The sequence below is a fragment of the Mesobacillus sp. LC4 genome (assembly GCF_053543455.1).
On the sequence record NZ_JBGCUB010000002.1, the window covers coordinates 1 to 230686 of the forward strand.

General features: G+C 42.9%; 211 protein-coding genes, 3 tRNA genes, 1 rRNA gene and 1 pseudogene (1 of these 216 cut by a window edge). 148 read left to right on the plus strand and 68 right to left on the minus strand.

Going from position 1 to position 230686, the window contains the following annotated elements:
• From AB5I83_RS06705 to dnaA, 9 genes are all read right to left on the minus strand, one after another.
• Nucleotides 1–115: ribosomal RNA gene (locus AB5I83_RS06705) — 16S ribosomal RNA — on the minus strand; the annotation flags it as partial.
• A 356-nt stretch (nt 116–471) separates the two neighbouring features.
• The gene (locus AB5I83_RS06710) at nt 472–1557 is read right to left on the minus strand and encodes an HD-GYP domain-containing protein (protein ID WP_448973950.1); all 1086 of its coding nucleotides are present in this window, start codon (nt 1555–1557) and stop codon (nt 472–474) included.
• 93 nt (nt 1558–1650) lie between these two features.
• Nucleotides 1651–4245 (minus strand): DNA gyrase subunit A, encoded by a 2595-nt coding sequence (gene gyrA, locus AB5I83_RS06715; protein ID WP_448973952.1) that lies wholly within the window; start codon nt 4243–4245, stop codon nt 1651–1653.
• A 128-nt stretch (nt 4246–4373) separates the two neighbouring features.
• The gene (gyrB, locus tag AB5I83_RS06720; RefSeq protein WP_448975236.1) at nt 4374–6281 is read right to left on the minus strand and encodes a DNA topoisomerase (ATP-hydrolyzing) subunit B; all 1908 of its coding nucleotides are present in this window, start codon (nt 6279–6281) and stop codon (nt 4374–4376) included.
• 129 nt (nt 6282–6410) lie between these two features.
• Complete coding sequence (gene remB / locus AB5I83_RS06725; RefSeq protein WP_167830950.1) at nt 6411–6659, minus strand: extracellular matrix regulator RemB; 249 nt, start codon at nt 6657–6659, stop codon at nt 6411–6413.
• Between the two features lie 10 nt (nt 6660–6669).
• On the minus strand, nt 6670–7788 hold the full coding sequence (gene recF / locus AB5I83_RS06730; RefSeq protein WP_448973955.1) for a DNA replication/repair protein RecF: 1119 nt from the start codon (nt 7786–7788) through the stop codon (nt 6670–6672).
• Between the two features lie 19 nt (nt 7789–7807).
• Nucleotides 7808–8023: a S4 domain-containing protein YaaA gene (gene yaaA / locus AB5I83_RS06735; protein ID WP_023613365.1), complete on the minus strand. Its 216-nt coding sequence runs from the start codon at nt 8021–8023 to the stop codon at nt 7808–7810.
• A gap of 340 nt (nt 8024–8363) precedes the next feature.
• Complete coding sequence (dnaN, locus tag AB5I83_RS06740; RefSeq protein ID WP_167830951.1) at nt 8364–9500, minus strand: DNA polymerase III subunit beta; 1137 nt, start codon at nt 9498–9500, stop codon at nt 8364–8366.
• 182 nt (nt 9501–9682) lie between these two features.
• Complete coding sequence (gene dnaA, locus AB5I83_RS06745; protein ID WP_226642625.1) at nt 9683–11029, minus strand: chromosomal replication initiator protein DnaA; 1347 nt, start codon at nt 11027–11029, stop codon at nt 9683–9685.
• A gap of 843 nt (nt 11030–11872) precedes the next feature.
• Between dnaA and rpmH the strand changes: the two genes are divergently transcribed.
• The 12 genes from rpmH to AB5I83_RS06805 all read left to right on the plus strand — a co-directional run bounded on the left by rpmH (nt 11873) and on the right by AB5I83_RS06805 (nt 22811).
• Entirely contained in the window at nt 11873–12007 is a 135-nt protein-coding gene (gene rpmH / locus AB5I83_RS06750; RefSeq protein WP_013059930.1) for a 50S ribosomal protein L34, read from the plus strand.
• 184 nt (nt 12008–12191) lie between these two features.
• Nucleotides 12192–12554 carry a ribonuclease P protein component gene (gene rnpA, locus AB5I83_RS06755; protein WP_167830953.1) on the plus strand — a complete coding sequence of 121 codons (363 nt, stop codon included), beginning with the start codon at nt 12192–12194 and terminating at the stop codon, nt 12552–12554.
• Between the two features lie 161 nt (nt 12555–12715).
• A complete protein-coding gene (gene spoIIIJ / locus AB5I83_RS06760) occupies nt 12716–13489 on the plus strand; it encodes a YidC family membrane integrase SpoIIIJ (protein WP_448973960.1) in 774 nt (257 codons plus the stop codon).
• The gene (gene jag / locus AB5I83_RS06765; RefSeq protein WP_448973962.1) at nt 13486–14106 is read left to right on the plus strand and encodes an RNA-binding cell elongation regulator Jag/EloR; all 621 of its coding nucleotides are present in this window, start codon (nt 13486–13488) and stop codon (nt 14104–14106) included. The genes spoIIIJ and jag overlap by 4 nt, the downstream gene beginning before the upstream one ends.
• Nucleotides 14107–14712: 606 nt before the next feature.
• The gene (gene mnmE / locus AB5I83_RS06770) at nt 14713–16098 is read left to right on the plus strand and encodes a tRNA uridine-5-carboxymethylaminomethyl(34) synthesis GTPase MnmE (protein ID WP_448973964.1); all 1386 of its coding nucleotides are present in this window, start codon (nt 14713–14715) and stop codon (nt 16096–16098) included.
• A 111-nt stretch (nt 16099–16209) separates the two neighbouring features.
• Nucleotides 16210–18096 (plus strand): tRNA uridine-5-carboxymethylaminomethyl(34) synthesis enzyme MnmG, encoded by a 1887-nt coding sequence (gene mnmG, locus AB5I83_RS06775; protein WP_448973966.1) that lies wholly within the window; start codon nt 16210–16212, stop codon nt 18094–18096.
• A gap of 31 nt (nt 18097–18127) precedes the next feature.
• Complete coding sequence (gene rsmG / locus AB5I83_RS06780) at nt 18128–18844, plus strand: 16S rRNA (guanine(527)-N(7))-methyltransferase RsmG (RefSeq protein WP_448973968.1); 717 nt, start codon at nt 18128–18130, stop codon at nt 18842–18844.
• Nucleotides 18845–19033: 189 nt separating this feature from the next.
• On the plus strand, nt 19034–19927 hold the full coding sequence (gene noc / locus AB5I83_RS06785; RefSeq protein WP_448975238.1) for a nucleoid occlusion protein: 894 nt from the start codon (nt 19034–19036) through the stop codon (nt 19925–19927).
• A gap of 287 nt (nt 19928–20214) precedes the next feature.
• Complete coding sequence (locus tag AB5I83_RS06790) at nt 20215–20976, plus strand: ParA family protein (protein ID WP_102264747.1); 762 nt, start codon at nt 20215–20217, stop codon at nt 20974–20976.
• Nucleotides 20969–21817 carry a ParB/RepB/Spo0J family partition protein gene (locus tag AB5I83_RS06795; RefSeq protein WP_167830960.1) on the plus strand — a complete coding sequence of 283 codons (849 nt, stop codon included), beginning with the start codon at nt 20969–20971 and terminating at the stop codon, nt 21815–21817. Before AB5I83_RS06790 ends, AB5I83_RS06795 begins: the two co-directional genes overlap by 8 nt.
• Nucleotides 21818–21884: 67 nt before the next feature.
• Entirely contained in the window at nt 21885–22595 is a 711-nt protein-coding gene (locus AB5I83_RS06800) for a DUF554 domain-containing protein (RefSeq protein WP_167830961.1), read from the plus strand.
• A 15-nt stretch (nt 22596–22610) separates the two neighbouring features.
• Nucleotides 22611–22811: a hypothetical protein gene (locus tag AB5I83_RS06805; RefSeq protein ID WP_448973971.1), complete on the plus strand. Its 201-nt coding sequence runs from the start codon at nt 22611–22613 to the stop codon at nt 22809–22811.
• Nucleotides 22812–22839: 28 nt separating this feature from the next.
• Here AB5I83_RS06805 and yyaC read toward each other — a convergent pair whose 3' ends face one another.
• A complete protein-coding gene (yyaC, locus tag AB5I83_RS06810; protein ID WP_311073127.1) occupies nt 22840–23472 on the minus strand; it encodes a spore protease YyaC in 633 nt (210 codons plus the stop codon).
• 363 nt (nt 23473–23835) lie between these two features.
• Here yyaC and AB5I83_RS06815 point away from each other — a divergent pair, with 363 nt between their 5' ends.
• The 24 genes from AB5I83_RS06815 (at nt 23836) to rlmH (ending at nt 47733) form a co-directional block, all read left to right on the plus strand.
• Nucleotides 23836–24744 (plus strand): mechanosensitive ion channel family protein, encoded by a 909-nt coding sequence (locus AB5I83_RS06815; RefSeq protein WP_448973973.1) that lies wholly within the window; start codon nt 23836–23838, stop codon nt 24742–24744.
• Nucleotides 24745–24761: 17 nt separating this feature from the next.
• Entirely contained in the window at nt 24762–24956 is a 195-nt protein-coding gene (locus AB5I83_RS06820; RefSeq protein ID WP_167830963.1) for a DUF951 domain-containing protein, read from the plus strand.
• A gap of 241 nt (nt 24957–25197) precedes the next feature.
• Nucleotides 25198–27198, plus strand: a complete 2001-nt coding sequence (locus tag AB5I83_RS06825) for a molybdopterin-dependent oxidoreductase (RefSeq protein ID WP_448973975.1) — start codon at nt 25198–25200, stop codon at nt 27196–27198.
• A gap of 393 nt (nt 27199–27591) precedes the next feature.
• The gene (ychF, locus tag AB5I83_RS06830; protein WP_167830965.1) at nt 27592–28692 is read left to right on the plus strand and encodes a redox-regulated ATPase YchF; all 1101 of its coding nucleotides are present in this window, start codon (nt 27592–27594) and stop codon (nt 28690–28692) included.
• Nucleotides 28693–29187: 495 nt separating this feature from the next.
• Nucleotides 29188–29475, plus strand: a complete 288-nt coding sequence (rpsF, locus tag AB5I83_RS06835) for a 30S ribosomal protein S6 (protein WP_102264739.1) — start codon at nt 29188–29190, stop codon at nt 29473–29475.
• Between the two features lie 78 nt (nt 29476–29553).
• Entirely contained in the window at nt 29554–30039 is a 486-nt protein-coding gene (gene ssb / locus AB5I83_RS06840; protein WP_079505977.1) for a single-stranded DNA-binding protein, read from the plus strand.
• Between the two features lie 50 nt (nt 30040–30089).
• On the plus strand, nt 30090–30326 hold the full coding sequence (gene rpsR / locus AB5I83_RS06845) for a 30S ribosomal protein S18 (protein ID WP_079507585.1): 237 nt from the start codon (nt 30090–30092) through the stop codon (nt 30324–30326).
• Nucleotides 30327–30515: 189 nt separating this feature from the next.
• Nucleotides 30516–31457, plus strand: coding sequence for a YybS family protein (locus AB5I83_RS06850; protein WP_448973978.1), 942 nt, complete (start codon nt 30516–30518; stop codon nt 31455–31457).
• Between the two features lie 30 nt (nt 31458–31487).
• A complete protein-coding gene (locus AB5I83_RS06855; RefSeq protein ID WP_448973980.1) occupies nt 31488–33461 on the plus strand; it encodes a DHH family phosphoesterase in 1974 nt (657 codons plus the stop codon).
• The gene (gene rplI, locus AB5I83_RS06860; RefSeq protein WP_448973981.1) at nt 33458–33907 is read left to right on the plus strand and encodes a 50S ribosomal protein L9; all 450 of its coding nucleotides are present in this window, start codon (nt 33458–33460) and stop codon (nt 33905–33907) included. The genes AB5I83_RS06855 and rplI overlap by 4 nt, the downstream gene beginning before the upstream one ends.
• 121 nt (nt 33908–34028) lie before the next feature.
• Nucleotides 34029–35393 carry a replicative DNA helicase gene (gene dnaB, locus AB5I83_RS06865; protein ID WP_167830970.1) on the plus strand — a complete coding sequence of 455 codons (1365 nt, stop codon included), beginning with the start codon at nt 34029–34031 and terminating at the stop codon, nt 35391–35393.
• Between the two features lie 250 nt (nt 35394–35643).
• Nucleotides 35644–36933, plus strand: coding sequence for an adenylosuccinate synthase (locus tag AB5I83_RS06870; RefSeq protein ID WP_167830971.1), 1290 nt, complete (start codon nt 35644–35646; stop codon nt 36931–36933).
• A 245-nt stretch (nt 36934–37178) separates the two neighbouring features.
• Nucleotides 37179–37254 (plus strand) — tRNA-Lys (locus AB5I83_RS06875).
• Nucleotides 37255–37294: 40 nt separating this feature from the next.
• Nucleotides 37295–37369 (plus strand) — tRNA-Glu (locus AB5I83_RS06880).
• A 304-nt stretch (nt 37370–37673) separates the two neighbouring features.
• Nucleotides 37674–37746 (plus strand) — tRNA-Phe (locus tag AB5I83_RS06885).
• 383 nt (nt 37747–38129) lie between these two features.
• Complete coding sequence (locus AB5I83_RS06890; protein ID WP_448973983.1) at nt 38130–39608, plus strand: peptidoglycan DD-metalloendopeptidase family protein; 1479 nt, start codon at nt 38130–38132, stop codon at nt 39606–39608.
• 266 nt (nt 39609–39874) lie between these two features.
• Nucleotides 39875–40585: a response regulator YycF gene (gene yycF, locus AB5I83_RS06895; RefSeq protein WP_448973985.1), complete on the plus strand. Its 711-nt coding sequence runs from the start codon at nt 39875–39877 to the stop codon at nt 40583–40585.
• A gap of 8 nt (nt 40586–40593) precedes the next feature.
• Nucleotides 40594–42414, plus strand: coding sequence for a cell wall metabolism sensor histidine kinase WalK (walK, locus tag AB5I83_RS06900; RefSeq protein WP_448973987.1), 1821 nt, complete (start codon nt 40594–40596; stop codon nt 42412–42414).
• Complete coding sequence (locus tag AB5I83_RS06905) at nt 42411–43724, plus strand: YycH family regulatory protein (protein ID WP_448973989.1); 1314 nt, start codon at nt 42411–42413, stop codon at nt 43722–43724. Before walK ends, AB5I83_RS06905 begins: the two co-directional genes overlap by 4 nt.
• Complete coding sequence (locus tag AB5I83_RS06910) at nt 43711–44505, plus strand: two-component system regulatory protein YycI (RefSeq protein WP_448973991.1); 795 nt, start codon at nt 43711–43713, stop codon at nt 44503–44505. The genes AB5I83_RS06905 and AB5I83_RS06910 overlap by 14 nt, the downstream gene beginning before the upstream one ends.
• Before the next feature lie 6 nt (nt 44506–44511).
• Nucleotides 44512–45306, plus strand: a complete 795-nt coding sequence (locus tag AB5I83_RS06915; RefSeq protein ID WP_448973993.1) for an MBL fold metallo-hydrolase — start codon at nt 44512–44514, stop codon at nt 45304–45306.
• Nucleotides 45307–45497: 191 nt separating this feature from the next.
• Nucleotides 45498–46733 carry a S1C family serine protease gene (locus AB5I83_RS06920; RefSeq protein WP_448973995.1) on the plus strand — a complete coding sequence of 412 codons (1236 nt, stop codon included), beginning with the start codon at nt 45498–45500 and terminating at the stop codon, nt 46731–46733.
• A gap of 249 nt (nt 46734–46982) precedes the next feature.
• The gene (locus AB5I83_RS06925) at nt 46983–47153 is read left to right on the plus strand and encodes a CxxH/CxxC protein (protein ID WP_448973997.1); all 171 of its coding nucleotides are present in this window, start codon (nt 46983–46985) and stop codon (nt 47151–47153) included.
• 100 nt (nt 47154–47253) lie between these two features.
• Nucleotides 47254–47733, plus strand: coding sequence for a 23S rRNA (pseudouridine(1915)-N(3))-methyltransferase RlmH (gene rlmH / locus AB5I83_RS06930; protein WP_448973999.1), 480 nt, complete (start codon nt 47254–47256; stop codon nt 47731–47733).
• Here the strand turns inward: rlmH and AB5I83_RS06935 are convergent.
• Nucleotides 47659–49389, minus strand: coding sequence for a recombinase family protein (locus AB5I83_RS06935; protein WP_448974001.1), 1731 nt, complete (start codon nt 49387–49389; stop codon nt 47659–47661). The two genes, rlmH and AB5I83_RS06935, sit on opposite strands and share 75 nt — an antisense overlap.
• A gap of 232 nt (nt 49390–49621) precedes the next feature.
• Between AB5I83_RS06935 and AB5I83_RS06940 the strand changes: the two genes are divergently transcribed.
• The 13 genes from AB5I83_RS06940 (at nt 49622) to AB5I83_RS07000 (ending at nt 61432) form a co-directional block, all read left to right on the plus strand.
• The gene (locus AB5I83_RS06940) at nt 49622–49870 is read left to right on the plus strand and encodes a helix-turn-helix domain-containing protein (RefSeq protein WP_448974003.1); all 249 of its coding nucleotides are present in this window, start codon (nt 49622–49624) and stop codon (nt 49868–49870) included.
• Between the two features lie 86 nt (nt 49871–49956).
• Nucleotides 49957–50907, plus strand: a complete 951-nt coding sequence (gene nrfD, locus AB5I83_RS06945) for an NrfD/PsrC family molybdoenzyme membrane anchor subunit (RefSeq protein WP_448974005.1) — start codon at nt 49957–49959, stop codon at nt 50905–50907.
• Nucleotides 50908–50934: 27 nt separating this feature from the next.
• A complete protein-coding gene (locus tag AB5I83_RS06950; RefSeq protein ID WP_448974007.1) occupies nt 50935–53478 on the plus strand; it encodes a molybdopterin-dependent oxidoreductase in 2544 nt (847 codons plus the stop codon).
• Nucleotides 53479–53497: 19 nt separating this feature from the next.
• A complete protein-coding gene (locus AB5I83_RS06955; RefSeq protein ID WP_214905272.1) occupies nt 53498–54181 on the plus strand; it encodes a 4Fe-4S dicluster domain-containing protein in 684 nt (227 codons plus the stop codon).
• A 19-nt stretch (nt 54182–54200) separates the two neighbouring features.
• Nucleotides 54201–54812 (plus strand): TorD/DmsD family molecular chaperone, encoded by a 612-nt coding sequence (locus AB5I83_RS06960; protein ID WP_448974009.1) that lies wholly within the window; start codon nt 54201–54203, stop codon nt 54810–54812.
• A gap of 24 nt (nt 54813–54836) precedes the next feature.
• A complete protein-coding gene (locus AB5I83_RS06965) occupies nt 54837–55916 on the plus strand; it encodes a 4Fe-4S dicluster domain-containing protein (RefSeq protein WP_448974011.1) in 1080 nt (359 codons plus the stop codon).
• A 14-nt stretch (nt 55917–55930) separates the two neighbouring features.
• Nucleotides 55931–56125, plus strand: coding sequence for a twin-arginine translocase TatA/TatE family subunit (locus tag AB5I83_RS06970; protein WP_023625864.1), 195 nt, complete (start codon nt 55931–55933; stop codon nt 56123–56125).
• A 134-nt stretch (nt 56126–56259) separates the two neighbouring features.
• Nucleotides 56260–57183: a substrate-binding domain-containing protein gene (locus AB5I83_RS06975; protein WP_448974014.1), complete on the plus strand. Its 924-nt coding sequence runs from the start codon at nt 56260–56262 to the stop codon at nt 57181–57183.
• On the plus strand, nt 57180–59063 hold the full coding sequence (locus AB5I83_RS06980) for a histidine kinase (RefSeq protein WP_448974016.1): 1884 nt from the start codon (nt 57180–57182) through the stop codon (nt 59061–59063). The genes AB5I83_RS06975 and AB5I83_RS06980 overlap by 4 nt, the downstream gene beginning before the upstream one ends.
• A complete protein-coding gene (locus AB5I83_RS06985; protein WP_448974018.1) occupies nt 59053–59700 on the plus strand; it encodes a response regulator transcription factor in 648 nt (215 codons plus the stop codon). The genes AB5I83_RS06980 and AB5I83_RS06985 overlap by 11 nt, the downstream gene beginning before the upstream one ends.
• 117 nt (nt 59701–59817) lie before the next feature.
• On the plus strand, nt 59818–60180 hold the full coding sequence (locus AB5I83_RS06990; RefSeq protein ID WP_448974021.1) for an ArsR/SmtB family transcription factor: 363 nt from the start codon (nt 59818–59820) through the stop codon (nt 60178–60180).
• A complete protein-coding gene (locus AB5I83_RS06995) occupies nt 60181–61182 on the plus strand; it encodes a permease (protein WP_448974023.1) in 1002 nt (333 codons plus the stop codon). It abuts the gene before it with no gap.
• 16 nt (nt 61183–61198) lie between these two features.
• Complete coding sequence (locus AB5I83_RS07000; protein ID WP_448974025.1) at nt 61199–61432, plus strand: thioredoxin family protein; 234 nt, start codon at nt 61199–61201, stop codon at nt 61430–61432.
• Between the two features lie 126 nt (nt 61433–61558).
• Here AB5I83_RS07000 and AB5I83_RS07005 read toward each other — a convergent pair whose 3' ends face one another.
• Nucleotides 61559–61759 (minus strand): hypothetical protein, encoded by a 201-nt coding sequence (locus AB5I83_RS07005; protein WP_448974026.1) that lies wholly within the window; start codon nt 61757–61759, stop codon nt 61559–61561.
• Between the two features lie 14 nt (nt 61760–61773).
• Nucleotides 61774–62100 carry a YnfA family protein gene (locus AB5I83_RS07010; RefSeq protein ID WP_448975239.1) on the minus strand — a complete coding sequence of 109 codons (327 nt, stop codon included), beginning with the start codon at nt 62098–62100 and terminating at the stop codon, nt 61774–61776.
• Nucleotides 62101–62388: 288 nt separating this feature from the next.
• On the opposite strand from AB5I83_RS07010, the gene AB5I83_RS07015 reads away from it, so the two are divergent.
• From AB5I83_RS07015 to AB5I83_RS07070, 12 genes are all read left to right on the plus strand, one after another.
• The gene (locus AB5I83_RS07015) at nt 62389–62733 is read left to right on the plus strand and encodes an ArsR/SmtB family transcription factor (protein WP_448974028.1); all 345 of its coding nucleotides are present in this window, start codon (nt 62389–62391) and stop codon (nt 62731–62733) included.
• A 15-nt stretch (nt 62734–62748) separates the two neighbouring features.
• Nucleotides 62749–64044 (plus strand): arsenic transporter, encoded by a 1296-nt coding sequence (locus AB5I83_RS07020; protein ID WP_448974030.1) that lies wholly within the window; start codon nt 62749–62751, stop codon nt 64042–64044.
• Between the two features lie 18 nt (nt 64045–64062).
• Nucleotides 64063–64482, plus strand: coding sequence for an arsenate reductase (thioredoxin) (gene arsC / locus AB5I83_RS07025; RefSeq protein ID WP_214783720.1), 420 nt, complete (start codon nt 64063–64065; stop codon nt 64480–64482).
• Nucleotides 64483–64542: 60 nt separating this feature from the next.
• Entirely contained in the window at nt 64543–64896 is a 354-nt protein-coding gene (arsD, locus tag AB5I83_RS07030; RefSeq protein ID WP_448974032.1) for an arsenite efflux transporter metallochaperone ArsD, read from the plus strand.
• Between the two features lie 15 nt (nt 64897–64911).
• A complete protein-coding gene (arsA, locus tag AB5I83_RS07035; protein WP_448974034.1) occupies nt 64912–66681 on the plus strand; it encodes an arsenical pump-driving ATPase in 1770 nt (589 codons plus the stop codon).
• 318 nt (nt 66682–66999) lie between these two features.
• A complete protein-coding gene (locus AB5I83_RS07040) occupies nt 67000–67428 on the plus strand; it encodes a protein-tyrosine phosphatase family protein (protein WP_448974036.1) in 429 nt (142 codons plus the stop codon).
• A 43-nt stretch (nt 67429–67471) separates the two neighbouring features.
• A complete protein-coding gene (gene trxB, locus AB5I83_RS07045; RefSeq protein ID WP_448974038.1) occupies nt 67472–68422 on the plus strand; it encodes a thioredoxin-disulfide reductase in 951 nt (316 codons plus the stop codon).
• 237 nt (nt 68423–68659) lie between these two features.
• Complete coding sequence (locus tag AB5I83_RS07050; RefSeq protein WP_448974040.1) at nt 68660–69790, plus strand: NAD(P)-binding domain-containing protein; 1131 nt, start codon at nt 68660–68662, stop codon at nt 69788–69790.
• Nucleotides 69791–69803: 13 nt separating this feature from the next.
• Entirely contained in the window at nt 69804–70256 is a 453-nt protein-coding gene (locus AB5I83_RS07055) for a MarR family winged helix-turn-helix transcriptional regulator (protein ID WP_448974042.1), read from the plus strand.
• Nucleotides 70257–70272: 16 nt separating this feature from the next.
• The gene (locus AB5I83_RS07060) at nt 70273–70770 is read left to right on the plus strand and encodes an arsinothricin resistance N-acetyltransferase ArsN1 family A (RefSeq protein WP_448974044.1); all 498 of its coding nucleotides are present in this window, start codon (nt 70273–70275) and stop codon (nt 70768–70770) included.
• A gap of 11 nt (nt 70771–70781) precedes the next feature.
• Nucleotides 70782–72152: an NAD(P)-binding domain-containing protein gene (locus AB5I83_RS07065; protein WP_448974046.1), complete on the plus strand. Its 1371-nt coding sequence runs from the start codon at nt 70782–70784 to the stop codon at nt 72150–72152.
• 55 nt (nt 72153–72207) lie between these two features.
• Entirely contained in the window at nt 72208–73479 is a 1272-nt protein-coding gene (locus AB5I83_RS07070) for an MFS transporter (protein WP_448974047.1), read from the plus strand.
• Between the two features lie 43 nt (nt 73480–73522).
• Here the strand turns inward: AB5I83_RS07070 and AB5I83_RS07075 are convergent, their stop codons facing one another.
• Nucleotides 73523–74563, minus strand: coding sequence for a site-2 protease family protein (locus AB5I83_RS07075; protein WP_448974049.1), 1041 nt, complete (start codon nt 74561–74563; stop codon nt 73523–73525).
• A 432-nt stretch (nt 74564–74995) separates the two neighbouring features.
• Here AB5I83_RS07075 and AB5I83_RS07080 point away from each other — a divergent pair, with 432 nt between their 5' ends.
• The 6 genes from AB5I83_RS07080 to AB5I83_RS07105 all read left to right on the plus strand — a co-directional run bounded on the left by AB5I83_RS07080 (nt 74996) and on the right by AB5I83_RS07105 (nt 81879).
• Nucleotides 74996–75430, plus strand: a complete 435-nt coding sequence (locus tag AB5I83_RS07080; RefSeq protein ID WP_448974051.1) for a recombinase family protein — start codon at nt 74996–74998, stop codon at nt 75428–75430.
• Nucleotides 75431–75758: 328 nt separating this feature from the next.
• Nucleotides 75759–75923: a hypothetical protein gene (locus AB5I83_RS07085; protein WP_448974053.1), complete on the plus strand. Its 165-nt coding sequence runs from the start codon at nt 75759–75761 to the stop codon at nt 75921–75923.
• A gap of 237 nt (nt 75924–76160) precedes the next feature.
• Nucleotides 76161–77516, plus strand: coding sequence for a recombinase family protein (locus AB5I83_RS07090; RefSeq protein ID WP_448974055.1), 1356 nt, complete (start codon nt 76161–76163; stop codon nt 77514–77516).
• Between the two features lie 16 nt (nt 77517–77532).
• Nucleotides 77533–79092 (plus strand): recombinase family protein, encoded by a 1560-nt coding sequence (locus tag AB5I83_RS07095; RefSeq protein ID WP_448974057.1) that lies wholly within the window; start codon nt 77533–77535, stop codon nt 79090–79092.
• 1117 nt (nt 79093–80209) lie between these two features.
• Nucleotides 80210–80389, plus strand: coding sequence for a hypothetical protein (locus AB5I83_RS07100; RefSeq protein WP_448974059.1), 180 nt, complete (start codon nt 80210–80212; stop codon nt 80387–80389).
• On the plus strand, nt 80386–81879 hold the full coding sequence (locus tag AB5I83_RS07105) for a recombinase family protein (RefSeq protein ID WP_448974061.1): 1494 nt from the start codon (nt 80386–80388) through the stop codon (nt 81877–81879). The genes AB5I83_RS07100 and AB5I83_RS07105 overlap by 4 nt, the downstream gene beginning before the upstream one ends.
• A 158-nt stretch (nt 81880–82037) precedes the next feature.
• On the opposite strand, the gene AB5I83_RS07110 is transcribed toward AB5I83_RS07105, so the two are convergent.
• Nucleotides 82038–83840, minus strand: a complete 1803-nt coding sequence (locus AB5I83_RS07110; RefSeq protein WP_448974062.1) for a UvrD-helicase domain-containing protein — start codon at nt 83838–83840, stop codon at nt 82038–82040.
• Nucleotides 83833–85557, minus strand: coding sequence for an ATP-dependent nuclease (locus tag AB5I83_RS07115; RefSeq protein WP_448974064.1), 1725 nt, complete (start codon nt 85555–85557; stop codon nt 83833–83835). Before AB5I83_RS07115 ends, AB5I83_RS07110 begins: the two co-directional genes overlap by 8 nt.
• A 790-nt stretch (nt 85558–86347) precedes the next feature.
• On the opposite strand from AB5I83_RS07115, the gene AB5I83_RS07120 reads away from it, so the two are divergent.
• The 4 genes from AB5I83_RS07120 (at nt 86348) to AB5I83_RS07135 (ending at nt 89781) form a co-directional block, all read left to right on the plus strand.
• Nucleotides 86348–87301, plus strand: a complete 954-nt coding sequence (locus AB5I83_RS07120; protein ID WP_448974066.1) for a restriction endonuclease — start codon at nt 86348–86350, stop codon at nt 87299–87301.
• Nucleotides 87302–87487: 186 nt separating this feature from the next.
• Nucleotides 87488–87700 carry a BlaI/MecI/CopY family transcriptional regulator gene (locus tag AB5I83_RS07125; protein ID WP_448975241.1) on the plus strand — a complete coding sequence of 71 codons (213 nt, stop codon included), beginning with the start codon at nt 87488–87490 and terminating at the stop codon, nt 87698–87700.
• 291 nt (nt 87701–87991) lie between these two features.
• The gene (locus tag AB5I83_RS07130) at nt 87992–88540 is read left to right on the plus strand and encodes a GNAT family N-acetyltransferase (protein ID WP_448974068.1); all 549 of its coding nucleotides are present in this window, start codon (nt 87992–87994) and stop codon (nt 88538–88540) included.
• Nucleotides 88541–88767: 227 nt separating this feature from the next.
• Entirely contained in the window at nt 88768–89781 is a 1014-nt protein-coding gene (locus tag AB5I83_RS07135; protein ID WP_448974071.1) for a diguanylate cyclase domain-containing protein, read from the plus strand.
• A 126-nt stretch (nt 89782–89907) separates the two neighbouring features.
• Here the strand turns inward: AB5I83_RS07135 and AB5I83_RS07140 are convergent, their stop codons facing one another.
• Nucleotides 89908–90609 (minus strand): Dps family protein, encoded by a 702-nt coding sequence (locus tag AB5I83_RS07140; RefSeq protein ID WP_448974073.1) that lies wholly within the window; start codon nt 90607–90609, stop codon nt 89908–89910.
• Nucleotides 90610–91101: 492 nt separating this feature from the next.
• Between AB5I83_RS07140 and AB5I83_RS07145 the strand changes: the two genes are divergently transcribed.
• Complete coding sequence (locus tag AB5I83_RS07145) at nt 91102–92679, plus strand: malate:quinone oxidoreductase (protein WP_448974074.1); 1578 nt, start codon at nt 91102–91104, stop codon at nt 92677–92679.
• A 75-nt stretch (nt 92680–92754) separates the two neighbouring features.
• Here the strand turns inward: AB5I83_RS07145 and AB5I83_RS07150 are convergent, their stop codons facing one another.
• The 3 genes from AB5I83_RS07150 to ahpC form a co-directional block, all read right to left on the minus strand.
• On the minus strand, nt 92755–93459 hold the full coding sequence (locus tag AB5I83_RS07150; protein ID WP_448974076.1) for a DUF421 domain-containing protein: 705 nt from the start codon (nt 93457–93459) through the stop codon (nt 92755–92757).
• A gap of 193 nt (nt 93460–93652) precedes the next feature.
• Complete coding sequence (gene ahpF / locus AB5I83_RS07155; protein WP_448974078.1) at nt 93653–95182, minus strand: alkyl hydroperoxide reductase subunit F; 1530 nt, start codon at nt 95180–95182, stop codon at nt 93653–93655.
• A gap of 13 nt (nt 95183–95195) precedes the next feature.
• Nucleotides 95196–95759: an alkyl hydroperoxide reductase subunit C gene (ahpC, locus tag AB5I83_RS07160; protein WP_167830988.1), complete on the minus strand. Its 564-nt coding sequence runs from the start codon at nt 95757–95759 to the stop codon at nt 95196–95198.
• A gap of 307 nt (nt 95760–96066) precedes the next feature.
• Between ahpC and AB5I83_RS07165 the strand changes: the two genes are divergently transcribed.
• From AB5I83_RS07165 to AB5I83_RS07175, 3 genes are read left to right on the plus strand one after another with little or no spacing between them, the layout of a single operon-like run.
• Nucleotides 96067–97017 (plus strand): heme-dependent oxidative N-demethylase family protein, encoded by a 951-nt coding sequence (locus tag AB5I83_RS07165; RefSeq protein WP_448974080.1) that lies wholly within the window; start codon nt 96067–96069, stop codon nt 97015–97017.
• Nucleotides 97014–97472 carry a dimethylamine monooxygenase subunit DmmA family protein gene (locus AB5I83_RS07170; protein ID WP_448974082.1) on the plus strand — a complete coding sequence of 153 codons (459 nt, stop codon included), beginning with the start codon at nt 97014–97016 and terminating at the stop codon, nt 97470–97472. The genes AB5I83_RS07165 and AB5I83_RS07170 overlap by 4 nt, the downstream gene beginning before the upstream one ends.
• 13 nt (nt 97473–97485) lie before the next feature.
• Nucleotides 97486–98436, plus strand: a complete 951-nt coding sequence (locus AB5I83_RS07175; RefSeq protein ID WP_448974084.1) for a PDR/VanB family oxidoreductase — start codon at nt 97486–97488, stop codon at nt 98434–98436.
• Nucleotides 98437–98554: 118 nt separating this feature from the next.
• Here AB5I83_RS07175 and AB5I83_RS07180 read toward each other — a convergent pair whose 3' ends face one another.
• The 3 genes from AB5I83_RS07180 to AB5I83_RS07190 are packed head-to-tail and all read right to left on the minus strand — an operon-like array spanning nt 98555 to nt 101963.
• A complete protein-coding gene (locus AB5I83_RS07180; protein ID WP_448974086.1) occupies nt 98555–99565 on the minus strand; it encodes an NAD-dependent epimerase in 1011 nt (336 codons plus the stop codon).
• A complete protein-coding gene (locus AB5I83_RS07185; protein ID WP_448974088.1) occupies nt 99562–100896 on the minus strand; it encodes a hypothetical protein in 1335 nt (444 codons plus the stop codon). Before AB5I83_RS07185 ends, AB5I83_RS07180 begins: the two co-directional genes overlap by 4 nt.
• Complete coding sequence (locus tag AB5I83_RS07190) at nt 100893–101963, minus strand: glycosyltransferase (RefSeq protein WP_448974090.1); 1071 nt, start codon at nt 101961–101963, stop codon at nt 100893–100895. The genes AB5I83_RS07185 and AB5I83_RS07190 overlap by 4 nt, the downstream gene beginning before the upstream one ends.
• 159 nt (nt 101964–102122) lie before the next feature.
• On the opposite strand from AB5I83_RS07190, the gene AB5I83_RS07195 reads away from it, so the two are divergent.
• Nucleotides 102123–102206, plus strand: coding sequence for an IS3 family transposase (locus AB5I83_RS07195; protein ID WP_448975243.1), 84 nt, complete (start codon nt 102123–102125; stop codon nt 102204–102206).
• 74 nt (nt 102207–102280) lie between these two features.
• Here the strand turns inward: AB5I83_RS07195 and AB5I83_RS07200 are convergent, their stop codons facing one another.
• Nucleotides 102281–103273, minus strand: coding sequence for a DUF3231 family protein (locus AB5I83_RS07200; protein WP_448974092.1), 993 nt, complete (start codon nt 103271–103273; stop codon nt 102281–102283).
• Between the two features lie 168 nt (nt 103274–103441).
• Between AB5I83_RS07200 and AB5I83_RS07205 the strand changes: the two genes are divergently transcribed.
• From AB5I83_RS07205 to AB5I83_RS07225, 5 genes are all read left to right on the plus strand, one after another.
• Nucleotides 103442–103591: a hypothetical protein gene (locus AB5I83_RS07205; protein ID WP_023613442.1), complete on the plus strand. Its 150-nt coding sequence runs from the start codon at nt 103442–103444 to the stop codon at nt 103589–103591.
• Nucleotides 103592–103730: 139 nt separating this feature from the next.
• A complete protein-coding gene (locus AB5I83_RS07210) occupies nt 103731–106814 on the plus strand; it encodes an efflux RND transporter permease subunit (protein ID WP_448974094.1) in 3084 nt (1027 codons plus the stop codon).
• Between the two features lie 209 nt (nt 106815–107023).
• Entirely contained in the window at nt 107024–107359 is a 336-nt protein-coding gene (locus AB5I83_RS07215) for a zinc ribbon domain-containing protein YjdM (protein WP_448974096.1), read from the plus strand.
• 739 nt (nt 107360–108098) lie between these two features.
• The gene (locus tag AB5I83_RS07220; RefSeq protein ID WP_226642674.1) at nt 108099–109274 is read left to right on the plus strand and encodes a ParM/StbA family protein; all 1176 of its coding nucleotides are present in this window, start codon (nt 108099–108101) and stop codon (nt 109272–109274) included.
• A 14-nt stretch (nt 109275–109288) separates the two neighbouring features.
• Nucleotides 109289–109882: a hypothetical protein gene (locus AB5I83_RS07225; RefSeq protein WP_448974099.1), complete on the plus strand. Its 594-nt coding sequence runs from the start codon at nt 109289–109291 to the stop codon at nt 109880–109882.
• Between the two features lie 39 nt (nt 109883–109921).
• Here the strand turns inward: AB5I83_RS07225 and pepF are convergent, their stop codons facing one another.
• A complete protein-coding gene (pepF, locus tag AB5I83_RS07230; protein WP_448974101.1) occupies nt 109922–111739 on the minus strand; it encodes an oligoendopeptidase F in 1818 nt (605 codons plus the stop codon).
• Nucleotides 111740–111917: 178 nt separating this feature from the next.
• Here pepF and AB5I83_RS07235 point away from each other — a divergent pair, with 178 nt between their 5' ends.
• Nucleotides 111918–113543 carry an ATP-binding protein gene (locus AB5I83_RS07235; RefSeq protein WP_448974103.1) on the plus strand — a complete coding sequence of 542 codons (1626 nt, stop codon included), beginning with the start codon at nt 111918–111920 and terminating at the stop codon, nt 113541–113543.
• Between the two features lie 38 nt (nt 113544–113581).
• Here AB5I83_RS07235 and AB5I83_RS07240 read toward each other — a convergent pair whose 3' ends face one another.
• Nucleotides 113582–114754: an MFS transporter gene (locus AB5I83_RS07240; protein WP_448974105.1), complete on the minus strand. Its 1173-nt coding sequence runs from the start codon at nt 114752–114754 to the stop codon at nt 113582–113584.
• A 311-nt stretch (nt 114755–115065) separates the two neighbouring features.
• On the opposite strand from AB5I83_RS07240, the gene AB5I83_RS07245 reads away from it, so the two are divergent.
• From AB5I83_RS07245 to AB5I83_RS07265, 5 genes are all read left to right on the plus strand, one after another.
• Nucleotides 115066–116193: an NAD(P)/FAD-dependent oxidoreductase gene (locus tag AB5I83_RS07245; protein WP_448974107.1), complete on the plus strand. Its 1128-nt coding sequence runs from the start codon at nt 115066–115068 to the stop codon at nt 116191–116193.
• Between the two features lie 288 nt (nt 116194–116481).
• A complete protein-coding gene (ypfJ, locus tag AB5I83_RS07250; RefSeq protein WP_226086276.1) occupies nt 116482–117330 on the plus strand; it encodes a KPN_02809 family neutral zinc metallopeptidase in 849 nt (282 codons plus the stop codon).
• 114 nt (nt 117331–117444) lie between these two features.
• Nucleotides 117445–117942: a cupin domain-containing protein gene (locus tag AB5I83_RS07255; protein WP_448974109.1), complete on the plus strand. Its 498-nt coding sequence runs from the start codon at nt 117445–117447 to the stop codon at nt 117940–117942.
• A 164-nt stretch (nt 117943–118106) separates the two neighbouring features.
• Nucleotides 118107–118454: a DsrE/DsrF/DrsH-like family protein gene (locus AB5I83_RS07260; RefSeq protein WP_448974111.1), complete on the plus strand. Its 348-nt coding sequence runs from the start codon at nt 118107–118109 to the stop codon at nt 118452–118454.
• 16 nt (nt 118455–118470) lie between these two features.
• Nucleotides 118471–118851 carry a peroxiredoxin family protein gene (locus AB5I83_RS07265; RefSeq protein WP_448974113.1) on the plus strand — a complete coding sequence of 127 codons (381 nt, stop codon included), beginning with the start codon at nt 118471–118473 and terminating at the stop codon, nt 118849–118851.
• 683 nt (nt 118852–119534) lie between these two features.
• On the opposite strand, the gene AB5I83_RS07270 is transcribed toward AB5I83_RS07265, so the two are convergent.
• Complete coding sequence (locus tag AB5I83_RS07270; protein ID WP_448974115.1) at nt 119535–120791, minus strand: GGDEF domain-containing protein; 1257 nt, start codon at nt 120789–120791, stop codon at nt 119535–119537.
• A gap of 271 nt (nt 120792–121062) precedes the next feature.
• Between AB5I83_RS07270 and AB5I83_RS07275 the strand changes: the two genes are divergently transcribed.
• Entirely contained in the window at nt 121063–121938 is an 876-nt protein-coding gene (locus AB5I83_RS07275; RefSeq protein ID WP_448974117.1) for an SGNH/GDSL hydrolase family protein, read from the plus strand.
• Between the two features lie 38 nt (nt 121939–121976).
• Here the strand turns inward: AB5I83_RS07275 and AB5I83_RS07280 are convergent, their stop codons facing one another.
• Genes AB5I83_RS07280 through AB5I83_RS07290 form a run of 3 tightly spaced genes read right to left on the minus strand, consistent with a single transcriptional unit; the run spans nt 121977 to nt 124283 of the window.
• Nucleotides 121977–122354, minus strand: coding sequence for a VOC family protein (locus AB5I83_RS07280; protein WP_448974119.1), 378 nt, complete (start codon nt 122352–122354; stop codon nt 121977–121979).
• Nucleotides 122355–122364: 10 nt separating this feature from the next.
• Complete coding sequence (locus AB5I83_RS07285; RefSeq protein ID WP_448974121.1) at nt 122365–123237, minus strand: alpha/beta fold hydrolase; 873 nt, start codon at nt 123235–123237, stop codon at nt 122365–122367.
• Complete coding sequence (locus AB5I83_RS07290; protein WP_448974123.1) at nt 123234–124283, minus strand: alpha/beta fold hydrolase; 1050 nt, start codon at nt 124281–124283, stop codon at nt 123234–123236. The genes AB5I83_RS07285 and AB5I83_RS07290 overlap by 4 nt, the downstream gene beginning before the upstream one ends.
• 144 nt (nt 124284–124427) lie before the next feature.
• Between AB5I83_RS07290 and AB5I83_RS07295 the strand changes: the two genes are divergently transcribed.
• Both AB5I83_RS07295 and AB5I83_RS07300 read left to right on the plus strand, forming a co-directional pair.
• Nucleotides 124428–124961: a sigma-70 family RNA polymerase sigma factor gene (locus AB5I83_RS07295; RefSeq protein WP_448974125.1), complete on the plus strand. Its 534-nt coding sequence runs from the start codon at nt 124428–124430 to the stop codon at nt 124959–124961.
• Entirely contained in the window at nt 124939–125919 is a 981-nt protein-coding gene (locus AB5I83_RS07300) for a DUF4179 domain-containing protein (RefSeq protein ID WP_448974127.1), read from the plus strand. The genes AB5I83_RS07295 and AB5I83_RS07300 overlap by 23 nt, the downstream gene beginning before the upstream one ends.
• A 15-nt stretch (nt 125920–125934) precedes the next feature.
• Here AB5I83_RS07300 and AB5I83_RS07305 read toward each other — a convergent pair whose 3' ends face one another.
• The gene (locus AB5I83_RS07305; RefSeq protein WP_448974129.1) at nt 125935–126474 is read right to left on the minus strand and encodes a dihydrofolate reductase family protein; all 540 of its coding nucleotides are present in this window, start codon (nt 126472–126474) and stop codon (nt 125935–125937) included.
• Between the two features lie 61 nt (nt 126475–126535).
• Here AB5I83_RS07305 and AB5I83_RS07310 point away from each other — a divergent pair, with 61 nt between their 5' ends.
• The gene (locus tag AB5I83_RS07310) at nt 126536–127000 is read left to right on the plus strand and encodes an HAD family hydrolase (protein ID WP_448974131.1); all 465 of its coding nucleotides are present in this window, start codon (nt 126536–126538) and stop codon (nt 126998–127000) included.
• 46 nt (nt 127001–127046) lie between these two features.
• Here the strand turns inward: AB5I83_RS07310 and AB5I83_RS07315 are convergent, their stop codons facing one another.
• Complete coding sequence (locus AB5I83_RS07315; RefSeq protein WP_448974133.1) at nt 127047–128711, minus strand: SWIM zinc finger family protein; 1665 nt, start codon at nt 128709–128711, stop codon at nt 127047–127049.
• 216 nt (nt 128712–128927) lie between these two features.
• Here AB5I83_RS07315 and AB5I83_RS07320 point away from each other — a divergent pair, with 216 nt between their 5' ends.
• On the plus strand, nt 128928–129620 hold the full coding sequence (locus AB5I83_RS07320; protein WP_167831014.1) for a response regulator: 693 nt from the start codon (nt 128928–128930) through the stop codon (nt 129618–129620).
• Nucleotides 129598–131832, plus strand: coding sequence for a sensor histidine kinase (locus AB5I83_RS07325; protein ID WP_448974135.1), 2235 nt, complete (start codon nt 129598–129600; stop codon nt 131830–131832). Before AB5I83_RS07320 ends, AB5I83_RS07325 begins: the two co-directional genes overlap by 23 nt.
• A 36-nt stretch (nt 131833–131868) precedes the next feature.
• Here AB5I83_RS07325 and AB5I83_RS07330 read toward each other — a convergent pair whose 3' ends face one another.
• Nucleotides 131869–132702 carry a hypothetical protein gene (locus AB5I83_RS07330; RefSeq protein ID WP_448974137.1) on the minus strand — a complete coding sequence of 278 codons (834 nt, stop codon included), beginning with the start codon at nt 132700–132702 and terminating at the stop codon, nt 131869–131871.
• A gap of 198 nt (nt 132703–132900) precedes the next feature.
• Between AB5I83_RS07330 and AB5I83_RS07335 the strand changes: the two genes are divergently transcribed.
• Nucleotides 132901–134106, plus strand: coding sequence for an MFS transporter (locus AB5I83_RS07335; RefSeq protein ID WP_448974139.1), 1206 nt, complete (start codon nt 132901–132903; stop codon nt 134104–134106).
• Nucleotides 134107–134150: 44 nt separating this feature from the next.
• Here AB5I83_RS07335 and AB5I83_RS07340 read toward each other — a convergent pair whose 3' ends face one another.
• Nucleotides 134151–134522, minus strand: coding sequence for a cbb3-type cytochrome c oxidase subunit I (locus AB5I83_RS07340; protein ID WP_167831018.1), 372 nt, complete (start codon nt 134520–134522; stop codon nt 134151–134153).
• 229 nt (nt 134523–134751) lie between these two features.
• Between AB5I83_RS07340 and AB5I83_RS07345 the strand changes: the two genes are divergently transcribed.
• Nucleotides 134752–137043 carry a glycoside hydrolase family 65 protein gene (locus AB5I83_RS07345; RefSeq protein WP_448974141.1) on the plus strand — a complete coding sequence of 764 codons (2292 nt, stop codon included), beginning with the start codon at nt 134752–134754 and terminating at the stop codon, nt 137041–137043.
• Nucleotides 137044–137437: 394 nt separating this feature from the next.
• Complete coding sequence (gene pgmB, locus AB5I83_RS07350) at nt 137438–138106, plus strand: beta-phosphoglucomutase (protein WP_448974143.1); 669 nt, start codon at nt 137438–137440, stop codon at nt 138104–138106.
• 210 nt (nt 138107–138316) lie between these two features.
• On the opposite strand, the gene AB5I83_RS07355 is transcribed toward pgmB, so the two are convergent.
• On the minus strand, nt 138317–139378 hold the full coding sequence (locus tag AB5I83_RS07355) for a hypothetical protein (RefSeq protein ID WP_448974145.1): 1062 nt from the start codon (nt 139376–139378) through the stop codon (nt 138317–138319).
• 195 nt (nt 139379–139573) lie between these two features.
• On the opposite strand from AB5I83_RS07355, the gene AB5I83_RS07360 reads away from it, so the two are divergent.
• Nucleotides 139574–140476, plus strand: a complete 903-nt coding sequence (locus AB5I83_RS07360) for an NAD(P)/FAD-dependent oxidoreductase (RefSeq protein WP_448974147.1) — start codon at nt 139574–139576, stop codon at nt 140474–140476.
• 191 nt (nt 140477–140667) lie between these two features.
• Here the strand turns inward: AB5I83_RS07360 and AB5I83_RS07365 are convergent, their stop codons facing one another.
• Nucleotides 140668–142209 carry an FAD-dependent oxidoreductase gene (locus tag AB5I83_RS07365; protein ID WP_448974149.1) on the minus strand — a complete coding sequence of 514 codons (1542 nt, stop codon included), beginning with the start codon at nt 142207–142209 and terminating at the stop codon, nt 140668–140670.
• Nucleotides 142210–142383: 174 nt separating this feature from the next.
• Here AB5I83_RS07365 and AB5I83_RS07370 point away from each other — a divergent pair, with 174 nt between their 5' ends.
• From AB5I83_RS07370 to AB5I83_RS07385, 4 genes are all read left to right on the plus strand, one after another.
• Complete coding sequence (locus AB5I83_RS07370) at nt 142384–143724, plus strand: UDP-glucose dehydrogenase family protein (RefSeq protein ID WP_448974151.1); 1341 nt, start codon at nt 142384–142386, stop codon at nt 143722–143724.
• Between the two features lie 81 nt (nt 143725–143805).
• Nucleotides 143806–144282, plus strand: a complete 477-nt coding sequence (ybaK, locus tag AB5I83_RS07375; protein WP_226642721.1) for a Cys-tRNA(Pro) deacylase — start codon at nt 143806–143808, stop codon at nt 144280–144282.
• 215 nt (nt 144283–144497) lie between these two features.
• Nucleotides 144498–145595 carry a PRK06851 family protein gene (locus AB5I83_RS07380; protein WP_448974154.1) on the plus strand — a complete coding sequence of 366 codons (1098 nt, stop codon included), beginning with the start codon at nt 144498–144500 and terminating at the stop codon, nt 145593–145595.
• Between the two features lie 53 nt (nt 145596–145648).
• A complete protein-coding gene (locus AB5I83_RS07385; RefSeq protein ID WP_448974156.1) occupies nt 145649–146134 on the plus strand; it encodes a hypothetical protein in 486 nt (161 codons plus the stop codon).
• Nucleotides 146135–146183: 49 nt separating this feature from the next.
• On the opposite strand, the gene AB5I83_RS07390 is transcribed toward AB5I83_RS07385, so the two are convergent.
• Entirely contained in the window at nt 146184–147545 is a 1362-nt protein-coding gene (locus tag AB5I83_RS07390) for a YjiH family protein (protein ID WP_448974158.1), read from the minus strand.
• A gap of 238 nt (nt 147546–147783) precedes the next feature.
• Here AB5I83_RS07390 and AB5I83_RS07395 point away from each other — a divergent pair, with 238 nt between their 5' ends.
• Nucleotides 147784–148272 carry a GNAT family N-acetyltransferase gene (locus AB5I83_RS07395; protein ID WP_448974159.1) on the plus strand — a complete coding sequence of 163 codons (489 nt, stop codon included), beginning with the start codon at nt 147784–147786 and terminating at the stop codon, nt 148270–148272.
• A gap of 398 nt (nt 148273–148670) precedes the next feature.
• On the opposite strand, the gene AB5I83_RS07400 is transcribed toward AB5I83_RS07395, so the two are convergent.
• From AB5I83_RS07400 to AB5I83_RS07420, 5 genes are all read right to left on the minus strand, one after another.
• Nucleotides 148671–150323 carry a glycoside hydrolase family 13 protein gene (locus tag AB5I83_RS07400; protein ID WP_448974161.1) on the minus strand — a complete coding sequence of 551 codons (1653 nt, stop codon included), beginning with the start codon at nt 150321–150323 and terminating at the stop codon, nt 148671–148673.
• 69 nt (nt 150324–150392) lie between these two features.
• Complete coding sequence (locus AB5I83_RS07405) at nt 150393–151418, minus strand: LacI family DNA-binding transcriptional regulator (RefSeq protein ID WP_448974163.1); 1026 nt, start codon at nt 151416–151418, stop codon at nt 150393–150395.
• A 24-nt stretch (nt 151419–151442) separates the two neighbouring features.
• Nucleotides 151443–152264 (minus strand): carbohydrate ABC transporter permease, encoded by an 822-nt coding sequence (locus AB5I83_RS07410; RefSeq protein ID WP_448974165.1) that lies wholly within the window; start codon nt 152262–152264, stop codon nt 151443–151445.
• Nucleotides 152264–153124 carry a carbohydrate ABC transporter permease gene (locus AB5I83_RS07415; protein ID WP_226086248.1) on the minus strand — a complete coding sequence of 287 codons (861 nt, stop codon included), beginning with the start codon at nt 153122–153124 and terminating at the stop codon, nt 152264–152266. The genes AB5I83_RS07410 and AB5I83_RS07415 overlap by 1 nt, the downstream gene beginning before the upstream one ends.
• 205 nt (nt 153125–153329) lie before the next feature.
• Nucleotides 153330–154637, minus strand: coding sequence for an ABC transporter substrate-binding protein (locus AB5I83_RS07420; RefSeq protein WP_448974167.1), 1308 nt, complete (start codon nt 154635–154637; stop codon nt 153330–153332).
• 419 nt (nt 154638–155056) lie between these two features.
• Here AB5I83_RS07420 and AB5I83_RS07425 point away from each other — a divergent pair, with 419 nt between their 5' ends.
• Nucleotides 155057–155917, plus strand: a complete 861-nt coding sequence (locus AB5I83_RS07425; RefSeq protein WP_448974169.1) for a Cof-type HAD-IIB family hydrolase — start codon at nt 155057–155059, stop codon at nt 155915–155917.
• Between the two features lie 85 nt (nt 155918–156002).
• The gene (locus AB5I83_RS07430) at nt 156003–157100 is read left to right on the plus strand and encodes a PQQ-dependent sugar dehydrogenase (protein ID WP_448975245.1); all 1098 of its coding nucleotides are present in this window, start codon (nt 156003–156005) and stop codon (nt 157098–157100) included.
• 288 nt (nt 157101–157388) lie between these two features.
• Here the strand turns inward: AB5I83_RS07430 and AB5I83_RS07435 are convergent, their stop codons facing one another.
• The 10 genes from AB5I83_RS07435 to AB5I83_RS07480 all read right to left on the minus strand — a co-directional run bounded on the left by AB5I83_RS07435 (nt 157389) and on the right by AB5I83_RS07480 (nt 166605).
• Complete coding sequence (locus AB5I83_RS07435; protein ID WP_448974171.1) at nt 157389–158048, minus strand: TetR/AcrR family transcriptional regulator; 660 nt, start codon at nt 158046–158048, stop codon at nt 157389–157391.
• A gap of 22 nt (nt 158049–158070) precedes the next feature.
• Nucleotides 158071–159096 (minus strand): ABC transporter permease, encoded by a 1026-nt coding sequence (locus AB5I83_RS07440; protein ID WP_448974173.1) that lies wholly within the window; start codon nt 159094–159096, stop codon nt 158071–158073.
• Entirely contained in the window at nt 159086–159808 is a 723-nt protein-coding gene (locus AB5I83_RS07445; RefSeq protein WP_448974175.1) for an ABC transporter ATP-binding protein, read from the minus strand. Before AB5I83_RS07445 ends, AB5I83_RS07440 begins: the two co-directional genes overlap by 11 nt.
• A gap of 133 nt (nt 159809–159941) precedes the next feature.
• Entirely contained in the window at nt 159942–160844 is a 903-nt protein-coding gene (locus AB5I83_RS07450; RefSeq protein ID WP_448974177.1) for a FixH family protein, read from the minus strand.
• Nucleotides 160841–161515, minus strand: coding sequence for an ABC transporter ATP-binding protein (locus tag AB5I83_RS07455; protein WP_448974179.1), 675 nt, complete (start codon nt 161513–161515; stop codon nt 160841–160843). Before AB5I83_RS07455 ends, AB5I83_RS07450 begins: the two co-directional genes overlap by 4 nt.
• Nucleotides 161512–162309, minus strand: coding sequence for an ABC transporter permease (locus AB5I83_RS07460; protein WP_448974181.1), 798 nt, complete (start codon nt 162307–162309; stop codon nt 161512–161514). The genes AB5I83_RS07455 and AB5I83_RS07460 overlap by 4 nt, the downstream gene beginning before the upstream one ends.
• On the minus strand, nt 162273–163607 hold the full coding sequence (gene nosD / locus AB5I83_RS07465) for a nitrous oxide reductase family maturation protein NosD (protein WP_448974183.1): 1335 nt from the start codon (nt 163605–163607) through the stop codon (nt 162273–162275). Before nosD ends, AB5I83_RS07460 begins: the two co-directional genes overlap by 37 nt.
• 2 nt (nt 163608–163609) lie before the next feature.
• Complete coding sequence (locus AB5I83_RS07470) at nt 163610–164170, minus strand: hypothetical protein (RefSeq protein ID WP_448974185.1); 561 nt, start codon at nt 164168–164170, stop codon at nt 163610–163612.
• Between the two features lie 88 nt (nt 164171–164258).
• A complete protein-coding gene (gene nosZ, locus AB5I83_RS07475) occupies nt 164259–166130 on the minus strand; it encodes a Sec-dependent nitrous-oxide reductase (RefSeq protein ID WP_448974187.1) in 1872 nt (623 codons plus the stop codon).
• A gap of 19 nt (nt 166131–166149) precedes the next feature.
• Nucleotides 166150–166605, minus strand: coding sequence for a cytochrome C (locus AB5I83_RS07480; RefSeq protein ID WP_448974189.1), 456 nt, complete (start codon nt 166603–166605; stop codon nt 166150–166152).
• A gap of 283 nt (nt 166606–166888) precedes the next feature.
• Between AB5I83_RS07480 and AB5I83_RS07485 the strand changes: the two genes are divergently transcribed.
• On the plus strand, nt 166889–167224 hold the full coding sequence (locus AB5I83_RS07485; RefSeq protein WP_448974190.1) for a hypothetical protein: 336 nt from the start codon (nt 166889–166891) through the stop codon (nt 167222–167224).
• A gap of 27 nt (nt 167225–167251) precedes the next feature.
• On the opposite strand, the gene bshB2 is transcribed toward AB5I83_RS07485, so the two are convergent.
• Together bshB2 and AB5I83_RS07495 are read right to left on the minus strand one after the other, a co-directional pair.
• Entirely contained in the window at nt 167252–167920 is a 669-nt protein-coding gene (gene bshB2, locus AB5I83_RS07490) for a bacillithiol biosynthesis deacetylase BshB2 (protein ID WP_448974192.1), read from the minus strand.
• Nucleotides 167921–167958: 38 nt separating this feature from the next.
• Nucleotides 167959–168306 (minus strand): YojF family protein, encoded by a 348-nt coding sequence (locus AB5I83_RS07495; RefSeq protein WP_448974194.1) that lies wholly within the window; start codon nt 168304–168306, stop codon nt 167959–167961.
• Between the two features lie 277 nt (nt 168307–168583).
• Between AB5I83_RS07495 and AB5I83_RS07500 the strand changes: the two genes are divergently transcribed.
• The gene (locus tag AB5I83_RS07500; protein ID WP_448974196.1) at nt 168584–168940 is read left to right on the plus strand and encodes a DUF2512 family protein; all 357 of its coding nucleotides are present in this window, start codon (nt 168584–168586) and stop codon (nt 168938–168940) included.
• 456 nt (nt 168941–169396) lie between these two features.
• On the opposite strand, the gene AB5I83_RS07505 is transcribed toward AB5I83_RS07500, so the two are convergent.
• Together AB5I83_RS07505 and pdxK are read right to left on the minus strand one after the other, a co-directional pair.
• Nucleotides 169397–169576 carry a hypothetical protein gene (locus AB5I83_RS07505; protein ID WP_448974198.1) on the minus strand — a complete coding sequence of 60 codons (180 nt, stop codon included), beginning with the start codon at nt 169574–169576 and terminating at the stop codon, nt 169397–169399.
• A gap of 50 nt (nt 169577–169626) precedes the next feature.
• The gene (gene pdxK, locus AB5I83_RS07510) at nt 169627–170451 is read right to left on the minus strand and encodes a pyridoxine/pyridoxal/pyridoxamine kinase (protein WP_448974200.1); all 825 of its coding nucleotides are present in this window, start codon (nt 170449–170451) and stop codon (nt 169627–169629) included.
• Between the two features lie 548 nt (nt 170452–170999).
• Between pdxK and fdhD the strand changes: the two genes are divergently transcribed.
• The 11 genes from fdhD (at nt 171000) to AB5I83_RS07565 (ending at nt 183185) form a co-directional block, all read left to right on the plus strand.
• Complete coding sequence (fdhD, locus tag AB5I83_RS07515) at nt 171000–171794, plus strand: formate dehydrogenase accessory sulfurtransferase FdhD (protein ID WP_448974202.1); 795 nt, start codon at nt 171000–171002, stop codon at nt 171792–171794.
• A gap of 64 nt (nt 171795–171858) precedes the next feature.
• Nucleotides 171859–174834: a formate dehydrogenase-N subunit alpha gene (gene fdnG / locus AB5I83_RS07520; RefSeq protein WP_448975247.1), complete on the plus strand. Its 2976-nt coding sequence runs from the start codon at nt 171859–171861 to the stop codon at nt 174832–174834.
• Nucleotides 174834–175667 (plus strand): 4Fe-4S dicluster domain-containing protein, encoded by an 834-nt coding sequence (locus AB5I83_RS07525; RefSeq protein WP_448974204.1) that lies wholly within the window; start codon nt 174834–174836, stop codon nt 175665–175667. The genes fdnG and AB5I83_RS07525 overlap by 1 nt, the downstream gene beginning before the upstream one ends.
• Complete coding sequence (locus tag AB5I83_RS07530; protein WP_448974206.1) at nt 175636–176367, plus strand: formate dehydrogenase subunit gamma; 732 nt, start codon at nt 175636–175638, stop codon at nt 176365–176367. Before AB5I83_RS07525 ends, AB5I83_RS07530 begins: the two co-directional genes overlap by 32 nt.
• Nucleotides 176368–176453: 86 nt before the next feature.
• On the plus strand, nt 176454–177263 hold the full coding sequence (locus AB5I83_RS07535; RefSeq protein ID WP_448974208.1) for a formate dehydrogenase accessory protein FdhE: 810 nt from the start codon (nt 176454–176456) through the stop codon (nt 177261–177263).
• Between the two features lie 16 nt (nt 177264–177279).
• Nucleotides 177280–177879 carry a molybdenum cofactor guanylyltransferase gene (gene mobA / locus AB5I83_RS07540; protein ID WP_448974210.1) on the plus strand — a complete coding sequence of 200 codons (600 nt, stop codon included), beginning with the start codon at nt 177280–177282 and terminating at the stop codon, nt 177877–177879.
• A gap of 31 nt (nt 177880–177910) precedes the next feature.
• Nucleotides 177911–179143 (plus strand): molybdopterin molybdotransferase MoeA, encoded by a 1233-nt coding sequence (locus AB5I83_RS07545; RefSeq protein ID WP_448974212.1) that lies wholly within the window; start codon nt 177911–177913, stop codon nt 179141–179143.
• A 13-nt stretch (nt 179144–179156) separates the two neighbouring features.
• Nucleotides 179157–181076 (plus strand): molybdopterin biosynthesis protein, encoded by a 1920-nt coding sequence (locus AB5I83_RS07550; protein WP_448974214.1) that lies wholly within the window; start codon nt 179157–179159, stop codon nt 181074–181076.
• Nucleotides 181077–181228: 152 nt separating this feature from the next.
• Nucleotides 181229–181693: a molybdenum cofactor biosynthesis protein MoaE gene (locus AB5I83_RS07555; protein WP_023613507.1), complete on the plus strand. Its 465-nt coding sequence runs from the start codon at nt 181229–181231 to the stop codon at nt 181691–181693.
• Nucleotides 181686–181919 (plus strand): molybdopterin converting factor subunit 1, encoded by a 234-nt coding sequence (gene moaD / locus AB5I83_RS07560; protein WP_226642776.1) that lies wholly within the window; start codon nt 181686–181688, stop codon nt 181917–181919. The genes AB5I83_RS07555 and moaD overlap by 8 nt, the downstream gene beginning before the upstream one ends.
• Before the next feature lie 246 nt (nt 181920–182165).
• Nucleotides 182166–183185, plus strand: coding sequence for a thiazole biosynthesis adenylyltransferase ThiF (locus AB5I83_RS07565; RefSeq protein ID WP_448974217.1), 1020 nt, complete (start codon nt 182166–182168; stop codon nt 183183–183185).
• Between the two features lie 95 nt (nt 183186–183280).
• On the opposite strand, the gene AB5I83_RS07570 is transcribed toward AB5I83_RS07565, so the two are convergent.
• The gene (locus tag AB5I83_RS07570) at nt 183281–183607 is read right to left on the minus strand and encodes a general stress protein (protein WP_167831276.1); all 327 of its coding nucleotides are present in this window, start codon (nt 183605–183607) and stop codon (nt 183281–183283) included.
• A 155-nt stretch (nt 183608–183762) separates the two neighbouring features.
• On the opposite strand from AB5I83_RS07570, the gene AB5I83_RS07575 reads away from it, so the two are divergent.
• The 3 genes from AB5I83_RS07575 (at nt 183763) to AB5I83_RS07585 (ending at nt 185406) form a co-directional block, all read left to right on the plus strand.
• The gene (locus tag AB5I83_RS07575) at nt 183763–184458 is read left to right on the plus strand and encodes a uracil-DNA glycosylase (RefSeq protein WP_448974218.1); all 696 of its coding nucleotides are present in this window, start codon (nt 183763–183765) and stop codon (nt 184456–184458) included.
• 240 nt (nt 184459–184698) lie between these two features.
• Nucleotides 184699–185016, plus strand: a complete 318-nt coding sequence (locus tag AB5I83_RS07580; protein WP_448974220.1) for a YwdI family protein — start codon at nt 184699–184701, stop codon at nt 185014–185016.
• Nucleotides 185017–185034: 18 nt separating this feature from the next.
• Nucleotides 185035–185406 carry a DUF423 domain-containing protein gene (locus tag AB5I83_RS07585; protein ID WP_167831278.1) on the plus strand — a complete coding sequence of 124 codons (372 nt, stop codon included), beginning with the start codon at nt 185035–185037 and terminating at the stop codon, nt 185404–185406.
• A gap of 41 nt (nt 185407–185447) precedes the next feature.
• Here AB5I83_RS07585 and AB5I83_RS07590 read toward each other — a convergent pair whose 3' ends face one another.
• The 3 genes from AB5I83_RS07590 to hemQ all read right to left on the minus strand — a co-directional run bounded on the left by AB5I83_RS07590 (nt 185448) and on the right by hemQ (nt 188616).
• Entirely contained in the window at nt 185448–186965 is a 1518-nt protein-coding gene (locus tag AB5I83_RS07590; protein WP_448974222.1) for an MDR family MFS transporter, read from the minus strand.
• 134 nt (nt 186966–187099) lie between these two features.
• The gene (gene gerQ / locus AB5I83_RS07595; protein ID WP_448974224.1) at nt 187100–187630 is read right to left on the minus strand and encodes a spore coat protein GerQ; all 531 of its coding nucleotides are present in this window, start codon (nt 187628–187630) and stop codon (nt 187100–187102) included.
• Between the two features lie 242 nt (nt 187631–187872).
• Nucleotides 187873–188616, minus strand: coding sequence for a hydrogen peroxide-dependent heme synthase (gene hemQ, locus AB5I83_RS07600; protein ID WP_448974226.1), 744 nt, complete (start codon nt 188614–188616; stop codon nt 187873–187875).
• A 253-nt stretch (nt 188617–188869) separates the two neighbouring features.
• Here hemQ and pta point away from each other — a divergent pair, with 253 nt between their 5' ends.
• Both pta and AB5I83_RS07610 read left to right on the plus strand, forming a co-directional pair.
• Complete coding sequence (gene pta, locus AB5I83_RS07605) at nt 188870–189847, plus strand: phosphate acetyltransferase (protein ID WP_192471941.1); 978 nt, start codon at nt 188870–188872, stop codon at nt 189845–189847.
• A gap of 377 nt (nt 189848–190224) precedes the next feature.
• Entirely contained in the window at nt 190225–191070 is an 846-nt protein-coding gene (locus tag AB5I83_RS07610) for a lipoate--protein ligase family protein (protein WP_448974228.1), read from the plus strand.
• A 141-nt stretch (nt 191071–191211) separates the two neighbouring features.
• Here AB5I83_RS07610 and AB5I83_RS07615 read toward each other — a convergent pair whose 3' ends face one another.
• A complete protein-coding gene (locus AB5I83_RS07615) occupies nt 191212–192078 on the minus strand; it encodes an RsfA family transcriptional regulator (RefSeq protein ID WP_448974230.1) in 867 nt (288 codons plus the stop codon).
• A 315-nt stretch (nt 192079–192393) separates the two neighbouring features.
• Between AB5I83_RS07615 and AB5I83_RS07620 the strand changes: the two genes are divergently transcribed.
• The 3 genes from AB5I83_RS07620 (at nt 192394) to AB5I83_RS07630 (ending at nt 194890) form a co-directional block, all read left to right on the plus strand.
• Nucleotides 192394–192615 carry a DUF1450 domain-containing protein gene (locus tag AB5I83_RS07620; RefSeq protein WP_448974231.1) on the plus strand — a complete coding sequence of 74 codons (222 nt, stop codon included), beginning with the start codon at nt 192394–192396 and terminating at the stop codon, nt 192613–192615.
• A 424-nt stretch (nt 192616–193039) separates the two neighbouring features.
• Nucleotides 193040–194356: an HD domain-containing protein gene (locus AB5I83_RS07625; RefSeq protein ID WP_448974233.1), complete on the plus strand. Its 1317-nt coding sequence runs from the start codon at nt 193040–193042 to the stop codon at nt 194354–194356.
• Nucleotides 194357–194374: 18 nt separating this feature from the next.
• Nucleotides 194375–194890 (plus strand): YwgA family protein, encoded by a 516-nt coding sequence (locus AB5I83_RS07630; RefSeq protein ID WP_448974234.1) that lies wholly within the window; start codon nt 194375–194377, stop codon nt 194888–194890.
• Between the two features lie 774 nt (nt 194891–195664).
• Here AB5I83_RS07630 and AB5I83_RS07635 read toward each other — a convergent pair.
• A complete protein-coding gene (locus tag AB5I83_RS07635; RefSeq protein WP_044392785.1) occupies nt 195665–195850 on the minus strand; it encodes a 2-hydroxymuconate tautomerase in 186 nt (61 codons plus the stop codon).
• 110 nt (nt 195851–195960) lie between these two features.
• Here AB5I83_RS07635 and AB5I83_RS07640 point away from each other — a divergent pair, with 110 nt between their 5' ends.
• On the plus strand, nt 195961–196644 hold the full coding sequence (locus AB5I83_RS07640) for a site-2 protease family protein (protein ID WP_448974237.1): 684 nt from the start codon (nt 195961–195963) through the stop codon (nt 196642–196644).
• Nucleotides 196645–196667: 23 nt separating this feature from the next.
• A complete protein-coding gene (locus AB5I83_RS07645) occupies nt 196668–197183 on the plus strand; it encodes a YwhD family protein (protein ID WP_167831067.1) in 516 nt (171 codons plus the stop codon).
• A gap of 205 nt (nt 197184–197388) precedes the next feature.
• Here AB5I83_RS07645 and AB5I83_RS07650 read toward each other — a convergent pair whose 3' ends face one another.
• Complete coding sequence (locus tag AB5I83_RS07650) at nt 197389–199452, minus strand: transglycosylase domain-containing protein (RefSeq protein ID WP_448974239.1); 2064 nt, start codon at nt 199450–199452, stop codon at nt 197389–197391.
• 279 nt (nt 199453–199731) lie between these two features.
• Here AB5I83_RS07650 and speE point away from each other — a divergent pair, with 279 nt between their 5' ends.
• The 3 genes and pseudogenes from speE (at nt 199732) to AB5I83_RS07665 (ending at nt 203307) form a co-directional block, all read left to right on the plus strand.
• A complete protein-coding gene (speE, locus tag AB5I83_RS07655; RefSeq protein ID WP_448974241.1) occupies nt 199732–200559 on the plus strand; it encodes a spermidine synthase in 828 nt (275 codons plus the stop codon).
• 79 nt (nt 200560–200638) lie between these two features.
• Nucleotides 200639–201511 carry an agmatinase gene (gene speB, locus AB5I83_RS07660; protein ID WP_448974243.1) on the plus strand — a complete coding sequence of 291 codons (873 nt, stop codon included), beginning with the start codon at nt 200639–200641 and terminating at the stop codon, nt 201509–201511.
• Between the two features lie 476 nt (nt 201512–201987).
• A pseudogene (locus tag AB5I83_RS07665) lies at nt 201988–203307 on the plus strand (short-chain fatty acid transporter).
• A gap of 93 nt (nt 203308–203400) precedes the next feature.
• Here the strand turns inward: AB5I83_RS07665 and AB5I83_RS07670 are convergent.
• The gene (locus AB5I83_RS07670) at nt 203401–203553 is read right to left on the minus strand and encodes a DUF1540 domain-containing protein (RefSeq protein WP_167831072.1); all 153 of its coding nucleotides are present in this window, start codon (nt 203551–203553) and stop codon (nt 203401–203403) included.
• 235 nt (nt 203554–203788) lie between these two features.
• Between AB5I83_RS07670 and AB5I83_RS07675 the strand changes: the two genes are divergently transcribed.
• On the plus strand, nt 203789–204232 hold the full coding sequence (locus tag AB5I83_RS07675) for a DUF1934 domain-containing protein (protein ID WP_448974244.1): 444 nt from the start codon (nt 203789–203791) through the stop codon (nt 204230–204232).
• Complete coding sequence (argS, locus tag AB5I83_RS07680) at nt 204229–205899, plus strand: arginine--tRNA ligase (RefSeq protein WP_448974246.1); 1671 nt, start codon at nt 204229–204231, stop codon at nt 205897–205899. Before AB5I83_RS07675 ends, argS begins: the two co-directional genes overlap by 4 nt.
• 42 nt (nt 205900–205941) lie before the next feature.
• On the opposite strand, the gene AB5I83_RS07685 is transcribed toward argS, so the two are convergent.
• Nucleotides 205942–206370, minus strand: a complete 429-nt coding sequence (locus AB5I83_RS07685) for a hypothetical protein (protein WP_448974248.1) — start codon at nt 206368–206370, stop codon at nt 205942–205944.
• 435 nt (nt 206371–206805) lie between these two features.
• Here AB5I83_RS07685 and AB5I83_RS07690 point away from each other — a divergent pair, with 435 nt between their 5' ends.
• Nucleotides 206806–207828, plus strand: coding sequence for a M48 family metallopeptidase (locus AB5I83_RS07690; protein ID WP_448974249.1), 1023 nt, complete (start codon nt 206806–206808; stop codon nt 207826–207828).
• Between the two features lie 33 nt (nt 207829–207861).
• On the opposite strand, the gene uvsE is transcribed toward AB5I83_RS07690, so the two are convergent.
• Both uvsE and cls read right to left on the minus strand, forming a co-directional pair.
• Nucleotides 207862–208818 (minus strand): UV DNA damage repair endonuclease UvsE, encoded by a 957-nt coding sequence (uvsE, locus tag AB5I83_RS07695; RefSeq protein ID WP_448974251.1) that lies wholly within the window; start codon nt 208816–208818, stop codon nt 207862–207864.
• Between the two features lie 28 nt (nt 208819–208846).
• Nucleotides 208847–210034, minus strand: a complete 1188-nt coding sequence (gene cls, locus AB5I83_RS07700; protein ID WP_448974253.1) for a cardiolipin synthase — start codon at nt 210032–210034, stop codon at nt 208847–208849.
• A gap of 226 nt (nt 210035–210260) precedes the next feature.
• On the opposite strand from cls, the gene AB5I83_RS07705 reads away from it, so the two are divergent.
• The 10 genes from AB5I83_RS07705 to AB5I83_RS07750 all read left to right on the plus strand — a co-directional run bounded on the left by AB5I83_RS07705 (nt 210261) and on the right by AB5I83_RS07750 (nt 225094).
• Nucleotides 210261–212372, plus strand: a complete 2112-nt coding sequence (locus AB5I83_RS07705; RefSeq protein WP_448974255.1) for a (Fe-S)-binding protein — start codon at nt 210261–210263, stop codon at nt 212370–212372.
• A 506-nt stretch (nt 212373–212878) separates the two neighbouring features.
• The gene (locus tag AB5I83_RS07710; RefSeq protein ID WP_448974257.1) at nt 212879–214066 is read left to right on the plus strand and encodes an acetyl-CoA C-acetyltransferase; all 1188 of its coding nucleotides are present in this window, start codon (nt 212879–212881) and stop codon (nt 214064–214066) included.
• 63 nt (nt 214067–214129) lie between these two features.
• A complete protein-coding gene (locus AB5I83_RS07715; RefSeq protein WP_448974259.1) occupies nt 214130–214981 on the plus strand; it encodes a 3-hydroxybutyryl-CoA dehydrogenase in 852 nt (283 codons plus the stop codon).
• A gap of 60 nt (nt 214982–215041) precedes the next feature.
• Nucleotides 215042–216172 carry an acyl-CoA dehydrogenase gene (locus AB5I83_RS07720; protein ID WP_448975249.1) on the plus strand — a complete coding sequence of 377 codons (1131 nt, stop codon included), beginning with the start codon at nt 215042–215044 and terminating at the stop codon, nt 216170–216172.
• A 773-nt stretch (nt 216173–216945) separates the two neighbouring features.
• The gene (locus AB5I83_RS07725; protein ID WP_448974261.1) at nt 216946–218085 is read left to right on the plus strand and encodes an acyl-CoA dehydrogenase; all 1140 of its coding nucleotides are present in this window, start codon (nt 216946–216948) and stop codon (nt 218083–218085) included.
• Nucleotides 218086–218103: 18 nt separating this feature from the next.
• Nucleotides 218104–218757, plus strand: coding sequence for a TetR/AcrR family transcriptional regulator (locus AB5I83_RS07730; protein ID WP_448974262.1), 654 nt, complete (start codon nt 218104–218106; stop codon nt 218755–218757).
• Between the two features lie 2 nt (nt 218758–218759).
• Nucleotides 218760–222020 (plus strand): fused isobutyryl-CoA mutase/GTPase IcmF, encoded by a 3261-nt coding sequence (gene icmF, locus AB5I83_RS07735; RefSeq protein ID WP_448975251.1) that lies wholly within the window; start codon nt 218760–218762, stop codon nt 222018–222020.
• Nucleotides 222021–222345: 325 nt separating this feature from the next.
• Nucleotides 222346–222552 carry a hypothetical protein gene (locus tag AB5I83_RS07740; RefSeq protein ID WP_448974264.1) on the plus strand — a complete coding sequence of 69 codons (207 nt, stop codon included), beginning with the start codon at nt 222346–222348 and terminating at the stop codon, nt 222550–222552.
• 117 nt (nt 222553–222669) lie between these two features.
• Nucleotides 222670–223236, plus strand: coding sequence for a DNA-directed RNA polymerase subunit delta (gene rpoE, locus AB5I83_RS07745; RefSeq protein WP_448974266.1), 567 nt, complete (start codon nt 222670–222672; stop codon nt 223234–223236).
• Nucleotides 223237–223492: 256 nt separating this feature from the next.
• Nucleotides 223493–225094, plus strand: coding sequence for a CTP synthase (locus AB5I83_RS07750; RefSeq protein ID WP_448974268.1), 1602 nt, complete (start codon nt 223493–223495; stop codon nt 225092–225094).
• 54 nt (nt 225095–225148) lie between these two features.
• Here the strand turns inward: AB5I83_RS07750 and AB5I83_RS07755 are convergent, their stop codons facing one another.
• Entirely contained in the window at nt 225149–225670 is a 522-nt protein-coding gene (locus AB5I83_RS07755; protein WP_448974270.1) for a DUF2529 domain-containing protein, read from the minus strand.
• Between the two features lie 199 nt (nt 225671–225869).
• On the opposite strand from AB5I83_RS07755, the gene AB5I83_RS07760 reads away from it, so the two are divergent.
• From AB5I83_RS07760 to glpX, 5 genes are all read left to right on the plus strand, one after another.
• Nucleotides 225870–226238 carry a response regulator gene (locus AB5I83_RS07760; protein ID WP_041964634.1) on the plus strand — a complete coding sequence of 123 codons (369 nt, stop codon included), beginning with the start codon at nt 225870–225872 and terminating at the stop codon, nt 226236–226238.
• A gap of 307 nt (nt 226239–226545) precedes the next feature.
• Nucleotides 226546–227403, plus strand: a complete 858-nt coding sequence (locus tag AB5I83_RS07765; protein ID WP_167831084.1) for a class II fructose-bisphosphate aldolase — start codon at nt 226546–226548, stop codon at nt 227401–227403.
• 99 nt (nt 227404–227502) lie between these two features.
• Nucleotides 227503–228150 (plus strand): fructose-6-phosphate aldolase, encoded by a 648-nt coding sequence (gene fsa / locus AB5I83_RS07770; protein ID WP_167831085.1) that lies wholly within the window; start codon nt 227503–227505, stop codon nt 228148–228150.
• A gap of 449 nt (nt 228151–228599) precedes the next feature.
• The gene (locus tag AB5I83_RS07775) at nt 228600–229886 is read left to right on the plus strand and encodes a UDP-N-acetylglucosamine 1-carboxyvinyltransferase (protein WP_448974272.1); all 1287 of its coding nucleotides are present in this window, start codon (nt 228600–228602) and stop codon (nt 229884–229886) included.
• Between the two features lie 252 nt (nt 229887–230138).
• On the plus strand, nt 230139–230686 hold the 5' portion of the coding sequence (gene glpX / locus AB5I83_RS07780) for a class II fructose-bisphosphatase (RefSeq protein ID WP_226086209.1). It continues 415 nt past the right edge of the window; the window shows 548 of its 963 coding nt (coding positions 1–548); the start codon lies at nt 230139–230141; its stop codon lies beyond the right edge, outside the window.

Consider the following 230686-nt stretch of genomic DNA (forward strand, 5'->3'; position numbering starts at 1 on the left):
TACTCACCCGTCCGCCGCTGATCTTCAAGAGCAAGCTAATGAAGATCCGCTCGACTTGCATGTATTAGGCACGCCGCCAGCGTTCGTCCTGAGCCAGGATCAAACTCTCCAAGTAAGAGTTATGAGTTAGCTCATAAAGTTAAAACGTTGGCTCATGTTCTTCTATAATAGAAGCCATGAAAAATTTATTGTTTGTTGACGCTTGTTTGTTTAGTTTTCAAAGAGCAATTTATTGCTGCGCCGCTCAGAAGCGACTTTAATAATATAACACTTACTAGCTGTATAAGTCAATAACTTTTTTCAAAAACTATTTAATTGATGTTGTCGTCTCGTTACTGACTTTGAAGATTATATCAGTCAATTTATTTGAATGCAATACTTTTAAACAACTTTATTAAAATTTTTGAGTGCGCCCAATAATGGCATGAACTATTAAGAGAAAAAACAAAAAGCCAGCTTGTAAAAAGCCAGCTACCTAATGAACTCCTCAATATGCAAGTACCTGTTCTTTTCCAGTGCAAGAATCTGATCTGTCTCCAGTAATTTAACCATTGGCCTTGCTGGATTCTTTTCTTCCACAAAGATGATTTCAGCTGCCTGTCCATCAGAAAGGCGAATCTTAGTGCCAACTGAAAAATTCATAATTGCAGAACTCAATGCTTTCAAGGCGGTAATATCAAACTCCCCAAATAGCTCTTCATTGATCATCTCGAGCACTTTAAAAGGAGAGTGTTTAGGCTTATAAATCCTTTCTGAAGTCATCGCATGAAAAGAATCGGCTACGGCAAGGATTTTTGCAAAAGGGTGAATCCTGTTAGCCTTTTCGCCAAATGGATAGCCGCTTCCATCCATTCTTTCATGATGTTGAAGAATAGCAACTTTCGTACCGTCTTTAAGCAAGGGACTGTTCTTCACCATCTGATAGCTATATGTAGGATGTTTTTTAATCTCTTCAAATTCATCTACTGTTAAGGTTGTATTTTTATTTAAGAGAGTAGGACTTATTTTTGCCATCCCGCAATCGGATAAAATACCTGCAAGTGCGATTTGTGTGGTATCCCCTTTGCTGTAATTCAGCTTTTTGGCGATGAAGGCACTGATAATTCCTACAGCCAGTGGATGATCATATATATATTCAGTCTTGGTCGAATAATGATGTAGATTGAATATATCCGAAGAAGTCATCTCTGCCTGCTCGATCAGTGGGACAATGATTGTTCTTAGTTTAGCAATATCTATCTGCATTCCTGATTGCCAGGAGATAAATTCTTTCTTGAAGCTCTGCTTGGCCTGTAAGAATAAGTCGATAAAAGCTTCTCCGCCTTCAATGGAATTCAAGCCCGCTTTTTTATCGCCGCCTAATGATGGGCCCTGAAAAGGCAATCCATTAACCAATGTTTTCTCAACATCCACTTCTTTTATCAAGAAAACATTTAAAATTTCTATTAGGTGTTCTGACAAAACTGTTTTTTTGTTCATGATGGGTCTATTTGTTTTACTTAGAACATCTTCAGCAAGGATACAGCCCTCTTTGAGGTTGTCTGTTAATACGCGCAAGGCTATCCACCCCAGAATTTTAATTTTCTTACAATTATTTTACTTTATTTTGCCAAAAAAGAGGAACACATTTTTGTGTTCCTCTCAAAAAGTTTATTCTTCATCCTCTTCAGCCGATGTTTCGTTCATTTCTGAATCTTCACTGCCTACTTCTTCAGGATCAACTGGTGCTTCTGCATTCTCACTGATTGCTTCTTCAGAATCAACTGCAGCCTCTGCATTCTCATCCAGTTCTAAGTCTTCTGGCTTTTCTTCTTCTTTATCGACCTTAGCCACTGTCGCAACATATTCATTTTCTGCTTTGTTAAGGCTGATTAGTTTAACCCCTTGCGTGTTACGTCCTGTCATGGAGATAGAGCTTACAGGAATACGGATCAAAACACCGCCTGTAGTAATCAGCATGAGGTCTTCTTCACCAGTGACAACTTTCATCGTCACAAGGTCGCCGTTTTTATCAGTAATGTTACATGTCTTGATTCCTTTACCGCCGCGTCCTTGCCTTCTGTATTCTTCGGAAGGTGTTCTTTTACCGTACCCGTTCTTCGTAACAACAAGAATTTCGGCACTTTCTTCAAGCACTTCCATTCCGACAACTTCATCGTCATCGGAAAGCGTGATTCCCTTTACTCCAGTGGCAGTACGGCCCATAGAGCGGACATCGGTTTCAGGGAAACGGATCAATAAGCCATTCTTCGTGCCGATGATCATTTCTTTGCTGCCGTCTGTCAGTCTGACAGAAATCAATTCATCACCTTCACGCAAGTTCAAAGCAATTAAACCATTGTTGCGGATATTCGCAAATGATGAAAGTGGTGAACGTTTTGAAATTCCTTCTTTCGTTGTGAAGAAGAGGGACCAGTCATCCACAAATTCCGATACAGGAATGATGGCGTTGACCCATTCACCCTTTTCGATTTCCAATAGATTGATGATTGGAATTCCCTTCGCTGTACGGCTGAATTCAGGGATTTCATAACCCTTCGAACGATATACCTTCCCTTTGTTTGTGAAGAACAGGATGGTATCATGCGTTGAAGTGGTGATCAAATGTTCAACGAAGTCATCTTCATTCGTGCCCATACCCTGGATGCCGCGGCCGCCGCGACGCTGTGCTCTGTATGTAGATACAGGCAGGCGCTTGACGTAGCCGTTATGCGTCAAGGTAATAACGATGTTTTCACGAGGGATCAAGTCTTCATCCTCGATCATTTCCAAACCGCCTGAAACGATTTCAGTACGGCGCTCATCGTTAAAACGCTCTTTGATTTCAATTAACTCTTCACGAATGATTTCCAATACTTTTTCATTATCAGCAAGGATCGCTTTTAATTCTGCAATCAGCTTCATGAGGTTTTGGAATTCCTCTTCGATCTTTTCGCGCTCCAAGCCTGTAAGCCTCTGCAAACGCATATCAAGGATAGCCTGTGCTTGCTTATCAGATAACTTGAACTGTGTCATCAATCCTTCTCTTGCGATATCCGTCGTACGTGAGCTTCTGATCAGGCTGATGACCGCATCAAGGTTATCAAGCGCGATTCGTAGCCCTTCGAGGATATGGGCACGAGCTTCTGCCTTCTTAAGCTCAAACTCTGTACGGCGGCGAATGACGACTACCTGATGATCAAGATAGTAGGTTAGACATTGCTTCAGGTTAAGGACCTTCGGCTGGCCATCGACCAATGCCAAAAGGTTGATACCAAAGCTTGTCTGTAATGCCGTTTGCTTATATAAATTATTTAAAAGAACATTGGCATTTGCATCCTTGCGAACTTCAATGACAATCCTCATACCTTTACGGTCAGATTCATCCCGCAGGTCAGTGATGCCGTCAAGCCTCTTGTCGCGGACTAATTCAGCGATTTTCTCAATGAGCTTAGCCTTATTGACTTGGTAAGGAAGTTCCCTGACGATAATGACTTCCTTGCCATTTGATTTCTGTTCAATTTCTACTTTCGCCCGCAATGTAATCGACCCGCGGCCAGTCTCATAAGCTTTGCGGATACCGCTGCGGCCCAAAATCAATCCAGCAGTAGGGAAGTCAGGTCCTGTGATGATTTCCATCAATTCCATGATGGTCATGTCTGGGTCCTTACTGATAGCTAATACGCCATCTATGACCTCGCCAAGCTGATGGGGAGGAATATTTGTCGCCATACCTACCGCGATACCGGAAGTACCGTTGACGAGAAGGTTTGGAAACCTTGAAGGCATAACGATCGGTTCTCTTTCAGAACCGTCATAGTTGTCCTGATAGTCAATTGTATCTTTATTGATGTCACGCAGAAGCTCCATCGAAATTTTCGACATACGTGCTTCTGTATAACGCATCGCAGCTGCAGCATCGCCATCGACAGAACCGAAGTTCCCATGACCATCAACAAGCATATAGCGGTAGTTGAAATCCTGTGCCATACGGACCATTGTGTCGTATACAGCAGAGTCACCGTGCGGGTGATACTTACCGATAACTTCACCGACGATCCTCGCCGATTTTTTATAGGCCTTGTCTGAATGCATACCTAGGTCATGCATTGCGTATAGGATCCTTCTATGTACCGGCTTCAAGCCGTCACGTACATCCGGTAACGCACGTGCCACGATAACACTCATGGCATAATCCAGGAAGGATGAACGCATTTCCTGGCTTATATTAATCTCTTTTACACGTGGATTTGGTGTTTCAGCCATTTAAGAGAGACCTCCTTTAGGAACTCTGTTCAGCACGGCCATAAAGGGGCAAAACGCTCTGCGCGGCCCCTTGGCCATTTCAGAAAAAGCAGGATAGAGGCAGAACCTACTATCCTGAGCATATATCATTAAATATCCAGGTTCTTAACATACTGTGCATTCTCTTCGATGAAATTGCGTCGAGGTTCAACCTTATCCCCCATCAGGATTTCAAAGGTCTCATCCGATTCGATTGCATCTTCAAGGCTTACCTGGAGCGTTGTCCTTGTTTCCGGATTCATCGTTGTATCCCATAGCTGCTCAGGGTTCATCTCTCCAAGACCCTTATAGCGCTGGATACCTGGCTTCGGCTGCTGTGGAAGCTCCGCAAGAATCCTTTCAAGCTCCTTGTCGTTGTATGCATATTCTACTTTCTTGCCCTGCTGGACTTTATATAAAGGCGGCTGGGCAATATAAATATATCCTGCTTCAAGGATCTTTCTCATATATCGGTAGAAGAACGTCAATAATAGAGTACGGATATGGGCGCCGTCGACATCGGCATCGGTCATGATGACGATTTTTTGGTAACGGGCCTTTGAAAGGTCGAAGTCTTCGCCTATTCCAGTTCCGATTGCGGTAATGATCGCTCTTACCTCATTATTGGATAAAATCTTATCCAGACGCGATTTTTCAACGTTCAGGATTTTTCCGCGCAGTGGCAGGATCGCCTGGAAGTGTCGGTCACGCCCCTGCTTGGCAGAACCACCCGCTGAATCTCCCTCAACGATATATAATTCGCTGATGGATGGGTCCTTTGAAGAGCAGTCAGCCAGTTTGCCCGGCAAGCTTGAGATTTCAAGCGCACTCTTTCTCCTGGTCAGCTCACGTGCTTTTTTCGCCGCAAGCCTTGCTCTTGCCGCCATAAGCCCTTTGTCGACAATCTTCCTTGCCACATTCGGATTTTCCAGCATGAATTTTTCAAAGTGGTCTGAAAAGAGTGTGTCAGTTACCGTACGGACCTCTGAATTTCCGAGTTTTGTTTTCGTCTGTCCTTCAAACTGTGGATCTGGGTGCTTGACTGAAACGATTGCTGTCAGGCCTTCACGCACATCTTCTCCGGACAGGTTTGAATCGCTTTCCTTGAAAATACCATGCTTACGGGCGTAATCGTTGATTACACGAGTCAAAGCTGTTTTAAAGCCAAACTCATGCGTACCGCCCTCATAGGTATGGATATTGTTAGCGAATGAGTAAATGTTTCCAGTGAAGCTGTCATTATATTGAAGTGCTACCTCTACCGTAATGCCTTCTTTTTCACCTTCAATGTAGATCGGCTCCTCGTGAAGGACCTCTCTGGTACGGTTTAAATGCTCCACATAGGATTTAATTCCGCCCTCGTAGTAATACTCATTCTTTTTTCCTTCTCCGCGCTTATCTTCGATCGTGATCTTGATTGCTCTGTTCAGGAAGGCAAGCTCACGAAGGCGATTTGCGAGTGTATCGTAATCATATTCCAATGTCTCGGTGAAAATTTCTCCGTCTGGCTTGAAGTGGACAGTCGTTCCCGTCCGATCGGTTTCACCAATCACTTTTAACGGATCTCCGACAGCGCCACGTTCGAATTTTTGATAATGGACTTTTCCATCACGGTGGACGAATACTTCAAGATACGTTGACAGGGCATTAACAACAGATGCACCAACACCATGGAGACCTCCGGAAACCTTATAGCCTCCGCCGCCAAACTTTCCGCCTGCGTGAAGTACTGTCATGATGACCTCAACCGCTGGCCTTCCCATTTTCTCATGGATGCCGACAGGGATTCCGCGGCCATTATCCTGAACAGTGATACTGTTGTCTTCTTCGATAATGACATTAATTTCGTCACAGTAGCCGGCAAGTGCTTCATCTATACTGTTATCAACGATTTCCCATACAAGATGGTGCAAGCCTTTTCCACTCGTTGATCCGATATACATCCCTGGACGTTTGCGTACAGCTTCCAGGCCCTCAAGCACTTGTATCTGATTTTCATCGTACGCTTGTCCTTGCATGGATTGTTCCTCCGTAGCCATATCGATCACCTACACTTTCATTTTCACTCAACTTTTTGAAAACTTATCTATTTGCTATTTTCGCATATATCGTTGTTTTTCGACATTTTTTGCGAATACGCTGATCTATTAAAATTCCTGAACGGATAGTTTTTGGGAGCGTTTCTTTAATGTTCCTGATGCTAATGGGGAATAGTATATATGATTTCCTGTAACCACGATTGACTTGACCGTTCCCTTGGCCAAGTGGATAATCTCCTGGTCCTGGCGCGTTATGAACTCCTCCATGAATGGAGAAGAACTGGCGCTTTCAATGTCTAATATCGCGATAATATCTTTTGTCCTCACTAGGACTTCTTCACCAACATGCAAATACATGTAGTCCACCTCATTGGATTCTTGTCATTTCTCCGGTTTTCACTTTATAAGTGGCTGCTTCCCTTAATGTCTGATGGTCGATTCCATCCACACTAGTGGTCGTGACGAAGGTTTGAACTTTCCCCTGGATGGTATTCAATAAGTGGGATTGGCGATAATCATCTAACTCAGACAGGACATCATCAAGTAACAGGATTGGATACTCACCAATCTCTGAATTGATCAATTCAATTTCTGCCAATTTTACAGATAGGGCTGTTGTCCGCTGTTGTCCTTGTGATCCGAATGTCTGGACATCACGGCCATTCACGAAAAATTGCAGATCATCCCGGTGCGGTCCAAACATGGTGGTCCCCCGGTCAATCTCTCTTGTCTTTATTTTAGCAAATTTTTCTTCATACACTGCTATCATTTTCGACAAATCATCATCTTCTGATACCTCTGCTGAAGGTTTATAGACTATTTTTAAGTCCTCCAGCCCTCTGGATATTCCCTGATGGATCGGCAACGCCCACTGTTCGAGCAAATGGAGAAATTCGAATCGCTTCACAATGATCCTGGCAGCCGCCTGGATAAATTGTTCGGTCAGAATATCGAGCATCGTATGGTCTGTTGCTTTTTTTATCTGCAGCTGTTTCAGATAATGATTCCTTTGCTGGAGAATTTTATTATACTGGCTGATATCATGCAGATAAACCGCTGATACCTGTCCAATCTCCATGTCGACAAATCGTCTTCTTACCTGGGGGCTTCCTTTCACAAGGTTAAGATCCTCAGGGGCAAACATGACGACATTCATATTGCCGACATACTGACTTAGCTTCCTCTGTTCAAGATGATTGACTTTTGCCTTCTTGCCTTTTTTTGAAATGACAAGCTGCATCGGCAATGATCCGTTACTTTTTTTAATCCGTCCCTCTATTTTAGCATATTCCTCGTCCCAGCGAATTAAATCTTTATCATTGGAGGTCCGATGTGATTTTGCCATCGCAAGCACATAGATGGACTCCATGACATTCGTTTTCCCCTGGGCATTTTCACCAAGGATGACATTGACCTTGTTTTCAAATGTTGCCTCTAATCCCTGGTAATTGCGATAATTCCTTAATTGCAGTTCCTCTATATACATGAACAGTTCATCCTCTGGGTTATTGCGTTATGCTGAACTCCCCAAAACCAGGAATTGATACCTGATCTCCGGAACGAAGCTTCCTTCCTCTTCGCTGGTCTTGTTCACCATTGATAAAAACATCATGTTCACTTAAAAACCACTTCGCCATTCCGCCTGATTGGATTACATCGGCAAGTTTCAGGAATTGGCCAAGCGTGATATATTCCGTATCAATTTTTATTTCCTCATTCACGTTTCTCACACCCTTTTCTTCCAAAAGGACTTAATACTTTATTTTACTAAATTTTTTCCATAGAAACAAATTTTCTTATATTGAGTTGGATTTTCGCTCCAGGCACTTCGCTTTCCGCGGGGCTGGCGGTGAGCCTCCTCGGAGCAAGCTCCTGTGGGGTCTCATCTGTCCAGCTGATCCCGCAGGACTTTGAATAGCTTCCCAGAACGTGCCCACGCACGCAGGAAATGCGTTAGCATTTTCGAGGAGTCTTCGTGCCTTCCGCTACAATCCAATTAGTATACATTCTCAACCTATAAGTAAAAAGCCACCAGCGTAGAACTGGTGGCAATAAATCATCTTAGTAAGTCCTAACCGGCAGGATTAGCTGCAGGATGGAATCGTCGTGGAGCGGTCTGATGACGAATGGTCTCATTGCGCCTGTAAAGCTTATTTGGATTTCTGTTCCTTCCAGTGCTTTTAGGGCATCCATCATATACTTCGCGCTGAATGAAATTTTCAGGTCCTCGCCATCGATGGATTGACTTTGGATTTCTTCGACAACTGTCCCGATTTCCGGTGTGTTGGATGAAACCTCGATTGCGCCGCCTTCGATTGTGGAGAACTTAACCACGTTGTTTCTTCCTTCTCTGGCAAGCAAGGATGCACGATCGATCGCATGAAGGAATTCCTTCGTATTTACGACTACATCTGTTTTGCTCTCAGTTGGAATCAAACGGCCTGTGTCAGGATAATTTCCTTCCAGCAGTCGTGAGAAGAATAGTAAATGCTTTGCTTTGAACAATACCTGGTTTTCAGTGATGACGATATCCACTGATTCAGAACTGTCATCAAGAATTTTGCTCAATTCTGTCAAACTTTTACCAGGGATGACCACATTATAGCTGCCAGTGTTCTCTGCTTCGAGCTTCGCTTTCCTCAACGCAAGTCTGTGGCTATCTGTTGCAATACAGATTAGCTCATTGTTCTCGACCTTCCAGTTTACACCTGTCAAGATGGGGCGTGTTTCTGAGGTGGACACTGAAAAGACAGTCTGGCGAATAAGGCCTTTTAATAGGTCTGTAGGAATTTTGAATACATGTTCTTCTGAAATTTGCGGAAGATGCGGATATTCTTCAGCATCCAGCCCATTCAGGTTGAATTCTGATCTACCAGAACGAATAACAGTCTGCAGATTGTTATGGACTTCGATTTCTACTGAGTCTGTAGGAAGCTTTTTAACGATTTCACTAAAGAAACGCGCCTGCAAAACAATGGATCCTGGCTGTTTGATTTCAACGATTTCATCCCCAGCTTCTTCTTTAGGAATGAAAGATTCGATGGAGATATCAGAATCGCTGCCTGTAAGAGTTACTCCCTCTTCATTCGCAACAATCTTAATACCTGTCAAAATAGGAATTGTTGTTCTGCTTGTCACTGCCTTCATTACGTCCTGAACGCTTTGAAGCAATGAATCACGCTGGATAATAAATCTCATTTTTTAGCCTCCGTTTAGGAATAATTTTTTTCTTATTGCATATACTAATATGTTTTAAAAAAATAGTAGAAGTACTAGTAGGGCCTGTGGATTTGTGGATAAGTGGTTTTCTTCAAAGGAAACACAGCCTATCCACATGTGGACAGACTGTGCGTAACCAATGGAGAGTTATTCACACTTTCCTAAACCCTTAATTGTTCATTTATTTCTTTCAGCTGCTTTTGCAGACTTGCGTCAACGGAAATCATCTTAGATATTTTTTCATGGGCGTGAATGACCGTTGTATGGTCTCGGCCGCCGAATTCTTCGCCAATTTTAGGAAGAGAGAAATCAGTCAGCTCTCTGGACAAGTACATAGCGATTTGCCTAGGGAAGGCGACGGATTTAGTCCGTTTCTTCGCTTTAAAATCCTCCAGCTTTACATTGAAATGCTGTCCGACAACCCTTTGGATGTCGAGAATGGTAATTACCTTCGGCTTGGAGCTAGGGATTATATCTTTTAGTGCCTCAGCTGCCAGGTCCGCATTGATATCCTTGTTGATCAGTGAAGAATAAGCGACGACACGAATCAACGCTCCTTCCAATTCACGGATGTTGGAGTCAATTTGATTCGCAATATAAAGCATAACCTCATTCGGAATATCAAGGCCCTCAGCTTTCGCCTTTTTACGAAGAATCGCAATCCTCGTCTCGAGATCTGGTGGAGTGATATCCGTGATCAATCCCCATTCAAAGCGGGATCTCAGCCTGTCTTCAAGCGTAGGTATCTCTTTTGGCGGACGGTCACTGGAGATGACAATCTGCTTGCTTTCCTCATGCAATGTATTGAATGTATGAAAGAATTCTTCCTGAGTTTGTTCTTTTCCAGCCAAAAATTGAATATCATCAATGAGCAGAACATCGACATTGCGGTATTTATTGCGGAAATCGCCCGCTTTATTGTCCCTGATCGAATTGATGAACTCATTCGTGAATTTTTCAGATGACAAATAAACCACTTTTGCATTCGGATTATGATCCTGGACATAGTGACCGATTGCATGCATCAAGTGGGTTTTACCAAGACCTACGCCCCCGTATATGAATAACGGGTTATAGGCTTTTGCCGGCGCTTCGGCTACTGCGAGCGATGCAGCATGGGCGAAACGGTTGCCTGAACCAATGACAAAAGTATCGAATGTATACTTTGGATTCAGCATACTGACAGGCAAATCCGGAATATCGTCTTCCTTCTTCACTCGCTTAGGCGGCAATGGAATATCGAGATCTTCTTCGTTCTGGTTTTGGGGAATGATGAATTTTACAGAAAGTTCTTCACCAGTGATCTCATACAAAATACCGCTGATTAACTGGGAATAACGTTCCTCCAGCCAGTCACGGGCAAACTCATTCGGGGCTGTAATCGTAAGGACATCACCCTGCAAGGTGTGTGCCTTCGTTGATTTGAGCCATGTGTCGAAACTTGGCTTGCTGATCTTTTTCTCGATTTTAGCGAGAGCGTTGTTCCAGAGATCTGCAATGTTCTCCAACGATTATCCCTCCTTCTCTAGTCATTTTTTCTATATCTAGCTGCTGCTGCATTCACAGTGTCCTATTTACTCTTATGCATCCATGCTCGAAAAGCACAAAATCAAAGGTTATACATGCTGTACAACCCCTGAATTAATAAATATACAAAACTATTAATGTGGAAAAATATATAATAAGGAAGAAATGAAGCTTTTCGACAATATCCACTTTCTGTGGACAAAGTTTTACAACAGGCCTGAATAACCTATCCACAGCTTATCCACAATTTGTGGATAATTATATTTTTGTTATCGAATTATTAAGAGTGAAAACACAAATATAATATCAGATAATCTAGCATGGCGCAACGCTTTTTAATACATTATCCACAATACACTATCACTGTGGAGAGTAATTGTCCACAGGCACTTGAATTGTGTAAAAGCTGTCAGAAAGGCTTGTGGATAATAAAAACTATGTCGATTTTTGTCCACAGGGCGCTGGAATAAGTGAAAATCACTATAGTTTTCATCTATAACATTTATTTTTGCGGAGGAAATTATTCTTGATAAATTTATGAAAGAATCAACTAAAAAAAATTTAAGACTTCTATATAGGTTGTGGATCTTAATAGAACATAAAGTTCAGAAAGAATTCCGAAAGGGTTCCGAAATTTAGAAGAATAGTCTGGATTGAGGTTGGAAAAGCAATCATCTGAAGGTTGATGAAATCACGGGGAAATTTAATTTTAAATTTTGCCAGCGCCGTCGATTTCCGAATAGGCACTTGACAATATACACCGACCGTCTTTATAATTACAAAGACTGTCTGTAACAGCTATTCCTCAGGGAGGTGTAATATATATGAAACGCACTTATCAACCAAATAAACGTAAACACAGCAAAGTTCACGGATTCCGTGCCCGCATGAGCAGTGCAAATGGCCGTAAGGTTCTTGCTCGCCGTCGTCGCAAAGGAAGAAAAGTATTATCAGCTTAGGCCACTGAAATGTCAGTGGTCTTTTTTCTCTTTGGGCAATACTATTTTGGGAGCTGGAATTACTGGCGAATTGGCTTTATGGGATTTATTTTTGGCCATACTGTATAAAATGAATCCCTGAGGAGCCATTTTTAAAAGATCCCGGATTAACAAACGGATCCATAGAGAATTGAAGGTGCTATAGATGAAAAAAGACTTCAGAGTGAAAAAAAATAAAGAGTTCCAAGAGGCCTTTAAAAAAGGAAGATCGGTTGCGAACCGACAATTCGTTGTCTATATCTTAAAAAAACCCGAGCAGGAGAATTTCCGCATCGGGCTGTCGGTCAGCAAAAAAATCGGCAATGCCGTCATGCGCAACCAAATCAAACGTTATATCCGGCAATCCTTCCATGAACTGCAGGAACGTGTCCATAACGGGAATGACTACATCATCATCGCGCGTAAGCCAACTGCTGAAATGGACATGCATGAAGTGAAAAAAAGCCTGGAGCATGTCTTGAAGGTAGGAAAGGTTTTGAAGAAGCCGAAAACTGGAGATAATGGATGAGGCAAAAATATTTACCTAATTGCATTTTTTAAAAGCGCTTCCCTATAAAAGATGTTAAAATACTCTTGATTGCATTGCGCTGATAAAGCTAAATGTACATAAATTTGGGACAAACTTTTGAAAATAAATGAACGTACCGGGAAGTTAGGAGGAAATGAAGCTTGAAAAAAAGAATATTGTTAATAATGGGCTTGCTTTTAGTGACGACCTTGCTGACGGGCTGTATGGAGTACGACCAGCCGATCACTGAGGAGAGCAAGGGTTTTTGGAATGAATATATTGTTTATCCATTGTCCTTGTTCATCGTGAAAATGGCTGAATGGCTTGGTGGCAGCTTTGGATTTTCGATCATCGTTGTTACTTTGATCATCCGCCTGGCAATCCTGCCGCTTATGATCAAACAGACAAAGAGCTCGAAAGCAATGCAGGCATTGCAGCCTGAAATGCAGAAGCTGAAGGAAAAATACAGCTCGAAGGACCAGAAGACTCAGCAGAAGCTGCAGCAGGAAACGATGGCGCTATTCCAAAAGCACGGTGTCAATCCGCTTGCAGGCTGTTTCCCACTGATTGTCCAGATGCCGATCCTGATTGGTTTCTATCATGCGATCTCAAGAACAAGGGAAATTGCCGAGCATAACTTCATGTGGTTCGATCTTGGTTCACCGGATCCATACTATATCCTGCCATTAGTAGCAGGTGCGACAACTTTCATCCAGCAAAAAATGATGATGGCTGGCCAGGAAGCAAATCCGCAGATGGCGATGATGCTTTGGCTGATGCCAATCATGATCATCGTGTTCGCGATCAACTTCCCAGCAGCACTTTCATTGTACTGGGTAGTCGGTAACTTATTCATGATCGTTCAAACTTACTTTATTAAAGGGCCGGATCTAAAAGCTGCGGCTGCCGGCAATGCGGGAGGAGCAAAAAAGTGAAACAGGTAACTGCTACAGGACAAAATGTCGACGAAGCAGTAGAATCCGCTTTAGCTCAATTAAAAACAACCAAAGACCGCACAGAAATTGATGTAATTGATGAAGGCAAAAAGGGGATTTTCGGACTTTTCGGCACACGCCCGGCTGTCGTCAAAGTGACAGTGAAAATCGATGCTGTTGAAGAAGCCGTTAATTATTTGAAGTCGGTTGGCTCGCAAATGGGAGCGCCAATTGAAGTTGATGTAAAAAAAGAAGGAAAAACAGTACTTTTTACGATGTCGGGTGAGAAGATCGCTTTGCTAATCGGAAAAAGAGGTCAAACGCTGAATTCCCTGCAATTTTTGACTCAGCTTGTGATGAACCGTTACTCTGAACAGTATTCAACTGTCTTGCTTGATGCAGAGGATTATCGCCAGCGCAGGAATGATACCCTCGTTCAATTGGCTGAACGCCTTGCACAAAAAGCAGTCCGAACCGGACAGACCGTTGCGCTCGAACCTATGCCTTCGTATGAACGCAAAGTGATTCATACTGCATTGATGTCAAATAAAAGAATCAAAACATATTCTGATGGCAGTGAACCACATAGACATATAGTGATCGCGCCTTCGAAGTAATAATGAGTGATAAAAACCCCAAACCTATTGTTGGTTTGGGGTTTTTTGTGCATTTTACTACTAAATTAAAATGATTTTGGCGCATTTTTAAGTGTCAGAAAAGTTTAATTAATAGTTTTTTTGGAACTAGGAGCGAGGGGATATTTCGTTCAATGAGAATTTATTGGCGGTTTTCAAAACTTTATTGGCGAAAAAACAAAAATATTGGCGAAAAAATAGTTTTATTGGCGAAACCGAGGAGTTTATTGGCGAAATTCAATTTTTATTGGCGAATTGGAAATAAATGAACGTTTTTTCCAATTTAAAATACAACACCACATCAATTTGCATCCAGGATTATAGTTGAATCAAACCACAGTCCTTCATATCCTGATTAAGTTTTTCACAACTCAAATAAAAATCATTTATTTCCTCATTTGGTTTTATTGTTATTCACATGTGGATAAGTTAAAATTAAATAAGTTTATTTAATGAGTTGTGGATAAATTCATTATTGAGAGATTCCTTTCTTTTTTTCACTAAAGTGATGTGGTATTCTAGTAATTTGTAGAAAACAAACTTTCATTTTTTATATAAATCATTTTTTCGGAAAAGTGGGGTGAGCAAATGGAATTTGATACGATTGCGGCGATTTCTACGCCGATGGGTGAGGGCGCGATTGCGATTGTCCGTTTGAGCGGGGATCAAGCTTTCGAAATAGCAGACCGATTGTTCAGAGGGATCGGGAGCAAGAAGCTGAGCGAAGTGGCTTCGCATACTATCCATTACGGCCATTTGATTGATCCGAAAACTGGACAAGTCGCGGAAGAGGTTATGGTTTCTGTCATGAGGGGACCAAAAACGTTCACGAAAGAGGATGTAGTCGAAATCAACTGCCATGGGGGTCTTGTTTCTGTAAACCGTGTGCTCCAGCTTGTTCTGAATCAGGGAGCGAGACTGGCGGAGCCGGGGGAATTTACAAAACGGGCTTTTTTAAATGGACGAATCGACCTTTCCCAGGCGGAGGCAGTCATCGACTTGATCAGAGCGAAAACGGACCGGGCGATGAACCTGGCACTTGGCCAGATGGAGGGGCGCCTATCAAGGCTGATTCAGAAGCTGCGTCAGGAAATTCTCGAAATTCTTGCGCATGTCGAAGTGAATATCGACTATCCGGAGTATGACGATGTTGAAGAAATGACGCATAACATGCTGTTGGAAAAGGCGAAGTATGTAAAAGGTGAGCTGGAAAAGCTCTTGCAAACCTCGCAGCAGGGAAAAATTCTCCGTGAAGGATTATCAACCGTCATTGTTGGACGTCCGAATGTAGGGAAATCATCCTTGCTTAACAGCCTTGTGCATGAAAATAAAGCAATTGTTACTGATATACCAGGGACTACACGCGACGTCATCGAAGAGTATGTGAATGTCCGTGGTGTTCCTTTGAGACTTCTGGATACAGCGGGAATCCGCGAAACGGAAGATATTGTAGAAAGAATTGGTGTTGAACGGTCTCGTCAGGTCCTGAAGGAAGCAGATTTGATTCTGCTCGTTCTGAATTATTCGGATGAGCTTACGGAAGAGGATCGAAATATTTTCAAAGCAGTTGAGGGAATGGATGTCATCGTTATCGTCAACAAAACCGACCTTCCGCAAAAAATTGATATGGACCAAGTGAAGGAGCTTACGAAGAATTATGCTCTTGTCACCACTTCATTGCTCGAGGACAAGGGAGTGGATGAGCTGGAAGAAGCGATATCAAGCCTATTCTTCTCCGGTGCGATTGAAGCAGGAGACATGACGTATGTTTCGAACAGCCGCCATATTGCACTTTTGAATCAGGCGGTACATTCAATAGAAGAAGCAATCTCAGGTGTCGAAATGGGAACGCCAATCGATATCGTCCAAATCGATTTGACTCGTTCTTGGGAGCTGCTTGGCGAAATCATCGGAGAAAGCGTCCATGAAAGCTTGATTGACCAGTTATTCTCCCAGTTCTGTTTAGGTAAGTAATAGTATAGAAACTATTCTCAAAAAATTTTCTCACTAGTTAATAGATTTATTTTCATTAGTGCTTTTGAACTATAAAGGTGTTTGAATGGAGCATAAAAAGGAGGCAGCAGGATGGGTTATGAAGCCGGGAATTTTGATGTGGTTGTAGTTGGTGCCGGCCATGCGGGCGTTGAGGCAGCACTTGCGCCGGCACGTATGGGTGCGAAAACCGCGATGATTACCATCAATCTTGATATGATTGCGTTCATGCCGTGCAACCCGTCAATCGGCGGACCTGCAAAGGGCATCGTTGTGCGGGAAATTGACGCACTTGGCGGAGAAATGGGCCGCAACATTGATAAAACCTACATCCAGATGAGGATGCTGAACACAGGAAAGGGTCCAGCAGTACGAGCTTTGAGGGCCCAGGCTGATAAATTCGATTATCAGAATGAAATGAAAAAGACAATGGAAAATGAAAAGAACCTTACATTGGTACAGGGGATGGTTGAGCGCCTGATTATAGAAGAAGGCGAATGTAAAGGGGTCATCACCCAGACGGGAGCCATTTATCGTGCTAAAACGGTCGTCATTACGACTGGTACGTATATGCGCGGGGAAATCATCCTTGGTGAATTGAAATATTCAAGCGGCCCGAACAACCAGCAGCCGTCAATCAAGCTGTCAGAGCATCTTGAGGAGCTTGGCTTCGACCTCGTTCGCTTTAAAACGGGAACGCCGCCACGTGTACACAGCGACAGTATTGATTATACAAAAACAGAAATACAGCCTGGTGACGATGTCCACCGTGCGTTTTCTTATGAAACGACGAAATACATCACGGACCAGCTTCCTTGCTGGCTGACGTATACGAATGAGCAAACACACCAGCTGATTGATGAAAATCTGCACCGCTCACCAATGTATTCTGGAATGATCAAGGGTACTGGTCCGCGCTACTGTCCATCCATCGAGGATAAGGTCGTCCGCTTCAATGACAAGCCGCGCCACCAGATTTTCCTCGAGCCAGAGGGCAGGAATACACAGGAAGTCTATGTGCAGGGACTGTCAACCAGTTTGCCGGAAGAGGTCCAGCATAAGATCCTCCAGACCATCCCTGGCCTGGAAAAAGTCCAGATGATGCGTGCCGGCTATGCAATTGAGTATGATGCTGTCGTGCCGACTCAGCTGTGGCCAACACTGGAAACGAAACTCGTCAAAAATCTTTATACGGCAGGCCAGATCAATGGTACTTCTGGCTACGAAGAGGCTGCCGGACAGGGAATCATGGCAGGAATCAATGCAGGCAGAAGGGCACTGGACAAAGAAGAAGTGATTCTTAGCCGTGCGGATGCCTATATCGGTGTACTGATTGATGACCTCGTGACAAAAGGTACGAATGAACCGTACCGTTTATTGACATCAAGAGCGGAATACCGCCTGCTTTTGCGCCATGATAATGCGGATCTTCGTTTGACTGAAAAAGGACATGAAATCGGCTTGATTGCCGAAGAGCGCTACCAGAAGTTTTTAGCGAAAAAAGAAGCAATTGAAGCAGAGAAAAAACGCCTTCAATCGATCATCATCAAACCGTCAGCGGAGGTACAGGAGTTGATCCGTTCGCTTGGCGGAAGTGAATTGAAGGATGGCATCCGTGCTTCCGACCTTTTGAAGCGTCCAGAGGTTTCTTATGAGCACATTAAGAAACTCGTTCCTCCAGATGGCGAATTGGATTTCGAAACAGAGGAACAGACAGAAATCCAAATCAAATATGAGGGATATATTGAGAAGTCTCTTCAGCAGGTCGAAAGGCTGAAAAAGATGGAAGATAAGAAAATTCCCGAAAATATTGATTATGATGCGATTTCCGGATTGGCAACAGAGGCCCGCCAAAAATTGAAGGAAGTTCGTCCATTAACTTTAGCTCAGGCCTCGAGAATTTCAGGAGTGAATCCTGCAGATATCTCTATACTGCTTGTCTATTTGGAACAGGGGCGTATTGCACGAATTCAATCGTAAAATCACCAGCAAGGACAGAAAGGGTTGGCTTATGAATACAGATCAATTTAAAGCTTTGCTCGCTGAAAAGGGAATACAGCTTTCTCAGAAGCAAATGGAGCAATATGAAAAGTATTACCAAATGCTCGTCGAGTGGAATGAAAAAATGAATCTAACTGCGATCACAGAAAAGCCAGATGTGTACTTGAAGCATTTCTATGATTCCATTTCTGCAGCATTTTATTTTGACTTTAACAAGCCGCTCAATTTGTGTGACGTTGGTGCCGGGGCCGGCTTTCCGAGTATCCCGATTAAAATTGCATTCCCTGAAATCAAGGTGACGATTGTCGATTCCTTGAATAAGCGAATCACGTTCCTCGAGCAGCTTTCGAAAGAATTGGGATTGGAAGGTACGACATTCATTCACGACCGTGCCGAGACATTCGGACAGAATCCTTCCCATCGTGAAAAATATGAAGTTGTTATGGCAAGGGCTGTAGCCAGAATGTCCGTGTTAAGTGAACTTTGCCTTCCGCTAGTGAAAACAGGCGGGACTTTCATCGCCATGAAAGGCAACCAGGCAGGAGAGGAACTGCAGGTTGGTGAAAAAGCAATCATTGTTCTTGGCGGGAAGCTTGAATCCGCCCATTCCTTCACCTTGCCTGTGGAAGAGAGTGAACGAAATATTTTAATCATTAACAAACTAAAAACAACACCTAAGAAGTACCCAAGAAAACCGGGAACCCCGAATAAAACGCCGATTGAATAGGTGGATACATCAGTCGCAGCAGACTGGCCAAAGGCTTGAAGTGTGCGATTGATGGAGCCGCCTATGCTTGCTAATGCTTTTTGGTCTATTTGGAAAAATGAATTTAGTTTATAATAGAGTCTATAGGCAGGAACTTGTCATTTTTATAGAGAATATGTAATAGGGAGTTCATAAAGGTGGTGTAGGGTGATGAAGCCTTCTTTTTCGCGCTTTTTTGGCCTTGGGGAAAAGGAAAAAGAACGGAACCAAATGGAAGAACCGAACCAAATGGAAGAACAGACGGTTGAGGATATTGACAACATAGAAAACGAAGAAATAAAGAAAATTCCGATTGACCATATTATTCCAAATAGATACCAGCCAAGAACTGTTTTTGATGATGAAAAAATTGAAGAATTGGCCCGTACCATTCACATACATGGAGTAATCCAGCCAATCGTCGTCCGGGAATACGATCAGGACCGATTTGAAATAATTGCAGGTGAACGCCGCTGGCGAGCAATGAAAAAGCTTGAGTGGGAAGAGGTTCCTGCAATCGTTAAAAACCTATCCGATTCTGAAACAGCATCAGTTGCTTTGATTGAGAACCTTCAGCGAGAGGAACTGTCACCGATTGAAGAAGCGATGGCTTATGGTAAATTGCTGGAAATCCATAACCTGACCCAGGAAGCACTGGCGCAAAGATTAGGAAAAGGTCAATCAACGGTTGCGAATAAGCTGCGACTGCTAAAGCTTCCACAGGAAGTACAGGATGCACTCTTGAATAAATTGATCACAGAGCGCCATGCCCGTTCGTTAATCCCGTTAAAGAACCCTGAGCTGCAGGTACAAGTGTTGGCAGAGATCATTGAGAGATCGCTTAATGTCAAACAAACGGAAGAACGTGTCGTCAAGCTTCTGAGCCAAAATGAAGAGAAACCAAAGCCAAAGCGGAAGGCATTCAGCAAGGACATGAGGATTGCCGTCAATACCATCCGTCAGTCACTGACAATGGTTTCTGACAGCGGCATCAATCTTGATTCCGAAGAAGAAGAGTTTGAAGAGTTCTATCAATTCACGATTCGCATACCAAAAAAGAAATAATAGATTGCTAGCGGGGGACAGGCTGTCTCCCGTTTTTTTGTCGGCATTTGACTCAATCAGCAGCCTGGAAACAGGGCTTTTTGTGTACTGCACGTCGCATATTACTGGATTATTTCTTTTTAATAAAAATTCTATCAACTATCTTTTTTCATGATAAAATAGAATACGTGATTGCTTTTTTCGGGGATTTTCAACCTGAATTGCTGGGAAAAGCCTAATTTATAATGCATTTTTTTGCTTAAAGCTAAACATATACTATTCATTGGGTTTTGAAAGAAGGTGACAATGTGGGGAAAATCATTGCGATTGCGAATCAAAAAGGCGGAGTCGGCAAAACGACGACATCGGTGAATCTTGGTGCTTGCCTTGCATACATAGGAAAAAAAGTGCTCCTTGTCGATACGGATCCCCAGGGAAATGCGACGAGTGGTGTGGGGATTGAGAAAGCGGATGTTGAGCAGTGCATCTATGATGTTCTTGTTGACGATGTTGAAGCTAAAAATGTAATCCATCCAACAGCAGTAGAGAATTTATATACAATTCCTGCGACCATCCAGCTTGCAGGAGCGGAGATTGAGCTCGTGCCCACGATTTCTAGGGAGGTTCGCTTGAAGCGGGCTCTCGAGGAAGTAAAGGATCGTTTTGATTATATTATTATCGACTGTCCGCCGTCTCTTGGTTTATTGACTTTAAATGCTTTGACGGCTTCAGATGCAGTCATCATCCCTGTCCAGTGTGAGTATTATGCATTGGAAGGATTAAGTCAGCTCCTGAATACTGTCCGACTCGTACAGAAGCATTTGAACCAGGATTTGAAGATTGAAGGTGTCCTGCTGACGATGCTGGATGCACGTACGAATCTTGGTCTTCAAGTCATCGAGGAAGTGAAGAAGTACTTCCAGGACAAGGTATACAAGACAGTCATTCCCCGGAATGTCCGGTTGAGTGAAGCTCCAAGCCACGGAGAGCCAATCATCATTTATGATCCAAAGTCCCGCGGGGCAGAGGTTTATTTAGATCTTGCAAAGGAAGTGGTTGCAAATGGCTAAAGGCTTAGGTAAAGGATTGAATGCTTTATTTAAAGAAGAGGCCGGTAAGGACGAAAAGGTCCAGGAAATAAGCATCAAAGAAATACGGCCGAATCCTTATCAGCCACGAAAAGTTTTTCAACCGGAAGCAATCGAGGAATTGAAGCAATCGATCCAGGAACATGGAATCCTTCAGCCGATTATTGTCAGGAAGACGATCAAAGGCTATGAAATAGTCGTTGGGGAAAGAAGGTTCCGTGCCGCGAAGGAAGCAAAGCTGGAAACAGTCCCGGCAGTCGTCCGTGAACTTAATGAACAGCAGATGATGGAGCTTGCTGTGCTGGAAAACCTTCAGAGGGAAGATTTAAATCCAATCGAAGAGGGAATCGCCTATCAAACTCTGATTGAAAAGCTGAAGCTCACACAAGAAGAATTAGCAAAGAGACTGGGCAAAAGCCGTCCGCATCTGGCAAACCATATCCGCTTGCTGTCGCTGCCGCCTAAGATTCAGCAACTGATTTCGGATGGCAAAATATCAATGGGCCATGGACGCGCGCTTCTAGGATTAAGGAAGAAAGACAAACTCCCGGTCCTCGTGGATAAAATCCTTAAAGATGGAATGAATGTCCGCCAGCTGGAGCAGTTGATTCAGCAAATGAACGAAGTTGTTCCACGTGAAACAAAAAAAGAAAAAACGACAAAAGATGTTTTCATCCGCGAACGGGAAACGACGCTTCGTGAGCGTTTCGGTACAACTGTTAACATCAAACAATCGAAAAATAAAGGGAAGATTGAAATAGAATTTTTCTCTAAAGATGATCTGGAACGGATTCTGGAACTACTAGATCAGCAAAACTCTTAAGCTATCAATTTGATGGCTTCTTTTTTTACATGAGTGTACATACAAAATTTAAAGATAGGTGAACGCTATGTTTTTACTTGGCACCATTGTCAATGGGCTTTTGATTATCGTTGGGACCTTGCTTGGCAGGCTTCTGACGAGAATTCCTGAAAATATGAAGACTACAGTCATGCATGGTATCGGTCTTGCGGTGATGGTATTGGGCCTGCAAATGGGCTTTAAGAGTGCTAATTTCCTGATTGTTATCTTGAGTCTTGTGATGGGGGCAGTACTTGGGGAAGCCTGGAAACTGGAGGATAAGCTGAATTCAGTTGGAGACTGGCTCGAGAGAAAACTTGGATCAAAAGGAGAAGGAAGTATTTCACAGGGTTTCGTGACGGCGACATTGATTTTTGTCATTGGCGCGATGGCCATTATTGGTGCTCTCGATAGCGGCATCCGCGGCGACCACGATGTGCTTTATACAAAGGCAATCATTGACGGTTTCACGGCTTTAATTCTAACTACGACACTCGGTATTGGGGTTCTTTTTTCAGCGATTCCGGTAATGCTCTATCAGGGAACAATTGCATTGTTTGCGACGCAAATTGATAAATTTATTCCGCAAGCCTTGATGGACAGCTTCATTCTTGAATTGACTGCAACCGGCGGGGTGATGATTTTCGCCATTGGCTTAAACCTGATCGGACTGACGAAAATCAGGGTTGCGAACCTTCTTCCCGGCATACTGGTGACTGCCGTACTTGTCACAATCTCACACTATACTGTCGGACTGTAAGAAGATGATTCTGCAATGAAAGATTTCCTATCCAGTCTATTATTTATCTTAAGTATCCTGATTTTTGCCATCACTGCTTACTTGCTTTTCTGGACGGTCATGATGCCGGGGTGGTTCATCTTACCATTTGTAATTTCATTGATCATGGGTATTGTCACCTTCTGGAGCTCCAAAAGGTTGGGCAGACCTTTAGAGAAAAAACACGCTGAGAGATAGTCTCCCGGCGTGTTTAAAATTTTTATCGTTATTCGGCAACTGTAGGCTGCTCAGCCTCTAGATCCCAATTCAGTTTTGGCCAATCCTGTTTTTTCGATAGCTGCTGGCTGCTCTCGAAAATACCGTTCGCAATCGTTTTTGCCATTTTTAAGACGAGGTTCAATCTTGTGTTTTGTAAAACAAAGAATTCCATGAACCCACTAACATTGACGATGCCTGTAATGTGCATATTGCCGACTTCGGGAAGTTCCTTATTCACTCCGGCACCTGGTTTGACTGGACCATTTCCTACCTGGATGGATCCGACACTTTTTAACCTTCCCAGGCAGGCGTCTATGCCAATGATAAAAGGATTGAAGTGCTTTTCTTTGATTTCAGCCAGTTTCGCATCCATATTGACTGCATGTATTGGATCATCAAGAGTCCCGTATACATGGTAAGGTGCAATTTCTTTTTCCTCGAGAAGTGTTCCGATTAGCGGACCCAATGAATCACCGGTAGAGCGGTCAGTTCCAATACAGACAAAAACAATTGGGCGTGTGCTGAAATTAGGCAAATGGTCCAGGATTTCAGAAGCCAGCTTTTCTGCAGCCAGTTCATCTTCGTGGTTGATTTTTGCCACATTGTTTCTCCGCTCGAAAAAATGGTTTTTGAGATTCATTGGATCAACTCCTTAAAAATTCGTACTATCAGTATACGGACTTTTTTTGTAATCTATACATACCTATAAACAGAAAGATTTAAACAGGGTCTTTTGGAGCAGTGTTTATTTTGTGGAGGAGAAAGGTCATGTTTTTAGAAAAAAGATTTTAAGGGTATAGACACTGGTGAAAAACATAAGAGTTATATTAAAATAATAAAATCATTAGTTAATTTTTATAGCTGGTTAACATTTAATTTGAGCAAACAGTCTTCTTTAACTACATTATAAAACTTGTTAAAATGATTGTGCTTGTATGAAAACTTCTACTTTGTTACATAACGTATGATATTGATAGCATGAAATTGACAGGCGGGTGAAAAAATGACCAATGCAGAAGAAAGTATTACTAGATCACAAGCATTTTTAAATAAAATCAGTCAAAAATTGATGGATGAAGACCTCTGGTTCTCGTTTGGGGAAGGTGTCCTGAAAATCCTGGCGATCCTGATCATTTCGGCTTTGCTGATCCGAATTGGCAAGGTAGCGATCCATAATTTCTTCAAGATGAAGACAAGGGGGCCAATCAGGGTTTCCGAGCGGCGGGAAATGACGCTGATGAAGCTGCTTGAGAATGTACTGACATATGTTGTCTACTTTATTGCGATCATGTCCATTCTTGCGGCAATGACAATCGATGTTAAAGCAATGCTTGCTGGTGCAGGGATTGTCGGCTTGGCCGTCGGTTTCGGAGCGCAAAGTCTCGTAAAAGACATCATCACCGGTTTCTTCATTATTTTTGAAGATCAATTCTCTGTAGGTGATTATGTAAGAATTGGACAATTTGAAGGAACGGTAGAGGAAATCGGGCTGCGGACGACGAAGATTAAAAGCTTTACAGGTGAAATCAATATCCTTCCTAATGGCAGCATCGTAGAAGTCACCAACTTCTCGGTTTATAACAGCGTTTCGGTTCTTGATATAGGAATCGCTTATGAAGGCGATATTGAATACGCTGAAAAAGTACTGCAGCAATATCTTGAAACAACAACTGAGAAGTATCCCGAACTGGTGAAGACGCCCGAACTATTAGGCGTACAGCAATTTGGCGCTTCAGAGGTTGTGCTGCGTATCGTCGCAGAAACAGTGCCAATGAAACATTGGTATATTGGAAGACAGCTTCGCAAGGACATCAAGCTTCTCCTGGATGAGCACGGAATTGAAATTCCGTTCCCAAGAATGGTCATGTACTCCCGTCAGGAAGGCGGAGAGCAAAAAGAATTCGGTAAATAAACAAGGAGGTTTTACAATTGGAGCATGAATTTCAACTTAATGATGTTGTTGAAATGAAAAAACCACATCCTTGCGGCACCAACAAGTGGAAAATCATCCGCCTTGGCATGGATTTCCGAATCAAATGTGAAGGCTGCGAGCACAGTGTCTTGATTCCCAGAAAAGAGTTCACACGAAAAGTAAAGAAGGTTTTATCGAAGCAGGGTGAGTAATCCTGCTTCTTTTTTTTGCCTATTTGTATTATTCTTAAAGGTAAAATTAACGAAACTAGAATAGCGCAAGCGCCTTGGTCAGCCCCGACAAGCGTTGGAGGGCTGCCCAGTGAAGTCGTTCTTTGACTTCATTGGGCGGACCGAAACGTCTCGAGGGGCTAGGCGCTGGAGCTGGACAGTTGTCGAAGTTGAAGTGTTATAAATTCTGTTATTGATAGAGAGAACGTGGGGAGATGAGGAATTGGCGACAGTACATCATTCAGCATGTCCATTGAATTGCTGGGACAGCTGCGGGTTCCTTGTTACCGTGGACGACGGAAAGGTAACCAAAGTCGAAGGCAATCCCGACCATCCGATTACACAAGGGAAAATTTGCGGTCGCGGCAGGATGCTTGAGAACAGGGCAAATTCAGAAGACAGATTGCTTTATCCTCTGAAAAAAATCGATGGTATCTTCCAGCAGATTTCCTGGAATCAGGCGCTAGATGAAATTGCTGAAAAACTGACTTATTATAAAGAGAGTTTTGGCACCACTTCCGTATTGCATAGCCACGATTATGCCAACGGTGGTTTGCTCACCAATCTCGATAGCCGCTTTTTCAATCTCTATGGCGGTGTGACTGAATTGACTGGATCCATTTGCTGGGGAGCAGGGATTGAAGCACAGAACTGGGATTTCGGTGATGCATACAGCCATGCACCAGAGGATTTGAAAAATAGCAAACATGTCGTTATTTGGGGCAGGAATGTCGCCCGGACGAATATGCATCTTTTTCAAAACCTCCAGGCTGCGAAAAAGAAGGGCACAAAAATCTATGTAATTGACCCGATTTATAATGCAACTGCCAAGCTGGCGCATGAGTATATCTCCATCAAGCCTGGTTTCGATGGGCTTTTGGCAGCGGGCATCATGAAAGAGTTGCTGAGGATGGAGTTGCAGGATAGCGAGTTCTTGTCTGACCATAGCATAGGGTTCGAGGACTTGAAAGCTTTGCTGGATACTGTTTCATTAGACTATATCAGTGAACTGACAGAAGTTCCGGCCGACATCATTACCCATCTTGCCGAGATTTATGCTGACAAGCCAGTATCGACCATCATGGGACTGGGTATGCAGCGGTATGAAAATGGCGGGAATACGATCAGGCTGCTGGATGCACTGGTTGCCGTCAGCGGGAATATCGGCATTCCTGGCGGTGGCGCAAACTATGCGAACAAGCAGGTGGGGCAAAGCTTTGACTACCAGAATCTGACCATGCCTGAACGGAAAAATACCTCGCGTACGTTTACGATGATGAGGCAGGCAGAAGAGATTCTCTCAGCAGTTGATCCTGTAATCAAGATGGGGATTGTCACATGCGGAAATCCACTGACTCAAGTTCCGGATACGAACAGAGTGCGAGAGGCTTTTGAATCACTTGAAACACTGGTAGTGATTGACCAATTCATGACAGATACGGCTGAACTGGCTGATTATGTTTTGCCAGCTGCCACTGCTTTCGAAGTCGAGGATGTGTATTATTCTTCGATGTACCATCATTATGTGAACCACGGACCGAAGCTGGTCGAACCACCGGGAGAAGCTAAACCGGACGCATGGATTTGGGGAGAACTGGCGAATCGGCTAGGATTTGGTGCTGAATTTGAATTTGCAAGAGAAGATTTCATCGGGATGGGCCTGGCATCCTTGACAGAAAAGGGCATTACCTTGGACAAAATCCGTGCTGAAAAGTTCGCGGAGCTCCCGGTGGATAAAATCCCATGGGCAGACAGGAGATTCAAAACACCAAGCGGCAAGTATGAATTCACAGCTTCTGCAGTCGCTGATGGTCGGGTTAAATTGTCGCTGCCAACAGAGACGAAATGGACGAATCCAGAGCTGGCGGAAAAATATCCTTATACCTTGCTGACGATTCATCCGCTGCGTTCCAACCACTCACAGCATTTCCACCTGTTCCAGCCGGCACCTTATGTGAAAGTCGAGATCGCTAGCAGCGTGGCTGTTGAAAAAGGATTGGAAGATAAGGACTCTGTCCGTGTCTGGAATGACAGAGGTGAGTTGAAAGGGACCGTTTCAATTTTAAAAATGGCCCATCCGGGGACCGTGAATATTGATGAAGGCTTGAGTGCCCGATTCGGCGGATCCGTCAACCAACTCACATCCAGCCGGGAGTCAGACAACGGCCTCGGCAGCACACTATATGATTGCCTCGTCAATATTGAAAAGGTAGAAAAAGAATAATGAATTTGCCGCACTTTTATGGAGAGTGCGGTTTTTTATTTACCGTTCAAGTCGAAAGATGCCCTTATACAAGGCAATCCATCTCTATAAGGGTACCGTTCAAGTCAAAAGATACCCTTATGCAAGGCAATCCACTTCTATAAGGGTACCGTTCAAGTCGAAAGATGCCCTTATGCAAGGCAATTCCTCTCTATAAGGGTACCGTTCATAAAGAAAGTCAAAGAATATTTTCACTGTCCGCCCTCCAACGCTTGTCGGAGCTGATCAAGGCGCTTGCGCTTTTCTTACAAGCTTGTCTTTTCCTTTCGTAATCTCTATAATTGTGAGAGGAAAAAAATCGTTTAGGTGATTCTTGCTTGAATAGATACATTTTTAAATAGAGGAGTGACATGGATGGCCTTAACAGCAGGTATTGTTGGACTTCCTAACGTTGGGAAATCAACATTGTTTAATGCGATCACACAGGCTGGTGCTGAATCAGCCAACTACCCGTTCTGTACGATTGACCCGAATGTCGGAATCGTTGAGGTTCCTGACCATCGTTTAACTAAATTGACTGAGCTTGTACAGCCGAAAAAGACTGTACCAACTGCATTTGAATTCACTGATATTGCCGGAATCGTTAAAGGTGCTAGCAAAGGCGAAGGGCTAGGGAACAAGTTTCTTTCCCATATTCGCCAGGTAGATGCGATCTGCCAGGTTGTCCGCTGCTTTGCAGATGACAATATCACGCACGTTGCCGGTAAAGTTGATCCTATTTCTGATATTGAGGTTATTAACCTCGAATTGATCCTTGCTGACCTCGAGTCTGTTGAAAAAAGAATCAGCCGCGTCGAGAAGTTGGCAAAGCAAAAAGATAAGGAAGCTTCGATTGAGTTTCCAATTCTGGCTCGCCTCCGTGATGCGTTTGAAGCAGAGCAACCAGCACGTGCGGTTGAATTCACTGACGAAGAAATGAAAATCGTTAAACACCTTCATTTGCTTACAATCAAGCCTATGCTTTATGTTGCGAATGTAGGTGAAGAAGATGTTGCAGATCCAAGTGGCAATGAATATGTCCAGAAAGTCCGCGAATTTGCACAAAAAGATAATGCGGAAGTCATCGTCATCAGCGCTAAGATCGAAGAAGAAATCGCTGAACTTGAAGGTGAAGAAAAGCAAATGTTCCTAGAAGAGCTAGGCATTGAAGAATCAGGTTTGGACCAGTTGATCCGTGCAGCTTACAGCCTGCTAGGTCTGGCAACCTACTTCACAGCTGGCGTCCAGGAAGTCCGAGCATGGACATTCCGCCACGGAATGAAGGCACCTCAGTGTGCTGGAGTCATCCACTCTGATTTCGAGCGTGGATTCATCCGTGCAGAAACAGTCCACTACGATGATCTTCTTGCAGCAGGCTCCATGGCAGCAGCCAAGGAAGCAGGAAAAGTCCGCCTTGAAGGAAAAGAATACGAAGTAAAAGATGGAGACATCATCCACTTCCGTTTCAATGTATAAGCCATTTTCGGCTAGGTTTAAATAGTCTTGATACCTGAGTTGATTGGAGTGGAAGGCGCGAAGACTCCTCCGAAAATGCTAACGCATTTCCATCGTTCGTGAGGTTATTCATGGAAGCAACTCAATGTCCTGCGGGATTAGCTGGACAGGTGAGACCCCGCAGACGCCAGCGGCGGCGAGGAGGCTTCCCGCCAGCCCCGCGGAAAGCGAAGCGTCTGGAACGGAAATCAACGGACTTTTATAAATAGTAAATGAGGATGTCCTTTTGGGCATTCTCTTATTTTATATTCAAATAAAATAGCATGGACAAAAATACGAACATATGTTAGTATTTTCTTATAGAAATCTATCACACAAAAAAAGAGGGTAATTAGATTCTCTATACATATCATTGCCTTTGGATATGTTCTGTGATATAATTTCATCTTGTGAGTAATTAAACAATTACTCCTTGCCCTGTAATGGGGCCGTTTAGACCAAAAGGAGGTGACAGTGATGAGAAAGTACGAAGTTATGTACATCATCCGCCCAAACATTGAAGAGGAAGCTAAAAAGGCTCTTACTGAGCGTTTCAGCTCAATCCTTACAGAAAACGGTGCGGAAGTTTCAGAAGCTAAGGAATGGGGCAAACGCCGCCTTGCTTATGAAATCAATGATTTCCGTGATGGCTACTACCAGCTTGTTAAGGTAAACGCTACTCCGGAAGCAGTTGAGGAATTCTCTCGTCTTGCTAAGATCAACGAAGATATCCTTCGCCACATCGTAATTAAAGAAGAAGAATAATTAATGATATAAATATATACTTTCAGCGGTTGATGTTTCATATGGAACATTCATGCTGAGGGGAAGGAGTTGATTCTGATGATGAATCGTGTCATTCTTGTTGGCCGTTTGACCAAGGATCCTGAATTACGTTTCACACCGAATGGAGTTGCGGTGGCTACTTTCACACTTGCGGTAAATCGTTCATTTACCAACCAGCAGGGGGAAAGAGAAGCTGACTTCATCAACTGTGTGGTATGGCGCCGTCCAGCCGAAAACGTTGCTAACTTCTTGAAGAAGGGAAGCCTTGCAGGTGTTGATGGACGCGTTCAAACTCGCAGCTATGAAGGACAAGATGGTAAGCGTGTTTACGTTACAGAAGTTCTTGCTGAGAGTGTTCAGTTCCTTGAGCCAAAAGGACAGTCTTCAGACAGAGGGGATAGCGGTTATTCCCGTCAAAATGATCAAGGATCCCCATTCGGGAATCAGAATCAACGACAAAACCAAGGTTATACAAAAGTAGATGAGGATCCATTTGCAGGTGGCGGCCAGATCGACATTTCAGATGATGATCTTCCATTCTAATATAACTAGGACTTGAAATAGAATACACAAGGAGGGAAATGACCATGGCAATGGGTGGACGCAGAGGCGGACGTGCAAAACGCCGTAAGGTTTGCTACTTCACAGCAAACGGAATCACTAAGATCGATTATAAAGATGTTGATCTTCTAAAAAAATTCATCTCTGAGCGCGGTAAAATTTTACCACGTCGTGTAACTGGAACTAGCGCTAAATATCAGCGTAAATTGACAGTTGCGATCAAACGTTCTCGTCAAATGGCATTACTGCCATACGTTTCAGGCGAATAATGATCGGATTTTAAAAGGCAGCGGGGCATTCCCGCTGCCTTTTATATTAGCCAAATATCACTTCGTTTGCTTGTCATACGTTTAGAAGCTAAAATAGTTCTTATCGGTTATTTTAAAAATGGCTGCTCCATGGTTCAGGAAACTGTTATAGATCTAGCTTGAACCTTATAGTGACCAAGGCGGTGGATTATGAAGAATACATACAAGCTGACGGAAGGTGCCATCCTGTTAGCGATTTTTGCGGTTTTATTATTGATCACTTTTTATATACCTGGCCTGGGGTTAATTGTTAACCTGTTCCTTTCTTTGCCGTTCTTATTTTTCGGGGCTAAGTATGATGGGAAAAGCACGGCTGTTTTTACACTGGCAGCTGTCTTATTATCCATGATTCTAGGTTCGCTCCTGGCAATCCCGCTTGCATTGACATATGGGACAACGGGGGCTGTGATGGGGTACATGGTCAGGGAAGGGAAAAGTAAATTTGCAGCATACATAGCTGGTGCCCTCGTTTTCCTTTTGAATTTGGTGGTACAATATGCGTTGTCGGTCATCTTGTTCAAAATAAATATTATCGATGAATTGATGGATGCATTTCGTGCCTCTACTGACCAGGCGATTAAATTGCTGGAACAAATGGGACAGGCACCCGATGAGATGCTTATCAAACAATTTGAAACCATGATCGATATGATGGAAGTCCTCATGCCGAGCATGTTCGTCATGGCGTCATTCCTGATTGTGTTCCTGCTTCAGCTTGTCTCGTTCCCATTCTTGAAGCGGTTCGGGATCAAGGTGCCAACCTGGCCTCCGTTCAGGGAATTGAATCTGCCGAAGAGCATTCTTTGGTACTATCTTATTACGATGATTGCAGCATTGATCATACAGCCAGAAAAGGGCACATACTTGTTCTGGGTAATTTCTAATCTAACATTCATCCTGCAAATGCTGATGGTCCTTCAGGGACTCTCGTTAGTGTTTTATGTAACTGATATTAAAAACTATCCTAAAGCTGTCCCAATCATCGTCCTTGTCCTGACTTTCCTCCTGCCATTTGTTCTTTATATTGTGAGGATATTAGGTATAATTGATTTAGGGTTTGACTTAAGAAAACGTCTTGGGGAGAAGAAGTAATCAGAAACTAACGCTTTAGGAGCTGAGCACATGCCTTCTTATTTAGAGAGGCGGCAAATACGCTATCCATTGTATGGATTGATGGCCGTAACACTAGTGCTGATTGGATTCCTGGCTTACTATAACTGGATTATAGGAGCAGCAGGGTTCATTCTCACTGGCCTGTTGATATATATGATTTTTCAAGTTAATCATAAAATAAGGCAAGAGACGGAAGAGTATATTTCCACGCTGTCTTATCGGGTGAAAAAAGTCGGCGAAGAAGCTTTGATGGAAATGCCAATTGGGATTATGCTGGTTAATGATGACTATTATATTGAGTGGACGAATCCTTTCATTGCTGCATGTTTCAATGAAGATTCGCTGGTAGGCAAATCACTGTATGATGTGGCCGATGCCGTCATTCCACTGATTAAGCAAGAAGTGGAAACAGAAATCATCACTCTTCATGCCCGTAAATTCAGGGTCATCCATAAGCCTGAAGAGCGGCTGCTTTACTTTTTCGACGTGACCGAACAGGCAGAAATTGAAAAAATGTATCATGATGAGCGCACTGTTATTTCAATCATTTACCTTGATAACTATGAGGAACTCACTCAGGGAATGGATGATCAGACAAAAAGCAGCTTGAATAGTCTTGTGACGTCCATCTTAAATAAGTGGGCAACCAATAACGGGGTATTCCTCAAAAGAGTTTCATCTGAGCGGTTCATCGCTGTTTTTAGTGAACATATTCTCCAGCTGCTGGAAAAAGGGAAATTCTCGATTCTTGATGAAGTAAGGGAAACGACATCGAAGCAAAATGTACCATTGACCTTGAGTATTGGGGTTGGTACGGGGTATTCTTCGCTTCCTGAACTTGGTTCACAGGCGCAATCCAGCCTGGATCTGGCTTTGGGACGGGGTGGTGACCAGGTCGCAATCAAACAGCCTAATGGCAAAGTTAAGTTTTATGGCGGCAAGACCAATCCTGTAGAAAAGCGAACAAGGGTAAGGGCGCGAGTCATTTCCCATGCCTTGAAGGAATTGGTGGTCGAGAGTGACAAGGTCTTAATCATGGGACACAAGAACCCAGATATGGACGCCATCGGCTCGGCGATCGGGATTCTTAAAGTAGCACAGATGAATAAGCGTGAAGGATTTATCGTTTATAATAAAAATGAAATCGATACAGGTGTACAGCGCCTGATGGATGAGATTAAGGAAAATGATTCCCTCTACTCTAGGTTCATAACACCGGAACAGGCATATGAAATTGCATCAGATGATACATTGCTTGTCGTTGTCGATACGCATAAGCCATCGCTGGTCATTGATGAGCGATTATTGAATCGGATTGAGAACGTCATCGTGATCGATCATCACCGCCGGGGAGAGGAATTCATCAAAAATCCATTGCTTGTCTATATGGAGCCTTATGCTTCATCGACAGCTGAGCTTGTGACAGAGCTTCTGGAATACCAGCCGAAACACGGTAAAATCCAGATGCTTGAGGCTACGGCTTTATTGGCGGGAATCATCGTCGATACGAAGAGCTTCACCTTACGGACCGGAGCGCGGACTTTCGATGCTGCTTCATACCTGCGCAGCCATGGTGCGGATACCATTTTGGTCCAAAAGTTTTTAAAAGAGGATATTAATACGTATATCAGAAGAGCTAAAATTATTGAGAATGTTTATTTTTATCGAGATGGGATTGTCATTTCAAAAGGGGCAGACGATGTTTACTGTGACCATGTGCTGATTGCACAGGCTGCAGACACTCTGTTAACGATGGATGGAGTCTCAGCATCCTTTGTCATCGCAAAACGATCCGAAGATACAGTTGGCATAAGTGCAAGGTCACTTGGCGACATCAATGTCCAGGTGATCATGGAAAATCTAGATGGTGGCGGGCATTTAACGAATGCTGCGACACAGATGTATGATATATCTACTGATGAGGCAGAAACACTTTTACAAAATGCTATAGATGATTATTTAGAAGGGGGACAAAAAGAATGAAAGTAATCTTTTTGAAGGACGTTAAAGGAAAAGGAAAAAAAGGCGAAATCAAAAATGTGGCAGATGGCTACGCACACAATTTCTTGATCAAACAGGGTCTTGCGGTTGAAGCAAATCAAGCTGCTATGAGTTCCCTGAGTGCCCAACAAAAGAAAGAAGAGAAAATGGCCCAGCAGGAAATTGAAGATGCGAAAGCATTAAAGGAAAAGCTGGAAAAGGTTACAGTTGAACTATCTGCGAAATCTGGTGAGGATGGACGTCTATTCGGCTCAATCACTAGCAAGCAGATTGCTGATGAACTGCAAAAAGCCAACGGCATCAAGCTTGATAAGCGTAAAATTGAGCTTTCGGATGCCATTCGCACACTTGGATACACAAAGGTTCCAGTCAAGCTTCATAAAGATGTACAGGCAACTTTGAATGTCCATGTAAAAGAAGGTAAATAATTTACAGTTCCATATAGCTGTAAACATGATAAAATAATATAGTTACAGAAATAGGTGATCGGTTCTGCTGATCACTTTTTTCAATTAGAAGAGAGAATCAATTCTGTAAGGGGGCAGGCAGATGAGTGAATTATTCGCGGATCGACTTCCGCCGCAAAACATGGAAGCGGAACAAGCCGTACTTGGCGCAATATTTTTAGAGCCATCAGCTTTAACTCTTGCTTCAGAAATATTATTACCCGACGACTTTTATCGTGTAGCGCACCAGAAAATCTTTAACGTCATGCTGGATTTAAATGATAAAGGCAAAGCCATTGACCTTGTGACAGTCACTGAGGAATTGGCATCATCCAAGCTGATTGAAGATGTTGGAGGCGTCAGTTATTTAAGTGAATTGGCTGCATCCGTGCCGACGGCTGCTAATATAGAGTATTATGCTAGAATCGTAGAAGAAAAATCATTGTTAAGAAGGCTGATCCGGACAGCATCAGGCATCGCTGAAGATGGCTATTTGCGTGAGGATGAAGTCGAGGCATTACTTGCCGAAGCAGAAAAGAACATTATGGAGGTTGCCCAGCGTAAAGGCGGAGGAGCCTTCCATAATATCAAGGATGTCCTTGTCAGGACCTATGATAATATCGAGGAAATGCATAACCGCAAAGGGGATATCACCGGTCTTGAGACAGGCTTTACCGAGCTTGATCGAATGACTGCAGGCTTTCAACGTAATGATTTGATTATCGTTGGTGCCCGTCCTTCGGTTGGTAAAACAGCATTTGCCTTGAATATCGCCCAGAATGTTGCGAAAAAGACAGGAGAAAATGTTGCGATCTTCAGTTTGGAGATGGGCGCAGAGCAGCTGGTCATGCGTGTTCTTTGTGCTGAAGGAAATATCGATGCACAGAGGCTTCGTACAGGTTCCCTGAATGATGAGGACTGGGGCAAACTGACGATGGCAATGGGAAGCTTGTCTAACGCAGGAATCTTCATAGATGATACCCCTGGCGTTAAAATTACCGATATCAGGTCAAAGTGCCGACGCTTAAAGCAGGAGCAGGGACTTGGCATGATCATGATCGATTACTTGCAGCTGATCCTTGGAAGCGGCCGTGCCGGCGAAAACCGTCAGCAGGAAGTATCCGAGATATCCCGTTCCCTCAAGCAATTGGCGCGTGAATTGCAGGTGCCTGTTATCGCACTGTCCCAGCTTTCCCGTGGAGTGGAACAGCGACAGGACAAGCGTCCGATGATGTCTGATATCCGTGAATCCGGTTCAATTGAGCAGGATGCCGATATCGTAGCCTTCCTTTATCGTGATGACTATTATGACAAAGAATCCGAAGACAAGAACATCATCGAAATCATTATTGCTAAGCAGCGTAACGGCCCGGTAGGCACCGTCAAGCTGGCCTTTGTAAAAGAATACAATAAATTCGTTAATATCGAGAATAGATATGACGAATCGTACGCTCCACCAGGGGCATAATGAGAATTGACCGTATAGGTTGATTCTCTTTTTTTTAGTCTCATTTCGTAAACTAATTTGCTTTCACATCCTTAGTAAAAGCCGGCTTACATACAATATAACTCTTTACTCTCTGGTATTTTTACGAACGAAACAAATGTTATATAAAATTAATGTTCGTGTTTTGTTGACTTTCACCTGAGAATGCTGGTAAACTTTATATGTTTGAAACGGAAAAAAATTACCGTATACCTTTGGAGGTGCTTTTTATATGTCATCCGTAGTAGTAGTAGGGACACAATGGGGAGACGAAGGAAAAGGGAAGATTACAGACTTCCTATCAGAAAATGCCGAAGTGATTGCCCGTTACCAGGGAGGTAACAACGCCGGACATACAATTAAGTTCAATGGTGAAACATATAAATTGCATTTAATTCCATCAGGAATTTTCTATAATGATAAAATCAGCGTCATCGGCAACGGAATGGTTGTGGATCCAAAAGCGTTAGTGAAGGAACTTGCTTATCTTCACGACAAAGATGTCAAGACAGACAATCTGCGCATCAGCAACCGCGCGCATGTCATCCTTCCTTATCACTTAAAGCTTGATGAGGTGGAAGAAGCGAGCAAAGGCGCCAATAAAATTGGAACGACCAAGAAGGGAATCGGCCCTGCCTACATGGATAAGGCTGCACGTACCGGAATTCGGATTGCCGACCTGTTGGATCGTGAAGTATTTGAAGAAAAGCTTTCTCGTAACTTGGAAGAAAAGAATCGCCTGCTTGAACGAATTTACGAAACAGAAGGATTCAAGCTTGAGGACATTCTGGATGAGTATTATGAGTATGGTCAGCAAATCAAGGATTATGTTGTTGACACATCTGTTGTGCTAAACGATGCATTGGATGATGGCCGTCGTGTATTATTTGAAGGTGCACAGGGCGTTATGCTCGACATAGACCAGGGAACATATCCTTTCGTCACATCATCCAATCCAGTAGCAGGTGGTGTCACGATTGGTTCAGGAGTTGGACCGACCAAAATCACTCATATTGTTGGAGTTTCAAAAGCTTATACCACTCGTGTGGGTGATGGACCATTCCCTACAGAGCTAGATAACGAAATCGGCCACCAAATCCGTGAAGTAGGCCGCGAGTATGGTACGACAACTGGACGCCCTCGCCGCGTCGGCTGGTTCGACAGTGTCGTCGTCCGACATGCCCGCCGTGTCAGCGGAATCACTGACCTATCTTTAAACTCAATCGATGTATTGACTGGAATCGAAACACTTAAAATTTGTGTCGCCTATCGTTACAAAGGCGAGTTGATTGAAGAATTCCCAGCAAGTCTCAAGACACTTGCTGAATGTGAGCCAGTTTACGAGGAGCTGCCAGGATGGACAGAAGACATCACAGGCGTAAAATCACTCGATGAACTGCCTGAGAACGCAAGACACTATCTCGAGCGTATCTCACAGCTGACAGGCATCCCATTGTCAATCTTCTCTGTCGGCCCGGACCGCACCCAAACAAATGTAGTCCGCAGCCCTTGGAGATCATAATTAATCTCAACTTTGCCCCTGATCTCTTTGGATCAGGGGCTTGTTTTGTTATGGTAGGTTACTGCTGCTTTACAGTTGGCAAAATGCCAATTTAATTCGTGGAAATAGCCTGTATTTCAATAGTAAATTTAAAAGGGAAAAGAAAAATGAAAAAAGTTTTAAAAAAATATATACAAATGACAAAATGCTATGGTAATATAAACAACGTTGTCACTAATTCGACAAAAAATGATAAGCTTTGATACGAGCCATTAGCTCAGTCGGTAGAGCATCTGACTTTTAATCAGAGGGTCGAAGGTTCGAGTCCTTCATGGCTCACCAAGTTTTTTTCCGCGATAGCGAAAAGGTTTAACTTTAATATGGCCCCTTGGTCAAGCGGTTAAGACACCGCCCTTTCACGGCGGTAACACGGGTTCGAATCCCGTAGGGGTCACCATTATACATATTTTATTGATTAGTAGTACCATGGCTTAGTAGCTCAGTTGGTAGAGCAGGTTGCTCACATCATCGACTTTGCTTCAGCGGCAACCTGCGAGAAAGACCGAAAGGTTATTCGAGCAAAGGACCTAAACCAATCGAAGTTTAGGGAACAACTTATTATCTTGGCTCAGTAGCTCAGTCGGTAGAGCAGGTTGCTCACATCATCGACTTTGCTTCAGCGGCAACCTGCGAGAAAGACCGAGAGGTCATTCGAGCAAAGGACTCAAACCAAATAATGATTAGGGTACAATTTTTATCTTGGCTCAGTAGCTCAGTCGGTAGAGCAAAGGACTGAAAATCCTTGTGTCGGCGGTTCGATTCCGTCCTGAGCCATTAAAAAAGGGAGCGTGTCATATGACATGCTCCTTTTTTTTGTAACATTTATGTAATATAACGATAAACTTCCTATTATTAACATGTTTGTGTTGCTATTAACAACAATGTTCAAAAATAATCCTGCAAAAGTAGGAGAATGCTCTGTTATTACTAGGTTTTCGGCTCGTTTTTAATATGCAGAATAGGAAAATATTCCGATAACAAATTCCATATAACTTACAAAAAACGTAATTAAATGTCAGCTATTATACAATTTTGTTACATAATGAAGACTAGTCTTCCCATTGATACATTATATGGTAAAGTATAAAGGTACAATTATCAGATAATAGTTATTTAGAACTAGACTAATAGTGTTTGACCGTTGTAGGAGGATCAGGATGAATAATTTAAAACATAGGCTGTCCAATCTTGCCGGCAAAACATCTAGAGAGATGAAGCCAGCAATTAAAAAGTCGATCATGGCTGCAGTGACTGTAGCTGCGTTGTCTTTTGGTGCAGGAAGTGCTGCACTAGCGGCGGATTCTGAATTAACAACTTTGTATCATGTATATGTAAATGATAAGTTTATAGGAACTGTAGCAGATAAAGCACAAGTAGAACAGCTGGTAGAAGATAAGCTGACATCTGTGAAGAAGGAATATGCGGATCTAGATGTCGAACTTGGGTTAGACGTATCTTTTATTCCTGAGCAAGTGTTCAGCTCAGCTGCAAATGCAAATACAAGTGAAGTAATAGAAGTTCTTAAAGACGAGATGGCTGTCCAGGCCGAAGCGACAGCTCTTATGATTGCTGATCAGCCAGTAGCATATGTAAAAGATGCTGAAGCCGCAAAAGAAGTACTTAGGACATTAATGCTCGAACACGTTACAGAAGAAGAATTAGCTGAAGTGGAGAGTAGAAAAGAATCTCCTAATCTACCAGTACCCGAAGTGAAAGAAAATGAAACTCGTATATTAGACGTTTATTTAACTAACGAAGTTTCACATTCTGAAGAAAAAGTTGATCCCGAAAAGGTACTTTCTGTAGCAGAAGCTGTCCAGTTCCTTAAAAAGGGTACTTTAGAGGAACAGAAGTACCAGGTTAAAGAAGGGGATGTATTGGGGAGCATCGCAAATGACCACGATCTAACGCTTGCTCAATTGCTTTCTTTAAATGCAGGATTTGATGAGAATACAGTTCTGAAGCCAGGCCAGGAGCTAAATGTGACTGTCTTGAAGCCATTCGTTGAAGTCGTGGTTAATCGCCAGGTTTATGAACAAAAAGAAGTGCCTTTCGAAAGAGAAGTCAAAGAAGATTCTTCCATGTTCAAGGGAGATACGAAGACGCAGCAAGAAGGCAAAGTTGGCATGAATGGTATCACCTATTCTGTGTCAGAACAAAATGGCAGGGTAACCAAGAAGGAAGTTATTAATGAAACAGTTCTTGAAGAGCCTGTGAAAGAAATCATCATCAAAGGCACCAAGGTTGTTCCTTCGCGCGGAGATGGAACCTTTGTATGGCCGACAAATGGCGGGTATGTATCCAGCCGCCAGGGTTATCGCTGGAGCAGGATGCATAAAGGAATCGATATCGCTAGACCAAGCAACTATACAATCAAGGCTGCTGATAATGGAAAAGTCGTTTATGCTGGCAACAAGGGCGATGGATATGGAAACAAAATCATCATCGACCATCAAAACGGCTACCGTACAATGTATGCGCACCTTGCATCCATCTCAGTAAGTGTAGGCCAGTCAGTTTCCAGTGGTTCTAAAATTGGCATTATGGGAAGAACAGGTAATTCAACTGGAATCCATCTGCATTTTGAAGTATATCAAAATGGTAGAATTATCGATCCAATGTCTAAATTAAAATAAAACCTAAATGAAAGTCTCTAGCCAAACTAGAGACTTTTTTTGTTAGAGCTTGAAATCTCCTTGGTTTTCAGCTCCCAAATCATTATAATCCTGACAGTTTATTGTTATGGGCAGGATTGGTACAATTGGGAAGAGAAGAATAGAAGTTATATAACAGAAAAATTCAGTTTTTCTCTGATTTACAGTAAAATAGATAAGATAGCATTTTTACAAAGATAAGAATTATTCATATACGATTGATAATTTGGCTTAAAAGGAGAATTGGTATGGAGAAGAAAATACTCGTAGTAGACGATGAAAAACCAATTGCAGATATTTTACAGTTCAATCTTAAAAAAGAGGGCTACGATGTTTATTGTGCATATGATGGGAACCAGGCAGTTGAGATGGTGGAGGAAGTTCAGCCAGATTTGATCCTGCTGGATATCATGCTGCCGATGCGTGATGGCATGGAGGTTTGTCGTGAGGTACGCAAAAAATACGAGATGCCGATAATCATGCTTACTGCCAAGGACTCTGAAATCGATAAAGTTCTAGGACTTGAGCTTGGAGCGGATGACTATGTAACGAAGCCGTTCAGCACAAGGGAATTGATTGCAAGGGTAAAAGCGAATCTTCGCCGACATCAGCAGAGTGCGATCAAGGAGGATGAGCAAGAGGAATCGAACGAGATCACCGTTGGTTCCTTGACGATCCACCCGGATGCTTATGTTGTTTCTAAAAGAGGAGAAACGATTGAATTGACGCATCGTGAATTCGAGCTTCTCCATTATCTTGCTAAGCATATTGGACAAGTCATGACAAGGGAGCACTTGCTGCAAACGGTTTGGGGCTATGACTATTATGGAGATGTCAGAACAGTAGACGTTACGGTAAGACGTCTGCGTGAAAAAATTGAGGATAATCCAAGCCACCCGACATGGATTGTGACAAGACGAGGAGTAGGATACTATTTGAGAAACTCTGAGCAGGAGTAAGGACAGGGATGAAAAAGGTAGGTTTCTTTCGATCCATTCATCTTAAATTTGTGATTATCTATGTCCTTCTTATTCTGGTTGCCATGCAAATCATCGGAGTTTACTTTGTCCGGAAACTTGAAACGACTCTGATGACGAATTACCAGGAATCTATAAAATCCCGTGTGGACCTGCTGGTTTATGATATACAAGAAGAACTGGTCAAGGAGCGGGGAAAGGAAGATCCGACGAAAGAGGAAGCAATCAGGGAGATTTTGAGAGATTATAAAGCCAATGATATTTCTGAAATCCGGGTAATTGACGGAAGTAGCTTTAAAGTACTAGGTACATCAAGTTCCACTAATCAGGGAATGGTGGGGCAAAGGACACCTGATGTCAAAATCAAGCGTTCGATCATCTTTGAAGAAGATGAAGACGGAATCCAGCTGAAAGGCAAGGATAGGGTTTGGGTACTGTCCACACCTATCATGCATAACAGTGAAGCAATAGGCGCTGTCTATCTTGTAGCCCAGATTGATGATATCTTTGAGCAGATGAATGATATCAATAAAATTCTGGCTACCGGAACAGCCATTGCCCTGATTTTCACAGCTATTTTAGGAATCTTGCTGGCACAGACGATCACGAGGCCGATATCGGATATGCGTAAACAAGCCCTGGCCATGACGCGCGGCAATTTTTCCAGGAAGGTAAAAGTGTATGGCTACGATGAAATTGGCCAACTTGCGATCACTTTCAACAACTTGACGAAGAAGCTGCAGGAAGCCCAGGCAACAACTGAAGGGGAGAAAAGGAAGCTTTCCTCTGTCATTTCCTATATGACTGACGGTGTCATTTCGACTGACCGGAAGGGACGCATTATCCTGATCAATGACCCTGCGACACAGATGCTTGGTGTTCCACGTGAAACAGTGCTGTCACAACCCTTGGTTTCCGTGCTTGGTCTGGATGAAAACTATACGTTTGAAGATTTACTGCAGGAGAAAGATTCGATCGTCCTTGATTACAGTACGAAAAGCAAGCCATTTATCCTTCGGGCAAACTTTTCTGTGATTCAGAAGGAAAGTGGCTTTGTGAATGGATTGATTGCTGTCCTGTACGATATCACAGAACAAGAGAAAATTGATATGGAGAGACGCGAATTCGTTGCGAATGTTTCCCATGAACTGCGTACGCCACTGACAACGATGCGCAGCTATCTCGAAGCGTTAGCGGAAGGAGCTTGGAGGGATGAGGAAATCGCTCCAAACTTCCTAGAGACGACCAGAGGTGAAACAGAGCGGATGATCCGGCTTGTTAACGATTTGCTCCAGCTTTCAAAACTGGATAGCGTCGATTATCGCCTTTCAAAAGAATGGGTCAACTTTCCGATCTTTTTTAACAGGATCATTGACCGATTTGAAATGACGAAGGAACAAAATGTTTCCTTCAAAAGGGAAATCACGGAGGATGCGATTTTCGTAGAAATAGATGAAGATAAAATTACGCAAGTACTTGATAATATCATTTCTAATGCCATGAAGTATTCACCTGAAGGCGGAAAGATTACGTTCGAAGTGAAAGAGCTGGATGACCAGATTGTCGCTAGCATCTCTGACGAAGGGGTCGGCATCCCGAAAGATAATCTTGATAAAATTTTCGATCGCTTTTACCGTGTCGATAAAGCCAGGACAAGGAAACTTGGCGGGACTGGACTTGGACTGGCCATTGCCAAGGAAATGGTCAATGCCCATGGCGGCAGAATATGGGCAGAAAGTGTGGAGGGAAAGGGAACTACTGTTCAATTTACGCTTCCATATGACCGAAGTGCAGAGGATGATTGGTCATGACATATGAAAATATAAAATCTGTTATTTTAACATTTCTCGTCGCGCTGAGTGGTTTTTTAACCTGGAATATTTGGACATACCAGCCGGAATATGAGTTGGTCAACAATCAAAGAACAGTTGAAGAAATCAACATTGCCACACAGAAGGAACTTAAGAAAATCGTTAAGCCACACCAGATTATTTATCATGTAGGCGGGAAACAGTTTGGCTCTGTAGACAATGGCCATATTGATGATCTTATTGGAGTCATTTCGAAATGGAAATACTTTGATGTGGAACAGTATCCCGGACGAATCAGTGATTTTAATGAAAGAATAGTCCAGGGTGAAAATACCGAAATCATTTTTCCGGATGAAGTACCGATTGAACTTTATAAAAGAGTATTGAATATTGACGAGAAGAATATCCCGAAGTTTGATTTTGACAGGATTATCATCAATTCCGAAACCCAGCAAAAGCAAGAGGGAATTGTCTATTTTTACTCGCAAAAAAACCAGGAAGCCTATGTTAGCAATGTCAGTCCTTCCTATATAAATAGTTTTACGAAAAAATACTATGATTCTTCAAGAAGGCTGACACCATATTTCCTTTATACCGTATCAGACATTAGGAAGATCTATCTGCCAACCGAAGAAGTGAAAATGGTGATGCATACTTATTACCAGAATCCATTGGATTCAGAACAGTTCAAAGATGCGCTATTCGCGGATCCGAGCTTTGTTCAGCGCAGCATGGTTGATGGGGTGGAGGAATACACCGATGATGCCAGCAAAATGATCGTGGATACGCAAACCAATATGATTAACTATGTGAATCCAGTTCGGACCGGTGATTCGGTTATCGGCACGAACAATGTTTTACAGAAAAGTATCGAGTTTGTGAATAGCCATGGCGGCTGGACGGAAACGTACCGATATGTGTATAAGGATGATTTTAACCAGAATGTCCTTTTCCGACTGTACAGTAAGGAAGGTTACCCTGTGTTTAACCAAATAGGGATGTCAGAGATTTATCAGCAGTGGAGACAATCGGAAATCAGCAGATATGTGCGCCCAGGATTCCACCTGGAGCTGCCTTTGAATCCAGATGTCGTCACAAAGACATTGCCGTCCGGATATGAAGCGCTGGAGCACCTGCAAAGCAAGAAGGATTTTAAGCTGGAGCTGCTTCAAAACCTTATGCCTGGCTATTACATGACTCAGGGACCAGAAAATTCATTGATTCTGCTGGAGCCTGGATGGTTCTATTTATATGATCAGCAGTGGAGGCAGCTGATATGGGAGGAGGAATTGAATAATGGATTGGAGTAGGATTAAGACAATCTTTATTCTTACGTTCCTCGTCCTCGATGTCTATCTTGTCTATCAGTTCAATAATACGAGGGATGCTGCCCAGTATGAAATCCCAAAGGAAGCGACCCTGGAGGAAAAGCTGAAGAATGATGATATCACTTATGTTGAACTCCCTGATATTAAAAAGAAAGAACAGTATCTAAGTGTGCGGACGAAAGTTTTCACGACCGAGGAGATGGCAAAGACCAAAGGGCAGACAGTCAGTCTCGGAGATGGGACTTCTATTGAAGCTAAACTGGACAAGCCGTTTAAATTAACGAGCAAGTTCCAGCCGGCCGAGCTGTCTGATTTTATAAAAGCGAACATTTTTGCTGGTGAAGAGTATAAATTCTGGAGCAAAAATGATGAAGATAAAACAATTACGTATTACCAGGAACACGACAATAAGACATTTTACTATAACAGCAATGCGAAACTGACGTTTTATTTCAATGAAAATAATGAAGTGACTTCGTATAAGCAAACATATGTGGAGATCATCGATGAGCTCTCGGAAGCAGAAGAGTTACTGCCGCCATTAAGGGCGGTGGAAACTCTATATAAAAAAGGTTTGATCAAGCCGAAGAGTAAAATTACCGATTTTAAATTAGGTTATTCCACTCTTGTTTCCCTGACTGCCTCACATGTTGTGACACCGACATGGAGGATTGAAGTCAATGGCAAGGAGAACCTTTTTGTACATGCATTCGAGGGTAGGGTCATCCCGTTGTCAGACGGAGAAATTAAAGTGACGGAGTGAATAGATATGAGTTTGCATTTTAGTGTTCTCGCCAGCGGGAGTACGGGAAATGCGATCTATGTGGAGACGGAGGGCCAATCCTTTTTGGTGGATGCTGGATTGAGCGGCAAACAGATGGAGGCATTATTCAATCAAATTGGCCGCAATATGAAAGACCTCTCTGGTATATTAGTGACGCATGAACATAGCGATCATATAAAAGGCATAGGAATCGTTGCCCGTAAGTATAAGCTGCCAATCTATGCGAATGAAAAGACATGGAAAGCGATGGACGGCTTGATTGGGGAAGTCCCGCTAGAGCAGAAATTCTCTTTTGACATGGAAACCGTGAAAACCTTTGGCGGTCTGGATATTGAATCCTTCGGTGTCTCGCATGACGCGGCAGAGCCGATGTTCTACGTATTCCATAAAGACGGCAAAAAGCTGGTGCTCATCACGGACACTGGCTATGTCAGCGACCGGATGAAGGGGATCATCTCCAATGCTGATGCCTATGTGTTCGAAAGCAACCATGATGTCCAGATGCTGAGGATGGGAAGATATCCATGGAGCGTCAAGCGACGGATCCTGAGTGATTATGGTCATGTCTCGAATGAGGATGCAGCTGTCGCGATGAGTGAAGTCGCAGGGGATAAGACAAAACGGATTTATCTGGCTCATTTAAGCACGGATAACAACATGAAGGATCTTGCCAGGATGTCAGTAACCCAGACCCTGGAAGGCAAGGGCATATTAGTAGGAGAACAATTCGATTTGCTAGATACAGATCCGAAGACTGCAACCCCTTTGACAGCAATTTAATTTTTTTATGGCAATGAATGAATTAGGAAAGGAGTAAAGGCATCAGGTCAACCAGGTGCTTTTGCTCTTTTTTATTTTCCAGGTATATTGAGGGGCTTTTAATTTAGAAATTCCCATCACTGATAGTATAATAATCTATATAAAAATAACTAACGTATCTATTGGTCGATGAAAGAAAGGATTGGTGGACATTGGGTTATTATGATCAGGATTATCAAAGTCGGTATAAACCGCAAAACAGCAGGAAAGGCGGCTTTTTCTGGGCCAGCCTGGCAGGTGCAGTCATAGGTGCTTTATTGGTGATCTTCTCGATTCCTCTATTAGCTAACTTGGATGTGCTGCCATACAAAATAGAACCTCATAACCAAACAGCCGTAACTGACGAAGAGCCTGCTGAAGAAAGTGAAGAAGGCAATACTTCTAAAAAAAATGTATCCATTGATGTCTACTCGCAGATCACTGAAGCCGTCGACAAGGCGGGAGATGCCGTAGTGGGCATTACGAATATCCAGGAGAGCACGAGCTTCTGGGGGCAATCCCAGGAATCGGGCGGAACGGGATCTGGCGTAATTTATAAGAAAGAGGGCGGCAAAGCCTATATCGTCACAAACCATCATGTTGTGGCTGAAGCCTCTGCACTTGAGGTCAGTTTGAGCGACGAAACGAAAATACCTGCCAAGCTCTTAGGAAGCGATATCTGGACTGACCTGGCTGTATTGGAAGTCTCAGCCGATCAGATTAAGGTTGTTGCTGAATTCGGAAACTCTGACAACTTAAAACCAGGTGAACCGGTCATAGCAATTGGTAACCCACTCGGACTAACTTTTTCAGGATCTGTTACACAGGGAATCATCTCTGGTTTAGAACGGGCGATTCCAGTCGATATCAACCAGGACGGAACCCCCGATTGGCAAGCAGAAGTTTTACAGACCGATGCAGCAATTAACCCTGGCAACAGTGGAGGGGCTTTGATTAATATCGATGGCCAGGTGGTGGGCATTAATTCGATGAAGATTGCCCAAAGTGCGGTTGAAGGAATCGGTTTATCGATCCCAATCAATTATGCAGCTCCAATCATTGAGGATTTGGAGAAAACAGGGGAAGTACAGCGGCCATTCATGGGCGTGGAATTGGCCTCAGTCAATGAAATTTCATCTTACCACCAGCAGAATACTCTGAAGCTTCCTAAGGAAGTGAACTACGGTGTGGCAATCAGAGGTGTACAGCCAAATTCACCGGCTGCCCAGGCAGGATTGAAGGAGTATGATGTCATTATTGAAATGGATGGTGCGGAAATTCGTGACGTCGTTGACCTCCGCAAGCATCTTTACAATAAAAAGAAGGTTGGCGACGATATGCAGGTCAAGTACTATCGAAATGGCCAGCTGGAAGAAACAACAATGAAGCTGGGTGGAGAAACATTATAAGAGTTGTGGATAAGGACAGGAGGCGTAATGCTTCCTGTTTTTTTTATAAGTGTCTAGCTACAGCGCCTAGCCCCTCGAGACGCTTCGGTCCTGCCAATGAAGTCAAAGAACGACTTCACTGTCAGGCCCTCCAGCGCTTGTCGGGGCTGACCAAGGCGCTTGCGCTTTTCGTATGTTAAAATGGTCGTTGTGGATAAATTTTAAAGGGAAAATAAGCAAATAATAATCATATAAAAGGAAGCTGAAAGGATGAGTGTTATGAAGTATTGCTGCGGTGAACATGTAGAATTGGCGCTGGATGAAGCGGTTGATGAGTTTGAAACAGCACCTCAATTAACGAAATTAGAGTCTGTTGATAAGTCGGAGTTTGTCTGTGGATACTGTGGACAACCTGCTGTATATATTGTGGCGAACGAATGATCGCCTACTAAATGTGGATATCGATGTGAATATGTGGATAACTCCTGTTGATAAGTTGTTTGTAAACTGTTTGTAATCTGTTTGTAAAGTGGGGATGACTGTGAATATCTCAATCGTGACGGTTGGCAAATTAAAAGAAAAATACCTCAAGCAAGGGATTGAGGAGTACTTAAAACGTCTGGGAAGCTATGCAAAAGTGGAAGTTATCGAGGTGCCTGACGAAAAAGCGCCCGAGGAATTGAGTGGAACCGAAATGGTCCAGGTCAAGCAAAAAGAAGGCGAACGGATCCTTGCAAAAATTGGCCCTGACACCTATGTGATCGCCCTCGCCATTAACGGAAAGCTCAAGTCATCAGAAGAACTTGCCGACACACTCGATAAACTAGCCACATACGGAAAAAGCAAAATCGCTTTTGTTATTGGTGGATCACTGGGATTGAGTGATGAAGTTTTGAAGAGGGCAGATGAGCAGTTAAGCTTTTCAAAGATGACATTCCCTCACCAATTAATGCGATTGATCCTCGTTGAGCAAATTTACCGTGCTTACAGGATAAATCGTGGTGAACCGTACCATAAATAGAGGCAAAAAAATTTGAAGATAAGGAGGCATTTTTTCGTTTGAATCATGAAAAAAAGAGGGAGTTTCCTCTGTATCATCTGGTTCAAGATAAAGTGAGTGGATAAGTGTGAAAGTCTTGGACAGATTAACTTCGGAAAAGTCGAAATCTAGTTCAATTTTATCTACAGTTCGAGAACGAGAATCTGATTGCTTTACTGTCACTTTTTTAAGTAAAAGTTGAAAAAGATGCTTTTTCTTTTCTCTGGAAGACTGTTGAAATGCTTCAACATACTTTTCTAATAAATGCTTAATCAAGTCAGGTTTGATAACTTTTACGTCAGATGAACTTAGTTGAGTGCTAAGTTCATTTTTATTTTGTTCTAAGTCACTTTTTTGTTTAGACACCTTTTGTAATCGCTCTTGTAAGATAGTTAAAGGAAATAAGCTTTGCTCAAAGGCTTCCATATATTTTTCTTGCATGGCATCTGCTTCATCCAGTTGTACTTGAAGTAGCTCTAGTTGTTCTTTTATATCTTTGTTCGATTGAATGTTTTCCTTATTAATGTTATCAATGCTCTTAAGGAAGTGTTCTGAATCATGTAGGAACGAGGTTATACGATTTATGATTACATCTTCGGCCTCGTAAGCTTTAATTGAATTCGTTTTACAAGCAGCAGAACCTTTGTTGTGGAAATTGCCACATACATAGTAGCGATGCTTCCGTTTGCTTCCATCTTTAAGTGTATAAGTCGTTATAGATGGTACCATGCCTTGCTCGCAATCCGGACAGCGAAGAATACCGCTTAATAGGAATGGCTCATTAGATTGACGTTGTTTAAATGATTTACTTTGTCTCCTTGCTCGAACAAAAGTCCAAAGATCATGGGATATAATTGCTTCATGTTTTCCATCCACTAAAATAGGGTTGGGGTTTTTTCCGCGTCTTCGTTTTTTATCCCAGTTTTCAACTTGTAGCCAACGTATTTTTCCAATATAGATATGGTTATCCAATATGGTGGCAATACCATTTATAGAAAAATGTCGATTCCTTTTGGTGCGGTAACCTGCTTTGTTTAGATGGTTAGTTATAGCTTTAAGTCCCTTGCCATCAGCATACAATTGGAAAATATGCTTCACAATTTTAGCCTCATCAGGATTTATAACAAGCTCTTTCTCTACGGAGTCATATCCGAATACTACTCCTCCGTTCCAATTACCTTCTTTCGCTCTTTGTGTCATTCCGAGTTTAACATTTTCAGATAGGGTATTTCGCTCCATCTCAGCAATAGAAGCCATCAATTGAACAACTAATTTCCCAATTGGGGTCGATGTATCAAAGTTCTCTGAGTATGAGATGAATTTCACATCATACTCATCAAATTTTTCTAGTAATACAAGAGTATCCAACATATTTCGAGAAAGACGAGATATCTTCCAAACAAGGACAGCTTGAAATTTACCCTTATCAACGTCTAAATTAAGCTTTTGCAATGCAGGGCGGCCTTTAATGTTCTTACCACTAATACCTTCATCAACATACTCCTCTGCAATCTGCCAACCATATAACGAAGCATATTGACGCAAAGTGTGTAATTGTGCAGAAATACTATAGCCTTCACTTGCTTGCTCTTCTGTACTGACACGACAGTATATTGCAACACTTTTTATTTCATTCATTTTTATCCTCCTTTACCTGTTTATAAAAGTATTGGTATATAAGGAGTTAAAAATAACTGATTTTAAATTTATTTATCAATGAAGTAATAGGGTATATAGGCATATATATAAATTTTCTAAACTTTATAACATGTTAAGTAAATCCAACATCTAATTTACAATGGTGTAATCATTCCTTAAATAATACCCATTATCATATAATTATTAACTTATATAAAAGTCGAGGAGGATTATGATGTTAAGAGATCCTTGTAAAGAATATGGCTTTATTATTCAAATTATTAGAGAAGGATTAGGAATGTCGATAGAAGAATTAGCATTCCGTACGGAGACATCACCCAAATTTATACAAGACACTGAATCCAGCAAGGTATATCCGAGTGATAAATACATTGAATTGCTTTCTAATGCTTTGGATATTCCCTTTAATGAGCTAAAAGAGCGCATTTGGTGTGAAAAGCCCGATGAGTGCAATAACTAAACTTTGTCAGTAAATTCCCTACAAAAGATTAGGGGATTTACTGATATTTTTTTTGCCCTAAATATTTGATGATAGGAGTGTAGTAAATGTATTTAATCGATAAGGAGGTCAAGGAAATGGATTTTCACGCATATTGGGATTATCGTGTCGCGCTTGATTTATTTCTTGGCGGTGTTGGCATCGGGGTTTTCCTGCTTGCAGCCTATTTCAGTCTGGTATTCAAGGAGAAATCATTAAAGATCACTAGGTTAGGGTTTATTCTTGCGCCGGTATTAGTTGGATTGGGAGTGTTCGCGCTTCTCACTGAATTGGGTAAGCCATTCCGAATGCTGTCGACATTCATCAATGTCAATCCTACGTCCGTTACATCGTGGGGAGGTTTCCTTCAGACGATATTCATCTTGCTGTCTTTCGTGATTTTTTTGGTGGTATGGAAGTATAAACAAAATGCATATCAAATGGGAATTTTTAAAGGATTAGTAATTGCTGGTTCGGTATTCGCACTTGCTGTAGGGATATACCACGGACTTCTGCTTATGTCACTTGGAGTTGCGGGCTGGGCAAACGGCTTGATTCCAGTCATGTTCCTCGTTTCATCAATCCTATCAGGAAGCAGTGTCTTAATGGTTGTTGAAGCAGTTTTCATGAGATCAATCATCGGCAGGGGCAAAGAAGTATATTCAGAAACAGCTGTATCATCAGATGCTCAGAATTTCACATACTCAAAGCTGTTAGGTTCGTTAGCAGCCATCCAGGCATTGCTCATCCTTACCTGGAGAATCAGCCTTAACTCAGCTGGAACAGAAGCAATCATCGCTTATCAGAACTTAATCAGCCACTTTGGGGTGTACTGGTGGATCTTTGTCGTAGCGATCGGACTTGTGATCCCTCTTACGATTGCTGGCTATTCAACACTTAAAAAAATAAAAATGAGCTTCTATACAGCAATGATCTTTACGGTGGTTGTCTTGATCGGAAGCTATGCCTTCAAGCATATCATCCTATACTCAGGCCAGATTCCGCTGGCTGGATTGTAATCGATTTGAAAAAGGAGGTCTTTCAAAATGGGAATTTCACGTAGAGGTTTTATAAAAGCATCTGCAGTAACCGGAGCAACCGTTGCAGGTTTATCAACGAATAAACCAATGCTCACTGCATTTTCTGAAACAGACAAAAAAGAACAAAAAGCTGAAAGCGGAAAATGGCTGGCATCAACCTGTCAGGGATGTACATCATGGTGTCCAGTTCAAGTGTATGTCGAAAATGGCAGGGCGATCAAGGTAAGAGGAAATCCTAACTCCAAAGGAAACCACGGCAAAATCTGTCCAAGACCGCATCTGGCCATCCAACAGCTGTATGATCCAGATAGAGTCAAGGTTCCGATGAAACGTACCAATCCCAAAAAAGGGCGCCATGAAGATCCGAAGTTTGTGCCTATCAGTTGGGAAGAGGCAATTGATGCGGTTACCGATAAAATGATGGAACTGCGCAAGAGCCATGAAACACATAAATTTGCGCTATTCAGAGGGCGTTATACCGGCGCTGCTGACATTTTTTATAAAGCATTGCCGACCATTTTCGGGTCACCAAACAATATATCACATAGTGCGATATGTGCAGAGGCTGAGAAATTGGGACCTTATGTTACTGAAGCATACTGGGACTATCGTGATTATGATTTAGAGCACACAAGATATGTAATCATGTGGAGCACAGATCCAGTAGCATCGAATAGACAGGTGCCACACGCCATCAGCATGTTCGGAAAAGTACTGGATCAGGCAAAAGTTGCTGTCATCGATCCTCGTCTTTCCGCAACTGCTTCCAAGGCCGACGAGTGGCTGCCAGTCATTCCAGGTCAGGACGGAGCGTTGGTTTCAGCCATAGCCCACGTGATTTTAAAAGAAGGAATCTGGAATCGTGAATTTGTCGGTGATTTCAAGGACGGTGAAAACCTATTTGCAAAAGGGACAGCCGTTGATGAATCTTCCTTTGAAGAGAACAAGACGTACGGAATCGTTAAATGGTGGAATCTTGAACTAAAGGATCGCACACCAGAGTGGGCTGCTGAAATAGCTGGAGTACCGGCAGAACAGATTTACCGCGTTGCCAGGGATTTCGCTGAAGCAGCACCAAGAGCTATCTCGTGGCTTGCCCCTGGTTCAGCGATGCAGGTTCGCGGCGGCTATACGGCTATGGGAGCACATGCGTTGAATGCCCTCGTAGGATCTGTCGAGAATATCGGCGGTACGAACCGCGGGGAAAAAGTTCCTCTGCAAGATATTCCTGATTTGGATGGATATCTCGACGAAGTTGCCAAAAAAGGTAAAAAGCACGAGAAAATTGATCAGCGTGGCCGGATTCAGTTCCCTGCCTTCGCAAAAGGCGAACTGCACAAAGGGGTTGTCACGAATAATGTGGCGGACGGTATCCTGAATGAGGACCCTTACGATATCAAAATGGCAATTGGGTATTGGAATAACTTCGTCTTCTCATGTACTGGCGCACAGCGGTGGGAAAAAGCGATGGAAAAAATACCGTTTTATGTCCACATTACGGTTAACCCAGCGGAAATGACCCAGTATGCAGACATTGTTTTACCTGCCTGCCACCAGCTTTTTGAAAGATGGGGAGTTATAAAGAGCAAGCAAAACATGAATGCTTACGGTTCCATACAACAGCCAGTGGTCGAACCACTATGGGATTGCAAGGTCGATGAGACAGAAATTGGCTGGCTTATAGCAGAAAGCCTTGCAAAGAAGGGCTTCACCAATGTTTACGATTATTATAGAAATGAATTTGTCGATCCGGAAACAGGTAAGAAGGCAACGAATGAAAAAGAGTTCAATTTAGTTGCTACGAAGTTTTTATCAAAAAAACTCTGGCACCCATCCGAAGAGAAAAAGGGTGACCAAATCAGCACCTGGCAGGAATTTGTGGACGTGGGCGTATGGAACGCGAAACGAACACCTTATAAGAAGCACTGGGAAGAGGGTTTCGAAACGGCATCAACGAAATTCGAGTTTTACAGTGAAACATTGAAAGGCCTGTTAGATGAGCATGCGAAGGGCCATAACACAAACATCGATAAAGTGATGGAGTCAATGAAGTATGAGGCAAGAGGCGATCTTGCATTTGTACCTCATTATGAAGAACCAATTCGTTATGGGGACGAAAAAGAATTCCCGCTTATTTTCACAGAACACCGTTCACGCCTAAACCGGGAAGGCCGCTCAGCCAATACAACCTGGTACCAAGAATTCAAGGATGCGGATCCAGGCGATGAAAAGTGGGATGACGTAATCAAAATCAATCCAGTAGATTGCAAGAAATACGGAGTCAAGTCTGGTGACAGGGTAAAGGTGACATCAGTCCAGGGCTCCATCGAAGTAACGGTAAAAGAGTGGGAAGGTACACGTCCTGGAGTTGCGGTCAAATGTTATGGCCAGGGTCACTGGGCATATGGAAGGGTTGCAACAATGGATTACCAAAAGAAGATCGCCCGCGGAGGCAACAATAATGAAATCCTTCCGAGCGATTACGAACATTTAAGCGGTGCAACTGCCCGACATGGCGGCCTGGCTCGAATCAAAATCGAGAAAATATAATCTGCTGGAGGTGTGAAAAATGACTAAATACGGAATGGTAATAGATTTGCATAAATGTGTAGGCTGTTCTGGATGTTCGATCGCCTGCAAGAATGAGAATAACGTAGATACCGGAATGTTTTGGGCTCATTACTTCCATGAAACGAAGGGGAGCTTTCCAAACGTAAACTACAAATATGTCCCGACTCTCTGCAATCACTGTGAAGATGCAGCTTGTGTAAGGGTTTGCCCGACGCAGGCGATGTACAAGGATGAGAACGGACTGACACTCCATGACCCGGATAAGTGCATTGGCTGTAAAAGCTGTATGCAAGCTTGTCCATACGGAGTCATCAATTTCAATAAAAACAAACCTCATCGCCGCTGGGAAGAAACGGCAGCTGCCATCAAGGGCGGCACAGCGACCAGTAAAGAACTGCAAGAAAAAACTGGTCAGCAGCTGCCTTACTACAATGCGGATCGTGCCTTTACTTATGAAGGCATCAGAAGCAAGGGAATCGTTGAGAAATGTACTTTCTGTGATCATAGAATCAAAGATAATCTGAAACCATATTGTGTTGAATCCTGCCCGGCTGATGCGCGGACATTTGGGGATTTGGATGATCCGAACAGTGACATCAACAAGGTGCTGGCCCAGTACAGCAGCCAGGTATTGAAACCGGAAAAGGGCACGAAGCCAAGAGTATTCTATGTTCGGGGATAAAAGCAAAGGAGTGGTTTAGATGGTCACAATGCAGACTGATTCTTTGATTTCAAAGCGGGCAGAGATATACCGATTGCTATCACTGATGTATAAAGAACCTGCCGAAGATTTAAGTCTTTTCGTTCATCTTCTAAAAGAATCATTAAAGGAAACGGATGATGAAGAACTTTTGGGAATAAGTGATGAAATGAACGGCATATTCACGGATGAGAATCAGAGTCTTACAGATTACGAAATTGAATACGCCAGACTGTTTGTTGGACCATTTAAACTCCTGGCACCTCCTTACTCCTCTATATATTTAGAGGACAAGTGGGAGGTCATGGGGAGGTCCACCCAAACAATTGAATCGTTTTACCAGCGCGGCGGACTTTGTGTCCAGGCGATGCATTCAAAACCAGCAGATCATATCAGCATCCAGTTTGAGTTCATGTATTATCTGAATTTCAAACTGATTGAGACAGGCGATTTAGAGTATCTCGAACTGCAAAAAGAGTTCTTGTATCGGATCCTGACCCATTGGATCCCGAAATTCAATGCCGCTATCCAGGAACATGCTGAATTGGCAATCTATAAACATCTCGGCAATCTCACCGAAAGGTTTATCAAGCTGGATTATTCTTCGCTTTAAAAAGTGGATTGGAGGGACAGGACAATGTTATTAGTGGACCATCTTATGACAAAATGGCTTGAAGCAAAGCGGCTGAAGGTTGATCCGCAGCGCTGCGTGCGCACAAGGAACCGCTTCTCGACTTGCAGCAAATGCACTGATACTTGTCCTGTCTCTGCCATTTCTCTAGAAAATGGGCTCAGCGTGCTGGAGGATGCTTGCACAGAATGCATGAAATGCACATCCGTCTGTCCATCGGAAGCTCTATATGATGAGAAATACCTATCATACTTCAATGAAATGCCAAGCAGGGAGGTCATCTCCTTTTCTTGCGACCAAGACCGAAGCAATGAGTCACATATCAGGCTTTCATGTCTTGCTCAGCTTGACTCGGGCCTGCTGATGGACGCATTTCAAAAAAACAGCAGCCACGTGAACGTGCAGTTCCGCGAAGAAAGGTGCAAGCAGTGCAGCAAGTATGATGTTAATCTTATGACTTCAATTAAAGAAACGATTCATAAATTCAACAGCATGCGCACTCATGAAGTCGAGGTTACTTTTAACAACAAAAGCCAAAGCGATAAAATGGAAAGAAGCTATACCCGCAGGGACCTGATCACTTTTTTCTCGAAAAAGGTGACGAATACGGTTGTTTCGCCGCTAATTCCAGAAGATGAGGAAATAGAAAATTTGAGGGTTTCTCTAAAAAAAGGCCCAATGGCCACGGTCTATCATCGTATTCTCGATAAAAATAAGAACGATTTGCGTTCCTATCAAACTTCTGACAACCTTAAGACCATGCAGCTTGCATTTACTGAAACATGCAATGGCTGTGGAGCATGTTCCCGAGTTTGTGCAACAGGTGCTTTGAAATTTACTGATGATGATGAAACCGTCAAGGCTATGTTTCAGCCGATGCTCTGCAATGGCTGTGAGTCATGTATCGATCTGTGCAGGATAAAAGGACTGGTAAGACTCGACGACGAAATAGATCTAAAACAATTCCTCGAGAATCAGGAGCAGACCATATTTTATCGAAAATATAAGGGCTGCGGCCAATGTGGAGAGCTGCATTTGAGTTCCTCGGTATACTGTGAAGATTGTGAAGGAAACATTACTGTATAAAGGATGTGAGTAAAATGCTTTCGAATATCGGTATCCCCGGATTGATTATCATCCTCGTACTGGCGCTGATGATTTTTGGACCGAAAAAATTGCCAGAAATCGGCAGGGCCGTCGGCAACACGTTAAAGGAATTCAAGAAAGCGACGAAAGAACTGGCAGCAGATGAAATAGAAGAAGTGAAAAAAGAAGCTAAAACTGATCATGCATAAACTCCGGCAGCGCCATAATTTGGGGCTGTTTTTTTGTCTATTTTGTGTTGTTTTCATAGGAAGCCTCTTTTTACAAGGTAGCCACGATATAATTTATACGAACGTATCCAACGCGATTGATGGAGGTTAAAAACATGGTAATCAGGGCTTATATGATTCCTATTTTATTTATATTGGTGATCAGCGGCTGCCAGCAGGGAGTCGAGCAAGCCAACATCACTCTATACACTAATAAAGCAGAAGCCTCTCCATCCAAAGAAATCGATCCCCACCAGGAAAAAATCACTGTTGCGCTTGCATCGGTCATATCTCCTAAAGCTTCCCTATCAAAATATGATTATTTACTAGAGTACATCGAATCCCAAATCGGTGAGAAGGTTGAGATTGTTCAGCGGCAGACCTATCAGGAAGTGGATAGCATGCTGAGGAGGGGGGAAGTGGATTTCGCCTTTATATGCTCCCTGTCTTATGTCATCGGCTTGGAAAAAGGATATCTCGAGGATGTAGCGGCTCCGGTTGTGAATGGGAGACCTATTTATCAGTCCTACACGATTGTCAATCAGAACAGTCCCTATCAGAACTTGGATGATTTGAAGGGCAAGAGATTTGCTTATACAGACCCATACTCTTATACAGGCAGATTGAGTATGTTAAGCCAATTGGATAAGAAGGGAGAAACCTCAGAACATTTCTTTGGTAAAACTTATTTTACCTATAGCCATGACTACTCGGCAAAGGCGGTTGAATTGGGGATTGTTGATGGTGCAACCGTGGATGGTGCCATGTTTGACCAAATGCTGGCAACAGAACCTGAATTGAGTGCGCACATCAGGGTCATCGGAACGGGAGATGAAGCAGGTACACCGCCAGTGGTGGCCTCAAAAAAAGTCGATCCCAAAAAAGTTGAAACTTTTTCTGAGATATTATTCAATTTGACAAAACACCCCGAGGGCAGGCAATTGTTGAAGGAATTGGGTGTCGATCGGTATGTCCCAATCAATCAGCAGGACTATCAAGTAATCAGACAGGATTTATATCTGTTGGGTGAAAGCCTATGAAAAAGCTGAAGCAAAGGTTAATCGATTTTTTATCGAGTGTTTCAATTGAGCTTAAAATCTATGGAATGGTCTTGATTGTCGTCCTGATGGTGACAGTCATCAGTTTGATTGTCGTACGGATTTCAATATCCAATACACTGACAATGCAAATTGAAGACCGTGCCAAATCGATCAGCAGCGATATTGCCTCCAGAAGTGTAGATCCTCTGCTTACACACAATATTTTCGCATTGCAGAGTCTTATTAATGACACAATGAAAAGCTATGAAGATATTGAATATATCTTCGTTCTGAATAAAGACGGAGAAGTGGTTGTCCACTCGAAAGAAAAAGGTTATATCAGCCAGGATTTAATAAAAGCAAATCAAGTGAAGTCTGAAGGTTCCATGCTTGAGACCAGCAGTAAGAAGCTTTCTACTGACAAGGGTGTTATTCTGGATTCCGCCTCACCGATCTTTCCTGATTTAGGCGGCACTGTTAGGGCGGGGTTGACTGAACAATCTCTCGAAGAGGCGCTAATGAAGGTAACAAACCAGATGATTTTCACGATGATTGGAGTCATGTTACTATCTGGGATCATTGTCTTTGGACTGACCAGGATACTGACGATCCCGATTTCGAACCTTGTCCATTTGACCAATAAGGTCTATTCGGGAATCCTCACAGAAAGGATTCGCACCTATCCGAAAGATGAGATCGGAAAATTGACTGCTTCATTCAACAAAATGCTAGATTCTCTGCAGAAATCGGAAAGGGATAAAGAAGTATATATCGAAAAAATAAAAAATCGAAACAAAGAGCTCACCCTTTTGAATAGTTTATCCCAGAACCTCAAAGAGCACGTCCAGCTAGAGGAAACGCTTCAGTCATTTGTTCAGCAGTTGGTCCAGGAGCTCGATCTGAAAAGTGCCTTCATCGAAATTGACTGGAAGGAAACAAAGGAGAGGTACTTTAATCATTCCTCATCATGTGCAATTCGTTGCACCCACTTCAACTCAGACCTTTATACATGCAGCAGGTCGGAGAAGGAAGTATACGCCTTCCAGCTGAAAACGGGGAAAGGAAATGACATCGGAAAAATCATCATCTGCAGCACTTCAAGGCTGGATGAAACATTTCTTAAAATTCTTACCTCACTGGCTTCTCAGCTTTCTGTAGCAATTGAGAACTTGGAGCTATGGAAAGAGGTCAAGAAAAAAGAAGAAATCCGCCTTATGTTATTGGAAAAAATCATTCATGTACAAGAAGATGAGCGAAAGAGAATCGCAAGGGAGCTTCATGATGAAACGAGTCACTCCCTGTCTTCAATGCTGGTGGAATTGAAGCTGTTGGAAGAAGGCGATGAAAGGCAAAAACAAAGAAGTATTGAAACTTTAAGGTCGTTCGTTCGGCAAACGATTGAAGAAGTCCATCATATGGCGTGGCAGCTCAGGCCGAGCATTCTTGATAAATTTGGGCTTAAGGTAGCAATTGAACGATATGTAGAGGAATTCAGGAAATCAACGAATATCGATACCGACCTGGTGATTAACGGTACCTTTAAATCCTTGAATCCGGGACTGGAAACTGCGATTTTCAGGCTTGTACAGGAATCGCTTACCAATATCACCAAATACGCAAAAGCAGAAAACGTCAGCATTATTGTCCTTTCATCTGGCCAGCAGGTTTCGGTGGTCATTGAAGATGATGGTGTGGGTTTTGAAATGCAATCTGTGCTGGGAAATGACCCTTCTAAAGAACACCTTGGTCTGCTTGGGATGCATGAAAGGATTGCACTTTTGAATGGGACCCTTCATATTGAATCTGCAATTGGCGAGGGAACGACGATTTTAGCAAAAGTTCCTCTCTTATCGGATAGGAGTGAAGTCAATGTCAGCTAAATTATTCATAGTCGATGACCATCCTGTGTTTCGCGCAGGCTTGAAAACGATCCTGACAAGTGAAAGTGACTTCGAAATTATCGGAGAGGCTCAGTCCGGGGAAGAAGCTTTGCGAAAACTGATTGATATGGAGCCTGATATCATTGTCATGGATATCAGCATGCCGGGCAAAGACGGGATTGAAACAACGAAAGAAATCCGGAAATCAAACAGTAATGTTAAAATTCTGCTATTGACGATGTTTTCTGATGAAGCCTATCTGAAGGAAGGGCTGGCAGCCGGTGCCCAGGGCTATGTTTTAAAAAGAGCGGTTGATACAGAACTGATCAACGCAATCAGAATCGTGTTAAGCGGGGAGCATTATATTTATCCCACCCTGATTCCTTATCTCTATAAGCAGACGGATGAGAAAGTCGAAGGGTCAGAATTGGATAAACCTCATCTTAGCCAGCGTGAAACTGAGGTATTGAAGCTAATTGCCCTGGGCTATACGCAAAGGGAAATCAGTGAGGAATTGTTCGTATCCATCAAAACGGTGGAAACTTATAAAACGAGGATCATGGAGAAGATTGGGGCAACGAAAAGATCCGGGCTTGTTAAATATGCGATAAAGCATAATTTGATTTCATATGATTAAGTCTTCAAGCCGGCAGTGGAAATGTCGCTGCCGGCTTTTAAATGTCATAAAGTGTTAATAAATAAAACTACAAAACTAGAAAAGTAGTTGTATAATGAAAAGTGGGAGGTGCATTTAATGACTTGCAGAACAGGATGGGAAATAAAATCGTCAGGCGCAATGCAAGGAATCATTTCCAAGGCAGATGAAGAATTTCCGCTTTTCAGTGCAGGAGAAGAGCTCGAAATCACGGCAGCATTTTTCAAGGCGCTTGGAGATGAGACGCGACTTAAAATCATGGTTTTGTTATGGGTTGAGGATTTATGCATGTGCGAAATTGTCGATGGTCTGTCAGGAGCTACATCGACAGTCAGCCACCATTTAAAGATCATGGAAAAAGGGAAGCTCATCAAATCAAGAAGAGAAGGTAAGTTCACTGTCTACAGTCTGGATAAAGAAAGACTGGCACCTCTGATTCCGTATATAAAGAAGGCGATCTAAATGTTTAATGAATTGGCCAATTGGTTGGTCGTAGATGTCATGAACATGGAGCTGTCCTCAAGACTTGGCGGGGCACTGCATTTTTTCATATATGACACGACGAAAATCTTGTTTTTGCTCGCGGTGATGATATTCGCGATTTCATTCGTCAGGAGCTTTTTCCCGCCTGAAAAAGTAAAGGAATGGCTTGAAGGAAGAAGGAAAGGCGCTGCCAGTGTCATGGCTGCTTTTCTCGGAGTGCTATCGCCGTTCTGCTCCTGTTCGACGGTACCTTTATTTATCGGCTTTGTCGAAGCAGGAATCCCTTTAGGCATCACATTTACGTTCCTGATTTCATCGCCAATCGTCAATGAAATCTCGCTGGTCATGCTGTTTTCCATTTTCGGCTGGAAAGTAGCATTGATCTATGTCCTTGCAGGTATGACTCTGGCAATTGTTGCGGGTGCCATCATTGGCAAGCTGAAAATGGAAAAGCAAGTGGAGTCATATGTTTATGAAATCGCGGCTGGCGAGGAACGGATTCATATGCCTGAGGGCGATAACAAAACATTTGCCGAAAAAATCAAAGCAGTGTTCACTCGGGAGGAGCTTAAGGAAAGAACGACTTTCGCTGCCCGGAATGTAGTGGAAACGATACAGAAAATTTGGCTGTATCTCTTGATCGGGATTGGGATCGGGGCGTTCATCCACGGATATGCCCCGCAAGATTTGCTAGTCAAATATGCTGGAGAAGGCAATTTCTTCGCGGTTCCGATTGCGACGATTTTAGGCGTGCCGCTTTACTCAAATGCCGTCGGTTCTCTGCCTATTGTCGAAGCATTGTTAAATAAAGGTGTAGGAGCAGGAACAGCGCTTGCCTTTATGATGGCGATCACCGCCCTGTCCCTGCCGGAAATGATTTTGCTCAGGAAGGTTATCAAACCAAAGCTGATTGCTGTATTCGTCGGCGTTGTCGCGACAGGAATCATCCTGATTGGCTATGGTTTTAACGCAATTCTATAATTATGAGGAGGAAATAATGATGAATATTAAAATACTAGGTACAGGATGCAGAAAGTGCCAGGAGCTTGAAAAAAATACACGTGAAGCAGTAAAGGATTTACAGTTGGAAGCTGAAGTGGAAAAAGTAGAGGAAATCAAGGAAATCATGAAATACAAAGTGATGAGCACACCTGCATTAGTAATTGACGGGAATGTGGTTTCCGCGGGGAAGCTGCTTACTATCAATGATTTGAAAAAGATGCTGTCTTAGTTTAGATCTACAAAAAAAGAACTATAGTGAAAAGCGCTTAGATTTTTCTAATTCTAAGCGCTTTTCTTTCACTTCACTAAAGGATGTTAAGTAAAGAGTATCCTACTCTTCTTTTAAAGGCATTTGTCAGCCGCCTTCAATACAAGTTGCAGCAGAACTTCCTACGATAGAATTTAGTTCTTGAAGCAGCAAAATCAAAAGGTCATTGTTGACTAGAGTTTCCAAAGATTGATTCACAAGTGGAATATTATACTTTGTAAAAACATCGGCAGTTTTTTCCCAAACCTCAACAATTGCTCCAGGTGACATATTAGCTTGTATGACCATCAAAGATTCTCCTTTTACTGGCGTGGTGCAAATAACATTACTGAAACGCCAAGAATACATATTCCAGCACCTAACCAATCGTATAAATCAGGTGTTTTTCTATCAATTCCCCATCCCCATAAAACGGATAAGACAATAAACACTCCACCATAAGCCGCATAAACTCTGCCGAATGATGGAAATGTCTGAAATGTCGCTATAACACCGTAGAGAGCTAAGGCAATCCCGCCAGCTAATCCCCAGTAATAGGGTTTTCCCTCTCTTAGCCATTGCCAAATTAAGTATCCCCCACCTATTTCGGCAAAACCAGCAAGAAGAAACAATAATATTACATGAAAAATTCTAATCACTTCCTAAACCAATCAACTTTTTGGCCTTCCTTTTAAAGTATCTTCTATCCTTTGAATAAAAAACTGACGAAACAATACACCAATTACTTGGACGTTTATGATGTAATTATATCTTAGTTCTTTTAATCATTCGAGCAAATTTCAAGTTCATAAAACAGTTTGTTGGGAGCAAACTAACAATTAGAGAATTTACATTAGCTTAATATTTATTTTACATATAATCACTTGATTATATAAGCGTATTATTATATGATGATTAAGTGATGGAGGTAATGTGTGATGATAAAACAAAGTATAGATATTGAACATGCTGCAGCTTTGCTTAAGCTTCTTGGTGACAAAACAAGATTAACTATGGTGAAGATCCTAGCCGACCATGATTGCTGTGTTTGTGAATTTGTAGAGATTTTCGATACAAGTCAGCCGGCTATTAGCCAGCATATCCGAAAATTAAAGGATGCTGGGTTGGTAAAAGAAAGCAGGAGAGGCCAATGGATCTTTTACTCGCTTAATCAGGAGTATGAACAATTTGATTTTGTACGATTGCTTTTAAATGCACTGCCTAGTCAGGAAGAAAAATTATCAGAACTTGAAAAGCAAGGAAAACGAATTTCTTGTGAATAACGGAGGTGTGTGAATTTGTCATTAGCAATTATAGCTTCACTTATTTTCCTAGTGACACTGACATTGGTCATATGGCAGCCTAAAGGGCTGGGAATTGGCTGGTCAGCGGTGGGTGGAGCGATTTTGGCCCTAATCTTTGGTGTTGTCGATTTCCAGGACGTTATTGATGTTACCGGGATTGTCTGGAATGCGACACTAGCATTTATCGCTATCATTATTATTTCCCTCATTTTAGACGAAATTGGATTTTTTGAATGGTCTGCATTGCACATGGCACGAGCTGCAAAAGGCAACGGTATTAAGATGTTTGTTTACGTATCTCTGTTGGGTGCAGCCGTAGCTGCGTTGTTTGCGAACGATGGGGCGGCCTTGATTTTGACACCAATTGTTTTGGCGATGGTGCGGAATCTGAAATTTGAAGAAAAAATGGTGTTTCCTTTTATTATCGCGAGTGGATTCATTGCCGATACGACTTCATTGCCATTAGTAGTAAGTAACTTGGTAAATATAGTCTCAGCCGATTTCTTTGATATTGGATTCGTCGAATATGCTTCTCGAATGATCGTGCCAAACTTCTTCTCTTTAGCAGCAAGTATTTTGGTTCTATATTTATTCTTCCGTAAAAGCATCCCAAAGAACTATGAGATGTCCGACTTAAAGAAGCCGCTAGAAGCAATCAAGGATATGAAGATGTTCCGCCTATCGTGGGTTGTATTGGGTATCCTGCTTGTCGGATATTTCGCAAGTGAATTCCTGAATATCCCGGTATCGTTTATTGCGGGTATCGTTGCCATTTTCTTTTTGATGATGGCTAGAAGAAGCCCTGCTGTCCACACTTCAAATGTTGTAAAAGGAGCACCGTGGGCAATCGTCTTCTTCTCGATTGGAATGTACGTCGTTGTTTACGGACTGCGTAACGCTGGTTTGACGAACATCCTTGCAGATGTTATCCAGGCTGCGGCTGATCAGGGCTTGTTTGTCGCAACAATCGGCATGGGCTTCATTGCAGCGATTTTATCTTCAATCATGAACAATATGCCAACAGTCATGATAGATGCTTTGGCGATTGCAGATACTAACACAACAGGAGTTATCCGCGAAGCACTTATTTACGCAAATATTATTGGGTCTGACTTGGGTCCGAAGATTACTCCGATTGGTTCATTGGCAACACTTCTATGGCTCCACGTTCTTTCTTTGAAAGGCGTAAAGATTTCATGGGGCACTTATTTTAAAACAGGAATCATTTTAACCATCCCTACTTTGTTTATTACACTTGTAGGACTATATATTTGGTTACTAATTATCTAACAAGGGAGCGAATTAACGATGACTAAAAAAACACTCTACTTTTTATGTACTGGAAACTCTTGCAGAAGCCAAATGGCTGAAGGCTGGGCTAAACAATATCTTGGAGATGAGTGGGAAGTTAAGAGTGCTGGCCTAGAAGCGCACGGCTTAAATCCTAATGCAGTAAAAGCGATGAAAGAGGCAGGAGTAGATATTTCCAACCACACATCTGATGTGATTGACCCTCAAATACTGAATAACGCTGATCTAGTCGTTACTCTTTGTGGCCATGCAGATGAGCATTGCCCAATGACACCACCACACGTAAAACGTGAGCATTGGGGTTTTGATGACCCAGCAAAAGCTGAAGGTACAGAAGAAGAGAAATGGGCTTTCTTCCAGCGGGTACGTGATGAGATTAAAGACCGAATCAAAACATTTGCGGAAACAGGTAAGTAAATCTTATTAGCCAAGAGGTATATTCTCTTGGCTATTTTCAAAACTAAAGGAGTTTTTTGAATGAAAAAAGTCGAAATCTTTGATCCTGCATTATGTTGTCCTACTGGAGTATGTGGACCAAGTGTTGATCCGGAATTGACAAGGATGGCTTCTGCAGTATTCCTTTTACAAAAAAAGGGTTTTGATATTTCTCGATACAACTTGGCAAATGAGCCGGGAAAATTCGCGGAGAATGAGGCTGTCAATAAAATACTCCATGAAAAAGGTGCAGATGCATTGCCAGTTACGTTATTAGATGGAGAGATTATTGCATCAGGGAAGTATCCTACAAATGAACAGCTCTCAGAATGGTCAGGTTTAAGTATTTCTGAACTTAAAGAAAAGAAATCCGTTAAGAAAATTGATTTCAAGTAAGAAAGAAGTGAGAACATGTTCCAACCTTTTAATCCTAAAGTAGCTGTTAACACCCCATTTCTATTTTTTACAGGTAAAGGCGGAGTAGGGAAAACATCTACAGCATGTGCGACTGCCGTTTTTTTAGCTGATCAAGGAAAAAAAGTATTATTAGTTAGTACAGATCCGGCCTCTAATCTGCAAGATGTTTTAGATATTGAATTATCAAATACTCCAATAGCTATACCAAGTGTAAATAACCTTTTTGCATGTAATTTAGATCCTGAAGAGGCGGCAAAAACTTACCGCGAAAAAGTGGTTGGCCCATATCGAGGAAAGCTTCCAGATTCTGTTGTATTAACAATGGTGGAACAATTATCAGGTGCTTGTACAGTTGAAATAGCTGCTTTTGATGAATTTACTAGTTTGCTTGCAGACCCAGCAATTGTAGAGGGGTATGACCATATTATTTTTGACACAGCGCCAACGGGACATACATTGAGACTTCTTCAACTTCCTACTGCATGGACAGGATTCCTAGAAGAGAGCACGCATGGTGCTTCTTGTTTGGGGCCTCTATCAGGGCTTTCAGAAAAGAAGGATATTTACTCCAAGACAGTAGCTGCCCTATCAGATCCTACTAAAACCACTTTAGTCATGGTGACAAGGCCGGATGAATCATCCTTATTCGAAGCTGATCGAGCTTCACAAGAATTGAGAGAGATTGGGATAACAAAACAATTGCTTATTATCAATGGCCTGATGAAGGATTATGTTCCGACTGATGAGGTTTCCACATCCTTTTATCTAAAGCAACGAAATGCATTAAATAAGTTGCCCGATTCTTTGAAACAAGTACCATCATTTTGTTTGCCATTTGTCTCTTATTCTTTAACTGGGATTGATAATCTGCGTTTTCTAATAAAACACTATACGATGTCAGCTTCAGAAACACCTTCTACAGCCCAAAAATATGATTTAGCCGGTTTGAAAGAAGTCATTAAGGATTTTTCCATTAATGGGACCAGGGTTATTTTAACAATGGGCAAAGGCGGAGTAGGGAAAACGACGATGGCATCGACAATTGCAATTGGACTAGTGGAAGAGGGAAAGAAAGTTCATTTAACTACCACTGATCCGGCGGCACATCTTGATTTTATGTTCCGGGATGAAAAAATCAATGAGTTGCTAACCATCAGTAGGATTGATCCCAAGCATGAAGTGGAAGCATACAAAAATGAGGTTCTTTCAAGAGCTAGGGAAGAGTTAGATGAAGCGGGTATTGCTTATCTTGAAGAAGATTTGAATTCTCCATGTACAGAGGAAATCGCTATTTTCCGAGCGTTTGCAGAAGTTGTGAACCGTTCACAGGATGAAATCGTCGTTATTGATACTGCACCCACTGGCCATACTTTACTGCTGTTAGATGCTGCTCAGTCCTATCATAAAGAACTGGCCCGTTCTACAGGTGAAGTACCAGAGAGCGTGGAAAAGCTTTTGCCCCGTTTAAGAAATCCAAAAGAGACGAGTGTAGTAATCGTTACTTTGGCGGAAGCTACACCTGTTTTGGAAGCGAGCCGTTTACAAGAAGATTTAATGCGAGCTGGTATTCAGCCTAAATGGTGGGTAGTAAATCAAAGTCTGTACGCTACTAAAACTATTGATCCCGTTTTAAGTGGGAGAGCTGTATCAGAAGAAAAATGGATCGAGAAAGTAGATAAGGAACTAGCTGTTAAATGTGCAATTGTTCCACTTATTAACCAAGATAATTCGGGTTATAAACACTTGCAAAATTACTTAAAATAAATTTTTGAAGGGTTGAGAAATAATGCAAATCACCAATGATGCGCGTGATCTTTTGAAGCAAGTATTTCATGATCAAGCTGCCAGTGGCATCCGCGTCTACTTTGCGGGCTTTGGCTGAGGAAAACCACAGGTTGGTCTGGCTCTGGATGAGCCGGAAGCAGAGGATAAAGTAGTAACTATAAATGAAATCAGAGTTGCAATAGACCTGAATATTGAAGAACATATCGAAGGTTTAACATTAGATGTTTCAGAAGATAAAAATGCATTTGTTTTGCTAGGAAATGAAAGTGAATGCTGTTAACTAGGGAGGACTTAATAATGAGTGAAAAAAATTATCATGCACTAATTAAGGATCGAATTTTTATTGGAGGTGCAGATGATGTCCATGACGTTATGAAAAATGAAAAGGTAGATGTCATCTTTGATTTGCGTGCAGAAGCCCCTGAAGAAGCTTCTGATTATAACCGTATTCATAGTCCAATTGTGGACGATGAAGGGCGCCAAGAGGAAGCTATTAAGAAGGCGATCAATGAAGTCGTAAATGCCTACAACGAAGGAAAGAAGATTTATTTTCACTGCATGGGAGGCAGCAATCGCACAGGGACGGTTGCAGTTGGAACACTTCTCGATTTGGGTCAAGCTGATACTATTGACGCTGCTGAGGAAATAGCAAAATCTGCTAGACCAAAAATTAATGTAAAACCAGAGATGAAGGAAGCATTAAAGAACATCTATCCGAACGCTTAAACGAAACGAAGGTTCATAATCGTTATTTTGGGAGGGGAAAAATATGTCAGTAGATACTATATATGACGTTATCATTATCGGGGCTGGACCTGCTGGAATGACTGCAGCTGTCTATACTTCACGTGCCAACCTATCAACTCTTATGATTGAACGCGGAGTTCCTGGAGGGCAGATGGTTAACACGGAAGAAGTAGAAAATTACCCAGGCTTTGACCATATACTTGGACCGGACCTTTCTACAAAGATGTTTGAACATGCCAAAAAGTTTGGCGCAGAATATGCCTATGGTGATGTGAAAGAAATCATCGATGGCAAGGAATATAAGACAGTAGTTGCTGGAGCTAAACAATACAAAGCGCGTGCTCTAATCATCTCGGCGGGAGCAGAGTATAAGAAGTTAGGGGCACCAGGTGAGGCAGAGCTTGGAGGACGAGGAGTCTCTTATTGTGCAGTTTGTGATGGCGCGTTCTTTAAAGGGAAAGAACTTGTAGTCGTTGGCGGTGGAGATTCTGCTGTCGAAGAAGCAGTCTATTTAACAAGGTTTGCCTCAAAAGTAACAGTCGTTCACCGAAGAGATGAGTTGCGTGCCCAACCTATTCTTCAAGATCGAGCATTTGCGAATGACAAAATTGATTTTATTTGGAATCACACTGTTAAACAAATCAATGAAAAGGACGGCAAGGTAGGGAGTGTAACTCTAGAGCCCACTAAGAATGGTGAAGAGATGGAATTCAATACTGATGGTGTATTTATTTATATCGGAATGCTTCCTTTGACTAAGCCATTTGAAAAGCTTGGTATAACTAATAGCAACGGTTATATAGAGACAAATGAATTAATGGAAACCAAAGTGCCAGGAATATTTGCTGCCGGTGATATCCGTGAAAAAACACTTAGACAAATCGTTACAGCAACTGGAGATGGCAGTATCGCAGCTCAACAAGCACAACATTTTGTAGAAGAATTGCTGGAAGAGATAAAGGTACAAAATTAATGAGGACCGCAAAGCCACATGAGCTTTGCGGTTTTTTACCTTTGTGGTACATAAACTTACTTCAACTCCAACCTAAAGTATTTTTCCCAAACATCTTTTTAATTAATCAATAATATTTGATGAATAATACTTGTAAGATGCAAATATAAATGTTATAAATTATCTATAATATAAATAATTTATGTTGAGTGTTATGTGATTATAGTTGTAATTTGCAAATAAAAAGGAGATGTTAGAATGTTGGATTTAATTATTATTGGTTCGGGTCCATTTGGAATTTCGTTAGCTTCTCATGCTGTGTATAACAATCTGAACTACAAATTGTTCGGTTATCCAATGGATTTTTGGAAAAATCAGATGCCGCAAGATATGTTCATTCGAACACCACATGAATTTGTTAGTTTTTCTGACTCAAAGGATGAGTTTACTGTTCAACAGTTTGCATTTGAAACTGATATTGAACTGGTTACACCACTTCCAAGGCCAATTTTTGTTCAGTATGCAAACTGGTTTGCACAAAAGTCTGGTATTGAATTTACTCCTAATAAGATCGTCAAGGTTGAATATATGGGAGGATACTACAAAGTAATTAGTGAAACCGGGGAACACTACACGGCGAAGAATGTTGTTGTAGCAACAGGTGTAGAACATTATAAGTATCTTCCAGATTTCCTAAAACAGTTACCTCCTCAATTGGTATCCCATACATCTGGCTACACGAGCTTTTCTCATTTCAAGGGTAAGAGAGTAGTTGTTTTAGGAAGCGGTCAAAGCGCATGGGAGGCTGCTGCGTTATTGTATAGAGATGGGGCGGATGTTGAATTGGTATATCGCAAGGAAGCTCCTAACTACGCAGGCAGCAGGGAAAATGAAATTGCACTTAGAGACGTTGGTGATGTCTTTTATCAACTTCCAATTGAAGAAAAGAAACAGGGTTGGGGACAATCTCCAGGAAGTGTTGCCCACTTTCTAAAACCATATGTTGAAGGGATTGTTCCTCAAAATGCAGAGGTTTCGATTGAACATATTGAACCGATAAAGGAAGATGAGGTCAGGATTGTCTTATCAGATGGGACCGAGAAAACTGTGAATCACATTATTGCAGCAACTGGCTTCCGTATTGATTTAGATAGGGTTCCATTTTTTGATGAAGAGTTATTATCTATTATTGATCGTGAAGAAGGCTATTCTCAGTTTCCTAAATTAAACGAATCCTTCGAATCAAGTTTGTCTGGTTTATATTTTGCAGGTCCATTATCTTCACATAGTCATGGACCTACATTTAGATTTATTCTTGGATTAAGGAAGACTGCATTTTCAATTATTCCTTCCGTAATGGAGAAGAAAAATAATATGGTAAACATTTAAGGAGCAATAAGTGATGAGAAGATCCTTTCAAGAAATAACTCGAAGTTTTGGTTTATTAAATAAAACCTGTTGTTCTGTTGACGGAGTGGATGTGAATGCTGCTCAAAGCCACATTCTTTATGAGATCAGTGCCAATGAAAATCCCTCTATACAGATGGTAGCAGATTTACTGGGAATTGATATTACCACCTTCAGCAGGCAGATTCAAACACTTGTAAAAATGGAATTGGTTAAAAAGATGCCGTCAAAGGAAGATAAAAGGGCCAGTATTCTGGCTTTAACTAAAAAGGGAGAAAAAGTCGCAGAAGAAATTGATCGGCAGGTTAATGAATATCTAAACTCGATTTTTAGCCAAATGACAGACTTTGAGCGAGAAACTGTCCAAAGAGCCATTCATCTAGTTGCGAAAGTGATGACAAGCTCCCCTGTATTTTGCGGTACAAATAAAGACGTTGGCAGTTGTTAAACAGGGGGAATTGCAGATGAATAAAATCATTATCCGGGAAGCTTCTCCAGAAGATGTAGGTGAGATCTTAACCATCTATAACGAAGGAATATCTGACCGTATCGCTACATTGGAAACAACAACAAAAGATAAAGCTTACATGATAGATTGGCTGAATAAACATGCTGACAGATACAAAGTTATTGTGGCTGAACTTGATGGGAAGGTAATTGGCTGGGCAAGCTTAAATCCGTACAATAGCCGGGAGGCATACAACGGTGTAGCCGACCTATCGGTTTACATCAAAAGAGACTATAGGGGCAAAGGGATAGGCAGCAAATTGCTTACTTTTATCGAATCAATAGCCAAAGAACATGGCTTTTATAAAATGGTTCTCTTCACATTTGCTTTTAACGAATTGGGGCAAGGTCTATATAGGAAAAAAGGATATCGAGAAGTCGGTGTATTTCAGAACCAAGGTATGCTAGATGGAAAATTCGTTGATGTAATGGCGATGGAAAAATTATTATATTAGGGGGAAATAACTTGAATTTAAATCGAAAAGAATCTCTTCCTGTTGCAATCATAGGTGGCGGACCAGTTGGGCTTGCAGCTGCTGCTCATCTCGTTAATAAGGGGGAAAAGTTTGTACTGTTTGAAGCAGGAAACACAATTGGTTCAAGTATGTTGAAATGGGGACATGTGAGAATGTTCTCACCATGGGAATATAACGTTGATAAGGAAGCCAAGAAATTACTAAATGATGTGGGATGGGTTTCACCCGATGAGGCGGATTTACCCACGGGGCGTGAGCTTGTAGAAAACTATCTTTTACCGCTAAGTAATTTGCCAATATTGAAAGAGCATATATTTTTAAATGCAAAAGTGGTCGGTGTTGCTAAAAAAGGTCGTGACAAACTTAAAACAGAATCTAGAGACAACGTACCTTTTCAATTGTATGTAGAAATTAATGGGTTAACAAAGGTTTTTGAAGCAAAAGCAATTATTGATGCATCAGGTACCTGGGAAAATCCTAATCCGATTCTTTCTAATGGGATATGGACCAGTTCTGAAAGAAATTTGAATGAAAAAATCTATTATGGAATTCCAAATTTTCAAGAGTTAGAAGATCGATACAAGAACAAAACTGTAATGGTGGTTGGCAGCGGCCACTCGGCCATTAACGCACTCCTAGACCTTGCAGCTTTAAAAGAAAAGCACCCTAACACCATCATTTACTGGGTTCTTCGAAAAAAACATGTAAAGGAAGCCTATGGAGGTCAGGAAAATGATGGTTTACAAGCTCGGGGCGAACTAGGAACACGGATACAAAAGCTGGTTGATATGAAACTAGTAGAGGTTATTACTCCTTTTTATATTCATGAAGTAAACAATGTGGATGGGAAGATATGCGTGTCAGGTGAGTTGAATGGAGAGGAAACCATAATTGGATTGATTGATGAGATTGTGGTAAGCACAGGATTCAGGCCAGATACTAGTTTCCTGAATGAAATTAGGTTAAGTCTAGATTCATCTGTAGAAAGTGTAGAAGCTCTTGCGCCGCTAATTGATCCTAATATTCATAGTTGTGGAACGGTTAGACCTCATGGGGAAGCAGAGTTAAGGCAACCAGAAAAGGATTTTTATATTGTAGGAATGAAAAGTTACGGACGTGCCCCGACCTTCTTGCTTGCAACTGGATATGAACAAGTGAGATCAGTTGTAGCTTACTTAACAGGAGATTATAAGGGAGCTAAGGAAGTACATTTAGAGTTGCCTGAAACGGGAGTATGTAAGACGGATTTTTCTTCAAGCTGCTGTGATTCAGATTCCAATTCCGAAAAAACTGTAGCAACTTCATGTTGCAGTGGGACGCAGCCTGTGGTGTTTGAAATTAAAAAGAATTCTTGCTGCTGATTCCTGAAGACCAGTCTTCAATTTAAGACTGGTCTTTTTTAAATAGAGGTGGAAAATGGAATCTAATAATAAACACACTAAACACACAATTATTGCCATTTCTTTAATTACAGCCATTTGTTTAGCTGGGGATGCAATGCTTTATATAGTTTTGCCCACCCACTGGAAGGAAGCTGGCTTAACTTCATTGGTTCAAGTTGGCATTCTTCTATCGGTTAACCGCTTTGTAAGGCTGCCATTGAACCCATTAATAGGTTATATGTACAAGAGGATAAACTTTCGAACAGGTATACTTTTAGCTGTAATATTAAGTGGGACTACGACTGTGAGTTACGGGTTTGCTCAGGATTTTACTGTTTGGGTGATACTGCGTTCAATATGGGGATTGGCATGGTCACTTTTTAAACTAGGTGCCTTTTTATTAATTTTACAACTCGCTACTGACAGTAATCGTGGAAATTACGTTGGTACCTATAACGGCCTTTATCGTCTAGGAAGTCTAGTTGGGATGTTGATTGGTGGTTTTTTTGCAGATTTATTTGGGATTAAGGTAATTAGTTTCATAATAGGAACCTCAGCACTTTTAAGCATACCTATCATATTTAAGTACATACCCAGAACTATTCAAACCAATGAGGCTTCAGAGAAAAAGCTCTCCCTTCTAACAAACTTTAATTCATTCCTAAATAATAGACTTATTATGATCCTGGGAACAGCATTCCTATTGGTTATGTTACTAGACGGGATGTTAACCGCAACATTGAGTCATATCATTGAGATTAAATACACTGATAAAATAAATCTATTCGGAATAATTGTAGGTGCAGCAACACTGGCTGGCTTAATTCAGGCAATAAGGTGGGGACTTGCACCAATCATTGTAATGAAAATAGGAACTACGCTCGATAAAACTAATCAAAAAAACCGATTTTTATCCTTATTCCTGATATGTGCCGCGTTGCTGTATTTCATTATTCCGAAAGATATTCCGCTACTCGTTTGGATGCCAATTTTACTTGTTCACCTTTTAGTGGCTTCAATTTTAACAACAATTTTGGATGCTATTATCACAGATTATTCATCAAGAGTAATAAATAAAGTCTTTATCATGACCTCTTTTACGTTAATTGTAGACTTAGGTGCTGCACTTGGTCCGATTATTGGGTATACACTAGAACAGGTATTTGGATTAACAAATTTGTTCTGGTTAGCTGGATCTATTTGTTTATTCTTAACTATTGTATGGTACCTAAGAAGAGATGAAGTCTTAAATAAACCGGTGTTTAAAGAAAAAGTCGTTATCAATGAGTATAAATCTAAGGGATAATTTTTCATTTAATTGCTATAGCAACAAAAATTCAAAACCCTGTTTATTCAACAGGGTTTGTGTTATTATTCCTTCTGTTTTCTAAGTAAATTTGAATATTAATGATTCCAGTTAATGTGATACCTATCCATAACAAAAATTCAGGTAAAGCCATTCCTGCTTTTATACTAGAAGCCCAAAGGTTGTTGATGATCATTGGACTATAGAGAATAAGTGCCCCGAGTATCAATAACAAAGTGAAACTTGCATTAATATATCTTTTCGATATACCGATAAGTGCGAAAAGTGCCCCGAGTATGGCTAGAACAACACGTCCGCCATCCAATACAGGAACAGGGATTAAATTAAGTAAAGCAACCATAATACTTAACACGGCAAGTCCTAACCAAAATTCTTGGGCTATATTTGCCATTGAGATATAGGCTCCAATACTATTTTCTAAATCATGCTCTGGAGTAATAATATCCGAAAACTCCAAATTGACAATTAGTGAGTAAAACTTGGGTATTAGAGTAACAAACTTATTGAATACAATAACAAAAGATTCATAGACCGATTGACCTTGTTGAATAAAGAAAACTGTTAGACCAATAAAAAAGCATATAATATTTATAATTATTCCAGCCAAATAAAAAATACATTTTTGAATAAGTGATAGTCTTTGTTCATCTAAAGAGTCAGTTTTTACATATCCCATTATAGGGAGAATGCTGAATTGAAAATTAGTTCCTGAGTAATTAAATTTAATCAGCTTAGGACCCACTCCAACAGAAAAGGTGGAAACCGGAACATTAAATAATCTCGCAGCTAGATAATGGCCCATTTCATGTAGTGTAACGACTAAAAAGAAAATAAAAATTAATTTTAAAATGAGTACTATTTCCACTAATGTTAGAGGTGGAGAGTTAATCAGATAGCTTGATAATGCCCCTAAAACCATCCCATAAAGAGCAAGCTTCATAACTTTATCAATATCACTATCCTTATTGCTTCTTCCTATAACCACCTTTGTCATGAGTATCCCTGCCATGACAATCATTCCCATTGAAGCTAACCCAATAGCTACAACAATTAGATAATACATATCTAACACCTCCATTTAACTATATAAAATATATGTACGAGCTAAATATTTATGAACGGCTTACAGGGAGATTTTTAAATATGGGAGGAGGTATGGCAGTAGGGCCATTGAGTGATGTTTATGAAAACTAATATTAAACCAATGAGTGAAAAGTTAATAATAGTTTTTGGAGGAGGGCAAAAAAACGTAATTTCTTGTCCTTTTAATTGAAATTCAATTTTATTTGGTATATTATTTAATTAATTCAATTCAATAAATAAAAATAGTAACTAAAAGCGAAGCACGCTAGGTTACATGTTGCTACCAATCTATTATTGGTGGCCATGTTCCTTGGCGTGTTTTTTTTGTTACTGAAGGAGGACTGTTACTAAGTGTAGAAAAAACGTTCAGGCTAAGTTGATGTATTACTGAAAAAGTAGGAGGAAGAAGTAAATGGAAAACACTAAAGTTACTGCCGTTTATGCTAGAACCAGCTCACGAAAGCAAGATATTAAATTTCAACTAAAAGCTGCATACCCATATCTAAAAGGTATTGAACCAGAAGGTTTGCTCTGCTTTATTGACGAAGGAGTTTCTGGATCATCTCAGCCATTTGAACTAAAAAAACTACTTGATCTAATTAGAAAAGATTTAGTAGATACTTTGGTAGTTTATGATCGCAGTCGGATGACAACTAGTTTGGATAGCTATCTAGAATTAATCAATTTAATCGACAGGCATCAAGTTAAGGTAATCTTTACTGCAGTAGCAGAAGAAAGGATTGGAGACATATATACAGAAGGCTTAAAGGCTTTGTTAAAGAAATACGAAAGTATTATGTTGTCTAACCGTATAAAAAATGGTTTAAAATTAAAACAGAATAGATAGAAAGAGAATAGAACCGCTTTCAATCTACCACACTTTGTCCTAGAAAGAGAGAGGTTTTTTTACTCCCTAACCTATCTGTAAAAAATTCTGTCTGGACTGTTGACGAAATAATTTATTCATGATAAAAATGGATTTAGAAAGATAATTAGAACATAGATTCGCGGTAATGATCGCATTAATTTAAAATACAGAGATAAACGGAAGGACCGGATTATCTTGTGTATATCAATTTCCTATGGAGATTGAGTACTACACAAGTGATTCGGTCCTTTTTTTGTTTCTGTAACAGTAGTCTATCTTTCTATGAATATCATAAGGAGGATTATAAATGAATAAGGCTTTTGAGAAATATGATTTCCCACAATCAAGTCCGAAGAAGATTCTTATTCCGAGAGTGATCCATAAAGATACACAGCCGAAGGTGGCTTTTCAATTAAAGTTGGACTTTATGGAACAGGACTCGAAAGACAACACAGAGGAAAAGGGAGTATAAATCTTACATCTCCTGTCAAGTATGTTTATAGCACATACTTGGAGGAGATGATAACTTGTCAAAATCAAGGATATCTAAAATTACGTATTCACAGGACCTACCAGTAGAATCTGCTGTTTGGGTGCAAAAATTAATTACCAAACTGTTAATCAATGAATTAGACATTGATTGCTCTGTTAAGGCAAAGCTCCTTCACTCAGCAGATCAAAGGTTCAGATACAAAGGAGGTAACTAATTTTGCAGAAAAGGCTGGTTGTCGTTTATACGAGGGTCAGTTCCAGCTCACAGAATTTACGTGAACAACGTGATGCCGCAAAAAAAGTATTAAAGGCGAGAAACATCAATGAGGATGAAGTACTTTATCTAGAAGATTTCAATGTTTCTGCTACAAAAAACGATGCAAATAATCGTCCAGCTTATAAGAAATTACAGAAATTAATAAGAGAAGGTAGAGTAGCCCTAGTTATTATTTACGCTCGTGATAGAGTACAACGGGATTTTTATGAAGCCTCAGAATTCAATGAACTTGTTAATCTTTATGATGTAGAAGTGATATACACCGCTTCAAATGAAATACCTTTCAACAAAAATTCCAGTATTGAGAATTTCTACGGAATATTTAGTCAGCAGGAAGGTAAGAACATCGGAAGACGTACCAATGATGCGATTAAAAGATATCCAGGAAAAGTCATTGGATTTGAGCGCATTGAAGAAACGCAAGAGAATGGTAAAAAGAAATTACGTTTCTGTTTAGATAATAAACGAAGTAATACGATCAAATCATTATTTGAAGAATTTAGCCGGATTCAAACAAAGGAAGAGTTTGTTAGTGTCTTGGCAAAGTATGGTAGAGAGTTAAGTGGACATGCAACAGTAATGAAAATTTTACAAAGGCCATTCTACTCGGGACATTGTTTCACTGATTATGGCTATGACGAACTCGATCATGTGGAAGCTCTCATTTCACTGGATTTGTTTGAAAAAGTCCAAGCTATCCTTAACCAATTTATTGAGGAATACAATGAGACTGTCTCACGAGCAAAAGACAAGGTGATATTTAATCCCGTTTGTGGGGTTTGTAATAAAATAATGGTATTCAAAAAGGTCCTAGACAAACCTTCTTACTTTGTATGTGGTTCCCGTCATAAGAAAGTGGTAATCGAATTAGATGAATTCAATAAGATTATTGAAGAAACAATCATGAAAGAAACAGAGCTATTTGTTTTAAAAGAATATAAATCTATTTTCAAGATGCATCTTCGTGGTGTAATTGATAATCTGACTTTTCATAAACAACATAAAGAACATCTACTTAATAAATCAATGTTGTCTTTAGCCAGTAATTTTCACTCTAAATACGAGAAATTGAAGTTGGAAATCCAAAGAACTCATGAAGAAATACAAGGAATCGATCATGAAATTACTTTATTACAATCCTTGAGTAATGAAATAAAAACTATTTCACAAATTGTACAACCTGCTCTTGGAAGCCTAACAAAAACTGAATTGGAAACTTTAATAGAGCTCCTTATTAAGGATGTTAAGGTTCATCAAGATTATTTTGAAATAGATTTTTATTCTCTAGTCAACTAGAAAGGAGTTATTTAAAGTGGTGGCAATCCTTAAACCTGCTGTAGGTTACTTACGGAATTCAGACAATAAGCAAAAAGATAATCATTCAGAAGGAATTCAAAAGAGAATGATTACTGAGAAGGCGAAACAAGAAGGGTATGAAATCATTAAATGGAGATTTGATGAAGCTGTAAGTGGTTATCGAAAGCGAGCATCTAAACGTAAAAATATGCAGTTACTACTTGATGATGCAAAAGAGGTTGATGCAATATTTTTCTATGATGAGTCCCGTTTAACCCGCAAAATTTATGACTTTCAGCGGGAGATTTATCTTCCTATTAAGGACCGATTTCCAAAGATAAAATTCTATAGCTCTGAATCAACTAGTGGTGAATGGGATCCAAACGATCCTTTAGTCCAAGCAAAGTTAGTTTTTGCTGCTGAAGAATCGAATATTAAATCTAAGCGAGCAAAAGATGCACAACTCAGCATTCTCGCAAATAATGATTCTGACAAACCAAATCGTCCAGGTACAAGAACACCTGTTGGATATGATTTAGTCGAAGGTATTTTAATGCCAAACGCTGATTCCCCAATTGTTACTAGGATATTTGACATGGCATCTTGGGGATATTCAAATGAAAAAATTAAAGATATTTTAAATACTGAACATGTTAAAACAAAGCATATAAGCCGATGGCATAGCAGTACTATCGATTACATTCTAAAGAATATTGTGTATGCAGGTCATCTTAGTTGGTATGTTAAGCAATCTCAATCTTCCATGAGTGATATAAAAAACGAAGATTTGGAACCTTTTAAGGATGTACATGAACCAATTATTTCTCCTGTAATGTTTTCTGTTGTTACACAGGTTAAAAGCTATAAGAAAAGATACGGCAAGCTAGAAACATCATTTTTCCTTAGGAACCTTTTGTATTGCAGCCAGTGTAACACAGCGTTCAAGACAAAAGATAATTCACCTAAAGGCAAAAGTGGGAAATATCAAGTGTATCGGTGCCAAAACTGCAAAATAAATATTAACGCTGATGACATTCATGCAGAAGTAAAAACAGATTTGTCGAAGAAATGGACATCAAATCTGCATCAAATGATAGACGAAAGCAAGTCTGCCCTAACAGGTTGGATGAAAACATTAAAAGTATGGAAAAAATCAGTAGAACAAACTGAAGAGAGAATTCTCTTTAATGAGCGAATGCTACGCCAACAAGAAGAGCAAGAAGACATTGTAACTATCTTTAAAAGCTCTAAAGAACTAATAAAGGAAGAAAAGCTTAAAATTAATCAAGCAATCGAAAAGATTGAATTGCTTAACAATGACGAGGCATTGCTTGTGGTATATTCTCATTTCAAAAAAGCAGATATCTCCTCATTATCAAATAACGAATTAAGGACTTTGTACTTAACTTTCATAGATAAAATCCAGGTAACATATAGCAGAGATAATGATTTTAAACTCTCTATTAATTATAGACTGAACCCCTTCGTTGATCTTGAAATATCTACTGGTCAAATAACCGAAGAATTGATGAAACAACTGCCTGAAAAACCGAAAGACCTGAAAATGAAAAAATAAACAAAAATGTCATATCTCCAAAATCCATTGATATCAAGGGATTTTGGAGATAGTTAATCGGTGAAGTAACCACAAAAGGATACTTTTCTGGATAAAAAATCGAATACGCTATTAACTTTATGGTCAAAAAACCGAACCTTTAAACAGCTATTGAGAAGTATTTTAAATTTTTGTTTTCGCTTATGTTCGCCATTAGAATAAGACCACATTATCATAAGGAGTAAGGAGGAATTAAAATGTATAATGTTTTGTCAAAGCCTAAAAAACTTAAATCCATTGCATACATTAGGATAGCATCCAGAGAATATATTATAAGCACAGAATCTATAGCCCGAAAAATTAAGGCTAGTCGAACCATGAGCAAATATGATTATCAAAGTTACTCAAAAGCTCATAGTCTAATTAAGGAAAAAATTAATAAAAAATAATAGGTAGGAATGAACATAAACTTAATCATCAACAAACCTATTAGTTGCAGCTGATAATAGTTTAGTTATAGGCCCTTATTGCGGATGTTCTGTATAAACTTTCTGAAGAGGTTGAAGTTAAAATGATTTGTAAAATTGAAAGTGTATTATATATACGTTTAGCAAATAATTCTAGATCATCCTTAGAATTCCAAAGATTAAAAGGTGAGAAATATGCCAAATTAAATTCAATTTCATTGAGCATCATAGAAGATGCCCAATCATCCTGAATTACCCCATTTAATGAACGTACTGGTTTAACAAGTCTAGTTCACATGATAAAAGTTGGACTAACTAACATAGTAATCGTTGATTCTCTTATTAGAATTAGTCGTGATGTAAATCAAAAGCTTTTCTTTCGTTTCCCTAATCGATGAGCACAATGTAAAGCTGATTGTCCTGGAAGAAGCTGAAGTATATAGAAATTAAAAATTATTCACAAATTTGGGCAACTTGTCATACTCCATAACATAAAAGATTCTTATAAAAAAATATAATCAAGCAGAAGCACTGCTAGCAATTTTGTTGAAGGAATTTCATTTCTTCGACGGTTGTTAGTGGTGCTTTTTTTAAACCGATTTTCACTGTAATTAGCATGATATATATATCGAAAGTCTGAAACATAAAAATTCTGATAGAGGTGTTAGTTAATGAAAAAACACATACAAGTTGATTACAGCCAACATTATGACTCAGTTTTAGGTTTAGAAGAAGATTTGGAGAAGGTTAAGGCTTCAGACTTTTTACATTGCTTTGCAGAATTAATAATTAAATATTCGAATCAAATAGAAATGAATCTTAGAATTAAAAGTGAGGAATCAACTCAATGAGGAAAAAAAGAGCTGTTGGTTACAAAAGAAGAAGTCCACGATCAGAAAAGGACTTTGGAAACACGTCATTAGAAAAACAAGAAGATGAAATTATCAATTATTGTATTAAAAACAACATAGAACTAGTTGATATTTATGTCGATGACTTAAAGTCAGGTAGTTCATTTAAGGGTAGAGACGGTTTTATTGAAATGTATAACAGAGTGTTAAAAGAAGAAGAGGAAATAGATTATATCATTGTCTACAAGCAAGATAGACTCTCTCGTGATTCGTTAGATACTTTGTATTTAATGAAAAAACTAAACCAAATTGACAAACATATTATATCCATAGCTGATAGCATTAACACAGAGGATTCTACAGCTAAGATACTTGTTCATGTTTTAGCATTAGTTGCCGAATTAGAAAGAGAATTTATCTCGTTTAGGACGAATTCGGGTATGGAAAAAAGAGCTGAAAATGGAGACTTTCTTGGTGGGAAGAATTATGGATATGAAGTTATAAATAAGAAATTATCAATACTTCCTGAGGAAGCGAAAGTCGTTAAATATATTTTTGATAAGTACTCCTTAGAAAAGTGGGGATATAAAAGGATTGCTGCAAACCTTAATGTTCAAGGAATTAAGACTAAAAACGGAAAAGTATGGACGGTCAGGGCGGTAAAAACGGTTCTTGAGAATCAGCGTTATATAGGAAATAGTAAATGGCGAGGGGAATATACAAAAGGGCAGCATACTCCAATCATTGAAAAGTCTTTATGGGATGAAACAAGGAAGGTTATGCAAGTAAGAAGTTTCACACCTCAAAAGGTACATCCAGGATCTTTCCCATTGAGCGGAATACTTAAATGCCCACAATGCATGGGACCAATGGTTCAAGGTAACAGTGGTCCGAAATATAAGTATTATCAGTGCAATAAAAATAAAAACAGTGGTAGTAGTGTATGTTCTTCCAATCTCATTAAAAAGGAGTATGCTGAAGAATTTGTACTAAAGGATTTCTTACATCATCTCAAGGAAAAAGTTTCACCATCAACTATTTACTCTGTTACACAGTCAATATTAAGATACGAATTAAATCCTTTGGAGCATGAAGCTAGTAATCTAAAAAAACAGATTGAAAAGATAGAGCGAGAGATGATGAAAATAATGGAACATTCTAGTGACCCAACTCTTAATTTAGATACCAATATGATTAAAAACCATTTAGCAGCAAAACAAGATGAAATAAACAAAATAAAATCTGCTCTTGCTGACATTGCAAAGCAAATTGAGTTGAAACAAAATGAATCAATTATGGACATCATAGAATTTTCTATTAAAAATTTTGAGAAGTTTTACCATACACTCTCTGATGAAGAAAAGAAGATATTTTTTCATTCTGTAATTAAAGAGATTCATGTAGCTAAAGCTGAAAAAACAAAAGATCGACTCATTAAAGATATAATATATCAATTTGATTTGGAGAAACTGAATTACTTAGTCGAATAAATAATTTCTATGATTTAAATTGTCATTCCATAGAGATTAAGAGCTGGTTCATACTGTTATCCAAAAGAAAACCATAAGCGATTATGATAAAAATTGCTTATGGTTTTCTTTTTGGTTAATATTTTATTTTAGAATTTATTCTGTAAATAATAAAACTTTTAAGTCTTAGCAACGTCTTTTTTAAAATTCTTCTTCTCAAAGTCCGTCCTTAATTCCAAATTAGGGAGCCTTACCAAACAGCTAGCTCTTTTTGTATGACCGAAACGGTTACGATCCATGTTTGCGAATAAATAAACATCCTGTTTAGCTCTGGTAACAGCTACATAAAAAAGACTAAGCTCTTCTTCAAAACGGGTTTTAAACTGACTCAAAAAATTAAACTCACATGTTTTCTCGTAAAGGGTATTCCCTCCGTTCCTACCACAATCGCTACAGATACTTCTGCTTGAAGGAAAAATATATGATGTCATTTCAGGAAGATAGACATAATCCCATTCCAGTCCCTTTGATCCATGTATTGTAGTAAGGGTTATTGGTTCATCCATCTCATTAAGAAGGTGTTTTAAACTGCCGTTTGCCAAAATGAACATAACTTTATTATGCTTCTCGATTTTCGTTAAGCCGGAGTATTTAAGACTTTGGAACAATATTTCTAAAAGCCTATACAATGAATCAAAGATGTACATATTCGCAGGATTATTAATGATAATATTTCGTTTTTCTACAAGCCTTGATAAAACCTTGTTTAGTACTTTTTGGGATACTACCTTGCCTAATCCACTCTCTTCAATGAATAATGTTAGTGTAATGTCATGGAACATAACGTATTCTGGATTTTGATCGCTAAAAAGACCATTGAAATAAGGAATCTGCATTTTTTCCAATTCATTTATGACATGACTAGCCGCAAACCCTGCCCTTACAAGTACAGATGCTTTTTTTCCATTTGCTGTATTTTGAAGAATATGATTAACAATAAACTTTGCTTCACCGGAGGTGGTTTTAAAGAACTTGAAGTTGGCCATTGCTTTTTCTTCGTAAAGTTCAATTTTTTCATAATTCTTAAAGATTCCTCTTAAATATCTATCAAGTTCGGACATGCGTTTATTTTCTTTAAAACGGTGATTAGTTTTGAACTCTATTTCTTTTATTTTGTATCGGGATGCCATGTAACTGAACAAATTAGGAATAGCACCCAGGAAACCGTAAATTTTTTGTATGTCGTCTCCCATAAGAACGATTTTATTTTCACCAATTAAAGACGTAATCAATCGATAAGATAAATAATTTGTATCCTGAAACTCATCGACAATGACCATACAAAAGTACTTCTGATAAAAACTCCTGATAGTCTTTATTCCTAATAGCCTAACAGCTATCAGCAGCAAGCCATTAAAGGTCATAAGGTTATTCGGGATCAGTTTTTCTTTGAGGATTTTCAAATAATCTTTCTCAAGCTCGACAAGCTTTTCTATATTAATTTCTTTTAAGTAACTATCATAATTTAACAGAATTGAATGTTCTGATTCAGTTAATTTTCTCATTATTTCTCTAGCACTTTCGGGCGCAATCAAGAATGAGTCGATGTCTACCAAATCTTCATTTATGATATGTCCATGTCTTCTTATTAATTTCATCGAGAAATTATGGTAGTTTGAAACACTAAGTTTCTTTGCGACATCCAATTCTTTACCGAGTAAAAGAGGAAGAATTTGCTGTGTATCTTCCTTTATCTTGGCTGCTGCATTGATACTGAAAGTCAGAGCTAATATTTTCTTAAAATTTATCTTCTCGTTTGAGACAATTTCATAAGCGATTTTACTAACCATACTCTTTGTTTTACCGCAACCTGCTGGAGCTGTTACAATTAGCCTCTTGTCCTCACTAAATATAAACCCCAGCTGTTCTATATCAGAACCGTGAATTTCTTCAATTCTTTTTGAAATCTCAACCTTATTCATTACCTTCCACCTTACCTACAACTGAATTAATGAGTTTTTTAAAACATTCAGGTATTTCATTAACGTACTGTGCAAGGAGAGATCCATTTATTGCATTTTTGTTATCACGCAACCTTTTTATTTCAATTTCCCGGTTATCAATGAGAAATTTTTGCCGCACACTAAATGGGATTCTGTAGCCTAACGGATTTGTAATAAACTCTTTTGGATTAAAAGAGTCGCAGTCCTTTTTGAGTTTACTGATTATACTATTTACTTGTTCTATCTGTATAAGATATCTTAGATAACTTCTGAATTTAAAATGTGAATAGACTTCCTCTTCGAAGTCTTCTTCTTTAGTAAAAATAATATCATCTCTACCTGAGTAAGAACTTTCTTTATCTCTATCAATAATTGCTATGGCATTAATATAAAATGCTCTGTACAATTGCATACAACGCAAAACACTATCTGCACCGTCCAATTTAATAACACCTATTCCCTTTTCATCTATATCATAGTTCATTCGGTTAATGAAAACAGGGACTGCTCCATATTCAGTATCACCTTCTACAAGAATCACATGTTTACTAAACATAGCTTCTTTAATGTAAATAAAGCTCCGCACTAAATGCTTGTGGACTTTTTCTTCAAAATTTATCTTTTGGCCGGAAATAACTCGTGTCACATTATCGATTTGGAATAGTCTAGTAATCTGCTTATAATCATCCGGTAAAATATTTGGTGAGTGGGTTATAATGAAAACCTGACCTATAAATCCATCAATCCCGAATAACTCCCAGACTAAATTTGCGAACTCTTTGTTTTTATTTGAAAGAATATTTTTCAAGCTTTTTATTAAAGCTCTCTGCCTGTATGGGTGCTGGTGGATTTCCGGCTCATCCAAGGCTAAAATAAGAGGAAGAAATCTTTTGCCATTTTCATATGTTATCAGTAGACCTTCAAAATCTTCTGCTTTTTTAGTTGTTTTTAGATTTATTAAGAGTTCTAGAATGTTTAAAAAGATGTTGAATGAATACCTCAGTCCATCGCCTAATCTATCTAAACTTCTTCCACTATCGTCTCCAATCTCGAGTAACCTGTTAATTATATTATCATTATCACTATTTACAAATGCCTGTATTTTTTCACCTGATAGTCCGTTCAGCCTTCCAATCTGCATATTAAAGTCTTCAACTATGTGTTCAATATCATGTATTTTTATTAAATCAACTTCATTTATTTCTTTATTCTTCAGACTATTTTTCATTAAATAATTCAGAACTTTTCCGGTCCCTATATTATTTATAAAATTTATCTCCTTATTTGGAGACCTTAAAGATGAGTAGTAGACAAAATTTAATGCCTTGACCGTTCTAAAGTTTATTCTAGTCCCTGGTGTTGAATGGTGAAAATACTCTATTCTATCATCCGCAGTTTCCTGTACGGCCTTAATTGTGATTTTAAATTCATCTTCAATATCAAAATTATTTTCGAAAAAGCCTAATACTTCTTCAGAATACTCAATTGTAAAAGTAACCTGAATTGGCTCCTTTAAGTCATAGAAATCCTTTTCATCAAATCTGCCTTTATTCAATAAGGAATTTAACAACTCCATTACATTAGTCTTCCCTATATTATTGTCACCAACTATGAAGTTCATATTTTTGTCAAAGAAAAATTGTGTTCCAGTTAGGTTTCTATAGTTTTTAATTTCTTTTATTTCACTTATAAACATAATGAATCGCCTCATTCTAATAGAAGTATTTCACAAGATTTAAAACAGTTTATACGCCGTTCTAGAAAAATAACTTTTCCTTAATAGTAACAATGTAACTAGAACCTGGCTGAACAACCTAAAATTTCCTTAGAAAGTAGGGTATTGCTTTGGACATATAAAAAGAGAATTATTTAATGACTAGCCTCTTATTGTAATCAAGTCATTCCTTAACACTTAAGATACGAAAGATATCCCTTTAAAAATTTAACCGCAATAATAGTTCGGCATATTTATACATTTTAATTTTTCCTTTTGGTCAAATAGTCTTAACTAAATATTACCATTAATTAATTTCGTATAAAAAGTACTTTCATTTCATTAATAAAAACTAACTACCTTTTTTAAAAAAATGATAAATTTATGTATCAGTCACTGTGTTGTTATATGTAGAATATTCTGTATAATATAGGTGTTGATGTCGAGTTTTTGGGAGGTCGACAAATTGTCTCTCATTGAAACGGAAAGAAAAAAGAAGAGTTAAACAAACTAAGGGGTTCAAAAGCTCTAAGTAGGAAAAAAAATTTACATAAGTAAAAAATTCTCTCGACATAAGTGACTAAAGATAGAACAAAGTTTGCTGCTATAATGATATATATAGAAATAGAACGTGAAGAAAAGAAATCAGCTGATATTGTCAAAAGGTGGCAGAGTCTGTTCAGAAATTGAATCTACAATATACTCCAGAGCCGTTGTGTACGCTGTGAGAAATAAACTATTCAAACCACAGAAAACTAATGGAGGGAAGACAATGGATGAAATCTATCATTATCCTCCTGAACTGTTTAATCTACTAGTCGATACAATTCCTTTACTATTTAGATCAAAAAAAGATGTATTGTTGTTTTTTAAAGGTTCAGGAGTATCAAAGAAATACACAGAGGATGTAGAAAGCAGAATATATTTTGATCGCCAAAGTATAACTAAGTATGAAATAGTTAGAAATGTATTGAGTAGCCTAAATGAAGCAGGTGAAAAGGCATTACGGGAACGGCGTGAAATTTTAAAAAGGGTAGTGGAATTTGAGAGTTTTTCTTCTTGCTGGCCAGATGACCAGTTAAAAGCCAAGGGGCTGGTAGCTGAAATTCAAAAAGTTATTAATACCAAAGATGCCTTTACGAGGATGAAAATTGCCCGTGAAAAAGAGGCTGAAAAGAACCGACAAGAGTATCAGCAGAGGATTGAAGAGGCTCAAAGTCTCCGTTTAGAGAGAAGTAAAATCAAAGAAGATTTTAATCAATTATTCTCTATGTCAAATCCCCATAAAAGAGGTAAGGCATTAGAGATTGTTTTAAACAATTTGTTCAAAAGCTATGGAGTCCTCATACGTGAGTCGTTCAGTTTAATTGGTTCTAATGGGGAAGGGATTATCGAACAAATCGATGGAGTAGTAGAGTTAGATAACAAAATATTCCTTGTTGAAATGAAATGGTGGGATAAACCAGTAGGAGTAGGTGAAGTTTCTCATCACTTAGTCCGTATTTTCAATAGAGGTCATGCTTGTGGAATTTTTATTTCAACATCACCATTTACACAGCCTGCTGTGGCAGTTTGTAAGGAATCACTTTCCAAGGCACTGATAGTTCTAGTGAATCTCGAGGAAATATATAAGGTTCTTGATCAAGAGGAAAATTTAAAGGACTACCTAAAAAGAAAAATACAGGCAGCCATCATAAACAAGGAACCCTTACATTATCCGGTATAGATTTGGTTTGGCTAAGTCGGTAATCACCTCATATTTATAAGAAGACGGGAGAAAAACACTCCCGTCTTTTTGCCTCTTAAATAACTACGGTGAACCGTACCATAAATAGTGGTGAAACAAAGGGTAGAACTAACTGTAAATAACCAGTGGCTATCAAAGATTAATGATATGTAATCTCTGACATCTCTGTCCTTTCTTGAAAAGGAAGTGCTTCGGCTAGTGATTCGAAAAGGAGAAGACATATCTCCAACAGAAGTAGAGAAGTATTTAAAGCTAATTGCCAAGACAGTAAAAAAAGTACTTTCTCAACTAGTCAAAAAAAAGATGCTGATCGCTGCATCTGGAAAACAGAGGATCCTTTCTTATCGGTTAGGGGATCAGGTTAAGGAGCCGGTCTGATTAATAGGCGGAAGAATTCCGCTTAATTTGGAATTTTTATAAAAACTAGCTCAAATAGACGGAGAAATTCCGCTTATTGCCTCGAAAAACAAGAAAATCTGGTATTTTACTTTGCATAACCGGAAAATCTCCCCTTATTTACCCCGAAACGAGCTCCATTTTGTATTTAGCCGAAAAATCTCCGCTTATTTTCTTTTGCAGGATTCATCAATCAAAAGAAGAAGAGATAGAAGCCTCATGGTGAACCGAATAAATAAATTTGCTTTATAAATAAAGGTAGGAGAAATCATAGTGGTAACGATTAGACAAATCTATCAAAAAGACTATTTTGCAGGGAAGAAGGTTTTTTATGAGTATACGTCTGAAAAATATTATGATATCCATATAGAACAAAAAGATAATGGTTGGAACTTCTCATTAGCTGAAGAAAGATTTGCTGTTCCTTTTGAAAAAAAGCTTGAAGAAGAAATTTTTGAACCTTATAAGGAAGGGTCTGAAGTTTATTTCGCGGATTATAAGGAAGAAGAAGCTGCTGTTATGGTAATACAGCATATGGAGTGGAATAATACATTATTTATTCATGATTTATATGTGTATAAACGTTTTAAGAAAATTGGAATTGGCAGAAGTTTAATTGAAGTAGCTAAGAAAAGAGCAACCGAGTTAGGCGTCAGAGCAATTAACCTAGAAACGCAAACATCTAATTATCCGGCGATCCAATTTTATATAAAAAATGGTTTTGATTTAATTGGACTTAATTCTATCTTTTACTCAAATGAAGATATAGAGAAAAAAGAAGTGCGCATAGAAATGGGATATAAATTAGAAAACATCCTTTAGACATATTACGAAAAAAATCGTATCATGATGAAGGCTTTTTAACTGATTAATCAGACGAAAATTTTACCTGCCTCTTATATTTGTATTGTCTAGACATATTCAACTTTACAAAGAATGAGAGAATTCCATATGTTATAATAAGAAAAAAATAAGGACACTTACTTTTATATTTCATTATGCTTATATACGCTCTGAATCCATTACTATAAGGGACAGGAAAATCAGCTATGGTTGAAAATGAACTAATTCATCGAAGAAATTCAATTTTATTCGTCTTAATAAGCGTTTTTTATTTTATACAAATAACGATTAATATTTTCAATGAAGGATTAGGAAGTGTGTTTCCACCAGTTTTTCTGTTTATTATAATGGGCTTACTACTTATCATATTGATCCACAATAAAGTAAATCCAACGGTTACGATGTATGTAATGGTTGGCTGTATTTATTTCTATTTTTATTTCCTTCTTAACGACTCTCCGTATTTAGTTAATTATCTATTAATGTGGCTAGCTCTTCCACTATGTGCTATCTATCAAAATTTTCATGTGGTCATCATAGCGGGTATGGCTTCAATCATTCTCACTTTTTATTCTTTCTTTTATCTGCACGAGGAAATTTTTTTTAATGTTGTTCAGGAGGATTTTGTTTACCTGGTTTTGTTTGGTGTATTTACAACAACTTTTCTTTTAATATTTATTCGAATGATCAGAAAGGCAAACACTAAACTTCAGGAAATAGCGTACCATGACCCTTTAACCGGAGCTGCTAATCGCTTATTACTTAAGAATAAGTTTGAAATGCTAAAAGATGCAAACGTCAATTCAATCGCACTATTATTCATCGATATGAACGGTTTCAAGAGGATAAATGATACATATGGACATGATGTAGGAGATCAATTATTGGAGAGAGTGGTAACGAGGATAAGTGGTGTGTTGAGAGACACGGATTTACTTTGCCGATTAGGTGGAGATGAATTCGTGATCTTATTTTCCAATATCGATAATCTGAAACAAGAAAGTATAGCGGAGCGAATTCAACTTGCACTGAAAGAGCCAATGAATATGGACCAAATAGTGATAAACATCTCTGCTAGTATTGGATGGTCCTTCACAACAGAAGTTCCACATGCGGATTTAGAGAATATGGTTAGAGAAGCGGATAAAGCTATGTACAGAGCAAAGGATCGTGGCTTGCTTGCCTCTCTCCCAGCAAGTAAAACGGTAAGGGACCGTTAACTGTATTAACATTAACTCGATAGTTTTCCAATAAAATAAACTAAGCAAGATAAGATATACAATAATATCTTGTCTTGCTTAGTTTTTTCTATGATATACATAAGTAAAGAACTGAAGTGATCATAATTAATTTAACTTATCATTCAGGTGGCGATTTGATGCGAGATCCCCTTGATTATCAAGCAAATGGGTCATGCCTCTTACCAGCGAGTCATCTTCGAGCAAGCTCCAAATGTGATACCCAAGGTCTTCCCTTTTTAGCAATACTTCTTCTAAAACTTCGACAGTGCCAAAGTCATTAAGCTCATGAGCTCTTTTAATCGTTTTTCTTAACATTCCTTGAATCTTGATTTCATGCTCAAGGTCATTCCGGAGGAAGTCACGCATTGTATAGCGGCCTTCCATTTCATGTTTTATATAAGAAATTTCATGCTGTGTGACTGGATGGGCAGTAGGGACAACTCCCAGTCGAGCCACTCGTTCGCCCACTTTATCAATATGATCTTGAGTGACATCTATGTGCTCATCTAAAATGTGATGTAAGCTGCCAAAAGATTCGGCACCCTCCGTTAACCAATGATGCTTGGTATACTGGTGTAAGGCTACATTCAATGCACATAAGTGTTCATCAAGCATTAACCCCATCTCTAACCGTGTATCATAAGGGAGACTGATGCCAGAGCCTTCCTTTCTAGCGGTCCTTGGTTCCTGCCGAAGAATCATTTCATTTGAATGAGGACTGGTGTGCCCTGGCATATTTGGGTCAAAACCTGATTTGGACAGCTTAAATTCATCAGGTGAAAAGCCTTGCTGATCGTGATTTTGCAACTGAATCCCTCTTTTCTTATAGTAACTCACTACTATAAAAATTGTTCCCTATCACCTTCTGGATTCCTCTGTTACTTTTTACCAAAAAAAACAGATCTTTAAATAAGATGGTCAAATGTGGGAAAATAATAAGATGGTCTTTAATTTGACTGTTAAACTTAGAATATTTTGGTGAAAATTGTTGTTAGCGTGATAAAAATCCTTTTTGTAGTTCGGAATTAAGTGTGCACGCTCTTTTCTTTCTTATAATTAGTTTTAATTTTGTAAAGAAACATAGGTCTCAATCCAATTTTCTAGCCAAAAGCAGCAAAGTTTGAGAAAAGAGCCTAAACTTACTATTGTCATTTGAGGACAAGCAGACTCCGCTCCCTGTTTTTTGAATGGCAAAACCCCTAAGAAAGACTTCTCTCTTTTTTACAGTGGTAAAATAGTTTATAATTATCAGTAAATAGTAGGATTTTTAATCCGTAAATCATTATAATAGATTATGTTATGGTTTTAACAAAGGTAGGCTCGAAAGCAAAAATTGTCGTGACTACTCAAATATATGGGACAAGGAAGGATATAATGAGCAACGTACAGAAAGCAACAGACGTTATCTTAATTGGTGCCGGAGTCATGAGTGCGACGTTGGGATCCTTACTGAAAGAGTTAGCACCAGAGTGGGAAATCAAAGTGTTCGAAAAACTCGCTTCAGCAGGCGAGGAAAGCTCTAACGAGTGGAATAACGCAGGAACCGGCCATGCCGCATTGTGTGAACTTAACTACACACCTGAAAAACCTGACGGATCAATAGATATTAGCAAAGCTATTAACGTAAATGAACAGTTTCAAATTTCAAGACAATTTTGGGCACATCTTGTAAAAAGCAACTTGATTCGCAATCCCGAAGATTTTATCAGGCCGCTGCCTCATATGAGTTTAGTGGAAGGGGAAAAGAATGTAGAGTTTTTGAAAAATCGTTTTAAAGCGCTTTCAAGTATTCCTATGTTTCAAGGGATGGAGTATTCGGAAGATCCAGCAAAGCTGATGGAGTGGATTCCTTTAGTCATGGAGGGACGTACTTCAACTGAGCCGATTGCTGCAACCAAAATAGATTCAGGCACGGATGTTAACTTTGGAGCTTTAACAAGGATGCTATTTGAACATCTGGAGAGTAAAAACGTCCAGATTAACTATAGACATAGTGTGAAAGATATCAAACGTGCTAGCGATGGCACATGGGAAGTCAAGGTGAAAAACCTTGATAGCGGTAGGACAGAGTCCCATTTTGCGAAATTCATTTTTATTGGCGGTGGGGGCGGCAGTCTGCCATTGCTGCAAAAAACAGGGATTCCCGAATCAAAACAAATTGGCGGATTCCCAGTAAGCGGACTATTCATGGTATGCAACAATCCGGAAGTGGTAGAGCAGCACCATGCGAAAGTTTACGGTAAAGCCAAGGTAGGGGCTCCTCCAATGTCTGTTCCGCACCTGGATACACGATTCATTGATAATAAAAAGTCCTTGCTGTTTGGACCGTTTGCGGGCTTCACACCGAAGTTCCTGAAAACAGGCTCGAATTTAGATTTAATTGGTTCAGTAAAGCCGAATAACGTCATTACGATGTTAGCGGCAGGAATGAAGGAAATGGCCCTGACTAAATACCTGATCGAGCAGGTTATGCTATCGCATGAAAAGCGGATGGAAGAACTGCGTGAGTTTATCCCTAATGCGAAAAGCGAGGATTGGAGTATGGTAGTCGCAGGGCAGCGTGTCCAGGTCATAAAAGACACGGAATCCGGCAAAGGGACACTACAGTTTGGTACAGAGGTTGTAAGCTCCTCTGATGGCTCAGTGGCCGCATTGCTAGGGGCATCTCCAGGAGCATCTACTGCGGTAAACGTCATGCTGGAAGTACTGGAAAAGTGCTTCCCAGAGAGAATGTTCGAATGGAAGGATAAAATTAAAGAAATGGTACCTTCGTATGGAGTGTCTTTAGTCGACAATCCGGAGTTGTTCCATGAAATCCACGATTCAACAGCTAAAATGCTTGGTTTAAATGAAAAAGTAAAGGTCCTCAGCAGATAGAGCTCTAACCTTCAATCCCCTGGATTGAAGGTTGTTTTTTTACTCTATACTTCGCTTTTGGGTGGGAATCGTTGATTATTTATATAAAAATACTTTAAGGATGTCTTTATTATCAAGGGTGGCAAGCAGAACATCTTTAATCTCTGTCTGATAAATATTTTCTAAATTTGAAACAATCCAACCTTCGTCCTTGTGAACTTGTTTTAATACTTCGTAATTTATTTTCCCTTCTTTAATGATTGTCCTTGGAAAATTGAATGGTTCTGCAGCCATTTGAATAGAGGAGGGAGTCAGTGGTTCATATTTTGGATCTAAAAAGACGGATAATTTCCCGTCAGCCTCCCAAATCGCCAGGGCTACTTTTTTCACATCTTCTATTTTTCTTTCTCGCAGCTCTTCCAATAATACATCAATGGAGATTCTGGCTTTTTTTAATCCTTTGTTAAGTATTTCTCCATTTTCAACAATGGTGATTGGTGCATGGTTGAGTATCCTTCTAAACCAGGGGAATTTGAGTATCATATAGATTCCGCCAAGATATAAAGCCAATAAGACAGTAGTTGTGATAATAGAGCCTTTCAACCCTAGATGCTCGTCTGATAGGGGATGGGCAATAATGTTCCCGATTACTAGAGCAATGGCAAAATCCAGGGGTCTTAATTGGGAGATGGCACGTTGTCCAAGAGCTCTGGTTACAATTAATAAAAAGAAAAAACCAATAATAGCCCGCAGCACCCACTGAATAGCAGTAAGCGATTCCTGGCTTTGGAAAAATTCCATTAAAGTCACATCCTTTACCCAGAAGCTACCCTTAGTTTTTCTCCCAAATCCATCTATTAATCCACTTATTAAGTATATGTATTTCTGTAGAACGCAACTTCAATAATTCCAAGGGTATAAGTATATGAAAAATAAAAAGCTGACTCAAAAGGCGTCATTCAACGCCGTTTTAAGTCAGCTTCTTTTGCATAATTTAATTTCGAATCATGTAATCAAATGCACCTAATGCTGCGGTTGCACCTGATCCCATTGAAATGATGATTTGTTTGTATGCACTGTCTGTGCAGTCGCCTGCTGCGAAGACGCCAGGAAGGTCAGTGGCACCGTGCTTGTCTACGACAATCTCACCGAAGCGAGTGCGTTCAAGCGTGTCTCCGAGCCATTCTGTGTTCGGTACAAGGCCGATTTGGACGAATACACCTTGTAACTCTACATGATGTTCTTCTCCAGTTGCGCGGTCAACATAGGAAATACCGTTCACTTTATCTGTTCCGGTAATCTCAGTTGTTTGTGCGTTCGACACGACTGTAACATTTGGAAGGCTGTTCAAGCGTTCTTGTAAAACAGCATCAGCTTTAAGTTCTGGGTTGAACTCGATGACTGTTACGTGCTTTACAATACCCGCAAGGTCGATTGCTGCTTCAACACCAGAGTTTCCTCCGCCGATAACCGCAACATCTTTACCTTCGAACAATGGTCCATCACAGTGAGGGCAGTAGGCAACCCCTTTGTTCTTGAACTCAGCTTCTCCTGGTACGTTGACATTACGCCAGCGGGCACCAGTTGAAATGATGACAGTTTTACTCTTAAGGACTGCACCATTTTCAAGTTCAACTTCAACGAGGTCTTTCTTAGACAGGCGTTTAGCACGCTGCAAGTTCATGATATCAACACCGTACTCTTTTACATGCTCCTCAAGACTTGCAACAAGCTTCGGACCTTCAGTATGCTTCACGCTGATGAAGTTCTCAATGCCTAAAGTATCCATAACCTGTCCGCCGAAGCGTTCTGCAACGATCCCTGTACGGATTCCTTTACGTGCTGCATAGATGGCCGCACTGGAACCAGCTGGTCCGCCGCCGACAACAAGGACATCATAAGGATCTTTGTCGTTCAATTCAGTTGCATCAGGGCCTGAACCCATTTTTGCAAGGATTTCTTCAAGGGACATACGTCCGCTTCCGAATGTTTCACCATTCAAGAATACCGTAGGCACGGCCATGACCTGCTTGCTTTCAACTTCTTCCTTGAAAGCTGCGCCATCGATCATGACATGGGAAATGCCAGGGTTTAAAATGCTCATCAGGTTCAGGGCCTGCACCACATCAGGGCAGTTATGGCAGCTCAGGCTGACATAAGTTTCAAAACGATATTCGTCTTTGATCGCTTTTACCTGATCGATGACTTTCTGGTCTACCTTAGGAGCTCTTCCGCTAACCTGCAATAGAGCCAGGACTAATGAAGTGAATTCATGTCCTAAAGGAATGCCGGCGAAAGTCACGCCAGTGTCTTCGCCAGGGCGGTTGACACTGAAGCTAGGTGTTCTTTCGAGTTCTGCATGCTCCACTTTGATGTGGGATGACATTGTTGCCAATTCATCGACTAAAGCCAGCATGTCTCGTGATACATCATCCGATCCTGCGCTAACTTTAAGCAGCACATCGCCCTCCATCATTTGAAGATATTGGGCTAATTGTGCTTTAATTTCTGCATCTAATAACATGGGAGTGTACCCCTTAAATCTTTCCTACAAGATCAAGGCTTGGCTTAAGCGTTTCGCCGCCTTCTTTCCATTTAGCAGGGCAAACTTCGCCTGGGTTGTTGCGTACATATTGTGCTGCTTTTAGCTTGCTTACTACCTGGCTAGCGTCACGGCCGATTCCGCCTGCGTTGATTTCAACAGTTTGGATAACGCCGTCTGGATCGATGATGAAAGTTCCGCGCTCTGCAAGACCATCTTCTTCGTTCAATACATCGAAGTTACGAGAAATCTTCTGTGAAGGGTCGCCGATCATGATGTACTCGATTTTGCCGATAGCTTCTGAGTGGTCATGCCATGCTTTGTGAGTGAAGTGAGTATCAGTTGATACAGAGTATACTTCAGCTCCCATTTCTTTTAATGTAGCATATTCGTTTTGCATGTCTTCAAGTTCAGTTGGGCATACGAATGTGAAGTCAGCTGGGTAGAATACAACTACGCTCCATTTGCCTTTTAGGTTTTCTTCAGAAACAGTGATGAATTCTCCGTTGTGGAATGCGTTTGCTGTGAATGGTAGAACTTGAGTACCGATTAATGCCATGATTAATTTCCTCCTTGAATGGTTGAATTATTTTTTGAAATAGTTTCACTGATGATTTCAGTTAACTATTCGGTAAACTAGAATAATTCTAATACAGTAACGATTATTATATAAAACCAATTAAGTGTCAAGTGATAAAACTCCGGCTTTGCATACTTCATCATTATTTCAGGAAAAAGACACAATTATACCGAGTTTTCCTACTTGCCCTATATAAGCTTGTCCAACTTTCCCGCTTGTAATGAATTCATCAGCCAACTTCTGTATAGTATTAAGTAGATGAAAAATTCAGAAAAGGAGGGGTTGGATGGTCTCCACTGAGGATATCCGTTCATTTCCTTATCCGTTTGGTGAACATGATGTATATAGATATTCTAACAATGCCATTCCATTAAATCCACCAATTGCCATCGAAGTGACGGAAACTTATATAGAGGAAATGAATCTGAAAAGAAAGCTGCTGAATAAGCACCCGGAAAGATGTTATCATTCAGAGCCCCATACCATGGAAGCCCAGTGGGAAGCATTGGATTTGATTTTGCATGATTTGGCCGAATATGATCCCGGAAAATTCAAGCTTGTTACCAACGATGATGAATGGATTTTCACGAACCTTCATACTGATGAAAAATACTCCTTCACATTTGGGGATTCGACGACACTGGACGTGGAGCCTCTTGGTTTTGTAGGCCGGCATGTTCAGGAAGACTTAATCCTGATGATGCAGCGGGACGGAGATTTATTCCTGGATGCGGGCCAGCTCTGCTTTCCGGCCAATTGGTCCTTGTATTTTGATGCTGGTATGTCATTCAAAGAAATACATACACCCATTCCCGGTTTCAAATCCGACTCTCTTGATGAACGCATCCTCCAATTTTTAATGAGAATCGAGGCAGGGAGGCCATGGTGGAGGAAAAACTGGTCGCTGATGGCTGGAAACACCTTGGATACCTCGCTTGAAACCTTTGCAGAATGGGGCCAGAGCCGCAAAAAAGTGACTAAAGATAATGTTGGCGAATTGGTTCATTTTCGAGTGGAAGTGCAAAAATTATTCCGTCTGCCAAAAAGCAACGGTATTTTATTTACAATCCATACTCATATGCTTCCGCTGCAGGAATTCATACAGCATACTCCATGGCTGGAGCAATTTTCAGCGATCCTGAAAGAACTTCCTGAATTCATTGCTGGCTATAAGGGCATCTCTCTCTATCGTGAAGTCGTTCTGGAGTATCTGGAAGGGGAATTAAACAAGAGATGAATCAAGATCATTTATCATTGATGGAAGGCAAGAGAAAGTTTCTGTTTTGTGCAGATTCAAAAGGTGCCACGTCTTTATACATTCTCGTTAGCAAGGCAATAAATGAGAATGTGCCATTTGATTTTCATATTTTTCAAGATGAGAGTGAAGAAAGCTTTGTGGATGAATGGTTCATAAAGCAGAAAATGGGGGTGTATCTGTACATTTCGGGTGCAGAGGATTTTTTAAAAAGGATACAAAATAAAGCATTGAAGATAGGCTTTTCTGAACATGACTTGCATTCGCTCCCTACTGGGACAGCTAAGAAAAAACTGGTCTGTTGTACTTGTCACGGTGAAAGTGAAGTAGATGTTCAATCATATATCACGTGTGCACACTGCGGACTGGAGCTTGAAGTGTCAGATCATTATTCACGCCGTTTGGATGCCTATTTGGGGTATGTCACGATCAAATAGAATAGGAGGAGCCATGGATTGCATCGACATAAGGATAAAATCAATTAAACAAGAAACAGCGACGATTAAAAGGTTCACACTGGAGGATTTGAATGGATCAAAGCTGACGCCATTCAGCGGGGGATCTCATATTACCACATATTTGCCGAAGGAATCAGGGACATTGGAGAGGTCTTATTCAGTTTTTAACCTGTCTGAACCAGGCTTGATCGAAATCGCAGTGAGGCTGGCAGAACCATCAACTGGCGGGTCTGACTACTGGCATCATCATGTATCAGAAGGAGATGTTTTGAAGGTCAGCTACCCGAAAAATCATTTCCCTTTGAGTTTCCAGGCTAAGCATCATGTTTTTTATGCAGCTGGTATTGGAATTACACCCTTTTTATCAATGATGGCGAACCTTGCTGAAAAAGAACATTCCTTTGAACTGCATTACGCAGCAAAATCAAAGGAGCAGTGCGCATTTTATGACCACTTGAAAAAGACATATCCTGGGTATTGCCATTTTTATTTTTCAGAAGGGGAGAATCCTAAACGGTTAACAGTCAACCTTCTTAAAAATCACCGAATCGGTACACATGTCTATTTTTGCGGGCCTGAAAAAATGATACAGGAATTCACGAATGCAGCAAAAGGCTTTGGCTACCCTGCGTTCAATGTCCATTATGAACGATTCGCACCACCCGTAAGGAAGGACTCAGTCCCGTTTGGAATTACCCTGAACCAGAGCAGCAAGCATCTCATAGTGCCAGCAGACCAATCATTGCTGGATGTACTTCGCCAAAATGGCATTGCCGTCCCGTATTCCTGTAGAGTAGGCGGCTGCGGTACATGTGAAGTGAAGGTAGCTGAAGGGGAGATTGATCACTACGATTCGTTCCTGACAGAAGACCAGCAGCGTTCAAATCGGGCAATCCTAAGCTGCGTTTCGCGGGGGAAGGGGAACCTGGTATTGGATATATAGCATGCCAAAAACCGCATTCACCTGGATGCGGTTTTTGTTGTATTTTATTCGGCCATTTCAGTTTTCTTCTGAAATTGGTCCATAGCCTATAGCTAGGTGCTGTTTATACCATTAACAATCATTCTTTTAGATGATACTCTTTATACCAATCAACAAAGGATTCTAGCCCTTTTTCTAGCGCTGTAGAAGGAGAGAAGCCTACATCCCTCTGAAGGTCAGTTATATCAGCATAAGTGATTTTCACATCACCTGGCTGCATTGGTAAAAATACCTTCTCTGCTTTTTTGCCGATTTTTTCTTCTAGAGTTTGAATGAAATCGAGGAGCTTTACTGGGTTATTGTTACCGATATTATAGAGTTTATAAGGAGCATAGCTGGAATTTGGCTCTGGCTTTTTGCGATTCCATTCATCCTGTTGCATAGGCGGACGATGGAGCAGCTTGACGATTCCGTCAACGATATCGTCAATAAAAGTAAAGTCTCTGCTCATGTCTCCATGATTGAATACGTTTATTCGGTTGCCTTGAATAATATCTCTTGTAAATGAATAATAGGCCATGTCAGGTCTTCCCCATGGGCCGTATACTGTAAAGAATCTCAGGCCTGTGGTGGGAATATCATATAGATGGCTATACGTATGGGCCATTAATTCATTTGCCTTTTTGGAGGCAGCATACAAGCTTACCGGGTGGTCGACTGGATCTTTTTCGGAGAAGGGGATTTTGGTATTTGCCCCATATACAGAGCTGGAAGAGGCGTAAATCAAGTGTTCTACCGGAAATTGCCTGCACCCCTCTAAAATATTCAAAAATCCCAGCAGGTTCGAATGAACATATGAGTGTGGATGGGTTAGACTATATCGAACTCCTGCTTGAGCAGCTAAATGGATCACGATATTGATTGAATGCTTTTTGAAGAGGGAATGTACTTCTTCTTGATTTGCCAAATCCATTTTGTAAAAAGTAAAATTAGCGTTTGTTTCTAACAGTTTTAACCTATCCTTTTTCAGAACGGCATCATAATATTCATTCAGGTTATCAATACCAATCACGTGATATCCCAGTGCTAATAGTTGTTTTGACAGATGAAACCCTATAAATCCAGCTGCACCTGTAACGATAATACTCATCTTCTTCTATCCTTTAACGGATTTCGATATTGTTCTCTAAACCAGCTCTTGTTGCTCTTTCCTGCAGGATGCTTCGCTTTTTTCATTGACTGTTCTTTTTCTGTAGTATGCGCTTTTTTCTTTGGTTGTGCCTCTTTTGCTGCAACCTCTTCAACAATTTCCTGATTATTCTCAGAGAGCGGGATAGGCTCGCTCGTCCATTTTGCATGAGTTTTAGGGTCCAATGCTTTTACCTGTTCAAGGAATGCCTCCAGGTAACCTCTTTCATGAAGGTTTTGGAACAATTCGAGAGGACGGTCTTGTACCCGCGTATATGAGTAAACATGATCGACAAATTTGAACCCTTGATTGGTCAGGAAAATATGCCTTAACGGTGCATCGATTTGTTTGAATCCAGAATTTTTCATCGCAGTTAAAATGTCTAATAGTCGCTTTGTTATTTCTTCTGAAAGACTATTTTGCTTCTTTAGGTACTGGTTTAGATTAGCACCTCTTAAATATTCCATGACAATATAATTCTGACCTGTTTCATAGACCTTTGGAATAAAGGGTAAATCCTGGTTGGATAATAAAACCTCTTTTTCTTGTTTACAATGATCTGGTTTGCCATAAATCTTTACACATTTGTCTTCACTTATGCGATAAACCGCCCCTTGATGGCCCTTGCCGATTAGTGGCTGCGATATAGCACTGTCTACCTTGACACCTTTTCCGGAACCGCCTGATGTGACAGGAATATTCCTGTAATCAAGACTGTTATTATCGAAATACTCTTCCCATGTTTTTAAGGAATCGGGCTCCATTTTTTGGACTCGGGATAAAAAAGAATCTTTTAATAGAATAATATTTAAATCTCTTAATAGTTTAAGTGGAACAGGGTGTTGCCGTTTAAAGGCGTTGACGTGATCGACTACTTTTAATTCTTCATTTTCCAGGACAAAAATATGCCGCAGTGGTGCATCGACCATCGTAAAATTTGCTTTTTTCATTGCATTTAGCATAGAAAGAAGTTTTTTTGTAATCGATTCCGGGATATAGGTGCAGTTTCGCAGATATTCCTTCAATGTAGGTGCGTTAAAGTATTCCATTACCACAAAATTAGTCCCTGTTTCATATAGTCTTGGGAAAAAGGATAAATGTTGGCCAGCTTTCAGTGCCTCCGCCTCCATCTTCGCCTGCATCTCGTCAGTATAGATTTTTACGCATTTTTCTTCAGATAACTTAAATACAGCCCCTTGAGAGCCCATTCCAACCATTGGATAGTTAGTTGGGTTATCAATTATTAAGGTTTTTATGCCTTTGGTAACTTTAATTGATTTAAATTCCTTCATTTGCTTTTCCCTCCCAACAAATCATCGTAATATTTTGCCTGTAAAAGAAGTTGTTTCTCAGCATCAAAGTATTGTTCAACTTTTTGCCGTGCGGCGCTAGTATAAGATGTCCAATGCCTCCTGTTGTTCAGCATATATTCAAGTGCAGCTGCAAGTTCATCGACATTGTTTTCCTGTACGAGAACCCCTTCTTTATCATGGGTAATCAATTCAGGGATGCCCGCATGATAGGTAGAGACTACCGGCACCCCTAACGCCATGGCCTCTTTCAAGGTATTTGGTATTCCTTCGACGTCTCCATTGGCGGCCTCAAGGCTTGCAGCACAGAACAAATCGGCATTCATCATATACTGCTGTACTTGCTCTTTTGGGAGATGATTTAATAGGCGGAATGAGTCACCTAGATTTAGTTGATTGGCTAAAGAGAGGAGTTCCTCCTCGAGTTCTCCTCTTCCAATGATGGTCAACGTGGAATCAGGGAAGCGATCTTTAATTTTTTGGAAGGCTTGCATCAATACATGATGGCCCTTTTTTTCTACCAATCTGCCTACGGAAAGAATATTCTGTCCTGATCCAAGTACATTCGGAGCTCTGTAATGGTATTTTGTTAAATCAACTCCTCCGTAAAGGACCTTGATTTTTTCTGGAGGACAGCCCCAGGATTTAATCCGTTCAGCTAAATAATGACAAACAGGATAGAATTGGTCTCCTTTCTCAAAGAGCATTTTCATATGTTCCAAATAGGCCACGGGCTGATCAGCGAGGGTTGCATCACGGCCTCTAATACTCGTTACCAGCGGAAGTTTTGTCTTTTCCTTGAAAGGGAGCAGCAATATGCCCAACTGGCCATGGTGGGCATGTAAAAGAGAAACATTGTTTTTCTTAATGAACTTCTTTGGGGAATAAATTTCACTGAGATAGTGAACCTTTTCATTTAATAGAGATAGGTCAGTCATGTACTTTGGCTGACGCACCATATGAATATAATCGTAACCAGGGACTTCTCGTATCTGAGGGATATACTGGGTGGGATCAACCCTCAAGTTTAAGTGAATAACAGTTTGCAATTATACCTTCTCCTTTCGATTAACGTAGCTGTTCGTACATAGTTTATGAAGGAAGGGAAAAAGGACTTGGACATATAGGAAAAGAATTAAGGGGAGGCCGCGGATTTTTATTTCTAAGGAAAATTTTAAGGGGATAGAAGTTCTATAGAATCTGCGGCCATTGATGAGGATATATACTTTTATAATCATGAACGATACCAAAAAAGATTAAACGACCTTAACCCTGTGGAATACCGGGGCTAAAGTCGCTTAGATTGTATTTATTATTTCCACTGTCTACTTGACGGGGAGCAGTTCAAATTGAACCTGCTTATTTCCTATATTTTTCGGTCCAACACTTGAGGAGGCTGTTCAAGCCATTTTTCAGTGATGGTCAGGAGCAGGCCTTTTCCGTAAAACATCTTCATTTGGTTGGAGATTATCGTGAATTTGGTGACGATATCCGTCCTCAAACTGGAGGTCAGTGCCTGGTTGATCATGATGAAGCAGAACATTCCGAGGCATGTGTTTACGAAAAATAGCATGAGTTTATCGGAAAAAGGTGAATTTCTTACTTCAAAAATATTATAATCCCCGGAAGCTGAATAGGGGATGTTTTCTTTTTCAAAGACATCGCCAAGTGTCTCCAGGACTTTTTCGAGAGCATCTCTTCCTTTGCTGAAATGCTTCTTCACATCTTTATGAGAAGCCAGTTTACTGAAAGTGACAAGGATCATTTTCGAAAAGCGTGCCCGGTGGATGACTCTTGAAAGGTTGGCGACTTCGGCTGCATTCACCGGTCTTGAGCCGCCGAACAAGCCATTAAGGTATTTCATCTCATCAACCAGATCCACGGTATGATCCATCGCTACCTGCGGAGATTTTAGGTAGATACCCTGGGATAGCATTAGATCTGTAATTTCATTTTGTATTTGTACTGTGAATTCTATTGCCTTCTGGAAAAGATTCCTGACATCCTTCCTGGTGCAGTCGGGAAATGCGCTTGGGTATGTACTTAATGACAGCATCGTTATATCATGGCAAATATATAGGATGAAGGTGTCTGAAAATACCTTATCTGCATCCAGTCTGACATCCTTTTCAGTAAATCCCAATGGGATTGTCAGGTTCTCTTTTATAAAAATAGCCTTTAGATCTTCAAGGCTTTGTTCAGAAAAATTCACCAATTTTTCTACTATAGTTTTAACCTCTGGATCCTCAACAGTTGCCTGGAAATATTGAAAGAATCGCAACTCCATGCTGCTTTTCAAGTAGGAAGACCATATATTCGATATTTCCGTTGAGGTGAGATCTACGTTTGTTCCACTCATTCGGCGAGTCACTCCTTTGTTTTTATTGTTCGTTTTTGCCAGATATTTATTACAAATAGAAGAATTTAATTTGGGATTTTATATAGCTGAGTTCTTTTTTCAGAGAGACATCAGGTTTACATAGAAATAGATAGCATTGGAAAAACTTTTTTCAAAGGAGGAATGAAAATGAAAAAGCTTTTATTCATGTTTTTATTGGCGATTTCCATGTTCACTGTAACAGGCTGCGGCAATGACGCACCGCCTGAAGAAGGAGAACAGCTGGAAGATGTCGAGGAAGAAGATGAGATCGGTGATGGCGAAATAGATGATGAATAATCATAAAAAATCCGCTTCTTGATGAGGCGGATTTTTTTATGCTCTTTATTGCAACTTCTGTACATCTACAATTGACAAATGACCGGTCAGTCAGTAACATTATTATCGTCAATAAAGTTAATTTGAGGTAGGTGCAGCAGTGAAAAATTTAGTCAATTTTGTGCTTGGAAATAAACTGGCCGTGTGGCTGCTTACGATTATCATCACGGTATCTGGAATCTATTCTGGTACGCGGATGAACATGGAGACCATTCCGAATATATCCATTCCTTACTTGATGGTTATGGATGTTTATCCTGGTGCGACTCCTGAAAAAGTAATGGAGGATGTGTCGATCCCGATTGAAAAAGCAGTGGAGGGGCTGGAAGACGTTAAATATGTCTATTCAAATTCCTACTCCAATATGTCGAGTATCCAGGTCGAGTATGAGTATGGTATCGATATGGATGAAGCCAAACGGGCCTTACAATCGGCATTGGATATGGTGACTCTGCCGGAAGGGGCTCAGGAGCCGACAATCACGGCAATCAGCATGAACATGATGCCAGTGGCTGCATTGAGTGTCAGCAGCACTACAGAGGATATTGTCGAGCTGACATCAACTGTTGAGGAAATTATCCTTCCGAAGATCGATAAAATCGATGGTGTTGCATCTGTGACAATGACAGGCCAGCATATCGAAGAAGTCAAACTTATGTATGACGAGGCGAAGATGGCTCAGTTTGGCTTAACAGAAGCCAAAGTGAAGGAAATGATCCAGGCCAGCAACCTTGGCGTTTCATTAGGCCTTTTTGAGTTTAAAGAAGGGGAGCAGGCCGTTGCTGTCGATGGCAAGTTCACGACTACAGATGAATTGAAAAACATGCTGATTCCGGTCACTCCTTCTGCAGCCAATCCATCACCTTTTGTAAAACTAAGCGAAGTGGCTGAGGTTGAGCTGGTTGGTAAAGTTCAATCCATTTCCCGCACGAATGGGGAAGATGCGATTGCCCTGCAGATTGTCAAGGAACAGCAAGCGAATACTGTTGATGTAGTGAATGCAGTGAAAGATTTAATCAAGGAAGAAAAGTCCAAAATAGATGGTTTAGTCATTGATGTGTCACTTGACCAGGGAGAGCCAATTGAAGAATCAGTCTTTACGATGATTGAAAAAGCTTTATTTGGCGGATTGATTGCGATTCTTGTCATCCTTCTTTTCCTGCGTGACTTCAAATCTACGATTATATCAATTATCTCGATTCCAGTTTCGATATTTATGGCATTGCTGCTATTGAACTGGATGGATATCACACTTAATATCATGACACTGGGCGCAATTACTGTAGCGATTGGCCGTGTAATCGATGACTCGATCGTCGTCGTGGAAAATATATATCGACGCCTGCATTTAAAAGAAGAGAGATTGACAGGCCGGGCACTTGTGCGTGAAGCGACGATTGAAATGTTCAAGCCAATCCTATCTTCGACGCTTGTGACAGTTGCGGTATTTGCACCATTGATTTTCGTAGGCGGCATGGTAGGGGAATTATTCGCGCCATTTGCCTTGACGATGACCTTTGCACTGGGTGCTTCACTGATTGTAGCGATTACCATTGTGCCAGCGTTATCCCACTTTTTATTCAGGAAGAAGTTATATGGGGAGAAGACGGAAACCAGCCATAAGGAAGTTGGAAAAATGGCGCATTGGTATAAGGGCGTATTAAATAAGTCACTTAACCATAAGATTATCACTTCTCTCATTGCTGTTGTTCTTCTTGCTGGAAGTCTTGCCCTGACACCAATCATCGGTTTCAGCTTCATGGGCAGTGAAGAAGATAAAGTAATGTATCTGACTTACACACCTAAAGCAGGTGAGCTTAAGGATGAAACCATTGAAAATGTTGCTGAAGTAGAAGAAGAAATGCTGAAGCGCGATGACATCGATATCGTACAGGTATCGATCAACGAAGAGGCAGATCAGATGGCGGCCATGATGGGCGGAGGAGCAGGCGGAGCATTAATGTACCTGATCTTTGACCCAGATATGGAGAACTTTTCAGAAGTAAGGGATGAACTAGAGGAATATGTCTTCAACATTGGCCACAGCGGTGAATGGAAGAGCCAGAATTTCGGCGGAATGTCGATGCCTGAGAATGAAATCAGCTATACCTTGTACAGTGAGGATCTAAGCAAGTTAAATCAAACAGTCAAGATGGTAGAAGAGGAAATGCAGGCTGTTGATGGCTTGAAAGATGTAACTTCCAGTGCAGAAGATGCCTATGTAGAATATACCTTCAAGGTTGAGCAGGATGAATTGCTGCAATATGGTCTGACGGCAGGACAGATTGTCATGATGCTCAATCCGAACAAATCGAAAGAAATTTTGACGACTGTTGAAAAAGATGGAGAATCACTGGATGTCATTGTCCAGCAGGAGCAAGCTGAACAGCCAGAATCAATCGATGACATCCTTGCCACAGAAGTGCCAACAGCGCTGGGAACGACCTTGCCGCTGTCAGAATTGGTAACAGTTGAAGAAGGTACTACATTGAATACATTGGCCCGCAGCAAAGGCCAGTACTATGCTTCAGTATCAGGAACGGTCGTAAGCAAGGATATTTCAAAGGCAGCTGCTGATGCTGAAAAAGCAATTGATGAACTAGATTTGCCTAAAGGTGTGGAAGTTGGTGTGGCAGGTGTCCAGGCAGATATGACCGAAACATTCACCCAGCTTGGAGCTGCAATGCTTGCTGCGATTGCGATCGTCTACTTTATCCTGGTCGTTACCTTCCGTGAAGGTGTGGCACCATTTGCGATCCTATTCTCGCTTCCATTCGCAGTCATTGGTTCATTTGTTGGATTGCTGATCGCAGGTGAAACGATTTCTGTCTCAGTCATGATGGGTCTGTTGATGCTGATTGGTATCGTCGTAACGAACGCCATTGTGCTTGTAGACCGAATCATTCATATGGAAAGAGAAGGGCTGACAATGCGTGCAGCGGTCCTTGAGGCAGGAGCTACACGTTTACGTCCAATCCTTATGACCGCTATTGCTACGGTTGGTGCCTTGATTCCATTAGCAATCGGCTCAGGAGGAGGCGGACTGATCTCCAAAGGCCTTGCGATCACGGTAATTGGTGGCTTGATTAGCTCCACATTATTAACTCTGATTATCGTACCGATTGTATATGAAGTTCTATCAAGAATATTCAAGAAAAATCGTAAGGACATTGTAGAAAACTAATGAAAAGCCCTGATGGATGATTGATCGTCCTATCGGGGCTTTTTGTTATTCAGAAGTCTTCTAATCTGTTTGGTACTCAGTAAAGCCTTATTCTATATGGTTTTACTGACTTTTGATGATTAACAGCCGTATTTTGCTAATACGATAGGAATGTGGCTGCAACTTGGCTATAATAAAGCTTATTAAAAAGGAATTCGGAGGCTTAAACGATGTCTAATTTGCCAAATTGTCCAAAATGCAGTTCAGAATATACATATGAGGATGGACCGTTGCTCATTTGTCCAGAATGCGCCCATGAGTGGGATCCCGCGGCTGAGAGTGCAGATGATAGGAAGGTAATCAAAGATTCGAACGGAAATATTCTGAGCGATGGTGATACCGTTTCTGTCATCAAAGACCTTAAAGTGAAAGGTACTTCATCTGTAATTAAAATTGGCACGAAGGCTAAAAATATCCGTTTAGTTGATGGTGACCATGATATTGAGTGTAAACTAGAAGGATTTGGAGCGATGAAGCTTAAATCTGAATTTGTTAAGAAAATCTAACTTCCTTAAGCCAGGCATTGACCTGGCTTTTCTTTTTTATCTGCAATCTTCTTCCTCTGTCGTCATCCTTCGACGTTATCCTACATTGATTTTCCTGCCCATTACCGAGAGGGGAGGGGGACTGCCTGTTCTTATACAACCCACAGACCTGAGTGCTACTGGGTTTCGTTAATCTGCTTCCGAGATCCTTTTACTTTTTTCATCCTAGTCTTGCACTGCAACCGCAAATTTCAGGATCGTTTTTAATCTGTGTTTGATAGGAATATGGATTTTACACAGAAACCTCAGTTGAATATCTATCTATTTCTTCTTCACCTTTTTATGGGCACGCATTTTCCCTTTCTGTATTTGCATAAAATCTACCAATAAAAAGTGAGGGTAGGGGAGGGAGTTGGAGAAGGAATAATGGAAATTAATAGAAAAAATACGCGTTTTTAGCAGTCGTACACATAAAAGTAAACATGTATACAAAATGTAAACATCACGTGTACAATTATGTTTACAAGTATACGAATGCGTGTACATGCTGTTAAATCAATATGTATACAAGTTTGTATTCGTTGTGTACAATTATGTATACAATAACCTTCTGTTTACAACGCGTTTACATGTTTACATTTATATTTCTTTTTGTCCGTACTGCTTGCAGTATCTATTATTTACCTTTACCTTTAAAATAGTAAGTGAGTATACATAATTACTTAGATTTACATTAGATTATTGAAAAGGAATGATGAAAATGACGAAATCTAGAATTGCAGCTGTTGATGTTGGTAACGATTCTATTAAAGCTATTTTTGGAGAGTTCGATAATGAGCTCAATATCCCTAACATCGTAGCAAGGGATACAGAAGACCGTCCTGTCATCGGGATTGAGGAGCTTGATACGAAGGATCCTCTCGATGGAATTCATATCCGTGTCCACTCCCCTGCCCTGAAGGATAATAACGCGATTTATCGTGTCGGCAATCTAGCGACTAAAAGTGATAATGCGACAGAATTAGATCCTGGAAGCAGCAAGTCCGAGGAAGATCAGACATTGATCATGCTTTTTGCAACTCTTGCTTTGGATGCAGTGAAAGAAGAGAATGCAAAGCTTTTTCCGAAAAGCAAGAATGTCATCGATGCGAACTATACCCTTGGAACTGGACTTCCGCTTCGTGAAGTGAAGGAAGGAAAAGACGCAGGCTACCGTTCGAAACTTGTTGGATCCGTTCACCAGGTAGAATTCCTTGTTACTCCAAAGTATCAGGGCCTGAAAGTTAATATCAAATTTGATGAAGTGAAGGTATATCCAGAAGGATTCGCAGCTTATATCAATCTAGTAATGGATAACAGCCTAAAAATCATCAACAAGGATCTAATTGATAGAAGAATCCTGATCCAGGATATTGGCGGTTTATCTACTGATATCGCTGTCATCAAAAACCGCAATGTAGATGATGACAAGGCACAGGGCTTCAACCTTGGAGTTTCTGAGGCGCTCGAACAAATCAGGGAAGAAATCCGCAGCAAGCATGGCGTTGAACTGGACAGCCGCACAGATGTTGTAGAGATCATCACACGCAAAAATGACCGCAACCACATCATGGTTAAGGGAAGCCGTACAAGCGTCCATGATATCACGGACCGTATCCTTCTAGAACTGGCTAAGAAGCAATATCGCTTGCTTCGTAATGTTTGGGCAAAGAACTCACAAACGGAAATATGCTACTTTGTCGGCGGCGGTGCGACAGTCTTGAAAGAGTATATTAAGACATTGAACAATAATCTTGATGGCTATAACATCGAATTTTTCGAGGATGAAAAAGAAAGCATCTGGATGATGGCCAATGCTTACTATAAGCTCATCATGGATTATGTGAAGAAATCAGAGAAGAGCAGCAAAGCCACTTCTGAACCTGTTAAAAGCTAAAGTAAGGTGATCCCATGAAAAAAGCCAACCCAAATGAGATAAAAAGAGGACAAGCACTTTCGTTCCGTATCCCGTCTGATACACCAGACCATATCTTAAGGCAGCTTCAAAAATTAAAAGAAACTGAGAGAAGAAACTTCTCTAGCAAGATTGCAGATTATGTCTTGCAGGGTGTGGGGAATTCATATTCCAGGGAACGAGAAAGTATCACTATCCCTCTTCCGCGCAATCTCAGCAAATCGCAACGGGATTGGATCAAGCATGAGCATTCAGAGGCTTTGCTGGGCAATATCGTGTATCATCTGCTGACAGACCCCATACGGGCCACCGCACTGCTTGCATCATTGAACAGCAAGTCAACTGAAATAGACGAGGCCCTATTCCTTCAGGAAGAAGAAATGGATCTTCCGTCAGCAACTGTAACAGAGGACTCACCGGTAATAGAAGAAACAGCTTCAACAGCTGAGAACGACCCAATGGATGATGACCTTGATTCATTTGTGTGGGAATCGATTAAGCAAACGGAAACATCGGAAGAGGAAAGTGAAGAGAAGGAAGAGGAATTAGACGACCTTCTTGGAGACTTCCTTGCTAAAATGAATAAATAAGAAGAACCCATGGGCGCTTACCCATGGGTTTTTCTGCTTTTATTGATACGATTGCTCCAGTTCGTCAATCAATGAACCAACATAAGCAACAGCTTTTCGGACAGGTTCCGGTGTCGACATATCCAATCCCGCATGTTTCAGCAATTCCAGCGGCTTCATAGTGCCGCCCGCACGGAGCACCTCAAGCCAGCGATCCACGGCAGGCTGGCCTTCTTCCTTGATCAGCTGTGATACGGCAGTCGATGCGGTCAAGCCTGCAGAGTAGGTGTATGGATATAAGCCCATGTAATAATGAGGCTGGCGCATCCAAGTCAAGCCAGCTCCCTCATCGATTTCTACTGTACCGCCCCAGAAGCCTTCAAGGACATCCGTTTTGATTTCTGTAAGGGTCTTTGCAGTAAGGGCTTTGCCGGCTTCAGCATGGGCGTATACGCGGCGCTGATACTCTGCTTCAAGCAGGTGAGTGACAAAGTTATGATAATACGTTCCCAGAAGCTGCAGAATGACCCAGCGACTCATCTGGACATCTTCTTTATTTTTATCAAGAAGATGCTGTGCAAGAAGCATTTCATTCATGGTCGATGGGGCTTCAATAAAATACATGGACGGACGGACGTTCATGATGCGCTGGTTTTGATTCGCCAGGTAAAAATGTCCCGCATGACCGAACTCATGGGCAAGCGTAAAGCAGCCGCGCATATTGTCTGCCCATGTGATCAGGATATATGGATGTGAACCATAAGGGCTTGAACAGAATGCACCTGTTGATTTTCCGACATTATCAGCAAGGTCTACCCATCTTTCATCAAAGCCTTTTTTAATCATGGCCGTATAGTCAGGACCCATGACCTGCAAGGACTCTGTGATCAGGTCGCGAGCTTCTTCGTAGGTGATGGCTGGATCGAAATCAGGATCAAAAGGAGCCTTCAAGTCGCAGAACTTCATCTTATCAAGACCCAGCACCTTCTTCTTTAACTGGGCGAATCGGCGCATATGTGGTGCCAGTTCCTTGTAAATGATATCGATCTGATTATTGTACATTTCCTTTGTTACCTGCTGCGGTTCCAATAGCATATCGGTAACAGACTCATAGTTCCTCAGTTTTGCGAGGGTTACCTGTTTTTTCACTTCAGTTGCATAGGCAGCAGCGATTGTATTTTTATATTGTTTAAGTGTGGAGACAAAGGAATCATACGCTTTTCTGCGGACATATGTGTCTGGTGAAAATTCATAACGGCTCTCAAACAATGCAAAAGAAACAGGCAGCTCATTTTCTTCTTCGTCCTTAATGGATGCGAACTGCATATCGGCAAGTTTAGCCATACCGTAGATGTTATAAGGAGCTGCATGGACCTCTCCAAGCGCAGCGAGTACCTCTTCTGTTTCGGGCGATAGCTTGTGCTGTTTCATTTCTAATAGCTCAACTAAGTTCTTTCTGAATGGTTCCAGACCCGACTCTTCCTGTAGGAACTCTTCTACTTTCCCATCTTTAAACTCCAGTATTTCAGATGAGATAAAAGATAGAGCAGACAATGCCTGTGTGCCGATAGCTGCAACCTTTGCGGAGTTTGCCTGATTCACAGGATCTGTGCCATCCGCGGATTGCTTCAAGCTAGCATATGTGCGGACTTTGACCAGTTTCTTCGTCAATTCTTCTTGAGCAGTAAGACATTCAAGCAGTGATTTTGCACTAGTATGTAAGTTTCCTTTAAAGCCCGCGAATTCTTTGACGTCAGCTTCAATTTCTTCAAGTGCAGTCTCCCAGTCCGAATCCGACAGGAATAGGTCATCCAGGTTCCAAGTCAAATCCGCAGGGACCTCAAAGCGGACAGGACGCTTTTCAATCGTTTTAGTCAAATGAATCTCCCCCTTTATTCTCTATATTACTACGATAATCGAAATACTTTAAGAAAAATTTTAATTATTGAAAAAATTTTTAAAAATAATCATGGTTGATAGTAAAAAAATCTATAGAAAAGGTGCATCCTCTGGTTTATGATAATTAATAAATTCAGTATATATAGGTGGGAGCCAGTTGATCTTACTAGATTACTTAATTAACCTCTCGATGTTTTCATTAATGGTCAGTACTCCTTTAATCATTCGCTCTTATCTTAATCTAAAACCACTTAAGCATTTATGGATCTGGACGGGGCTATATGCAGGCGGTGTTTCTTCTGTGCTTGTCAGCTTATCGTTTCAGGATCAAGGTTACACATATGATATCCGGTATGCGGTAATCATTTTAGTCTTCGCGTATCTGGGACCAGGTGCCGGCATGATTACCGGCAGCATTGCATTGCTATCAAGATTAATGGTATCTGATAACTGGTTTCCAGCCATAATTGGCTGGTTAGTAGTCATGACCGTATTGTTCGTTATACAAAAATTCACTGTACATTTTCAGCCAGTCAAGAGGTATTTGATCTTGCTGGGTTCCTACGTAGTTACATATATTATTACTGTACCGATCGTTTTAAACGTGATTAGAGATAATCCAGTTTTTCACCTTCAATACTTATTGTTTATTTCAATCGGAGTGTTCCTTGGTGGAATCATGATCGAGTCATATGAAAAGTTATACAGAATTATTAAAGAACGTAAGAGGATGGAGCAGACCCTGGACGAAAGCGAATCAAAATATCGTCTCATAGCTGAGAATACATCTGACCTCATCATGGTAATGAATAAAGAACATGCTGTAAGTTATCTTTCTCCCTCACATGAAGTGGTGCTGGGATATAGTGTTCTGGAGCTAGAGAAAATAGATTTATGTAAGTTAATTCATCCTGATGACGTCGTCTATTTTAGGGAAACAATTTCCGAAATCGCCAAAAGTAAAGAATCAAAGCCAGTTGAGTTTCGTTTTCAGCATCTCACTGGAAAATGGATAGAATTTGAGTCCCGCTGCATGCCGGTATTAAGTGATGATCAATTGATTGAACATATTGTGATCATAAGCAGGGATATTTCTGAGCGAAAAAAAGCGGAAGAGATTCTTTTGCAATCGGAAAAGTTATCGATTGTTGGGGAACTGGCAGCAGGGGTAGCCCATGAAATACGGAATCCGCTCACTACAATAAAGGGGTTTGTACAGCTCTATGGAAAAGAAAATGAATCAAATGAAATACATGAGTTGCTTCTAAGCGAACTAGAAAGGATCGAAACAATAACAAGTGAAATGCTTTCTTTAGGGAAACCTCAGGCTATTCAGCTTAACAGGGCTAACTTATGTGATTTGATGGATCATACGGTCGAATTCTTATCCCCGCAAGCCAATATGAAAAATATCCAATTCAGCCGAAGTTATCTGGGTACAGATTTCTTCATAGTATGTGAGAAAAACCAGATCAAGCAGTTGTTCCTGAATGTTTTTAAAAATGCGATGGAGGCCATGCCTAAGGGTGGAAATGTCGATATAAAACTGAAAAAAGGGATAGATGGTGAATGTATCATTTCTATTCAAGATGAAGGGTGCGGAATTCCAGAAGAATTACTTCCTCGCCTAGGAGAGCCATTTTACACATTGAAGGAGAAAGGAACGGGTCTCGGCTTAATGATTTGCCATAAAATCATTAAACAGCACAATGGGACGATTTCCTATCATAGTAAGTTAAACGATGGGACCTTAGTTGAAATAAAACTCCCCTTAGCGAATTAAAAGGAGGATGGCGAAATAAGCCATCCTCCTTCTTGCTTTTATTGGTCCAATGAATGAGAAGGTTTTGATCGTGCCTGATAGAATTGGTACAAAACCAGGGCAACTATAGATAAAACAATCCCTGAAATATAAGGCATTCCAATGGCAATCGAGAACAGCCATCCGCCTAATGGCGGTCCGATAATTCTGCCAAGAGAATCAAAGGATGAAAGCAATCCAGTCGTGCCGCCATGACCAGTCGTCGATTTTTTTGTCAGTAATGAAGAGACACTTGGCCGTATCAACCCATTTCCAATTCCAAAAATCGTCAGGAATAACGCGGCAGTCCCAAACCCTTCAGTCAGGAGGATCAATCCAAACCCTGCTGCTGAAATGACAATACCCAGCTGGATGACCGTACCCTCGCCAAGCGTCTTTGTCAGCCTGCCGACTAATCCTCCCTGTACGATGGCTCCTGCCAATCCCATGATCATGAAAATGTATCCTAATTCGACGGAACCAAGCCCTGCTTTTTCAGCAGCAAAATAAGCAAAGGTTGCCTCTAGTCCTGCAAGAGAAAGTGAGACGAACAACTGAAGGAGGAATAGCATGGAGAGCGGTCCATTCAGAGCCTTCAATAAAGACGTTCTTTCCTTTTGCTGATTGTTGCGCTGTTCAGGTGAAAGCGACTCTTTCAATACAAAAGTAACGAATAGGAACGTAATCAGTGATGTCGCTCCTGCAAGGAAAAAAGGTGTGCTCAGGCTGGATTGTGAAAAGACGCCGCCAATCGCAGGACCGAAAATAAACCCGAGTCCGACTGCCGCACCAATAATTCCCATACCTTTACCACGATCTTCCTCGGATGTGATATCCGCGACATAAGCCATGACGGTCGGCATATTAGCCGAGGACAAAAATCCGCCAATGATCCTTGCTGCAAACAGCATCCAAAGCTCAGTGGAAAGGGCCATGAGGAAAAAGGAAAGGGACAGCCCGAGAATACCGATCATAATGACGGGCTTTCTGCCAATCCTGTCGGAAATTCGGCCCCACATTGGTGCGAAAAGGAACTGCATCAAGGAATAGACCGCCATCAACAAGCCTAGTTGAGTTGGCGTTGCCCCGATTTCTTCTGCATAAAAAGGAATGACTGGAATGATAATTCCAAAGCCGACCATCACGAGAAACATGACTAAAAATAAAATAGGCAAAGCCTTTTTGGTGTTCATCTTTATATTCACTCCATTACATCAACGGTTTCATTGCTAGTAGGTACACAATAATAAAAATTATATCAGAAACCCCAAAGGTATAGCGAAAATTACTTTTCGATAGTGGAAACAAAATTTTAAAAGCGATCGGCCCTCTCTAGAAGATTAGCATTTGGTATTTTAGGATTTATCATTCAAAACTTTAATATAGACCGGAATGAGTTGAAGAATGAGTCTAGAATGGGACCTTACAATTAAAGTAGTTTTGTGTCTATCGCTGGATTTCTGTAGAATGATATCAAGAATCTTTTACGGAAAAGGTGTAGGGAATGAAAACATATATTGTCATTGGTGCTGGAATATTAGGGGCATCCACTGCCTATCATTTAGCGAAGGAAGGCAGGAATGTAACGATCATTGACCGTGGGGAACCAGGACAAGCAACGGATGCAGCAGCTGGAATCATTTGTCCCTGGTTGACCCAGCGAAGGAATAAGGCCTGGTATTTCCTCGCAAAGAATGGTGCCTCCTTTTACCCGGCACTGATTAAACAGCTTGAAGAGAACGGCGAGAAGGAAACAGGCTATCAGCGTGTTGGCGCAATCAGCCTTCATTATGATCAGGGAAAACTTGTGAAAATGGAAGAAAGAGCGCTTGTAAGGCGAGAAGATGCTCCAGAAATCGGAGAGATCAGGCAGCTGGACCAGCAAGAAACGAATGAGCTTTTTCCGCCACTGTCTGAAGAGTATGCTTCTGTGTATGTAACCGGAGGAGCACGCGTAAACGGACGATTGTTGCGAGATGCTCTCCTGAATGCTGCCCAAAAACATGGAGCGTCCATCGTAAAAGGAGATGCCCAATTAGAATCCTCCGGAGAAGAAGTGACGGGAGTTAAAGTCGGAGACATAAGATATGAAGGTGACAGCATCATCCTGACTGCAGGAGCATGGGCACCTGAGCTGCTGATACCTCTAGGTATAAAGCTAAGCATCTCTCCTCAAAAAGCTCAAATCATTCATCTTATGCTGGAGGATACAGAAACCGGGAGCTGGCCTGTAGTCATGCCTCCCAATAACCAGTACATTCTTGCGTTCGATGGAGGCAGGGTGGTCATTGGTGCAACACATGAAGACGAGCAGGGGTTTGACCTTCGCCCGACTCTTGGCGGCATGAATGAAATCATTGATAAAGGATTGAAGGTCGCACCAGGACTGGCAGATGCAACTTATCTCGAAACAAAAGTGGGTTTCCGTCCAGTCGCGCCGAATTTCCTTCCGATCATTGGAGCTGTCCCTGGCTATGAAAATCTATTCCTGGCAAATGGATTGGGAGCATCAGGCCTGACAGTCGGACCCTATCTGGGTGCCCAGCTAGCGAAACTGGCAGCAGGCGAAGAGCTCGAAATAGACATCGAACAGTACGATGTCTCAGGAGCCATCGGCGATAATATTTCCTAGGGAATGAAAAAACGAAAGCACGGAGCTAGATTAAGAAAGACTATCTAGCTGTCCATATCACTTCCTTATAAAAAATAACAAAGCAAGCAGGATAACCACTGGATGGAGGTAGCCTGCTTGCTTTTTGTGTATTGGTTGGCTAATAAGATCGTTACGAGTTCATAGTGAGTTGCCAAAAAAATATTCATAGAAAGGCAAATAAATCGCTTCATAGCGGGTATAACACTAAGGACATCCAGTATAGATTGTTTATCAGTGTTTAGTATATAGCAGGGAGGAGCCAACATCATGCAATGGAAAGGCAGAAGAGGGAGCAGCAATGTAGAGGATAGAAGGGGGATGGGCGGCGGAGGCATGCTCATGGGTGGTGGCCTTGGAGGGATCATCCTATTAGTGGTTATGACATTCCTTGGTGGTGGCGATATGGGGGATGTCGTCGATAATATGACAAACGGCGGAAACCAGTCTCCTGCACCTTATGAGCAATCGGCCGAGGAAGAGGAGCTTGCCCAATTCGTCTCAGTGGTCCTTGCCGATACAGAGGAAGTATGGTCAAAGGTGTTTGCCGAAGAAGGTATGGAATACCAAGAACCTACCCTCGTTTTATACTCAGGAAGTGTCCAATCTGCATGTGGAATGGCTGGGTCGCAGGTAGGGCCGTTTTATTGTCCGGGTGACCAGAAACTCTATATTGACCTTAGTTTTTATAATGAACTACAAACAAAATTCCAGGCGCCTGGTGATTTTGCGATGGCTTATGTTGTCGCGCATGAAGTAGGACACCATGTGCAGACACTACTGGGAACTACTGATAAGCTGAATTCACTGCGCGGTCGCTTGGACCAGACAGAATTCAATAAATATCAAGTCCGTTTTGAACTTCAGGCTGATTATTTAGCAGGTGTATGGGCTCACCATGCACAGGGAATGGGTGTAGTTGAAGAAGGAGACCTCGAGGAAGCTTTGAATGCAGCCAGTGCGGTTGGAGATGACACGATCCAGAAGCGGTCTCAGGGCTATGTCGTGCCAGAAAGTTTTACGCACGGAACGTCAGAGCAGAGGAAAAGCTGGTTCAAGAAAGGCTACAAAGCTGGCAATCTTGAACAAGGCGATACGTTTAACACAAGAGAATTTTAGGTAGAGATAAGCATAGGCCATTTTGGCTGATGCCATCATAAGGAGTATTGTGGTGGGCACTTCACTTTTAAAAGTATACTTCAAATACAATAAAAGAAAGGAGCAGATTCCACAATGGGAACTCAAGTACATTCATTTTTTGCACAGGACACAGGTGATATCCCGAACAACCCGACATTGCCGGTCATTGTCTATCAGGGTGTTTTTGACGATAACTTGAGCATGGAGGAACAATTCGAGCAGCATAATTGGACAGGCACATGGACGGGTGACATTTACGATTACCATCACTATCATACCAATACCCACGAAGTGCTTGGTGTGAAATCAGGCAGCGCGACCGTGCAGATTGGCGGTGACAGCGGAGAACGTCTCGAGCTCAAAGCGGGAGATGTCATCGTTCTTCCGGCAGGTACCGGCCACAAGAAGATAGACAGCAGCCAGGACTTTGCCGTCGTAGGTGCTTATCCAAACGGCCGGAATCCTGATTTGAAAAAAGAAGACCCAGGGACGAGGGCACAGGCACTATCCCAAATTAAAAACGTGCCAGTACCAGAGACAGATCCGGTATATGGCGAAACAGGACCCCTGCTTCATAAATGGGTGAAATAATAGGTAAAGAGACAGGCAGCAGCTTGGTTTTAAGAACCAGGCAGCTGCCTGTGTTTTTGCTTTATTATATACCTAATAGGGTATATAATGATTGTGAGGTTTATCAATCATTTGGAAAAGATAATTAGTTGTAGAAATAAACGACGTGAAGGAAGGGAAGCCACATGGCGAATAAGAAATTTGTTTACTTTGTTTCATTGAGTTCCAATGTCCCTTATGTTCTAAAAAAAGCGCTTAAAAACGCTGAGGAGGAAAACGAAGTATCAATTTTCTTTGATTTAGATGGAGCCCGAGTCCTGGATAAACGATATATGAAAATCATGGAGAGAACACACAATATGGATTTGCAACAACTAATGCAGCAGGCAATGGATAAGGGGATTAGATTTTTCGGCTGCCAGATGAATGTACTGATTGCCGATGGACTTGAGCTAGTTGACGGTGCGCAACTATCAGGGGTCGCAACTTTCCTGGAGACAGCCTACCAGGCAGATGCAGTGCTAAGTTACTAATGGAGGGGAAGAGCTGATGGAAAAGAAAAAAGTAGTGGTGATGGCTTTGCATGATGAATTGGAGTCCGCGTACCCACCCTTGAATTTGGCCGTAGGTGCTGCCTCATCCGGTGCAGATGTCATCCTGGCATTTTCCCGCAGGGGAGTCAACATTCTTGATAAACGGTATGTATCCGTTCCGTCTGAGGACCTTGAATACTTATCAAATGCATTGAATGACTTCGGAGTATCTTCTGTTCATGACCTACTTGGGATCGCCGTCGAAATGGGAGCCCAACTATATGTGGTGGATATGGATATGAACGACCACTTTGAATTTATCCATCCAGCAGAGCAGGTACCAATCAAATGGCTGCTGAACGAAGCAGCATCCGCTGACCTATTTATGCATTTTTAAGTGTGGGAATTAAGACAGGTTTGAGGAGTACAGCAGAAAAGCTGTCACAAGATGAAGGAACTTAAGACAGGTTCGGTGTCAAAAGACGGAAAGCTGTCACAAGATGAGCAAACTTAAGACAGGTTTGGTGTCAAAAGGCGAAAAGCTGTCACAAGATGAAGGAACTTAAGACAGGTTTGGTGTCAAAAGGCGAAAAGCTGTCACAAGATGAGCAAACTTAAGACAGGTTTGGTGTCAAAAGGCGAAAAGCTGTCACAAGATGAAGGAACTTAAGACAGGTTTGGTGTCAAAAGAGGAAAAGCTGTCACAAGATGAAGGAACTTAAGACAGGTTTGGTGTCAAAAGACGAAAAGTTGTCAAAAGATGGGCAAACTTAAGACAGGTTTGGTATCAAAAGACGAAAACCTGTCAAAAGAAGAGCAAACTTTAGACAGGTTTTGTGCCCAAAAGGGAAAAGCTGTCACAAGATGAAGGAACTTAAGACAGGTTCGATGTCAAAAGGCGGAAAGCTGTCACAAGATGAGCAAACTTAAGACAGGTTCGGTGTAAAAAGGCGGAAACCTGTCAAAAGAAGAGCAAACTTCAGACAGGTTCGAAGCGCATATCAGGAAAGCTGTCATAATCGCATTCCTTCTCACTTTTAGCAAACAGAAAAAAGACAGAGATACATTCTCTCTGTCTTTTTACATGACATTTACCGGTGTTTGCTGGGTTAGTTCATCCTTGAAGGTGACTTTATTTTTACCGAGCTCCTTGGATTGGAGCAGTAGCTGGTCGGCGTAGATATAGCCTTTCTCCATGGAGGTATATTGGTTCACTTTGAAATAATAGAGTCCAAAGGAAGAGGTGATGGTGACATCGTGTCTGCTTGATTGATATTCGACCTCGACTGAGCTTGTCTCGACTCCGTGACGGATTCTTTCCACGAGTTCGATTGTTTGGCTGAGGGACCTGTTCCTTAGAATCAAGGTGAATTCTTCCCCGCCGCTGCGGAAGACGTAATCGTTATCGGATAAAAAGTTTTTAAGAGTGTTGGCAAAATGCTGGATGACCCGGTCACCAACTGCATGATTATAGGAGTCATTGATCAGCTTGAATTTATCGATGTCCGCGACAACAATCCCTACTTTTTCACCTGTCTGGTTTAACTCGGACATTTTCTTATCCATAAAAGCACGGTTTGGAATTCCCGTGAGGAAGTCTGTATAGGCCATTTGCTCGAACTTGTCACGCTCAATTTTGTTCTTGATGCTTTGTGATTTTGACTGGAAGGAACGGCTGACGAGATAGTTCAAAATGAATAATCCTACGACCATTTCCCAACGCTGCTCTTCAAGCAATAGCAGAAGCAAGCCATTCGTGAACGCTGTCTTTCCAAGGTCCAGCCAGTTATTGCTATCTTTGTAAAATTTGATTGCTTGCTGCAAGCTTTTGATTTCTCCCAAAATATAAAAAGCTGTTGAAAGAAATGTATAGGAGATCAACGCCGTCGTCACAGCAAGGATGCACATCAAAATCCAGAATCCAAAAGGAATTCCCTCAAATAACGGGTATGCCAAATGAAACAGGTAATAGCCGATGGAGTAAATTAACACATGGGCGCCTATATTGTAGAAGGTATCGGAAAGCTCACTGTCATCAGCAGTTTTCGAGCTTATTCTTGAAAAATAGACTGTGAAACGATAGATTGCTTCAAAAATGAAAAGACCGAGCGGACCCGCAAAAATCCCAAAAGACAGACTATAGCTGATTCCGTAGTCAAATTTCATCGCTCCGCTTTGCGCACGGATTCGTAAATGGTTATAAAGGGTTGAAAATAACCAGTAAATGAATAACGCGGTTAAAAAAATATTCTTGTCTATAGTGAACGCACCTAGTCCAAAAGCCACGGAAACAGCAATAAAGAACAATGTGAAATCATATAACCTAGCTTTTAGCATAGGCAAATATTCTCCTTTCCCAAACTCTACCATTAATTTTATCCTATATATAAATCTAGTTGCAAAGTAATTTTTTGATTTGTGTAAATTTTTGTACCATTTAATTTGTCTGCAGCATAACATAAAAGGCTATAATGGAAATATCGGCAAAAAAAAAGATTTTTGTTCATTTAAATATCCTGTTACAGGGATTTTCACCTGGTTTGTCGAATAATCTTACTATATAAATTCAGAATTTTTAATTAATTTCTTTAAAAGAGAGGGGTTATATATGGAACTGATCTATGGTGCGTTTTTCGTCCTTTTATTGATAGCTGCTGTAACTATGACACTTTATTATCAGCGGAAAGGCCGGATTAACCAGCTGCCACCTAACAATCCGAGCGCTTTTCTGGAAAAAGGACTTCGGCAGGAAGGGAAAATGCTTGTCGCCGTCATTGGCGGGGACGCGGTGCATGGAAACATCAGCTATAATTTTGTCGATGACGCAGCCAGGAGGCGCAGCTGCAAGGATTATCAGTTCATCAATGCGGGTGTCAACGGAAGTACAGCTTATGATGTCCTGCAGCGTTTGGACGATGTGATTGCCTGCCAGCCAGAATTCATCGTCATTCTCGTCGGATTGAATGATGCTGCAGCAAAAATAGCCCCCGATCTTGCAAAGAGGAACGTGAAGCTGGCTGAGCAAATGGAAAAACCGTCATTATTGGTGTATGAAAAGAATTTAGCAATGATTATCTCCAGGCTGAAGGCCGAAACCTCTGCGAAAATCGGTCTGTTATCGCTCCCGGTTGTCGGCGAAAACCTTTTCTCAAAAGCGAATAAGGAAATTGACCAGTACAATGAGGTCATCAAGAAGACAGCAGAAATGACTAATGTTTCTTACCTTCCTTTTAATGAAAAACTGAAGGCTTATCTAAAGGGAAAAGGGCATACAAGAGGTCGGTCGCTGAGGAACGGGACAAAGCTTTATGAAAAAGCGATCATCGATCATTTTGTATACGGAAACAGTCTTGACCGCATTTCTGCCAAGAATGGATACTTGCTGCTGACGGATGGGGTGCACTTGAACAGTACGGCAGGGATGATGGCGGCACATCAAATCGAATTATTCCTGAAAAAGAATGAATTGAAAGCCATTCAATGAAAAGGATACTGCATCGACAGCAGTATCCTTTTCCCTTTTTATACAGAAACCTCGCTCATGAATGCATGAGTGTTCTCCTCTGAATCCTTGAAGAATACCATCCATGTTTCCGTATCGCCGATTTTGGCAACAACATGAGGCTCCCCAATGAACTGAACCCCGCATGAAAGCAGTTCCTCGTATTTCGCTTTGATATCTGCTACCTGAAAATAGATGACAGAACTAAGATGGGCAAATTGATCATTTTCTGGAAGGGTTAACAGGAGACGGACACCTTCACAGTCGAAGAAAGCCATAGTATCCGTATTGAACATTAACGGCAATCCTAATTTTTCCTGATAAAAGGCAGTCGCCCTTTCAATATTTTTGACTGGTATTCCAATTTGGCCGACTTTTTGGATTGGATTTGAGTGCATGATTTGCCTCCTAGTAATGTTTTTTCAAAAAGATCTTGATATCTTGTTCGATTTTTTCAAGATGGGCAGCAGATGGAAAATGTCCCATCTGGTACTCTATCAATTCCAGTCGGTCACCTAAAAGTCCTTCCGCTTTTTGGGAAATTTTGTTTCCTGGGAAAAATACATCCTCGGTTCCCGTCATAACAAGAGTTGGGGCACGATAGCCTCTTAGTTCTTCGATAGTCGTCAGCTTTGGCATGTCTTGTTCAAGGGTTGTGTGTTTAAAAATATTGCCGATGATGCTCTCATCCAGCTGCTTCATGCTTTTGGAGGACATCACATTGGCAATTTGACGCAGACTTCTGGCAGATCCGTTTATTTTAAAAGAAATCATCGGAACAAGGATTTCCTTGATCATTTTCATCTTTGAGCCAAGGCTGATACCAGCAGGATTGATAAGGATCGCGCACTGAATCCTTTCTGGCATAAAAGCAGCAATCCTGAGGATGATGCCGCCACCGTATGAAGGGCCAAGGAAGGCGCTTTTCTCAACTTTGTAATGGTCCATCAAGTCAGCAGTCCATTGAGCAAAGCTTTTGTCAGAGGCGGAGATTCTCGTTTCATCACTGTACCCAGGGTGTCCGATCGTGTCAGGTGCATAGATTTTATACTCTTCCAGCAGGCCCTTGAACCAGCTTAGGGTGACAGGATTGATGCAGTTGCCACCCTGGAAAATAAACAGGGGCTTCCCGTCTTCCTTCCCCATTACGAGGACATGTGTGCGGCCGAATCTGGTTTGGACATAATCCCTTGAAATCAGTGAATTGAACTGCGTAAGATACTCTTCATACTGGTTAAGAATCTGCTCTTTTCCGTCCAGGCTTTTATAGATAGTTTTCATAGATTGATTACCTCTGCTTTAATATGACTTAATTCATTGATCAGATGCTGTTCGATTAATGCCGTATCATCCGGGTGAAAAAGATGTGCCGATTTCTCCATCCAAATGAAATTTTTTTCATGGGAGGTTCTCAAAGTGTTGAGATAATCCTCTGCAAAATGAGCATGGACATGGACATCCTTCCTGCCATGAATGAAGGTGACAGGTACATCGACGGATGGCATGTCTCTTTGAACATCGATGTTTGGTATATTCCGGATGAATTCGTCAGAATAGATAAGCTTGAAGCCACTGTAAAAAGAATGGAAAACATCCGCTATTCCATATGTACTTGAATTGAGCATTCCTAAAGATACCTTCATTAGGCCCGGATGCTTGATTTGGTGGTCGTTATAAACCATCGTGCTGTACTTCATCTGCCATTTTCGCAATATCCCCCATTGTTTATATCCTTCGACAAACGGCGGTTCACCAACGGCCTCCAGTTCATTCAACGCTTTATAATCGCCGCGCCTCTTCGCTTCTTCTTTAACCCAGGAGAGAGCTGCCCGGTCATTTTCCATCCAGCTGATGATTTGTGAAAGGCCGACATAGGAATGAAATTTTTCAGAGTGCTTTTTCAGAAGGTACATGCCAATCAAGGTACCGAATGAGTGAGCAGCCAGGAAGATCTTTTCCTGATTGAACGTTCCTCTTAAAAAGTCCGTCAGCTCAGCTGCATCGGATACAAGCTGTTCAAAGGTCATTGTTGTATGTGGAATATCTTTGTGGTAGGACTTGCCTGTGCCGCGCTGATCCCAAAACACAACGGTAAAGTGCTTGACCAGTTCTTTTGTGTTGGTGGCGACAGTGTAGTTTTTCCCTCTAGAAGAGACACCAGGCAGGGGCATGGATGGACCGCCGTGCAAAAACAGCAGCACTGGGTTCCTTGTAGAGTAGGTCTGGATGAGGATCGTCTGTTGGATTCCGCCGATTGTGATTGTCTTAACCCGATCAATTCCGCATGCAGGAATTTGAAAATCAGGCTTACGAGAGAAAAAGCCCATATCATCACCTCGTTCGATATACTATGTTTATACATAGATAAATTCCATTTATTACTATATTACTTTAGTACTAGGAAAATATCTCGGAAAAGTTGAAACTTTTTTTGCCTGCATGTGCTCTAAAGAGTGAAAGGAGGTCAGGAAATGAAAGAAGCAAAGCTTGTGAAGAAGGCAGTGAAGGGGAATGCAAAAGCATTTGAAGAGCTGCTGATTATACATAGTGAACGATTGTATCGGACCGCTTTTTTATATGCCGGAAACAGGGAGGACGCGCTTGATATTGTCCAGGAAACATCATGCAAAGCATTTCTTGCGATCGGGCAGCTGAAAAATGAACAATACTTTTTAACCTGGCTGACAAGGATCCTGATCCATTGTGCATACGATGTCTTGAAAAAAAGGAAAAAAGAAACACCAGTTGAGAAAATGCTCGATTTGCCTTCAAGCAGTGAACATAAGGTGGCAGAGAACCTTGATTTAATGGAGGCGGTCACTCAATTAAAAGATCAGCACCGGACGGCGATTATCCTATTTTACTATCATGACCTGGCAATAGGTGAGATTGCCAGAATGATGGACAAACCTGAAAATACCGTAAAAACCTATCTGCAACGTGGGCGGAAGGAATTGAAGGCTAGATTGGGAGGCGAGCAGGATGGAAAAGAAAATGTTTCATGAATGTGTAGATCGAATTGATGTACCCGAAGATGATGTAGTAAAGGCAATCCAGGCTGGTGTAAGGAAAGGGAGTAAAATCAAGGTTAAACAAAAATCACGTTTTAAAGTTGCGGTAGTAACAGCAGCTGCGGCAGCTCTATTCATATCATCAGGATTCATGTTCCCATCCATGGCCAGTGTGATGGCGGAAATTCCAATTCTCGCGAAACTCTATGAACATGACAAAGTAGCTGAAAACCTGTCCTCAAAGCAGCTCATCACTGAGTTGAACGAAAAGGCAGCATTTGCTGGAATTGATGTGACAGTTACAGAAGCTTATTATGACGGAGCAATTATAGGTGTCACATTTGATGTAAAAGGAGAAGTGAAGGGCAACGAGGACGAGATTTATGCATTCTATGAAATTTTCGACCGAGATCATAATATCGAAGAAACGATGGAATTGGTGAAATTGGTGCCGGATGGAGATGGCTACAAAGGGCATATCCAGTTAAGCTCTCCGAGAGCGGAATTACCGGTGGAAACCACTTTGCCATTCAACATCATTGGTATCGGAGAAATCAGTGACAACTGGAAGGACGAACAGGGTAAATGGAATTTTGACGTGCCGATTAGCCAGCTGCCATTTGAAACAATTGCGCTTGATCAGGAAACTGAACTTGGTCAGCATAAAATCGCATTCGAAAAGCTGATTAAAGGGACATCATCGACGGCAATCGAATATACATTAAGCTACCCGGAAGGCAGCCAAAGAGTGAGGTTTGATCTTTCTGATGGAAATGGAAAACAACTCATCGGCGGAACCTCGGATGCAAAGCTGGAAAAGAAAATCGAAAATGGGACAGTGACGGAGAAAAGGCGAATCACCATTCCGTTTGTACCGAGTTCTGATTTTATAGAAGTACGCCCGGAATTGGAGTCGGGGAAGGAACTTGAACCTGTTAGAATTGGCCTATAATAGTGGCGCTGGTGATCAGCCAGCGCCATTTGTTTTGATTTTGTATGTCAGGGATGCAATCTGCCCATGGCGTCCGGTACTCGTCAATTCGAAATCTGCTGGCGGTGTGCCATCCGGGAACAGCGGGATTCCTTCACCAATCAATTTCGGAATGAGATAAAGCTGAATTTCGTCAATCAGCTGTTTGTCAAGGAACTGCTTCACGAGCTGACCGCCGCCAACAAGCCACACATAACCATCGGATTCCATCTTCATTCGAGAAACAAGGGGTTCCAGCTCCTCCTCTGTAAACGTGACATGAGGGCTGCTTTCCTTAGTCTGGCGCGATAAAACATAACAGGTTTTTCCGGCATAGGGGAATTCATCCGTCAGTCGTAAAACCTCTTCATAGGTTTTACGACCCATTATGACGGTCCCAACCTGGCTGTAGAATTCGCCGTACCCATTATCTCCTTCGCCTTCCACGTCATCCAGCCAATCTACGGCACCATCCGGCCTCGCAATATAGCCGTCGAGACTCATCGCAATATACAGGACCACATTGTTCTTTTTCATTTTACATCCTCCAAGCAGGTGTATAATAACGTTATTCTATCAAAAATAAGGGGGCCTATTCATGTTATATTTGAACATCCCTGGAAGAGGTACATTTACTATTCACCATCTTGTTCTGGATTTTAACGGGACCATTGCTTTTGATGGTAAGTTGATTCCCGGTGTCACTGAAAAAATCATGATGTTAAACAAGGAAATGGACATTCATGTCATCACCGCAGATACCAATGGTACCGTAGCCAGACAGTGCAGTGGACTACAGGTATCCGTAAAAATTCTTCTTTCCGGTGACCATACTGCCGAAAAAGGCGAATTTGTCCGTAGCCTGGATGGAGTAATCTGTATGGGCAACGGAGCAAACGATGAGGCAATGTTTGAAGAAGCAGATCTAGCTATTGCCGTGGCCGGAAGAGAAGGCTGTGCCACATCAACGCTGCTGAAAAGTGATATTTTAATAGAAAATATCCTCGATGCATTGGATTTATTGCTGAATCCAAACCGAATGATAGCTACTTTGAGGAAATAGAAAGTGAAACCTAAAAAGGCTCATCCAAAAAGGATGAGCATAAAGTTTATTTTATCTTCTGCAATTCATCCAGGAAGGCAGGGCGCCTCGGATACTTGCTCATGAGTTCTTCAATCAGCTTGCGGCTGTTCGTTTCGCCACAGGCTTTTTTATATTTCTTTATATCCTTGCAGACTTGCTTATATAATCTCCGCTCAGACGCATTTTCAGCATCATACAGAATCATGTCTACGAATAAGGTGTTTACTTCCGATAGATGGTTATTAATCAGGTAAGGGTATAACTCGACAATGCTGGAAGGCTTCGCAGTTGCGTATTCCAATATACGGTCCTCCAGTTTTTCCTCGGTAATAACCGTTAAATATAAGCCCCGGCTATGCCCCTTTTCTAATTCAGAGAGGAGTTGTTTGAAAACTGCCTGCCATTGCTCTTCACTATAAAGTTTCTTTAACCTTTCATAATCCTTATATTCATAATAGCTAGTGACCAGTTCATATGCCATGCTCTGCTGGCGTTCGAGATCGCCTTTCTGTTCGTAAATTTGATAGCGGTAGTCCTTCCACTTATACACCAGGCCAGCGTAGGAAGTATCCTGTTTCTCTCCATCTAAGCTGAACTGCTCTGCTTTTTCAAAATCATTGCGATTCATGGCCCGCTCAATGGCTTTTTCACGAAATTTATCATGTCTGAGGTTTTCCTCTATAAAGGCATCAATTGTGCTATCTCCTGCACCGGAAATCTCTAGAAGGCTAAGCTGCAACTGTTTGATGCTTTGCTCTGTATGTCTCCAGCTCCATTCATTTTGTGGAGTATTATTCAACAGCTTATCCAGCTCTTTCTCCAATGCGGATCTCAGCTTTGGATCCTTGCCGAAGGGGATAATCGCCTCTAACAAATCAAAGCGCCATTCATCCCAGTCATTATATCGCTTGTTCTTCGCTTCCTTCAGCACAGCTTTGAAAATTTCCTTTTGCTCATCGGTGGACAGCTCGTCCAATCCTCTAGCAACGGCATTCTTAATCACTTTCATCGTCCTGCGTGTCACAATGGTAATTTCCCCACCTGAGTCATCCGCGTACTGGATCATAGAAACAACTGGCGGCATGATTTCAAGTGAGAGCTTCACAGCTTGAACATAGCTGCCGCGATCATTTTTCTTCTCGGCGTTATCGAGTACCATATAGGCTCCCTGCATCGCTTCATCCATCCGTCTCCAATGAATGAATCCGCTGCTTTTGGCCCCTTTAATATAATCCCTGATCAGAGCTTTTGCGGTTGTGATTTCTTCTTCAGGAGATGCATATCTCAACAGCAGCTGCCGCTCAATTTCCTCATGGCTCCTTGCAAACTGAAGGATGATTGAAGCTAAGTCCTCTTTTGATTCCTGCATAAGTAACTGGTTTAAATCTTTTTCTGGATTTTTATCTTCCTGTTTGTCATCTGTAGCTCCTTCTCTCAGCGCAAGAAAAACAGCAGCCTGATGCTTGCAGGTTTCGCTCCAGTCGTACGGACAGCTGCAGCTAGCCTGTTTGATTACCCCATCACCATCAAGGAAAATCTCGACACTGTAGGTTTGGGAGCCATGCACAGACGCCAACACTCTATTTTCTTCTAGATGCTGCAAATTTTTGACGGCTCCTTTTTTAAAAAGCTTATGTCCACGTTCTAAAATGACCGGCTCAAGGAAACTTTCAAAATCTGAAATCTTCATGCATACAACACCGCCTCATTCATTTCTTCCATACTATCATTCTAGCCAAAAAATTACCTTCCCCCACACCCTTCATAAAAATATATAATAGATTCACACACCACTCTTTACCAATATTAAGAAAATCTTAAGATTTATGCTCAGTGAATATTAAGGTTCACTGTCTAGAATAATCAATATCAAAGCTTGCCTGTATGGGAAGGGGGTCTTAAAAGCGTGGAACAATACAATGTGCTAGTCGTTGATGACGAGAAAGAGATACGTGATGCGATTGAAATTTATTTGAAGAATGAAGGAATCAAGGTGATTAAGGCGGCGGACGGGATTGAGGCAATCGAGAAGCTGAATGAGCAGCCGGTGCACTTAATTTTGCTCGATGTGATGATGCCGCGCCAGGACGGAATTACGACGACATTCCGCATTCGTGAAGACAAGAACATCCCGATCATCATTTTGAGTGCAAAAGCAGAGGATACGGATAAAATCCTTGGGCTCCAGGTCGGCGCCGATGATTATGTGACGAAGCCGTTCAATCCGCTCGAATTGATCGCAAGGGTAAAATCCCAGCTGAGACGATATGTCACGCTCGGTACATATGAAGGAAAAGCGAAAGCGATCGACCTGAACGGACTGACTCTGGACCAGTCTTCTAAGGAGGTCACAGCCCATGGCGAGCCGGTGAAACTGACGCCAATCGAGTACAAGATTATCGAGCTGCTGATGACGAACGCTGGCAGAGTATTCTCCATCAATGATATATATGAGCGGGTATGGAAGGAGCCAAGCTACAACGCAGAAAATACGGTAGCAGTCCACATCCGGAAAATCCGCGAAAAAATAGAGATCGATCCGAAGAATCCAAGATTTTTGAAGGTGGTGTGGGGGATTGGATATAAAATCGAAAAGTAAGTTTTTGTTTGTCACCTGGGTGCTATTGATTGCCTTCGGGCTTAGCGGGGTGTTTTCGATCCTGACGAATGGCAGCCGGTATATGCATGGTGACTATTTTGAATCAGATGAATATAACTCGCAAATGGATCAGTTTATACAAATGCTGAATGTGTATGAACTGTATGATATGCCTAAAGAAGAAATGAAAAAGCAGATCACCGTTTCAGATGAGGAAATTGAAGAGCATCGTACACGTTACGGCAATCTTGGTGATCAGATATCCAATATCGGAATGCAATATAATGATCAAATACAGGCGGCAATCGATTCAGGAAACAAGGCGGCTGAAGACGTTCTGACGAAGGAAAGGGACGAAAAGATTGCGGACATCACCGAAAACTTCAATAGTGATGAATATGTACGAGCTAAAATTGTAAAAGAGAAAGAGCTGAAGATTGATGAATTTTATCGGGACCTGGAAGCATACCGCCATGAATTCAATAATCTTGAGCAAGCATATAAATATTACCTGAAGGACAATTCAACAGGTGAAGTCCATACAAACCTTAACCTATCAAAGGGTGAAAAAGCGTCTGACTACCTGAATAAAAAAGACATGTATTATGTAATGGATTATGCAGACTTGCAAAAAAATTATGCATTCACTGGTTTTAATGAGAATTTCCTGCCTTATAATGAAGGCGCAGAACCCATCCTGGAAAAACAAAAAGACCTGAATCTGACCGGTCAAATCGGTTTATCCAAGAATGCATCAGAAAGAAATATTGCCATCATGAATTATAAAGACTACCAGAAAGGGCAAAAGCTCTTTTTCGGTTATCTCTTGACAAGCTTTGCCGCACTAATCGCGAGCTACTTCCTGGCTAAAAGAAAACCGGCAACCGTGTTCGGTTCGTTTGACCATCTGAAGCCGTTCTATGGAAGGATCCCGCTGGATGTAAGGGCAGTCCTGCTGTTATTAACGGTATTTTTCCTATTGCTGTCCATGACACTGATCAGTGAACAGTTTGTTTATTATCATTCAAATCTCTTCGCGACCCTTACCGAGCTGATCATCAGCCTGGTTGCTGCAGCTTCATTGCTTGCTCTCGGCTGGGTCCAGCTGAGATTCCTTTCAGAGTACCGCAAGGATTGGCCACTGCTAAAGAAAGACTTGATTGACAGCCTCATAGTTAAAAGCTACTACGCCATCCTTGATGCATTTATCGTCAAGAGCATCGGATTTCAGCTGCTTGTCATCCTCGGTATTGCATTTGCAATGGGCATGCTGTTTGTTGGCGTCCTTGCAGCTGGTGGAGGAGAAATTTTCGTTATTGCCTTCGCAATTGGGATAATAAGTCTCCCGATTTTCCTCATAATCATGAGGAAAGCAGGCTACTTGAATAAAGTATTGAAGCATACAGAAGAACTTGCTGCAGGCAATTTAGGTGCCGACATACCGGTGAAAGGGAAATCCGCGATCGCGAAACATGCAGCTAATATCAATGATTTGAGGAATACGGTGAATGTTTCCCATAAGGAACAAGCAAAAAGCGAGCGCCTGAAGACGGAATTGATCACGAATGTAAGCCATGACCTCAGAACGCCGCTGACATCTATCATTACGTACACCGAGCTTTTGAAAACACCTGATCTGGCTCCCGAGGACCGAGACTCCTACCTTGAAATTCTTGATCGGAAATCCAAGCGGCTAAAGGTATTGATTGATGATCTGTTCGAGGCGACGAAAATGGCGAGCGGCAATATCGAACTTCACAAGGAGAAGGTTGATCTCAACCAGCTGCTGCAACAGGCTTTGGCTGAGCATAATGAGGCACTGAGCCAGTCGACGCTTCAGCTGCGGATCTCTCAGCCCGAGCATCCGGTTTATGCCTTTGTAGACGGACAAAAGCTCTGGAGGGTGTTCGATAATTTGATCGGTAATATCCTGAAGTATGCCTTGGAGAATACAAGGGTATATGTTTCGGTAAAAGAAGAGCAGGACAGGGTTGTGCTTACTTTTAAAAACATCACGAAATACGAATTGGGTGAAGATCTGAACGAACTATTTGAGCGCTTCAAACGCGGTGACCAGTCACGTCATACAGAAGGATCTGGACTGGGCCTAGCGATCGCCAAATCAATCGTCGATCTGCATGAAGGATCGCTAGACATCGATGTCGACGGAGACCTGTTTAAGGTGACAGTGATCCTCGAAAAACTAAATTAACCAGAAGTTCCCCCCTTTGCTTTGCAGAGGGGGTTTCTACTTTTTTAGGCGTATTTTTAAATAAAGGAACCTTGAAATAATGATCATGACGGCATGGTAAGCAATACTCCAGACCTTATTCAAGCGAAACTTCACCAGGCCGATCCGTTCAAGCAACAGATCAGTGAAGAACGAACCAAGGAACATGTAGAGTCTTGGCTGCAGACCGGGTTTTGAAGAACTTAAAACCAGGAGCATGGATCGAATCAAGCTATAGAGCGGTGCAATGATGAAATGCTCGCGCCAGGAATGGTGGATTCCACGTCCGAACCGGACTTTTCTGTTGACCGCAGATATATAAAGCAAGGTGACCCCGATCACTTCAGTCGCCAGGTATTGGGCAATGACAAGAGCCCATTCTTTTTTTGCGTTCAGTTCTTTGTAAAACCGGTCGCTGATGTAAAAATAAATATTCATGAAAAATAAAGTGTAACTAGGCTTCCACCAATATGCTTTATAAATTTTTAAATGAATGAAAAAGTGTTCAATTCCGTAATAGATCAGCGTGGTGCCCAGCTTCCAATACCGATTCTTTCTATACACAGATAAGAGAGTAGCGGTTATGGGGACATATAGTGCCTGGGAAAAAATCGCTCCAAGAATTTGGTCATGAACCCGTTTTTTGAGGATAAATGGTTTATAGGTATACCCTTTGAACAAATTAAGGACAGGATACTCGAATAAATATGCCATCCCTATATTAGAAAGCAAGAGGATCCATATATTTTTCTGACGGCTTCGTTTAGCAAAAATGACAAAAAGCAAAACATGAGCGACTGCCAGCAGCAGGAAGGGAATGGAGTTCTTTTTAATAGGTTTGTTTTTCCTCACGGCACACCCCACCTTTCAAGGTTGTAGTTATAATGTTCACTTATTCCTTGAAATTATTTATTGTGGTGGATTGTGTAAACTTTTAATATGACTAGTGTAAAGACACGTGGTAATATAGAAAAGCGCATAATAAATGATGTTAAAACTAACAATTTTAGGGAAACTATTTGTATCGCTTTAATGGTGTAGGAGGGCTTTATGAAAAAAACGGAGGAAATCTCAGAAAAGAAGCTGCTTGGGATTGCAGGTCTGGGTTGGATGTTCGATGCGATGGACGTGGGGATCCTGTCCTTTATCATCGCTGCATTGCAGGTCGACTGGAATTTGACGGGCAAGGAAATGGGCTGGATTGGCAGCGTGAATTCAATTGGAATGGCTGTCGGTGCCTTTGTTTTTGGTTTGCTGGCTGACCGGATTGGCCGGAAAAACGTTTTTATTATTACATTATTGCTGTTCTCTGTCGGTAGCGGGATTTCCGCGATGGCAACGACTTTGTCCTTCTTTTTATTGCTAAGATTCTTTATAGGCATGGGGCTTGGCGGAGAGCTGCCAGTCGCATCTACACTTGTTTCGGAGAGTGTGCCTGCTGAAAAACGGGGGCGTGTCGTTGTCCTGCTCGAAAGCTTTTGGGCTGCAGGCTGGCTAGTTGCTGCATTGATCTCCTATTTCGTCATTCCGAAATTCGGCTGGCAAATGGCCCTGATCCTAAGTGCGCTGCCAGCACTGTATGCCCTGTACCTTCGTATCAATCTTCCTGACTCACCAAGGTACCTGGCAGTCGCCAAAAAGGATAGGCTGACGATGAAAGAGAGCATCGCGGAGGTCTGGTCAAGAGAACACTTCAAGAGAACGGCGATGCTATGGATCCTATGGTTCAGTGTGGTTTTCTCTTATTATGGAATGTTCCTCTGGCTGCCGAGCGTGATGGTCATGAAGGGCTTCACATTGATCAAAAGCTTCCAGTATGTATTGATCATGACCCTTGCCCAGCTACCGGGATATTTTACAGCCGCATGGTTGATAGAAAGAGCCGGCAGGAAATTCGTGCTGGTTGTCTATTTGATCGGAACAGCCTTAAGTGCCTTTTTCTTCGGCACGGCAGACACGCTTGCACTGCTGATTACGGCAGGAATCCTGCTGTCATTCTTCAACCTGGGTGCATGGGGCGCGCTGTATGCTTATACACCAGAACAATATCCCACAACGATCCGTGGCTCAGGAGCGGGGATGGCCGCATCCTTTGGCCGTATCGGCGGGATCATCGGACCGCTGATGGTTCCGTATCTAGCAGCTCAGAATCTATCCATCACGACGATATTCACGATTTTCTGCATCGCCATTTTGATTGGTGCAGCGGCTGTATTTTTCTGGGGCACGGAAACGAAGCAGAAGGAGCTTGCATAATGAAAAAAGTTCGCCTCTCAAAGGGCGAACTTTTTTTGTCTTCATTATGATGCTGTTACATTTTTGAACACATTCAAAAGAAAGAGAATGCCTCCGACAACGATGACCAGTGATCCAATGATGGCAAAGACGGTGAAAATGACACCCCCAACCAGCATGGATAAAGTGATCCCGCCCTGCATGACCGGGACCCCGATGTTATGCAGCCAGAAATGAGTGCTAGCAAGCTTGCTGTTCCCGGCTTTCGGAAAAAGATAATAAATCGTCCCGAACAAGGCCATTGATACCCAGCCAAGCAGGTTCAAGTGTGCGTGGACAGATGTCAGAGTGAAATCATGAACAATCCCCATAATAATTCCTAAAATAATGGCAATGACAAAATAAACCGCAGCGACCTTGAAAAAACGGATGCTCATATTGTTTCCTCCTCCCTTAATTAGTTCTTTTAGATTATATTAGTTATCTGAAAATTTATAACATAAGTACTAACAAAATAGGTGAAAAAAATAATGACCGAAACATAATAGTAAAATAATAATAAGTTCAGCATGACACAAAAATATCACCATTGCTTTTGTCATTTTTGCGGAAATTCATGATATAATAGTGCAAACGTTTGTACAACCTTTAAAGGAGCTAAAAGCTATGAAAAGATTATTTGGAATTGATAGCTGGAAGATCGTTGAAACGGACTTGCATAAAGAAGATTTCCGGCTTGCGGAAAGCATCATGAGCCTGGGAAATGGCCATATGGGCATGCGCGGGAACTTTGAAGAAACATATACGGGAGACTTTCATCGTGGTTCATATATTGCAGGCGTCTGGTTTCCAGACAAAACGCGTGTAGGCTGGTGGAAAAATGGCTATCCACATTATTTTGGCAAGGTCATTAACTCAACAAATTTTATCGGTATTAAGGTAATTGTTGATGGAGTGGAACTGGATCTTCACAGCGCAGAAGTAAGCGATTACTACCGTGAGCTTGATATGCAGCACGGTGTCTTGACACGCCGTTTTACAGTCGTTCAGAACGGCAAGGAAACAGAAGTGGAAGCTGTAAGATTCCTGTCTGTTGCTGACAAAGAACTGGCTGCGATCAAGTATTCAGTGACTGCCAAGAACTATAATGGAAACCTTACCTATGTTCCTTATCTTGACGGAGATGTGCGTAACGAAGACTCTAACTATGACGAGGACTTCTGGTATGAAGTGAGCAGAGATGCTTCAGAATACAATGGCAATCTTGTCATGAAGACGAAGGACAATCCATTCGGGACCCCGACTTTCCAGGTGGCGACAACTATGCAAAGTGTTGTCAAAGGCAGTGTCGCTAAAGTCGAAGTCAATGAAAAAGAAGAATATGTGGAAAATGTCATTGAAGTGAAGGCTGAGCAGGGACAAACTGTCACTCTTTACAAGTATGTTGCTGTGACAACAGACCGTGACTATGAAGCCGGCGAACTGGTTTCTAAAGGACGCGAAGTGCTGGCACGTTCCGTTGAAAAAGGCTTTGAACAATTATTGGATGAGCATAGAAATGGCTGGCTGAGCCGCTGGGAAATCGCTGATGTCGAGATTGCCGGCGATGATGAAGCACAGCAGGGCATCCGTTTCAATCTGTTCCAGCTTTTCTCGACCTATTATGGTGAAGACTCACGCTTGAACATCGGACCTAAAGGTTTTACAGGTGAAAAGTACGGCGGTGCAACATACTGGGATACAGAAGCTTATGCAATCCCGCTATATCTTTCTACTGCAGAATCCGAGGTTGCCCGCAACCTGCTGATCTATCGCCATAACCAGCTGGATGGCGCCTACCATAACGCAAAGCAGCAAGGACTAAAGGGTGCGCTTTACCCAATGGTTACTTTTACAGGCGTCGAGTGCCACAATGAATGGGAAATCACGTTTGAGGAAATCCACCGAAATGGTGCGATTGCCTACGCAATCTATAACTATGTAAATTACACTGGAGATAAAGATTACCTCCATGAATATGGAATCGATGTGCTCGCAGGCATCTCCCGTTTCTGGGCAGATCGCGTGCACTACAACAAGTCCAAGAACGTTTACATGATGCATGGGGTAACAGGACCGAATGAATACGAAAACAATGTCAACAACAACTGGTACACAAACCGTATCGCTGTCTGGACATTGCGCTACACGCTTGAAGTCATCGAGTTCCTTAAGCAGAATGGCCATGAGAACCGTCTTTCTGGACTGGAGTTCTCTGATGCCGAGCTTTCAAAATGGCAGGATGTCATCGAGAAAATGTACTTCCCGTACGATGAAGAAAAAGGTGTCTTCGTCCAGCATGATACATTCCTTGATAAAGACTTGATGACGGTGGATGAGCTTTCAGCTGAAGACCGCCCGATCAACCAGAAATGGTCATGGGATAAAATCCTGCGCAGCTGCTTCATCAAGCAGGCAGATGTTCTTCAGGGTCTATACTTCTTCAACCATGAGTTCACAGAGGAAGAGAAGCGCCGCAACTTTGAATTCTATGAGCCAATGACCGTCCATGAGTCATCATTGTCTCCAAGTATCCACGCAGTTCTTGCGGCAGAGCTTGGCATGGAAGAGAAGGCATATGAAATGTACAACCGCACGGCGCGCCTTGACCTTGATAATTACAACAACGATACAGAAGACGGCCTGCACATCACAAGCATGACAGGTGCATGGCTGGGAATCGTACAAGGCTTCGCGGGCATGCGAACAGCCGAAGGCACATTGTCATTCGCGCCATTCATACCGAAAGCATGGAACCAGTACAGCTTCAACATCATCTACCGCGACCACTATATCAAAGTAGAAGTGAACCAGGAAAACGTCGTCCTCACGCAGCAAGGACCACAACTTGCCTTGAAGCTTTATGGCGAAGACGTAACGATCCCTGCTGAAGGCGAGCTTTCTGTAAAATTGAAATAACTTATGAAGGAGACCTTTGGGGAAGCCTGAAGGTCTCTCTCTCTTATGCAAATTGATGCCACAACGCTTGGTTATTTGAAAGACTATGTGTTAATGGACATTTTGGTATTGCCCGTGACAGAAATGTCTAAGAAATAGGATTTAATAGACTTTTTGGGGAGTGCCTGTGACAGAAATGTCTAAGAAACGGTTGTTAATAGACATTTTGGGTAGTACCCGTGACAGAAATGTCTAAGAAACAGGTTTTAATGGACATTTTGAGGAGTGATTGCGACTGAAATGTCTAAGAAACAGAATATTATAGACATTTTGCAGGGTACATGGTTCTCAAATGCCTTATAAAAATTAAATAGAACTGAGAGTTGAATGACTGATTCATGAAAGGAGTTTGATCATGACTAGACCACTTAAAGCTTTTATTTTCGACCTTGATGGGGTCATTACAGATACTGCGGAATATCACTTTCTTGCATGGAAGGCGCTGGCGGAGGATTTGGGCATTACTTTTACCCGCGAAGATAACGAGGAGCTGAAGGGCGTTTCCCGGATGGATTCCCTCGAGAAAATCCTTGAGCTTGGCGGCCGTACCGGAGATTTTACAGCTGAAGAAAAAGAAGCATTGGCGGAGAAGAAAAATGAGCACTACCTGACATTGATCCAGGATATCACTCCTGCTGACTTGCTGCCGGCCATCAAGGAATTGATTGCTGATATTAAGGCGAAAGGTCTTAAACTGGGATTAGCGTCCGCGAGCAAGAATGCTTTCACGGTGATGGAGTCGCTTGGAATGAAATCCGAGTTCGATATCATCGTTGACGCAAAAACAGTCGAGAACGGTAAGCCGCATCCGGAAGTATTCCTGCGCGCCGCGGAAATGCTTGGTGTTGAGCCAGAAGCATGCATCGGTGTCGAGGATGCAGCTGCAGGCGTCCAGGCAATCAACTCAGCGGGAATGTTCGCTGTTGCGGTTGGTCCAAAGGAAAGCTTCGAGAATGCTGATCTCGTCTATGCAAGCACGGATGAGCTATCGTTTGAGAAAATTGTAGAAGTATATAAAGGTTAAGAGATAGGGAATCCCAGTCACTATTGTGGCTGGGTTTTTACTATTTTTGTTTTGGATAAATGAGAGAATATTTAAGCTTAGTGAGAGATTACGGGCTTACAGTCGGGGAATAACATGTTTCACCGAGAGAATATTGTTCCTTAGTGAGAGATTATCGCTTTCCTAAACAGATTATTAGTATTGCTTGGCAAATGGATCATAAAAAAGCGATCACTCATGGAGTGACCGCTTCAATTCATGGTAAAAAACATCGGAATCATCGACATTCAGGACAACCCGATTTACTTTTCGCTTTAAACCGTAGAGGAGATGCACATCTTGCGGCTCATGAAGTACGATTTCAAACATTGGCTTCTCCTGGATCAAATCAGGCACCCTGGCATCAAAAAGCTCAGCTTGCTCTTTGCTGCTGAATTTTTCAGGCCCATCATAATGTCTGATTTCTTTGATGTTGCTTAATGGGAGATACATTGATTTTGAAAATCCTGTCTGCAGTAACAAATGCTCTTCAGTCAGCAGGAATGGGGTGAGGCGTGTGGCCTGAAGCTCGGCCAGCATGAACAGAATGCCGTATATATTCAAAAATAGCAGGATGTAGGAAACAATCGGATTCCAGCTGTGCAGGAAGTAATGAAGCCCAACAGATTCAATTGCGATGGCATGGATGATCATGATGTAGACAGCATTCACGCTTGTTTTTTTATGATAGGTAAAAGCCATGCCGTATTCGATTTCAGGTTTCTTTTTCCATGAAAAGAGTGCATAGTGGAACAACGAGAATTCAGTAAGAAAAATTTTGATACCATTATTGTTCGGAAGGTTCGCTTCGACAGCTCTTCGAATGTTGAAAAGAAAGAATGAATTCTGCCTCGCTAGCTTTTTGTATTCCTTCAGCAGTTTTGGAAGCCGTGTGATGACGGTGTAGGCAATATAAAGTTCAAACAACAGGAATGCGCCTTCTGAAACCATTAAAAGATAAGGAAGGAAAGGGTAATCGGAAAGGTGCTGCTGCGGTACGATAAAGTAGGCGGCAGCAAAGCCAGCCAGGATGACGACGCCCATATATTTAAGTGAATACCTTTTGCGAATGATCATGAAGTAGGTCAGGAGAGGCAAAATGATCAACAGGTCAAGCAGTGAACCGACGACAGCGCCCTCTGGTACTGGGCTGAACATCGATGTACGGTAAAGAATGAAATTTGTTGCCAGAATCAAAGAGGCTAAAACTACATAAAGCAGTAATCTTGGTTTTGTTGCGACAGTATTTGTCATTATTATCCACCTCAATTTAATTATAACTGATTTAATAGTGCTTAAGTAGTAATTTAATGGTGTTCGACAAAACTAGTGTTTATAGAAATATTGAAAAAATTTATGGTAATTTCTAAGCGGTACAAACTGGATTACACCACCTTTAAAAAGGGAAACATGCTAGTATGACAATTTTAAAAAGGCGGTGGAATCGGTATGTACGATTGCCTAATAGTTGGAGGCGGAATTGCTGGGCTGCAGGCGGCAATTCAGCTTGGGCGGTATGATCATAATGTGATGGTACTTGATGCGGGTGATGGACGGTCGGCGATTTGCCAGAGCTATCATAACATCCTCGGCTATCCAGATGGGGTAAGCGGACCTTACTTAAGAGAAATCGGCCGGAAGCAGGCTGCACAATATGGTGTTGAGTTCGTGATTGGCAAGGCTGAGAGTGCCCAAAAGAATGAGGATGGCTTCGAAGTAAAGGCAGAGAGCGGTGACTCATATAAGGCGAAGACTTTGCTGCTGGCTACAGGGGTCATGGATCGGATTCCCCCATTTCCTGAACTGATGCCAACGCTTGGAATCAGTGTGTATATTTGTCCGGATTGCGATGGACATGAAGTGAAAGACAAGTCCACAATTGTGATGGGTTCGGGTAACCCTGGTGCGAACATGGCACTGACCTTGAATTATTTCACGGATAACCTCACGTATGTAAATCATGAGAACAAAGAAGTTGATAAGGAAACACGGGCTACATTGAAGGAAAAAGGCATTAAGTATGTGGAAGGGCCGATTGAAAAGGTGCTGGCTGACGGGCCTGATTTCAGGGGAGTTATGCTCGAGAACGGCGAGGAATTGACATCAGAACGGGGCTTCATGGCTTTCGGCGGAAATGAAGTGAAATCACAGCTCGCACAACAGCTTGGTGTCGACCTGCATAAAAACAAACATGTACTGGTCGATCCGCGGACAAAAATGACCAATGTCGAAAACGTCTGGGCCGCAGGAGATTTGGTCGCTCATTCAGAACAAACCACGATTGCCATGGGAGACGGCATGCAGGCCAGCATCTGGATTCATAAGACACTTTTGGCTGATAAAAGGGAGTAGCTACCTAATCAGAAGGATTTTGAATCCCGTTTGAAGCTATTCCTGATTGAGAATTGTTTAATTTTAGGCTTGGAGCAATATATCCTGAGTTAAAAGTGATTTATAGGAATGTATTTATGACCGAGAGAATACAAAATATTCCCTTAAGACATATTGAAAGCCGCCACTCAGACATGAATGGCGGCTTCGTTTTATTCCAGATCAAGTTTTTTCAACGGCAATTCAGCAGGACCTTCAATGACATCTCCTTTGTAAGAGAAGCGGGATCCGTGACATGGGCAGTCCCATGTGCGTTCGCCATTGTTCCACTCGAGCTCGCATCCCATATGGGTGCAGGTGGTATCCACAATGTGCAGCTCGCCGTTTTCATCGCGATACGCGCCAGCGCGTTTGCCATTGACAGTCACTGCTGCGCCCTCATCGGTATCAAGCGATGTCGCCTGGGTAGATGGGCGTTCCAGCTTTCCTTTAACCAGAGTTTTCGCAATGTGCGTACTCGTTGATATGATCTTACGCAGTTCAGGATCCGCTTTGAATCTCTGCGGATCAAATACTTCTTTATAAGGATTATCCTTCTTCAAGATCTGGTCGCTCAACATGATGGCGGCATTGATTCCGTTTGACATTCCCCATTTTCTATATCCAGTCGCGACATAAATATTGTCTGTAGCCGTTGAGTATTGGCCGACAAATGGAATTTTATCAAAAGGAACAGGGTCCTGGGCAGACCATCTAAACGGAATTTCCTTTACACCGAATGTCTGGTGGGCAAATGCCTCGAGAGCTTCATAGTATTGATGCGTATTCGTTTTATGACCAACTTTATGGCTGTCGCCGCCAAACAGGACGATTTTTTCACCATTCCAGTCAGCATAACGAAGCGAGCGGGTTGGCTGCTCAGCATTGATGAACATTCCGCCAGGGAATTCCTTCTCGGTTTTTACCGCAAGCACATACGATCTCTCCGGAGTCATTCTTGAAAAATAGAACCCTTTTAAATCATAAAAGGGATAATGCGTGCTGACAATCATTTGATTGCAGTGCACCTTGTGACCATCGCGGGTTGTAACGACAGGCTCGGATCCTTCCTCCATATCCACTGCAGTCGTATTTTCGAAAATTTGGCCACCCATTTCTGTAAAACGTTCAACAAGATGCGTTAAAAATTTCAGCGGGTGGAACTGTGCCTGATTTCGCATCACAATTCCTGCTTTTGCTTCCACAGGGAGAGGAACTTCAGAAACATATTCACTGCCGGCTACACCAAGTTTTTCGTATGCTTTGAATTCCTTCAGAAGCTTTTCCATCTCTTTTTCGGAATTCGTATAAATATAAGCATCCTCTTCGGATAAGTCACAGTCGATCTTCTCTTCTTTTACGAGGTTTTTGACAAATTGCATTGCGTCATAATTGGCCTGATAGTAAAGGCGTGCCTTTTCCTCACTATGATGGTTGATCAGCTCATCATATATGACGCCATGTTGGGCGGTCACTTTTGCGGTTGTATGCCCGGTTGTACCATTCAAAATGCTGCCGGCTTCGATTACCGCTACTTTCGCACCAGCCTTGGCCAGCAAATAGGCAGAGGTCAATCCAGTAATCCCGCCGCCAATCACAACGACATCGACCTTCAAATCCTCCTGCAGCTTATTGAATGTCGGCAGTTCCGCGGTTTTTCGCCAGTATGGCTCTGGAAAGCGTGGGAGTTTTGAAGTATAATCATTCATCAACATTCCTCCTTAAAAATCTTCATAATAACTAATTTTTCCTAGTTGAGTGGAAATCATGCTATTTTTCCTTTTACCCACTACTAATCCGGATAGACAAGTTTTTGCCAAATAGAGCGAATTGAAGAAGGAAGCAGTCACAACATGATAAAATAAGAGCATCAGAAATGGAGGGCCAATATGGAAATCACAGTTGTCGGAACAGGCTATGTTGGCCTCGTCACCGGTGTTTGTTTTGCTGAAGTAGGCTATAATGTCACGTGTTTTGATATAGATGAACGTAAGATCATGGCCCTTTCGCAGGGGAGGTCCCCAATTTATGAACCTGGTCTTGAGGATATGCTCCAAAGGAATCTAGAGGAGGGTCGGCTTCATTTTACATACGATTCAAAATCGGCCTGTAAGAATGCGGATTTCATCTTTATCGCAGTCGGCACGCCTGAAAATGAGGATGGGTCGGCGAACCTGGAATATCTAGAGGGTGCTGTTGAGCAGATTGGCATGAACCTGGTTAGAGATGCAGTCATTATCATTAAAAGCACCGTGCCAGTAGGGACTAATCAAAGGATGGGTCAGAAGGTTCAGGGAATCATACCTGACAACATTCAGGTGAATGTCGTTTCAAATCCCGAATTCCTGCGCGAGGGTTCGGGAATTCTTGATACCTTCCATGCGGACCGGATCATTGTCGGATCAGATGATCATAGGGTGGGCCGTGCGGTGGCTGATTTATATAAACCATTTGGACGGCCGATCCTTCAGACGGATATCCGCAGCGCGGAGCTCATCAAGTATGCGTCAAATGCCTTCCTGGCGACGAAAATCAGCTTCATCAATGAGGTGGCCAATTTGTGTGAGCACACAGGTGCCAACATTGAAGATGTCGCAAAGGGAATGGGCATGGACGCCCGAATCGGAGGCCAGTTTTTAAAAGCGGGAATTGGCTATGGCGGCTCCTGCTTTCCAAAGGATACGAAGGCACTGGAAAAACTGACGGAAGAATATGATTATGACTTTAAGATCCTGCGCTCCGTCATCGAGGTGAACAGCAGACAGAAGCATCAGTTGTTTGAGAAAGCCTGCGAGATGTTCGGGAATCTTCAGGGAAAAAGGGTGGCTGTGCTGGGGCTGGCGTTCAAGCCGCATACGGATGACATCCGCGAGGCGCCGGCCATTGAGTTGATTTCCAGGCTGCTTAAAGAACGGGCAGACATTTCCGTCTATGATCCGGCTGCTACCCGCAATACCGGTAATCTTTTTGGAAGCCGGCTCTACTACGCTGAAAACATCGATACTGCCATCAAAGGAGCAGACATCGTCTTCATCATGACTGAGTGGCCGCAAATTACCCAATATGATTTAGAGCGTTTTCCGCTGCTCATGCGTGTTCCGGTTATTTTTGACGGAAGGAATTGCTATGACTTGGCCGAGGCAGAGTTAGCTGGCTTAACATATGTATCTGTTGGCAGGAAAGCCGTTAATGTGAATAGGAATCTGGAGAACTCGAGATTTCAGGGCTGAGCCTGCAGAGAACGTAATTGAATCACCCACCTTCCCTAAGGTAAAATTATCCTAAATACCTTCAACTAAGGAGGAACCAGGATGGCTAAGGTTAAAACAAATGCAATGCGGATTCTCGATACGCAGAAGGTGCCGTATGAGATCCTTACTTATGACTCAAAGGATGGTAAAATTGATGGCGTTGCCGTTGCAGGGAAAATTGGCCGCGATGCTTCACAGGTCTACAAGACGCTTGTGGCAGTAGGGGCAAGCAAGAATTTATACGTCTTTGTCATTCCGGTCGAAGCCGAGCTCGATCTGAAAAAGGCAGCGAAGGAAGCAGGCGAAAAGAAAGTGGAAATGCTTCCGGTCAAGGATATCCAGAAATTCACCGGGTATATCCGCGGCGGCTGTTCACCTATCGGCATGAAAAAGAACTATCCGACTTTTTTGGATGAGAGCGCCCAGGTGCTCGATACCATCATCGTCAGTGCAGGGAAGATCGGCTTCCAAGTAGAATTGACACCGGACCAGCTTCTAAATACTTCAACAGGAAAATATGGTCAGTTGACGAAATAGCCAAACCACAGATTTTAGTACTGTGGTTTTTTCTATTTAAAAAATCCCGTAATGAAAGATTCTTAGTTCAAAATATTACTTGCCCGGAAAATAGACCCCAAAAAAGACGATTTGAAACCTCTTATAGGCAATCACCCAGAACAAATTGCCTGCATATAGTAAGGAGGAAGCGAAAACTTTCCGTTTATACGAACGGATGGAGGGAGTGCGAATCTATGTCAGGAAAAATCCTGAACTTCTTTGCCGGCGGCAACACAGCCCGCGGCTTTTACAGTTTATATGAGTCCAGTCTGCAGGGCTTATCCCGGCTATTCATATTGAAGGGCGGACCAGGAACAGGGAAATCATCGCTCATGAAAAAAATCGGCAATGAATGGCGTGAAAAAGGCTATGATGTACAATTCCTGCATTGTTCATCAGATAATAAATCAATTGATGGTGTACTGATTCCTGCATTGAATGCCGGGATCGTTGACGGAACGGCACCTCATGTCATCGAACCGAAAGCACCTGGAGCGGTTGAAGAGTACGTCAATCTGGGCGAAGCCTGGAATTCAGGCAAGCTTCAGGAGCATAAGGAAACCATCCTGCAGCTTAGTGAAAAAATCAGTGAGGCATTTAATTCTGCTTACAGTCTTTTTGCAGAAGCGCTGAGAATTCATGATGAATGGGAAAAAATCTACATTGAGAATATGGACTTCAATAAGGCGAATGTGCTGACAAACAGATTAATACAGCAGTTCTTTGGAGAAACATCTTCTTCAAAAGGAAGCGGACGGGTGTATGACCGATTCCTTGGTGCCGCCACGCCGGTTGGCGCAGTCGATTTCGTTCCCAATCTGACTGAAACAGTCGGCAAGAGGTACTTCATCAAAGGCCGGCCAGGTTCTGGAAAGTCGACCATGCTGAAAAAATTGGCAGCTGAAGCACAGTCGCGCGGCTATGACGTTGAAGTCTATCATTGCGGTTTTGACCCGCATAGCCTGGACATGGTTATCGTTCGCGAGCTCGACTTCGCGATTTTTGACAGCACCGCGCCACATGAATATTTTCCGGAGAGAGAGACGGATGAAATCATTGATATGTATACAGAGTTGATCACTCCTGGTACGGATGAAAAATACGAAGCAGAGATCAAGGATGTTGGCGGAAGGTATAAGGCGAAGATGAATGAAGCCATCGCATCATTGGCCAACGCAAAAGAGCTGCGAGACCAGTTGGAGTCCATCTACATCGAAGCTATGGATTTTGCGAAGGTAGACGAAATAACGAGCCAGCTTCAAAAAGAAATCGGAAGCCTAAGTGCCAACTAGCACCGAATTGGGCGTTTTGCATACATTACAGGGAAAACATCTAGAGAGGGGATATGAGTTTGTACTTTAATAACTTCAACCCATATGCACAAAATCAGCAATTTGATAATGATCATGGCTTTTATGAAAATGACTTTTACCAGCAGGAAGAATTGAGGTTTGGAGGCTTCCCTGGGGGACCAGGCGGATTTCCTGGCCAGGGTGGTGGCATTCCAGGCGGTGGATTCCCAGGAGGACCGGGCGGATTCCCAGGAAGTCCCGGAGGCGCACCAGGAGGAGGCCAGGCTGGAGGACCGCCAACATCACCGCCTCCTGCCTTTGTCCCACAAGAACAAGCAACAGCCTTTGCAGTCGACCCAGGCGGAATCAGGAGATGTATGTTCCGATTTACGTATATCTGGCTGATCGATGGCAGAAGCTTCTGGTTCTATCCAATCTTCCTTGGCAGAAACTCCGTTGCCGGCTGGAGATGGAGCCGCCGCCGCGGATGGGTGTACTACGGCATGGACCTGAGACAAATCCGTTCATTCCAGTGTTAGACAAAATAAATGGAGCCCCTTACGACAGGGGCTCCATTTTACGATTATCTTAAAAAAGAATATGTGCAACCAATACGATGATTGGCAATGTAACAAGCGTACGCTGAAGGAAAATGATGAACAATTCCCCGAAGCTGACAGGGATTTTTGAACCTAGCAGCAAGCCGCCAACCTCAGACATATAAATGAGCTGAGTGACGGATACAGACGCAACAATGAACCTTGTCATCGGACTAGCAATATCAGCACCAATAACCGAAGGAAGGAACATGTCCGCAAAGCCGACAATCAGTGTTTCAGATGCCGCCTTCGCCTCAGGTACCTGCATTAGCTCGAGCAGCGGAATGAACGGCATACCAAGCCATTGGAATACGGGTGTGTATTCTGCGATAATCAGCGCCAGTGTACCAAGCGCCATGACGATTGGTGCAACACCCATCCACATATCAAGGATATTGCGGATTCCGGCAAGGAAGAAATCTTTGAAGCTTTTATTGCTGCTTGCTTTTTCGACAGCCTGTGTCATGCCCCAGGAGAAAGGAGTATAGCCATCTGGGATATTTTCCTCATCATAGTCGTTGTTCTGCTCCACATAGTACGTATCCTGTTTCCTGGAAAGAGGCGGGATTCGCGGAAGGATGACAGCTGCAACCACACCAGCCAGTGTCACAGTCAGATAGTAAGGAACGAACATGTGAGCCAGGTCAACCTGGGAAATGACGACAAGGCTGAAAGTGATGGAGACAACAGAGAATGTCGTCCCGATGACAGCCGCTTCTCTTTTCGTGTAATATCCTTCTTCATATTGCTTGCTTGTCAGTAGAACTCCAATTGTGCCATCGCCAAGCCATGATGTGAGAGTATCGATGGAAGAACGGCCAGGCAATGTGAAAATAGGGCGCATGATCTTGGCCATCAAGGTTCCGAATAATTCAAGCAGGCCGAAGTTCAGCAATAATGGCAGGAATAATCCCGCGAACAGAAAAACAGAGAAAAGGATTGGCAAAAGGTCATTGAGCAGCAGGCCACCTGTGTTAGCTGACCAGACTGCTTCCGGTCCTAATTGAAATAAGGTCATAACTGCAAAAATAGCTCCTAAAATCCTGGCAATAAGCCAGATTGTCGGTACATCAAACAATGATTTCAAGAAATGATTGCGATTCAAGATTTCAGGTCTGACCGTTTTTATCAATAAGGTTCCGATTAAAGTCAGAACGATGATGACAGTCATGATTGCAGGAAGCGTGCCGCCAAGCAAGTCCTGCAGCCATCCGGAAAGGACAGCGATTGGTATCGTGATTTCTCCATTGTAGGAGATTGGTAACATAAAGAAAAATATTCCTATTAACGAGGGAATGATGAATGCTAAAAAGTCCCCGGTAGATCGTGTTTTACGCAATGGTTTTTCCAAAATGATTTCACCCTTAGAATACATATTTATAAGCCAAAAATTATTTTAATGCATAACCCCTGTTTTGCCAACCCTTTTCTCGGTCCAATTCCTTCCTGAATTATATTATCCTAAAGCAAGCAAGCTAAACTCCCATCCGCCACCTTCATGTAAAATTCAATTTTTTCTGGCAGGATTCCTCCTATTTTGCTTGAATTTATAATAGGACTATTACCTCATTTAATCAGGGAGAATCAGTATGAAAGTAACTTTGGAAAAAATCAATCTAGATAAAAAGGAAATACTGCGTAACTTATATTCACTTTACCTGCATGATTTATCCACTTATACAGATGGATTGCAGATTAGTGAGTCTGGCAGCTTCGAATTTGATTCTTTTTCGCTAATAGGGGAAAAGAAGGGAGTCACTCCTTACTTTATCATTGCAGATGAAAAGCTTGCAGGCTTCGTCCTCATTCTCGAAGCACCTTTTACGACAAAAGTAGATGTAGTCATCAATGATTTCTTCATCCTCAATCCATATCGCGGAAAAGGAGTCGGCAAAGCTGCTGTATCCGAAATTTTCACTCATAATAAGGGAAGCTATTACGTATCCCAGTTAGTAAAAAACCAGAAAGCCGTACATTTTTGGAAAAAAGTCTACCAACAAGAGAGAACTGACTTTGTAGAACAGACGGAAATCCAGGATGGGGAAGAGGTTGTTTACCAAACCTTTGTTATAAACTAGGCTTCCATTATGCTGATCTTGTTGATGGCTGACAAAGGAAGTTGTTTTTTTCCATAATTAGGGTGAAAGTGCAATTATGATAGGTCACCGTGCAATTAAGGGAGAGGACCGTGCAATTATACGAAGTAAGCGTGCAAATAAGGGAGAGGACCGTGCAATTATGCGAAGTAAGCGTGCAATTAAGGGAGAGGACCGTGCAATTAAGTGGTGTAAGCGTGCAATAAGGGCGAGGACCGTGAAATTAAGCGGAGTAAGCGTGCAATTAAGGAGAAAGACCGTGCAATTAATCAGAAAGACCGTGCAATTAGTCTGAAGGCACGTGAAAAGTATCACGGGCTTTTTAATATTGCATATGTGAAAGAAAGAGGGAGTGCCATCACCAGGCACTCCCTTAACATTTACTTCAAATATACTCTTGTTTCATATGGTTTTAGGGTGAACAGTGATTTTTGGTCTTCAACCTTATAGTTGTTCAGCAACAATTGGCTTGATTCCAGAGGGAATCCGTGGAATTCAAAATCTGCCGGCTCGCTCGTAAGGTTAGAGATGACCAGTGCTTGCTTATCGTCCATTGTTCTTGTGTAAGCATAAATTTGTGAATGTTCTTCAAGAACCAGATCATATGTGCCATATGTGAAGATTTCGTTGGCCTTTTTCATCTCGATCATTTTTTTGTAAAAATGAAGGATGGAATCAGGGTCTTGAAGCTGATTTTCAACATTGACCTCTTTGTAGTTCGGATTTGTCCCAATCCAAGGCTTGCCTGTTGAGAAACCGGCGTTGTCAGCAACTGACCATTGCATAGGCGTACGGGAATTGTCTCGGCTTGTGGCCCAAATGAAATCCATAATCTCTTCATGAGATACACCATTTTCACGGCGGATTTTATACAGGTTCTTAATTGCGACATCATCGTAATCCTCAATCGAAGGGAACTGGACATTGGTCATCCCGATTTCCTGCCCTTGATAGATGAAAGGAGTACCCTGCATCAGGAAGTACATGGATGCGAGTGCAGTTGCACTTTCACGCCAGTATTGCTTGTCATCGCCCCATGTCGAAACGATACGGGCTTTATCATGGTTTTCAATGAATAAAGCATTCCATCCGTGTCCTTCAAGCCCTTTTTGCCAGCGGGTAAAAGTGTTTTTCAGTTTTGCCAGGTCGAGTGCTTTCTTTTCAGAGTCCCAAAGGTCAAGGTGCTCAAATTGGAAAACCATGTTGAACTTGCCCTGTTCCTCGCCAACCCAAAGGTCAGCTTCCTCGATGCTGACGCCATTGGCCTCACCGACAGTCATGATGTCATATTTGGAAAATGTCTCGTTCTTTAATTCCTCGAGGAATGTCTGGATCCCATCGACATTCATATGCTTATCAAAAGAAGAAACATACTGCACACCTTCAGGGTTAGGCATATCTTTCAAGCCTTCTTCTTTTTTAATGTGGCTGATCGCGTCGACGCGGAAACCGTCAATTCCCTTATCAAGCCACCAGTTGATCATATCGTATAAAGCAGTACGGACGTCTTTGTTTTCCCAGTTCAAGTCCGGCTGTTTACGGGAGAAAATATGCAGGAAGTACTGATCCGTCTTCTCATCATACTCCCAGGCAGAACCTCCGAAAATGCTCTCCCAGTTGTTCGGCTCAGCGCCATCCTTGCCGTCGCGCCAGATATACCAGTCGCGTTTCAGGCTATCCTTGGATTCACGGGATTCGAGGAACCATTGATGCTCATCGCTCGTGTGATTGATGACAAGATCAATGATCAGCTTCATGCCCCGCTTGTGCGTTTCAGCAAGCAACTGGTCAAAATCCTCCATCGTCCCAAATTCATCCATGATATCCTGGTAATCACTGATATCATAGCCATTATCGTCATTAGGGGATTTGTACATCGGGCAAATCCAGATTACATCGATCCCTAAATCCTTTAAGTAATCTAGTTTTGAAATCATTCCTTGTAAATCGCCGATGCCATCGCCATTGGAATCCATGAAGCTTCTTGGATATACCTGATAAGCAACAGCCTCTTTCCACCATTTGTGTTTCATATGAACCCTCATTTCTTTGTATGATCCTGATGTATTTCGTTATCTTAGTTTAGACATTTTGCGCAGCACTTACTTATGAATGGGACTGCATGATTTCCGTTCAATCATCCTTGCCGGGATGGTGACCCTTTTTGGCAAGTCGTCCGGATTTTTGATGATTTCTATTAAACAGTTAGCCGCTTCAAAACCTAACTGGAAGATGTCGATGTTGACAGAAGTCAGCTGCGGCTTCATATGTTCCGTAAGTGGTACATCATTGAAGCTGACAATCGAGATTTCTTCTGGCACCTTGATATTCAATTCCTCCGAATAACTCATCAGCTCAATGGCGGTAAAATCGTCTGCCACTACGAGCGCAGTAGGTGGCTCATGAGAGGAAAGGAACTTCATGATACCTTGTTTTCCTTCAGATTTTAAGCACTGCTCATGGATTACATACTTTTCATCATATTGGATGTCCGCTTCATGGAGGGCTTGTTTATACCCCTCTAACCGGTCAATTGTAAAAACGTGCTCGAGGTTAACACCGATAAAAGCAATTTTTTGATGACCGAGTTTAATCAAATAATCAGTAACCTGTTTGGTGATATAAATATTGTCATTATCGACAAAGGTGATCCGCTCAGCGTTCATACTTGGGCGGCCTATGACCGTAAACGGAAACTTACGCTCCAGCAAGTAGTCCATGATTTTGTCATCCGTTTTCGAATACAGGAGGATGATGCCATCAACCCTGCGGCCCTGCACCATCGAGACAACCTGCTGGAAGATCTCCTCGTCTGTGATGCCAGTCGTTAAATAGACTCCGAATTGATGTTCATGGGCCTTCATGCTGATGCCCCTGATGACCTCTGGGAAAAATGGGTTCTGCAACGCTTGGGTAGCTGAATTCGGCATAACGATACCGATTGTCTCCGTACTTCTTACCACCAGGCTCCGTGCTTGAAAGTTCGGGTGGTAGCCCAGTTTCTCCATCACCTTCCGGACACGCTTCTTCGTCCCTTCATTGATATGAGGGTGATCGGCAATCACCCTGGAAACGGTAGATGGTGACACACCGGCTGCCTTCGCTACATCTTTTATTGTGACTGCCATTGGTCGTCTCTCCTATAGTATCGATTATTTTACCGAGCCTTCTGAAACTCCCTTGATGATTTGCTTTTGAAGGAAGAAGTAAATAATGATGACTGGAATGATCGCGATCGTCAGTCCTGCCAATGCGAGATGCCATTGTTTAGTATATTCCCCAAAGAAGAAGAACATCTTAAGCGGAATTGTTTCCATTCCCGGCTTATTGATGACAAGGGAAGGAAGCAGGTAATCGTTCCAAATCCAGATGATGTTCAGGATGGCCACTGTGACGGAAACCGGTTTTAGCATTGGGAAGATGATGTGCCAGAAAATCTGGAATCGGTTTGCACCATCGATCGTTGCTGCTTCATCAAGCGATTTCGGAATTCCGCTCAATGTCCCGTGGTAAAGGAAAATCGACAAGCTTGCGCCAAAACCAAGGTACATGAAAATCAGTCCGCCCCGGTTGAGCATTTCGAGTTTACCGAAAATCGACACCAAAGGAATCATGACGGATTGAAACGGGATGAGCATCGCCGCTACAAACAGCATGAAAATGATCCCGCTTGTTTTGCCGCCGCGTCTGGAAAGGGCATAGGCTGCCATTGATGAAAAAATGATGATGACAGCTACAGCCAGCACCGTGATCAAGACAGAGTTAAAAAAGGTTTTAATAAAATCCAAACGCTCAAAAGCTACCGTGTAATTCTCAAACGAAAAAACATCCGGGAGTTTTAACGTATCCTCAAACATTTCACGTTTTGTCTTGAACGAGTTGACGATCATCAAGTAAAACGGGGAAAGCCAGATCAGGGCAAGGATGATGCCGAGAATCTCAAGAATGATTCTGCTCTGCTTCTTCTTTTTCATTACATCTCGACCTCCCGTTTTTTATTGATATAAACCTGTGTTAGAGAAATAGCTGCAACAATCAAGAAGAAAATGACCGCTTTAGCCTGTGCGAAGGCCATCGCGTTTTCCACAAATGCGGTTTTGAATATTTCCATTGCAACCATCTGTGTGGAATTGTAGGGCCCGCCGCCGGTTAAGCTCAGGTTCTGGTCGTAAAGCTTGAATGAGTTGGAAAGGGTCAGGAACAAGCTGACGGTGAATGCAGGCATGACCAGCGGGAACGTGACGTGATAAAAACGCTGGAAGCTGTTCGCTCCATCAATTTCTGCTGCTTCAAGCAATTCCTGCGGCACACCTTCAAGGAAGGAAATATAGATGACCATGATGTAACCAGCCATCTGCCAGCTCATCAAGATCGCCATCGCCCAAAAGCCTGTTGTCTCAGTGGAGAGCCATCCCTCTAAAGCCTCAACGCCAATCAGTTCACCGACGCTCGCGAATACCTTTGTAAAAATGAACTGCCAGATGAAGCCTAAAATCAAGCCGCCAATCAGGTTCGGCATGAAGAAAATTGTTCTCAGGATATTGTTTGTCTTGAATTTTTGCGTGACAAGCAATGCAAGCGAAAGGCCAAAGAAGTTGATCAGGAACACAGAAACAACAGTGAACTTCGTTGTGAACCATAATGCATCTCTGAATTCTTTCTCAGCAAAAAGCGCTTTATAATGTTCAAGGCCTACAAATGAAGGTGTTCTGATCCCGTTCCAGTCAGTAAATGAGTAGTACACGCCAAATGCCAGTGGCAAAATGACCACGAGAGCAAGTGCAAGTAGAGCTGGAGCCAGGAAAAGCCAGTACCAGAGATTTCGGTTGCGCATCTGTAAATCCTCCTATTTTAATGAGTCAGAAATTCTAGTGTAAAAGGAGCCTTTATACATGCCCCTTGTCGCTGCAGAAGAATTATGAAAAAACCGCCAGCAGGGCTTTTTCATAATTCCACATAAAGCAGCGGTTGTTTCACAGAAAAAAGATAGGAAACAAAACAGCCGCAGCCGTTCTGTTTCCTTCTCTAGTCAAAGCTTATTACTTACGAGCTTCTGCCCATGCTTTGGAAGACTCTTCAACTAATTCGTCCCAAGTCATTTCGCCGCTCACATATTTCTGGATATTGATGCCAAGCTTTTCTTGTCCCCAACCAGTTGGGTAACCCATGAAAGTCCATGCCAAAGTTTTGCCAGCTGAAGAGTATTCATAGATTTCTTTTGCAAGTGGATCAGAGATCTTGCCAGCGTCATATCCTTCATAAGCAGGGATGAATTTGAAGTCTTCGATTACTGCTGTTTTACCTTCTTCAGAAGTGTATAGCCAGTCTAAGAATTCCTTTGCTGCTGCTACTTCTTTTTCGTCCTTGTTGCTGTTTACAGCCCAGTACATAGGCACGCCAACCGGGATTGAATCTTCTTTGTAGCCTTCAACCGGAATTGGAAGGATCCCTACGCCGCTGTTAGCAAGCTCTTCGTCGATACCAGCGATTGAACCTGATACCCAGTTACCTTGCTGGATGATTGCCGCTTTGCCAGTAGAGAACAACTCTTCAACCTGCTTAGCATAGTCAAGGCTTACAGTAGGCTGGTCAGAGTATTTGTTTTGCAGGTCGAGAATCTTCTTGAATGCATCACCGTGTTCAAAAGTAACTTCCTTTGATTCGAAAGCGTTGATCACGTTCTGGTCAAATTCAGGTGCAAGGAACACGTTTGAAAGGTGAAGTCCTGTAACCCAAGTTTCTTTTGCGGGAAGAGCAAATACAGATGTCAGGCCAAGATCTTTCTTCTTGCTGTCAAGAGTCTTAACAGCTTCTTCTAATGCGCTGTAGCTAGTGATGCTCTTTGGATCGATACCCGCTTTTTCAAAAATGTCCTTGTTATAAATGAAGCCATAGCCTTCCTGGTTGTAAGGAAGTCCAAGTACTTTGTTATCTTTTGTTACGCCTTCGAGAGTTCCGCTAAGAGCCGCTTTTGCAGCTGCTGTATCAGAAAGGTCTGCTAGTTTATCTTCCCAGTCTGCAACGTCCTGCGGTCCGCCTACATTGTAGATGGTAGGCTCATTGCCTGAAGCGAACTTGGATTTAAGTGCAGCACCGTAATCTTCGCCGCCGCCTACAGTTGTGATGTTGATATCCACATCTTTATTAGCTTCTTCATAAGCTTTTGCGATGTCTTCGAATTGATCCTTGAACTCAACCTTGAATTGGAAAATGTCGACGGTTACTTTGTCTCCATCTTTTCCACCTTCGCCAGATGTCTTGTCATCGCCTGATGAACATCCTGCAAGACCTCCGCCAATCAGAAGTCCAAGAGAAAGAACGGCTGGAAATAGCTTTTTTGCTTTCATTGTTGAGATACCCCCAAATATTTATATTTTTTTGCATGCAACCACACGCGTTCCGAAAGCGTTTGCATATTTTTGCGTAAAACTCTAGCTGGGATTGGATTTATACAACACCTTTAAAACGCTTACATATAGGAGGTGGAAATGTATGAAACCTTGATATAAATGGTTTCAGTGCATTTCACACGTATATGCACCTTCATATGCAAACGATTGCAGCTTCGGATTCATAATAGCATATGAGTTTTGCAATGACAATATGAAAGTTTTTAAGATATTTAAATTTATAGATTATTAGTACCAGGCTGAAACTGGAAGGTGGATGGGGTGGAAATTAGTATATACACGTATTAGTTGCTGTCGAGAGTTTGAAGGTCTATCATGATTGTTAATACTGAAAAATAATGACTGAAGGTGAAGAAATGATTAAGTGCATTGCGACAGATATGGATGGGACATTATTGACTGCTACCCAGCAGATCACTGCGGAGAACCGCGAAGCGATTTTAAAAGCAAAGGAAAAAGGAGTCGAAGTCGTGGTCGCCACAGGGCGTTCCTTCCAGGAGGCAAGATTCGTTTTGGAAGAATCCGGCCTTAAGCTGCCGATGATTTGTGTGAATGGGGCAGAAGTTCGTTCCGGGGGTGGCGAAATTGTTGCCTCGAGTCCATTGGACAAGGCTTTAGCCCGACAGGCAGCACTAAGGCTTGTAGAGAGTGGCGTATATTTCGAGGTTTACACAAACAAAGGTACATATACCGAAGATGAGGATAAGGCGATCTCCATCATCGTTGATATTTTTTCAACCGCTAACCCAGAAGTGCCGATAGAAAAAATCGCTGAAGCAGCGGAAGAAAGGCTGCATAAAGGACTGATCACGAAGATCGAACATTATGATCAGTTATTTGAGGATGACCAATATGAAATATACAAGCTGCTCGCTTTTTCGCTGGATGATGACAAGCTTGCTGCTGCAAGGAATGGCCTGAAGGAAATCACCGGGCTTGCGATCAGTTCATCCGGCAGTGAGAATATCGAGATTACCAGTCTGGACGCTCAAAAAGGGATTGCCCTGGAAAAATTCGTCTCATCAAGAGGGATTACAATGGAAGAAACAATGGCACTTGGAGATAACTTCAATGATGTGTCGATGCTGAAAAAAGTCGGCAAACCAGTCGCGATGGGCAATGCCGCACAGGAAATCAAGGCTTTATGCGGTGAAGTGACATTGACAAATGAAGAAAGCGGCGTAGGAAAAGCAATCATGAAGGTGTTGGAAGACTGAGTGAAAGAAAGCAGCGTAGGTGGAAGACTGACTGAAAAAAGCGTCTGAAAATTGATGTGCGACAATGAGAGAAAGGACTGATGTCATGAAAAGTGTCTTGTATGTGTTGCTGGCATTGCTGATGGTAATTACGGGCTGTTCAGGCGGCGGCAGTGAAACGAAGCCTGCAAGTGATGTTGATCAGAAACCGGAAGGGAAAGAGGCGGTTGCCCAGGCAGACCAGCTTGAGGTGATCGCTGAAAATCTGGAAGTCCCATGGTCCATCAATAAAATCGGTGAGACATTTTACTTGAGTGAACGCCCGGGTTCGATTGTAAAAGTGGAGGGCGGCAGCACAGAGCGACAGAAGGTTTCTTTTAAAAAGGAATTATCCCAGGCAGCAGAAGCTGGATTTCTTGGCTTTGTGCTCGCTCCTGACTTCGAGCAGTCCAACAAGGCATTTGCCTATTACACATATGAGAATGGCACCGGTCAGTTTAATCGGATTGTCGAACTGGCTTTGAAAAATGATGAGTGGGTAGAAGGCAAGCTGCTCCTCGATAACATCCCGAGCGGACGCTTCCATCATGGCGGCAGGCTGAAAATCGGTCCCGCTGGAATGCTTTACGCTACAGCAGGCGATGCGGTGACCACACCTGAAATCGCTCAGGATTTAGGTTCGCTAGGTGGAAAAATCCTCCGGCTGAATCTGGATGGATCGGTTCCCGCTGATAATCCAATTGAAGGTTCCTACGTATACAGCTATGGACACCGCAACCCGCAGGGACTGGCCTGGTCAGAGGATGGGACGCTATACGCCAGCGAGCACGGCCCGTCCGCACATGATGAAATCAATCTGATTGAGGCAGGAAACAACTATGGCTGGCCGGAGATAACCGGCGACGACATAAAGCAGGGTATGGAGTCACCGATTTTCCATTCAGGGAGCGATACATGGGCACCGTCAGGAATGGCAGCACACGACGGAAAGCTGTACGTCGCTACATTGAGAGGCAATGCGCTGCGTGAATTTGACCCTGCGGCGAAAACGACAAGAGAAGTAGTCACAGGAATCGGCCGAATCCGCGATGTCATCGTTGAAGGTGACGATCTGTATTTTATCAGCAATAATACCGATGGCCGCGGCACCCCAAGTGAAGGTGATGACAAGCTTTATCGTGTAAAACTTGAGGATTTACGATAGAAATGGGGGAGGAGGGCCAGAAATGGTGCTCCTTTGCTGATTTCATAGGTTAAACAGAAAATAGGGACGCATTAAAAGCACCCATCTTTCATGTTTTATGCCACAAAAATTATTTATTGGCGAAAATCCGATTTTATTGGCGGAGTTCACAATTTTATTGGCGAAAATCCGGTTTTATTGGCGATTTTCACAAGTTTATTGGCGAAAATTCATTTTTATTGGCGAGTTGGAAATTATCGATGATTTTTTCCAATTCCCAAAACAAAAAACCGAGCACCCACGCTCGGTTTAATTTTTGCTGCTATTCGGACCAGCCAATCCATGCATGATGAATAGGATTGTCCGCTCTGTTTCTGCTTCATCATCCCACTCGGCCTCAGGCATGATCATATACCTCGCAATCAAATAGCCAAATATGGATGAAAACGCCAACCTGAATACACTATATGGCGGAATCTCAATGATTTGGCCCTTTGATTGGTAATGCTCCACAAGTTTTTCAAACTGAGCGTATACTTTAAGGGCTATATGTTCTTTGAATAAATCCTTCAGTTCAGGATGGAAAGGGATTTCCTGCACTAAAATTTTGACTGTAGAAAGATTCTTGACCAAGAAATCCCGGCGGTTTTCGAGTATCGCTTTCAGGAAATCCCCAAAATGCTCATAGTCCTGATTCAGGACCTTCTTTAAATCTTTTATGAAAAAAGGTGCCACAAACTTAGCCATCACTGGAGCGACAATCGCTAGCAACAAATCCTTTTTTGTTTTATAATGCCTGAAAATCGTTCCTTCAGCGACCCCGGCCTTTTTGGCGATTTCGCTGGTAGATGTGGCGGAATAGCCTTTTTCGGCAAAAGACTCGATCGCAGATACCATAATTTTTTTCTGCTTTTCTGTCAGGTCTTCTCCGTCAATTACTTCATCTATTTTTAGCTCATGATCACTCATCGGTTACTCCTTTCGCCGCTGCTTAAACTGCGCGGTGTTTCCGCAATGCCAAAATATTCAGGAAGATGAATAAAGCGGAAAATCCAGCAAGCATCAGCATATTCCCATAGATGGCATCCCATCCGTATCCTCTTACCATAATATCACGCAATGCCTCGGCCGCATAATAGAGAGGCGTTATCGGTCCAAGCCAGCTCAGCCAATCTGAAATCGTATCGAGATTGATCAGTCCAGAGAAGAAGAATTGCGGCACGATGATGATCGGGATGAATTGAATCATCTGGAACTCATTGTTCGCAAACGCGGAAAGCAGTGTACCGAGCGTCAGCGCTGTCATCGACAGCATTAAGGTGATCAGCAATACATAGATAAAGGATCCTTCCATCAGCATTCCGAGAACATAGATGGCATACCAAGCAATCAGCGTTGCCTGCAGCATCGTGAAAAGCCCGAAGCCGACTACATAGCCAACGACGATTTCCCATTTCCTTAAGGGGCTTGAAAGTAATTTTTCGAGAGTACCGCTTGTTCTTTCTCGTAAAAAAGAGATTCCGGATATGATGAAGACAAAGAAGAATGCGAAGAAACCTAATAGGACCGGTCCGAAATAATCAAACTGTCCCATATCTTCTGAGCCGTGGAGATAATCGACAGCCAGATCTCCCTGTGACGGCGTCAATGGCTTCGTTGCCTGCTGGAACCACTTCATAACCGCACCATTAACTGATGGATCGCTTCCTTCTAAAACAATTTTATCTATGATAGGGCCATTAAAGGTGATATATCCATCAATTTCTCTGACTAAAGCATCCTCTTTTGCCATTTTTGCAGAGTCGTATTCTTTAACTGTGGCATCGGCCAGATCGAGCTTCTCCATAACAACAGCAGGAGCATCCACAAAACCGACCTTTGGAATATAGTTTTCACCGTTAAAAACAAGATGGAGCATTGTCAGGATCAGGAGTGGGGCGACAAGCATCATTGCAAGGGTTCTTTTATCTCTCAGGAATTGCCTGATGATCCTGATCACTAAAGCTCTAATTCTCATGCTGGACACCTCCGTATGCTAAAAATGCTTCCTCGACGCTGGCAGAACCAGTCTGTTCCTTCAATTCTGCAGGAGTGCCGACCGCGATCAAACGGCCATCTCGTATCAGTCCCAATCTGTCGCATTTTTCCGCTTCGTCCATGACATGTGTTGTGACAATCAGCGTCTTTCCCTCTGCCTTCAAATCATTGAAGCCTGACCAAATACTCTGGCGCAGAACAGGGTCGATTCCGACAGTCGGTTCATCAAGGATCAATAGCTCTGGCTCATGCAGCAGTGCGGATGCGAGCGATAAGCGGCGTTTCATGCCGCCAGAATAATTGGTTACCAGTTTGTTCAGATGATCAGATAAGTCGACAAGCTGCATCACTTCTAAAATGCGTTTTTTCCGGTGCGCGCCTTTCAGACCGAACAAAGAAGAAAAGAATTCGAGGTTTTCCTTCGCTGATAATTCGGTATAAAGCGCGTCCGATTGAGCCATGTAGCCAATTCTTTCAATCAGCTTCAGTGAAGGCATTTTTTCGCCAAATAGATAATTTTCCCCTTCACTTGGCGTTTCCAGACCGACGAGCTGCCGAACAAGAGTCGTTTTTCCTGCTCCTGAAGGGCCGAGCAGGCCAAAGATTTCCCCGCTCTCAATCTCTAGATTGATATTTTCTAGCACCGTATGTTTGCCATAGCGTTTACTTACATTTTTGATTGATACAATCATGGGCTTTTCACCATCCTTTTAAAAGTGAGTAATCACTCACTAAAAGCATAACACCAATATCTTGTTTTGTATAGTGAGTAATCACTCATAAAAGTTAACGAAAAACGACAAAAAAACCCTCAATTTTGAGGGCTTACAAAATCTCGATCTTTAAGGAGTTCACCTGGCTGACCAATAGCTCTTCATATTCCTTTTCAGCTGTGAAAAGGATTTCTTGTTCTCCTGCTTTAGGATTTTCCTTTTTAACTTTTTCGATTAAGTCGTTCTGAACCTTTTGTGTCAGGACAATCCGCGCATATTGCTGCTGCTGGATGCTCCAAAACTTTTCTTCGCCAAACTGTGTAATCAGTGTCTTTGCAGCATCTGAGCTGCTGTATTGGGTGCGGACTTTTTCAATGGCGCTGTTTACTTCCTCATCTGTTGCCTCATGTCCTTTTTCCAGGCCAAGCATCGCCATCGCCCTCAGCCTGATGATTTGCGTCAATAGCTGATTTTTATCCTGATTCAGTTTCTCCTGGTTATCCCAATAAGCCAATGCTTCATCCAGTTTTTCTCCGGTATATTTCTCCCGGTCAGTTTCGCGATTGATTTCAATATAAAGTTTATTGATGAACTGGTAAAATTCCAGGTCTTCTTCTGTTATCCATTCACCATTGAGGGAAGCGACACCCTCCGCTTTTTTCACATTCATATTAACGACTTCTTCTTGTTTGGCTCCGTCCTTTTCAAGAGTGAAGGCTGCTTCCCATTCTCCTGCCATTGAAAATTCGGCATTACCTGAATAGACACCATCAGAAAGTTCTTCCAGTTCAACATCAATCGTTCCATGATCCATGCTGCCCATCGCAAACTCAGCGACAATATGAAGCCCTTTTGCAGCTGCTCCGTCTTCCGTTACCTTGATTTCAAAGTTTGACTCTTTCCCGTTTGCAAAAACTGGTTCTTTGGTGATTTCAAGCTTCCAATCCGGCTCCTGGCTGCACCCTGCTAAAAAGGTCACCAACATTAAGAACAAAGATACAAATAGCTTTTTCATTTTTCCATGCCTCCTAATTCCTGAATTCTTAAAAAATCATCGACTGTATATTTCGTCATTTCTCCTTTATCTAAAAAAGCTACATGTGTGCAGATTTGTTTGATTTCCTCTAAATGATGGGAAGAGAGCAGGATGGTTTTCCCAGACAAAGAGTTGAGGACCTTTAAAATTTCCTTGCGTCCCATTGGGTCGATTCCGCTTGTAGGTTCATCAAGAATCAAAATGTCGGAATCCTGATAAAGGGTGATGGCGAGCCCAAGCCTCTGAAGCATGCCTTTCGAATAGCCCTTGATGGCCCGGTCTCGGTCTTCCCAAAGTCCCACGGACGTTAAAATCTGCTCGATTTTTTCTGTATCCACTTTTCCATTGCCAGCCTGGGCAAAGAAAACAATATTTTCATAGCCTGTCAAAGAGGGGTATAACATGAATTTTTCCGGCAAATAGGCAATCTCGTTTTTCCAGCGTTTATGTCTTTTGCGCGCCTTGCCATTAACAAGTATTTCGCCTTTCTTGATGGGAATCAGTCCCAGCAAACTATTGATAAATGTAGATTTGCCAGCTCCGTTTCTTCCAACGAGGGCACATACTTCATTTTTCTCGATAGAAAGGCTGATATTGTTCAAGATTTGGTTATTGCCGTACGATTGTGTCAAACCAGAAACGCTGATCATTCAAAACCCTCCTTACGATGCAATAGAACGGAACTGATAAATGTGGCTGCCATCCAGAAAATAAGGCTGGCTCCAAGAAAGGCACCCGGCGGCAGCCACATGAATGACTTCAAGAGACGCGACATGTGACCGAATGAGTAAATTCCTACACCTGTTTCAAGATACATCCTTACTGCCTGTATTGGATTCAAAAAGTAGGCGATGGAAAAGAGTTTTACATTGTCATAGGTCACACCCTGGATGGTCGATAGCAGGGCAAAGTCATGCAAGAAAAAGAAATAGAACCAGATGATGACGGCCATACCGGCAATCTGCATTCTTGACCTGCTGATACTGCCAATCAGGGCACCGATTTGCGTGAAAATCAGCGTAAGGACAGTGATAGAAACAACAAATACAAGATAAGTCCCGATATCAGTTTTAAAAAGAATTTTTAAAGGAATAAGGAATAAGAAAAACCAGATGATGACCGGTGCCAGAAGCACAATGTGCATCCCAAGGCTCTTTTTGGCAAGGAATGTCCAATAGCTCTCCTGTTTGGTCAAAAGCATGACAAGTGTTTTTTGCTCTTTTTCCTGGAAGATAGAGAAAGCGCCCATGAATAAGTAAAGGATCGGGATAAAATAGATCAGTGTATCGAACAGGTTGATCAGCAAGATATACAAACCCTGATCATAGGAAAGAGATGTTGATCTTACAAGCAGTAAAACAGAGACCAGTATGATTGTACCGATCGCTAGCCATAGCCCTTTTCCTCTTATATTTTCCTTCCATTCTTTCCAAATGAAGTGCATAGCCGTTTTCTCCTTTTTGCGCAGATGGCCGTTATGATGACGGCAAATACGATTATGACAGGCAGATAAGGTATTGGTTTTTGCCCGTTAACCAGGGGATACTGGTCCTCAAACATCGTTTTCTCATGGTCCAGCAGCCGGTTCAGTTTTTCATAGACTTTAATGGCCGGGCTTTTTAGGAAAAGGTAGACTAGCTCCTGATCCTCAATCAGTTCATAAAGGGAGGATTTGTAGACTGCCGGACTGTCACCCACGCCATCCTGGTCGAGATCAAGCAGAGGGAAGGACCTGCCCCAATCATTGCCGGTTCCTTCAAAGCTCCATTCATTCCTTCCAGTGCCGCCCAAGGTGATAGCTGGTATGGTGTTTTCTTCAATCGTATTTTCAGTGAAGACCTGTTCGTTTGAACTCGCCCATAGCTCGATCCCAATTTGGTTTTGTGAGAGATGGTTCGACCGAATCAGATTATCGGTAGATTGATCTATATATAACCCTCTTTGATTCATGTAGAAAGTGTTGTTCTCAATGTTATTTTCGTTCGCTGCTAATACTAGCAGCCCGAAAGAGCGATGTCCGTAGTTAAAGATGAACTGGTTATTTTCCAGCTTGAGTTGGTTGGAGTGCATGATCGCTGCCCCTCCTGTATTAAAGGTGAATATGTTGTTTTGAAATTCGTTGCGGTCTGAGTACATATAATGCAGACCGTAACGTGTTTTCGTAATTTTATTGTTTAAGGCTTTATTGTCATTTGCATAATCGAAAAACATTCCATCTCTTGTGCCTTCGATGTGATTGTTTTTTAATAGATTTCCATTGGAATAATAGACATGCAGGCCATTGCCCTGGGCCGCTATTTCTCCTTTGCCAAGACCTATTACTCTCACATTTTCAATCGTATTGTCATGTGCTTTGCTTAAGTAAATTCCGTGGAAGGATTGGTCAATCCTGATATTCCGGATGACGTTCCCATTTGTATATACCTTGATGGCTGCGTATTCTTCTGGGCTGTTTCGATCCATTCCGCTTTTTATGACTTTTAGGTCTGATATAGTGACACCAGGAGCACGAACAGAAATGACATTTCCATTGCCTTCTCCTTCAATGACAGTCCCGTTCTTTCCAATAAGTGAGAGCGGCTTATCAATCACAATATTTCCACTGTAAGTAGTGCTTTCAAGCTGAATGATTGCTCCGTCTTTGGCTGAATCAATGACGGCCTGCAAGTTTTCTGCTGCCGCCCCCTTATCCGGAAAGGAAATGGCGGAAAGGAGCAAGAGCAGCCAAAGGAATTTATTCATGGTCAACGATCCTTCCAAAGGGGAATGAGAATCAGGATGAATGCTGCTAATACTAAAAAGGAACCAGTGCCAAGGTAGCTGTTTGTAATAAAATTCGCGAGCGTATTCTCACCAATGATCGGTGGAACAAATGGGTCTACTTTTATCGGAGCGGTTGGGCTTAAATCTGTTCCAAAATCATGAAGCCAGCGGCGCAAATCCCAAACACCTAATAAACCTCCAATTGAAAATAGTCCGATCAGGAAATAAAGAACTATTTTCCTTCTGAGAATGGCTGTGATCATAGTTAGTAAGGCTAATCCGCCAATCAAGTATTTAAGATAGGTAAGCTCTGGAAAGTTTTCTTCGCTGAATCCTTTCATGCCAATGTAGTGGTTGAGCCCATTGACGATATCAATTTCTCCTTCCAGTTTGTCTGGATAGACAATGATATTCAAACCTTCTGGATATTGCGGAGCAAAGAATTCCATGCCCCACCAGGGAAAAAATAAGGAAGCGACAATCAATGCAGCAGCGGCTGCGATCAAACCGGAAGAAAGGATCGAGAGTTTTTTTCCAGCCAAGAGTATCACGCCTTTCTGTTAAAAAAATGAAAAGGTGGGAGGGTATCAACTTTAGAGGCTGATACCCTTCACCAGTTTTGCAATGAAATTAAGGTTTTACCAGGAAGTAACCGGTCATTTCCTGGTGCAGCGCTGAGCAGAAGTTCGTACAATAAATCGGGAATGTCCCTGCTTTATCTGCCGTGAATTCCACTGTATTCGTCTGTCCAGGCTGTACTTCAATATTCAAATCGTATCCATTGATGGCGAAGCCGTGGGTAATGTCTTGGTCAAAGTCGATATTTGTCAGGTGGATAAAGACTTTATCGCCTTTTTTGACTTCGATTTGGTCTGGCCGTTCCGCTTTTGCGTCAAAAATGAATTTCGAGCGCATGGCAATTCCGTAGACATGGACTTCATTGCCTTTCCGTTCGATGTGGGTTTCTTCCTGGCTGTAAACAGCATCAGGGTTCTTTTCATCCTTTGGATAAACGGTAATCGTTTTGATTTTATCTGCCTTGATCATCTGTGCGTAGTGCGGTTCAGGGTTGACCGGTGCAGACTGGATGACTTCCATTTTGTCGCCGCGCAGATCGATTAGCTGCATGGATTCAGGGTGGGAAGGACCCACGGATAGATAGCTGTCTTTCGCAATTTTGTTCAATGCAATGAGGTATTTTCCATCTGGTGCAACTGTATCTCCCTCAGCTGCGACAGAATGTCCAGGAGAGTACTGTACAGGCACGCGATCCAATGTTTCACCAGTCTTCGGATCCCATTTTACGATTTCAGATGAGATGAACATCGTTGTGTAGGCCATGCCTTGATCATCAAATTGAGTATGAAGCGGTCCAAGTGCGTTTTCCGGGTTCACTTCTTTTTCCATGACAGACTCGTATTTGATGATTGGAATCCCGTTCCGTTCTCCAGCGAATTCTTTGTTTTCAATTGCTTTGAATGCTTTTTCAAAAGAGAACACAGTCATTGCCGGTGCCAGCTTACCAGAGGCAATAAAATGCTTGCCGTCAGGAGTTACATCCACACCATGCGGCGATTTTGCGACTGGAACAAGGTACATGCCGCCTTTATGCTTTTCTGGGAAAATCATCTTCTGGCCGGTCACTTCATCATACTGTCCGTCCTTGACCATTTGCTCAAGCTCTTTCCAGTTGAACAGGACGATAAAGTCACGGTCTGCCTGGGAAGCATTGATCTCCAGATTGGTTGTTGCTTCTTCGGTGTTATAAGTGGTCATGACTGCCCAATCCTTGGATACCTTTTTCCCTGCATCTGAGAGGTCATAGGACCAAGGCGGAAGGGCGACCTGGTAGGCAATGTTCAATTTCTCATTTTTCTCATCGAAAGTGACAGCTGACATGACTCCGCGGTACTTTTCGCTATAGTCGTCAAGCGGTGCATACTCTCTTCCGATTGGCACTGCGAAACGGGTTGGCAGGAACATATATTCAGTGTTTTCTGTAACAAACGCTGCGCAGTGAGGACCGCTTGTATTCGGTACATCAATGATGTCCTTCACAGTGAATGTTTCAAGGTTCATGACGGCTGCGCGGCTGTTGCCGACATCAGTCGCAAACATGTATTTGCCGTCATAATCACCATCTGTTTCTGAAAATGCCGGGTGGTGAAGATCTCCCCAGGTATAGCCGCCCATCATTTCTTTGGAGTGTTTATCAAAGCCATATCCTGTTGCCGAATCCGGGCTGAATACCGGTACTGTCCTGATATGCCTCATGGATGGCACGCCATAAATAAACATCTGTCCTGAGTGTCCGCCTGATGCAAATAAGTAGTATTCATCCTTTTCACCGAACGGCACGTATACCTTTTCAGCATTCGTCTTGTTTTTGCTGTTGTCCGCGATCGCCTGGCCTGGATTCCCAGGAGAAAAATCAGCGAAGAAAACTGTTGCAGCCAGGAGCCCGGTTGCAAGTCCCGAGGCAATTGGTAACCATTTTTTCATCAACCTTGCACCACCTTAATTATTTTTTAGAAGCTTCTTCTAAAAGTTTGACTACTTCAGAAATCTCTTGTTCTGTTAGTGGATTTCCACCAATAACTCCTGACATGACCGCTGATGTAGGCTCTTTTAAGAACTGATCAATCGGTTTGCCGTGCTTTCCTTCAACATTTTCAAATGCCTTTGATAAGTCAGGTCCAGTCGCTCCGCCTGTCAAATTCAAGGAAGATACGGAGTGGCAGCTTAGGCAGCCTTTGGATTGTAAAATGTTTTTGTCTGCAGAAACTGTTTCAGCAGACGACTGATCATCCTTCTTCTCTTCTTTGATGTCATCCGCAGGCTTTGATTCCTCCGGCTTTTCGGAAGCGGTTTCATTAGTGGCTGTTTCATTACTGCCGCCAACAACAGCGAATGCAACGTAACCGAGTCCGAGGCCAATCAGGGCACTTATGATAAAACTGATTAAAGCTTTTTGCATGGACTTCATTACCCCCTTATTGAATGATTTCATTAACATCGTACATGGGGATGAGGGGTGAAAAGTGTGATGCAGTTCACATTACAAGAGGGGAATTGTGAAAGGTATTTGAACAGGATGTGTCTAAATTTTGAAGAGCTCAATATTCATGATCAGAAGAAGGGAGCATAAGAAACAAAGAGATGGGTATAGAAAATGAAACGTAAAAAAGGTTTTTATGGGGTATTAGTTGAATTTGTCTATGAATATCTTTAAAAAACAGTGTGATGCAGGAAGTGATTGTTTGTTTAAAGTGAAGAAAAGATTATTGTTGATTCTGGCTCCATTGCTATTGGTCAGTATCCTTTTCATCTATGATGCAAATTTAAATGTGTATACTACTAAAGAAGGTGGCACCCTGGTTTATAACAATAAAGAATTCCACACTGGGTATGACACTCATAATCAGTTTTATCTGAATGGAGAAAGAAATTTTGAGATTGATAAATTGATTGGCAAAACAGATAACAGCAGGTTTTTTGGATTTAAAGAATCTGTTTGGAGTATTAAGGGTGAATCTGCAAATGAAGTGGTGTTCGTAAAAGGCTTGATGATTGAGGGGGTCTACAAGCGCAAATAAAAAACCACCTTTAAAAGGTGGGGTACATCATGAAAACTTATAGGTCCAGAAGCGTTCATTATTGAGCCATGCTATTGTTTGTGAATCCTTTTCCTTCAGTTTGTCAGCCATTTCCTCGAGCATCAGTTCAGTCTGGGAGCGGTGTGCACGGATCGCATCAAGTTTGATGTCGGCGACAGCGCTGATATTATGCACGATATCTGGTTCCCCGAGCTCTTCTACACAATTGCGCGAGAATGCAACGCAATGCAGTTTCGGCCTGTCTGCTTCAGGGATTTTTTCCACAGCACGCACGACGGCTGCACCTGTCGCCTCGTGGTCCGGGTGGACGGAGTAGCCAGGGTAGAAGGTGATGACGAGTGAAGGATTCAACTCTGTGATCAATGAAGACATGAGGTTAGTCAGCTTGTTCTCATCTTCGAACTCAACTGTTTTGTCACGGAATCCAAGCATGCGCAGGTCATTGATCCCCATCGCGCGAGCAGCGTCCTTCAATTCTTTTTTACGGATTGCCGGGAGGGTTTCCCGGTTAGCGAATGGCGGATTCCCCATATTCCGTCCCATCTGGCCAAGTGTCAAACAGGCGTAAGTGACAGGCGTTCCCATGTTAATATGGGATGCGATTGTGCCGGAAACACCGAATGCCTCATCATCGGGATGAGGGAAGATAACAAGTACTTGCCTCTCTTTTTCCATTGTAAAATCTCTCCTTCCAGTAAGGCCTTTCAAACCTCTTATTCGAACGGCGTTTCGCTTATTTCAAGGGCGACAGCCAGCTTTCCGTTAAAGTCATGGCCGGCAAGCAGCAGCCTTCCTTTATCATCAATTTCGAAGTGTGTGATTCCTTCCGCATAAACCCAGCCAAAAGGGATCTTCAATCCTGTACGGAAAGGACCATCCCCAGTAATCTTTGCGCGTTCATAGATTAGCTTCGCATTGCGGATGTACGCGCCTGAGGAGAAGAATGATTCATTATTATGGGATGCGTACGCACCATTTGTCGTTTCTAGGTGTACATAGACTTCCTTGTCTTTAAAACGATCCAGGGCTTCCTGGACTTCTGATAAAATCACCGGATCCATCTTTGTTCCTCCTTCCAGGGCTTTGATGTTTTTCAGTTTATATTAGCCGAATGAATGGCCTTCTATGAAAAATGTCCAGTTTCAGCGCCTTGGCTAAAGTGCTTACACTTATCTTATAAAAATCAATAATATCTATATTACTAAAAAATCCTTCTAAAAGCGAAATGTACGCTCGAAACTTACGTTTGGTTTTTGATAATTATCATCAACATTGATTTTACAGGAAGTGTTTAATCAGGAAAGTAAATGGAAATAGTGAGGGAAAAGGAGGGAGCCTATGAATCACGCAAAGGCACTTTTGATAAAAGGCATCATGACATTTGCTGTTCTTCTTCTATTATTGGGGAGTTTTGCCGGGATAGGGGATATCCTTGTCATCACTCTCGTACTTGGGGCGATTTCATATCTCGCTGGTGACTTGTTCATTCTCCCGAAAACAAGCAACCTTACCGCATCTCTAGCCGATTTGGCTCTTTCGTTTCTCGTGATTTGGGGAATTGGATTGATGTTGTTTGAACAAACCGATGGCATTGTGTTCGCAGCGCTTTTTGCATCAGTATTAATCGCCTCAGGAGAATGGTTCTTCCATAGTTATATGGCTGATCGCGTTCTTCGCATTAATCGGAAGATATAATAGTTAACGGACATATCTCATAAGGAATTTCTAGAGAAGTGTCCGTTAGGAGGGCTCTATCGGACAAAACCGCGTAGAATCTCGAGAAAAATGTCCGTTAGAAGGACTCTATCGGACAAAAACACGTAGAATCTCTGGAAAAGTGTCCGTTAGAAGAACTCTATCGGACAAAACCGCGGAGAATCTCTGGAAAAGTGTCCGTTAGAAGAGCTCTATCGGACAAAACCGAGAGGAATTCGGAGAAAAGTGTCCATTAGAAGGTTCTAGTAGACAAATCATTCATTAACAGTAAAAGAGGCTGTCGGAAGCTCAAAATGATGAGCTCCGAAGACAGCCTCTTTTTGTTTTAGATTAGCTATATATTAAATGAAAAATTCACACTTAGACTAGTGTCCAGCTACAGCGCCTAGCCAGTTTTCATCCCGAGTTACCTCTTCGAGTATCTTGCGAGAAGCGTTAGCTTTGAGCAGCTCGAGTCGCTTGTCTAGTGTCGCCTCCTAGAAACTCCGAAACTTCAACTCCGTCGGCAGAAGCAAAAAGCGCTTCTTTGTCGGAGTCTCCAGTTTCTGCGTTTCTGGGCAATCGGCTATACTTTTCGATTTCGGTCCGCCCAATGAAGTCAAAGAGCGACTTCACTGGTCGGCCCTCCAGCGCTTGTCGGGGCAGACCAAGGCGCTTGCGCTTTTCTATTCCCCGCGGTTGCCGCCTGCGTACTTGTTGTAAGCGAGGTGTGCGGTTGGTCCTACATATTCATTCAATCTGAAGCCGTGCTTGATTGCTTCTGTGATGAATCCTTTCGCGACTTCCAATGCTTCAGGTACTGTTTTGCCTTTTGCCAGCTGTGCAGTGATGGCAGAAGCGAATGTGCAGCCTGCGCCGTGCGTGTAGCTTGTTTCGACTTTTTCAGATTCGAAAAGTCTGAAGTCTTTTCCATCGTAAAGCAGGTCTACTGCTTTTTCGTGGTTCAGCTTGTTTCCGCCCTTGATCATAACGTTCTTCGCGCCTAGGTCATGGATTTTTACTGCAGCTTCCTTCATGTCGTCGATTGAGCGGATTGGACCGGTTTGTGCCAGCTGCCATGCTTCGAATAGGTTCGGAGTGACAACTGTCGCTCTTGGAAGCAGCAATTCTCTCATGGCATCTGTGTTTTCAGGCATGAGCACTTCGTCTTCTCCTTTACATACCATAACAGGATCGATAACCACCCTGTCCAACTTATGTTCATCGATTTTGCGTGCAGCCAGCTCAATGATTTCAACCGTTCCGAGCATCCCTGTCTTCATTGCATCTATTCCAACGGAAAGGATCGTTTCAAGCTGCTTTTCTACAAGCTCAACTGGCTGTGGGAAAACTTCATGATGCCAGTGATTTTTAGGATCCATAGTCACAACCGTTGTAAGAGCAGTCATTCCATAAACGCCCAGTTCCTGAAAGGTCTTAAGGTCAGCCTGGATGCCAGCGCCGCCGCTTGTATCGGAACCTGCGATTGTTAACACCTTTTTCAAACTCATCAAAACTACCTCCATTTTAAGAATGGCGAATGCCTTGTCAGGACAAGCCTTCACCTTCATCACTTTCTTATGATTATACCAATTCTATAGATTTAGACAAAGAATTGATTTTGACAGCTGATTATATGGTTAAAATTAACTTTTGACGAATTTGTGGCATTATGGCATTGACGTGATGAAAGTTACTGAGGGAAAAAATAAATTGATTTACAGTTGACTATGTGAAAATTGACCCACTAAACATTTTTCGTAAATAAAAAATCTCAAATTAAGAGTTTGTTTAAAAAATAGACAATTTTCATCTATATTTTTGTAACAATTGAAACGGTTACAACCAGCAGATTTCCAGTACATTAAAGGCATAGGGGTATTATCACTTTTTGCATAGTGGAATGTTTTTTATATAAGGTTCTTAGTTTCACAAGAGAGCACAATAGCAGCTTGCAAGATTCATAACAGTCTTTCATCCCATCGCACAAATGATGGGGGAAGAAGTCGTTAGTCGCAGCGGAGCCCGCAGATGAAGTACCAGATAAGGGGTGAAGAACATGATCAAGAAAGGCTGTCCTGAAGAATATCCGATCAGCCTGAAGCTGAATGGATATGAAATAGCCGTATTCCAGCTGACAAATCAGGATTTGGAAGACTGGGTATATGGCTACCTTTTTTCAGAAGGTTTGATTGATGGGCCGGAGGATGTTGTCAGCGTCCAATTCAATGAAAAGACCGGCACATTGGATGTAGCATTATGCAATTCTTTTGATCCGGAGCAGATGTTTTCGAAAAAGAAGCATTATACTGCAGGCTGCGGCCGGGGAGTGACCTTCTTTTCGATGACGGATGTCAAGAAGTTCAATAAAGTGAATTCCGATGAAACTTATTCGCTGACATATTTGTTGAAAAAACGCGCGGAATTCGCGCAAAATTCGCCGCTGTACCTGGAAACAGGCGGCATGCACGGTGCCTGTATCATCCTTGAGGATGGAAGCATCGAGGTCAGGGAGGATATCGGCAGGCATAATGCCGTCGATAAGATTATTGGCCACGCAATTCGAAAGCGTTTGCAGCCTGACCGGCTTGTCCTTTTGACGACCGGAAGGGTTTCATATGAAATGCTCTCAAAAGCTGCAAAATTTGGTTTTGCCGTCATTGGCTCACGAACTGCGGCCACAAAGCAGGCCATCCAGCTGGCACGCTTTCTCAACATTGAAGTCGTTGGCTACTTGCGGGGAAAAATGGCGACTGTCTATACATCTGCCAAGAGGATCAATGATGACCTGAACCCTCCGGCTGCCTCTGAGGATTTACTTGAAAGGGGGGAAGCCCAGCAAGTACTGAATTGACAACACCTGTGGGATTAGGGATGTTCTAAGCAACTATTGGGAAGGAGAGAGAGAAATGGTTGAAATCAACCTGAATCGCCGGCAGTTCTTGAAGCTGTCAGGAGCCACTGCGGCTACCCTGGCGGTTGTCGAGTTGGGCTTTAACGAAAAAGAGGTCCACGCTAAAACAAAAGAATTCAAGATTGCCAAAGCTACTGTAACACCAACCATTTGTGCATTCTGCGGTGTAGGATGCGGCATCTTGGTACACACAAAGGACAATACTGTGGTTTATACGGAAGGGGATCCGGATAGCCCAGTGAACGAAGGTACACTTTGCAGTAAAGGTACGACGATCAGACAAGTCTACACATCTGAAAAACGATTGACAAAACCACTATACCGTGCTCCTGGCAGCAACAAATGGGAAGAAAAAAGCTGGGACTGGATGTATGACACAATTGCGAAACGCACAAAGGAAACACGCGACAAAACATTCATTGAAAAAGAAAATGGCATGTTTGTCAATAAAACCGAAGCCATTGCGAGCTTAGGCGGAGCAGCTCTTGATAATGAAGAGACCTATCTGCTTGCGAAAATGATGAGAGGGCTTGGCGTCGTTTATCTCGAACACCAGGCACGAATATGACACAGTTCTACGGTTGCCGGTCTGGCACCTACAGTAGGGCGTGGAGCAATGACAAACCATTGGAGCGATCTGCAAAATACCGATTGTGCATTGATCATGGGCGGGAATCCTGCCGAGAATCATCCAATTTCTTTTAGATGGTTAACAAAAGCGAAAGAAAAAGGCGGCAAAATCATCTCTGTCGACCCTCGTTTCACGAGGACATCATCAAAGGCTGACGTTTATGCTTCGCTTCGTTCAGGAACGGATATTGCTTTCATGGGCGGAATGATCAACTATGCGATTGAGAACAATTTGTTCCACAAGGAGTATGTTGCTGAATATACAAATGCTTCCTATATCGTGAAGGAAGATTTCGATTTTAATGATGGCCTATTCAGTGGATATGATGAAGCCACACGCAAATATGATAAGACAAAATGGTCATTCGAAACGGATGAGGAAGGAAATCCACTCAAAGATAAAAGCCTTCAGCACCCTCGTTCAGTATTCCAGTTATTGAAAAAACATTACTCTCGCTATGATGTAGACACTGTCATTTCAGTAACAGGAACACCTAAAGATGATTATGTGAGGGTATGCAAGGAGTTCTGTTCAACAGGAAAGCCTGGCAAATCCGGAACCATCATGTACGCGATGGGAACAACGCAGCATACAGTTGGAACACAGAACGTCCGTGCATTCGGTATTATCCAGCTTTTATTAGGAAATATTGGCCTTCCTGGCGGCGGCATCAATGCGATGCGCGGCGAATCCAATGTACAGGGATCAACGGATTTCGCGCTATTGTACCACTTGCTTCCAGGATATATCGGTTCTCCGACAGCAATTCCAGAGCATGCAACTCTTGAAGGCTACAACAAAAAAGAAACACCGTCTGGCGGCTATTGGAGCAATAAGCCGAAATTCCTTACAAGCTTGCTGAAGGCATGGTACGGTCCGAACGCGACGAAGGAAAATGAATTCTGCTATCAGTACCTGCCAAAAGGAAATAAGAATTACTCGCATATCAATCTGTTCAATGCGATGTACAAAGGTGAGCTAGAGGGTGCTTTCCTCTTTGGTACCAACCCTGTGGTAGGCGGTCCGAACGCAGGAAAGGAACAGGAAGCTCTTGCAAACCTAAAATGGATGGTTGCAGTCGATTTATGGGAAACAGAAACATCCGCATTCTGGCAAAAAGAAGCGGGCAGTGACCCATCGAAGATCAACACTGAGGTATTCCTGCTTCCAGCAGCTGGATCATACGAAAAAGAAGGAAGTGTGTCCAACTCATCACGCTGGATGCAGTACCGCTGGAAAGCGATCGATCCTAAAGGGGAATCATTGGCAGACCTTGAAATCATCCATGTGCTGATGCAGAAAATAAAAGGCATGTATAAGAATGAGGGTTCACCAGCTGCGAAATCAATCAATGCCATTGACTGGAACTATGGTGACGGTCACCACCCGGATATCGACTTAGTGTGCAAAGAAATCAACGGATACGACCTTAAGACTGGCCAGCTGTTGAAAACATTCGGTGACTTGAAAGATGACGGTACGACAAGCAGCGGAAACTGGATTTATTCTGGTTTCTATCCTGAAGACGGAAAGAACCGCGCGAAAAACCGTGACAATAAGGACACTGGCGGCGGCAATTACCTGAACTGGGCATTCGCATGGCCTGCAAACCGTCGTATCTTGTACAACCGTGCATCCGCGGACCCAAGTGGAAAGCCATGGAGCAAGGATAAAGCGGTGATCTGGTGGGATACAGTCCAGAAAAAATGGGTCGGCCATGACGTTCCTGACTTTAAGCCGGTATTGTCACCATCCGAACCAGGCGGAACCAGTCCGTTCATCATGATCAATGGCGGTGCAGGAGGAGTGTTTGCGCCAACATTGAATGACGGTCCATTCCCAGAGCACTATGAACCATTTGAAAGCCCAGTCAAGAATGCTTTTTCAAGCCGTGAAATCAACCCGGCTATCGCGATTTTCGATGGCGAATTCAACCTTAAAGGCAAGAATGACAAGTACCCAATTGTCGGTACGACATACAGGGTGACTGAACATTGGCAGTCTGGCTCCATGACTCGTAACCAGGAATGGCTGTCAGAGCTGGTTGCTCACATGTTTGTTGAAATGAGCGAAGAACTTGCAAAGGAAAAAGGCATCAAAAACAAGGATAAGATCATTGTTTCATCCGCTCGTGGTGAAATCGAGGCATATGCAATGGTGACGAAGCGCTTCAAGCCTCATATGATGGACGGCAAGAAAGTACACCAGGTCGGCATGCCTTGGCACTTTGGCTACAAAGGATACGCAACAGGGGGAACAGCAAACCGCTTGACACCTCATATCGGGGATGCGAATACGACGATTCCTGAATATAAGGCATTCCTCTGTGATATAAGGAGGGCTGACTAATGGCGAAGGCGGAATATGTAAAATTTGTTGATGTGACCAAATGTGATGGCTGCCGTGCCTGTATGGTAGCGTGCAAAAACTGGAATGACCTCCCGGCAGAGCCGCAGGACTTCCTGGGCAGTATGCAGTCCCACGCAAATGTCACTGCGAATACATGGAATGTGCTGTCCTTCATCGAGCATGAGGATTCTAAAGGGAATCTGGACTATCTTTTCCGCCATTCTTCATGCTTCCACTGCTCAGAAGCAGCATGCGTAAAGGTTTGCCCGGAAGATGCCATGCATTACACAGATTTCGGAACAGTGGATGTCAACACGGATAAATGTGTCGGCTGCGGCTACTGCGTGCAGAACTGCCCATTCGATGTTGTCCAGCTGGCGACTTACAAAGACAAGAACGGTAAGGAATACAAGAAGGCACAGAAATGCACAATGTGCGTCGATCGTCTTGAGGAAGGCATGCAGCCAGCTTGTGTCACTACCTGCCATACAGACGCAATGGAATTCGGCACAAAAGAAGAAATGCTGAAGAAGGCTGAAAAGCGTCTGAGTGAAATCAAGGATAAGTATCCGAATGCGATGATTTACAATCCAGAAGGAGTCGGCGGTACGCATACCGTTTATGTACTGGCTGAAAAACCTTCTGTCTATGGACTGCCTGAAAAGCCAAAGGTTCCAACTTCAGCTGTTGTCTGGAAGGACTATGCACAGCCAATCGGCAAGATGATGCTTGGAGCGACAAGCATGGCGCTTGTAGGTGCATTCGTTTCCAACAAGTTATTCAATAAAGAAGGAAAAGGCCATGAAGAAGATGGAGGTGGCAGCCATGAGTAATACGCAGTATTCAGGTGTTAAGGTAAAGCGATTTTCGAAAGGCTTTGTAATCGCACATGCTGTGAACGCACTTTCATTCTTTGCCCTCTATATCACGGCCCTGCCAATGTATACAGAGTGGTTTGACTGGCTTTATCCAGTACTTGGCGGACCAGAAGGAGCGCGCCTGCTTCACAGGATTTTCGCGATCGCGTTCATCACGCCTACTTTCATCTGGCTGATCATGGATCCTAAGGGATTCCTTCGCTGGGGAAAAGAGCTCATAACTTGGAAAAAGAGAGATTTGCAGTTTTTCACTGAGTTCGTCAAAGAGCTATTTGGCTTTAAGTTCAAGCATGTGAAACAAACGTTCTTTAACGCTGGTGAAAAAATCAACTCAATCATCCAGATCCTTACAGCGATCCTGATCATCGGTTCAGGCTTCCCAATGTGGTTCCCGGATCTTTTCCCGAAAGCAGTCGTCCAATGGGCATATGTAGCTCATAACGTCGGTTTCGGTCTGGCAATCGCCGTAGTAGTCGGCCATATCTATCTTAGTGTCATCCACAAAAACTCAAGACCAGGATACACTGGCGTCATTACAGGTGAGGTACCTGCTGAATGGGCGAAGGACCACTATACAGAATGGTATGAAGAAGAAGTCAAGAAGGGGAATTTCCCTGATCTTGATAAAAACAAGAACAAGAAAAAAGGCGCGTAAAACATTAATAGAGGGAATGGTTGGCCTGAAAGGGGCTCCATTCCCTTCAAAATTTAGAATAATAGAGTGAAAGAGGGGCTGCAGCAATGAAAAAGTCCGTTGTCTCAAAAGAGTACCAGAAATTGCAGAAGGATATCATTCAATTGCAGGAGCAATGGAAGACTTCCCTGGATCCTGACTGTGTCCGGCCAAACCTTGATAAAGCAGCAATGGAGGCAGGAGTGCCTGTCACTGCATTAGCGGCTATTGATTTTGATATTTCCCTATTCTTACAGTGGATAGAGGATATAGGAGTGCTTTTATCGAAGTATCAACCAGAGATAGAAACTTCGATGCAATCTATAAAAAGCCTATTGGATGAAGAGACAGCTAAAAGATGGATCGATGAAGCATTTGCTTTTAATTATATTTACTTTGCTAGTTTTGCTGAAGAAAACAATTTGGATGGCTGGATTCCGCAATTTGTGGCAGAAACTGTGCTTCGTCCGTATCTACAGCTGACTGCGGTTAAGGTCCAGGATGAAATCCAACACGGTGTGCACGGTGCCGGTTGCCCTGTGTGCGGTGAGCCAGTCCGCCTCGCACAGCTTGAAGGCGAAGGAAAGAAGGTCCTGCATTGCCCGCGTTGTTCGGCTCACTGGAATGACCGCCGGGTAGCTTGTTCACATTGCGGGAATAACGATCATGAAACAGTGAAAATCCTGACAATCGAAGGCGAATCAGCCGCACAGATCCAGATTTGTGAAGAATGCAAAGGATATACTAAAGTAATAGACACAAGACAATATATTGTAAAGCCAACACCAGCAATGCTCGACTTGAACACCATCCATCTGGACTTTGTAGCCCAGGAGCATGGGTACAAATCTGCTGGCGAAACAAAACAGACAAACTAAAAGAAGGTGCTGTAGGATGAAAGCTGGAGCGATCATTTTATCAGGCGGCAAATCTAGCAGGATGGGAAGTAACAAAGCTCTCCTGAAATTTCGGGAAAAAACGAATATTGAAAGAATTAAGGATGAGTTACAGCACGTATTTGATGATATAATTCTAGTAACGAATGATCCTGAAACCTATCAGTTTCTAAATATCAAAACAGTTACAGACCAATATCCGGGTTCCGGGCCCCTTGCGGGAATCCATGCAGGACTTGAGGCATCAGACTATGAGGAGAATTTCGTTGTAGCATGCGATATGCCATTTGTATCGGCTGAGCTTGCCTCAAGCCTGGTAAAAGTGCTTAAACACCATGATGCGGTCGTGCCGATTAGCGATGGCAGACAGCATCCGCTTTTTGCAGCCTATCAAAAACGGGTCGCACGAGAAGCACAGACTTGCATTGAAGATGGGAATCTGAGAATCAGGCATATGCTTGAAAACCTGAATGTCCGCTTTCTTGATGAGGCAGATCTCCAGCTTTATTTCGAGGGCAGCCTTGATCGTGTCTTTTTCAATATGAATCATCCAGAAGAGTATGAAAGTGCAAGGAAATGGGCGGAGTCCGGAGAATAGTTTTCAGGTGCTAGAAAGGGAGTAAGTCATCATGCAATTTTTCAAAGTGAAAAGTGTTGAGGAGACCTTTGCGTTAATTGAGGAGAAGATCGGCAAGATCACGGAAACCGAAACCCGTCCGCTTGATGAGGCGCTTCATTACATCCTGGCAGAGGATGTCACTGCGGAAGAGAATGTACCTGGTTTTGACCGCTCGACCGTCGATGGCTATGCCGTCATCGCCCGTGACACATATGGTTCATCCGAATCGATGCCAGGCTTCTTGAATGTAGCCGGCGAAGTCCATATGGGCGAGGAAGCGGTAAAGCCGGTAGGCAGGGGAGAGGCAATCTACGTACCGACAGGCGGAATGCTTCCGCCAGGCAGTGACAGCGTACTGATGATCGAGCACTGCGAGGAAATCGGCGGACTGTTGAATACGTATAAGCAAATCGCACCGGGAGAGAATGTCATCAGGCAGGGCGAGGACATCAGGGCAGGCGAAGTCCTCTTATCTGAAGGGACAAGATTGCGGCCGCAGGAGCTTGGAGCCCTGGCGGCACTTGGTATTTCAGAGGTGAAAGTCTACCGAAAACTGAAGGCTGCGTACCTTTCTTCAGGGGACGAAATCGTTCTTTTTGAAACAAAAACACTTGAAACAGGACAGATTCGCGATATCAATTACCTGACCGTTAAGGGCCTGGTCAATGAGTGGGATATTGACCTCATATATGGCGGGATTACACGCGATGACTATGAGGAGTTCGCAAAGAAAGCCCGCGAATTGTATGAACAGGCTGATTGCCTGATTTTATCCGGAGGAAGCTCTGTTGGAACAAAGGATTATACAACTGAGGTCATCCAGTCCCTTGGAGATCCGGGCGTCTTTGTCCATGGAATTTCCATTAAGCCAGGGAAGCCGACAATCCTTGCTGTCGCTGACGGAAAGCCGGTCATCGGACTGCCGGGCCATCCAGCATCTGCGATGATCATTTTTAAGCTTTTTGGCGAAAGGGTTTTCAAAAGGCTGAAGGGTGAAAAAATCGAGCATAAGCCTGAACGGGTTTTTGCAAGGATTGTGAAAAATATTGCCTCTTCACCAGGAAGGTCTGATTACATCAGGGTAAGACTCGAGGAGAAGGATGGCGAATGGTGGGCCGAGCCGATCATAGGCAAGTCGGGCCTGATTACGACATTGGTAAAAAGCGATGGAATCGTCGAGATTGTTTCCGAGAAAGAAGGAATTTCTCAAGGCGAATACGTTCCAGTTATTTTGACGAGATAGGGGGAGCCGCATCATGGATAAAATACGCTATAACCGAAAAATTTATCTTGAAGACAAGCCGCGCGAACAAGCGAGGAATGAAGTGCTGGACGCGTTCGACCTGCCTCAAGAAAAAGAATGGATCCCGGCTGCCGCTGCACTTGGACGAATTACTGCGGAACCTGTTTTCGCCAATGTCTCGATGCCTTTTTACCATGCATCCGCGATGGACGGCATTGCCGTGAATGCTGAAGATACGTACGAAGCCCATGAACAGCGCCCGCTTCATTTGAAAAAGGATGAGCAGTTCGTTTACGTTGATACTGGGAACGCGATTCCACCTCAATATAATGCCGTGATCATGGTGGAGAACATCCAGGTCATTGATGATGAGACGATCGAAATCATCGAACCGGCCACACCATGGCAGCATATCCGCCCGATTGGAGAGGATATCGTCCAGGAGGAAATGCTGTTCACCCAGGGACATCGACTGCGTCCTGCTGACCTCGGGGCACTTCTTGCAGCACAGGTTACCGAGATACCCGTCGTCAAAAAGCCGCTGGTGACGATCATCCCTACCGGAAACGAGCTGGTCAGCGCAGATGCATCTCTGTCATCAGGCCGGATCATTGAGTTCAATGGAACGGTTTTCAGCAACTATGTAGAAGATTGGGGAGGCAATCCCTACCTTCATCCAATCGTGAAGGATGAGCCGGAAAAAATCAGGGAAGCGCTCCTGAATGCAGTAGAGACGTCGGATATCGTCGTTATCAATGCTGGTTCATCCGCTGGCTCAAAGGATTATACAGTCCATATACTTGAGGAACTTGGCACTGTTTTTACCCATGGTGTCGCAACACGGCCGGGTAAGCCAGTCATCCTTGGGAAAATTAAAGATAAGGTAGTCGTTGGTGTACCAGGATATCCAGTATCTGCCTACATGGCGCTTGAGTGGTTTGTCAGGCCACTTGTATGCAAATATTTAGGGATATCAGAACCGGAAAGGCCAAAGCTACAGGTAAAGCTTGGCCGCAGGATCGTCTCCACAATGGGGGCGGAGGACTTTGTCCGAATGAATATCGGCTATGTGGATGGACAATTTGTCGCCAATCCGCTGACACGCGCAGCGGGCGTCACGATGTCGCTAGTACGTGCGGACGGCTTGCTCGTTGTGCCGCCTGAGGAGCTAGGATACGAACAAGGAGACATTGTCGAGGTCGAGCTATACAGGCCTGTCGAAGAGATCAAGAACGCGATCGTCTTCAGCGGCAGTCATGACCTGACGATTGATTTGCTATCCTCCCAGCTCAAAAAGCAACGTACCGACATGAAAATTGTTTCTTCCCATGTTGGCAGCATGGCCGGTTTGATGGCAATCAGAAAAGGGGAAGCCCATGTAGCGGGCATTCATTTGCTAGACCCGGAAACAAAGGAATATAATGTTACCTACGTAAGGAAATTCCTTGCCGGGCAAGACGCAGTCCTTTATCCATTTTTAAAAAGAACCCAGGGCTGGCTGCTTCCAAAAGGCAATCCGCTGGGTATCGAGAACGTCAGTGACATTGCCGGAAAGGGCATAGATTATGCCAACAGGCAAAAGGGCGCAGGCACTCGGATATTATTCGATTTATTGTTAAAAGAAGCAGGCTTGTCAGCAGACGAAGTGAACGGTTATGACCGCGAGATGTTCTCGCACCTGAGTGTCGCCGCTGAAGTGAAAGGGAATGACAATGCAGCAGGCCTCGGCATCTTCCCGGCCGCGCGCGCTATGGGGCTCGACTTCATCCCGGTAGCTGATGAAAATTACGATTTACTCATGACAAAGGCATTTTTCGAAAGCGAAAAGGGTATCTGGTTAAGGTCGGTGATCCAATCTGAAGCCTTCAAAGCTGAAGTCGCGAAGATCGGCGGCTACGCAGTCGTCGAGAATCCAGAGCCAGTTTATTTTTAGATATTTGAGCTCTAAGGGATAAATCGGAGGAGGAATCCGGTGAAAATGTCCGATAGAAGGGCTCTAAAGGACAAACAGGAGTCAGAAACCGGTGAAAGTGTCCGTATCCAAATTAAAATCCTGAACCGGATCAGTTTATTGAGGTGATTTTGATGAATTATGAAATAGCGAAAGATCCAATCAACGTTCAATCTGTCATTGATAAAGTGGTCCAGCGTGAAGCGGGAGCCATCACTACTTTCATTGGCACTGTCCGTGAATTGACAAAGGGCAAAAAAACCCTTTACCTTATATATGAAGCATATGAACCGATGGCGGTGAAGAAGCTGGAGCAAATCGGCACGGAAATCCAGGAACGCTGGAACGGTGCCGAGGTGGCGATTACGCACCGCGTCGGAAAACTAGACATCACGGATATCGCTGTGGTGATCGCCGTGTCCACGCCACACCGAAACGATGCCTATGAAGCGAACCGTTATGCCATCGAGCGCATCAAGGAAATCGTCCCAATCTGGAAAAAAGAGCATTGGGAAGACGGGGAAGAATGGATTGGCAATCAACTAGAAACTGTCCCATATCCGACAGGGAAACCGGAGGAGAAGGATCTCAATGAATAAAATTTTATTCTTTGCCCATTTACGAGACGAAGCAGGCCATGAATCAGTGGAAATAGAAGCAGCGGGCAAGACAGTTGCTGAGCTGAAAGAATTGGTAGCTGAAAAGTATGGCATCCAAAAGCTTGATACTTCAATGACAGCCATAAATGAAGAATTTTCGTCCAATGATGAAGTCATTAAAGAAGGAGATACAATCGCCTTCATTCCGCCTGTATCTGGCGGCTGATCAGTTATAGCATATTACAGCGCCCCGTTCCGTTGACTTATATTCAATGGAATCAGGGCGTTTGCGCTTTTCTTATTTTATAAGTGAAGTTATAAACTCTGATTAGTGTCTAGCTCCAGCGCCTAGCCCCTCGAGACGCTTCGGTCCTGTCAATGAAGTCAAAGAACGACTTCACTGCCAGGCCCTCCAGTGCTTGTCGGGTCTAACCAAGGCGCTCGCGCTTTTCTTACAAGGAGGGTTACACCTATGTCAGAAAGATATTCACGCCAGACTTTATTTCCTCCAATTGGCAAGGCCGGGCAGGAAAAAATCTGCAGTAAGCATGTGCTGATGATTGGTGCTGGAGCACTTGGCTCAGGCAATGCGGAGCTTTTGGTCAGGGCAGGTGTTGGCCGACTGACGATTGTGGACCGTGATTATGTAGAAGCAAGCAATCTGCAGCGACAGCAATTATATACAGAGGAAGATGTTGCCGAGAAGCTTCCAAAAGCTGCGGCGGCGGAAAAAAGGCTCAGAGCGATCAACTCTGACGTCAAAATCAATGCGTATATCGCCGATGCCACTCCTGAAAAACTGGCCGAGCTTGTCGATGGAGTCGATCTGATCATCGATGCCACCGATAATTTTGAAACACGAATGGCGATTAACGATATCTCGCAAAAATACCAAATTCCCTGGATTTATGGTGCCTGCGTTGGCAGCTTTGGCATGAGTTTTTCCATCATTCCAGGTAAAACACCATGTCTGAACTGTTTGCTGAAAACCGTTCCGCTTCAGGGGATGACTTGTGATACAGGAGGCATTATCGGACCGGCTGTACAGATGGTCATTGCCCATCAGGGAGCAGAAGCGCTGAAAATCCTCGTTGAAGACTGGGATGCAGTGCGCACGTCATTTGTCAGCTTTGATTTATGGCGGAACCAATACACCAGCATGAAAATGTCCAAGGCGAAGGACCCGGGATGCCTGAGTTGCGGCGAACAACCTGAATATCCTTATTTGGACATCGAGAACATGACCAAGACAACAGTCTTATGCGGACGGGATACGGTTCAAATCAGGCCTCCAAAACAGCAGGAGCTCAATCTGCAGGAAACAGCTGAAAAAATGAGGGATTTAGGCTATCAGGTCAAAGGGAATCCATATTTAGTCTCCGTCGACATGGTTGACAACAGAATGGTTATTTTCCAGGACGGCCGTGCCCTTATACATGGAACAAAGGATTTAGCCCAGGCAAGAAGCCTCTATCAAAGGTTTTTCGGGTGATTCTTTATACATGCGCAAACCCCCTGCCAAATCAGCAGGGGGTTTCTATATAAACGATCACTATGGATCGGTTATGATATTGCGTTCAAGTTTGCTTATTTTTCATCAGAAGCAACCAGAACGAGTCGGCCTTTATCCAGTTCCATTTCATACTGCTCAGCCTCTTGTTTTGAAAGGCCAAGAGATTCGAACTTATTGCGAAGCTCGTCGCCGCGGGACTTGAACATATTTCCGATAGAATCAAAGAAACCTTGCTCCTTGAATCCCATGCCGCCCGTTTCAGTAGCGTCAGTCAAGTGCTCGCTGCGGTCTTCATCGTGCGCAAATATATAAATGTTTTCTTTGCCAAAGCCGGCAGCTTCAAGTGAGTTGATTTTTTCTGTGGCTTGTACTCCGTTTTCTACTACTTCTACTTTCATCATCATATCTTCCTCCTTAAAATTTTTTTACCTATACTAGTTTTGGGAAGCTTTTTTAGCTTTCCGCGTCTACACTATATATATAACCGCTGTAGGATTTACTAAACCTACTGGGAATAGTTCACATAATCATTTCGAAAACGGGTAGTTTGATAGAAATGAAAAAGGAGCTGGTTACAATCGTACTTTTGAATAAAAGTTGGGAGCCGCTGTTGGCGGAAGAATTCGAAAAGGCCTATTATCTGGATTTAAGAGAATTTTTACTAGAAGAATATCAAACAAGGACAGTCTATCCGGAAAAAGAGGATATCTTTAATGCTTTGAGGTTCACCGATTATGATGATGTAAAAGTCGTGATTCTCGGGCAGGATCCATACCATGGACAAGGCCAGGCACATGGCCTGAGCTTTTCGGTAAAACCAGGTGTTAAAATCCCGCCTTCGCTTCGAAATATTTTTAAAGAACTGAATGCTGACCTTGGCTGTGAGATTCCTGACCATGGTTATTTGAAAAAATGGGCAGACCAGGGTGTGCTTCTATTAAATACAGTCCTTACAGTAAGAGACGGGGAAGCGAATTCACATAGGGGAAAAGGCTGGGAACATTTTACCGATCAAGTAATCACTCTGTTGAACGAGCGCGAGAAGCCAGTAATTTTCATCCTCTGGGGCAAACCAGCTCAAAGCAAATTAAAATTAATTGACGAAGAAAAACATAAAATCATCATGTCCGTCCATCCCAGCCCGCTGTCAGCAAGGAGAGGCTTCTTCGGCAGCAAACCCTTTTCCAAAGTGAACGAACTGCTGAGAGAGCAGGGTGAACAAGAGATTGACTGGCAGATTGAAAAACTGTAAGGTTGAGAACTCTGGAAAACCAGAGTTCTTTGTTTTGCAGCTAACGCTTTTCCCGCATATCGACATGTTCCACGTGGAACTTACATGTTTCTACGCGAAAGTAAAACTCAAAGCAACAAAGTTTGCGATCAACTACTTTCCTAAAGTCGAAAAAACAGGTGATTTGTTGTAGAATGGAACGGTACAAACATTGAATAAGGCAAAGGATATACATATATAACGCCCTATGGAGGTGAGTCGATGAACATTTCAATGCAAAAATTACTATTGAAAATGGAAGAGGAATTAAAAAGGGCAAAAGCTGCGGAATCCGAGGCAATGCAGAGGGAAAGGATTCATTCGATCAAAACGCTTTGCGAGCTGGTCCTTGATGAGCCGCCGGAGAATAGCAGAGGGGTTGCGGCACCTGCGAAACAGGCAGCGCAGCAATATGTACCACCACAGCCAATCATTCCTCAGCAGCAGATCCCGGTCAATCAGCAGTCATCCATGATTCCACAGCCAAAGAAGCTGGAAATGGAAGATAACGCAAACGGAGACTCGCTCTTCGATTTCTAATTTTAAGAGGTGGATATGATGAAACTATTTATATTGATTGGAGCCATCAATGCCTTCCTGGCAGTCGGGCTTGGAGCATTTGGAGCACATGGACTAGAAGGCAAGGTCGAGCCAAAATATTTAGAAACATGGAAAACAGGTGTAACCTATCAGATGTTTCATGCAACTGGGTTATTGATCATTGGAGTCCTTTTAGGGAAGCTTCCGGCTAGCGCACTTCTATCCTGGTCCGGCTGGCTGATGCTGATTGGAATCGTGTTATTCTCCGGCAGCCTGTACGTTTTGAGCGTCACAAAAATCAGCATCCTAGGAGCCATCACTCCGCTTGGAGGAGTATCCTTCCTTGCAGCATGGGTATTATTAATGATTGCGGCTGTGAAATATTTATAAAAATAAGAGCATGCTGCTGGCATGCTCTTTAAATATGTTTATTATGATTCTTTGACAATCGTTTTATTGATTTCAACTCGTTCTTTTCCCATCAGGAAGACTGCAACTGCCGAAATGGCAATCGGTATCAATGCTAGTGCAAAAATATGGGTGATGGAAGCAGACATGGCCGCGACAATTTTATCAAGAACGAATTCTGGAATTTGGGAACGCTGTCCAGACTGAAACAATTGCTGCGGATCTGCTGGCAGTTGATTACCTTGACCGCCACCCATTCCCTTGAAAGCGTTTTGTAGCTTATCCATGAAAGCATTATTTTGGATGGTGCCAAATATGGTTATGCCTAGCGTCATTCCAAGCGAGCGCAGGAATGAGTTAGTTGAATTTGCTGATCCTCGGTGTCGCGGGTCAAGATTGTGTATGGAAGCGGTAGGGAGGAGCGAGAAAGAAAATCCCATTCCAAATCCCACTAATATCATGAAAAATGTCAGAATGAATCTTGATGTTTCAGGAGAAATCATGCTCAGCATAAGCATTCCTGTAAAGTAGGCGATAACAGACAGGAACATAAGATTGCGATAGCTGGTTTTGGTCTGAAAAATCCCGCCAACAGCACTTCCCGCAACAGACCCAAGCATCATAGGCGTCAAGACCAACCCGGCAGACTTCGCTGAACCCCCATAAACGGCCTGGACAAATATAGGGATATAGACTGCGAGAATGATAAACGTAGCTCCGTAAAGGAATGCCAGAACTTGCGATGTCGCAAATAGACGGCGTTTAAACATCCAAAAAGAAATGATTGGCTCTTCAGCTTTTCTTTCAGCAAAAATAAAAATCAAGAAGAATAGAGCAAAGCTTGTAAACAAGCCAATAATTTGAAAAGAACCCCAGTCGAATTCTTTTCCTCCCAGTTCAAGAGCAAACATTAAACTGACAACCGCTACAACCAGTGTAAAGGCACCTGCCCAGTCAATCTTTTGCTTAGAATGCTGAGTGGACTCATGATAATACTTCACAATAAAGAATAGAGATACTATGCCAATGGGGACATTGATATAAAATACCCAATACCAGCTGAACCAGTCAGTAATGTAGGCACCAAGCAAAGGTCCAAGGACACTTGATGTTCCGAAAACAGCACCAAGCAGGCCGGTCATTTTCCCGCGTTTCTCAGGCGGGAAAATATCAAAGACAATCGTGAAGGCAATCGGCATCAACGCTCCGCCGCCAATACCCTGAATGGCCCGGTAGATGCTGAGCTGCACCATCGTTTCAGCGATGCCGCAAAGTGCTGAGCCAATTAAAAATACAAGCAATCCAAATATGTAAAATCGTTTCCTTCCATACATATCTGACAGTTTCCCGAAGATCGGCATTCCAGCCATCACAGTAACCATATAAGCTGAGGTGACCCACACAAACTTATCGAAGTCACCAAGATCTGAAACAATGGTCCCCATTGCAGTCGCCACAATCGTATTGTCCATTGCTGCCATCAGGATACCAAGAAGCAAGCCGGCTACTACTAGTTTAATATTGCTGTCATTTGAAACCATACTATTCCCCCGGATTCATAATTAGAAAAATTAGGTATTTAAAGTTTATTTTTCAAGTGTAATGTTGTCAAGGCACTGAGGGCTTAGAATAAGAAAAAACGGCCGAAGCCGTTTTAGAAAAAATGGGTTTTAAGTTAACGTGGTGGATAAGCAGTCAAACCTGCTCCGCCGCCAAATGGATAATCATATTCAATTTCTTCATCAAACGTGACGTAATCGAGGTAAATCATCGGCAGCAAAACTCGTTTTCCTGTTTGCGGATCACTTAGAATCAGATGATCCCTTCCCGCAGCTTCAATGATACCCTGGAAAATCTTTGCGTTCCATTCAGTGTTGTTTTCAAATGTCGCATAGACAGTAGCGAGTTTGCCTTTATTCAGGCGAAGGATGTTTTCAATATAGGATGCTTCAATTGGCAACATTCCCGGTATTTGAGCACCTGCTACTGCGCCTGGCACAGCGCCGCCCGGCATACCTGGCATGGCTCCGCCGGACTGGGCAGGGAAGGTGGTTGCCTGTGGGAATCCTGCCTGACCCATTTGTCCCATTTGAGCCATCTGTCCCATCTGGCCTTGAGTGGTTTGTTTCTCATCGGTGCCGCTATACGGCTGGTACATTTGCGGGTAGGTTCTGTAGTTATAATATGGATTATTGTATTGAGTCATTGTGTAGCCTCCTTAAAGGTATTTTTTCCTTTCCTTCAAATTCACCTATTTATGTAAGTGGTGAAGTTGAGCGTTCAGGATGGAGTACAAGTAAAATGAATCCTCACTATTCAATACATATGAAGGAAGCTTGATTTTATGACTCGAACATTTTTGAACGAAAATTCTTTTCAGGACCAATAAGTGACTCAAAAATATAAAAAAATCCCCAGGCCGAGGCCTGGGGATTAGGTTTGTCTGTTTTATACGTTCAAGAATGTGGCTACTTTGTCTTCTTCAAGCAGGTTTCCTACGAAGAATGAACCGAATTCGCCGTAGCGCGCGCTCACTTCGTCAAAACGCATTTCGTATACAAGCTTTTTGAATTGAAGGACATCGTCCGCGAACAATGTTACGCCCCACTCATAATCGTCGAAGCCTACGGAACCGGTGATGATCTGTTTTACTTTTCCAGCATACTGGCGGCCAATCATGCCGTGGCTGCGCATCATATTGCGACGGTCTTCCATAGGAAGCATGTACCAGTTGTCTTCGCCCTGCCGGCGCTTGTCCATTGGATAGAAGCAAACATACTTCGCCTTTGGCAGCTCAGGGTAAAGGCGTGCAAGAATTTGCGGGTTCTGGTATGGATCTTCGCCTGCTGGCAGATAGTTGCTCAACTCGACAACAGATACATAGGAATGAGCAGGAATCGTGTATTCAGCAAGTCTGGACTTGTTGAATTCTGTTTCGATCTCATTCAATTCTTCCATAGTAGGGCGCAGAATCATCATCATGAAATCTGCTTTTTGCCCAACGATTGTATAAAGGGCATGGCTTCCCTGTTTTTCTGCCTGTGTTTTATTCCATTTTTCGACTAGGCCAAGGAATTCCTGGATAATCTCCTGGCGCTCTTCTGCCGGAAGCATCTTCCATGTTGTCCAATCGACGGTACGGAAGTCATGAAGGGAATACCAGCCATCCAAAGTCTGTGCTGCTTCAGTCATTTTATATCACTCCTATAAATCATCAATATACCAATATCATATCATAGTTTCTCCATTCGTCATGTTTATAAAACCCGTTTGTTTATACTGAGCGGAAAAAGGATATTTTGTTAAAGATTGCAAATAGTAAAAGGGGCAGGAATACATGCTTGAAAATTTTCAATAAAAAGACTTCGTGGGTGTAAACGGTAACATTCTTGAATTTTAATGCTGGTAAAGTATGCTAGAGGTATAGATTAAAGGAGGAGTCAGTATGAGTGATTTATTTGAAGGCTTAAAAGCCAAATTAAGCGGACAAAATTTACGGATCGTGTTTCCGGAAGGCCTCGACGAACGGATTCTGGCAGCAGCGGGAAGACTGGCTGCAGACGGAGTACTAACACCAATTTTAGTAGGGAATATTGAACAGATCCAGGCGAAGGCAGCTGACATGGATGTATCGCTGGAGGCAGCAGAAATTTACGACCCTGCCAACTTCGCGATGATGGATGAGCTTGTCGCTGCATTTGTGGAAAGACGTAAAGGAAAAGCAACCGAAGAGCAAGCGCGCAAAATTCTGCTGGATGAAAACTACTTCGGCACGATGCTTGTGTATTCAAACAAAGCAGACGGTCTTGTAAGCGGAGCAGCACATTCCACTGCGGACACAGTAAGGCCTGCATTGCAGATCATCAAGACGAAGGAAGGCGTGCGCAAGACTTCTGGTGTCTTTATCATGGTACGTGAAGATGAGAAGTATGTATTCGCTGACTGTGCGATCAATATCGCGCCTGACAGCCAGGACCTTGCTGAAATCGCGGTAGAAAGTGCGAAGACAGCAAGAATGTTCGACGTCGAGCCGCGCGTGGCAATGCTAAGCTTTTCTACAAAAGGCTCAGCTGTATCTCCTGAGACGGAAAGAGTATCAAAAGCAGTCGAAGAAGCCAAGCTTCGTGACCCATTGTTGATCGTTGATGGCGAGTTCCAATTCGACGCGGCATTCGTTCCATCCGTTGCGGAAAAGAAAGCTCCGGATTCAGTCATCATGGGCAATGCGAATGTTTTCGTATTTCCTAGCCTTGAAGCAGGCAATATCGGCTATAAAATCGCTCAGCGCCTAGGCGGATTCGAAGCAGTAGGGCCGATTCTCCAGGGATTAAACCGTCCGGTAAACGACCTGTCCCGCGGCTGCAGCGAAGAAGACGTGTACAAGCTGGCATTGATCACAGCAGCACAGGCACTTAGTAAGTAAAAATAATGAATTTCTCGGCCGGTCGGAATTTTTTCGATCGGTTTTTTAATAGGCTCTGTAATAGCTCAATCTTGTTATTAAACCCTGTTGATTGTAGTGGAAGGCGCGTAGACTCCTCCGAAAATGCTAACGCATTTTCATCGTGCGTGGGCAGGTTCGAGGAAGTAACTCAATGTCCTGCGGGCTCAGCTGGTCAGATGAGACCCCGCAGGAGCGAAGCGACGAGGAGGCTCAGCGCCAGCCCCGCGGAAAGCGAAGCGCCTGGAACGAAAATCAACAGTCTAATTTTACAGAGCCATTGCACAACCATGTAGCTGAACAGCCCTATATGCTATAATATCAACGACTAAGCTACAGAAAGAAAAGAGGAAATCACGATGGATGAGGCGCTTAATTTATTGCGTCAGGATAAGTGGAGATTGATCGATCAGTCCGTGCTGGGTGCACACTTTCATGCTCTTCAGTCGTTCGGGACTGATGATACATTGTGTGAATCGGTTGGCGCAGGCCTGTCCTCGGCTACGGCAAGAGCATGGGTGCACCATGACACAGTTGTCCTCGGAATCCAGGATACACGTCTCCCACACCTTCAGGAAGGACTGGATTATCTTAAAGCGCAGGGCTATCAATATATTGTTCGCAACTCTGGGGGACTTGCCGTTGTGCTCGATGAAGGGGTCCTGAATCTATCACTGATCTTGCCTGAGAAGGAAAAAGGAATCGATATCAACCGCGGCTATGATGCTATGTGGTTATTGATCAAGGAATTGTTTGCTGATTTTAATAAAGAAATAGAAGCAAGGGAAATTTCCGCTTCCTATTGTCCGGGAAGCTATGATTTAAGCATTGATGGGAAAAAATTTGCCGGAATCTCGCAGCGCCGTCTGAAAAAAGGGGTCGCCGTGCAGATCTATCTTTGCGTGACGGGGAGCGGAAGCCAGAGGGCTCAACTGATCCGTGAATTCTATAATATCTCTAAAAAAGGGGAACAGACCAAATTCATCTATCCGGATGTCCAGCCGGAAGTCATGGCGTCGCTATCCGAATTATTCGGAGTTCAAATGACGATCCAGGATGTAATGATGCGGTTTTTGAAATTTCTTAACGCAAACAGCAATGAACTGGTATCAGGCTATCTGGACAGCCATGAGATTGAGCTATTCGACCACTACTACAATCGGGTAATCGAGCGGAATGAGAAGTTTCTTGAGCCACGGGAATAGGCAGATGAATCTATAAAAAGCACAAAAGCCGGAAACCAATGTTTTCCGGCTTTTTTAGGCTCCTTTTATAAGGAGTATAAGAGGGGGCTGTTACCAACTTTCCTTCTCCATCTACCATCTATCTATTTAGTAACTAGAATTCTATTCAGCGACTTTTTCGAGATTGCCGTTGCGGTCCATCTTGAACTTCGTTGCCGGACGCTCTTCTTCTTCAAACAGAGCCAGCTTCCTGGCGCGGTTCATTATTTTCATCAGAGTTTCGTAATCTTCTTGCATCGTGTTCGTATTTTCTTCCAGCCTATTTATTTTCTGCTGAAGTTCTTCATTATGCTTTCTTAAACTATTGATTTCACGCTTCAATCTTTCATTCTCGCTCTTATAAATATCTACCTGAAGCGATGAACCACTCAGGCTCTGCAGATAGGCGATGACATGTCCCATTGTCAGGCCAGTTGGCGGAACAGTATGCCGGGCAGGTACTGATTGTACCGTCTGGGTTACTCTTGGCTGTGGCTCCTGGACAGGCACTTCGGCCATTTCCGCTGCCGCTTCCGTAGAGTAATCCTTTTGTTCCTGATTCTTGTTCACTAAATCTTGCATTTCAGCCATGAGTGCGGCGTCAATTTGCTTGTCATCCTGCTCAAGCATGGACAGGTCGAAGGTTGGTTGAGTTTCAGGCTGTTCCGTTTCTTGGAGGGAACCTGTCAAACTTTCATCCAGCGTAGGCACCGGAGGATTGTATAGCAGTTTCTTTTTGCCGCCTTGATCTTTTCCTAGGATTCTCTGTCTCTGTTTTCGCTGCTTTTTTGCAAGCTGCAATGCTTTTTCATAGTTATGCCTCACGACTGCGTTCCAGCGGAATCCACAGGCGGCTGATGTACGATCAAGCTTGTCGCCCACCTCTTCAAATGCGTTCAATTGTGTGCTGCCTTCTCTCACATGTCTCAGTACGGTTTCAGCTAGCAATAAATCATTCTCTTCCGTCCAGGCATCCTGGCGTGTCTTCATTTTCTTCAACTCCCTTTTACTTTGGTCAACTATTGAAACTTATATTTCAATCTTGTCCTGAAATTGGAAAGCTTATACATCGTAAAATGGAAGGATAGTAGATTTTTCGCGTAAAATACGTGTTTTTCAATTAAATAGATAAGCAAATGGACCTGTTCAACAGCTTGCATTCATTTTAAATAAGAGGTAAAATACCCTTTAGTCTAAAACGAAAAGCAGAGGCGCCATTTTCAGAGACAGGATTTCCTGATTTTGCAGGGGATTTCAATGGCTGGCGCTTGAGCTGGACAGTATTTATAGAAAGGGTTGTCCTATATGGCAAACGAATTCCGTGTTTGCGACGATTGTCAGGCCGTAAACCTTAAAACATTGATTCCGAAGCTGAAACAACTGGATTCTGAAGCGACTGTCGACATCGGCTGCCAGTCATATTGCGGGCCAGGCAGGAAAAAAACATTCGCATTCGTGAACAACCGGCCAGTTGCAGCACTGTCTGAGGAAGAGCTCATGGAAAAAGTGCAGAAGAAGCTTAAATAAACTTTTTCCTTATATAAATAGATAAATCACCTTTAAACCACCGTTTAGAGGTGATTTTTTTTCCAGGGAAACTGGCAAACTACAATCTTGTTTATAAATCCATGAATGTTGGAATTAAAGGTAGTATATAAGTTGAACTTAAGAATTTCCCATTGAATGAAGCGGAAGGTGCGTAGACTCCTGCGGGATGAAAGGTCAGTGGGAGACCCCACAGGCGCTTGCGCCGAGGAGGCTCCCAGGCCGCCCGCGGAAAGCGAAGCACCTGGAGCGAAATGAAAAGTAAACTTTCTAGTTCAACTTATAAAAGAATATTTTGTATGTAACATGAATATGCAATTTTTGTAAAAATTTGCAGAAAATCGAGATGAATTGACGAACGAAACAAGCTATAATAAAAACAAGCTAATCAGGAAGAAGGGGAACGATGGGATATTCGGAAGAAAAATTACTTGAAGAAAAAGTTTTCAAAGATCCAGTACACCGGTATGTCCATGTCCGTGACCGGGTGATCTGGGATTTGATCGGGACGAAGGAGTTCCAGCGCTTGAGAAGGATCAAGCAGCTCGGCACCACATACCTGACCTTCCACGGAGCGGAACATAGCCGTTTCAACCATTCATTAGGCGTCTATGAAATTACGCGCCGGATTGTGGACAATGCATTTGCATCCCGTCCTGAGTGGAATGAAGGAGAAAGACTGCTTTCCTTATGTGCAGCTTTGCTCCATGACCTTGGCCATGGGCCGTTCTCGCATTCATTCGAGAAGGTATTCGACCTTGACCATGAGGATTTTACAAGGGAAATCATCCTTGGCGATACCGAAGTGAATCAGGTGCTGTCACGAGTCGCGTCGGACTTTCCGAAAAAGGTCGCTGAGGTTATTGAAAAAACGTATGAAAACAAGCTTGTCATCAGCCTGATTTCGAGCCAGATTGACGCTGACCGGATGGATTACCTGCAGAGGGATGCCTATTTTACCGGAGTCAGCTACGGACATTTTGATATGGAACGGATTTTGCGCGTCATGCGCCCGCGCGAGGACCAGGTTGTCATCAAGCAGAGTGGGATGCATGCTGTCGAGGACTACATAATGAGCCGCTACCAGATGTATTGGCAGGTTTATTTCCATCCAGTGACAAGAAGTGCTGAGGTCATCCTGACGAAAATCCTGCACCGTGCCAAACACCTTCATGAGCAAAACTACACTTTTAAACATAAACCGCACCATTTTTACTCTATTTTTGAGGATCGTATGACACTGCAAGACTACTTAAAATTAGATGAAGCTGTCTTCCTCTACTATTTTCAGATATGGGAAGAAGAAGAGGACCAGATCCTGAGCGATTTGTGCCGCCGTTTCAATAACCGAAATCTCTTTAAATATGTCGAGTTCGACCCTGCTAAAGAATACAAGAAACTGGCGAAGCTTTCGGTGTTATTCGAGCAGGCGGGTCTTGATCCTGAATATTACCTGGTTGTGGATTCATCATCTGACCTGCCATACGATTTTTACCGACCGGGTGAAGAGGAGGAACGCCTTCCCATTCACCTGCTGAAGAAAAACGGGGAAATCCGCGAGCTATCGCGTGAGTCAGAGATTGTCGACGCCATTTCCGGTAAAAGGCGGACAGACCATAAACTATATTATCCTTCCGATTTCCTGGAGAAGGAAAAAACTCGCCCTGAGATTGAACAGATTGCACAGATTCTTGAGTTGAACTTAGACAATGGGACCATTTGATACAGGAGTTGACGCGTTTTGTTAAAAGACCACGCTAAAATCATACATGCCATTTCAGTTTCCGGAGAGGTCATCGGCAGGAAAAAGCTGCAGAAAATGATCTATATCGCCAAAAAGATGGAATTCCCTTTTCAGGAACGATTCCAGTTTCATTTTTACGGACCATATTCAGAAGAGCTGACACTGCGAGTGGAAGAGCTTTGCAATATGGGATTCCTGGATGAAGTGAAGGAAAAGAAAGGCGGCTACTATCAATACCGCTACACCCTGACAGCAGCAGGCCAGGAATTCCTCGGTGAAAACAGCGTCGAGATGCCATGCTTAGGTGACTGTCTGACCGACATCAACGACCAGAATGCAAGATTCCTTGAACTCGTTTCAACTGTTTTGTATTTTGATAACTTGCCAGAAGACGAGGTCCGGGAAAAAATCCAGACCGTGAAAAAGAGCCAGAAATACACGGACGAAGAAATCGATGAAGCATACGCATATATCGCCAGTTTGAAAACTAAGTCAAGGCAATTGTTGGCATAAAAATTATGAATCGAGTATGGAACCTTTTTTTCGGGTTCTGTGCTCGATTTTTTTTTAGAAGGCGAAACATGTGCCCGTGAAAGAGGAAATCGAGGGTTCACGGTCACAAGAAAGGGAAACATGTGCCCGTGAAAGAGGAAATCGAGGGATCACGGTCACAAGAAAGGGAAACATGTGCCCGTGAAAGAGGAAATCGAGGGTTCACGGTCACAAGAAAGGGAAACATGTGCCCATGAAAGAGGAAATCGAGGGTTCACGGTCACAAGAAGACGAAACATGTGCCCGTGAAAGAGGAAATCGAGGGAGCACGGGCACAAGAAGGGGAAACATGTGCCCGTGAAAAGAGGAAATCGAGAATCACGGGCACAAGAAGGGGAAACATGTGCCCGTGAAAAAGGAAATCGAGTGAGCACGGTCACAAGAAGGGGAAACATGTGCCCGTGAAAGAGGAAATCGAGGAATCACGGTCACAAGAAGGGGAAACATGTGCCCGTGAAAAGAGAAAATCGAGAATCGCGGTCACAAGAAGACGAAACATGTGCCCGTGAAAAGAGGAAATCGAGAATCACGGTCACAAGAAAGGGAAACATGTGCCCGTGAAAGAGGAAATCGAGGGATCACGGTCACAAGAAGACGAAACATGTGCCCGTGAAAGAGGGAATCGAGAATCACGGTCACAAGAAGACGAAACATGTACCCGTGAAAAGGTAAGTCTCAAGTAAACTGGTAACAAAAAAGAAAAAAGCCCAGATTCCTCTGAGCTTTGTGTCCATTCTATTCGTCACTCAATCGCTTACCTGCTACAGCATAGTGATTCTTTGACATTTCCTCAATGAACACGACGACTTTTTCTTTTGGTGCGCCAGTTGTTTCGCTGACAGCGTCAGTTACTTTTTCAACTAGTGCCTTCTTTTGGTCTTCTGTGCGGCCTTCAATCATTTTAACTGTTACGTATGGCATATGGATTGCCTCCTTGAAATGGTTGATAGAACAATCTAAATTGAGTTTTCCATAATTCGCGGAATTTCGCAAGTCCAGTGGGAGATTGTCTTTTTCACATTCAAACCAGAATGAGTTATACTTTAAGGAAAAGACACAAAAAAGGGGAATGGAATGTGAGCTTACCCTATTCGTTAGAGGAAATTCCGTATGTGGCTGCCGCGTTGATGATTGCTTTCGCGGTCCATGAATTCGCGCATGCCTGGGTGGCGTATAAGTTTGGCGACCCGACTGCCCAGAGACAGGGACGGTTGACTCTGAATCCGGTCAAACATTTGGATCCGCTGGGGACCATTTTAATTTTCATCGCTGGATTCGGCTGGGCAAGGCCGGTACCAGTCAATCGATTCATGTTTAAAAATCCAAGGCTGGCCGGAGTGCTCGTATCGGTTGCCGGGCCAGTAAGCAATCTAATTCTCGTCTTCCTGGCATTTGCGATTTGGTACATATTTGTCATGCTTGGATTGGCGCCTGGGGTTCCGGAGTTTTTCCTGGACTTCCTCAATATCTTTATCGGGCTGAATGCGATGCTGTTCGTCTTCAATTTATTGCCGTTCCCGCCGCTTGATGGCTACCGGATCATCGAGGATCTGGCACCAGCAGATATCAGGGCGAAAATGACCCAATACGAGGCGTATGGATCGATCATCTTCCTGATTCTAGTCATCACGCCCCTTGACCGATATACAATCCAGCCGCTATTCCAATACTTGATACCGGCTGTGACGGATGGAATATACAATCTATTTTTCTGATTTATTTTAAGGAGGTTTCCAACATGGAAGAAAACAAGGGCAAGAAGAATATTGGATTCAATATTATCAAAAATGACCCGATGGACGGCCATAAGGGTTTCGGAAAAGGTGTTCTCACACTTGATAATGTTTCTCCGGTCATCGTGGACGTCGACGCAGGCGAGGCTTCTGTTGAGGTAGGCGCAATGCACGCACGCAGTGCTGTCGAGAAAGGAATCAAATTCCTGCCAGACCGTAATGAGGTACCGGACGCAAAGCTTTACTGGGTCGTCTGGGTGACCATTGACAGGAAGGAAGAGGGACCTTATTACGCTGGTGTCACAGCCTGCGAAATGACCGTCAATCGCGAAATCCGCCGCGGCTATAAATCGCTGCCAGAGCATGTGAACCGTCTCGATAAGTCGATCAAGCGTCATATTATCGTCGACCATATGGATGAAAAATCAAAACACATCCTTTCTGATTTCCTGAAAAAACATGATTCCGGAATGTGGGAACGATCTGAAGAGAAACTGAAATCAGACTTACTGGCCAATTAATATATTTGGATAATTCTCCTAATTATTTGTCTAAATTGTGACATTTAATAGCCAATGACAATATCTGGCTTGCTCAAATGGAATAAAAAAAGTAAACTGATAACAGCGTAAAACACATTTTATGCTAGGACGAGAAAAACCCCGGAGGCTTGCTTCCGGGGTTTTTCTTTTTTCTTCTTATTATAGTGAGATAATTATTGGTGCTTTATAATCCAAAAATCCGCTTGTACCAAGGTTTCTTTTCCTTATCCTTCTTAGGCTTCTCTTCTTTCTGTTCCTCATGGTCCAAATGGTCTGTACAGTATTCAGTAGGCTCTGTTCCTGCAGCGAACAAAGTCTGCCTTTTCACAGGACAACCTTCCGAAGCGAGCTTGCCACTGGCAGGGTCAACAAAGACAGAAACAGTTCCTTTTGCTGCCTTGAATTTTTTAACAGGCTCATCATCAAGGGCTTTTTCCATAAAATCGAGCCAAATGTTTTTTGCGTAGGATTTTTCGACAGTCAATTCAATAGGCTTTCCTTTATCATAACCTGTCCATACTGCGGAAACGAGCTGTGGGGAATAGCCAATCATCCAGCTGTCTGTTTCGGTCGTCCCTGACTTCGCCGCATAGGGCCTGGTCATTTTTTTAATCAGCGTGCTTCCTGTGACAGAAGAATATCCATTGAGCTTTTTATCAAAAATCCCTGTCAGCATATGTGTCATCACAGAGGCAAGTTCCGGCTTCAAAACCTCAGCTTTTTCAGCCTTATATTCGTATATCACTTCACCCTTATGATTTTCGACCTTTTTAATGAGTACTGGTTCTACTTTTTTGCCGCCATTCGCCAGAATACTGTAGGCATTTGCCATATCTATCACCCTGACACCTGAGGTTCCGAGCGCAAGTGAGGGAACCTTGTCCATCTCCGATTTGATTCCGAAGCGTTTCGCCGTTTCAACCAGCGTTTCCTCACCCAGGAACAGATGGGTTTTTACGGCATAAACATTATCCGACAACGCCAAGGCCTGTGCCATCGTAATATCGTCTTCCGCGTATTTGTTGTTAAAATTGTGCGGCGTATATTCTGAGCGCCCATCATCGAACATGAACGTCGTCAGCTGGCTTTTCATGGTGGAAGATGGAGTGAATCCATTTTCAAGTGCTGCGTAATACAGGATCGGTTTCATCGTGGATCCTGGCTGCCTGACAGCCTGTACCGCACGGTTGAACGGGCTCTCCTCATAATTCCTGCCGCCCACAAGTGCCATTACATGCCCATTCTTCGGGTTCATCGCCACAAAGCCAGTCTGGATTTCTGAATCGGAAGCAATCATTTTATCAATCGACTTTTCCGCGATTTCCTGTTGATCCAGATTAAGTGTCGTATACACTCTCAACCCGCCGAGTGAAATGGTCCGGTCATCAAAATTCAATGCATTTCTAAGCGCATTCTGTACAGTGTCCTGGAAGTAAGGAGCCGTACCAATCCGGGAATGCTGATGTTCTCCAAGAAGCTTCAATTTTTCTATGCTCGCTTTTTGTGAAGCAAGTTCGGTGATATATCCATTTGTCTCCATCGTATTTAAAATCGTCCGCTGCCGCTGCTTTGCTTTTTCCATGGAAGCAAAAGGGGAATAAATGCTTGGACCTTTTGGGATTCCTGCCAGCATGGAAGCTTCCGCCAGGGATAAATCCTTCGCGTCTTTGCCAAAATAATAACGGCTCGCTGCCTGGACACCGTATGCACCATTGCCATAATAAATCGTATTCAGATACCCTTCGAGAATATCATCCTTGGAATAGTTCATCTCAAGACGCAATGTATAAAGTGCTTCAGTCGCCTTTCGTTTCCATGTCTTGTCATGTTCGAGGTAAAGATTCCTTGCGTACTGCTGAGTGATCGTGCTCGCACCCTGAACCTTGGCCATCGCCTTCAAGTCAGCAAGCGCTGCGCCGGCAATCCGCTTATAATCAAACCCATTATGGGTAAAAAAGGTTCTGTCCTCTATTGAAATCGTGGCATTGATCAAATGAGGGGAGATATCCTTGAGTGCCACCCAATAGCGCTTCTGGCCGGAGTGACTCTCACCGATCACCGTTCCATCATCTGAAAAAAACAAGGTTGATTGCGGCACAGCCAGAGGAGGCGGTCCCTGCAGTTTCGCATAGCCAATCAGGGAAAAATAGAGTATTGTCGCCAGCGCAACCCCTGCAAGCCCGAAAAAGATCAAAGCACGCAAATATTTGATTGTTTTGCGAAACCGCTGGTCAGTCATCAGTTCCATACTGCTTTCCCCCTCAAAAAGATAGATAGTATTAGTATGAAAAAAAACAGCAGCTTTTAAACATAGAATGAAAGATAATTAAATTTTTGCTTGCATTTTTGCTAGATTCAACTATACTTTTTCTGATGTTTGTATTCGTGATGTTGGGGAAACATAAGAAATAAATGTAAGCGCAATGCTTGGTTCATATAAAAGTTTGGACAGCCAGTAGAGCTGCTCGCCATGAAAATTCGCCGCAACATGACGGAAAATTTTTTTGCCGAAAGGAAGGAAGAAAAAATGGGTCTTTGGTTTACAGAAAAGCAGACAGAAAACTTTGGTATCACAATGAAAGTGAACAAGACGCTACATACAGAACAGACAGAATTCCAGAAGCTTGATATGGTGGAAACAGAAGAGTGGGGCAATATGCTTCTTCTTGACGACATGGTCATGACTTCTGTTAAAGATGAGTTCGTTTACCACGAGATGGTTGCACATATTCCATTATTCACGCACCCAAACCCTGAGCATGTATTGGTTGTAGGTGGCGGAGACGGAGGCGTAATCCGTGAAGTCCTTAAGCACCCTAGCGTGAAAAAGGCGACTCTTGTTGATATCGATGGAAAGGTAATTGAGTACTCTAAGAAGTACCTGCCTGAAATCGCAGGCAAGCTTGAGGATCCACGTGTGGATGTCCAGGTTGGCGACGGCTTCATGCATATCGCGGAAAGCGACAACCAGTATGATGTCATCATGGTTGATTCAACTGAGCCAGTCGGCCCGGCAGTGAACCTGTTCACAAAAGGTTTCTACGCAGGAATTTCAAAAGCATTGAAAGAAGACGGAATCTTTGTTGCGCAGTCTGACAACCCATGGTTCAAGGCTGACCTTATCCGCAATGTACAGAAGGATGTGAAGGAAATCTTCCCGATCACACGCCTTTACATCGCGAACATCCCAACATACCCAAGCGGAATGTGGGCATTCACTTTAGGTTCAAAGAAGCATGACCCGCTTGAAGTGAGCGAAGAACGCTTCCACGATATCGAAACGAAGTACTACACGAAAGAACTTCACAAAGCCGCTTTCGTATTGCCTAAATTCGTTGGCGACCTTGTAAAATAATTCGGATATTCATTAGGCTTCCCGGTCAATCCGGGGGCCGTTTTATTGTGAAAAATTTCTGTTGAAAGAGGTGTTTGGAATGCGTTTTGATGAAGCTTATTCTGGGAATGTGTTTATCGGCAGCCATTCTAATTTTGAAGAGAGCAAGGCAGTACTTTATGGTATGCCTATGGACTGGACCGTCAGCTACCGTCCTGGTTCACGTTTCGGCCCTACCCGCATTCGCGAAGTATCAATCGGCCTTGAGGAGTACAGCCCGTACCTTGATCGCGAGATGGCTGACCTGAACTATTTCGATGCAGGGGATATTCCGCTGCCATTCGGCAATGCCCAAAAAAGTCTTGATTTGATCGAGGAATACGTGGACAAGTTGTTGGCTGAAGACAAATTTCCGCTTGGAATGGGCGGGGAACATCTAGTGTCCTGGCCAGTCATGAAGGCATTTGCAAAAAAATACGAAGGCCTTGCCATCATCCACTTTGATGCGCATACAGATCTGCGTGAGAACTATGAAGGCGAACCGCTGTCACATTCAACGCCAATCCGCAAGATTGCTGAACACATTGGACCGAAAAATGTTTACTCATTTGGAATCCGTTCCGGCATGAAGGAAGAATTTGAGTGGGCAAAGGAAGTGGGCATGCATATTTCCAAGTTTGAAGTCCTTGAACCTTTGAAGGAAGTATTGCCGACGCTTGCTGGCCGTCCGGTTTATGTCACGATCGACATTGACGTTCTTGATCCTGCACATGCACCTGGAACAGGAACAGTCGACGCGGGAGGAATCACTTCCAAGGAGCTTCTTGCATCGATCCATGCTATCGCTAACTCGGGTGTGAACGTAGTCGGAGCAGACCTTGTCGAGGTCGCACCAATCTATGATACATCCGAAATGACTGCAAACACCGCTAGCAAAATCATCCGTGAAATGTTGCTCGGGTTTGTAAAATAAACTTGGTCCCATTTTAATACACATGAAAAAAGACGTATGAATTGGCATACGTCTTTTTCGTGTTGGTTTTACTGACCCAGGCCGGTTGGGTCCCAGGGATAAGAAACCTGAAGTGATAGACGGAAAAATTCCGCTTAATCTTAAATTTTTTAAAAAAGGACTAAATAGCCGGAGAGATTCCGTCAATGCACGTTAAAAAACCAATAATAGAAGGTTTTTCTTTACTTAATCGGAAAATCTCCCCTTATTTACCTCCGAAACGAGCCCCTGCATGCAATTAAACGGAAAATCTCCGCTTATTGATATCTTTTAAAGGAATGAAAACAATCTATGGTCTTTAGTAGTGGTATTTTATGTCATATTCTGAATAAAACTACGACCTGTTACTAATAGTTACTTTCATAGGAAGGAATATTCAGAATAATATAGAAAATATAATGATTATGTAAGTAATCACTAAAAGGGAGGTAAAAAGGATGAAAACATTGGTTTCTTTTTTCAACCGCATTATGCAGCGGTATCTGCCTGATCCATTCATTTTTGTCATCATCTTAACTTTTGTTGTATTTGGATTAGGCCTTATTTTTACCGATAGCGGTCCGTATCAGATGGCCCAGCATTGGGGTGGCGGTTTCTGGAGCTTGCTGACTTTCTCGATGCAGATGGTGCTTGTGCTTGTAACAGGTCATGTCCTCGCGAGCAGCAATGTGTTTAAAAGGGGCTTGGGGTCACTCGCTTCATTGGCAAAATCTCCTGGCCAGGCCATCATCATTGTCACAGTCGTATCGATGATTGCAAGCTTGATCAACTGGGGATTCGGTCTGGTCATTGGGGCTCTATTCGCGAAGGAGCTGGCCAAAAAAGTTAGTAACGTCGATTAAAGGCTGTTAATTGCAAGCGCTTACGGAGGGTTTATCGTCTGGCACGGCGGTATCTCGGGTTCGATTCCTTTGACGATTGCGACGGAAGGACATTTTTCTCAGGATCTGATTGGGATCATTCCGACGGATCAGACGATTTTTGCCGGGTTCAACCTGCTGATTATCTTAATCATGCTTCTCGTATTGCCATTGGTTAACCGTCTGATGATGCCATCAAAGGATCAAACGGTCGCTGTAGACCCTGCATTGCTTGAAGCGGATGTCCAGGCAGCCGCAATCGAACAGGGAGCGATGACACCTGCGGAAAAACTGGAAAACAGCAAAATCATTTCTTTGTTGATTGGTATTCTAGGCCTTGTATTTTTATTTTACTATTTTGCTACAAACGGATTTAAGCTGAATCTGGATATCGTCAACTTCCTGTTCTTGTTCCTCGGAATCCTGTTCCATGGCACGCCGAAGCGTTTCCTTGAGGCTGTCGTGAATGCGGTAAAAGGAGCGAGCGGAATCATCATCCAGTTCCCTTTTTATGCGGGAATCATGGGAATGATGACAGCATCCGGCCTGGCAGCGGTCATGTCAGAGGGCTTCGTATCGATTTCCAATGAATTCACGTTCCCATTCTTCACATTCCTGAGCGCTGGTCTTGTCAACTTCTTTGTACCGTCTGGCGGGGGACAGTGGGCGGTCCAGGCGCCAGTCATGCTGGATGCAGCACAAACACTCGGAGTATCCATCCCGAAAACAGCGATGGCCGTTGCCTGGGGTGATGCATGGACCAACCTGATCCAGCCATTCTGGGCATTGCCAGCATTGGCGATTGCCGGATTGAAGGCGAAAGACATCATGGGATACTGTGTCCTGATGCTAGTAGTTTCAGGGGTTATCATCTCGGTTGGAATGCTCTTTTTCTAGATTTTTCACAGAACTTTGTAAGGACTCGCGGTGTTAATAGAACATGTAAAAACCGGCTGGCACATTGTGAAGTGACCAGCCGGTTTTTAGGTTTTACATCTTTTCAAACGTATCACAAATGGTTTCCTTTTCATTTACTGCCTGATTTCCTCTATTGGCTACGACCATGATAGAGTCAGCCACACATTGATCGCCTTCTGCCCAGTATTTACAGTTTTCTACTTCGCATTTTACTTCGATTCTCATGTGGTGCACCTCCTTTAATAGGTCTTGGTTATCAATACCCGATATGGAGGGGGACAAAACCCTTTACGTGTTCCCTTGAATTTCCCTCAGATTCATATGGCATTTCCCCTGCGAACCTTGCACTTTCAAAGGAGAATATTTATACTTATAAAGTTATAATGAAGATAGAAAAGCTTAGCGACTTGGTCAAAACAGCTAAAGCGCTGAAGCTGGATAAGAAAAGGGCGTGTTAACGGTGTCTAGTAAACCCGCTGATCAGATTCCTGTCAAGGTGACGGTTAAAACGGCGATTTACAGTGGCAAAGAGAAGGAAACTTTTGAATTGACCACTTTTGGCCGATACTATAAAAAGGCGAACAGCTCGTACCTCCAATATGATGAAGTGATGGAGGAAGGAGATGTGCATACTACGGTAAAAATATCAGGGGACGAAGTGCTGATCATGCGCAGCGGCGCGATCAAGATGAGGCTTCATTTTCTGCTGAATAAAAAAACTCCGGGTAACTATAAAACCCAATATGGTCTGCTCGAGACCTCGGCGCTCACGAAGCGGCTCGACACGGATTTTAACGAGACAAAGCAGGAGGGCCATGTGGACTTGCTGTATGATATGGCTATACAAGGCGCGAATGCAGGTACATACCATTTAACGATCAATTATAAGGAGGAAGGCAAATGAATATAGTTGAACAGGTTCAATTGAAGCTGAAGGAAGAAATCAAGCAGGCGATCATCAAAGCGGGCCTTGCTGAGGAAGCCCAAATTCCGGCCGTTATTTTAGAGACGCCAAAGGAAAAAGCACATGGGGATTACTCTACGAATATGGCGATGCAGCTTGCGCGCGTGGCGAAAAAGGCCCCTCGCCAGATTGCAGAGCAGTTGATCGAGAACTTCGATAACAGCAAGGCATCCATCGAGAAGATCGAAATCGCAGGACCAGGATTCATCAACTTTTACATGGATAACAGCTATTTGACGGACTTGATTCCGGCAATCCTCGAAGCAGGCGACAAATATGGTGAATCAAATGTAGGAAATGGCGAGAAGATCCAGGTGGAGTTCGTTTCTGCCAACCCTACCGGTGACCTTCACCTGGGACATGCTCGTGGCGCGGCTGTCGGCGATTCATTGTGCAATGTTCTTGCCAAGGCTGGATATGATGTGTCCCGTGAATACTATATCAATGACGCTGGTAACCAGATCAATAATCTAGCGCTTTCTGTTGAGGCTCGCTACTTCCAGGCGCTCGGCATGGACAAGCCGATGCCTGAGGATGGCTATCATGGAGCAGATATCATCGGAATCGGGAAAACCCTCGCTGAAGAATTTGGCGATAAGTATGTGAATGTTCCGGACCAGGAGCGCTTCGATGCTTTCCGTGAGTACGGCTTGAAATATGAAATGGAAAAGCTTAAGCAGGATCTTGAGAACTTCCGTGTCAGGTTCGATGTCTGGTACTCAGAAACTTCTCTATACCAAAATGGAAAAATCGATGTGGCTCTTGAAGCACTGCGTTCAAATGGCCATATATATGAAGAGGATGGCGCAACATGGTTCCGTTCATCAGAGCTTGGTGATGACAAGGACCGCGTGCTGATAAAGCAGGATGGATCATACACGTACCTGCTGCCAGATATTGCTTACCATAAGGACAAGCTTGAGCGCGGATTTGAAAAGCTGATCAACATCTGGGGAGCGGACCACCACGGTTACATCCCTCGTATGAAGGCAGCAATCGAGGCTTTAGGCTATGGCCGGGATGCGCTTGAAGTCGAGATCATCCAGCTCGTCCATTTATACAAGAATGGCGAGAAGATGAAAATGAGCAAGCGTACAGGCAAAGCTGTCACAATGCGTGACCTGATTGATGAAGTAGGTTTGGATGCAGTTCGTTACTTCTTCGCGATGAGAAGCGCTGACACTCATATGGACTTCGACCTTGACTTGGCTGTTTCCCAGTCCAATGAAAACCCAGTGTTCTACGCACAGTATGCACATGCCCGCATCAACAGCATCCTGCGTTCTGCAGCTGAGCAAGGGTTGATTTTTGACATTGAGGCAGACTTCAAGCACATCCAGTCCGAGAAGGAAATCGACCTGCTGAAAAAGCTGGGCGAATTCCCGCTGGCCGTTGCCGAAGCAGCCCAGAAGCGCATGCCGCACCGAATCTCCAACTACATTTTCGAGCTGGCATCCGTATTCCACAGCTTCTACAATGCTGAAAAAGTACTTGATCTGGAGAATAAAGAAAGAACAATAGCACGCCTTTCATTGATCAAGACAGCGCAAATCACATTGAAGAATGCACTTGAGTTGATTGGAGTATCCGCACCGGAGAAGATGTAACAACTAAAAGGCATAAGCCTCTCACAAGAGGTTTATGCCTTTTTATATTAGGATTGCCATTAACCTTGAAACAGCAAGGATTATAAATAAAGTTCCTGACCCTCCCAATAAAACGATGATGATGGCTGTCTCAAAAACTTTATTATATTTAGAGTCGGTTAAAAGTGTAAAATAACTCCTGCCAGCTTTCCCTTCTCTATAGAGAAACCATAGTGTCTTCAAGCTGAAGATACCCAAAATTAAGTTCAGTCCTATTAATAAAAGGTCTATTAAAACGTTGAAGCCGGAAAATATAATAGGATTCCATCCTTTTTCTACAAGAAATCCTCCTCCACCCCCAAGGTATATCCAGCTAATTAAAAATGCAAAGATGGCAATAGGGATGATAAAAGTTAGGTTATACAATACGTCGCTCATTCTCTCCCGGATAGTGCGAGATGGACCTGGGTCTTTTTTTGCTATTTTCGGCACGCTAAAATTACCTCCTGAAATTAGGGTAATAAACCAGTATTACCATTTTTTATTAAACGGTTTAGCCCCATAAAGTTTCATCTAAAATACGGAAAAAATATCCTGTGAATAATTTGAATTTTTATATTTTCATTTACCTGCCAATAACTTAATATATCAATATATTCTAAAAATTGGGAGTTGGGGGAAATAAACGTTCTAGAAAATGGGCTTGTCTGTCCTGACTGCAGTTCAGCTATTCCGTTCAATAAAGGGTATGTTTCATGGTGCGATTGCGGCTATAATATGGACCACTCACCGTCAGAAAAGGCCGACTCAAAATTATATGCTTTATATGAAAAATTAGGAAATAAACGTGGGGAAAGAGTTTTTCAGAATTTGGTTTCCGAACAGGAATTGCGGCAGGGGAGTTCCTTTTCAAAAAGTTTAGCTTACATGATCGCGACTTTAGTGCATTTGATTAGCATCAGTTTATTTTTACTTGGCTTTTACTTGATTATTTTTCAAAACGATCATTACATACTAATCGCGGCAGCTTTAGTTCTATTTGGTATTGCCTGGCTAGCCAGGCCAAGAGTGCCGAAGCTGGACAAAGATGACCATTTGATTTCTCGCCAGGATTTTTCGTTTTTATTTGAGGCAGTTGACCAGCTGGCTGATTCTATGCATGTAAAAAGAATCGATGGGATCATTATTGACTATGAATTCAATGCATCAGTGGCGCAAATTGGCTGGAGAAGAAGGAGAATCATTAAGATAGGGTTACCGTTATTTTCTATAATGGAACCAGAAGAGCAGCTGGCGATTCTAGCGCATGAATTTGGCCATATATCCAATGGGGATTTGACAAGATCTTTTTATATTGGTACTGCTTTATATACGCTACAGACATGGTATGAGCTTCTAAATCCTGTGCCAATCGATGAATTTGACAGCATGGGGTTCTTCGAAATACCTGTATACTATTTCATGGCATTCTTGGCACTAATCCCATACTCTGTCTTCTTATTACTGGTACACCTGCTGTTTGACGATTCTCAAAGGGGTGAATATTTAGCCGATGAAAGGGCTGCTAAAGCAGTCGGCTATAAATATTTAATTTCCTCCATGGAAAAGTTCCAATACGCTGATACCTTTTATTTAAAGGTTAGGGAGTTGGCTGTGAGGAAAAACTCACTCAATTTATTTGATGCTGTCCATGAACAAATCAAAAGAATGCCCGACCGTGAGAAAGAGAGGCTTTCTCGTCTTGCACAACTTGAGACAGCAAAACTGGACTCGACTCACCCGCCAACATTCTATCGCATCCAGCTGCTTGAAAAATTGAAAGCTGCTCCTTCTTCATCAGCTATTGGTAAAAGCACTTTAGCAATGATGCAGAAGGAACTTGGAACCCAACAGACCAGGATTCAAGAGGAAGTAATCGAAAATTACCGGTATGTTTTGAATATGTATTAAATAAGGCTGCTGGATGATCCAGCAGCCTTCAGCTTATTTCCACTCCAAAGCAGCCCCGCCAATCCGCTTCACTCCGCGGATTTTAGCCAAATCCTCGACGAGCTTTAAAGCTGCTTTGTCCTTTTCCTTCGCTTCAATCATGAAATCGACATCCTTGCCGATACCCTTCAGTATTTCGATTAACGGCAGGATAAATTCTGGATCAACATAATCGGCGTGTGATCGATACGCTTTTTCGGATTTTGGGGAGGAGATATGGATCTTAGGCTTCATCCCGGTCCGTTCCCAGGTTGCGAAGCCGGCAGGGAGCAGGTTTTCCAGTGATTCTTCACAGAGATTCGCCATATGGTGATGATAATCGAACATAAAGGCTACATCCTCTTTTATACAGGCACCCAGTGTTTCCGACGTATTATACGTTTTATCATCGTTTTCAAGCGTGGTGATTTTTTTGATATGGGCAGGCAGCTTTGCGAAGTTTTCATGAAACCGCAAGATCGTCTCTTCCTTGTTGCCGTAAGCCCCGCCAATATGAATGTTGATTAGCGCGTCATTTTCCAGTCCCATCGCTTTGAGCATTCCATAATGATATTCCATATCGATGATGGCATTGGCCGTCACTTCCTCTCTCGGTGAAGTGAACAGCGTGTATTGGTTTGGATGGAAGCTTGTTCGCAATTCATGTTTTTTTACCAATGCGCCAATTTCCAGCCATTTTTCACGGAACGGGGTCACATAATCCCACTTGACCTCCGGGTGGGTCGCAAGCGGTGCGATCGAACTTGAGAATCGATACAAGGGTATATCGTGGGCGATATTGTAATGAATCATTCTTTCCGTGTTCACAAGGTTCTGATAGGTTACAGAAAGCAGCTTGTCATGCCGTTCTTCCTTTGGCAGCTGCCCGTAACGAGCGAATGTAAGTGCCTTGGAGGGAGATGCATCCCACAGGCTGATGGCGGTGGATACATAGCCCAACCGAATAATCATAGCGACACTCCTTTGTTGCCTGGCTCTTTTATAAAAAGTAGGAAATCGTACTTGCGGCTTTTTCCTTTAGCAACGTATGTTTGAAGTCATCTAAGGCAGCCTTCCTGGAGTTCAGGATGTCTTCTGTCAGAATCCTTTTAACTTTTTTAATAAAATCACCATTATAAATCAGGCAATTCAATTCATAATTCAAGAACATGCTTCTTTTATCAAAGTTGGCCGTGCCAATGTCACAAATCTCATCATCCACAAGCAGGATCTTTGCATGGTAAAAGCCATTCAAAAACTGATAGACTTCGGCTCCATCCTTGATCAGTGTCCTCAGATATGGATAGGAAGCTTCTTTTACAAGGATATGGTCGGAAACGAGCGGAACAAGGATCGTAACCGAAACACCTCTTGATATCGCTTCTCTCAGTAAACCAAAAATCCTTTTGCTCGGAATGAAGTACGGTGTCCCGATGAAAATGGATGTTTTTGCCTTGCTGATCAGGTCTGACATCATTTCCTCCAGCAGGATGCCCTCAGTTGGAACAAGCTGCTGTTTGACCGTCCCTTTTTCGAGAGAAGGGAAATAGGCTTTATTTTGCAGCAAGTTGACTTTTGCAGCCGCATGCCAATCCTCCAGGAATTCTGATTGAAGGTCAACAACACCTTCCCCGGTCATTTTCAGATGGTAATCTCGCCACGGCGATAGCTTCGGGTCCTGGTTGTTATATTCTTTCCCGATATTGAAGCCGCCGAGATAGGCAATGGAGCCATCAATTACGGTTATCTTCCGATGGTTCCTAACCTGCGAGGAATAAAACAAGAAAGGCAATTTTGGCATTTGCGAAAAGGCGAACCTTACACCGGCAGCCTTCAGTGAATTTATTGTTTTGCGCTTCAATCCGCTGCCGACCCAATCGACCAAAAGCCTGACCTCAACACCGGCCTGAGCTTTCTCTTTTAAAATTGATAAGAATTCCTGGCTGATTTTATCATCCTTGACGATATAAAACAAAATGTGAATGTGCTGTTTTGCTTTTTTTAACTCGGAAAAAAGGTTCTCGAACAATTTAGGACCTTCGGCAAAAATCTCAAGGTCACTTTCCCGTATTGGCAGTGTATTTGTCTTCGCGCTTTCCAGATGCTTTTTTCTGCCAAGCAGGAAATCGACATAAATCCATAGGGCAAGCCCAGCTATTACTGCAAGCAAAATCCATCCAAAATCCATAGCAATTCGGCTCCCTTAAAAAAGTATTTTCTTTATTTTTGCCGAAATCGCTTCATATATGTTAAGTTTCCTTTAAAAGCAGAAGTATAAACAATTTTCAGAAATGAAAGGAAATGAGTTGACTGAATGCTCATTCATTATATAATGTAGTTAAAGGTATATTCAGAAAATTTATTTGGTTAGAAATTTTCATCCAAAAATAGCATCGAAAGGGGTAAATGATTTTATGAACGGTTTGCTATGGATTAATCTTATTGCGTTCTTACTTGTAACCGCTTACGCCATCAGCTTGTTTGTTTATGTCGTGAAGACGAGAATCGAGTACATCAAGCTCGGCAAGAAATCTGAGTTTGATGATGATATCAAGGATCGCTGGAGGAGAATTCTTGTCCATGTTTTTGGCCAGAAAAGGCTTTTGAAGGACAAGAAAAGCGGCGCGATCCACGTTATGTTTTTTTATGGCTTCCTTCTTGTCCAATTTGGGGCAATAGACTTTATCTGGAAGGGGATCAAGCCTGGTTCACATTTGCCGCTAGGTCCGCTTTATCCAGGATTCACATTTTTCCAGGAACTCGTTACGCTAACAATTCTTGTAGCGGTAGTTTGGGCTTTTTACCGTCGTTATGTAGAAAAGCTAGTCCGTTTGAAGCGCGGCTTTAAAAATGGGCTTGTACTTCTGTTCATTGGCGGATTAATGCTTTCTGTATTGCTTGGAAATGGTATGGGCATGATCTGGCACGGCCACGAAGGAACATGGACTGAACCAGTGGCATCTCTCATTGCGGCAGCTTTCAGCGGAATTCCTGAGGCAGCTGCCATCACGATTTTTTATATCGCATGGTGGATTCACTTGCTGTTCCTGCTTGCGTTCCTAGTGTATGTACCGCAATCCAAGCATGCTCACTTGATTGCCGGACCAGCCAATGTTTATTTGACAAGGGTTGATTCACCAGGAAAAATTACGAAGATTGACTTTGAAGATGAAACGCAGGAAACATTCGGTGCTGGAAAAATCACTGATTTCAATTATGAACAAATGATCGACTTCTATGCTTGTGTAGAATGTGGACGCTGTACAAATATGTGTCCGGCAACAGGCACTGGAAAAATGCTGTCGCCAATGGACCTGATCGTCAAGCTGCGTGACCATTTGACACTTACAGGTGCGGCTGTCACATCAAAACAGCCTTGGGTGCCGACTTTCGCTTTTTCAAATACAAAAGGCAACCAACTTGCATTATCAGCTGCTGGACAGGGTGCTAATGAAGCTGCAGCAGGGCTCGCATACAGCCCGAGCATGATCGGCGATGTCATCACAGAGGAAGAAATCTGGGCTTGTACAACTTGCCGTAACTGTGAAGACCAGTGTCCGGTAATGAACGAACACGTGGACAAGATCATCGATCTCCGTCGTTACCTTGTTTTAACTGAAGGGAAGATGGACGCTGACGCACAGCGCGCAATGACGAATATCGAGCGCCAGGGCAACCCATGGGGCTTGAACCGCAAGGAAAAGGAAAACTGGCGCGAGCTTCGCGACGATGTTGTCATTCCTACGGTAAAAGAAATGAAAAAGGCAGACGAAGAATTCGAATACTTATTCTGGGTTGGCGCGATGGGTTCATTTGACAACCGCAGCCAGAAGATCGCTCTTTCATTCGCTAAGCTATTGAACGAAGCAGGCGTCAAGTTCGCCATCCTTGGAAACAAGGAAAAGAACTCCGGAGATACACCGCGCCGTCTTGGAAACGAGTTCTTATTCCAGGAGCTTGCGACAAAGAATATTGAAGAGTTCGAAAAAAATGAAGTGAAGAAGATCGTGACGATCGACCCTCACGCATACAATATCTTTAAGAATGAGTATCCTGATTTCGGCTTTGAAGGTGAGGTTTATCACCATACCGAGCTTCTTGCACAACTTGTGAAAGAAGGAAGGCTGACTCCAAAGCATGCAGTGAACGAAACGATCACTTTCCACGATTCCTGCTATCTTGGACGCTACAACGAGGTTTATGACGCACCGCGTGACATCCTCAAGGCGATTCCAGGTGTGGACCTGAAGGAAATGGAACGTAACCGCGATACAGCAATGTGCTGTGGCGCTGGCGGCGGCTTGATGTGGATGGAAGAAGAAACAGGACACAGAATCAATGTATCACGTACAGAACAAGCACTTGCAGTCAACCCATCCGTCATCAGTTCCGGATGCCCATACTGCCTGACCATGCTGTCCGACGGAACGAAAGCAAAGGAAGTAGAAGAAAACGTCGATACATTAGACGTAGCCGAACTTCTTGAAAAATCCGTTTTCGGTGAAATCAAACCGCTTGTTTCTTAAAGTTTTAGAGGATTTAATTTATGAGCATGCAATGATGTCTTTAAGTACAATGTTTAATTTTAAAACAAGTTGATTGGAGTGGAAGGCGCGAAGACTCCTGCGGGAAGAGCAAGTCATGGGGAGACCCCGCAGGCGCTAAAGCGCCGAGGAGGCTCCCCGACTGCCCGCGGAAAGCGAAGCGCCTGGAACGGAAATCAACAGCCTTGTTAAAGAGAAAAGAATACTCAAAACATGAATAGTAGAAGTTGACTCACAGTTAAAATTCGACATAAGACAGAATTTTTAGCAAAGTGTTTCAATTTCTACTATTTTTAAAGTAAAATGAATAATATGATAAAGCGCTTACATTACCCTTCAGCAACAAATCACCTTAGAACCTCACATAAACAAGCATACGCAAATTTTTTTGGACCAGTTTCGAGCGAGCGTTCAGTCACTCAATGAAAGCTGGATTGAGATTTATTTTTCATTATCAAAAATTAATAGATTGAAAGGGAGAGATGGCAATGGGAAGAACAGTCATTTTAGCAGGGGCAAGAACACCAATCGGCAAGATGGGAGGAGCGCTCAGCAGCTTTACAGCAAGCCAGCTTGGCGGCATCGCCATTAAAGAAGCATTATCCCGTGCGGAAGTAAAACCTGAGGAAGTCGGAGAAGTCATTCTCGGAACGGTCCTGCAGGGAGGCCAGGGACAGCTTCCTTCACGCCAGGCAGCAAGGGCAGCAGGGATTCCATGGGAAGTGAAGACAGAAACCATCAACAAAGTGTGTGCATCCGGTATGCGCAGCTTGACACTTGGTGACTTGATGATCCGTGCTGGAGAAGAAGAAGTCATTGTAGCGGGCGGAATGGAGTCCATGAGCAACGCACCTTATATTTTGCCAAAAGCACGCTGGGGATTGAGGATGGGCGATGGACAGGTGAAGGATTTGATGGTCCATGATGGACTCACTTGCAGTTTTAAAGGCGTACACATGGGCACATACGGAAATGAAGTAGCGAAAGAATATGAAATCAGCCGCGAAGAACAAGATGAGTGGTCTTACCGCAGCCACCAGCGAGCGATCGAAGCGATTGAATCCGGAAAGCTTGCTGAAGAGATCGTTCCGGTTGAAGTCCCACAGCGAAAGGGAGACCCAATCCTTGTTCAGCATGATGAAGCACCAAGAAAGGATACTTCTCTAGAAAAGCTGGCAAAGCTCGGTCCTGTATTCAATTCCGAAGGCACAATCACGGCAGGAAATGCACCAGGTGTCAATGACGGTGCCGCTGCCCTCGTATTGATGAGCGAAGAGCGTGCAGAACGTGAAGGCAGGAAGCCACAGGGAGTCATCCTGGCACATGCGGCCATCGCTACAGAAGCAAAGGACTTTCCGAAAACACCAGGGATTGTCATTAACGAATTGCTGAAGAAAACAGGGAAGTCCCTAGAGGAAATCGACCTTTTTGAAATCAACGAAGCATTTGCAGCAGTCGCATTGACAAGCGGCCGCATCGCAAACCTCGATCCAGAAAAAATCAATGTGAACGGCGGTGCGGTCGCACTTGGACACCCAATCGGAGCGAGCGGGGCACGCATCATCCTGACTTTGATGCATGAACTGAAGCGCCGCGGCGGCGGGATCGGCATTGCGGCCATCTGCTCAGGCGGAGGCCAGGGTGACGCAGTGATGATCGAGGTTCCGAAGCAATAAGAATTTTGACAATAGACGGGAGGGCAGTTAAGTTGCCCTCCATTGATTAGAGGAGGAGAAAGAATGAGTGTAAAAACGATTATGGTAATCGGTGCTGGACAAATGGGTTCAGGTATTGCACAAGTATGCGCGCAGGCAGGATACGATGTATTTTTGAATGACCTTAAGCCCGAATTTGTTGAACGAGGACTGGCTGGTATCAAGAAAAACCTTAACCGTCAGGTGGACAAAGGAAGGATGACGGCTGACCAGATGGACGTGATTGTCGGAAGAATAACAGCTTCAACAGATCTTCAGGATGCGGGAAAGACGGATCTAGTGATCGAAGCTGCTGTCGAGAACATGGACATCAAGGCGAAAATCTTTGCCCAGCTTGATGAAATTGCACCTGAACACGCAATCCTTGCTTCCAATACATCATCATTGCCAATCACTGAAATCGCGGCAGCGACAAAGCGTCCGGAAAAAGTAATCGGCATGCATTTCATGAATCCGGTGCCTGTTATGAAGCTCGTCGAAATCATCCGCGGATTGGCGACGGCAGATGAAGTCTATCAAACAATCGAAGACATCACCAAAACATTGGAAAAAGTCCCTGTTGAAGTGAATGACTTCCCAGGCTTCGTTTCAAACCGAATTCTGATGCCGATGATCAACGAAGCGATTTACACCTTGTATGAGGGTGTCGCGACGAAGGAAGCAATCGATGAAGTCATGAAGCTTGGCATGAACCACCCAATGGGACCGTTGACCCTTGCTGACTTCATCGGTCTTGATACTTGCCTTTATATCATGGAAACACTCCACGAAGGCTTTGGCGATGACAAGTACCGCCCTTGCCCACTGTTAAGGAAATATGTAAAAGCAGGCTGGTTAGGTAAAAAATCAGGCCGCGGTTTCTATACTTACGAGTAATTATTTTTTCGTGAATCCGTCCATACATGATTGATTGTCTGGACGTGGGGAGGGTTAATGATGAATCTAAGATTTACAGAAGAACAAAAAATGATGCGCAAAATGGTGCGAGACTTCGCGCAAACCGAGATAGCTCCATTTGTTGAAAAAATGGAAGAAGGCGAGTTCCCGAGGGAGATTTTAAAGAAAATGGGCGAGCTAGGCCTGATGGGAATCCCGGTTCCTGAAGAATACGGCGGCTCGGAGATGGATTTCATCTCCTACATCATTGCAATCCACGAGATCTCAAAGGTCAGCGCCACGGTGGGTGTCATCTTATCCGTTCATACTTCCGTCGGAACAAATCCGATCTTGTATTTTGGTACGGAAGAACAAAAGAAGAAATATGTGCCTAAGCTTGCTGCAGGCGAATATCTTGGCGCATTCTGTCTGACAGAGCCAAGTGCAGGTTCGGATGCGGCCAGCCTAAAAACGCGGGCAGTCAAAAAGGATGGACACTATGTGTTGAACGGCTCAAAGGTGTTCATCACAAACGGCGGAGAAGCTGATGTGTATATTGTGTTCGCTTCGACTAATCCAGAAGCTGGGACTAAAGGTGTCTCCGCTTTTATCGTCGAAAAAGACACTCCGGGCTTCATCGTCGGCAAAGATGAGCACAAGATGGGACTTTATGGCTCCCGTACCGTCCAGCTGACATTTGAAGATATGAAGGTGCCGGCAGAAAACCTTCTTGGCCAGGAAGGCGAAGGGTTCAAGATCGCGATGAGCAACCTTGACTCCGGACGCATCGGTATTGCCGCACAAGCTCTCGGTATTGCAGAAGCTGCATTGGAAGCTGCGACTGACTATGCAAAAGAAAGAGTCCAGTTCGGCAAGCCAATCGCTGCCCAGCAAGGCGTTGGCTTCAAGCTTGCGGACATGGCAACATCAGTTGAAGCAGCAAAACTATTAATCTATCGCGCTGCCCAATTACGTTCAGAAGGACAAAAATGTGGTTTGGAAGCATCCATGGCAAAGCTGTTCACATCACGTACAGCAGTAGAAGTCACAACAGAAGCCATCCAGGTCTTCGGCGGCTACGGTTACACAAAAGACTACCCAGTCGAACGCTACTTCCGCGACGCCAAAGTCACAGAGATCTATGAAGGTACGAGCGAGATTCAGAAGATTGTTATTAGTAAGCAATTGTAAGCTCGGTATTTTGACAGGTTTGAGTGTGCAAGTAGAAAAGCTGTCAAGAAAAGCCCGGAATCGTGACAGATTTGGGTGTGAAAGGCGAAAAGCTGTCAAGAAAACCCCGGGATCGTGACAGGTTTGGGTGTGAAAGCCGAAAAGCTGTCAAGAAAAGCTCGGAATCATGACAGGTTTGAGTGTGAAAGCCGAAAAGCTGTCAAGAAAAGCCCGGAATCGTGACAGGTTTGGGTGTGAAAGGCGAAAAGCTGTCAAGAAAAGCTCGGAATTGTGACATGTTTGATAGTGAAAGCCGAAAAGCTGTCAAGAAAAGCCCGGAATTATGACAGGTTTGAGTGTAAAAGCCAAAAAGCAGTCAAGAAAAGCCCGGAATTGTGACAGGTTTGGGTGTGAAAGGCGAAAAGCTGTCAAGAAAAGCCCGGAATCGTGACAGGTTTGAGTGTAAAAGTCGAAAAGCTGTCAAGAAAAGCTCGGAATCGTGACAGGTTTGGGTGTGGAAGCCGAAAAGCTGTCAAGAAAAGCCCGGAATCGTGACCGGTTTGATAGTGCAAGCCGAAAAGCTGTCCAGAAAAGCTCGGAATGGTGACAGGTTTGGGTGTAAAAGTCAAAAAGCTGTCAAGAACAGCTCGGAATCGTGACAGGTTTGGCAGTGGAAGCATCAAAGCTGTCTAGATAACGATCTGCTTTCAGGTTGTAGCACGAAAATAGGTCACCAACAAGTCGAATGTAATGACTACCTATAAACTAATCCAACAGTAACGGAGGAAACAATAATGAATTTTCGATTATCTGAAGAACATGAAATGATCAGGAAAATGGTCCGTGATTTTGCTAGGAATGAAGTGGCTCCTACAGCTGCAGAGCGTGATGAAGAGGAACGCTTTGACCGCGAGATTTTTGACAAGATGGCGGAGCTTGGCCTGACTGGTATTCCGTGGCCTGAAGAGTATGGCGGCATCGGCTCTGATTATCTTGCATACTGCATCGCAGTCGAGGAATTATCCCGTGTTTGTGCATCCACAGGCGTTATGTTGTCAGCACACACATCTCTTGCAGGCTGGCCGATCTTCAAGTTCGGAAACGAAGAGCAGAAGCAAAAGTACTTGCGCCCGATGGCTGAAGGAAAGAGCATCGGCGCATACGGCTTGACTGAGCCAGGCAGCGGTTCGGATGCAGGTGCGATGAGAACGACGGCAAAAGAAGACGGCGATCACTATGTGCTTAACGGATCAAAGATCTTCATCACAAACGGCGGTGTAGCGGATATTTATGTTGTCTTCGCATTGACTGATCCGTCCAGCAAGCATAAGGGAACGACTGCATTCATCGTAGAAAGCGACTTTCCTGGATTCTCTGTCGGCAAGAAGGAGAAAAAGCTCGGCATCCGTTCATCTCCTACAACAGAAATCATCTTTGAAGACTGCCGCGTTCCGAAGGAAAACATCCTTGGTGAAGTTGGCGAAGGCTTCAAAATCGCGATGATGACGCTTGATGGCGGACGTAACGGTATTGCTGCACAGGCGGTTGGTATCGCTCAGGGTGCTCTTGATGCTGCGGTTGATTATGCAAAGGAACGCCAGCAGTTCGGTAAGCCAATCGCAGCGAACCAGGGAATCGGCTTCAAGCTAGCTGATATGGCTACTTCCGTCGAAGCTTCAAGACTACTAACCTACCAGGCGGCATGGCTGGAGTCTGAAGGTCTTCCATACGGCAAGGAATCTGCGATGTCCAAATTGTTTGCCGGCGACACAGCGATGAAAGTAACAACTGAAGCTGTCCAGGTATTCGGCGGCTACGGCTACACGAAGGATTACCCAGTCGAACGCTTCATGCGTGACGCGAAAATCACACAGATTTATGAAGGAACACAGGAAATCCAGCGCCTCGTAATCTCCAGGATGCTGACGAAATAATAAGGCGGGTAGATGTTGATGAAAAAGCGAGAAGTGCAGGCGTCGGTAAAAGATGAGCGACTTGTGAAAAAAAGGCGCGACCAGATGATCAAAGGGGCCGTTACCCTTTTCAAGCAGAAGGGCTTCCACCGCACGACTACCAGAGAAATTGCCCGGGCTTCAGGCTTTAGCATCGGCACCCTTTATGAATATATCCGCACGAAGGAAGATGTGCTCTATCTTGTTTGTGACAGTATCTATGACGAGGTTCGCGATCGTCTTCAGGAAAATCTAGACACTAACCAGGGGACGCTCGAGAGCTTGAAGGTCGGGATCGCCAATTATTTCAAAGTCATGGACGATCTTCAGGATGAAGTACTTGTCATGTATCAGGAGGTAAAGTCGCTGACAAAGGATGCTCTTCCTTACGTGCTGAAAAAAGAAATCGAGATGGTGGCGATGTTCGAGGATGTGATCCAGCGCTGCGTCGAAAATGGCGAGCTTGACCTGGATGATAAACACGTCAAAATCATCGCCCATGATATTTTTGTCCAGGGACAGATGTGGGGATTCCGCCGATGGGCACTGCAAAAGCTCTACACTCTCGAAGAGTATACAGAGCTTCAGACAGAACTGCTTTTCAAGGGAATCAAGGGGTCGGAAATGAAATTAGGAACAGGGGGAACAAAATGAGTATGCCGGAAATGTATCAACCAAAGAACCATATTCGCTTTGTGACAGCTTCAAGTTTGTTTGACGGGCACGATGCCTCAATCAACATCATGCGAAGGATTATCCAGTCAATGGGTGGCGAGGTCATCCACCTGGGTCATAACCGTTCCGTTGAAGAGGTTGTCAATGCCGCGATCCAGGAGGACGCACAGGGAATAGCGATTTCTTCCTATCAAGGCGGGCACGTCGAATATTTTAAGTATATGTATGACTTGCTGAAGGAAAAAGGCGCTTCCCATATCCGCATTTACGGCGGTGGCGGGGGTGTTATCATTCCTCGGGAAATAAAAGAGTTGCATGAATACGGGATTGCCCGCATTTTTTCACCGGAAGATGGCCGTAAATATGGCCTAAACGGAATGATCCAGCAGATGATCAAGGAATGTGATTTCCCAACCGTTACTCCTGAAGGCGTCGAGGAAATCGAAAAGCTGGAAGCTGGTGACCTGAATGCGGTTGCCAAGCTGATCACGCTTGCCGAGCAGCATGTCGGTTCTGAAAAAGAAACCGCTGCCGCTGTGGAAAGCTTGATGGAAAAAGTGAAGACGATGACCAAATCGGTTCCAGTAGTCGGAATCACGGGTACGGGCGGTGCAGGAAAAAGCTCATTAACAGACGAACTAATCAGGAGATTCATCAATGAAATCCCTGAAAAGCGAGTTGCAATTTTGTCAGTGGACCCGACAAAACAAAAAACAGGCGGCGCCCTTTTAGGAGACCGCATCCGCATGAACGCAATCTTCTCTCCGCGCGTTTATATGCGAAGCCTGGCAACAAGACAGTCAAGATCAGAACTATCGCTGGCAATTAAAGATGCGATTGATGTCGTCAAAGCAGCGGGCTTCGACCTGGTCATCGTCGAAACAAGCGGAATCGGACAGGGCAATGCGGGAATCACTGATGTGTGTGATGTTTCCATGTATGTGATGACAAGTGAATTCGGTGCGCCATCACAGCTTGAGAAAATCGACATGATTGATTATGCGGATCTGATCGTCATCAATAAATTTGAGCGCAAAGGCTCTGAGGACGCTAAGCGCCAAGTACAGAAGCAGTATCAGCGCAGCCATATGTTTTTTGATAAAGAGCTTGATGAAATGCCTGTTTACGGCACAATTGCCAGCCAGTTCAACGACCCTGGCACGAACGCGCTGTTTGCTGCGCTTGTCAATACAATCAATGAAAAAGCAGGGACGAACTGGACGACATCTTTTTCTACCAATGCTGTAGTCGAAAAGCAGAATGTCATTATCCCGAATGATCGTCGTTATTATCTTCGTGAGATTTCGGAAACAGTACGAGGATACCATAAGCATGCGGCAGAGCAGGCAGACCTTGCTCGCAGATTATTCCAGATTGAAGGGACAATCGAAGCAGTAAAAGAAAGAGAAACAAACAGCGAAGTCGTTTCCTCACTTCAAGTATTAAAAGAAGAAGTAGAGAAGAAGCTGACTCCTGAATCCAAATATATTCTCGAAAACTGGCAATCCCTCAAGGAGAAGTACAGTGCTGACCAGTTCGTGACAAAGATTCGCGATAAGGAAATTGTCACGGAGCTAAGGACGAAGAGCCTGTCAGGTTTGAGCATCCCTAAAGTGGCATTGCCGAAGTATAAGGATTACGGCGAAATTCTTCGCTGGGTTTACCTTGAGAACGTGCCAGGAAGCTTCCCTTATACAGCGGGCGTATTCCCGTTCAAGCGTGAAGGTGAGGATCCAAAGCGCCAGTTTGCTGGTGAAGGGACACCGGAACGGACGAACCGCCGTTTCCATTACCTTTCCAAGGACGACAATGCGAAGCGATTGAGCACAGCTTTTGACTCTGTAACTCTATACGGCGAAGATCCTGATTACCGTCCAGATATTTACGGTAAGGTCGGCGAGAGCGGTGTCAGCGTTTGTTCGCTTGATGACATGAAAAAGCTGTATTCAGGATTTGACCTTTGCCATCCGTCAACATCGGTTTCGATGACCATCAACGGACCGGCACCGATCATCCTGGCGATGTTCATGAACACTGCAATTGAACAGCAGGTACAAAAGAAGGAAGAAGAACTTGGCCGCAAGCTGAATGACGAAGAGTTTGCTCAAGTGAAGGAAATGACGCTCCAAACAGTTCGTGGAACGGTGCAGGCGGATATTTTAAAAGAAGACCAGGGACAAAATACTTGTATCTTCTCGACTGAATTCGCACTGAGAATGATGGGCGACATCCAGCAGTATTTTATCGACGAGAAGGTCCGGAACTATTATTCTGTTTCAATTTCCGGCTATCATATTGCCGAAGCAGGCGCGAACCCGATCTCCCAGCTGGCCTTCACGCTGTCAAATGGTTTCACGTATGTTGAATACTATTTGAGCAGAGGCATGGACATCGATGATTTTGCACCGAACCTGAGCTTCTTCTTCTCGAACGGCCTTGATCCTGAGTATTCCGTGATCGGCCGCGTTGCCCGCCGTATTTGGGCGACTGTCATGAAGAACAAATATGGTGCAAATGAGCGAAGCCAGAAGCTGAAGTATCATATTCAGACATCCGGCCGTTCACTGCACGCACAGGAAATAGATTTCAATGATATCCGTACAACACTTCAGGCATTGATGGCCCTTCATGATAACTGCAACTCGCTTCATACGAATGCCTATGACGAAGCAATCACCACGCCTACGGAGGAATCAGTCCGACGTGCGATGGCGATCCAGATGATCATCACGAAGGAGCACGGGTTGACGAAAAACGAGAATCCACTGCAGGGTGCGTTCATCATTGAAGAGCTGACCGATCTGGTAGAGGAAGCAGTCCTTCAGGAATTTGAACGAATCAATGACCGCGGAGGCGTGCTCGGCGCAATGGAAACACAGTATCAGCGCGGCAAAATCCAGGATGAATCGATGTACTATGAGATGAAGAAGCATTCAGGGGAACTGCCAATCATTGGTGTGAACACCTACCTGAATCCAAATCCTCCATCCGAGGAAGAAATCGACAAGATGGAACTTGCTCGTGCGACAAAAGAGGAAAAAGAAACCCAGATTCAAAACCTTGAAGCCTTCAAGGGTAAAAACAAGGATCAATCACAAGAAGCGCTCATTCGCCTGAAGGAAACTGCTGTTAGCGGAGGCAATATTTTTGCAGAGCTGATGGAAACGGTGAAATACGCGAGCCTTGGCCAAATTACCCGAGCGCTTTATGAAGTAGGCGGCCAGTTCCGCAGGAATATGTAAAGCAAGTTCAAGTGCAGCTTGTTTAAAATTTTAAAAGATTGTGTATAAAGGTAGGACGTGGCATTAGAGCTTTTTTGCAATGGACCTAGATTGGGCAAGGTGGCTTGTAGGAAAACTATGAGCCACCTTGCATTTTGTTCATTCTATTTCGTAAACTAGCTTTACCTAGAAAATGGTCCGTTTTTTCACAAGGGGATCCGGATTTAAGGTGAAATTTGGTTTGTAAATCATAACTTTTATAGAATTTTTCATATCTTTTGCCAAATAATCTTATATAATCTAGGTATCAGCTCATACATACGACCTACTTCAGGATGTGAAATTTGTGAGATCAGTGTTGTTAACGGCAGGCGCTGTCATTGCAGCTGCAGGCATGTATTATCTCTACCAGCGTCAGCTCGGTGCGATATCTTTTTTCCTTCTTTCGATTGTCTTCTTTTTCCTGGCCTATACCCAGCTGAAAAAGCAAAAAAGGACTGGCAGCAGGAAAGTAGGCAATGAAAGCGAAAAAAGACAAGAAAACGACAGATAAAACTGGCATAAAGGTTTAGAATTTGTTTATAATGTAGAATATGCATTCTGGGATATTTTCCTTGTTTTCGGACGCAGGGCCGGGTAAGGCCTGGAATAGAGAAAGGAAGTGCGAAGATTGAGTTTAAGTCAATACTCAAAAGAAGAGCTTCAAGAAATGTCATTGATTGAAGTTGCCTACGAAATGTTAAAAGAAAAGAAGCAAGCGATCACGTTCCAAGAAATGATGGCTGAAATCAAGAGCATTCTTAAATTGGACGAGGCCGATGCAAATGAAAAAATGGTTCAGTTCTATACAGATATAAACATAGATGGACGTTTCATGTCCCAGGGAGAAGGACGCTGGGGACTTCGCGTCTGGTATCCTGTTGACCAAATCGAAGAAGATAATGTCACGACAGTCAAACCTAAGAAGAAGAAGTCGAAGAAGGCAGTGGATGAGGATGACCTCGACCTTGACGAATTCGATGAAATCGATGAAGAAGATCTTGACTTTGATGACATCGACGAGTTTGATGAAGATGATTCAATAGACGATGAAGATGAAGATGAAGATGATGAAGACTTCGATGAGGATCTTGAAGACACTGACGACTTCGACGATGATGACGAATTATTAGAAGACGAAGACGAAGATGAAGACCTTCCACTCGAAGATGAAGATGACGAGGATGAAGAACTGTAATTAACGGCTTGACTTTTAATAGGACCGGCTGTAGAATACTTTTTGGGCTCCTTAAAAAAGGACGATTATGTAAAACAGCTACAAAACGCTCCCCATACTATGTATGCGGGGCGTTTTTTTTATTTTGTCCAGAAACCCCCAGGCAAACAGGTTTGCACCATAAGCAGCAGGCCGATGATATCGTTAAAAATTTTTTTAATAAATCAATTAAACAGGTACATATTGTACAAACTGTTTGATGAGGGGGATTACACAAATGGCAAAGTATATTTTTGTAACAGGCGGCGTAGTTTCGTCATTAGGTAAGGGGATTACGGCGGCATCTCTTGGAAGATTACTGAAAAACAGGGGCATGAATGTAACAATCCAGAAATTTGATCCATACATCAACGTAGACCCAGGAACAATGAGCCCTTACCAACACGGTGAAGTTTTCGTTACAGATGATGGTGCCGAAACGGATTTGGACCTTGGCCACTACGAGCGCTTCATCGATATTAACCTGAACAAGTACTCTAACGTGACAACAGGAAAAATCTATTCGACTGTCTTGAAAAAAGAACGCCGCGGTGACTACCTGGGCGGAACAGTACAGGTTATCCCGCATATCACGAATGAAATCAAGGACAAGGTTTTCCGCGCTGGAAAGGAAACAGGCGCAGATGTAGTCATCACTGAAATTGGGGGAACAGTTGGGGATATCGAATCACTTCCTTTCCTTGAAGCAATCCGCCAGATCAAGAATGATGTTGGCCGCGACAATGTGATGTACGTCCACTGTACACTGGTTCCTTACATCAAGGCAGCCGGAGAAATGAAGACGAAGCCAACCCAGCATAGCGTAAAAGAACTTCGCAGCCTTGGTATCCAGCCAAATATCATTGTTCTTCGTACTGAAATGCCAATTTCACAGGACATGAAAGATAAGATTGCCCTTTTCTGTGACATTGATAAGGAAGCAGTCATCGAAGCTGCAGATGCAGATACGCTTTATTCCATTCCGTTGGCATTGCAGGCACAAAAGATGGATCAGCTTGTCTGCGACCACTTCAAGCTTGATTGCGGCGAGGCCGACATGACAGAGTGGAATGCGCTGGTTGAAAAGGTGACTCACCTTTCCGGTAAAACAAGAATCGCGCTTGTTGGTAAATATGTAGAACTTCAAGACGCGTACATTTCAGTTGTAGAATCATTGAAGCACGCAGGTTATGCATTTGACAGCGATATTGAGATCAAGTGGATCAACTCTGAAGAAGTAACAGAAGAAAATGTGGTTGAATTGCTGAATGATGTGGACGGAATCCTAGTCCCTGGCGGCTTCGGCGACCGCGGGATCGAAGGGAAGATCCTTGCAACCCAATTCGCGCGTGAGAACAAAGTTCCATTCTTCGGAATTTGCCTTGGCATGCAGCTGGCAACAGTTGAATTCGCTCGCAATGTTCTTGGCCTAAAAGATGCTCACTCTGCTGAGATTTTGCCAAGCACACCGTATCCAATCATCGACCTTCTTCCTGAACAGAAGGACATCGAAGATCTTGGCGGAACACTTCGTCTTGGATTATATCCATGTAAGCTTGGTGAAGATACGAAAGCATTCGCCGCTTATGGTGATGATTTGGTGTATGAGCGCCATCGCCACCGTTACGAATTCAACAATGAATATCGCCAGGCAATGGAGAAAGAAGGATTCATCTTCTCTGGGACAAGCCCTGACGGCCGCCTGGTAGAAATCATTGAACTTGAAGATCACCCGTGGTTCCTGGCGTCCCAGTTCCACCCGGAATTCACATCAAGACCAACACGCCCGCAGCCATTATTCAGGGACTTCATCGAAGCATCAATCAAGTCAAGTATATAATCCGCGGGACAATAAGCGAAAAGCCGGTGATATTCACCGGCTTTTTTGCTTTTATTAGTACTCCTCCAACATCTCTTCAATCGTGAATTTCAATCCGAAATAAATGAATAAGGCAACAATCGACGTAGGGTAACCGACTCTGTTTCCCATTTCATCAGGCAGGAGTCCTTTTTTTATTTTTAAATCGATGTGCACGTCAGCCATCACATTTAGACTTTCAGCTTCTTGATCATCGCGGACAGTGGAGATGGCGACAAATGGAATCCCTTTATCCTGAAGTTCGCGCGCTGTCTCAACAGCCTCTTGATCGTCTGCGTAGCGGCTTACAATCAGAACGCGGTCAGCAGCCTCAAGTTCAACCTCCTCTGTTAAAATCGCTGCGGATTGCAATGGTTCCTCGCCATAGACCGCTTCAAGGGCTACCGCCTGCATCTCGCTTGTCCCGAAAATATATACACTGCCCTCACCAGCTGCAGCTTGTGCCAGCAGTCGCGCTCCATCCTCAATTGAGAACTCTTCTTTTTCCTGAAGCCTGTTGAACAGACCTGCCAGCTGTGTCGAAAACATTTTTAACATAACAGCACCTCCGTTTTTGCCAATACTGATTATAAAGTACTACAATGGGAATGAAAAAGCATCTGTCGAAAAATAAGTTTAAGAATATGGGAGGAATTTCAAGATTTTTAACGAATTGTGTAAATGGGGATAAGACGAAACCGTTTCCTAGACAAATACATTTAACAACATAATACATTTATTAGGGGGAAGAAGCGGCATGAAAGAAAAAATACTTATTGTAGACGACCAGTTTGGCATCAGAATTCTACTTAATGAAGTGCTGCAAAAAGAAGGTTATCAAACTTATCAGGCTGCAAATGGCGTCCAGGCCCTGGATATCGTTAAAAAGCATCCACCTGATCTCGTTCTTTTGGACATGAAGATTCCCGGAATGGATGGAATTGAAATTTTAAAAAGAATGAAGGTAATCGACCCGGACATCCGCGTCATCATCATGACCGCTTACGGCGAGCTTGATATGATCCAGGAAGCAATGGATTTAGGAGCGCTGACCCACTTCGCAAAACCTTTCGATATCGACGACATCCGGGCAGCAGTAAAGAAATACTCACAAACCGTATCTTAAGTTTTAATATTGATTACATAGGAAGGCCCTCTGCACTTTTTAGAGGGCTTTTCTCTTTAAAAAACCGAGTTTACATACTAGTGAAACTATTGAAAACGCTTGCTTTATAGCATTTTTATGACACTTGCAAAAACAAGGCTAGAACAATGGCATTTCTGATTTTCTTCTGGTATGATACTTATGAATTCCACAGGATCATTCGTTTTGATGAATGCCATCTCGGGTACATAAACAAAAGCAGAGAAGGAAATCCTTTTAAAGGGTAGCATAGTCAAATGACGATTGATCATAACAAGGAGGAAATGATATGCCTTTAGTTTCAATGACAGAAATGCTTAAAAAAGCGAATGCAGAAGGCTACGCTGTTGGGCAGTTTAACTTAAATAACCTTGAGTTCACTCAAGCGATCCTTCAAGCTGCAGAAGCTGAGAAGTCACCAGTAATCCTTGGTGTTTCTGAAGGTGCTGCACGTTACATGGGCGGCTTCAAGACTGTTGTCAAAATGGTAGAAGGTTTGATGGAGGACTATAAAACTACAGTTCCTGTCGCAATCCACCTTGACCATGGTTCAAGCTACGATAAGTGTAAGGAAGCAATCGACGCAGGTTTCACATCTGTTATGATCGATGCTTCACACGGACCTTTCGAAGAGAACATTGAAATCACTTCAAAAGTGGTAGAATACGCGCACTCAAAAGGTGTTTCTGTAGAAGCTGAATTAGGAGTAGTCGGCGGACAGGAAGACGATGTCGTTGCAGATGGCGTTATCTATGCTGATCCTAAAGAGTGTGAAGAACTAGTTCAACGCACTGGCATCGATTGCTTGGCTCCAGCACTTGGATCTGTTCACGGACCTTACAAAGGCGAACCGAACCTTGGCTTCAAAGAAATGGAAGAGATCAACAAGACTGCAGGCGTACCATTGGTACTGCACGGCGGAACTGGAATCCCTACAAAAGATATCCAGAAAGCTATCTCTTTCGGAACAGCTAAAGTCAATGTAAATACTGAAAACCAAATTGCTTCAGCTAAAGTTGTGCGTCAAGTATTGGCTGAAAAGCCTAACGAGTACGATCCACGTAAATATCTTGGACCAGCTCGTGACGCAATCAAAGAAACGGTAATCGGCAAAATGCGCGAATTCGGTTCTTCTAACAAAGCGTAAAAGCAATAGAAATTTGTTATAATTAAACCGCCTTACAATAAGGCGGTTTTTGTCCATTTATATAAGATTGAAAATTTTGTCGACTGGAGGCGTTTACAAATGAAGTTTTTTATCGATACTGCGAATATGGAAGAAATCCGCGAGGCCTATACACTGGGAATTTTATCAGGGGTTACAACCAACCCTTCACTCGTGGCAAAAGAAAAGAATGTGAAATTTGAGGACCGTCTGAAGGAAATCACCGAGTTGGTCCCTGGTTCAGTCAGTGCAGAAGTCATCGCACTGGATGCAGAAGGCATGATCAAAGAGGGGAAAGAACTTGCAGCAATCGCTCCAAACATCACCATCAAAGTTCCAATGACCCCAGAAGGTTTGAAAGCTGTTTCTGTATTTTCAAAAGAGGGAATCAAAACGAATGTAACATTGGTCTTCAGCGCCAACCAGGCATTGCTTGCAGCAAGAGCGGGAGCTACATACGTATCACCATTCCTTGGCCGCCTGGATGACATCGGCCATAACGGACTAGACCTGATTTCAACGATTGCCGACATCTTCACCATCCACGGAATCGACACAGAAATCATTGCAGCGTCCATCCGTCATCCACAACATGTAACAGACGCAGCACTAAGAGGAGCACACATCGCAACCGTGCCATACAAAGTCATCCAGCAAATGTTCAGCCACCCACTAACAGACAAAGGCATCGAAGCCTTCCTGAAAGACTGGGAATCACGCGGACAGTAATTACTTTAACTGTATGATGAAGAAAGAAAAATTTTAAGCACCTGTTGATTGTAGTGGAGGGTACTCGACTCCTGCGGGATCAGCGGGTCAGGTGAGACCCCGCAAGTGCTTTAGCGCTGAGGAGGCTCACCGCACGCCCCGCGGAAAGCGAGTGCCCGGAACGGAAATCAACGACTGTTTTCATAGAGTTGGTTTTGCCCGCACAAAACCAACTCCCATTAGGAAGTTTTACCTAATTTAAACTTTTTTGCATTTTATTACATGAATTTGGGAATATCGTGTAAACTAAAGAAATAGAAAACTCCCGGAATCTGCGTGTTTTTAATGGAAAAATATACCTTGTTGATTTCGGTAATCAAAATCTAAGTAGAGCCTATATCGGTCTTAGCTGTAAAAGTTTGCATCTCCAGCTTGACCTTAATACATCACGGCTTAGAAGGGAGTCAAAAATGGAAAAGCTTAAGATTGCAGGCGGCTATCCTTTAAAAGGGACTGTACGGGTCAGTGGCGCGAAAAACAGCGCAGTGGCCTTGATCCCAGCAACGATTCTGGCTGAATCGCCTGTGACCATTGAAGGTTTGCCGGATATTTCCGACGTTCATATGCTCAAGGACTTAATGGAGGAGATCGGCGGTTCTGTTGAATTCTCGAACAATGAAATGACGGTAGATCCGTCTTCCATGATTTCCATGCCTTTGCCGAATGGAAAAGTGAAAAAGCTGCGAGCTTCATACTATTTAATGGGAGCTATGCTGGGCCGTTTCAAAAAGGCTGTCATCGGACTGCCGGGCGGCTGCCATTTGGGTCCAAGGCCGATTGACCAGCATATAAAAGGATTCGAAGCGCTTGGTGCGAGTGTGACAAATGAGCAGGGCGCGATTTACCTTCGTGCCGACGAGCTTCGCGGTGCGAGGATTTATCTTGACGTCGTCAGCGTTGGGGCAACAATCAACATCATGCTTGCTGCTGTCCGGGCAAAAGGGCGGACCATCATTGAAAATGCGGCGAAAGAGCCGGAGATCATTGATGTAGCGACCTTGCTTACCAATATGGGAGCGAAAATCAAAGGCGCAGGAACGGATGTCATCCGGATTGATGGGGTAGACGAGCTTCATGGTTGCCGCCATACGATCATTCCTGACCGCATTGAAGCTGGGACCTACCTGATCCTCGGCGCTGCTATTGGTGATGGTGTGACGATCGATAATGTCATTCCTCAGCATATTGAGTCACTTGTGGCCAAGCTGAAGGAAATGGGCGCGAAAATTGAAGCGAGTGACGAGCAAATTTATGTTGCGCCGTCTGAACAGTATAAAGCAGTCGATATTAAAACACTGGTATACCCGGGCTTCCCGACGGATCTCCAACAGCCATTCACAGCACTTTTAACGAAGGCTGAAGGCTCCAGTGTTGTGACAGACACGATTTACGGGGCACGTTTTAAACATATCGACGAACTAAGAAGAATGAATGCCAATATCAAAGTCGAAGGCAGATCGGCGATCATCAGCGGACCTGTCAAGCTTCAGGGAGCTAAGGTAAAGGCGAGTGACCTCCGTGCCGGAGCGGCGCTTGTCATTGCAGGACTTATGGCGGAAGGCGTCACCGAAATCACCGGTGTAGACCATATCGATCGCGGCTACAGCCACATTGTTGAAAAGCTAAATGGGCTTGGTGCTACGATTTGGCGTGAAGATATGACATCTGAAGAGCAAGAAGAAGTAAAAAAATCATAAAAAGTATAGTACAATAGAAGTTGTACAATACAAATAGTGGTGCTAATGCTTATCTAAAACGTAAAGTAGTATAACCTATTTGACTCTGAAGCCGCCAACTGCGGCTGCATCAAAGTTTCGCTTCTAAGCAGTTTCATAGACATAATCGGCACAGAGGAGAATGCTGATTATGCTAAGGCTGAATACGAAGGGATTAAGAGGTATACCTTTTGGGATGGGCATTAGCGCCTTTCATGATTAGGGGATGATCATATGGAACGTAGCTTAACGATGGAGCTTGTCCGCGTGACAGAGGCAGCGGCGCTTGCTTCAGCCCGCTGGATGGGGCGCGGTAAAAAAGACGAAGCAGACGATGCTGCAACGTCAGCGATGAGAGATGTGTTTGACACCATCCCGATGAAAGGTACAGTCGTGATCGGTGAAGGGGAAATGGACGAAGCGCCTATGCTGTATATCGGGGAAAAGCTTGGGACAGGCTATGGCCCGCGTCTGGATGTCGCAGTCGATCCTTTGGAAGGAACGAATATTGTAGCGTCCGGCGGCTGGAATGCCCTCGCTGTTCTCGCGGTAGCAGATAACGGCAACCTGCTTCATGCACCAGACATGTACATGGATAAACTGGCGGTAGGTCCTGAAGCTGTAGGAATGGTCGATATCAATGCTTCCGTTCTTGATAACCTGAAGGCAGTCGCGAAAGCAAAGAACAAGGATATTGAGGATGTGGTAGCGACGGTTTTGAACCGCCCTCGCCATGAACATATCATTGCCCAGCTTCGTGATGCTGGAGCAAGGATCAAATT

Excerpts from the sequence above, each read along its gene's own strand:
- AB5I83_RS07420 (WP_448974167.1), bottom strand. The coding sequence starts at position 154,637 with ATGAAAGCAAAAAAGCTATTTCCAGCCGTTCTTTCTCTTGGACTTCTG.
- AB5I83_RS07135 (WP_448974071.1), top strand. The coding sequence starts at position 88,768 with ATGGTTGAAAATGAACTAATTCATCGAAGAAATTCAATTTTATTCGTC.
- AB5I83_RS07405 (WP_448974163.1), bottom strand. The coding sequence starts at position 151,418 with ATGGCAGTCACAATAAAAGATGTAGCGAAGGCAGCCGGTGTGTCACCA.
- ychF (WP_167830965.1), top strand. The coding sequence starts at position 27,592 with ATGGCCTTAACAGCAGGTATTGTTGGACTTCCTAACGTTGGGAAATCA.
- AB5I83_RS06805 (WP_448973971.1), top strand. The coding sequence starts at position 22,611 with ATGAAAGATTTCCTATCCAGTCTATTATTTATCTTAAGTATCCTGATT.
- AB5I83_RS06870 (WP_167830971.1), top strand. The coding sequence starts at position 35,644 with ATGTCATCCGTAGTAGTAGTAGGGACACAATGGGGAGACGAAGGAAAA.
- AB5I83_RS07565 (WP_448974217.1), top strand. The coding sequence starts at position 182,166 with ATGTCAGAAAGATATTCACGCCAGACTTTATTTCCTCCAATTGGCAAG.
- AB5I83_RS07480 (WP_448974189.1), bottom strand. The coding sequence starts at position 166,605 with ATGCAAAAAGCTTTAATCAGTTTTATCATAAGTGCCCTGATTGGCCTC.
- AB5I83_RS07075 (WP_448974049.1), bottom strand. The coding sequence starts at position 74,563 with ATGTATTATCTAATTGTTGTAGCTATTGGGTTAGCTTCAATGGGAATG.
- AB5I83_RS06955 (WP_214905272.1), top strand. The coding sequence starts at position 53,498 with ATGACTAAATACGGAATGGTAATAGATTTGCATAAATGTGTAGGCTGT.
- AB5I83_RS07590 (WP_448974222.1), bottom strand. The coding sequence starts at position 186,965 with ATGGTTTCAAATGACAGCAATATTAAACTAGTAGTAGCCGGCTTGCTT.
- AB5I83_RS07305 (WP_448974129.1), bottom strand. The coding sequence starts at position 126,474 with ATGAAAAAGAACAATGTGGTCCTGTATATTGCGATGAGTCTCGACGGC.
- AB5I83_RS07260 (WP_448974111.1), top strand. The coding sequence starts at position 118,107 with ATGGCGAATAAGAAATTTGTTTACTTTGTTTCATTGAGTTCCAATGTC.
- AB5I83_RS06850 (WP_448973978.1), top strand. The coding sequence starts at position 30,516 with ATGAAGAATACATACAAGCTGACGGAAGGTGCCATCCTGTTAGCGATT.
- AB5I83_RS07395 (WP_448974159.1), top strand. The coding sequence starts at position 147,784 with ATGAAAGTAACTTTGGAAAAAATCAATCTAGATAAAAAGGAAATACTG.
- AB5I83_RS07175 (WP_448974084.1), top strand. The coding sequence starts at position 97,486 with ATGGATTGCATCGACATAAGGATAAAATCAATTAAACAAGAAACAGCG.
- AB5I83_RS07755 (WP_448974270.1), bottom strand. The coding sequence starts at position 225,670 with ATGTTAAAAATGTTTTCGACACAGCTGGCAGGTCTGTTCAACAGGCTT.
- AB5I83_RS07110 (WP_448974062.1), bottom strand. The coding sequence starts at position 83,840 with ATGAATAAGGTTGAGATTTCAAAAAGAATTGAAGAAATTCACGGTTCT.
- AB5I83_RS07105 (WP_448974061.1), top strand. The coding sequence starts at position 80,386 with ATGAGGAAAAAAAGAGCTGTTGGTTACAAAAGAAGAAGTCCACGATCA.
- pta (WP_192471941.1), top strand. The coding sequence starts at position 188,870 with ATGAGTGATTTATTTGAAGGCTTAAAAGCCAAATTAAGCGGACAAAAT.
- AB5I83_RS06995 (WP_448974023.1), top strand. The coding sequence starts at position 60,181 with ATGTTTAATGAATTGGCCAATTGGTTGGTCGTAGATGTCATGAACATG.
- AB5I83_RS07760 (WP_041964634.1), top strand. The coding sequence starts at position 225,870 with ATGAAAGAAAAAATACTTATTGTAGACGACCAGTTTGGCATCAGAATT.
- AB5I83_RS07430 (WP_448975245.1), top strand. The coding sequence starts at position 156,003 with ATGAAAAGTGTCTTGTATGTGTTGCTGGCATTGCTGATGGTAATTACG.
- AB5I83_RS06975 (WP_448974014.1), top strand. The coding sequence starts at position 56,260 with ATGGTAATCAGGGCTTATATGATTCCTATTTTATTTATATTGGTGATC.
- AB5I83_RS07670 (WP_167831072.1), bottom strand. The coding sequence starts at position 203,553 with ATGAGAATCGAAGTAAAATGCGAAGTAGAAAACTGTAAATACTGGGCA.
- AB5I83_RS07435 (WP_448974171.1), bottom strand. The coding sequence starts at position 158,048 with ATGAGTGATCATGAGCTAAAAATAGATGAAGTAATTGACGGAGAAGAC.
- remB (WP_167830950.1), bottom strand. The coding sequence starts at position 6,659 with ATGTATTTGCATGTTGGTGAAGAAGTCCTAGTGAGGACAAAAGATATT.
- mobA (WP_448974210.1), top strand. The coding sequence starts at position 177,280 with ATGAAAGCTGGAGCGATCATTTTATCAGGCGGCAAATCTAGCAGGATG.
- AB5I83_RS06800 (WP_167830961.1), top strand. The coding sequence starts at position 21,885 with ATGTTTTTACTTGGCACCATTGTCAATGGGCTTTTGATTATCGTTGGG.
- arsD (WP_448974032.1), top strand. The coding sequence starts at position 64,543 with ATGAAAAAAGTCGAAATCTTTGATCCTGCATTATGTTGTCCTACTGGA.
- AB5I83_RS07200 (WP_448974092.1), bottom strand. The coding sequence starts at position 103,273 with ATGAGTGGAACAAACGTAGATCTCACCTCAACGGAAATATCGAATATA.
- AB5I83_RS07555 (WP_023613507.1), top strand. The coding sequence starts at position 181,229 with ATGAATTATGAAATAGCGAAAGATCCAATCAACGTTCAATCTGTCATT.
- AB5I83_RS07310 (WP_448974131.1), top strand. The coding sequence starts at position 126,536 with ATGTTATATTTGAACATCCCTGGAAGAGGTACATTTACTATTCACCAT.
- cls (WP_448974253.1), bottom strand. The coding sequence starts at position 210,034 with ATGGATTTTGGATGGATTTTGCTTGCAGTAATAGCTGGGCTTGCCCTA.
- AB5I83_RS07220 (WP_226642674.1), top strand. The coding sequence starts at position 108,099 with ATGACGAAATCTAGAATTGCAGCTGTTGATGTTGGTAACGATTCTATT.
- ahpF (WP_448974078.1), bottom strand. The coding sequence starts at position 95,182 with ATGTTATTAGATGCAGAAATTAAAGCACAATTAGCCCAATATCTTCAA.
- dnaB (WP_167830970.1), top strand. The coding sequence starts at position 34,029 with ATGAGTGAATTATTCGCGGATCGACTTCCGCCGCAAAACATGGAAGCG.
- AB5I83_RS07240 (WP_448974105.1), bottom strand. The coding sequence starts at position 114,754 with ATGAACACCAAAAAGGCTTTGCCTATTTTATTTTTAGTCATGTTTCTC.
- AB5I83_RS06940 (WP_448974003.1), top strand. The coding sequence starts at position 49,622 with ATGATGTTAAGAGATCCTTGTAAAGAATATGGCTTTATTATTCAAATT.
- AB5I83_RS07530 (WP_448974206.1), top strand. The coding sequence starts at position 175,636 with ATGAAGAAGATGGAGGTGGCAGCCATGAGTAATACGCAGTATTCAGGT.
- AB5I83_RS07170 (WP_448974082.1), top strand. The coding sequence starts at position 97,014 with ATGAATCAAGATCATTTATCATTGATGGAAGGCAAGAGAAAGTTTCTG.
- AB5I83_RS07365 (WP_448974149.1), bottom strand. The coding sequence starts at position 142,209 with ATGTTGATGAATGATTATACTTCAAAACTCCCACGCTTTCCAGAGCCA.
- AB5I83_RS07335 (WP_448974139.1), top strand. The coding sequence starts at position 132,901 with ATGAAAAAAACGGAGGAAATCTCAGAAAAGAAGCTGCTTGGGATTGCA.
- AB5I83_RS06980 (WP_448974016.1), top strand. The coding sequence starts at position 57,180 with ATGAAAAAGCTGAAGCAAAGGTTAATCGATTTTTTATCGAGTGTTTCA.
- AB5I83_RS07650 (WP_448974239.1), bottom strand. The coding sequence starts at position 199,452 with ATGGAACTGATGACTGACCAGCGGTTTCGCAAAACAATCAAATATTTG.
- speE (WP_448974241.1), top strand. The coding sequence starts at position 199,732 with ATGGGTCTTTGGTTTACAGAAAAGCAGACAGAAAACTTTGGTATCACA.
- AB5I83_RS07255 (WP_448974109.1), top strand. The coding sequence starts at position 117,445 with ATGGGAACTCAAGTACATTCATTTTTTGCACAGGACACAGGTGATATC.
- trxB (WP_448974038.1), top strand. The coding sequence starts at position 67,472 with ATGTCAGTAGATACTATATATGACGTTATCATTATCGGGGCTGGACCT.
- AB5I83_RS07380 (WP_448974154.1), top strand. The coding sequence starts at position 144,498 with ATGTCAGGAAAAATCCTGAACTTCTTTGCCGGCGGCAACACAGCCCGC.
- ypfJ (WP_226086276.1), top strand. The coding sequence starts at position 116,482 with ATGCAATGGAAAGGCAGAAGAGGGAGCAGCAATGTAGAGGATAGAAGG.
- bshB2 (WP_448974192.1), bottom strand. The coding sequence starts at position 167,920 with ATGGAAAAAGAGAGGCAAGTACTTGTTATCTTCCCTCATCCCGATGAT.
- mnmE (WP_448973964.1), top strand. The coding sequence starts at position 14,713 with ATGGAATTTGATACGATTGCGGCGATTTCTACGCCGATGGGTGAGGGC.
- AB5I83_RS07295 (WP_448974125.1), top strand. The coding sequence starts at position 124,428 with ATGAAAGAAGCAAAGCTTGTGAAGAAGGCAGTGAAGGGGAATGCAAAA.
- AB5I83_RS06965 (WP_448974011.1), top strand. The coding sequence starts at position 54,837 with ATGTTATTAGTGGACCATCTTATGACAAAATGGCTTGAAGCAAAGCGG.
- AB5I83_RS07245 (WP_448974107.1), top strand. The coding sequence starts at position 115,066 with ATGAAAACATATATTGTCATTGGTGCTGGAATATTAGGGGCATCCACT.
- AB5I83_RS07215 (WP_448974096.1), top strand. The coding sequence starts at position 107,024 with ATGTCTAATTTGCCAAATTGTCCAAAATGCAGTTCAGAATATACATAT.
- rpsR (WP_079507585.1), top strand. The coding sequence starts at position 30,090 with ATGGGTGGACGCAGAGGCGGACGTGCAAAACGCCGTAAGGTTTGCTAC.
- gyrB (WP_448975236.1), bottom strand. The coding sequence starts at position 6,281 with ATGCAAGGACAAGCGTACGATGAAAATCAGATACAAGTGCTTGAGGGC.
- rplI (WP_448973981.1), top strand. The coding sequence starts at position 33,458 with ATGAAAGTAATCTTTTTGAAGGACGTTAAAGGAAAAGGAAAAAAAGGC.
- AB5I83_RS07340 (WP_167831018.1), bottom strand. The coding sequence starts at position 134,522 with ATGAGCATCCGTTTTTTCAAGGTCGCTGCGGTTTATTTTGTCATTGCC.
- nrfD (WP_448974005.1), top strand. The coding sequence starts at position 49,957 with ATGTATTTAATCGATAAGGAGGTCAAGGAAATGGATTTTCACGCATAT.
- AB5I83_RS06855 (WP_448973980.1), top strand. The coding sequence starts at position 31,488 with ATGCCTTCTTATTTAGAGAGGCGGCAAATACGCTATCCATTGTATGGA.
- AB5I83_RS07625 (WP_448974233.1), top strand. The coding sequence starts at position 193,040 with ATGGGATATTCGGAAGAAAAATTACTTGAAGAAAAAGTTTTCAAAGAT.
- rpsF (WP_102264739.1), top strand. The coding sequence starts at position 29,188 with ATGAGAAAGTACGAAGTTATGTACATCATCCGCCCAAACATTGAAGAG.
- AB5I83_RS07120 (WP_448974066.1), top strand. The coding sequence starts at position 86,348 with ATGGATGAAATCTATCATTATCCTCCTGAACTGTTTAATCTACTAGTC.
- AB5I83_RS07690 (WP_448974249.1), top strand. The coding sequence starts at position 206,806 with ATGATCGCGACTTTAGTGCATTTGATTAGCATCAGTTTATTTTTACTT.
- AB5I83_RS07000 (WP_448974025.1), top strand. The coding sequence starts at position 61,199 with ATGATGAATATTAAAATACTAGGTACAGGATGCAGAAAGTGCCAGGAG.
- AB5I83_RS07385 (WP_448974156.1), top strand. The coding sequence starts at position 145,649 with ATGAGTTTGTACTTTAATAACTTCAACCCATATGCACAAAATCAGCAA.
- noc (WP_448975238.1), top strand. The coding sequence starts at position 19,034 with ATGAAGCCTTCTTTTTCGCGCTTTTTTGGCCTTGGGGAAAAGGAAAAA.
- AB5I83_RS07720 (WP_448975249.1), top strand. The coding sequence starts at position 215,042 with ATGAATCTAAGATTTACAGAAGAACAAAAAATGATGCGCAAAATGGTG.
- AB5I83_RS07460 (WP_448974181.1), bottom strand. The coding sequence starts at position 162,309 with ATGCACTTCATTTGGAAAGAATGGAAGGAAAATATAAGAGGAAAAGGG.
- AB5I83_RS07355 (WP_448974145.1), bottom strand. The coding sequence starts at position 139,378 with ATGACAAATACTGTCGCAACAAAACCAAGATTACTGCTTTATGTAGTT.
- yyaC (WP_311073127.1), bottom strand. The coding sequence starts at position 23,472 with ATGAATCTCAAAAACCATTTTTTCGAGCGGAGAAACAATGTGGCAAAA.
- AB5I83_RS07550 (WP_448974214.1), top strand. The coding sequence starts at position 179,157 with ATGGATAAAATACGCTATAACCGAAAAATTTATCTTGAAGACAAGCCG.
- moaD (WP_226642776.1), top strand. The coding sequence starts at position 181,686 with ATGAATAAAATTTTATTCTTTGCCCATTTACGAGACGAAGCAGGCCAT.
- AB5I83_RS07165 (WP_448974080.1), top strand. The coding sequence starts at position 96,067 with ATGGTCTCCACTGAGGATATCCGTTCATTTCCTTATCCGTTTGGTGAA.
- AB5I83_RS07275 (WP_448974117.1), top strand. The coding sequence starts at position 121,063 with ATGGAACTGATCTATGGTGCGTTTTTCGTCCTTTTATTGATAGCTGCT.
- AB5I83_RS07615 (WP_448974230.1), bottom strand. The coding sequence starts at position 192,078 with ATGAAGACACGCCAGGATGCCTGGACGGAAGAGAATGATTTATTGCTA.
- AB5I83_RS07285 (WP_448974121.1), bottom strand. The coding sequence starts at position 123,237 with ATGAAAACTATCTATAAAAGCCTGGACGGAAAAGAGCAGATTCTTAAC.
- AB5I83_RS07425 (WP_448974169.1), top strand. The coding sequence starts at position 155,057 with ATGATTAAGTGCATTGCGACAGATATGGATGGGACATTATTGACTGCT.
- AB5I83_RS07205 (WP_023613442.1), top strand. The coding sequence starts at position 103,442 with ATGAAAAAGCTTTTATTCATGTTTTTATTGGCGATTTCCATGTTCACT.
- rsmG (WP_448973968.1), top strand. The coding sequence starts at position 18,128 with ATGAATACAGATCAATTTAAAGCTTTGCTCGCTGAAAAGGGAATACAG.
- pgmB (WP_448974143.1), top strand. The coding sequence starts at position 137,438 with ATGACTAGACCACTTAAAGCTTTTATTTTCGACCTTGATGGGGTCATT.
- AB5I83_RS07640 (WP_448974237.1), top strand. The coding sequence starts at position 195,961 with ATGAGTTATACTTTAAGGAAAAGACACAAAAAAGGGGAATGGAATGTG.
- AB5I83_RS07570 (WP_167831276.1), bottom strand. The coding sequence starts at position 183,607 with ATGATGAAAGTAGAAGTAGTAGAAAACGGAGTACAAGCCACAGAAAAA.
- AB5I83_RS06910 (WP_448973991.1), top strand. The coding sequence starts at position 43,711 with ATGGATTGGAGTAGGATTAAGACAATCTTTATTCTTACGTTCCTCGTC.
- AB5I83_RS07440 (WP_448974173.1), bottom strand. The coding sequence starts at position 159,096 with ATGAGAATTAGAGCTTTAGTGATCAGGATCATCAGGCAATTCCTGAGA.
- AB5I83_RS07060 (WP_448974044.1), top strand. The coding sequence starts at position 70,273 with ATGAATAAAATCATTATCCGGGAAGCTTCTCCAGAAGATGTAGGTGAG.
- AB5I83_RS07415 (WP_226086248.1), bottom strand. The coding sequence starts at position 153,124 with ATGCGCAACCGAAATCTCTGGTACTGGCTTTTCCTGGCTCCAGCTCTA.
- AB5I83_RS06795 (WP_167830960.1), top strand. The coding sequence starts at position 20,969 with ATGGCTAAAGGCTTAGGTAAAGGATTGAATGCTTTATTTAAAGAAGAG.
- hemQ (WP_448974226.1), bottom strand. The coding sequence starts at position 188,616 with ATGACTGAAGCAGCACAGACTTTGGATGGCTGGTATTCCCTTCATGAC.
- AB5I83_RS06925 (WP_448973997.1), top strand. The coding sequence starts at position 46,983 with ATGAGTGTTATGAAGTATTGCTGCGGTGAACATGTAGAATTGGCGCTG.
- AB5I83_RS07500 (WP_448974196.1), top strand. The coding sequence starts at position 168,584 with ATGAATCACGCAAAGGCACTTTTGATAAAAGGCATCATGACATTTGCT.
- AB5I83_RS07525 (WP_448974204.1), top strand. The coding sequence starts at position 174,834 with ATGGCGAAGGCGGAATATGTAAAATTTGTTGATGTGACCAAATGTGAT.
- AB5I83_RS07300 (WP_448974127.1), top strand. The coding sequence starts at position 124,939 with ATGGAAAAGAAAATGTTTCATGAATGTGTAGATCGAATTGATGTACCC.
- AB5I83_RS07775 (WP_448974272.1), top strand. The coding sequence starts at position 228,600 with ATGGAAAAGCTTAAGATTGCAGGCGGCTATCCTTTAAAAGGGACTGTA.
- AB5I83_RS07495 (WP_448974194.1), bottom strand. The coding sequence starts at position 168,306 with ATGGATCCGGTGATTTTATCAGAAGTCCAGGAAGCCCTGGATCGTTTT.
- AB5I83_RS07345 (WP_448974141.1), top strand. The coding sequence starts at position 134,752 with ATGAAAAGATTATTTGGAATTGATAGCTGGAAGATCGTTGAAACGGAC.
- AB5I83_RS07015 (WP_448974028.1), top strand. The coding sequence starts at position 62,389 with ATGATAAAACAAAGTATAGATATTGAACATGCTGCAGCTTTGCTTAAG.
- AB5I83_RS06905 (WP_448973989.1), top strand. The coding sequence starts at position 42,411 with ATGACATATGAAAATATAAAATCTGTTATTTTAACATTTCTCGTCGCG.
- gerQ (WP_448974224.1), bottom strand. The coding sequence starts at position 187,630 with ATGACTCAATACAATAATCCATATTATAACTACAGAACCTACCCGCAA.
- AB5I83_RS07750 (WP_448974268.1), top strand. The coding sequence starts at position 223,493 with ATGGCAAAGTATATTTTTGTAACAGGCGGCGTAGTTTCGTCATTAGGT.
- mnmG (WP_448973966.1), top strand. The coding sequence starts at position 16,210 with ATGGGTTATGAAGCCGGGAATTTTGATGTGGTTGTAGTTGGTGCCGGC.
- AB5I83_RS06950 (WP_448974007.1), top strand. The coding sequence starts at position 50,935 with ATGGGAATTTCACGTAGAGGTTTTATAAAAGCATCTGCAGTAACCGGA.
- AB5I83_RS07535 (WP_448974208.1), top strand. The coding sequence starts at position 176,454 with ATGAAAAAGTCCGTTGTCTCAAAAGAGTACCAGAAATTGCAGAAGGAT.
- AB5I83_RS06915 (WP_448973993.1), top strand. The coding sequence starts at position 44,512 with ATGAGTTTGCATTTTAGTGTTCTCGCCAGCGGGAGTACGGGAAATGCG.
- AB5I83_RS06990 (WP_448974021.1), top strand. The coding sequence starts at position 59,818 with ATGACTTGCAGAACAGGATGGGAAATAAAATCGTCAGGCGCAATGCAA.
- ybaK (WP_226642721.1), top strand. The coding sequence starts at position 143,806 with ATGGCTAAGGTTAAAACAAATGCAATGCGGATTCTCGATACGCAGAAG.
- AB5I83_RS07585 (WP_167831278.1), top strand. The coding sequence starts at position 185,035 with ATGAAACTATTTATATTGATTGGAGCCATCAATGCCTTCCTGGCAGTC.
- AB5I83_RS07150 (WP_448974076.1), bottom strand. The coding sequence starts at position 93,459 with ATGGAATTTTTCCAAAGCCAGGAATCGCTTACTGCTATTCAGTGGGTG.
- AB5I83_RS07085 (WP_448974053.1), top strand. The coding sequence starts at position 75,759 with ATGAATAAGGCTTTTGAGAAATATGATTTCCCACAATCAAGTCCGAAG.
- fdhD (WP_448974202.1), top strand. The coding sequence starts at position 171,000 with ATGATCAAGAAAGGCTGTCCTGAAGAATATCCGATCAGCCTGAAGCTG.
- nosD (WP_448974183.1), bottom strand. The coding sequence starts at position 163,607 with ATGAATAAATTCCTTTGGCTGCTCTTGCTCCTTTCCGCCATTTCCTTT.
- AB5I83_RS07080 (WP_448974051.1), top strand. The coding sequence starts at position 74,996 with ATGGAAAACACTAAAGTTACTGCCGTTTATGCTAGAACCAGCTCACGA.
- dnaN (WP_167830951.1), bottom strand. The coding sequence starts at position 9,500 with ATGAGATTTATTATCCAGCGTGATTCATTGCTTCAAAGCGTTCAGGAC.
- AB5I83_RS07455 (WP_448974179.1), bottom strand. The coding sequence starts at position 161,515 with ATGATCAGCGTTTCTGGTTTGACACAATCGTACGGCAATAACCAAATC.
- arsC (WP_214783720.1), top strand. The coding sequence starts at position 64,063 with ATGACTAAAAAAACACTCTACTTTTTATGTACTGGAAACTCTTGCAGA.
- walK (WP_448973987.1), top strand. The coding sequence starts at position 40,594 with ATGAAAAAGGTAGGTTTCTTTCGATCCATTCATCTTAAATTTGTGATT.
- AB5I83_RS06960 (WP_448974009.1), top strand. The coding sequence starts at position 54,201 with ATGGTCACAATGCAGACTGATTCTTTGATTTCAAAGCGGGCAGAGATA.
- AB5I83_RS07450 (WP_448974177.1), bottom strand. The coding sequence starts at position 160,844 with ATGAAAAAGCTATTTGTATCTTTGTTCTTAATGTTGGTGACCTTTTTA.
- nosZ (WP_448974187.1), bottom strand. The coding sequence starts at position 166,130 with ATGAAAAAATGGTTACCAATTGCCTCGGGACTTGCAACCGGGCTCCTG.
- AB5I83_RS07370 (WP_448974151.1), top strand. The coding sequence starts at position 142,384 with ATGGAAATCACAGTTGTCGGAACAGGCTATGTTGGCCTCGTCACCGGT.
- fsa (WP_167831085.1), top strand. The coding sequence starts at position 227,503 with ATGAAGTTTTTTATCGATACTGCGAATATGGAAGAAATCCGCGAGGCC.
- gyrA (WP_448973952.1), bottom strand. The coding sequence starts at position 4,245 with ATGGCTGAAACACCAAATCCACGTGTAAAAGAGATTAATATAAGCCAG.
- ahpC (WP_167830988.1), bottom strand. The coding sequence starts at position 95,759 with ATGGCATTAATCGGTACTCAAGTTCTACCATTCACAGCAAACGCATTC.
- AB5I83_RS07180 (WP_448974086.1), bottom strand. The coding sequence starts at position 99,565 with ATGAGTATTATCGTTACAGGTGCAGCTGGATTTATAGGGTTTCATCTG.
- AB5I83_RS07400 (WP_448974161.1), bottom strand. The coding sequence starts at position 150,323 with ATGAAACACAAATGGTGGAAAGAGGCTGTTGCTTATCAGGTATATCCA.
- AB5I83_RS07645 (WP_167831067.1), top strand. The coding sequence starts at position 196,668 with ATGGAAGAAAACAAGGGCAAGAAGAATATTGGATTCAATATTATCAAA.
- AB5I83_RS07005 (WP_448974026.1), bottom strand. The coding sequence starts at position 61,759 with ATGGTCATACAAGCTAATATGTCACCTGGAGCAATTGTTGAGGTTTGG.
- AB5I83_RS07575 (WP_448974218.1), top strand. The coding sequence starts at position 183,763 with ATGAAAAAGGAGCTGGTTACAATCGTACTTTTGAATAAAAGTTGGGAG.
- speB (WP_448974243.1), top strand. The coding sequence starts at position 200,639 with ATGCGTTTTGATGAAGCTTATTCTGGGAATGTGTTTATCGGCAGCCAT.
- AB5I83_RS07115 (WP_448974064.1), bottom strand. The coding sequence starts at position 85,557 with ATGTTTATAAGTGAAATAAAAGAAATTAAAAACTATAGAAACCTAACT.
- AB5I83_RS07055 (WP_448974042.1), top strand. The coding sequence starts at position 69,804 with ATGAGAAGATCCTTTCAAGAAATAACTCGAAGTTTTGGTTTATTAAAT.
- AB5I83_RS07545 (WP_448974212.1), top strand. The coding sequence starts at position 177,911 with ATGCAATTTTTCAAAGTGAAAAGTGTTGAGGAGACCTTTGCGTTAATT.
- AB5I83_RS07270 (WP_448974115.1), bottom strand. The coding sequence starts at position 120,791 with ATGCTAAAAGCTAGGTTATATGATTTCACATTGTTCTTTATTGCTGTT.
- rnpA (WP_167830953.1), top strand. The coding sequence starts at position 12,192 with ATGAAAAAAGACTTCAGAGTGAAAAAAAATAAAGAGTTCCAAGAGGCC.
- AB5I83_RS06970 (WP_023625864.1), top strand. The coding sequence starts at position 55,931 with ATGCTTTCGAATATCGGTATCCCCGGATTGATTATCATCCTCGTACTG.
- AB5I83_RS07580 (WP_448974220.1), top strand. The coding sequence starts at position 184,699 with ATGAACATTTCAATGCAAAAATTACTATTGAAAATGGAAGAGGAATTA.
- AB5I83_RS07360 (WP_448974147.1), top strand. The coding sequence starts at position 139,574 with ATGTACGATTGCCTAATAGTTGGAGGCGGAATTGCTGGGCTGCAGGCG.
- AB5I83_RS07715 (WP_448974259.1), top strand. The coding sequence starts at position 214,130 with ATGAGTGTAAAAACGATTATGGTAATCGGTGCTGGACAAATGGGTTCA.
- AB5I83_RS07040 (WP_448974036.1), top strand. The coding sequence starts at position 67,000 with ATGAGTGAAAAAAATTATCATGCACTAATTAAGGATCGAATTTTTATT.
- AB5I83_RS07145 (WP_448974074.1), top strand. The coding sequence starts at position 91,102 with ATGGTTTTAACAAAGGTAGGCTCGAAAGCAAAAATTGTCGTGACTACT.
- rpmH (WP_013059930.1), top strand. The coding sequence starts at position 11,873 with ATGAAACGCACTTATCAACCAAATAAACGTAAACACAGCAAAGTTCAC.
- AB5I83_RS07620 (WP_448974231.1), top strand. The coding sequence starts at position 192,394 with ATGGCAAACGAATTCCGTGTTTGCGACGATTGTCAGGCCGTAAACCTT.
- AB5I83_RS06890 (WP_448973983.1), top strand. The coding sequence starts at position 38,130 with ATGAATAATTTAAAACATAGGCTGTCCAATCTTGCCGGCAAAACATCT.
- AB5I83_RS07315 (WP_448974133.1), bottom strand. The coding sequence starts at position 128,711 with ATGAAGATTTCAGATTTTGAAAGTTTCCTTGAGCCGGTCATTTTAGAA.
- AB5I83_RS07730 (WP_448974262.1), top strand. The coding sequence starts at position 218,104 with ATGAAAAAGCGAGAAGTGCAGGCGTCGGTAAAAGATGAGCGACTTGTG.
- AB5I83_RS07100 (WP_448974059.1), top strand. The coding sequence starts at position 80,210 with ATGAAAAAACACATACAAGTTGATTACAGCCAACATTATGACTCAGTT.
- AB5I83_RS07070 (WP_448974047.1), top strand. The coding sequence starts at position 72,208 with ATGGAATCTAATAATAAACACACTAAACACACAATTATTGCCATTTCT.
- AB5I83_RS07225 (WP_448974099.1), top strand. The coding sequence starts at position 109,289 with ATGAAAAAAGCCAACCCAAATGAGATAAAAAGAGGACAAGCACTTTCG.
- AB5I83_RS07710 (WP_448974257.1), top strand. The coding sequence starts at position 212,879 with ATGGGAAGAACAGTCATTTTAGCAGGGGCAAGAACACCAATCGGCAAG.
- AB5I83_RS07705 (WP_448974255.1), top strand. The coding sequence starts at position 210,261 with ATGAACGGTTTGCTATGGATTAATCTTATTGCGTTCTTACTTGTAACC.
- AB5I83_RS07050 (WP_448974040.1), top strand. The coding sequence starts at position 68,660 with ATGTTGGATTTAATTATTATTGGTTCGGGTCCATTTGGAATTTCGTTA.
- arsA (WP_448974034.1), top strand. The coding sequence starts at position 64,912 with ATGTTCCAACCTTTTAATCCTAAAGTAGCTGTTAACACCCCATTTCTA.
- AB5I83_RS07290 (WP_448974123.1), bottom strand. The coding sequence starts at position 124,283 with ATGGGCTTTTTCTCTCGTAAGCCTGATTTTCAAATTCCTGCATGCGGA.
- AB5I83_RS07610 (WP_448974228.1), top strand. The coding sequence starts at position 190,225 with ATGGATGAGGCGCTTAATTTATTGCGTCAGGATAAGTGGAGATTGATC.
- AB5I83_RS07280 (WP_448974119.1), bottom strand. The coding sequence starts at position 122,354 with ATGCACTCAAATCCAATCCAAAAAGTCGGCCAAATTGGAATACCAGTC.
- AB5I83_RS07410 (WP_448974165.1), bottom strand. The coding sequence starts at position 152,264 with ATGAAAAAGAAGAAGCAGAGCAGAATCATTCTTGAGATTCTCGGCATC.
- AB5I83_RS07265 (WP_448974113.1), top strand. The coding sequence starts at position 118,471 with ATGGAAAAGAAAAAAGTAGTGGTGATGGCTTTGCATGATGAATTGGAG.
- AB5I83_RS07445 (WP_448974175.1), bottom strand. The coding sequence starts at position 159,808 with ATGATTGTATCAATCAAAAATGTAAGTAAACGCTATGGCAAACATACG.
- recF (WP_448973955.1), bottom strand. The coding sequence starts at position 7,788 with ATGTATATAGAGGAACTGCAATTAAGGAATTATCGCAATTACCAGGGA.
- AB5I83_RS07635 (WP_044392785.1), bottom strand. The coding sequence starts at position 195,850 with ATGCCATACGTAACAGTTAAAATGATTGAAGGCCGCACAGAAGACCAA.
- AB5I83_RS06935 (WP_448974001.1), bottom strand. The coding sequence starts at position 49,389 with ATGAATGAAATAAAAAGTGTTGCAATATACTGTCGTGTCAGTACAGAA.
- argS (WP_448974246.1), top strand. The coding sequence starts at position 204,229 with ATGAATATAGTTGAACAGGTTCAATTGAAGCTGAAGGAAGAAATCAAG.
- AB5I83_RS06985 (WP_448974018.1), top strand. The coding sequence starts at position 59,053 with ATGTCAGCTAAATTATTCATAGTCGATGACCATCCTGTGTTTCGCGCA.
- uvsE (WP_448974251.1), bottom strand. The coding sequence starts at position 208,818 with ATGATTATTCGGTTGGGCTATGTATCCACCGCCATCAGCCTGTGGGAT.
- AB5I83_RS07765 (WP_167831084.1), top strand. The coding sequence starts at position 226,546 with ATGCCTTTAGTTTCAATGACAGAAATGCTTAAAAAAGCGAATGCAGAA.
- AB5I83_RS06815 (WP_448973973.1), top strand. The coding sequence starts at position 23,836 with ATGACCAATGCAGAAGAAAGTATTACTAGATCACAAGCATTTTTAAAT.
- AB5I83_RS07725 (WP_448974261.1), top strand. The coding sequence starts at position 216,946 with ATGAATTTTCGATTATCTGAAGAACATGAAATGATCAGGAAAATGGTC.
- ssb (WP_079505977.1), top strand. The coding sequence starts at position 29,554 with ATGATGAATCGTGTCATTCTTGTTGGCCGTTTGACCAAGGATCCTGAA.
- AB5I83_RS07185 (WP_448974088.1), bottom strand. The coding sequence starts at position 100,896 with ATGAAGGAATTTAAATCAATTAAAGTTACCAAAGGCATAAAAACCTTA.
- icmF (WP_448975251.1), top strand. The coding sequence starts at position 218,760 with ATGCCGGAAATGTATCAACCAAAGAACCATATTCGCTTTGTGACAGCT.
- yycF (WP_448973985.1), top strand. The coding sequence starts at position 39,875 with ATGGAGAAGAAAATACTCGTAGTAGACGATGAAAAACCAATTGCAGAT.
- pdxK (WP_448974200.1), bottom strand. The coding sequence starts at position 170,451 with ATGAGTTTGAAAAAGGTGTTAACAATCGCAGGTTCCGATACAAGCGGC.